Source organism: Flavobacterium sp., assembly GCF_031411595.1.
In the GTDB taxonomy this organism is placed as follows: domain Bacteria; phylum Bacteroidota; class Bacteroidia; order Flavobacteriales; family Flavobacteriaceae; genus Flavobacterium.
In genome coordinates this window covers 1-230,686 of the sequence record NZ_JANOBI010000035.1, presented here as the reverse complement: position 1 = coordinate 230,686, position 230,686 = coordinate 1, and the positions used below count along the sequence as shown (strand labels likewise).

Genomic DNA, 230,686 nt, shown 5'->3' with positions numbered 1-230,686 from the left:
CAACCATGAGAAGCTTGAAAAAGTCGCAATTGAAAATGAAATTCAAATTGATTGTGATTGGACAAAATCGACCAAGGATCAATATTTTTATCTGCTTAAAAAAATTAAAGAATTGTCGAAAAAACAAATCAGTTGCACGTTGCGATTGTATCCATATAAATACCCCAATATTATGGGCGTTCCACCAGTCGACAAAGCTACTTTGATGTGTTATAATTTGATCAAACCATTGACTAATAAGGACAAAAATTCGATTCTTGATTATGATGAATTGAAATCATATTTAGATCAAAAGCGAAGTTATCCGTTGCATTTGGATATCGCATTACCCGTTTTTTATTGGACACAATTGTATCATGACAATCAATTTGCCGGATTAATCGATTTGAGTAGCGCCGATGTTGCCAGTTTTACAAAGCCTATAAAACCGATGTGGTATGAAGTCACTAAAGATACTACATTCGGATATCGGGATTATTACAGAATCGGAGACCAGTTTAAGTGTGAGGAAGTTTCCACCGAAACGATCAACAAGGCGATTGCGCTCATCAAAAAGAATGTTGCTTTAGATAAAAACACGACCATCACATTATTTCACATCGATTATGGCACATTTAATCAATATAAAAATGAGGAAATATCTAATTTCTACGATTCTTTTACTAAGTAGTTTTAGTCAATCATCAGCATGTGGTTATCAGCCTTATGGTGAAGATATCCGATATTGTCTGTTTCGACCTGACTATTTTAGCTATGCAGATTATTATGCATTTTACTATAATGCCAATTTATGGGGATTTGATTATGATATGAAATCTCAAAACGAAGCGGTTTATTACGAAGCGAATATTCTCGATTGGTATCATTTTACGGGGAAACATGTGTCTATTGAATCGATTGTACAGTTCAATAATGAATTAAAAATTACTGATATCAATCCCGATAGTAAAAACGAATTTTTAAGCTATCTCTATCAAAACAAAAAGCTAGAGGTTATTCAATATCTAATTTTTGCCAAACGATGTGAAGTCATCAACACATTGACAGATTCAAATCCATGGGAACGCGAAGCTGTAAATCTTGACCTCAAAAACAAAGAAATTTTCACAGCACTTTTAAAAGCTTATGCATCAGAAAAGAATCAAAGTCTAAAAAGAAAGTATGCTTTCCAAGTGGTTCGTGCTGCCTTTTATTTGAATGATTCAAAAACAATCCAATCCATTTTTACCCAACAATTCCAAAACGGACCCAAAGACTATTTGTATTATTGGAGTTTGTATTTTGAATGCTTTTTCAAAAATGGCGCATCCAAAATGATTGATGTGGCGAATCTGATGGCGAATTGTCCAGAAAAAACGTATGCTTCCTACTATTATTTTCATGAAGGATTTAATCTTCCATTGGCTTTGACAGCAGCGAAAAGTAAAGAAGAAATTGCGAATGTTTATGCGTTTGCTTCTGTTCAAAAAGTCGGTAAAAACCTCGATTATCTTAAAGCCATTTATGCGAATGATCCCAATTCGAGAATATTGGATTTTTTGCTTTTGAGAGAAATCAATAAGATCGAAGATTGGGTTTACACGCCATATTACACGAATTATTTGCCTTCCGTTGAGCAACTCGGTTATTATTGGAATGATGATTTGCAATCTAAAATAAATACAATAACCTTGAGAGCACGTTCTGAAAAAGACCGGATTTACGCTCAAGAAGTTTTGACTTTTTTGAATTCAGTCGATTTTTCTAAAGTTAAAAATGTTGCTTTATGGAAAGCAGCGGAGATTCAGTTATTGTTTATTACCAAAAGTTATCCGGATTGTATGGCTAAAATCAATCAATTTGAAAAACAGTATCCAAACCAAAAAATTGCTATTGAAATTGAAAAAATAAAAGCCATTTGCATCACCGCGAATCAAGAATATGGAAAGGCGATCATCAAAGATGAAATCAAACCTATCATTTTAAAATACATCAAAGACAATCGGTTTCTATTCGCTTTGGGTAGAGAATTAGAGTTTAATGGGAATCTCACGGAAGGCGTAGCTTTGTTTTCATTGTTAGAAAACACGTATTCAGAAGGTTATGATGGAGACGATGTGGAATGGCGTGGCAACCGATTGAAAACTTCGGGCAATTTCGATTATTTCTATACTTATTTTGATTATTTAGATTTTGTATACAGTGCAGATGAATTGCAACGCATTGTTTCTAAATTAGATACCCATCTTGATTCTGATTTTAAAAAGATACTTTATAAGAAATTACTCGAAGATCAAGATTATCTCAAAGATTTGCTCGGAACAAAATACATTCGAGAAAACAGATTGACGGCTGCTTTGAAAACATTCCGGTCGCTAGGCGCTGCGTATTGGATGAACAATTATAATGCTTGGGAACGAGACCAATATAGCGAGTATTATGCTTTCGATCAAAACCCATTTTATACTTTAAAGCATACGGAAGAATTTATTGAGCATAAAGAAAAATTCATAGTCACTAAATTATCTGTTACCGAACATTTAGTGAAGTTTCTGAATCTCGCCAATGATCGCAAAACAAAAGACCGGGATTATTATTATTTTTTGGTGGCGAATTGTTACTTCAATATGTCTTATGAAGGGAACTCATGGATGATGCGGCGTTATAAAAGCAGCTCAGGTTATTATGAAGGTTACGAAAACGAATCCTACATCGATGAAAGGGAATATCGCATGAAATTGAAAGCGATGGAATACTATCAATTGGCTTCTGAAAACTCGAAAACGCAACAATTCGATGCGTTGTGTTTGCGAATGATTGATTTTGCGAAATCGAATTACCCGAATGATTTTGAGAAACTCAAAGCAGCCTATCCGGATTATTATGCCGACTTGTCAAACTGTTATAATTTAGAGGCTTATTTCAAAGCAAGACGATAGTTATTTGATTTTAATAAGCAAGCCACGAGCGGTGGTTTTCGAGATGTCGATGTTGCTTTTGATTGCAAATTTCATAGTATCTTTATTAAATTCACGGTTGTCGATTTCAATAGGGTTGTCGTCTTTACCATATCGAAGAAGCGCTCTGAACTTTTCGTATTTGATTTTTCCTTTATACATCACGGCATCAGGCATGATTTTTTTGAAAATACTGTCTTTCAATTCTATTTTGAACGTTTGTTGTTCATATTTCTTTTCGAATACGATTCGGTAATTGCCGTTTAGTTTAGGGTTTTCTTGTTGCATCGAATAAAAGAACGTCGATATTAAAATCAATAAAAATAGTTTCATCATGATGGATATTATGTTGTGTTAATTAAAGCCTAAGCGAAGTTAGTCAAAATAATATAGATGTTACTTCACAAAATAATCAATTCAAAAAGTTTATTGCCAATTTTTAAAACAACCAAAAATCAATCTTATTAAGATTTAATAAAAATAATTATATTTTTATTTGGATTGAATATAAATAATAAAGTACTTTCGCATCATAATTATTTACACGATGAAAATTACTTTTTACACACTACTATTTATACTGCTTACAGTTAGTTTACGAGCACAAACGGTTGATGATAGTTTACTTCAAAAGCTCAAATCTGAAATCAAGGAAGAACTTAGAAAAGAATTTCAAAATGAAGCAAAAATCGACTCGAAAAAAACGAATATTGATTTGGATAAATTTTCATTGCACGGATATGCTGCCATAAATTATTACAATTACGATTATGATACCGATCCGAATATTAAAAATAAAATTGACGCCGAGCGATTGAATATATATCCCGAATATCAATTCAAAGATTGGATTGCTTTTCGTTCTGAAATAGAATTCGAACATGGCGGAACCGGATCGAATGTGGGTTTCGATAATCAACAAGAATTTGGTGAGTTTGAACAAGAAATAGAAAAAGGTGGAAGCGTAAAACTCGAACAAATTTATGTCGATTTTGCAATCAAACCCTATTTCAATATCAAAGCTGGAAGGATAAAATTATTGTTCAATTTGGCGCAATCATTAGATGATCCGGATGAATATTTTACAACGCACCGTCAAGAAATGGAAAACGAACTAACACCTTTAGGTTGGTATGAAAACGGAATTTCGTTCTACGGAACTTTTGCCAAAAAATTCCATTATTATTTTACAATAGTCAATGGTTTAGATTCTTCTGGTTTCAATTCCCGTGGATGGATTCGCGATGGGCATCAAGAGCGTTTCGAAATGGTAACCGCCGAATCATTTGCTACGATGTTGCGACTCGATTATAAATTTGGTAAAAACAAACATACTTATGTTGGACTTTCAACTTATATAGGTGATTCGGCTGCCAATCGCCCGAAGGATGATATCAAAGAAACGGCTTATGTGACTATGATTGAAGGGCATTTTACTTACAACGAATTTCCACTGCGAATTTACGCCACCGGAATTTATGGCAACCTTGAAAATTCTAATATAGTATCAGTCAGAAACGCATCGCTATCGAATGAGTTGGGCGTTAAAAGAACACCGGTTGGTAAAAACGCAGTAGGTTTTTCTACAGAAATTGGTTACGACATTTTGCATCTTTTTAACCCTAAAATCAGAAACATGTTGTATCCGTTTATGCGATATGACTACTACGATTCTATGCATGATGTTGAAGGCAGTATTATCGACAATCCGAGATGGGAACGTAGCGTTATTACTGGTGGTTTCAATTGGTTTATTTCGCAAGAAGTCATCATAAAAGCCCAATATTCAAGCCGCAGATTGGGTTCTCAAAATTATGATTTATCAACATTAGAATATACAGGAAAAAAACAAATGGAAAATACATGGTCTATTGGAATAGGTTTCGAATTTTAAAATCAAATTAATATATTATGAAAAATAGCATTTTTACGATCTCGTTTTTATTTTTATCTGCTACCATTTTAGTCTCTTGTAGTAACAATTCATCAGAAGAAGCAGATCCAAACACAGCCTTATACACTCAGGTTTTAACCAATTCATCGGTTGATGTCATTACCGAAACATACAAGAATATGAATGATAATGCGGCTACCTTAGTAACTGCAGTAGCCAATTTGACAATTGGTGATGAAGCCGAATTGACAGCCGTAAAAAATGCATGGATGGCGACACGTGCACCATGGGAAAAATCAGAAGGCTTTTTATATGGCCCTGTAGATACTGAAGGCATTGATCCTGCAATCGATTCTTGGCCAGTGAATGTAAACGATATCAATAATATCTTAAATAGTGGTAGTGCTATTACCTCGAGTTTGTTAGAGAACAACAACGAAGCAAGAGGTTTTCATACAATCGAGTATTTTGTTTGGGGTTTAGATGGCAATAAAACTGCAGCTGAATTAACCGCAAGAGAAATTGAGTTCTTGACCGCAGCTACACAAAATCTAAAATCAAAAACACAACAGTTATACAACGGATGGGTTGCTTCTCAAGGTAATTTTGCTAATAATTTTATTACTGCAGGTCAATCGGGGAATTTATTTTATACTTCTCAAAAAACCGCTCTTTTAGAATTGGTTGATGGAATTATCACAATTTCCGATGAAGTAGCCAATGGTAAAATCGAAACACCACTCAATGGTAATGCTGGTTCAGCGATGCCGGAAGCCGAAGAGTCACGTTTTAGCAATAATTCTAAACTTGATTTTGCTAATAATATCAGAAGCATTCAAAATATTTATTTGGGAGATTATGATGGAGTCGACCATAAAGGTTTGACCGATGTTGTAGTTTTATCAAATCCAACTTTAGATGCCACAATCAAAGCCAAAATTGCTGAAGCCATTACGGCTATTGAAAACATTCCGGGTACATTCACAACGGCAATTTCCAATAACAGACCTGCGGTTCAAAACGCACAAGTAAAAGTAGGTGAGCTGCAGCTTCTATTGGATAGTAGTTTAAAACCTTTGATTTCGAATTTATAAAATTTCAATCCAATAGTAAGAGTTTTCAAGTAAAAACAATTATTTTAAAACTTACATTCGAAAAAATATTTTAACCTCGAATTAAGGGAGTCAATTCGTAATTAAAAATTAAAAAGATGAAACAGAAATTCACTTTTTATTTACACTTAAATAATGTCATGATATTCAAAAAAATTCCTTTTCTAATACTACTATCCGCAATAACATTTTCGTGCAGTAATAACGAAGAAGAAGAAGAATATATTGGTATTGATCTTTCTGAGCGATTGTATGCTGGTGGTGATACTACAATATTTGCCGAAAACAGTACTGCATACAGAAACCCGGCAGCCAATATCTTTGGATCAGATTTAGCCATACATCTCGAAGGTGATGCCCAATTCGAGCAGGCATTCGTTACGGCTCCGGCTCAAGTGAATAACGGTTTGGGAAGTATTTTCAACAATACTTCTTGTGTTTCTTGTCATCCAAAAGATGGTAGAGCAGCTTTTCCTACGAATTTTTTAAACCTAAGCGGTTTGCTTCTGCGCTCAAGCGTTTCAGGAACTGATGACCATGGTGGTCCAAATCCAGTTCCAGGTTTTGGGACTCAAATTCAAAATCAAGCAGTTTTTGGTACTCTGCCAGAAGCACGTTATCAAGTTACTTTTGAAACTAAAAACGAAATACTTGCCGACGGAACAACCGTGACACTGAGAAAACCAATCATTACTTTATTTGAAACTTATATGGCATTTCCCGCAGATGGAATGTTGTCGCCCAGAATAGCAACACCTGTTTTTGGGTTAGGATTATTGGAAGCCATTCCTGAAAATAATTTGTTGGCTTTGCAAGATATAAATGACAACAATAATGATCAGATTTCAGGAAAGGCAAATTATGTATGGGATCCGATAGCAAACCAATTGGCAATAGGTCGTTTTGGTTGGAAAGCCGGTGCGCCAAATGTTTTGGTTCAATGTGCCGGAGCTTATGTCGATGATATGGGTGTTACCAATTATGTTTTCCCAAACGAAACTGGGGCTAACCAATTTAATGGTCAAGATGGGTTGAATGATGATCCAGAAATTTCAAATGCTATTCTAGATCAAGTAGCGTTTTATTGCAGAACATTAGGTGTTCCTGCACCCAGAAATATTACCAATCAATCGGTTAAAAATGGTGCCAGAATATTCGAACAAATCGACTGTTCCAAATGCCATACACCAAAACAACAAACAGGATTTCACTCGATTACAGCACTTGCCAATCAAACCATTTTTCCATACACCGACTTGCTTTTACATGATATGGGAGAAGATTTAGCAGATAATAGACCCGATTTTCTAGCCACAGGAAACGAGTGGAAAACCCGTCCGCTGTGGGGCATTGGACTTACGCAAGTGATTAATGGACACACCAATTTCCTTCATGACGGTAGAGCCAGAAATATCACAGAAGCTATTTTGTGGCATGGTGGTGAAGCACTAAATGCTAAAAATAAATTCAAGCAACTTTCCGTAAAAGACAGAAACGACTTATTGACATTTATCAATTCATTATAATAATGAATCCATTAAAAGACCCACTTCACGGAATGTCACTGCAAAAAATCCTAGAGCAATTGGTTGCATTTTATGGTTTCGATACTTTGGGTGAACTCATTAAAATTAAATGCTTTACGGATAATCCAAGTGTGAAATCAAGTCTGACTTTTCTAAGAAAAACCAATTGGGCGCGTCAGAAAGTCGAGCAGTTGTATATTGAAACATTACCCAAGTTTCCTCAATAATTTACTTTTTGAAATTGCGCTTCAACAACGAATAGATAACCGTATCTATAAATTTCCCATCGAAGTATTCGTTTTCAAGAATATGCGCTTCTTTTACAAAGCCATTTTTTTGCAAAACCCTTTCTGAAGCAATGTTGTCAGGATCAATGATAGCTTCAACAGAATGCAGATTCATCACTTCAAAACCATAAATTAGTGCAGCATGAATGGCTTCTGTTACGATGCCTTTTCCGTGAAATTCAGGCGCCAACATATACCCAATTTCCGAACGATAATGTTCCGGTTGAATGCGATAATGGCCAATAATCCCAAGTAGTTTTGGATTTCCTTTGAGCGTAATCGCCCAATTGATGCCTTCGTTGCTTACAATTTTAGCATCAATCATAGCATAATGTTCGAGCGCTTGTTCGATATTGGTGACTAGCGGACGTGGAATAAATCGCATGTTTTCCGCATCGCCTCGAATTACTATAATTTGTTCAGCGTCATTTTTATCCAAACGGCGCAACAACAAACGCGGCGTTTCTATATCGGGAAAAGGATTGAAATTAATAGTAAGCATGGGTTAAAGTATTTCGATTTTAAATGTACAATTAAATTCTTTTTGCGCTTCAACGAATTGTATGGCTTCTTTTTCTTCAATATTTCCATTGCTGTTTAATGTATCTGAATAGCCCAGCCAAGGTTCAAGGCATATGAAAGGCGCATTCACTTTCGTCCAAATTCCAAAGTTTTTGAAATCTTTGAAATGAAAATCGAGTATTGGTTTGCCGTTTTCCAAAAGCGTGATTTTTTTTGATCGCAATGTTTTAAAAATCAAAGCATCTTTTTCAAACAAAGAATAGGCAAGTGGTACTTGTTTTTCATGCATAGGAATCGATGTTATTTTTTCTGAAAGTAAATCATTTTTAAGTGTATAGCTTTTTAATGCTTCATGAAATTCGAATTCCAAACTATAATCATCGAAGAATTCTGACAAAGCGAACGCCGGATGCGCTCCAATCGAAAAAGGCATCACATCATTTGTTTTATTCAAAATCTTATAAGAAACGACAAGTTCGTTTTCCTTTAGTGTATAATGAATTTGCAACTCAAAATCGAAAGGATAAACTTTCTTAGTAGCTGTTGCTGATTGCAATGAAAAAACAACACTCGAATCTGTGTTAGAAATCAACTCAAAATCGAAATCACGAGCAAAACCATGCCTTGGCAAAGTATAAGTTTGATTTTTATACTGGTATTGATTGTTTTTTAATGTGCCCACAATCGGAAACAAAACCGGCGAATGCTTACCCCAAAACTCAGGATTGCCTTCCCAAATATACTCGCGATGGGTAAGTATTTTTTTGAGAGAAACCAACTCAGCCCCTTTAGAATTGATGGTTGCAGTCAATTGATGATTCTTTATTGATATCTTCAAAACGTTAAATAAATTTGACTATTGATGTTAATTGTAAATATATTTTATTACTTTAACCGTCCCTAATCTATTAATAAATAAAAATTTAAACATTATGGCAACTACCTTTGAAACCATAGAGAAAGAAAATATTCATTCTCTAAAATTTCCAAACAACGAAGTTCTGGAAGACAAAGATGCTATTTTTCAAAGAAATAGCGACTTGAATCGCGCGCAATCTTTAGGCAATTTGGAGCATTCCAAAATTAAGATTTTTTTCGAAGACAACCAATCCAAAAAAATGGTCGAAACCACGGTTTGGGCTGTAACCGACAACCGAGTGGTGCTCAAGCAAGGCATTGGAATTCCTATTAATCGCATTTTTAAATCTATATAGTTTATTGCTAGATTCGGTAATTTGATTGTTGAATCATTTAGGAGCAGTTTCCCGCTGTTCACTAAATCTTTTGTGCCGAACGCCGGCACAAAAGGATGCCGTTGCCATCAGGGCTAGGGCACTCGATTTCAAATAACCAATTGCCAAATCCACAAGTCAACAAATTGCCTATCTTTGTTCGCCTAAAACTGCATACTTTGAGTCAAATTAACAAACTAAAAATCTTAAACGATCCGATTTACGGATTCATTACGATTCCAAATCCGTTACTCTACGATTTAATTCAACATCCTTATTTTCAACGTTTGCGTCGCATTTCACAAATGGGATTGTCGTATTTGGTTTATCCGGGTGCGCATCACACGCGGTTTCATCACGCTTTGGGTTGTATGCACATGATGCAAAAAGCCATTGAAGTGTTGAAATTTAAAGAAGTACAAATTTCAAAAGAAGAAGAAAATGCATTGCTCATTGCAATTCTGTTGCACGATATCGGTCACGGTCCGTTTTCTCATGCAATGGAACACAGTATTGTGGAAGATGTCAATCATGAAGCCATTTCGTTGTTGTTTATGAACCGATTGAATGTAGAATTTGAGGGACAATTGTCGTTGGCAATTCAAGTTTTTAAAGGCGAATACCATCGTAAATTCATGTTGCAATTGATTTCAAGTCAATTGGATATGGATCGTATGGATTACCTCAAACGCGATAGTTTTTATACTGGTGTTGCGGAAGGAAACATCAATTCTGACCGATTGATTCAAATGCTCAATGTTGTTGATGATGTTTTGGTCATGGAAGAAAAAGCGATTTACTCTATCGAGAAATTTTTGATGGCAAGACGCTTAATGTATTGGCAAGCCTATTTACACAAAACGAGTTTGGTAGCCGAACTGATTCTAACCAAAATACTCAAGCGTGCTAAAGAACTTACACTCAATGGAACGGAATTGCCATCCAGCAAAGCCTTGTTATTCTTCATGAAAAACAAAATTGAACTCGAAGATTTTACAGATTCGGTTTTAGATCAGTTCGCACAACTTGATGATTATGATATCGTCAGTGCTTTAAAATCATGGCAAACCGATGAAGATTTCATATTAAGTTCGTTGAGTAAAATGATTATCAACCGCGATTTATTAAAAATAAAACTCAGCAGCGAAAAATTCCCTAAAGAGATGATTCATGAGTTGACTCAAAAGTTTTCTTCCACGACAGGAATTTCAAATGAAGACGCAGAATACTTTATTTTTAAAGGGAAAATCAAAAACCAAGCGTACAGCAAAGACGCGGAACCCATTCATATTTTAAAGAAAGACAAAACGATTGAAGATGTAGTGGAAGCTTCCGATCAATTGAATTTGAAAGCTTTGTCGAAACCCGTTACGAAGTATTACATTTGTTATCCAAAACAACTGCTCGAAAATTAACCATTTAAAAGCTATTTTTTATATTTTTGTCGGCACTTAGATTAGTAAATGAAATTCACAGCAGAGCAAATAGCGAATATCTTAGAAGGCGAAGTCGTTGGGAATCCCAATGCTGAAGTTTGGGCGTTGTCGAAAATCGAAGAAGGTGACAATGGTTCGATTGCTTTTCTCTCCAATCCAAAATACGAATCTTATATTTATACGACCAAGGCGACCATTACGATTGTAAATCATTCGTTTACACCCGAATCGGAAATTAATACCACGCTTATCAAAGTCGAAGATGCCTACTTGTCATTTACAAAATTGTTGACATTTTACGATCAAGCGAAGAAAGACAGTAAAGTGGGTATTGAGCAACCTTCAATAGTTTCTGAAACAGTTCAGTACGGCGAGAATTTATATTTAGGAAGTTTCAGTTACATCGGTTCGAATGTAAAAATTGGCAACAATGTCAAGATATACCCGAATTGCTTTATTGGCGATAATGTCGTTCTTGGCAACAACGTAACGGTTTTTGCAGGCGCGAAGATTTATTCAGATTCGTTGATTGGTAATGATTGTGTTATTCATTCCGGTGTTGTCATTGGTGCTGATGGCTTTGGTTTTGCTCCGAATGCGGATGGAACTTACACTACAATTCCACAAATCGGAAATGTCATCATCGAAGATAATGTTGATATTGGAGCAGGAACAACGATTGATAGAGCAACGATGGGTTCAACAATCATCAGAAAAGGCGTGAAGCTCGACAATCAAATTCAAATCGCACATAATGTTGAAATTGGTGAACATACTGTAATCGCTGCCCAAACCGGCGTTGCAGGTTCCACCAAAATCGGAAAAAATTGCGTCATTGGCGGACAAGTGGGTTTCGCCGGTCATATTGTCATAGGAAATAACGTGCGCATTCAAGCACAATCAGGCGTTGGAAGAAATGTCAAGGATAATGAAGTATTGCAGGGAAGTCCGGCGTTTACATACACAGATTACAGTAAATCATACGTGCACTTTAGAAATCTGCCGAAGATTATCTTAGAAATAGAAGAATTAAAGAAAACAATCAATAAAAATAACTAAGTGATGGTGAAACAAAAAACCATAAAGAGTGAAATTTCTCTTATTGGAGTTGGATTGCATACAGGGAAAGAAGTCAAAATGACTTTCAAACCTGCTCCTGAAAATAACGGATATACATTTGTGCGTGTAGATTTAGAAGGTTCTCCAATGATTGAAGCCGACGCGAATTACGTAGTCAATACCCAAAGAGGAACCAATTTAGAAAAGTTGGGTGTTAAGATTCAAACTTCTGAACACGTTTTGGCAGCTTTTGTAGGTTGCGATGTAGACAATGTAATCATCGAACTCGACGCTTCCGAGCCGCCAATTATGGACGGTTCTTCGAAGTTTTTTGTCGAAGCCATTGAAAAAGCAGGCATCGTAGAGCAGGAGGCCAAACGTAATATATACGTTGTGAGGGAAAATATTTCGTTCACCGATGAAGCTACCGGAAGTGAAATCCTCGTAATGCCAAGCGATGAATATCAGGTAACGGCTATGGTTGATTTCGGTACTAAAGTCTTGGGGACACAAAATGCGACCTTGAAAAAGATGAGCGATTTCAAGAATGAAATTGCCGATGCACGTACCTTTAGTTTTCTGCATGAACTCGAAACTTTACTTGATGAAGGCTTAATCAAAGGTGGAGATTTAAACAATGCCATCGTTTATGTAGACAAAGACATTTCTGAAAAGACTATGAACAATCTCAAAGTCGCTTTCGGAAAAGAAAAGATTTCGGTAAAGCCAAACGGTATTTTAGACAACTTGACTTTGCACTATCCGAATGAAGCGGCGCGTCACAAATTACTTGATGTGATTGGTGACTTGGCTTTGATTGGTACCAGAATCCAAGGAAAAATCATCGCAAACAAACCGGGTCATTATGTGAATACACAATTCGCAAAGAAACTTTCGAAGATGATTAAAATCGAGCAAAGAAATTTTGTTCCTACTTATGATTTACATCAAGAGCCTTTGATGGATATTCATAAAATCATGTCGATGTTGCCACACAGACCACCATTTTTATTGGTTGATAAGATTTTCGAACTATCGGATTCGCATGTTGTCGGATTGAAAAATGTGACGATGAATGAACCTTTCTTCGTAGGTCATTTTCCCGATGCGCCAGTAATGCCGGGCGTTTTAATTGTAGAAGCGATGGCGCAAACCGGAGGAATTTTAGTGTTAAGCACTGTTCCTGATCCGGAAAACTATTTGACTTTCTTTATGAAAATCGACAACGTGAAGTTTAAACACAAAGTACTTCCCGGAGATACATTAATATTCAAATGCGATTTGATTAGTCCAATTCGAAGAGGTATTTGCCACATGCAAGCCAACGCTTATGCGAACGGTCGATTGGTGGCAGAAGCCGAATTGATGGCGCAAATTGCTAAAAAACAATAAAAAGATATACGATGAACCAACCTTTAGCCTATGTGCATCCAGGTGCAAAAATTGCCAAAAATGTAGTCATCGAACCATTCACAACCATACATAATAACGTCGTTATTGGAGATGGAACTTGGATCGGATCGAATGTGACCATCATGGAAGGCGCACGAATTGGAAAAAATTGTAATATTTTCCCTGGTGCTGTAATCTCAGCAATTCCTCAGGATTTGAAATTTGGTGGCGAAGATTCTTTAGCTATCATTGGTGATAACTGCACGATTCGTGAGTGTGTAACCATTAATCGAGGCACCATTGCTTCCGGACAAACGACATTGGGTAACAATTGTTTGATTATGGCAACGGCGCACATTGCACACGATTGTCATATTGGCGACAATGCGATTATCGTTAATGGTGTTGCGTTAGCAGGTCACGTTACTGTTGGTAATCATGCTATTATTGGTGGTTTGGCAGCGATTCATCAGTTTATTCATGTAGGTGATCATGCGATGGTTTCGGGTGGTTCTTTGGTTAGAAAAGATGTGCCGCCATATACGAAAGCAGCAAAAGAACCATTATCTTATGTTGGAATTAACTCGGTTGGACTCAGAAGACGTGGATTTTCAACAGAAAAAATCAGAGAAATTCAAGAGATCTACAGAATCTTATATCAAAAAAATTACAACACTTCGCAAGCGATGAGCATTATCGAAGGTGAAATGGAAGCCACTCCGGAACGCGATGAGATTTTAGATTTCATCAGAAATTCATCAAGAGGAATCATGAAAGGCTATTCCGGAAATTATTAAAACTGATTGATCTTCTTCGATTAAACGATTAAACAAATAAACGATTAAACACCATAAACAAATATACAATGGCATCTACTTCAGATATTAAAAACGGATTGTGCATCAAATACAACAATGACATTTATAAAATCATTGAATTTCTTCACGTGAAACCAGGGAAAGGACCGGCTTTCGTAAGAACCAAACTCAAAAGTTTAACCAACGGTAAAGTGTTAGACAATACTTTCTCAGCAGGTCATAAAATTGAAGAAGTGCGTGTTGAAAATCATAAATTTCAGTTTTTATATCCTGAAGGAAATTTGTTTCACTTTATGAATGTGGAGTCTTTCGAACAAATTTCATTAAACAAAGATATTTTAGATTCACCTGATTTATTAAAAGAAGGCGAAAACGTGATGGTCAGCATCAATACAGAAACCGATTTACCATTATCAGTGGATATGCCCGCATCTGTTGTTCTTGAAGTAACATACGCAGAACCAGGCGTGAAAGGAAACACGGCAACAAACGCCACAAAATCTGCGACTGTTGAAACCGGAGCTACAATCAACGTTCCTTTATTTATCAATGAAGGTGACAAAATCAAGATTGATACGACTTCAGGAAATTATATGGAACGCGTGAAGTAATAGTTTGCAGTGTTCAGTATAGAAGTGTTCAGACAAACTGACAACGCACAACCGACAACAAAATGAAATTCCCAAAACAACATACATTACAAGAAATTGCGAATTTGCTGCATTGCGAATTTGTCGGAGATATCAATTTCCCAATTTATGGTATGAATGAAATTCACGTAGTCGAACCGGGTGATATCGTTTTTGTCGACCATCCTAAATACTACGACAAAGCATTGCAATCTGCTGCGACGATTGTTTTGATTAATAAAAAAGTAGATTGCCCTGAAGGAAAAGCGCTTTTAATTTCAGAAGATCCGTTTAGAGATTTCAATACATTAACGAAACATTTCAAACCATTTCAGCATTCTAATTTGTCAATAGCTTCTTCAGCTAAGATTGGCGAAAACACTTTGATTCAGCCGAATACGTTCGTAGGAAACAATGTTATAATTGGGAAAAATTGTTTGATTCATTCCAATGTGGCGATTTATGACAATACGATTATTGGCGATAATGTGATTATTCATGCAGGAACTGTTATTGGTGGCGATGCCTTTTATTATAAAAAACGCCCAGAAGGTTTTGACCAATTGTTATCCGGTGGAAGAGTTGTCATTGAAGACAATGTTGGCATTGGTGCATTATGTACTATTGATAAAGGCGTAACCGGCGACACTACGATTGGTGAAGGAACCAAACTCGACAACCAAGTGCATGTGGGTCACGATACTGTTATTGGAAAAAAATGCCTAATCGCTTCACAAACCGGAATTGCAGGTTGTGTGATTATTGAAGATGAAGTAACCATGTGGGGCCAAGTCGGTACTACGAGTGGTATCACCATAGGAACCAAAGCTGTGATTATGGGACAAACCGGCGTAACCAAATCGGTCGAAGGTGGAAAATCCTATTTCGGAACACCAATAGAAGAATCGCGTGAAAAGCTTAAGCAATTGGCGAACGTAAAACGAATCCCGGAAATTTTAAATAAATTAAAATAAAATGTCTAAGAAATTAGTTCAAGATTTTTACAAATCCGATGCACTCATTAATAGCGAAATTATGGATGCTTATTTGCATCCCGATGTTGTTTTAGATTGGAATAGCAGCACAGGTTTGAAACAATTGAAACGTCAAGATTTATTGACGCTTGCGAAAGAATTAAGTAAAGCGTATGTGCGTTCGAAAGCCAAAATCAGTCATATTTTAAAAGACGGAAACTTGATTGTCGTTCGTTATTCTCATTATATCAAAACTATTGAAAATCCTCGAGAAGAAATGCTTTTAGCGCATTTTATGGTGATTTGGGAGCTTCAAGATGACAAACTCTATCGCGGATATCAGATTAGTCAGTTGCCGTAAATAATTTCAAAAAATAAATTTAAAAGTAGGATGTAATGCTTACTTTTGCGTAGCCAATTAAAAATTACAAAAAATAAATATTATGAGTGTTTTAGTCAATAAGGATTCTAAAATAATTGTTCAAGGTTTTACAGGTAGCGAGGGAACTTTTCACGCTTCACAAATGATTGAATACGGTACAAATGTAGTAGGAGGTGTTACGCCAGGAAAAGGAGGCACTACGCATTTAGACCGTCCTGTTTTCAATACGGTGCAAGATGCTGTTGAAAAAGCAGGGGCCGATACCACCATTATTTTCGTTCCACCAGCTTTTGCAGCAGATGCGATTATGGAAGCAGCTGATGCCGGAATCAAAGTAATCATTACGATTACTGAAGGAATTCCTGTAGCCGATATGATTAAAGCCAACGAATATATCAAAGAAAGAAACTGCACACTCATCGGACCAAACTGCCCGGGTGTTATTACGCCAGGTGAAGCTAAAGTGGGTATTATGCCAGGTTTCGTTTTCAAAAAAGGAAACGTTGGTATTGTTTCTAAATCAGGAACATTAACCTATGAAGCAGCAGACCAAGTAGTAAAACAAGGTATGGGAATTACAACCGCTATCGGAATTGGTGGCGACCCAATTATTGGAACTACAACCAAAGTTGCAGTTGAATTATTGATGAATGACCCCGAAACCAAATGCATCGTAATGATTGGTGAAATCGGTGGTCAACTAGAAGCAGATGCTGCCAAATGGATTAAAGCTGATGGAAACCGCAAACCGGTTATCGGATTTATCGCGGGTGAAACGGCTCCAAAAGGAAGAACGATGGGACATGCCGGAGCTATTGTTGGTGGATCGGACGATACGGCCGAAGCGAAGAAAAGAATCATGAAAGAATGTGGAATCCACGTTGTTGATTCGCCGGCTGAAATCGGAAAAAAAGTAAAAGAAGTAATGGGATAAAATTGCTCAAAAGCAACCTCTACAAAGCATATACAGGCTATTGGTTCTTCCGGTAGCCTGTTTTATTTTTGAAAAAAAAATGATTATAAAATTTGTGATACTTTTTTATGTAGATTTATCAACTAAACGCACATTATGAAAAACATATTCTTTTTACTTATCGGGCTGTTTTTGTTTTGCAGCAGCAACGCGCAGATTCTAAATATTCCCGATGCCCGGTTTAAATTGAATCTTATCAACGCATCCGCTTCGAATGCAATCGCTAAAAATGCCTTGGGCACCAACGTTGCAATTGATACCAACGCCGATGGTGAAGTGCAGGTCAGCGAAGCTTTAATTATCAATGAGTTGTCGATTACCTATGGGAATATCCTTAATCTTAATGGGATTGAAGGTTTTGCCAACCTTCATAAATTGTCATGTACTTCGTCAACGGTCACAACGATTAATGCATCGGGACTTGCCAATCTTGAAACATTGGGTTGTAGCAATACAGATCTTTCAACACTCAACGTTGCCGGATTGACACATCTGAAAACCCTCTCTTGCGCGAATAACAATCTTGTTTCTCTTGACTTGACCAATCTGACAAGTCTCGAGACGCTCTATTGTCCGCAGAATCAAATCACGAGTCTCGATTGCTCGGGTTTAAGCCTGGTCGACCATATTTATTGTTCTTCGAATCAATTGACTTCCCTAAATCTGACAGGATGTTCTCATCTGAGTTATCTTGATATGCAAACCAATGACATCAGTAATCTCGACGTGTCTGATTGCACGGCGCTATATCAGCTTACCTGCAACGACAATCAGATTGGTTCTTTAGATCTAAGCCAGAATCATTTACTCTGGATACTAACGGCATATAATAATATGCTGACCGATGTAAACCTTAGCGGATGTCATGAGGTATCGGACATCGAGGTTCAGAATAATTTATTGACAACTTTAGACGCTTCAGATTGTTATTCTTTAACTACTATAAATTTTAGCTCGAACCACTTACAAAGCCTCGGCATTAAGAACGGATCGTATGAATTTACGATCAATCCGGCTAACAATCCGAATTTAAATTATGTCTGCTGCGATGAAAATCAGGCCAATGGTGTAAAAAACGTAATGGATGTTTACGGTTATCCAAATTGTACGATTAATACCTACTGCACTTTTACGCCGGGAGGCGATTATTTTACGTTGCAGGGCAATGCACATTGGGATGCTGACAATAATGGCTGTAATGCGGAGGATATGGGTTATCCGAATTTAAAGCTTTCCATAACGAACGGCACTGTCAATCAGAATTTTATAGCCAACCAAACCGGCGCCTACGGAACAGCATTTGTCGCCGGATCCTATACCATTACGCCGGTATTGGAAAACCCATCTTATTTTAATATCACTCCGGCTTCGGTAAACATTGCTTTTCCGAACGTATCAAATCCTGCCATCCGCGACTTTTGCATTACCAGTATTGGCCTTCATTCCGATGTAAGGGTTACGCTTTTGCCATTGAATCCTTCCCGACCGGGTTTCGATGCAAATTATATGATTGTATATGAAAATATAGGAAATCAGGCACAATCGGGTACCGTGAGCCTTAATTATATAGACCTTATTATGGATCTGGTTGAATCGAATCCTGCAGTCGATAGCACGGCATTGAATACTTTATATTGGAATTTTTCTGATTTGCAGCCTTTTGAGAAAAGAATGATTTCAGTAAAACTCAATATTAATTCTCCCGTAGAAACACCACCTGTCATTGCCGGTGACTTTTTAGGTTATTTCGCTTATATCACCATCGATGGGTCTGACGAGCATTTAGCTAACAACAGATCAGAATTGAAGCAACTTGTTGTTAATTCAGTAGACCCGAATGACAAGACCTGTATTCAGGGAAATACAATCAGTCCAAGTGAGGTAGGCAAATATGTTGATTATATCATTCGATTTGAAAATAGCGGTACGGCTAACGCCGAGAATATTGTTGTGAAAGACATCATTGATGTTGCAAAATTTGATGTTTCGAGCCTGATATTAACCAATGCAAGTCACTCCTGTGTTGCTAATATTTCAGCAACCAATAAAGTCGAATTCATTTTTGAGAACATCAACCTGCCGTTTGACGATCAAAACAATGATGGTTATGTAGCTTTTAAAATCAAGACCAAGCCAACATTAGTAGTCGGAGATACCTTCACCAATAATGCCAGCATTTATTTTGATTATAACGCAGCCATTGTAACCAATAATGCAACCACCACGATTCAAGTTTTGGCTGCGCAAGATTTTGAGTTTACGGATTATTTTAAAATGTATCCAAATCCTGCATCCACAATTTTAAATATTGAATCAAAAAAAGAGATAAGGATTACTTCGATTGCTGTTTATAATATTCTGGGTCAGTTGCTAATTGCAGTGCCAAACGCTCAAGAGGTTTCTGCCATTGATGTTTCTAATCTAAAGACGGGGAATTATTTTATAAAAATAAACTCAGATAAAGGAACTACAAACACTAAATTTATCAAGAATTAAATTTCGGAAGCGAAGAATTATGAAGCATATGACATTCACGCAATAGATTATCTAGTGAAAATCAATAATGGTATAATTTACCCAATATTTTATAATATCGTTAATTATTAGGTTGTTTGTCTAATCAAGCAGCCTTTTTTTTTGTCCCTTAAATTATTTATGATACTTTTAAAATCTAAAATTTTTAGCATGAAAAAAAGTTATTTTTTAGTTATATGCCTTCTGAGTTTCATTAGCAATGCCCAAACAATCGATTTTCCGGATTATCATTTCAGTAATAAACTCCAAGAAAATGTTACTTTAGACCTTAATAACGACGGTCAAGTTCAAGTAAATGAAGCGCAATTGGCTACTTCGTTAGTACTAAATGATGCTGCCATTTATGACTTAACAGGTATTGAATACTTTACAAATTTAGAATCTTTGAATTGTTCAAATAACGTATTGACCAGTCTCAATTTATCAGCATTAATACATCTTCGCTATTTATCGTGTGATTTTAATCAGCTCACAACCTTAGATTTGAGTATGTTGCCTAATTTAGAAGTTGTAGCGACGCAATACAATCCGCTAACTTCATTGAATATTTCGGGTTTAAACTTAACGAAACTTTGGTGCTACAACACTAATTTAACACAAGTTGATGTTTCAGGCATGACCAATTTGACAGAATTGAAATGTTATGATATGCCACAAGTGATTTCCATTAATGCTAGTGGAGCAACTAATCTCAGTAATTTTTATATCAATATTGTACCCAATCTTAACAGCTTGAATTTATCCGGCACTTCCATTAGTGAATTGAATTTATTGGAATTCAATCAGGTCAATAATTTGCAAACATTAAACGTGTCTAATTGTACTTATTTAACTGTGTTAAGGGTCAATTCTACCGCATTGAACAACCTCAATATAGCAGGTTGTGCCGCTTTGTTTAATTTGTCTTTGGTCAATTGTCCGCTCACCACATTTTCTTTAGTAGATTTTAATGTACTGTATTATTTGACAATTAACAACACATTATTGACACATCTAGATTTGTCAAGATACAGCAATTTGCGTGAAGTAAATCTAGATCATAACGCGTTATCTTTTTTAGATTTTACAGGATGTACCGATTTGTTTGATTTAAGTTGTCAATTCAATCAACTTCCTACATTGAACGTTTCCACTTGTCCTGTTTTGTATGTACTCAATTGTTCTAATAATGTATTGACCAGTTTGTATATAAAAAACGGCTCTTTCGAAAATGGTTTGAATATCAGCAATAATCCCAATTTAAGTTTTATTTGTGTTGATGCCAATCAAATCGTGAGTGTTCAAAACAATGCTGGACCTAATGTTACCGTAGTTTCCGATTGTGTTTTTTCTCCAAGCACCATTTACAATACGATTGCCGGTAGTTTTACTTTCGATCAAAATCAGAATGGCTGCGATGCTAGTGATGGCTTATTTCACGATATGAAAGTGGTCATTAGTGACAACCAAAATCAAAATAGTTTCTACACGGATGCTTCCTCAAATTATTCATTTTACACAAATGCAGGCACTTTTACTGTGGTGCCACAACTTGAAAACCCGACTTTTTTTACAGTAACACCCGAAAGTGTGGATGTTCCTTTTTCGACACCTAGTGGAAGTGTTTCGAATCAAAACTTTTGCATCGCGCCCAATGGCGTGCATCCGGATTTAGAAATCTTGTTGTTGCCACTTTCAGTTCCAAGACCTGGTTATAATGTTTTGTATCGATTAACGTATAAAAATAAAGGAAACACCATTCAAAACGGGACTGTTGATTTTAGTTTTAACGATGCTATTGTCGATTTTGTATCGGCGACTCCAGAATTGCCTACACAAACCACAAATCATTACAATTGGTCTTTTAGCAATTTGCAACCTTTCGAGCAACGTGAAATTACAGTGATGATTAATTTGAATTCAGGTTCTGAAACTCCTTCAGTATTTTTTGGGGATTCGCTAACTTTTTCAGCCACTGTTGCGAGTTCGGCAACTGATGAAAGCCTGAATGACAATAATTTTATCCTGCATCAAATTGCGATGGCATCTTTTGATCCGAATGACAAAAGGTGTTTGGAAGGTGATATCATCGATGTGACTAAGGTTGGAGATTATGTGCATTATATGATTCGCTTTGAAAATACGGGGAATGCCAATGCCGATAATATTGTTGTAAGAGATGCTATCGATCTTTCTAAATTTGATCTTTCGACTTTAGTGCCTTTAACCGGAAGCCACGCTTTTGTAACTAAGATTTTGGATGGTAATAAAGTCGAATTTGTTTTCGAAAACATCAATTTGCCTTATGCATTTGGTTTGAATCAAGGATATGTTGTATTCAAAATCAAGACTAAATCGGATTTAGTGGTAGGCGATTCATTTACAAATACGGCGCGTATTTACTTTGATTATAATTTACCAATCATTACCAATACTGCAACAACGTCGATTCAAACTTTGGGTAATCAAGCTTTTGAATTTTCTAAGTATGTAAAATTGTACCCGAATCCGGCACATGATATTCTCAATTTGCAAACTAAGGATTGTACGATATCTTCTATAAATATTTATAATACTTTGGGGCAATTAATTTTGGTAATTCCAAACGCAGAGCAGGTTTCGGTCATCGATATTTCGAGTTTTAAAACCGGAAATTATTTTATCAAAATAAATTCGGATAAAGGAACAACAAACGCTAAATTTGCCAAGAATTAAAAATTTAAATCGATAGCAATATAAGCCCTGCGATTTCGTGGGGCTTTTTTTTAAATAACTTATTATGTACAAAGAATTAACAAAGTTTAAAACCAACAATCATTTCAACTTTACCGTTGATAATAGCCTCGAAGAAGTTTGCAACGCATCAGAAAATGGGAGCGGAGTATTCTTGGTTTACGCTGTTGATGGCGAAGAAAAAGAATTGATTATGGTTGGTTCTACGGGAACAGTTCAAAATGACGGCTCATTAAAAAGCAAGAATGGTGGACTTTACGACAAAATTGTTAACGGACATCAATTCGCCAAAACAGGCCGTAAGTATTCTTGGCCGGCACAAATGAAACTTGAAAAGATCGATCGTCTTGAAGTATATTGGTATGAAACTTTCAATGCTAAAAACAAATTCATTCCAACTTATGTTGAAGGTTTGATCTTGCAGAAATTTTTAGATGAAACCGGAAAGTTACCTAAATGGAATGTAGCGTTTTAATCTAACGCTGCTGCTATTTTTTGTTGCAATTGATTCAGCAATACTTGGTATTTACTGATTTCAATTAAATCTTCGTCGTCTTCGGAAAAGTCTAAAAGCTCATCGAGATATTCGCCGGCATCCAATAATTTATAATTGGCGTCGATGTATTGTTTGTTAGCCATCAAGTCGATGATTTCCTGAACATCATTTTTTAAAGAATCGAATTTTGGGTTATCCATTGTTGTTTGGATTTAGCTGCGCTCTATTCGGCTGCGCCTCGGGTTCGTTGTTGAATTTTTTTAGAATGGCTTTGAGTTTTTCTTTCCGAAGCATTTCCGCTTGTTTGACTTTATCTTGTGCTTTATGAAGCTTGTCGTTGTGCTTTTTGATGTTGCGTTCGTTGTTTCTTCCCATAGTCATGTGTGTTGCGTACGACTCCAAAAATAATCATAAAAAATTACCCAAGTCGTTTTTTGGTTCGGTATTTGGGATGCGCTCGACAAATCTTTAAATATTGTAATCATGAAAAAAATAATTTTACTTATAGCAATTGTTGGAACAACTATTTTCTGTAGTTGTGAAGGTCCGGAAGGTCCACAAGGTGCAACAGGGTATAGTGCAGAAAGTGCAGTACTTGAATATCCACATGTTAATTTAACGATTGATCAAAATGGTGACTATACTTTCTACCGAGAGATTAATACTGATCTTGAAGACAATGTTGTCATCTACAGATTATCAGGAACCATCAATTCACAAACGCCGATTTGGCAGCCTATTCCGAGAACAGTATATTTTGATAATGGAGATGAATTTGATTATGATTATGATTTTAGCCGACTAGATTTTACAATATATGCCGGAGGAAATTATGATATAGCAACTTCGCCGGAGCTGTTAAACAATCAAACTTTTAGGGTTGTAATTATACCTGGATATTTTGCTAATAAAAGCAGTAACATCAAAGAAATGGATTATGATACTTTAATTGCAAAGTACAATATCGATGATAGTAAAGTTAAAGTCATGAATTAATAAAAATCATAAAAAAAAGAAACCGTCTAACTCTAGGCGGTTTTTTTATGACTTATTGTCAACAGAATCTCTATTCAAAGAAACCAAAACACCAACCAAAAGTGCCAACGCAATAAAACCCAACGAAGCCCATTCCGGAATTTCGATATAATCATGCAATACCATTTTGAATCCAACGAAACTCAGTATAGCAATTAAGCTGTATTCTAAACAACTGAATTTCTCTAACATATTCGCCAAGAAAAAATACATCGAACGCAATCCTAAAATCGCAAAAATGTTCGAGCTAAACACCAAAAACGGATCGGAAGTAATCGCTAAAATGGCAGGAACGCTATCTACAGCAAACAATACATCCATAACTTCGATTATCACCAAAGCCACAAATAGAGGTGTGGCATAGGTTTTAGAATCTTTGTGAATAAAAAAATGAGCTTTTTCAGTATCGGTTGTTATGGGTACAATTTTGCCAAGGATTTTATAGACGAATGATTCTTTAGGTTCGAAGTCATCTTCTTCTTTAGTAAACAACATTTTTACTGCTGTGAAAATTAAAAACGCTCCAAACAAATACGTCGTCCAACTAAATTTATGAATCAGCATTACACCAAAGAAAATCATCAAACCTCGAAACACTATCGCGCCAATGATGCCCCAAAACAAAATGCGGTGCTGGTATTTCTGTCCGATTTTAAACGCACTGAAGATAATCGCAATCACAAAAATATTGTCGATACTCAACGACAACTCAATCAAATAACCTGTAATGTATTTGATCATGGCTGTGTGCGGCTTCAACCGGTCTGGGTTAGCAACATACCCGGATTGATACAACCAATATATGATACCTGAGAATACGAAAGACAACGCTACCCAAACAGCGGTCCATTTTCCGGCTTCTTTCGAACTGATGATGTGCGGCGTTTTATTGAAAATACCCAAATCTAAAGCGAGAAACACCAATATCATTAATAGAAATAAAGCCCAAACCATCGTTTTATATTTTTGTGTGTAGCTACAAATATAATTCTTAGTCCATCAACAACAAGAAACATTAACGAATATTGTTTTTGGTCTAAGATTTATTGCGTTTTATCTAATTTATTAATTTTACCCATAAAAAAATGGGGTATATTTATTTTTTGCATCATATTTTTATATATTTGCCTCAAAATAATAGGGTATAACTTTATAAATTAATTTTTTATGGCAACATTACGTTTTCAAGCTTTAAAAGAAGCATCCAACAGAAGTGCGGTTAAATTTGAAGAAACCGACAAAAAGTCCTTAATTTTTGGTTCTAATGTTTTTAATAATAAAGCGATGAAGCAGTATTTGACTTCAGATGCTTATAAAGGAGTTCAGGATGCAGTATTGCACGGAACTAAAATCGACAGAAAACTCGCGGATTATATTGCCATGGGCATGAAAGAATGGGCTTTGTCTAAAGGCGTAACACATTATACACATTGGTTCCAGCCTTTAACCGGTGCGACTGCTGAAAAACATGATGCCTTTTTCGAAACGTCTTATGACGGAAGCGATCCAGTAGAGAAATTTGGTGGTGGACAATTGGTACAACAAGAACCAGATGCATCAAGTTTCCCAAATGGTGGTATCAGAAACACTTTCGAAGCCAGAGGTTATACCGCTTGGGATCCGACTTCACCGGCATTTATCTTCGGAACTACTTTGTGCATTCCAACGGTTTTTATTTCCTACACAGGAGAAGCTTTAGATAATAAAATTCCATTGCTACGTGCTTTATCTGCTATGGACGAAGCGGCAACAGATGTATGTAAATATTTCGATAAAAACGTAAAGAAAGTTACCGCCACTTTAGGTTGGGAGCAAGAATATTTCTTGGTTGATAAATCATTGGCGAATTCTCGTCCGGATTTAATGATGACCGGAAGAACATTATTAGGCCACACTTCGGCGAAAGGGCAACAATTGGATGACCATTATTTTGGTTCCATTCCAACACGCGCACTTACTTATATGAGAGATTTAGAGCAAGAATGTATGTTGCTTGGTATTCCTGTAAAAACACGTCACAATGAAGTAGCACCAAACCAATTTGAATTAGCACCAATTTTCGAAGAAACGAATTTGGCCGTCGATCACAACTGCTTGCTCATGGATGTCATGCAAAAAGTAGCGGAACGTCATGACCTAAAAGTTTTATTTCACGAAAAACCTTTCAAAGGTGTCAACGGTTCTGGGAAACACAACAACTGGTCTTTAGCGACTGATACAGGTGTGAATTTGTTGAGCCCGAGTAAAACACCAATGAGCAATCTACAATTCTTAACGTTCTTCGTCAATACGATTAAAGCGGTGAATGATTATGAAGCGTTACTTAGAGGATCAATCGCAACGGCAAGTAATGACCACCGTTTGGGAGCTAACGAAGCGCCGCCGGCCATTATTTCTGTATTCATCGGTGAACAATTGACAAAAGTTTTGCTGGAATTAGAAGGTGTAACCACCGGAAAATTATCACCCGAAGAAAAAACCGATTTGAAGTTGAACGTCGTTGGTAAAATTCCGGATGTATTGTTAGACAACACCGATAGAAACAGAACCTCGCCATTTGCATTCACCGGAAATAAATTCGAATTTAGAGCCGTTGGTTCTTCAGCAAACTGTTCGAATGCTATGACCACTTTAAATACTATCGTTGCCAAACAATTGAAAGATTTCAAAGTCGCGGTTGATGCCTTAATCGATTCAAAAGGATTGAAAAAAGACGAAGCGATTTTCAACGTGTTGAGAGAATATATTAAAGTATCGAAAAATATCCTTTTTGAAGGTGACGGTTATAGCGACGCTTGGGAAAAAGAAGCAGCAAAACGAGGTTTGAGTAATTTCAAAACAACACCGCAAGCTTTAAAAGCCAGAGCATCAAAACAAGCGTTGGATTTGTTTTCTGAAATGGGCATTATGAACCACATTGAAGTAGAAGCACGTTACGAAATTGAACTCGAAGAATACACCAAGAAAATTCAAATCGAAGGCCGTGTGTTAGGTGACATCGCAAAAAATCACGTGATTCCAACTGCGATTCGTTACCAAAATACATTAATAGAAAACGTGCGTGGATTAAAAGAAATCTTCGGAAAAGACTTCGAGAAAATCGCCAAAGAGCAAATCGTATTGATTAAAGAAATTTCATCTCACATCGAAGGTATCAACACCAAAGTAGAAGAAATGACCGAAGCCAGAAGAAAAGCCAATGCGTTGACAGATGCTCACAAAATGGCGGATTCATACTGTGAAAAGGTAAAACCTTACTTTGAAATCATCCGTGATCACTGTGATAAATTAGAGTTATTGGTAGATGACGAAATATGGACATTGACCAAATACAGAGAATTGTTGTTTACAAAATAATCAATTCATTTAATAAAAAAACCTGCTTGACGAGAGCAGGTTTTTTGTTTTATGTCACATTTCAAACTAGTTGGTTACCGTGTAAGTTGCAGCACCATTAAAATTGATGAAAAGCTTATAATAATTTGGGCCCGAAGTAGGTGGCGATATCGAAGCACCATTAATTTCGAGGCTGTAATCGCCTAAATTGTCACCATATTCAATGGATCCAATTTGAAATCCAAAACTCATTCCTACATTCCATGTGGCGCTGAAATAATTTCCGGGAACATTATACGACATAGTGTTATTGTATAGTTGTACATTAATAGACGTAATCGTATAAATGCCAGAAACCGGATTAACCGTTATTTTATAAAACCCACTGCTATTGACATTAATCGCATTTCCATTACTGATTAATGTACCGTTTAAAGAATTTCCACCATAAATTACATTCGTATTTTGGGCTGCCAAAAATTTGATCTGCGTTCCGCCTGTAATGTATTTATAACCTGTAAAAACGGTTCCGTTATAATCGAATTGCAAACTTGTTGCCGCATCCCAACCATTGAAGCTTCCGTATAAAAACAACTGCGTTGGAGCAGTACTCGAACTGTTCGACGTAGGTAATGACAATTGTCCTGAATCATTCACGGTAACTTGATAAGGCGTTCCATTCGGAGAAACCAAAGTAATGCCTTCGCCCGGAGAAGTCACCAAACTGTCAGCTGCTAAAGCATAAGGCACGGATAATAATTGAGTGCTTCCAACCAAAACATAATTGGTTCCACCGGCAATATCCAATTCCACTTTTAGGAATTTGGTATTGATGTTCCAATTGATGGTTCCGAAGGTTCCTGTTGATGGCGTTCCTTGTCCAATGACCAAATTAAACAAACCTTGCGCATTGGTGGTTTTTGTTTGTGTTTCAGAATACAAAACCGTTCCTGAAGTCGAGTTGTCTAATACCGACAAACGAATGCCAACATTAGAACTTACCACTGGATTTCCCGAACCGTTTAAAGCAATCGCTTGATAAGAAATGCCTTGTGGCACTTGCGCAAAAATGAGGATTGGAATTAGTAAGGCGAGTATTGAAATGATTTTCTTCATAATATTACTTTTTAATAATTTGAATGGATTTGTTTTTCTTATTTTGAAATTGAATAATGTATTGACCGCTGGCTAACGCACTCAAATCAAGCGAATGATTGTCAACAATGGTTTTTTGAACTATAAGTTTTCCGGTCGCATCATAAATCGAAATGGTCTCTTTCGATAGATTTTCTGTAGTTTCAAAATAAAGCATCGCTTGCGTTGGATTCGGATAAACCCGGATGCTTTGGCTGACTTCAAATTGTGGCACTTCTAAAAGTTGGTGGTTAATTTGAGCTACAATTCCAATCAATCCCGATGAAGGTTGATTTGGATTTGTTGGATTCACTACAATTTCACCAACCGAAACACTAGAACTCGAAGTAATGATACTAGCCGAATTGACACTTTGCACTACCGATTGCGCTGAAGTTATCGCAGTAGAAAGTAGTAAGGCGTAAAATAAATGTTGTTTCATCAGTTTTAATTTTTTTCAAATATAAGAAACCAACCATTTACAACCGACAACCGACAACTTTTTTTCGTAACTTTCGTTATCCAAATAAACACCACATGAAATCTGTCTTTGTATTCTTTTTTTGTATTGCTGCTTACGCTTCAGTTGCTGCTCAGGAGCAATTTTCAGTTTATTTCGACAGCAACAAATTCGAGTTAACGTCTAAAGAAATTAAAAATTTAAGCCAATGGATGAATGCCAATGCTAACGTCAAAATCGTAGGCATACACGGATTTACTGATGAAGATGGAAGCAATGGTTTCAATGACACTTTGGCTAAAAACAGGATCAATTTTGTTTTTAATTTGATTAAAGACAAAATCAAAATTAGAGAAGATTTCAAAACTAGAAGCTTTGGTGAATTGCATAATTTATCTAAAGTCAAAGCTGAAAATCGTAAAGTGACTTTGTTTTATATCGAAGCCAAAGACATTCCAAGAGAAAATGAAATTCTCGGAATTAAAGAAGTCGCTCCAATAGAAGAACTCAAAGAAATCATCCATTACCCCGAAAAATTAGTATTCGAAAACCCTGATGGAACAAAATCAGAATATAAGTTAGACGTCGCATTCATGCAAAAAATTGGTGAAGCTGCTGTTGGCGAAAAACTTAAAATCGACAATCTGAATTTTAAAATCAATACCTTTATTGTGGTGCCAGAATCTAGAGGAAAGATGTATGAATTGCTGGTTGTGCTTCAAAAAAATCCAAAATTAAAGATTGAAATTCAAGGCCATTTGTGTTGTATGCCCAACGATCGTTTAGACTTGTCGACACAACGTGCCAAAGCCATCAATAATTTTTTGATAGCCAATGGAATTGATGAAAAACGATTGACTTATAAAGGTTTCGGAAGTACAATTCCAATTTATCCGATTCCTGAAAAAGATGAAATGCAACGTGCTGCGAATCGCCGTGTAGAGATTATGATTGTATCCAATTGACAGATTAAATCGATAGCAATGAAAAAAATTAGCTTTTTTATTTTGTTTCTTCTATTGCATCCACTCGGACTTTCTGCCCAAGAAAAAATGACAGTCTTTTTCGATTTCGACAAACATGACCTCAACGATAGTGCTACACAGCAATTGCAAACTTGGATCACCAACAATCCCAAAATTGAAGTGTCTAAAATTTATGGTTTCTGCGATTGGAAAGGCACGAACAATTACAACGATTCACTTTCATTGAAACGTGTGAAAACCGTTTTTAATTATTTAAAAGAAAAAAATATCAAAGTAAAAGACGGTTATGAAATTAAAGGATTTGGTGAAGATTTCGACCAATCAAAGGTGCAGTCGGAGAATCGTAAAGTTTTGATAGTGTATGAATTAAAAAAAGAAGAAGTAGTTAGAAAAGCCATTGTAAGTAACGACACGCTGTCGTTAGAAGAACAATTCAAACTAGCCAAAAGCGGTGATGTTATCCGATTGAAAAATATCTACTTTTATAATATGACGCCGCGAATTCTGCCAAAATCAAGACCAGTTTTAATCGAATTGTTATGCGCTTTGCAAGACAATCCAAAACTTAAAATCGAAATTCACGGACACATTTGTTGTCAAAAAGTATTCGACATTAATGAACTTTCTGTGATGCGAGCACGAGCTATCTACAACTATCTCGTAACCCAAAAAATCAATCGAAAACGACTTTCCTACAAAGGCTTTGGAACCAGCGATCCGATTTACCCCATTCCCGAAAAATCCGAGTTTGAGCAAAATGAAAACCGTCGCGTAGAAATACTAGTGCTAGAAAACTAATCTTAAAATCCAACAATCCAACAATCTAATAATCCAATAATCTAATTATCTTTGTCCAACAACAACACAACACAAAATGAGTTCAGATACTTCTAAACGCTATGCACAACGCGGCGTTTCTGCTTCAAAAGAAGACGTTCATCAAGCCATTAAAAACATCGACAAAGGATTATTCCCAAAAGCTTTCTGCAAAATTGTTCCCGATTATTTAACCAACGACGAAAATTATTGCCTCATTATGCATGCTGATGGTGCAGGAACAAAATCGTCGCTGGCTTATATGTATTGGAAAGAAACCGGCGATGTTTCGGTGTGGAAAGGCATCGCGCAAGACGCATTGATTATGAATATTGATGATCTTTTGTGCGTTGGAGCTACAGATAATATTTTACTTTCGTCAACCATTGGAAGAAACAAAAACCGCATTCCGGGTGAAGTGATTTCAGCGATTATTAATGGAACGGAAGAACTGATTCATGAACTCAAATCGCACGGTGTAACCATTCATTCTACGGGTGGCGAAACGGCTGATGTAGGTGATTTGGTGCGAACTATTATTGTAGATTCTACTGTAACGGCTCGTATGAAACGTGCTGATGTGATAGATAATGCTAATATTAAATCAGGTGATGTTATTGTCGGATTGGCTTCTTTCGGTCAGGCACATTATGAAAAATCGTATAATGGTGGCATGGGTAGCAACGGATTGACTTCAGCGCGTCATGATGTTTTTGCTCACAATCTTGCTCACAAATATCCAGAAAGCTTTGATGATTTGGTTCCGGATGATTTGGTGTATTCGGGCGAAATGCAATTGACGGATGCGGTTAACAATGCTCCAATAGATGCAGGTCAATTGGTGCTTTCTCCAACGCGAACTTATGCGCCCATCATCAAAAAAATTCTTGAAAAATATACACCAACAGATATTCATGGCATGGTGCATTGCAGTGGCGGTGCACAAACCAAGATTTTACATTTCATAGAAAACCTGCACATTATCAAAGACAATTTGTTTCCGGTTCCGCCATTATTTCAATTGATTCAAGAGCAATCCAAAACCGATTGGAAAGAAATGTACCAAGTATTCAATTGTGGACATCGCATGGAATTGTATGTTCCCGAAACCATCGCCAATGATATTATTGCCATTTCAAAATCGTTTGGTGTTGACGCTCAAATTGTGGGTGGGGTAGAAAAGAGTACTACTAAGAAACTCACGATAGTTAGTGAGTATGGTGCATTTCAATATTAATAAACAATCATTTGCATATAATCTTATTGCGTTAAATAACTCAAGAAATTTTTTCTTTGGGTTATTTTTTTTACTTTTAGCCTATTAATAACTCTAAAAAATTTTATAATGAAAAAAATTACTTTTAATGTACTTTTTGCCTTTGCAATGTTGCTGTCTGCAATAGGTGAGGCCCAATGTTTAAGCGCTACCGACGGATTGTATCCGGCAGCGACATACACCGCAACGACTTGCGATGGTATTACTGCAAATACGATAACTACAGCAGGTTATGCCGGTGAATATTCGAATGTGAATGTTGTTTCCGGTGAAACTTATGTTTTCGGAAGCTCTATCGCTACGGATTACATCACGGTTAGCTCTGATGACGGTGTTTCTGCTGCTACAAGCGGATTAACACCATTAACTTGGGTAGCTGATGTTACTGGAGTGGTTCGTTTCTACACGCATGCGGATGATCTTTGTGGAGAAAATCATACGTTTAGATTGAGAACAATTAAGTGTGGTATCGCTCCATGCACATTGCCAACGATTACTTTTGCAAAAGTTTCGAATTGTCCTGATGCTACTTTTAATGTTACGGCTGAAATCACTGATACAGGATCTGCTTCTGCTATTACGGTAACCGATGATCAAGGTGGTTCACCTCAATCTTCAGGTGTAGGATTACTTACATTTGGTCCATACAACAATGGTACATCTGTGATATTAACAGCTGTGAATGATGATTCTGCAGTTTGTACGATTAGCAGTCCAGCGCAAACGCAAGTTACTTGCCCGGCTTTGAATGATAATTTTGTTGATGCAATTGCGATTTCATGTGGTAATAATTACACAGGAAATACGGTTGGTGCTTCATTAGATGAAGACAATGCTCCTGATGGTTTTGGTGCTGATATGGATGCTCCAAATCTTTGGTACTCTTTTACAGGTTCTGGTTTTTCTGAAACAGTAACATTAAATTTATGTAACTCTTCTTATGACACTTCAGTTTTGATTTATACAGGATCTTCTGGAGCTTTAACTTTAGTAGCCGGAAATGATGATGACAATACTTGTGGTGTAGGATTAACTACACGTTCAAGATTGAATTTTGTATCTGATGGTACATCTACATACTATATTGCAATAGAAGGTTTTAATGTTGGCAGTACAGGTGCATTCACAATGGATGTAACTTGTGAAGGAGTTACTCCACCAGCATCAGCGAATCAAACTTGTGCTACTGCACTTGATGTACCGGTTGACAATAGTGATGTAACATCTGACAACTCTTATGGTGATGTTAGCCCTGAAGTGCCAACTTGTGACCTTTTCGGTTCTATTCAAGATGTTTGGTTTTCTTTTGTTGCACCGGCAGAAGGTACTGTTGATGTTACTGTTTCAAATGGAACAATGACTTCTTCTAATTTTAATGTACATTCAGGAGCTTGTGGTGCTTTAACGGCATATGCAGCAGCATGTAATTCAAATGTAACAACAAGTGCTACAGAATCATTAACAGGATTAACAGCAGGAGAAACTTATTTTGTACAAGTATGGAGTAATTTTGCTGAACAAGGAACATTCAGTTTAAGATTATCAAACCCTTCATTAGGTGTTGGTGGTTTCGATAAATCAAATTTTGAAACTTATCCTAATCCTGTGACTGATGTTTTAAATATTTCATATGATAAAAACATTACGAGTGTTGAAGTATTTAATTTAATAGGCCAAGAAGTTTTTTCAAAAACATCAACTTCTACTATTTCACAAGTTGATTTGTCAAACCTTGCTAAAGGTGCCTATATGGTGAAAATCACTTCTGAAAATTTGGTGAAAGCCATAAAGATTATCAAACAATAATTTTTTCAATTTGTTAAAAAGCCACCTGTCGGTGGCTTTTTTTATTATAACTACTTTTTTATGACTATTTTTGACTAAATTATTAACTAAAAAAAATTATAGAATGAAAAAAACTACATTAAACCTTTTATTGGGTATTTCTTTGTTGTTTTCTGCTACGAGTTTTGCTCAGGCAAATGACAATATTGCAAATGCCGAAGCTATAAGTTGTGGTAATGTTTATACAGGATCCACGGCGGCAGCAACTTTAGATCAGGCTGATCCGACTTTACATTTTGGAGTTGATTTAGATGCTCCTAATGTATGGTACACCTATACAGGATCTGGCTCTGAAGAATCGATCACTCTTGATTTATGTGGATCAGGTTATGACACATCAGTTTTAGTTTTAACGGGAGCTCCCGGAAGCTTAACAGCTTATGCAGGTAATGACGACGACAATACATGCTCGAGCAATACACTGAATTCAAGAATAACTTTTACCTCTGATGGTACAACTACTTATTACATCGCTGTTGAAGGATTTAATTCTGGAAGTACTGGTGCGTATACGATGAATGTTACCTGTACCAGTGTAACTCCTCCGGCGGTATACAATCAGACATGTTTGACTGCCTTAGCGGTAGATGTTGATGCTTCCATTATTACTTCAGATAACTCTTTCGGAGATATCAGTCCAACACAACCAACTTGTGATAATTTTGGTTCTATTCAGGATGTTTGGTTTTCATTCGTTGCTCCATCTCCAACAGTAGATGTGACAGTAACCAAAGGAACAATGCTTTCTGCTAATTTTGCGGTTTATTCGGGAACATGTGATGCTTTAGTAAGTTTGGGATGTAATTCTAACTTAACTGTTGCTTTAACACAATCATTTACTACATTGGTTTCTGGAGATACTTACTTCGTTCAAGTATGGAGTAATGGTGCAGAGCAAGGAGATTTTACATTGAGTTTATCAGACCCATCGATTTGTAAACCGACTGCAACTTATGAAACTGTTGCAAACTGCATCGACAATAATTTTACAATCAATGCTGATATTACGAGTTTCGCTTCTGCTTCTACGGTTACTGTTACAGACAACCAAGCGAGCTCAGGACAAACTATTGGTACGCCAGGAATTGTTACTTTCGGACCTTACGCTTTTGGTACATCAGTGGTGTTAACTATCACTAATGATCAAAGTCCTGGTTGTGCTTTGGTTAGTCCTAATCAAACATCAGTAGGTTGCCCGCCAGTAAACGATGAATGTACAAATGCCATTGCATTAACAGTAAATCCTGATAATGTTTGTACGGGTGTAACTCCCGGAACTATTACTGCAGCTACTGCTTCTTTAACGGATACTGCTTCTTGTGGTGGAACTGAAGATGATGATGTTTGGTTCTCTTTCGTAGCAACGAATACTGTTCATACGATTAGTTTAAATAATATCGTAGGATCTACAACTGATTTATTTCACTCATTATGGACAGGTGCTGATTGTTCTAGCTTGACATTAGTACCAAATACTTGTTCAGATCCAAATACTAGCACACCTTCAGGATTAGTAATCGGAGAAACGTATTATTTAAGAGTTTATTCTTGGACTCCTACAATTGGACAAACTGCAACTTTTGATGTATGTATTGGAACACCGCCACCACCTCCAGCAAATGATGAATGTGCTAATGCAATAGCGCTAAACTGTGGTGATGTATTAACCAATCAATCAACTGATAGTGCTACCGGAGGAACAGCTACTTCTTGTGTAGGGACCATTGGAAATGATATTTGGTATTCCTTTTTAGGAGACGGACAAGTAATAACGCTAACAGCAACAGCAACAGGAGTTGAATCTCCACAAGTTGAAGTTTATGCAAGTACAGATGGTACTTGTGCAGGTTTTGCACCAGGTACATGTATTGCAGCTGCCGGAACCGGTGAAACTGTTGTCTCAACTTCTTTTGTTTCAGTGAATGGTACAAGTTATTATATTCATATTGGAAGTTGGATTAACGGAGATCCTGCAACCATTTTCGATTTAGCGATTACCTGTGAAGCACCAGCAACACCACCAGCTAATGATGATTGTGATGGCGCTGAATCTTTGACTGTAAATCCAGATGCTAGTTGTACTATTGTTACTTCAGGAACAGTTGCAGGAGCTACTGCATCGGCAGTTGATGCTTCAATTTGCGGAGGTTCCCCAGATGATGATGTTTGGTATTCTTTTGTAGCTACTGGTACTATACAAGCGATTAGTTTAATCAATGTTGCAGGAGCAAATACAGATTTATTTCATTCGTTATGGACAGGAGATTGTGGTACTTTGACTTTAGTACCTGGATCTTGTTCTGATGCAAATGCTAGTTTACCAACAGGTTTAACTGAAGGACAAACCTATTATGTCAGAGTATACACAACAACAACAACTGCATTGCAAAACACCACATTTGATATTTGTGTAGGAACACCACCACCACCACCAGCGAATGATGATTGTACAGGTGCTATTGAAATCACAGCAGGGGGAGAATTTATAACTTCACCGGTTATAGGTTCTAATGTTAGCTCTACTTCAACAGTTGGATTACCTACTTTTAGTTGCCAAACCAACCGTTCTAATGATGTATGGTATAGCGTTGTTGTACCAGCTTCAGGTAGTTTAACAATTGAAACAAATTCAGCACCAGGAACGGTAATGACAGATTCAGTAATCAGTATTTATTCTGGTACTTGCGGTTCGTTAGTTGAGATTGGTTGTGACGATGATAGTAGTGATGAAGGTAATTTCTCAAAAGAAGTTTTAACAGGTTTAACGCCTGGTGATACTATTTATATTGGAGTATGGAAATACGGAACTTCTTTAGATGGTGATTTCCAATTGTCAGCTTATGATGCTTCTTTATTGAGCAACGATACTTTTGAAACATCAAGCTTTAAAGCGTATCCAAACCCTGTAAAAGACATGTTGAATTTGTCTTACAGCAAAAACATTTCTAATGTAGCTATCTATAATTTATTAGGTCAAGAAGTTAATGCAAAATCAACGAATGCCAATCTATCACAAATTGACATGTCGAATTTAGCAAACGGAACTTACTTAGTAAAAGTTACAGCAGACAATCAAATAAAAACTATCAAAGTTATCAAAGAGTAATCTTTTTTAATTTGATTTAAATTTTTAACCACCTTCGGGTGGTTTTTTTATTTATAGCGATTATTTTTTTATACATTTATGGCATTATTAACTCAACAACAATTATTTATATGAAAAAAATTACATTAAAACTTTTATTGGTTTTTGCATTGCTACTTTCTGCATTTGCCAATGCGCAATGTTTAGTAGCAGATAATGGACAGTGGCCGTCCAATACTGTATCTGCAAGCGCTTGTGATGGTATAACTGCCACGGTAGTGACAACGGTAGGATATGCGAGCGAATATTCGCTAGTGGATCTGGTTGCAGGAGAAACTTATACTTTTAGCAGCTCATTGTCGACAGATTTTATTACAATCAGCACCGATGATGGAGCAACCGCAGCAACTTTTGGAACAACTCCGGTTACATGGGTTTCTGATGTAACAGGTGTCGTACGTTTCTACACGCACCTTGACGATTTGTGTGGTGGGAATACAAATTTCAGAACCAGATCTTTCGTATGCGGAATTCCTCCTTGCGTACAACCAATCGTAGCCTTTTCAAAAAGTTTCGATTGTGGAAGTTCTTCTTTTGAAGTTACGGCTGATATTACTGATATAGGTTCTGCCAATACCATCACTGTAACAGATGATCAAGGAAGTTCTGCTCAAACTATTGGTGCTGCCAGTCCGGTAACTTTCGGACCATATCCATTCGGAACATTGGTGGTATTAACGGTCACAAATGATGATACTCCTATTTGTAACGTTGTGAGCGATACTCAAGTTATTTATGCATGTCCACCAGCAAATGATGAATGTGACGGAGCCATTGCTTTAAATGTTAATCCGGATGCAAGTTGTACAGATATTGTTTCTGCTTCAATAACAGCAGCAACAGCTTCTGCTGTAGACGCATTCGCTTGTGGAGGTACACCTGATGATGATGTTTGGTTTTCATTTGTTGCCACCGATACTATTCAAACTATCAGTTTAAATAATGTTGTAGGTTCGACTACTGATTTATTCCATTCATTGTGGACAGGAGATTGTGGTAGTTTGACTTTAGTGCCAAATTCTTGCTCAGATAATAATGCCAGTATCCCAACAGGTTTAACTGTAGGAGACACTTATTATTTAAGAGTTTATTCTTGGACAGATTTTGCTGATCAGAATGTTACTTTTGATGTATGTATTGGTACACCACCACCACCACCGGCGAACGATGAATGTGCGAATGCCATTGCTCTTAACTGTGGTGATGTGTTAACCAATCAATCGACTGAAAGCGCTACTGGAGGAACAGGCACGTCTTGTGTTGGAACTATTGGAAATGATATTTGGTATTCCTTTTTAGGAGATGGACAAGTAATCACATTAACAGCAACTGCAACAGGGGTCGAGTCTCCACAAGTTGAAGTTTATGCAAGTACAGATGGTACTTGTGCAGGTTTTGCACCAGGTACGTGTATTGCAGCTGCCGGAACAGGTGAAACTGTTGTCTCAGTTCCTTTTGTTTCTGTGGATGGAACAAGCTATTATATCCATATTGGAAGTTGGATTAACGGAGATCCAGCAACTATTTTCGATTTAGCGATTACCTGTGAAGCACCACCAGCAGCACCAGCTAATGATGATTGTGATGGAGCAGAATCTTTGACTGTAAATCCAGATGCTAGTTGTACTATTGTTACTTCAGGAACAGTTGCAGGAGCTACTGCATCGGCAGTTGATGCTTTAGCTTGCGGAGGTTCACCAGATGACGATGTTTGGTATTCTTTCGTAGCTACTGGTACTGTACAAGCGATTAGTTTAATCAATGTTGCAGGAGCAAATACAGATTTATTTCATTCGTTATGGACAGGAGATTGTGGTACTTTAACATTAGTACCTGGATCTTGTTCTGATGCAAATGCTAGTGTACCAACAGGTTTAACTGAAGGACAAACTTATTATATCAGAGTTTACACAACAACAACAACAGCATTGCAAAATACTACATTTGATATTTGTGTAGGAACACCACCACCACCACCAGCTAATGATGATTGTACAGGTGCTATTGAAATCACTGCCGGAGGAACATTTGATGCTTCGCCAGTTGTTGGTTCTAATGTTAGTTCAACTTCAACAGGAGGTTTAACTTTTGCATGTCAAACCAACCGATCAAATGATGTTTGGTATAGTGTAGTTGTACCATCTTCTGGTAATTTGACGGTTGAAACAGCGGCAGCTCCTGGAACTGTAATGACAGATTCAGTGATTAGTATTTTTACAGGGACTTGTGGTTCATTAGTTGAAGTTGGTTGTAATGATGATGATGGTACAGATAATTTCTCCAAAGCAGTTTTAACAGGTTTAACGCCTGGCGATACTTTATATATTGGAGTATGGAAATGGGGTGCATCTTTAGATGGTGATTTCCAATTGTCAGCTTATGATGCTTCTTTGAGTAACGATACTTTTGAAGCTTTAGGATTTAAATCTTATCCAAACCCAGTAAAAAATATATTGAATTTGTCTTACAGCAAAACCATTTCTAATGTAGCAATTTATAATTTACTTGGACAAGAAGTTATGGCTAAAGCAACCAATGCCAATCAATCTCAAATTGATATGTCGCATTTAGCTAGCGGAACTTACTTAGTAAAAGTTACCGCGGATAACCAAGTGAAAACGATTAAAGTTATCAAAGAATAATTTTTAAAATCAGTAATTGAAAAGCCACCTTCGGGTGGCTTTTTTTTATATGAAATCTTTTCGTGCCGAATTTTTTATTACTTTAGAAAAAAATTAAATAAAAACGATGCTATGAAAAAAATTACATTAGTCTTTTTCCTTTTTGTTTTAAACAGTTTTAGTAGTCATGCACAATCTGTAGCGGAATATATTTTTAGTCAATCCACAGAGGACTATACACCGGTTGTGGGAACAAACTCAGCAGCCGTTGGTGATGATGGCTCGCAAAACAGCATACCCATAGGTTTCGATTTTATTTATGGCGGTGTTACTTACACCACATTTAGTGTTAATACTAATGGTTTTATACGATTAGGAAATGCTATTGGTGGCCAATCATGGACGAATTTATTATCACTTACTGCCGTGCTAAGTCCATTAATTGCTCCTTTTTGGGATGATCACAATAGAAATGGAGGTTCAATTCAGTATGCCGTTTCAGGCACTGCACCAGACAGAGTTTTAGAAATAGGTTGGGATAATATCAATATAGGTGGAAATGGCGGACAAAGTACTACAGCATTCGGTTCTTTTAAAATGAGATTATTTGAAACAACAGGTCAAATTGAATTTGTTTATGGTCCGACAATGAATTCCGCTGGTGCATTTTCAGCATCCATTGGGTTGAATGATTTAAATGCATTTTTAAGCGTTTCACCCGATTCGGCAACAGCAACTTCTTCCATAGTCACTGCCAATAACAACATTGCTAGTACACAATTTTTATTAGGTCAAAAATTTACTTTTATGCCAGGTGAACACTGTAATGGTGCTCCAACTCCTGGCAATACCGTTTCAAATTTTACAAGTGTTTGTGCAAGCTATGCTTTCAATTTAAGTCTTGAAAATCAAACCACAGGATTTGGTGTTACCTATCAATGGCAAACTTCTTCGGATGGTGTTACTTTTAGTGACATTGTAGGTGCAACAAATTCCGTTTACATCACAACACAAACGGCAGCAACAACTTACCAATGCATTGTTACTTGCAGTGATGTAAGCGCGACAAGCAATCCTGTTGAGGTATTGATGAATGACACAAGCCAATGCTATTGCGCACCAACCTACACCAACGGAAAAACGGATGGCGATTTGATTTCGAATGTCACAATTAACGGAACCACTTTAGCCAATGATACGGGTAACGCACCCGTAAACCCTTATTTTACTTATTTTGTCGGACAACCTAATTATACTGCTTCACTTCAAATCGGTCAGACCTATGATATCAATGTAACAGTAGGTACTTTTGGACAACAAAATGTTGCTGTTTGGATTGATTTTAATGATGACGGTATTTTTAGTTTGAATGAAAATGTTGGTACTTCAAGTGAAATTGCTGCCAATGCAACCGGCACTTTTCCAATAGTGTTAGATTGCAATGCAACATCAGGACTGCACAGAATGAGAATTAGAGATGTGTGGAATACCGTTGCTATCGATCCATGTACAAATTATGGATACGGTGAAACCGAAGATTATAACATTACCATTGAAGATGGTTTTATATGTCAAGCACCACACAATTTAGATACCGGTAACATCACCGGAATCAACGCTGAATTAACTTGGACACCAGCTTGTACTCAAATCGGTTGGGATGTTCATCTGGCATTAGCAGGCGAGGGGCCACCGGTAGGAAATCCTTCCAATCCTAATAGCAATAATCCACTTTTGGTTACCAATTTGACTCCTTTAACCAACTATGAGTTTTATGTGAGATCAATTTGTTCGGAAACGGAGTCAAGTAGTTGGGCTGGACCATATACATTCACAACACTTCCACCAGCTATTGCCAATGATGAATGCGATAATGCGGTTGCTTTGATTCCGGGGATGACCTTCAGCGAACATGCTATTATTGCCAGTAATATTGGAGCTACTAAAACGATTGGGCCTCCAAATCCGACATGCGCATCACTTGGTTTTGGCGGTGATGTTTGGTTTAGTACAGTTGTTCCTGGTGATGGAAAAATAACCATTGAAGTTCAAGCCAATCCAGGTTCTCCTTTTGCTGATTCGGGTATGAATGCATTTATCGGTACATGTGATAATTTGACTGTTATTGGTTGTAGTGATGATGAAGGCGTTGGTGCTTTTTCAAGGTTAAATTTAACAGGGTTAACACCCGGAGAAACCATTTATGCAAGGGTATGGGAATACGGCAACAATGTGCATGGAGCGTTTCAAGTATCGGCATGGAGCCCAACATTAAGCAACAATAATTTTGACAAATCGAATTTTAAATATTATCCGAATCCGGTAAAGGATTACTTAAATCTTTCCTATTCTGAATTAATATCAAAAGTGATTATTTATAATATGTTAGGACAGGAAGTTTTAGTTCAAAGCCCAAATGTAATCAACGCCAAAATCGATGTAAACGCTTTACCTACGGGTTCTTATTTAGTGAAGGTTTATTCCAATAATTTGCAAAACACAATCAAAATCAACAAAGAGTAATTATTAATATCTTATCGAATTTTCAAAAGCCACCCTAACGGTGGTTTTTGTTTTTGATAAAGTTTATATTTGTTAAAATTATTGATATGTTTTTTTCCATTATCATTCCGGTATACAATCGCCCTGACGAAACAGATGAGTTATTGGATAGTCTGTCGAAATTAGATTTCAATCAAGACTTTGAAATCGTAATCGTTGAAGATGGTTCTACGATTAAATCTGATACGATAGTCGAAAAGTATGCAAAGAAATTAAACATTTCCTATTATTTTAAAGAGAACACAGGGCCGGGCGATTCCAGAAATTTTGGTATGCAAAAAGCCAAAGGCGATTATTTCATCCTTTTCGATTCCGATTGTATCATTCCGAAAAATTACTTAAGCGAAGTTATCAAAGCCTTTCAAGTCAACTATGTAGATTGCTTTGGCGGGCCGGATCAAGCTTTAGATTCGTTTTCGGATATTCAGAAAGCCATTAATTTTTCAATGACTTCATTCCTTACTACGGGTGGTATTCGCGGTGGATCTGAAAAATTAAATAAATTCCAACCCAGAAGTTTCAATATGGGGATTTCCAAAAAAGCTTTTGAAGCTTCAGGTGGATTCGCACATATTCACCCAGGTGAAGATCCAGATTTATCCATTCGTTTATGGAATTTAGGATTCGAAACCAAGTTGTTTCCCAAAGCGTATGTTTATCACAAACGAAGAATCGATTGGGATAAATTTTCATATCAAGTCAACAAATTTGGAAAAGCCAGACCGATACTCAACAGTTGGTATCCGGTACATAGTAAATTATCTTATTTTTTTCCTGCTTTTTTTATTATTGGATTCTATGCATCGATAGTTTTATTAGTATTGGCACAAGATTTTTTAATGAAATTGTATTGTCTCTATTTCTTTGTTTTATTGATAACGGCAACCATTCAAAATAAAAGTTTCAAGATAGGCTGGTTAGCCATCGTGGCCACTTGGAAGCAATTCAATGGTTACGGATTGGGTTTCATACAATCATTCATCAAAATCAACGTTTTAAAACAAAAACCGGAAGCAGCTTTTCCGGAATTATTTTTTAAAAAATGACAAAAATTATTGGATTAACCGGAGGCATCGGAAGTGGAAAAACCACAATAGCTCAGTACTTTAAATCATTGGATATTCCGGTTTACATTGCCGATGAAGAAGCCAAAAAACTGCTCGATAATCCCATTATTCAAGACAGAATCAAAGTAGTTTTTGGAGAAACCATTATTGAAAAAGATAAAGTATCAAGAGAAAAATTGGCATCGATTGTATTTCAAAATCCACAAAAATTAAGTGCATTGAATGCCATAATTCATCCAGCCGTAAAAGAGCATTTTCAAAATTGGTTAACTCAACATCAAAACAATCCTATCGTCATTAAAGAAGCTGCCATCCTTTTTGAAAGTGGAAGCTACCAAGATTGCGACAAAATCATCACCGTAGTTGCGCCATTAGAAACCAGAATTGAAAGGGTCATTGCAAGAGATAAAACTACCAAAGATGATGTTTTAAACAGAATCAAAAATCAATGGGCTGATGAAATGCGCATAGCCAAAAGCGACTTTATCATTGATAATAATGACCTTTCGAGCGCCAAGCTACAAGTGGATAAAATTCTAAAAAAACTGACAAATCCATAAAATTAACTTTAGATGTTAATCTTTGGTTAATATATTTATCGTTTAAATGTTAAAATGTTAATTTTGATGTGATGAATAAATTGTTTTTCCGATTGCTTGTATTGTTAATGAGTTTGTCCTTAATAGGCATCATTCTCGTTCAAGTCTACTGGTTCAACACTTCGTTTAAAAATAATGAAGAACAGTTTAGGTTTCACGTAAAGCAAGTCATTGGCAATGTTGCCGATAAATTGCAAAAGGAAGAAGCTTTTAGTTTTATAGATAAATACAAAAAACTAAAAGACAGTATTGGAAAAGAGCCACAGAAAAGTGATTTTCTTGAGTTTGGCTACTACCAAAGAGATTCCCGCACCAACGAAACCATTATCTATTCCAACAACATTATTTCTGAAGATTACAATATTTCATCTTCGTTCTTTGATAAGAAATCCGACAGTATAAAACTTAAAAACTTTTCATCCAAAAGAGTTACGGAAGTTTTCAATAACGGTAACGTAGATAGATCGGGCATGCAACAAAAAATTACGCCCGACGTAAAAATCAAGAAAGCAGGAAAATTAGCCATTCTCGACAATGCGCAATTCGAAATTTTCTTCAAAGACATCGCCGCTGCAAAACCATTGCAAGATCGTGTTTCTAAAGAAAGACTTTTCAAGTTGCTCAAAATAGAACTCGACGAATATGATGTCAAAACGCCTTTCGAATTTAGTATTTACAGCAATGGTTTAGCAACTAAAATTCAATCGGATAGCTTTAAGTATAATAAGGAAAATACGTATTCTATTCCTGTTTTTACTGATAATGATGGCAACGACAAATACCAATTGATGGTCAGTTTTCCGCACAAGCAAAAGTTCTTATTTTCTGAGCTCGTTGGAATTACTTTGTTGTCGATCATATTTACGCTAGTCATTGTCATTGCATACACAAGCGCTTTAAACCAATTGATTCGACAACGTCAAATTTCTGAAATCAAAACCGATTTCATCAACAATATGACACACGAATTCAAAACGCCAATCGCTACGATCAATTTGGCTTTAGATGCGATTAAGAACCCGAAAGTCATCGATGACAAAGAAAAAATACAACGCTATTTGCAAATGATTCGCGATGAAAACAAACGAATGCATGCGCAAGTAGAAAATGTACTCAGAATTTCCAAACTCGAAAAAAGAGAATTAGAAATTACTAAAGAATCATACAGCATTCACGAAATTATAGAAGAAGCTATTGAACATGTGAATCTGATTATCGAAGACCGACAAGGAACAATCGAAACGCATTTAAGCGCCAATAGAACTACAGTGTTGCTCAATGATGTGCATTTTACCAATGTTATCGTCAATGTACTCGACAACGCCATTAAGTACTCAACAGAACAGCCAAAAATCGACATTTATACTGAAAACGTTAAAGATTTCGTTATCATCAAAATAAAAGACCAAGGTGTCGGCATGAGCAAAGTCGCTCAAAAGAAAATTTTTGAAAAATTCTATCGCGAACATACCGGCGATTTGCACAACGTAAAAGGACATGGCTTAGGATTAGCCTACGTCAAAAGAATAGTAGAAGACCACAACGGTCAGATATTCGTAGAAAGTGAAAAAGGAAAAGGAAGCACATTTATAATTAAATTACCACTAATCAACTAAAAAAACCAATTGCTATGGAAACAGAAAACAAAAAAATTCTTCTAGTGGAAGACGACCAAAATTTTGGCGCGATACTAAAAGATTACCTAATGCTCAATGACTTCGAAGTCACACTAGCCAAAAACGGAATGGAAGGTTTCGAAAAATTCAAAAAAGACACTTACGATCTTTGCATCTTGGATGTCATGATGCCTTATAAAGACGGTTATACTTTAGCCAAAGAAATCCGCGAGAAAAACAAAGAAGTGCCGATTATTTTCTTAACGGCCAAGTCGATGAAAGAAGACGTGCTTAAAGGCTACAAAGTAGGAGCAGACGATTATCTCAACAAACCTTTCGACTCAGAAGTGTTGCTGATGAAAATCAAAGCGATTATCCAAAGAAAAGCCAACGATGTCAAAACCGATCACGTGAAATTCGAATTTCAAATCGGTGGTTTTCATCTAAACTCTAAACTACGCTTCTTAACATTCAAAAGCGAAGAACCTATCAAATTGTCACCGAAAGAAAACGAATTGCTCAAAATGCTCGCCGTATACGAAAACGATTTGATGCCAAGAGAATTAGCACTAACCAAAATCTGGAGAGACGACAATTACTTCACTTCAAGAAGTATGGATGTCTACATTGCCAAACTCAGAAAATACCTCAAACTCGATGATGACGTAGAAATACTCAACATCCACGGCGAAGGTTTCCGTTTGGTAGTCAAAAATAAAATCGCCAGTTAAATACAAAAGCTCTGAGAAATCAGGGCTTTTTTTATCACAATTTCATAGCGACTCTGCGTCTTTGCGAGAAAATAAATAAATCTCGCAAAGACGCAGAGCCGCAAAGATTTTGATGGTTTGATGATTAGAAGCTATTTCCGGCTATCATTCCAATCTCGTCATTGCGAACGAAGTGAAGCAATCTGTTTGTCGCATACGGCGCAACGCCAAGGATTTTCCCTTCTATCCGGGCTAGGGCTTTTTGGTTCTTAGTAACTTTTAAGTTTAATAGGAATCCAGATTGCTTCTTCAGAATCCGGGTCGTTATTCTTGTATTTTTCACCCAGAATTTCAAAATGCGGCCTTTCATCTAGCATGTATTCTGAATTTGGCAACCAGGTTTTAAAAATATAAATGAATATGCCAATATCAGTATTCAATCCTTTATAATCAAAAACGGCATACAACCCGCCAACCAAATCAAACGCTTCCATATCATTGGGAATGGTATCAAAATCAGTCACTTCAATCGCAGCCCATTTCTCAAATTGCTGATGCATATCTCCCAATCGCAGCGGTTCGTGATACACTTTCATAGAAACCAATTCCGATGTCAGATTGTTCGTGATTTCCTTGCGGTGCGGCATGAAGCTTTTCCATAAATCAAAAGTTTTGTTTTCGGCTAATGACATGATGATTCGTTTGCCAATAAGCTTTTTTGCAGCGAGTTGTTCAATTCTAGGTTTCATAAACTTACTGTTGTATTGTAAATTCCAAAGCAAAAACGGCTTTGTCGTCTTTGGTAATGCTAAACGCCATTTTGTTATCAGCTTGCGATTTGTGAATTTGAACTATATCTTTCAAAGACAACTCTTTTAAAAAATTCATATCCAAATCCTTAATCTGCGGTTTCATAATGATGGCTTCATCCACCAAATCCATGCACCATTCGAGATATTTCACATTGTTGACATGATTGACTATATCCAAATCCGATAATACTACTTGTCGTTCAAACACCATTTCTTGCGTTTCGTTAATGTCGATTTTAGAAAATGGAAGCAAAGTGGCTCGGTCATTTGGGTATTTCTCACAATGATCATGCGGCAAAGCCATAACTTCAGGACGCCGTGTTTTCGTATTAAAAACCGCCCAAAACGTTTCTGCACCAACACATTTTTCGCCATTCACAGCAACTTCCATAGCACGAACAGAGCGCGAATTCTCGAGCGTGTTAATCCAAGTTTTGATCGTGATGATGTCTTTCCATTTCGGGAGTTTGGTAATTTCAAGTCGCATTCTACTCAAAACCCAAGCTTGGTCGAATTGCTGCATATCTACAAAACTAAACCCGCCAGATTCCGAATGTGACGCAGCTGTTAGTTGCAACAAATTGCACAATTCTGTATAACGCAAATCACCATTAGGCGTGCATTGCATAAAATTGATTTCCCAATCTTGAGAATGTATTGATTTAAAATCGGGAGTTATTGGCATATTGATCTCTTTTTTGTTGCTATATATTGAATGATTTCGTTCGATGGCGTCAAATAATCAAACCATTGCGTGTTTTCTTTTCGCTTAAACCATGTCAATTGACGTTTGGCAAAGCGGCGCGTGTTTTTTTTGATTTCTTCAATCGCTTCTGGCAATGAAATTTTATTTTCAAAAAAATCAAACAGTTCTCGGTAGCCAACGGTTTGCAATGCATTTAGTTCTTTGTTTGGAAATAATGCTTTAGCTTCTTCAAGCAATCCGGATAGGATCATCAAATCAACACGTTGGTTGATACGATTATACAATACAAGTCTTTCAGCTTCTAAACCAATCACAATAGGCGTGAAGCTGCGCTGGTTTTGCTTTTGATTTAAAAACGAAGAATACGGTTTTCCGGTTCCCAAACAAACTTCTGCAAACCGCATCATTCGCTGTGGATTGAGTAGTGTTTGTGGATTTTCGGTTGTCAGTTTTTCGTAGTATACCGAATCGAGTTGTTGCAATTGTTGTTGCAGGTATTCGATTCCGTTTTGCTCGTATTGTTGGGAAACCTTTTCACGAATGGCTATTGGAATTTCAGGGAAATCATCAAAACCTTTTAAAACAGCATCAACATACAAACCCGAGCCGCCCACCAAAATGGCAAAATCATTTTTAGCAAATAACGCATCGAGTTTGGTAATTGCTTCTTTTTCGAAATCGCCAACGGTATAATTTTTAAATATCGATTGGTTGTGAATGAAATGGTGTGGTGCAGCAGCCAATTCTTCAGCAGTTGGAACAGCAGTGCCAATGGTCATTTCTTGATAAAATTGTCGACTGTCGCAAGAAACAATCTCACAACCAAAATGCTGCGCCAATTGAATGCTCAGTGCAGTTTTTCCGATAGCTGTTGGTCCGACTATAGTGATTAGGTATTTCATTTGTCTGTTGTAGGTTTAACCGCAAAGTTCGCAAAGTTTATCGCAAAGTCCGCTATGTTGTTTTGGAAACTAATGCCCTAGCCCTGATAGCAGTGATATCCTTTTTCTGCTTTCTTTAAGCAGGAAAAGATTTAGCGGATAGCAGGATAAAGCTCCTAAAAATACAACAACTTTAAACTTTTGCTTCTTCGAATTTGACTTTGAATAATCGTTCTCGTGTCGCGATTGTTCGGCATGTGAACCAAAATATTTCTTAAGATTTCGATGTTTCTAATTTGGTAATTCAAATCGTAAAACGCATAGCCTTTGTAAATGCCATTTTCAATCAAAACCGCTGAACGCTCGTTGATGTTGCGCCCGCGGTCAATCAGTACAATGGTTTTGTTATCGAACATATTTTTGTCGATGAATTCCTGAACGCGTTTGTTATATTCTTCGGGTGAAACTTTGCCGATGCAAGCACCGTCACATTCTTTAATCGTGTATTGAAAACAGTGCGTTTTTGTGTCGTAAATACCATTGAGTTTTTGACACAAATGATACGCCGCCGAAATTCTGAAAAGCGCGTTTTTACCTTCTTGGAAAGTTGTAAAAGAGGTGATTTCTTTTCTTCGACCGTCGGCTTTTTGTAGCTTTAGATTGATGTAGCCGTTGTCGTCTTTTTCATCATATAAAGCCCATTGAAAAATGCTTTTGCGTTGCGAACGATTGTAGATCGGTTGGTTGATTTTGATTTCTTGGCTTTCTTTTAATAAAGCTATGAGTTCACTTCCCGTTTCATCAAAAGTGACGGTGAACACTTCTAATTGTATTTTTTTACACTTGTTTGTTGTTCCTGTAAAATGTTGGTTTACACGCTTTTTGATATTCTTACTTTTACCAATATAGATGATTGATCCATCTTCGCGATGCATATAATAAACACCGGTTTTGGAAGGCAAACTATCGACAATATCGAGCAACTTTGGCGCAATGCCTTTGACAACTTCCGATTGAATCAAATCTTTGACAATGACTTTTTCGAGATCTTTATCGAGCAACATTTTAAACAGTTTTACCGTGGCCATCGCATCGCCGCTCGCTCGGTGTCGATCAGCCATTGGAATGCCTAAAGCGCGAACGAGTTTTCCTAAACTGTAGGATGTTTGTTCTGGAATCAAAACTTTCGCCAACTCGACGGTGCATAGCGTTTTGCATTCAAAATCGTAACCCAAACGTCTGAATTCAGTGCGAAGAATGCGGTAATCAAAAGAAGCATTATGGGCGACGATGATGCAGTCTTGCGTGATTTCGATGATGCGTTTGGCGACTTCAAAAAACTTCGGAGCTGAGCGCAGCATGGCATTGTTGATTCCGGTGAGTTTAACTACAAAAGGTTGAATGGGTATTTCAGGATTGACCAAACTGATGAATTGGTCTACCACTTCATGGCCGTCGAATCTATAAATAGCAATCTCTGTAATGCCTTCTTCATTAAATTGTCCACCGGTAGTTTCTATGTCGAGTATTGCGTACAAAATGAGTATTCAGTGTTCAGTAGGTTAGTGTTCAGTTATTGTTCGTGGTCGAATTATCTTCCGCCAAAGATACTACTTCCAATCCGAACCATGGTGCTACCGCAATCGATGGCTAGTTGATAATCGCCGGACATTCCGATTGAGAGTGTTGATGGTTGTAAGTTGTAAGTTGTAGGTTGCAGGTTATCGAAAATGGATTTTAAATGCTGGAATTCTTTTCGAATTTGAGTTTGGTTTTCTGTGAATGTTGCCATGCCCATCAATCCAATTACTTTGATATTCTTGAGGTTTTTGAAAGTTTCTGATTGTAGTAATTCAACAAGTTCCGTTTCATTCAACCCGAATTTGGTTTCTTCTTCAGCAATGTATATTTGGAGTAAACAGTCAATAATACGATTGTTTTTGAATGCTTGTTTGTTGATTTCTTCGAGCAATTTCAAACTATCTACGCCATGAATTAGCGAAACATACGATGCCATCAACTTCACTTTATTCGTCTGAACATGACCAATCATATGCCACGCGATATCTTTAGGCATTTGCTCCTGCTTTTCGGTCATTTCCTGAATTTTGTTCTCGCCGAAAATGCGTTGCCCAGCTTCATAAGCTTGCATCAAATCAGTCACAGGTTTGGTTTTAGAAACCGCTACCAAGGTCACGTTTGATGGCAAAGATTGTTTGATTTGTGTAAGATTATTTTGTATGGACATTCGTTTTTTCTTCTCAACTATAATTCATAAATCACCAAACCACTTCGAAATTTAGGTTCAATGTAAGTGCTTTTTGGAGGCATAATCAAATTATTATCGGCTAATGCTTTGATTTCATTGATATCAGATGGATACAATATAAAACCGACTTCAAATTCTTCATCGTCGATTTTTTGTTTTAAATCTTGAATGGATTGCTTTCCCGAAATATATTCAATGCGTTCGTCGTTGCGTAAATCTACGATGTTTAAAATCGGTAATAATACTTTATCATATAGAATTTGAGTATCCAAAGCATCCAACACGGTATTAAAATGGTTGTCTTTCAAAACCAAGCTGTAGAATTGATGATCCAGATACATTCCGAATTGATGCTTGTTAGGTTTGAAAGGTTGTTCATCATGATTTTTAATAATGAAATTTTCATCTAATTTTTTTATAAAATCGTTTTTCGACAAACCGTTTAAGTCTTTGATGAGTCGATTGAATTCATAGATTTTAATGTTGTTTTCAGAAATTAAATAACTCAACATATAATTTTTCGCCTTGTTATTTGGATCGTCATTTTCTTCTGCTAATAATTTTGCTGCTTCACAACGGTGGTGGCCATCAGCAATATAAAGATGATCGGTTTTTTTGAAAATGTTTTGCAACCAATTGATTTCTAAAACATCATCAATTTTCCATAAATAATGCGTTTCTTTTTTGGTGGTCGAAAACTCAAAATCGGCTAATTTCTGCGTGCAATTGAAAATCCAATTTTCGATGGTTTTATTATCGGGATATGACATCAGCACGGGTTCTGTATTGAACTCCGAGTATTTCATATACTCTTTCAACAATCGCACTCTAAAAGCTATAGTGTCTTCATGCTTTCTAATGATATCGTTGCGGTATTCATCAACCGAAGTACCCACAATAATTCCGGTGTATGATTCGGTTTTGGTAATGATTTTATGGATATAAATCGCAGGTTTGTTGTCTTTAACAAGAATGATTTCGTTTTTAAAGTCCTGATATTTTTGATGCACTTGCCGATACCTCTTTTCGTAAGCAATCGATTGCTGGTTGATGAAAGCCGGTTTTAAAACATGCAAAAACGATAGCGGATTGAAATCCAATTGCGCTGCTAATTCCGCATTCACATATTCATCATAAGAGCGACAAGTAACCAAACACACTTTATCACGTGTCGGACGAACCGCTTGAAAAGGAACTATTGTCGCCATTTTTTTTAATCAATAATTAATTTTTCAAAAACATTTTTGCCACTTTTTCCGCTTTTTTACTTTCGCTGTAATCGTAAAAACCTTCTCCAGATTTAACGCCTAATTTCCCTGCACGAACCATATTGACTAACAATGGGCAAGGAGCATATTTAGGATTTTTGAAACCGTCGTACATGACGTTTAGAATCGCTAGGCAAACATCTAAGCCAATGAAATCAGCCAGTTGCAATGGTCCCATAGGATGTGCCATACCCAATTTCATTACTGTATCAATTTCATAAACGCCGGCAACGCCATTGTATAAGGTTTCAATCGATTCGTTGATCATCGGCATCAAAATACGATTGGCTACGAAACCCGGATAATCGTTCACTTCAACCGGAACTTTTCCTAAAGCTACTGATAAATCCATGATGGTTTTGGTAACTTCATTCGAAGTGTTGTAACCTCGGATGATTTCAACCAATTTCATAATCGGCACCGGATTCATAAAATGCATGCCAATCACGCGTTCGGGATGCGTAACAACGGCTCCGATTTGTGTAATCGAAATCGAAGAAGTGTTGGTGGCAAGGATAGTATTGTGTGAACAAGCTTCGTTAAGTTGCTTGAAGATATTGAGTTTCAAATCGACGTTTTCTGTTGCAGCTTCTACTACCAAATCAACGCCAACAACGCCATCTTTAATATCAGTGTAAGTAATAATATTGCCGATGGTTTTGAGTTTGTCGGCTTCAGAAATGGTTCCTTTTGCTACCATTCTATCGAGATTTCCGGCGATGGTGGCCATGCCTTTGTCTAATGATTTTTCAGAAACATCGATGAGTTTTACGGTAAATCCACTTTGTGCAAAAGTGTGTGCAATTCCGTTGCCCATGGTTCCGGCTCCGATTACGGCTATGTTTTTCATATTTAAAATTTAGGTTTTAATTTTATTTTTTAAAGCAATCAATGATTTGATAAGCCACACGCAAAGCTTCCGTGCCTTGCTCTAAAGTTACAATTGGCGTTGTATTGTTGATGATTGCATCTGCAAAAGTTTCGAGTTCATCTAAAATCGCATTGTTCGGCGCTACTTCAGGATTGGCAAAGTAGATTTGCTTTTTCATGCCTTCTGCATTTTGAAGAATCATATCGAAATCGCCCGGTGTTTCTGGTGCGTCTTTCATTTTTACTACTTCACAAACTTTGTCAAGAAAATCCACTGAGATGTAAGCATCTTTTTGAAAAAAGCGTGATTTACGCATATTTTTGAGTGAAATTCTACTCGATGTTAAATTGGCGACGCAACCATTTTCAAACTCAATTCTCGCATTGGCAATATCCGGTGTATCGGAAATTACGGAAACACCGCTCGCATTGATTTTTTTCACTTTCGAATGAACGACGCTTAAAATCGCATCAATATCGTGAATCATCAAATCGAGAACTACAGGAACATCAGTGCCGCGCGGATTAAATTCCGCCAAGCGATGCGTTTCTATAAACATTGGATTGTCGATCATGTCTTTGGTAGCAATGAATGCAGGATTGAAACGTTCAACGTGTCCAACTTGCCCTTTGACATTGTATTCATTTGCCAATGCAATAATTTCTTCAGCTTCAGCAACGGTATTCGAAATGGGTTTTTCGATGAAAACATGCTTGCCAGATTTGATGGCTACTTTAGCACATTTGTAATGCGAAAGTGTTGGCGTTACGATATCGATAACATCAACCGCATGAATCAATGTAGCAATGGTATTGAATTGTTTGTATCCGAATTCCTCGGCTATCTTTTTTCCGTTTTCAAGATTTTCGTCGTAGAAGCCAACGAGTTCATATTTTTCGGATTGTTGTAGTAATTTCAAATGTATTTTTCCAAGATGACCAGCACCTAAAACACCGACTTTTAGCATAAAATGGATTTTGAACAAAAATAGGAATTAATTGATAATGGATAATTGATAATTGATAATTATTTAGTGTATTTAAAATTTAAAATGCAACATTCAAAATCATAATTACTTTCTTATTTTTACCGACTCGAGGCCATAAGGCCGAATTGAACGCAGTTAAATAAATGACCCCATATTTTGAAAGATACATCGAAACATCAAGGACTTCGAAATCAATTAGTAGCATTATTGAAAGAAAAAGGCATTACCGATAAACACGTTTTGGAAGCGATTAAAAAAATTCCAAGACATTTGTTTTTAAATTCAAGTTTTGAGGATTATGCTTATCAAGACAAAGCATTTCCAATAGGAGCAGGGCAAACCATTTCGCAACCATATACAGTAGCATTTCAGACACAATTGCTTGAAGTTAAAAAAGACCATAAAATACTTGAAATTGGAACGGGTTCAGGTTATCAAACTGCAGTTTTGTGTGTGATGGGCGCCAAAGTGTATAGTGTGGAAAGGCAAAATGAATTGTTTAAGCAAACTTCAACATTGCTCCCGAAATTAGGCATTCGACCAAAGCATTTATCGTTTGGTGATGGTTATAAAGGTTTACCCAATCATGCGCCTTTTGATAGTATCATCGTGACTGCCGGAGCTCCGATTATTCCAAAACCATTGATGGCACAGCTCAAAATAGGAGGCAGGTTGGTGATTCCATTAGGTGAAGAAAATCAGATTATGACCCTATTGATTCGCAAAAATGAAACGCAATTTGAAAAACACGAGTTGGGTGAATTCCGATTTGTACCTTTATTGGAAAACAAAAACTAAAATGAAATACAAATTACTTAGTGCACTATTGTTCCCTTTTGTCCTATTGGCTCAAGGCTATACAAGTTATTTTACCGGAAATTCGACCAATATTACGACCAATACAGAAAATGGTATTTGCCTTATGGGTGGTGCGACGGAACATGATAATGCGATGCGTTGGTTGTTGCAAAAAGCAAATGGCGGGGATATTGTAGTTTTAAGATGCACAGGCAGTAATGGGTATAACGATTATTTGTATACTGATTTGGGCATAGCGGTAAATTCCGTAGAAACTTTAGTAATCACTTCTGTTGCAGGCGCAACGAATCCTTATGTTTTGGATAAGGTGGCCAAGGCAGAAATGATTTGGTTTGCCGGTGGCGATCAGTATAACTATGTTTCTTATTTCAAGAATAATGCTTTAGAAGATTTAATCAACCAGCATGTGAATGTTAAACACGCACCAATTGGCGGAACGAGCGCAGGAATGGCGATTTTGTGTGGAAAATATTTTTCAGCACAAAACGGCTCAGTGACTTCAGCTGAAGCACTTTCAAATCCTTACAACCAATATGTGACTTTGGGAATTGATGATTTCCTGGATATTCCTTTTATGCAAAATGTAACTACAGATACGCATTTTGATAATCCGGATAGAAAAGGAAGATTGGTGACTTTTTTAGGAAAAATGGCTACAGATTATGGAATGCGTTCTTTCGGAATTGCTTCAAACGAATATGTAGCAGTTTGTATAGATAGCAATGGAAAAGCTGCCGTGTATGGTGATTATCCCAATTATCAAGAGTTTGCTTATTTCCTGCAATCGAATTGTCAAAATACATTCGCTCCTGAAGTATGCCAAACCAATTCACCTTTAACATGGAATAGAGGTGGAGAAGCCGTAAAAGTTTATAAAGTTCCCGGAACCATGAATGGCACCAATTATTTTCAATTATCGGATTGGCAAACCGGATTTGGTGGAACTTGGGAACATTGGACGGCAAATAATGGCGCTTTGAGTCAAACTTCAGGAACGCCATCAACCTGCACACTTGCCTTGGAAGATTTTTCTAAAGCAGCAGTTCAGGTTTATCCGGTGCCGTTTTCAGATCAAATTACAATTAGCGGATTTGAAAATGCAATGATTAAAGTGTATGACATCAATGCGAAACTCATCTATCAGAAGGTGAGTTCAAATGCAACTGTCATTGATACTCAAAATTACGATTCAGGTATTTACACTATTGTCATTGAGAAAAATCAAAAAGCAATGACAAGAAAAGTGATTAAAAATTAAAAAACAAAACCCACAATCAAGTGGGTTTTTTATTGACCAATGATTTCGAGATAACGCTCTAAACTTTCTTTCTCAATCTGAGCGATAAAGAGCAAAAAATCTTCTTTATTATTCGAAACCTGTGCTTTCTCGAGAGCTTGATAATAACGCATTCGGTTGTCATAATCGCCTTTGATGTTGGCAATAACATAACCGTTTTGCAATAAAATCAAATTCATAATCAAACGAGAAGTTCTCCCATTTCCATCTATGAATGGATGAATCGTAACCAATCGTTCGTGCATTTCTGCGGCCAAAACAATCGGATGCAATTTATTCTTATTCGATTCAAACCAAATAAAATACTCTTCCATTTCTTTGGCAACCAAATGTGGTTGTGGTGGCATATGGCTGCTGCCTTGAATCATCACTTGCACTTTTCGATAACGACCGGCATCTTCAGGCATAATTCCTCTAAGAATAAGATTGTGTATCGTCAGCAATTCCCGTTCGTTGAGTGAAAAATTACGTTCGATAAGTTGTTTGATATAACCAATGGCTTCTTGATGGTTGATGGCTTCTAGATGCTCGCGCATACTTTTCCCGGAAACCGTCAAGCCTTCATTGACCACCAAATCGGTTTCTCTTAAGGTTAAGGTATTGCCTTCGATACGATTGCTTTCAAAAGTGTACTCTAACTCTAAAGCCTGTGCAATTCTAAAACTATCCAATTGTCTTAAATTATCGAGTTTTTTCTTGATGACATCAATTTCGTCAAGCAACGATTTCAAATTTTTTGAAAGTGGTTGACGAGTGAAATTCGCGTGATACTTGATTTCTTCTTCCGCAAGTTGCATTGCTTTTAATGCGAATTCATCATCACCAATTTCGTATAAAATTTTTTCTTTAAGCCATGAAATGAGTAAAGTTTCATAATCGATACCTAAGATTTGAGCCAGTTTTGCTACTTGTTCTCGCGTTGGTTTTCTGGAGCCGTTTTCAAATTTACTGATTAAGGCTTGATCAATTTTCATGAGATGTGCCAACTCACGAGTCTTAAATCCTTTTTGTTCTCGGGCATTTTTTAATAAATTCTTCATCAAAAATTATTTTTGTCATGACAAATTTAGTCATATTTTATTGAAAAAAAACTTTCTTTCTAAAAGTTTTTCTTAATGCGATCTAAATCACGTTTGGTATCTTGCTCTTTCAAAGATTCGCGTTTGTCATAAGTTTTCTTTCCGCGGCATAAAGCGATGTCGAGTTTGGCCAATCCTTTTTCTGTGGTATGCAATTTTACAGGAATAATAGTTAATCCTTTAGCTTGCACATTTTTGAACAAACTTTTCAATTCCCGTTTATTCAATAGTAATTTACGCTCGCTTCTGGCTTTGTGGTTGAATTGATTTCCGAAAGCATATTCTTCAATATAGGCATTAATAACGAAAAGTTCCCCATTACTAAACTCACAAAATCCTTCCGTGATATTGGCTTTACCCAAACGGATTGATTTGATTTCGGTTCCTGTCAATACGATTCCGGCGGTGTAGGTTTCCAGAATTTCATAATCGAAACGCGCTCTTTTGTTGAGGATGTTAATTGTTTTTAGCATAGGAGCGCAAAGGTAATACAAAATGTGAATTTTAAAATAGTTTGGTCTTTCATTCTATGTTTACTTCTTTTATTAACATTTTGAAAATCAAAAATATTTATTACTATATTCGCTATACTAACTCTAATAATCAATCTATTATGATGAAAAAATTATTAAAATTCAGTATGCTTTTATTGTTTGTAGCGAGTTGTTCTAAAGACGATTCGGAGCCCAATACAATTACGATTGATCCTGCTCAAAAAGAACCATTAACAACCACGCAAGTCAATACCGAGATAGACAATGCGATTAATACCAAAGGAACTTTCAATTGGAAAGATGCTTCAAGTCATTTGGTTTGGAGCGCAACTGTTCACGGAAACAATATCGTTTCTATTGGTTTTGGTAATTCAAAAAATGATTTTGATCGATCTAAATCTAGTAACAGTACAGCCATTCAAAACCAGTTGCTTAAGATTATTCAACAGTATGAAGGTGTTTCTTTAGATAAAATCTTGATTTCTTCAGACCAATATTTGAATATCATCAACGTAATTATTAAAAAACAAGAAACGATTATCGCTTTAAGAAAGAGCCAATTTATTCGCTATATAGAACCCGCAGATTATAAATACGTTGCTATCAAAAATGGAATGATGCGTTCTACATCGAGCTCGGGTTCATCAGGTTGCGGTTACGAATCTGAAGTTTTAAGTGCTTCGAATTACACAACTATAACACCCAACGCCAAAGTACCATGGACATTCTACCAACACAATATTCCAAATGCATGGAATTTCAGTAGTGGTAGCGGTATTACCATCGGAATTGTAGATACCGGACTTTCTCCAAATCAAACGTTGTTGGGTTCGAGTTTTAATACAGGAAATTCTTCAGGAAGAACCGTACAAAAATTTGGAGTTTATGTTGATTCCATTTGGCCTTGGAGCACCACAACCGATGGTCCAAACGACCAATGCGGACACGGAACCAGTATGTGTTCTGTAGCTACAGCACCAAGAAATAATAACGGATTGCCGGTTGGTGTGGCTTACAACGCTAATTTAATAATCTATCGCGCCGCTGCTAATGTAGTTTTGGATGGATATCAAGAACAAGAAGGCGTTAAAAAAGCATTTACAGCTTTAGGAAATAATGCGAATGTGAAAATCATTTCAATGTCGATGGGCTATGTTTTCTCTGTCGGAAAAATTGAAGATGGCATCCGATATGCCTACAGCAAAGGAAAACTCATTTTTTGTGCAGGAGGAACGTCAACTAGTTTCACCACTTTTGTGGGTGTTATTTTCCCAGCTTGGATGCCTGAAGTTGTGGCGGTTACCGGAGTGAAAGAAGGAAATACTTATCAAAAATGCGACGTTTGTCACACCGGAAACAAAATTGATTTTACCATTGTGATGCAACGTGCGACTTCAGGAAACAGCGTTCCGGTAAATAGTTATTATGACACCCAAACGGACTATGTTGGTGGTTCATCAGTAGCCACTGCAACCACAGCCGGCATTGCCGCTTTGGTTTGGGCCAAAAATCCAAGTTGGACAAGAGATCAAGTATTGACAAAAATGCGCCAATCGTCCAATTTTTACCCAAATAAAGACCCTGAATTTGGTTATGGGAATATTAATGCTTTGTTAGCTGTGCAGTAAAAAATTAACCGCAAGGTGCGCAAAGGTTACGTAAAGCCCGCGAGGTTTTTGTCAACATTTCTTTAGCGAACCTAGCGTAAATCTTAGCGTTCTTTGCAGTAAAAAAATCTAAGCCACTATTACATTCGTTGGTAGTGGTTTTATTTTTTCCTCATCGAGAAACTTTCCGAACTAGCTTTCCCTTGTTGCATACCTGAAATCGTAGCGACCAAACTGTCTGCTGTGATTTGATTGTATATAATTTTTTGCGGGAAATCGTGCTTCGGATTTTCAAACACCAATTGCTTTGGCGTTTGTTTTGTCAATTGAAATGGAACCGGTTGGTTGTTGTTTTGGCCTTTCACTGTTGGAATGTAAAGTATTGTATTGGCTTTTTGAGTCAATTCGATACTTTCCGAATGTAAAGTGTCTTTTTCTTTAATGAAATAACTGCCGCCAACATACAAACTGTCATTGGTTTTTGACCAAGTTTCTATCATGTTGCCTTCATCTGACTTGTTTTCCCAAGTGCCGATCAGCCAATTCATGGATTCGAGTTTGTTTTCTTTTTGAGGTTTTTTACACGAAATCATTAATGTTGTAACGGTAAGAAATAGCATTATTTTTTTACTCATGCTTTTAAATTTTAATTGGTATTCGTGAATCTTCGATTTCATAAGAAAGATATTTTTCAATTTTTGATGATACAATATTAGGAAAAAAATGCCAATAGCCCGGATAGAAAAGGAAATCCTTTTGTGCCATTGTTTGGCGCAAAAGATTGCATTGTATAGCCGGATTAGCTCCTAAAAAAATCTCAAATCGAAATTCAAAAAACTACAATATTTTTGCTTAAATTTGCACACCAAAAAAAGGAAAATTAGACATGTTAGACAGACTGCAAATAGTAAAACAGCGCTTCGACGAGATCTCGGATTTGATTATTCAACCCGATGTGATTGCCGATCAAAAGCGTTATGTGCAACTCAATAAAGAATACAAAGACTTAAAAGCCTTAGCAGAAAAGCGCGATGAATACGTGAATTTAGCAGGCAATATCGAAGAAGCCAACGAAATCATTGCCGATGGCAGCGACGCAGAAATGGTAGAAATGGCTAAAATGCAACTCGAAGAAGCCAAACAACGTTTGCCCGAACTCGAAGAAGAAATCAAATTCATGTTGATTCCAAAAGATGCCGAAGATGCTAAAGACGTCATGGTCGAGATTCGTGCCGGAACCGGAGGCGATGAAGCCAGTATTTTCGCAGGTGATTTGTTTAGAATGTATACCAAATATTGCGAAGGTCGTGGCTGGAGAACTTCTGTGGTTGATATGAATGAAGGTACTTCCGGTGGTTTCAAAGAAGTTATTTTTGAAGTGACCGGCGAAGATGTTTACGGAACCTTAAAATTTGAAGCGGGCGTACATCGCGTACAACGTGTACCGCAAACCGAAACGCAAGGTCGAGTACACACTTCTGCTGCAACGGTTATGGTTTTACCCGAAGCTGAAGAATTCGACGTGCAAATTGATATGAATGACGTTCGTGTTGATTTTTTCTGTTCCTCAGGACCAGGCGGACAATCGGTAAATACTACAAAATCGGCTGTTCGTTTGACGCACATTCCAACTGGATTGGTAGCCCAATGTCAGGATCAGAAATCCCAGCATAAGAACAAAGACAAAGCCTTGACGGTTTTACGTTCGCGTTTATACGAACAGGAATTGGCGAAAAAGCAAGAAGAAGATGCTACGAAAAGAACGTCGCAGGTTAGTTCAGGCGACCGTTCAGCGAAAATTCGCACCTACAATTACGCGCAAGGTCGTGTCACTGATCACCGCGTAGGCTTGACGTTATACGATTTAGGAAACATCATGAATGGCGATATTCAAAAGATTGTAGATGAATTGCAATTGGTCAACAACATGGAAAAACTCAAAGAAGCCAGCGAGGTTTTTTAATAGAAAATGCCAATGCCATACGTTTTAAAGTGTGGCATTTTTTTTAGGAGCTAATCCCGCTATCCACTAAATCTTTTGTGTCACCCGAGCCTTGGCGAACTGACGAAGTAAACACCGCCACAAAAGGATACCGTTGCAATCGGGGTTAGGGCAATTGAATTCTAAACCACCTTTTTCCTAACTTTGCGCCTCAGCGTCTTGGCGAGCCAAAAACCTTTCCTTAACTTAGCCACTCAGCAACTCAAAATGACAACAACTGAACTCACCGAACAAATCCACTTCAAAAAATCCTTTCTCTGCATAGGTCTAGATGTCGATTTGACGAAAATTCCACAGCATTTACTACAACTCGAAGATCCGATTTTCGAATTCAACAAAGCCATAATCGATGCTACCCATGATTTAGCAGTAGCCTACAAACCCAACACGGCTTTCTACGAAGCCTACGGAATTAAAGGCTGGCAATCATTACAAAAAACCATTAATTATATCAACGAAAAGTATCCCGAAATTTTCACCATAGCCGATGCCAAACGCGGTGATATTGGAAACACTTCTTCGATGTACGCCAAAGCATTTCTCGAAGATTTAAACTTCGATTCGATAACCGTTGCGCCTTATATGGGCAAAGATTCCGTCGAACCTTTTCTCGCTTTCGAAAACAAACACACCATACTTTTGGCGTTAACATCCAACGAAGGTGCTTTCGATTTCCAGACTTTAAATGTTGATGGAAAAGAACTTTATAAGCAAGTTCTAGAAACTTCCAAAACCTGGAAAAACGCCCAAAATCTGATGTATGTTGTGGGTGCTACCAAAGCAGAATACTTCGCCGAAATCCGAAAAATTGTTCCCGATAATTTCTTGTTGGTTCCCGGAGTTGGAGCACAAGGCGGCAGTTTATCTGAAGTTTGCAAGTATGGAATAAATGCTGTTATTGGATTGTTAATCAATTCTTCACGTGCGATCATCTACGCATCGAATGGAGGTAATTTCGCGCCAAAGGCTAGGGAAGAAGCACTGAAAATTCAAAGCGAAATGCAGGAAATATTAAACAGAAAATAAATCTCGCAAAGACGCAAAGGCGCAAAGAAAACCTTGAGTAGAATTATAATTTAAACTTTGCGTCTCTGCGACTTTGCGAGCCATAAATCTTAGTGAACTTTGCGTAAACCTTAGCGCTCCTTGCGGTAAAAAAAATGAAAACACTCACAGACCAAATCGGAACCCAACACACCTTCGAATCTTCCCCAAAAAGAATCATTTCACTCGTGCCTTCACAAACCGAACTGCTTTTCGAATTGGGACTGGAAGCTTCCATCATTGGGATTACGAAATTCTGTGTGCACCCTTTTCATTTTAAATCCACCAAAAAAATAGTTGGTGGCACCAAGAGAATTCATTTTGAAAAAATCAAATTATTGCAACCCGACATCATCATTTGTAATAAAGAAGAAAATACCCTTGAAATTGTAGATGAACTAAAAAAAATATGCCCAGTTTGGGTAACAGATATTCGCACTATAGAAGACAATTTCCAAATGATTACGGACTTCGGGCAACTGTTTAATTGCCGCACAGAAGCCCAAAAGTGGAATGATAAACTCGCTTTTGCGCTGGAAGATTTCAAAGCATTCATCAAAGACAAACCGATTCAAAAAGTAGCTTATTATATTTGGAAAAACCCATATATGGTTGCGGGTTCTGATAATTACATCAATGAAATTTTAAAGTTGAATCATTTTCAAAACATCTACACAGACAAAGGCCGTTACCCCGAAGTTGACATCCGAAGAATGCGTCTCGAAGGCGATCCTGATTTAGTGCTTTTATCATCAGAGCCATTCCCGTTTCAAGACGAAGATGCCTTCGAAATAGGCCGCTATACACACCACGCCAAAACCATTTTCGTCGACGGAGAAATGTTCTCTTGGTACGGCAGTCGATTGCTTAAAGCATTTTCATACTTCAAACAACTACACCACAAACTCTAATGCGCTATTTTCTTTCTTCCTACATTTATAAAAAACAAAATTGATTCATTACACTTTATACCAAAACCAATCAAGCAGCCAATGGGTCACTTTTGTGCATGGTGCTGGTGGAAGTTCCTCGATTTGGTTCAAACAAATTCGCGACTTTCAAAAGCATTATAATGTGTTGTTATTAGATTTGCGCGGACATGGCAATTCAAAAGTTGATGTGAATGAATTTGTTCCAAAACACTACACTTTTCCATTCTTAGCCAACGATATTCTTGAAGTTTTAGATCATTTGAAAATCCAAAAATCACATTTCGTAGGCATATCTCTGGGCACCATTTTAATCCGTCAATTCGCTGAAACCAACCCACAACGCGTGCAAAGTATGATTCTAGGCGGTGCTATTTTGAAAATGAATTTCCGTTCCCAAATACTAATGAAACTTGGAAGTCTGTTTCAATATGTTTTGCCATATCTGTGGCTTTATACCTTTTTTGCCTTTGTGATTATGCCCAAAAACAACCACAAACAATCACGATTGCTGTTCATCAATGAAGCTAAGAAATTGTGCCAAAAAGAGTTTATGAAGTGGTATCAACTCACCACCGAAATCAACCCAATTCTAAAAAAGTTCCGACAAACTACGTTGAATATTCCGACACTTTACATCATGGGCAATGAGGATTATATGTTTTTGCCATCGATTCGAAAAGTTGTCAAAGCGCATCAATCTTCCAAACTATTGGTAGTAGCGCAATGCGGTCACGTAGTCAATGTAGAACAATCGTCCATTTTCAACCAAAACGCAATCACATTCCTTCAAACTATTGCATAAAAAAAAGCCACGTCGTAAAACGTGACTTTCCTATTAAACTAACTCTAAACCAAAATAATAAAAACCTTTTATTACATTACAAATGTCAGGTTATTAATGCAGCATCGTAGTTAAACCTATGTTATTAATTTGTTGAAGTTGTGTTAAGGTTTGAAAAAGTTGAATCGTGTAATCGTTTAACCGTGGATTTGTTCTTTCGATTCAACCCTATTTCTTATCCTGCATCGCAAAAACCTTTTTCAATAAATCTGAAGTTCTCGAATTCAAATTCGTTCTGATATCTTTTTCTTCGACCGAAATCATCTTAAAAACACCATCCATCGATTTGTTCGTCACATAATCTGTAATGTCAGGATTGACTTTAGAAACCATCGGAATCGTATTGTATTTCTTGATAATCGATGCCCAAATTTTATCCGCACCCACTTTTCCAATCGATTGCTGTACTACGGGACTAAACTTCGCATACAAAGCAGTCGAAGTTGAACCTTTCAAATAATCCGTCGCCGCTGTTTCTTTACCCAAAAGTATCGACTTCGCATCGGAAAACGACATGTCTTTAATCGCTGTTACAAAAATTGGAGTGGCTTCTTTCACTGCATCTTCGGCCGCACGATTCAACGATCTGATACCACTGTCCGCCAATTTACTCATACCCATTTTTCGCAAGGTCTTATCCACTTTTTGCAATTCTGCAGGCAACAAAATCTTCACCATGTCATTTCTATAAAAACCATCGGTCGCCGTAAGTTTCGTCACTTGTTTGGTGATGCCATTGTTCAACGCTTCCTTCAAACCGCCTGCAATATCAACAGTTCCGGCTGTATTCACCTTATTGAGTTGGTCTTTCACTTGATTCAAAATATCCTGCCAATCTTGCGCCATTCCAAAGAAAGGAATGAAAAGAAAAAGGAACACTATTTTTTTCATAATATTTTAAGTTTTTTACTAATTTGTTTCCTTGAGCGCAATCGGAGGGTGAGGAGCTGTTTCCCGCTATCATTCCAATCTTGTCATTGCGAACGGAGTGAAGCAATCTGTTTAATGCTTACGGCGCAATGTCAAGGATTTTCCCTTCTATCGGGGCTAGGGCAATTTGTTACTAACAACTATTTTTTCAAAGTCAAGCCCACAGGAACCATCAAAGCACCTCTTTCAAAATAATTCAAATGCAATCGAATAGGTGTTGCCTGACCTGACCAAGTAATTTCATAGACATCAATCAAACCGACACCAATTTCAATGTTTTTAGTAGGAAACGGACAACAAGTTTCTACTTTTTTATAAGTGATGGTTTCGCCTTTCGGCCCGGCCAAAGCATTCAAATACCGCTCTTGATTGCTATTTTCGTCTTTGGTATTTTTATAAAAAACATTAATAGGATAATCTTTGTCATAACCATACTTCGAATCTTTGCTGTATTCCGTAATCACAAAAACATTGTTAGAATTGAGTTTAGGAATCAGCGCATGATCATCCACATTTTTCAATGTCGATTTGGTGCTTACACACGAACACAACATCGAAAACAAAACGAATATTAAAAATTTACTTTTCATTAGTGTCTTTTGTTTTTACTACTAACGCAACCAAAGCCGCAGTTATTACACCCATCGATAAAGCACCAAAAATTCCTTGCAAAATATAGCTTTTCATACTGAAAAAAGTTTCAGCTTGTGCTTGGGTTTGAATCTTATGCGAAACGGCATATTCAGTAATCTTCGCAAAGAAATTGGGCGTAATATAAGTGAAGGTGATATACTGCACCATTGGACTCAAAACCGCAATCACAAAAGACAGCACCAATCCGCAAAGGAATCCTTGCTTCCAATCCATTTTGCCTTGGTAGTAATTTTTTTTCTTGTCGAGCAACGCCAACACATAAATCGTAATGGCAATAATCGCAAACAAATTGGTGTATATTGCTTGCTTGGCGATGTATTGGTCGTGCAGTCCAACACTTTTTTCTATAATCATCCAAACCAAAGTGAAGATGCTGAACTGAATGGCCCACCGGATTTCTATCGAAAACTTCTTCATAAAATTTTTGTCAATTTTGAATCAAAAATACTAGTTTATTTATATTTAAGCTTATAAATCAATTGAATTATTAAATTTGTAAAAAACAAAACCTATGGATTTTCTATTTCATACTTGGCATTGGGCGATTACCGGTTTTCTAATCGGAATCATCATGCTAACGCTCAACTATTTTGGAAAAGTTTTCGGTATGTCTTCAAACCTACGAAGCTTATGCACATTAGCCGGTGGTGGTAAGTTTGCTGAGTTTTTCCGCTTCGATGTGAAATCACAATATTGGAATTTGATGGTTATTTTAGGCGCGATGATAGGCGGTTTTGTAGCTGTGCATTTTATGAGCGACCCGTCGAATGTCGATATCAATCCGCAAACCATAGCGCAATTGCAAGCGATGCATATCGACGCACCCAACGGTAAATTATTGCCTGACGCTATGTTTTCAATGACTGCATTCGAATCGCCAAAAATGATTTTAATATTGCTCATCGGTGGTTTGTTGATTGGCTTCGGTTCACGCTATGCTGGCGGTTGCACATCAGGTCACGCAATTGCAGGAATGAGTAATTTACAACGCCAATCGCTCAAAGCAGTCATCGGATTTTTTGTTGGTGGACTCATCATGGCGCATTTTATTTTCCCTTTAATTTTTTAATGATGAAGACACTAAGATTTATTCTCGTAGGTTTTATATTTGGCATTGTACTCACAAAATCAGAAGCCGTTTCGTGGTATCGGATTTATGAAATGTTCCAATTTCAATCGTTTCATATGTATGGCATTATCATGGTCGCTATTGCCACCGGTGTGATTGGGTTGCAAATCATCAAAAGAAAGCAAATCAAAAATTCCGATGGTGAGGTCATTACAATTGCCGATAAAGAAAAAGGCTCGTTCCGCTATTGGATTGGCGGTTTGTTTTTCGGATTGGGTTGGGCGTTGGTAGGCGCTTGCCCTGGACCGATTTTTATACTTCTTGGTGCAGGATTTCTACCGGTAATTTTAATCTTGATTGGTGCTTTGTTGGGCACTTTTATTTATGGGTTGGTGAAGGATCATTTGCCGCATTAATATAGACACGCTTCGCTTTGGACACGCCCTATGGGCTTTAGACACGCTTCGCTTTGGATTTTATATAACTAATTCCCAAAGTTTACGGATTGCCTAGCCCCGATAGAAGGGAAAATCCTTGGCATTGGGAGATTGCCTCGCAAGCTCGCAATGACAAGATTGGAATGATAGCGGGACCCGAGCTCCTAAAGAGCGAACTGACGAAGTAATTAGCTTCTAAAAAACAACAACCTAAATAATTTCTGCACTCAAACCCGCTTCTAATAAACTAGTACATTGCGGTTTCAATTCATCAAACGAACCAGTTTTCACCGTGCATTTTCCTTTATAATGTACCAATATCGCACATTGTTCGGCTTGCTCTGAAGTATGTTTGCAAACCCGAATTAATGTATCGATGACGTGATCAAAAGTGTTCATATCATCGTTATACAAAACGATTTCATTATTGACACCGACGGCTTCTAAGACCGAGGTTTCCTGTTGTGTTTTTTCTATGGTGGCCATGTCCGAAATTTTGTAGTGCTAATTTACGTATTTCAATGAAACCCAATTGTTTCTTTGGAATTTTTTCACAAATGTCAATCCTTTTTCCGTGCATGATGCATCGATAAACGGAATGTCTTCTTCGTAAAACCCGCTGAGTAAAAGGATACCATTTGGCAGCAGGCAATTCACATAACTTTGCATATCAGTGAGCAGAATATTGCGGTTGATGTTGGCAATAATTAGGTTGTATTTCTGATCCGTCAACAAAGCCGCGTCGCCTTCGTAAACTGTGATGTGATGACAGTTATTGCGTTCTGCATTTTCGATGGAATTTAAATAACACCAATTGTCAATATCAATCGCATCGATAGGTTGTGCGCCTTTCATTTCCGCTAAAATCGCTAGAATTGCGGTACCACAACCCATATCTAAAGCTTTCATTGCGGTCACATCGGTTTCGAGCAAATGTTGAATCATCATGTGTGTGGTTTCGTGATGACCAGTTCCGAAGCTCATTTTAGGTTCGATGACAATGTCGAATTCGGCATTGGTTTTTGGATGAAATGGTGCACGAACATGACATTTTCCGTCTACATCGATAGGTTCGAAATTCTTTTCCCATTCTTCATTCCAATTGACTTGCTCGATTTCTTCAATCGTGTAGGAAATCGTAAATTGAGGAGAATTCAACAGAAATAAATCTTCTAAAATGGTTTCGTACCACAATTGTTTTTGAATGTAAGCCGTGACGCCAAATTCGCTTTCAACGAAACTTTCAAAAGGCAATTCACCCAATTCGGCAATCAGAATTTCTGAACCTAATTCTTTGGGCTCGATGGTGAAATGGTAACCTAAATAGACGTTTGACATGGTATTTATTTAAAAAAAACAGAGACTTGAATGTTGTCAAATCTCTATTAATAATAGTAATTTTTATGTTTTAGATAGCACTAACAATCGCAGCAAAATCTTCCGCTTTCAAAGCTGCTCCACCAATCAATCCGCCATCGACATCAGGTTTTGAAAAAATCTCTTTGGCATTATCGGGTTTTACGCTGCCACCATACAAGATTGAAACATCTTCCGCAATATCGCTTCCGTATGTTTTTAGAACAATTTCTCTGATAAATTCGTGCATTTCTTGTGCTTGTTCCGGGCTTGCCGTTTCCCCGGTTCCGATAGCCCATACGGGTTCGTAAGCGAGTACGATACTTTCCCAAGCGGCCTTGTCTAGATGAAATAAACCGTCGCGCAATTGGTTCTCAACGATATTAAAATGTTGGTTGCTTTGGCGGTCTTTGAGTTCTTCACCGAAGCAAAAAATCACGCGCATTTGATGTTGCAAGGCTTTATCGACTTTATCAGCAATAATCGCATCAGTTTCATGGAAAATCGCACGTCGCTCAGAATGCCCTAGTATCACAGTGTTTACACCAATACTTTTGAGCATATCAGCCGAAATTTCTCCAGTGAATGCGCCACTTTCGTCTTGATGCATGTTCTGCGCCGCCACGCCAATATTGGTAAATTCTAAATGATCTACGGCTGAAGCGAGGTTGATAAAAGTTGGGGCGACAATAATTTCAACCGATTTGTCAGTTGGCAATTTATCGATTAATGCGTTGAGTAAATCTTCGGTTTGCTCTGCATTTTTGTTCATTTTCCAGTTTCCGGCGACGATGTTTTGTCTCATTATTTTAGGGATTTTAAAGTCGATTTTATTTTATCAAAGTCTGTTTCTATGGCGCGATACACTACGATTTTTCCTTTTTTATCGACGATGATGTAACGTGGAATCCAATCGAGATTGATGGCAGTTCCAAAAACACCTTTCATACCGTCATTGGCCATATAATGATCGCCTTTGAGTTCGTGTCTCTCGATGCCGGCTTTCCATTTATCAGCGGTTTTATCCATAGAAATAAAAACATAATCGACGTTTGGATTATCAGTTTGTAGTGCTTTCATTTTTGGCATTGCTTTGACGCAATCGCCGCACCACGAAGCCCAACATTCGATTACTAGGATTTTTCCTTGGTGTTTTGAGAGCACTTCTTGAAAGGAAACCTGGGCATCATTTGCACTTAGCAACTTTTCATTTAAAGCTTCTTTTGAAAATCCGGGTTGTTTATTGGTAAACGAAAATGTTGCAATACAAGCAATGATAACAATTGCTGAAGTCAATATTTTTTTCATAAGTAAAGTTTTAATGGGCAAATTTAAGCATCACACGAAGAAACAATCATAAAATAATGTTATGATTTTTCAACTTCAATTTTTGATTGAAAATGAGGCAATTCAAAAGATAAATTATTCGTTAGTTTCTTTTGGATTTTTTTCGTTATCATAGAGATCATCAAGAAAGATGTGTTTTGTTCTTTTTCTTTTTTTAGGAAAATACTGTTTTTTTATAGTGTATAAAAGAATGAGTATAGAAACGGCAATAATAGTGCATCCTAAAACGATATTGAAGGTGGCTCCAATGGGTGGTTTTTCTAATGCTGCGACATAATTTAAAATATAATATCCTACCCAAAATGCCACTATAGAAAATAAAATAATTCTATTGTTTCTGCTTTTTCTTTCTCTTTTTGATCTTTCAACGCTTATTCTGCTTTGACTTCTTTTTTGTGTGGTACTATTTTCAGCCATCGTTGTGAGTAATTTATAAATTTAAAAGTGCGCTATCGTTATAATGAACTTTTTGCATGATCGTTCCTTTCTTTAAAATCACGATACTTGGATTGGCTCTTTCGATAGTTTTGAGTGTTGTTCCATCGCAAAAATAAAAATCAAAAGTATATCCGAAATCTTTTTTTGCTTTTGCAATTTCTGCCGCACCTGAAGCGGTCATCGCAATTACTTTATAGCCTTTGGCTTTGGCTTTCTGATGGATTCCTTCTAAAATTTCCATGCCTTTTTTATCGGATTTGGCTAAGTCATAAGCTACAAACATAAGTAATTTAGGCTCTTGAAGCAATTCGTCTTTATAATCTGAACCGTCTAATTCCATCGAAAAATCGTGGATTGGCGGTTTGTAACCCTCGGAAATGACGTGGTCGATTCGCTCAACGAATGTGGCACCTGCGGGTATATTCATCAAATCTTTTTCAGTGAAGTTTTTGTTGACGCCATTGACTTTGTATACAAAAACCATTTCCACCACAGACTTTGGTGCACCTTCCGGAACTTCCATTGCTTTTTGAATATTCGTTCCTACTTTATAGGCTCTGAAATCTTTCAAAGGCAAATGATACAAAACCCAATAACCCATAAAAGCACATAAAACAACCGTCAAACTTACCAACGCATTGCGGAAATTCGCATTGAAAAGCGGTTTTACTTTTTTGATATTCAAGAATAAAATCAAAATGAAAAATAGCAAAACAACATCCTTAGTAAACGATTGCCAAGGTGTGAGTTTTAAAGCATCACCGAAGCAACCACAATCGGTTACTTTATTGGAATAGGCGGAATAGAAAGTAAGGAATGTAAAAAACACAATCATCAACAGCAAACTCCAAATCGTAAATTTTGGTTTGAAACCGATGAGCAACATAAAACCCAAGACCGTTTCAAAAATGACAATAAATACCGCAATGGCTAGTGAGAATGGAATGAATATCGGTAAATTCAATACGGTTTCTCCGAAATATTCCGCGAGTTTATACGAAAATCCAACCGGATCGTTGAGTTTGATTAAACCCGAAATGATAAATAATAATCCAACAAAAATTCTTGAAAATTGAACCAATACGTTTTTCATAAGTTTGTATTTGCAGTCGTAAATATAACGTTATTTATAAAAATTAATCGGCATTTTTCATCAAAATCAAAGCGAAAACAGCGTAATTAATCATGTCTTGATAATTCGCATCGATCCCTTCTGATACAACGGTTTTGCCTTTATTATCTTCAATTTGTTTGACGCGCAGTAGTTTTTGTAAAATTAAATCGGTCAGCGAACTGATTCTCATCTCACGCCAAGCTTCACCATAATCGTGATTTTTAGCTTCCATTAAATCTTTGGTGATTTTAATTTTTGCATCGTATAAGGTTGTTGCTTTTTCGGTATTCAAATCGGGTTGATCCGCAACGCCCAATTCCAGTTGAATCAAAGCCATAATCGAATAATTGATGATGCCGATAAATTCTCCTTTTTCATCTTCGTCAATTTTGCGTACTTCATTTTCCTGCAAACTTCGAATACGCTGTGCTTTGATGAAAATTTGATCGGTTAAAGAAGGTAATCTCAAAATGCGCCAAGCGCTTCCGTAATCCTTCATTTTATTGATAAAAAGCGTCCGACAAATCGCAATGATAGTATCGTATTCTTGTGCCGTATTCTTCATTATTATTGCAGTATATTTGTATTCAATTTTTTTTACTTTGCACGATTCTGCCTCAAGGCTTCGCGTCAAAAATAGTTTTTTTTTTTGAATGTTTGTCCACTTTAAACGAATAACAATGACAATTAATTGCCTCGGTCAACTCATCGATTTAACCACGCCAAAGGTCATGGGTATTTTGAATGTAACGCCGAATTCTTTTTTCGATGGCGGTCAATATGTTACGGAAAAAGAGATTTTAAAACAAGTGGAAAAAATGCTTTCAGAAGGTGCAAATTTCATCGATTTGGGTGCCTATTCGAGCAAGCCCAATGCAACTTTAGTGACTCCAGAAGAAGAACTTGAAAGATTAATTCCTGTGGTGCAATCGATTTTAAAACACTTTCCTGAAACATTGCTTTCTATTGATACTTTTCGAAGTGAAGTCGCAAAAATTTCACTGGATCACGGAGCTGCTTTGATTAATGATATTTCCGCCGGAAATCTTGATGAAAAAATGATGCAAACCATCGCGCAGTATCAAGTTCCGTATGTGATGATGCACATGAAAGGCACGCCACAAACTATGACTTCCTTGGCGCAATACGACAATATCGTTAAAGAAATGTTGTTGTATTTTTCTGAAAAAGTAGCACTCGCTCGCAGTTTCGGAATCAATGATTTGATTGTGGATCCAGGTTTCGGTTTTGCCAAAACACTCGATCAAAATTATGAAGTATTGCAAAAATTAGAATTATTTCAAGCATTGGAATTGCCAATCTTGGTTGGTGTTTCGAGAAAATCGATGGTGTATAAAGTCTTAGATTCGAATGCAGATGGAGCTTTAAATGGCACGACAGTTTTGAATACTATAGCGCTATCAAAAGGAGCCAATATTCTAAGAGTTCACGATGTAAAAGAAGCGATTGAAAGTGTGAAGTTGTTTGAGAAAATTAGACTGTAAGACTATAAGATTTTAAGATTGTAAGACTGTAAGATTGTAAGAAAAAAAGATTCAATTAGAGTTGATATACTTTTCTAAAGCACGAATCTTAAAATCCTAAAATCTTACGTTCTTACAATCTAAAAATTATTGATGATGATACGGTTCATTTCTCAAAATCGTAAACCCGCGATAAAGTTGTTCTACAAAAAACAACCGCACCATTTGATGTGAAAAAGTCATTGATGAAAGCGAAATTTTGCCTTGTGCTTTGGCATACACTTCCGATGAAAAACCATACGGACCACCAATTGCGAATACTAAAGTTTTTATTCCTGAATTCATTTTCTTTTGCAATTCTGCAGCAAAATCAATACTTGAAAAGGTTTTTCCATTTTCATCCAATAAAATCAATTGATCGGTTGGTGTTATTTTGGCTAAAATCAATTCGCCTTCTTTTTCTTTTTGCTGTGTTTCAGAAAGATTTTTTACGTTTTTGATATCGGGAATGATTTCCAAATCGAATTTGATGTAGAACGACAATCGCTTTTGATATTCGTCAATCAAAAGTTGTAGGTTGTTGTGATCGGTTTTGCCGATGGCGATGAGTTTGATATTCATAAATTATTCGTCGTCGCTTTCTTTTCCAAAAATTTCTCGAACCAATAACGCGGATAGTGCTCCAACGGCAAAAATAGAAAGAAATTCAACGGTTCGAATATCTTCGGTTCCTTTCATACGACCATAATTTCCTAGCGAAAGTAGCAGCAAAACGGTCAGTAATATTTTTCTTTTTTTAGTGTTCATTGCAATTCAATTTAATCAAATGTAGTAAAGAATTTTATGAACCTATCTTAGATTTCTCTTAAATTGTTATTCATTGACATTTTGAGTACGCCAGTTTTCAAAAGTCATTTCGAATTTAATTTCGCCTTTTCCATGTGTTCCGATGGCTTTCCAACCCGCTATTCTATAGAAATTTTCCGCTCGTGATTTTGGCGCTGTTCCCAACCAAACAGTCGTTTTTGTCTGATCGAAATACCAATGGAGCATCCTATCGTGAAGTTGTCTTCCGATACCTTTTTTCTCATAATCGGGATCGATGAACAAAGCCCAAATGTTATTATCCTTTAAATCTACAATCGAAAAACCAACAATAGCCTTGTCGATTTCACAAACCCAACCTTTACCACGTTCTGTTATAAATTCGACACAATCTTCATTAGTAACCAAAGCCGGATTTGACAATGTGTTTTCTTTCACCGCAAGGCGAACCTTCATAATCTGCGGAATATCAGCAATGACAGCTTCTCTATAAATCATTTTTTTGCGTATTGATCCAAACTCAGTTGGGCTTGTTGTTGTATTTTATGTTGCATAAATGGCGTCCAGCCTAATACTAAACCTTTAAATCCGAAAGCTTGTTTCGACCATTTCCACAAATCGAAAGTATCGGTATGCTTGACAATCAAACCATCTTTAAATTCAAAAGTAGCGTGAATTTTATTAATAACATTGCGATTGGTTTTGCTGAATAGGTAAGTGGCTACCCATGTCGCTGAACCCGAATACGCATTACTTTTGATATCTGAGAGTTCAATTTTTAAATTCCCTTTGCTGCGTTCGATAAGCATTTTCCACATTGAAGTTACTTTTTCATAATGGAGTTTTCCAAAAACCGGATCTTCAAACAGCACTTCATTGTGATAACAACGCGACATAGTTTCCGCATCTTGATTGGCAAAAGCGGTGTAGAATTTTTCTATAAGTAGATTATTGTCATTCATCATTAATGGTATAATTCAGCAATAGCAGCATCGGTTTCATAACTTTTTTTAGAGTTATCATGCGCCGTTGCAAAATACGTTTTTTTATTGATGGCGGTGAAATAGCCGGTTTGACTAGAAAACTTGTTGTTTTTGCCTTTGATGGAATATCGAACAGATTGAATTTCAGTTTTTTTCAAACGATTCATTTCTGCAGCAGTTAAAGTATAATAGGAAATGATTTGATTGCCATTGGTTTCGCGAATGTTTTTATCGGTGCAAACAATTGTACTCGTGTCAATCAAATCAACATAAAGGGTTCCGGCAATGGCGAAAGATCTGTCGTTGGTTTCGACCACTATTTTGAATAAACCGCCTTTTTCCGTTTTGGCAATTTGCACTAGGGTAGTGCCTGAATAAGCGTAGTTTTCACAAATAAAATTCCAAGTAGGTGTTGCTGCATAGGACTTCGCATATACCGTCATGGTTTCTTGTCCACACAAAAGCGACGATATCAGACAGCAACAGAAAAGGATCGTTTTTTTAATCATGAATTCATTAGTGGTTTTATTCTTCTTTTAAATAATGTGCTTTCGCAATTTCTGTTTCAAATTTATAAAAAGAATATTTTTAGCCACGAATCCACCAATATTATAACTTAAATTTATAATTTGATGCGTGAAGCCTAATGGTCAATCGACCTATTTTCCTGTGGAGATAACTACAAAATAAGGAAATAAAGTTTATTTTTTAGCTTCAGATTTTGTTTTGGAATCAGGTTTTACTTTATTGTCGGGCTTCGCTTCAGCTTTCAAAAAATCATCTTTCCAATCTTTCGAATTTACGGCTGAAATTTGATTTTCTTCATTGACCGTAATTCGCAATTCTTTATTCGCGATTTTCTTTTCATACAAAGCTTTATAACGATAGACGATTGTTTTATTGGGTTTGTTTTGATAGGCTTCGACGAATTTTAAATCTCTAAAATCACCATATTTCAACTTGAACTTTAAACAGGTTTTCGTCAATCGCTCAATCGTCATATTTTTTCTGACTTCGGGTGTGGCTTCATTTTCTGTTAATGGTTTGAATTTCGAAGTATTGCAAGTCATCAAGATTTGTTTGCCCAAAGCAGTAGTTTTGTCTCGCTGTGCTTCATCGATTTTTGCATCAGCTATTCTTTCAATCTTAGCGGTTGATTCCGTTTTGGCAACAGCGTTCTTTTTAGATTTGCATCCGATTAAAAAACACAAAGTCAATAAAAGCAGTATATTTTTCATAGACTTCCATTTTAGGTTCAAACTATAAACGGTATTACGGCTTTTTTATTGGAATTTGTCGCAAAAAATAAACCCCAAACTTTCGAATGGGATTTAAAATATCGTTGACTTAATATAAAGTCGGATATTGCTTCGGGTTCATCTCACTCATCATCGCATAGACTTTTTCATAAATATCTTCCACAGATGGTTTTGAAAAATAATCGCCATCGGTTCCGTAAGCCGGACGATGCTCTTTAGACGTCAACGTTTGCGGTTTACTGTCTAAATAATCATACGCATTTTGCACTTCCAGAATATGTTGCATGATGAATGCAGAAGCGCCACCAGGCACGTCTTCATCAATCACTAAAAGTCGATTTGTTTTCGCAATGCTTTTGACAATATCATGATTGACATCAAAAGGCAACAACGATTGAATATCGATAATCTCACAATCGATGCCTTTTTCGAGCAATTCTTTAGCCGCTTGTTCTACCAAACGCAACGTTGATCCGTAGGAAACTAGCGTAATATCGGTTCCTTCTTTGATTGTTTCCACAACACCGATTGGCGTTTTGAATGCACCTAAATTGGTGGGCATTTTTTCTTTCAAACGATAACCGTTTAGGCATTCTATAATTAAAGCAGGTTCATCGGTTTCTAACAAAGCATTGTAAAAACCAGCAGCTTTGGTCATATTTCTAGGCACCAAAACATGAATACCGCGCAACGCATTCAGAATCATTCCCATCGGTGAACCCGAATGCCAAATACCTTCCAAACGATGTCCGCGTGTTCTGATAATCAATGGTGCTTTTTGATTTCCTAATGTTCGGTATTGTAAAGTTGCCAAATCGTCGCTCATGATTTGAATCGCGTACAGCAAATAATCTAAATATTGAATTTCAGCAATCGGGCGCAATCCGCGCAATGCCATTCCAATACCTTGACCTAAGATTGTGGCTTCACGTATTCCAACATCGGCAACGCGTAGTTCACCATATTTTTCCTGCATACCATCAAGTCCTTGGTTGACATCGCCGATATTTCCAGCATCTTCACCAAAAACCAAAACTTCGGGATATTTCGTAAAAATCGCATCGAAATTATCTCTCAAAATCATTCTGCCGTCGGCATCTTCAGCACTTTGGTCATAAGTTGGCAATACTTCTTTTACTGAAAAAACATTTTTATCTGAAGTTGAAAATAAGTGTGAACTGAATTTAGGTTGAATTTTATTTAAGTAATCCGCAATCCATTTCGATAATGTTGGTTTACTGTTTTCGTTCGAAATCATGCGCAACACTTTTCGCGCCGCTACCAATATATCTTTTCGATTGGGTTCTTTGATTTCTTTTAATTCGTCTGCATATTTCTGAATAAATACTTTGTTGTCGCTAGTGTTTGCAATCGATTCCAACAAATCGCAAGCTTCTTTTTGCTCACTTTTGATTGGATTTAAGTACGCATTCCAAGCCGTTTTTTTTCCTTCTAAAACTTCTTTCTTAGCATTGGCATCAATCGCATCAAGTTCTTCTTCTGTGGCGATATTGTAGGTTACCATCCAAGATTTCATTTGTTTGATGCAATCGAAATCGCTTTCCCATTCCAATCGATCGGCATCTTTATAACGTTCGTGTGAACCTGAAGTCGAATGGCCTTGCGGTTGCGTCAATTCGATAACGTGTATCAAAACGGGTACGTGTTCTTCACGCGCTATTTGTGAAGCTCTTTCAAAAGTGGCCACCAAATCAGCATAATCCCAACCTTTTACGCAAAGGATTTCATAACCGTTGTTGTCTTCATCGCGTTGAAAACCTTTTAAAATTTCAGAGATATTTTCTTTTGTAGTTTGGTGTTTCGCATGTACGGAAATTCCATATTCATCATCCCAAACACTAATAATCATAGGCACTTGCATGACACCGGCGGCATTGATCGTTTCGAAAAATAAACCCTCGGAAGTGCTCGCGTTACCAATCGTTCCCCAAGCTACTTCATTACCATTTACAGAGAAATTGGAAGTATCAATTCCGGCAACATTGCGGTATATTTTTGATGCTTGTGCCAATCCCAACAGTCGCGGCATTTGGCCTGCAGTTGGAGAAATATCAGCACTTGAATTTTTTTGTTGTGTTAGGTTTTTCCATGAACCATCTTCGTTAACGCTTTTGGTAGCGAAGTGTCCGCCCATTTGTCTTCCTGCCGACATCGGATCAAAATTGATATCCGTATGACCATACAAACCCGCAAAAAACTGCTCGATGTTGAGTTCACCAATCGCCATCATAAACGTCTGATCACGATAATAACCTGAACGGAAATCACCATTTCTAAACGCTTTTGCCATGGCCAATTGTGGTATTTCTTTCCCATCGCCGAAGATTCCGAATTTGGCTTTTCCGGTTAACACTTCTCGTCGGCCAAGAAGGCTGCATTCTCTACTGATGATGGCAATTTTATAATCGCTCAGCACTTCTTTTTTGAAGTCTTCAAAAGAGAGTACCGGACTGGTTTCAACTTGTGTCATAAAGTGATTTTGTTACTTTGGAAAACAAATTTAATTAAAAAAGTCTTTGTTTTGATGTTGCTTCAAAAAATATATGGTTTCGATATTGTCAAACTTAGAATAAAATCAGACGTTGATATTGACTATAATGCAATGAAAATTAAAATCGATTATGAAATCAGCACGAAATTAATTCTTAAAACCATTTTCTTGTAAACAAATTGACCAAAACTCTTGGGTCGAGTGTGAGTACAATTCTGATTTTTTCGCTGTATTGCGTTTGCGAAATTTCCCAGCCATTGTTGGAATAAACTGGAAAATAAAATTCAAAATAATCAGGAACTAAATTCAATCGAATACCGCTGTCATAAACCCATTTTTCTTTGATGGCGCTGTTTTTTACCAATCCCAAATCGCCGTAGACTTCAATCCAATTCCAAACATTGAAACTCATATTGGTTGTAACGAGCCATTTGTTGATGTAAGTCGGCATTACTTTCGATTTAAATCCACCTTCACCCAAAATAAATTGTTGACTGAAAACACCTGTTTTTTCTGACCTTCCGAGCAATTCTTGTTCGAATAAATAATCATTGATGTTGTACAATCCGAAATCAAAAGCATTCGAATTACTACTTTTGTTGTATAAAAACGCACCGGCATACAAACGGAAATTAATCTGACGATTGTTATTGAATAACCTTCGATACTGAATTTCACTCGACATTTTTCCAAACGTATTCGAAAGCTGCGTATCGGTCATAAAATTGAAATAATTCACCAATTCCTGCTTGCTGTTGATGTATTTAAAACCAAACACCGAATAGTTTTCGAGCTTGTTGTCAGTGATGTATTGGGTTTCTTGCTTTTGAACGACATTGTATTTAAAAACTAACGCTTGCCTATCATTTTTCCGAATGTCGTTGTCGCGTATATTCAAAGTAATGTTGGGATTGATTTTAAAATAGGAAGCATCGGGCGCATAATTAAAATAGGAACTGCTCAAACCATAGCGTATGTAGTACAAACGGCTATCGCGAATGTATTGGTTGAACGCCAACGACGAAAGACCGCGCAATGAACCCGTATTGGGCGAATAAACCGGATTCACATCATAATTGAATGGTTTTGCCAATAAAGTTTTATTGTGAAAACGGATTCCGGGTGCCAAGCCATCGTAGTAATTATACGTGATCGACGGCACGAACACAATCTGATTGGCATTCGGTTCTTCTAAATCTTTGAAAAAGGTAAACTTATAAGGTCGATTGTTGCCCAAAAAACGATGCAGTGATTTCCAATTATTTCTTCTGTTGAATTCAGGAACTTCGTTGTTGTAATTCAAAACTATCTTGTCAGCATCGTGTCTTTCGACAGTAAAAGTGCTGTCTTTTCTAACATTTTCAAACCATTTTTTGAATACGATTTGCTTGTCTTTGATGCCATAAACAGCAATCGGCACGGTGGTTCCCGTTTTGTTTTTAATGGTAAACGTAACGCTGTCTTTGGTTTTGGAAGCTTTCCCAAACGTATAGTCGATAATGTCGCGTGTATTGATAACGGACTTAAAAAACCAATCAATGTCTTTCGGCGTTTGCGCTTTGATTAGGTTTTCAAAGTCTTTCGAAGAGCGCAATTGGTTGGCATTGGAAGCATAAAAATATTGAATGGTTTTGGGAACAATTTGCTCATCCAAATAATGATCTAAATATTTAAAACTTAAGCCAGCTCTGTATTTAGAAGCGATTTTTTCATTAAATCGAATTAATGTTTCTTTCGAATTGTTCAAAGGTTGATCGAGATTTTTACGTGCCATAAGCAGGTAATAATAGCTGTATTGCTCGTTAAAATCTTGATTGATGATATTAAAACTTTTCAATATTTTAAGTTTCGACAAACCGCCCATCATTTTCATTTCCGGTCGGTATTCATCGATATAACGCATCATCATATACACTTGAATACCGTCGTAAACCCATTGGTCTTTTCTCGGATCTAAGTGCATCGCGTTCTTTAAATAATTATTCAAATACGTTTTCAAAAATTTGAGTTCATACACAAATTCATCCTGAAAAACATTAATAAAAGCTGGCAATTGATTGAGTCCATAATACGGATTTCGCTCATAATCTACTTCAGAAACCGTGATTTTTTCATAAGGATATTTTCCAATATCGTCACCAACATAGGTCACAATTCTATCGATCAATAATGCTTTTTGAATATCATTTAAGTTGTTGTCTTTTAAGTTTGTAACAACTTCTACCTGATCGTTTTTGTAACTGTAAAATCTCGATTTAGGTTCGATGTATAAACTAAAATCCGTGCGTTGTTTTCCTGCTAGAGTGAATGTAGTTTGTGCATCCGTTTTGACTTTACCAATCTCATTCAAATCGGAATTCAATTGATACTCATTCGGAACAGCTATCGCCAATTCATAATCGCAAAGGCCATTCGCTACATCATCCAAATCGGCATTGCTATACTTGACAAATTGATGGTTTTCATAGCGCGCCGGACTTAAAAACCATTGCTTTAAAACGAAACCTTTTTTGTCGTCATAACCATATCGGGTAAAGCGATTGCTTGGAATTTTAACGGAGTAGGTAAGGTGAAAAATTTTCTTTTCAAACGGCAGGATTTTTTCTTGCAATGGAATTTCAATCAAGTCGATTTGATTTTCCGGTCGATGCCATGTCAATACTGTGTTTTGCGCATCATTTATTGAAATGGAATTGGTATTGCCACGTTCTTTCTCTTGCGCAAAATGAAAACTACGCACAAATTCATCCGAAAATCGTTGCCCTAAAAGAGAATTTCTATCCGAATACGCATTGTTCCAATCGTTTAAAATTAAAGACCCAATCGTATCATTCGTTTGATTGAAATAGGTGAGTTCCTGAACTACTTGAAGTGTATTGGTTTTCACATCGAGCGTCACAGTCAACTTTGAGGTATGCTGCGCAAACTGCCGCCATGAAGTCAGCAACAGCAGCGAATACAATACAATTTTAAGGAATGATTTCAATTATTTTTGTTCAAATTGGTGATTTTCATAACGAAATCAAATGCAAAATAGTACTAAAAATTTGGACTCAAGTCGTATTTTTTATAGAATTTATCAAGCACATCCAAGACTTCATCTTCAGTATCTACGATTTTAAACAAGTCTAGGTCTTTTTCGCTAACTGTTTTTTCTCGTTCCACCAATACTGTCTTTACCCAATCAATCAAGCCTGACCAAAAAGCGGTACCGACTAAGATGATAGGAAACTTGGCAATTTTTTTAGTTTGAATTAACGTAATCGCTTCAAACATTTCGTCTAAAGTTCCGAAACCACCAGGCATTACTACAAAACCTTGAGAATATTTTACGAACATTACTTTACGTACAAAGAAATAATCGAAATTCAGATTCTTATCACGGTCGATATACGGATTGTAATGCTGCTCAAAAGGCAATTCGATATTCAAACCTACAGAAGTTCCGCCACCGAAATGCGCGCCTTTGTTGCTCGCTTCCATGATTCCTGGACCGCCACCAGTAATAACGCCATAACCGGCTTTACTGATTTTGAAAGCAATTTTTTCCGCCAACAAATAAAACGGATCTTCAGGTTTCGTGCGCGCTGAACCAAAAATCGATACACACGGACCAATACGTCCCATACTTTCGTAACCATTCACAAATTCCGCCATGATTTTAAAAATCGCCCAACTGTCATTGGTACGAATTTCATTCCATGTTTTTTGTTTTAGTTTGTCTTGAATGATTTTATCCTCATCATTGTCAAAATCTTCTAATCTCATATTTTTGTAATCTAAATTTATATTTTCAGGAGCTGTTTCCGGCTATCCACTAAATCTTTTGCGCCGAACACCGGCACAAAAGGATACCGTTCCTATCCGGGCTAGGGCTTCCGTTGTCAATCGAAAAGCGCGCGCTAAAGTAATTCTTTTTTCAAAAACTTTGTCATGCCACTTTTTTTATTTTTTAGCAAAGCGCAGAAAGCTGTCTTTTCAATTCAAAAAAAAAGCAAAAAACTAATTCAATGCTAAGATTGAATTAGTTTTTTGTGAATAGTTGTATTTTAGATAATGGCTACAGCTTACTAAATTTAGCAACTGCAACCTCCTGATTTGCCGAAATAACTTCAATAATATAAACGCCTCTTTTCAAATCAGTAACATTGATTTGGTTCGAAACATCCTGAAATCTTTTAATGACGCGACCTTGCAAATCATATACTGTAATTTTAGAAAAGCTCATATTTCCGGCACCTATAACCAGGTAATCGCTAACAGGATTCGGATATATTTTTATTTTACTATCGTTGAATGTAGTTACATTTAGAGGAGCAGGGCCCAATTTTATAACCCAAAAATCTAAGTTACCACCTAAAAAACCAGTAACCTGACCATTTTCTAAAGCACCACCGGTATTTCCGGCAACAATATAACCGCCATCAGCAGTTTGTTGAATATCGTGACTGTCCTGATAACCAGTGTTGCCAAGAGACGTCTGCCATTGTATATCACCGTTGGCATATAAATAGAGAATCCAGATATCATTGGTAAGTATACTTCCTGCATGGTTCAACGCAACATCACCATCAGATGAGTGCGTAAATCCACTGACTACATAACCGCCATTAAGGGTTTGTTTGATGCTAAAGGGGATCTCTTCATCAGTTCCACCGTATGCTTTTTGCCATATCATGGTTCCTGTGGCGTTTAATTTCACTATCCAATAATCACTTGAACCTTTAAATTCACTGACATCACCGTCATTTGATGTAGTTTTGCCGCACAGAATATAACCTCCGTCAACTGTTTGTTGAATACTCTTAGCTTCTTCCGCATTGCTGCCGCCGTAAGTTTTTTTCCATTCGATAGTTCCAGTAGCATTGATTTTGACCACCCAATAATCAGTGGTATTCGTTCCGTGATTACCGGTGACATCGCCATCATTTGAATTCGTATAGGCCGCAAAAATATATCCGCCATCAGTAGTTTTTTGGATGCTAGTTGCAATATCGAGTTTAGTTCCGCCATAACTTTTCTGCCAATCGATAACGCCAGATGCATTTAATTTTACAATCCAAGCATCAGTCGCTCCGTGATTGGATGTAACATTTCCATTAGAAGAAAAAATATCACAAGCTATAATAAATCCGCCGTCAGAAGTTTGCGTAACATCATTAGCATTATCTTGACTGGTGCCGCCCAATGTTTTTTGCCATTCTAAATCTCCGATAGCGCTTAATTTTAGAACCCACGCATCCGAATTACCATGATTACTGGTTATGTCGCCATTTGTAGAATATGTGTTCCCAGCAATAACATAACCGCCGTCACTAGTTTGCTTGATGGCATTGGCGGTTTCTGAACTTGAACCTCCATAAGTTTTTTTCCATTCTATAGTGCCCGCAGCATTCATTTTTACAAGCAGAATATCCTGATTTCCATGATTTCCAATGGCATCAATATCAGTCGATCGTGTGTAGCCCGTTGCAATATAGCCACCATCAGTAGTCTGTAGGATAGAGAAAATATTATCGGTATCTGTGCCGCCAAAGCATTTTTGCCATTCGATGACTTGAGGCTGTGCATAGAATAAATTTGGGAAAAGCACTAAGAATAATAAAGTAATTTTTTTCATAAGGTTTTGGTTTGATTAGTTTTTAAATATACATAAAATTATCAAAGCCAACAATTTATAATGAGAATGTATTATGAATCGAGTTTTTTTTAAACCAACTGTGTTTAATTTTTGATAGGCAACAGATAACACTGATGATGCGGATCTTTACGGATTTTTCTTTTGGAATCGGAATGCCCTAGCCCCGATAGTAGTGGGAAATCCTTTTGTGCCGGCGTTCGGCGCAAAAGATTGGAATGATAGCGGGATTAGCTCCTAAAAATCAACACAATAATAATTTTAAATCCGTGTTAATCCTTGCAATTCGTGTTTTATTTTTTAATCCAATTCCTTTTTCAAAAACGCAGCGGTATAACTTTTTTTATTTTTCACAATTTCCTCCGGAGTTCCTTGTGCGACAACCATTCCGCCACCTTTTCCGCCTTCGGGGCCAATGTCGATAATATAATCCGCAAGCTTAATGACGTCCATATTGTGCTCGATGATTAGAATCGTATTGCCTTTATCGACGAGCTTATTGATGACTTCCATCAAAACACGAATGTCTTCGAAATGCAAGCCGGTTGTTGGTTCATCAAGAATATAAAATGTATTACCCGTATCTTTTTTAGACAGTTCACCTGCCAATTTGATACGTTGCGCTTCACCGCCCGAAAGCGTCGTACTCTGCTGACCGAGCGTGATATAACCCAAACCAACATCCTGAATCGTCTTAATCTTGCGGTTGATTTTCGGAATGTTTTCAAAAAAAGGAACGGCTTCATCAACAGTCATGTTGAGCACATCCGAAATCGATTTGCCTTTATAACGAATCTCCAAAGTTTCTCGGTTGAAACGTTTGCCTTGACAGGTTTCGCATTCCACGTACACATCGGGAAGGAAATTCATTTCAATCGTTCTGACACCGGAACCTTCGCAAGTTTCACAGCGTCCGCCTTTGACGTTAAAACTAAAACGCCCAGCTTTATAACCGCGAATCATACTTTCGGAAGTCATTGTAAACAGTGTTCTGATTTCAGAAAACACATCGGTATAGGTTGCAGGATTCGAACGTGGTGTACGCCCAATCGGACTTTGGTCAATGTCAATTACTTTATCGATATGGTCTAAACCTTCTATCTTTTTGTACGGTTTTGGTTTCTTGACGCCGTTGAAATAATATTCATTCAAAATCGGATACAACGTTTCATTAATCAATGTCGATTTACCGCTGCCTGAAACACCTGTCACACAAATCATTTTTCCTAATGGCAATTCGATTGTAACATTTTTGAGGTTATTTCCAGTAGCTCCAGAAAGTTTTAAAAACTTGCCGTTGCCTTCACGGCGTTTTTTTGGAAGCTCAATTTTGCGCTCGCCATTCATATATTGCGCCGTAAGCGTGTGGTGTTTTAAAGTTTCTGCAGGCGTTCCGATGCTGATGATTTCACCGCCATATTTTCCGGCACGTGGACCAATGTCAATCACATAATCGGCGCGTTCTATCATGTCTTTGTCGTGTTCCACTACAATCACAGAATTGCCAATGTCGCGCAATTGTTCTAATGAACTGATGAGTTTGTCGTTGTCGCGTTGGTGCAAACCGATGCTGGGTTCGTCGAGAATGTATAATACGCCCACGAGTTGTGAGCCGATTTGTGTTGCGAGTCGAATGCGTTGTGCTTCGCCGCCCGAGAGCGATTTTGAACTCCGGTTAATCGACAAATAATCCAACCCAACATTGACTAAAAAGTGCAAACGATCTTTGATTTCTTTGATGACTTCGGTTGCGATTTGTTTTTGTTTTTCAGATAACGATTGGTCGAGCACATCAAACCAAAGCGTTAAATCGGAAATATCCATCGCTGATAAATCGTTGATGTTTTTCTCGTTGATGCGGAAATACATCGCCTCTTTTTTAAGGCGTGAACCTTCGCAAACCGGGCAAGTCACTTCATCCATGAATTCTTTTGCCCAACGTTTGATGCTGCTAGAACCGCTTTCGTCGTGTTGATTTTTGATGAAATGCGAAATGCCTTCAAACTCAATTTTATATTCTTTGGTAATACCTAAAGTTTTTGATGCTACTGCAAATTTTTCTTTGCCACCGTGTAGAATGATTTCCAACGCATCTTCAGGAATTTTTTCAATCGGATCGGTGATTTTGAAATCGAATTTTTCGCCGATGATTTCGAGTTGCTTGAAAATCCATGTGCTTTTGTATTCGCCTAAAGGTGCGAAACCACCATTTTTAATTGACAGTTTTGGATTTGGGATAATCTTTTTTAAGTTGATTTCGTTGATAGTTCCCAAACCATTGCAATGTTCACAAGCACCTTTCGGCGAATTGAACGAAAACAAATTCGGCTCAGGATTCTGATACGAAATTCCGGTAGTAGGACACATTAAATTGCGGCTAAAAAAACGGATTTCGTTGCTGTCTTGCTCTAAAATCATCAAGATGTTTTCACCGTGATACATGGCGGTTTGGATGCTTTCGGATAAACGTTTTTCATTTTCGGCAGTCGCTTCGACCAACATTCTGTCGATGACAATTTCGATGTCGTGGGTTTTGTATCGATCGAGTTTCATGCCCGGCGTAATGTCTTTGATTTCGCCATTGATGCGCACTTTGAGAAAACCTTGTTTGGCAATTTGTTGGAATAATTCGCCGTAATGCCCTTTACGCGCACGAATCACCGGAGCTAAAATATTGATGCGTTTTCCAATGAAATTTTCGGTAATCAACGCCTTGATTTGGTCGTCGGAATACGATACCATTTTTTCATTGGTGTTGTAACTGTATGCGTCAGCAGCACGCGCATAAAGCAACCGTAGGAAATCATATATTTCAGTAATCGTCCCAACGGTAGAACGTGGACTTTTACTAGTAGTTTTTTGTTCAATGGCAATCACTGGCGACAATCCATCGATTTTATCTACATCCGGGCGCTCCAATCCACCTAAGAATTGTCTTGCGTATGCGGAAAAAGTTTCTACATAGCGGCGTTGTCCTTCGGCGTAAATCGTATCGAAAGCCAATGACGATTTTCCTGAGCCTGAAAGTCCGGTAATGACTACGAGTTTTTCTCTCGGAATCGAGACGTCAATGTTTTTGAGATTGTGGACGCGTGCGCCTAAAACTTCAATGGTATTTTCGGTGTTTAGCATGATTTTTTGGCAAAGGGCAAAGTTAGCATTTTGATTGATTTTTTCAATCGATGGTTTGGGAAGTTTTTGTTAAATTGTAAGATGCGCGTCATGGGTTTGACGATTGCCTAGCCCGGATGGAAACGGTTATCCTTTTGTGGCGGTGTTCGCCGCAAAAGATAGTAGAGAACAGCCGGATTAAGCTCCTAAAAATCATTATTAATTACTCTATCGTCATCGCTCTGAGTTTTTCTCTATAGGCTTCAAGTGCGCTAGCTTTTGAAATGAATCCATAGTATTTGCCGTTTTTGAGCACAGGTAGGAAATTGACTTTCGTTTTTTCGAATTTTTCCATGACGATTTCCATATTATCGGTTGGGTAAACGATATCGATAGGCGGAATCATCACTTCTTCGACGGGTGTATATTTGACTTTGAAATCGCTAAAAATAATTTCGCGAATATCATTGAAATGCACGATGCCTAAAAGCCTTTTTTCGTTGTCGATCACGGCGAAAATCACTTGGTTGGAATGCGAAATCAAATCGACGAGTTTGACCAAACTTTGATCGAGTGTAATCGTAAGATAATCGGTTTGGATGATTTTTTCAGTTTCTAAAGTAGAAAGAATATTGGTGTCTTTGTTGTTCGTGAATGCATGGCCTTTTCGGGCTAGATTCTTAACATCGAGCGAATGTCTTTCGAATCGTTTTGAAATTGCGAAACTAATTGATGATACGATCATTAATGGAATCATTAAATCGTAGCCGCCGGTAATTTCAGCTATCAAAAATATCGCGGTTAATGGTGCGTGAAATAGGCCACTTAAGATTCCTGCCATGCCGACTAAAGTAAAATTACTGATGGGCAAATGCGTCAAACCAATCGTGTTTAGTGTTTTGGAAAAAAAGAAACCTGCATAGGAACCTAAGAATAAGGAAGGTGCGAAATTACCGCCGTTACCACCGCTTCCTAAAGTGATCCCAGTAGCGAAAACTTTGAGCATCATCGTCAATCCGATAAAAGCAATCAGTACCCAAGTATTGTTTCTGAAATCACTGAAAAGAGTGTTTTCTAATAATTGTCCGGGATCTTGTTCTGATAATACTCTAATGCTTTCATAACCTTCACCGAAAAGTGTAGGAAATACAAAAATGATTACCGCTAAAATGGATGCTCCGAATAGTGCTTTTTTGTATGGACCGAATCGCAGTCGTGTAAAAAAATGTTCGATGCGCTGAAAATTTCTCGAATAATAAACGGCAATAAAACCAGTGAATATACCGAGTAAAACGTAATAAGGAATGTTGTGGTAATTGAAAGATTGTTCTTCACTAAATGTTAATAATACGGTTTCGTCTAACGTAATCGCTGAAACCAAAGCACCTGTAGCGGCGGCAATCATAATCGGAGTGAATGCTGAAATACTCACATCGACGAGCAATACTTCAATAGCAAACAAAACACCAGCAATCGGAGCGTTGAAGGCTGCAGCAACGCCAGCGGCAACGCCACAACCGATTAATAATGTCCGATCTTTATAACTGAGTTTATAACGTTGGGCGTAATTCGAGCCAAAAGCAGCACCGGTAATCACGATGGGGCTTTCTAAACCAGCAGAACCACCAAGTCCGACCGTTAAGGAACTCGTTACGATTTGCGCATACATTTGTTTTCTGGGAATGATGCTCGCTTTTTTAGCGACAGCGTATAGGATTTGTGAAGTGCCTTTTTCGATGGAACCACCTAATAGTTTTTTGACAACAAAAACGGTCAGCAGAATACCGACAATCGGCAATACGCTATTGATGAAACTTAGTTTGAGGATGCCATTCACTGAAGTGGCAATAGAAAAAACCTTATGAGCAAACGATTTTAGAATGATAACTGCAAAAGCTGCTGAAATCCCAACCAAAACACTCGACAGGAAAATAAATTGCTTGTTGGTCAGTTTGGTTTGCGACCAAGCAATGATACTTTCAATTTTGAGAATGGCTTTTTTGAACATTGTTTATTGAGAAAGTGCTAATTTACTATATTTATTTTCGCTCGCAAAGCCGCAGAGGCGCAAAGTTTTCATATTTTTTTTGCCACAGATTAAATTGATTTCCACAGATTTCTCAACGATTAACTTGCAACATACAACTTACAACCAACTAAAACCCAACCGCTTTATCATCACCGCGATAATCGGCACCGCCTTCTAATTGGCCGTTGGGTAATTTTAAAATAGCATCGACCTTGCCAATGACTGGTAAAGTTTTGATATTGATATTGTAGTTTTTCTTTTTGAGGTTGTTGATAATAGTATCTGGGAAACTATTGGGTTCAAAGACAATTTCGTCGGGCAACCATTGGTGGTGAAACCTTGGTGCGTTGACGGCTTGTTGCATGTTCATTTTAAATTCATATACATTCAAAATCGTCTGCAGCACCGAAGTGATAATCGTAGAACCACCGGGTGAACCCAACAACATTAATAATTTTCCTTTTTGCTCTACAATCGTTGGTGTCATCGAGCTCAACATTCTTTTTTGCGGTGCAATGCTGTTGGCTTCTGCACCGACTAGCCCATACGAATTTGGACTTCCGGGTTTGGCACTGAAATCATCCATTTGGTTGTTGAAGAAGAAACCCAATTCATCTGAATACAATTTTGAACCGTAGGCGCCATTCAAAGTGGTGGTTGCTGACACTGCATTTCCGTCGGCATCAACAATAGAATAATGAGTCGTTTCGTTGCTTTCTGAAATGGTGATGTTGCCATGCGAAACTGCTGATGAAAGTGTGGCTTTATTCCAATCTAAATTTTTCATTCTTTGTTTGAGGTAGGTTTTGTTAACCAATTGATTTTTAGGAATTGAAACAAAATCAGGGTCGCCCAAAAAATAGTTCCTATCGGCATAAGCGCGACGTTCGGCTTCGGTGATTAATTGAATGTATTTTTCGCTGTTGTGTCCGTATTTTGTTAATGGATACGGCTGGATCATTTTCATGATTTGTTCCAATGTAATGCCGCCTGATGATGGTGGCGACATCGAAATGATTTTTAAATCTTTGTATTGAAAGGTAATTGGTTTGCGCCATTTGGCTTCATAAGCAGACAAATCTTCAAGCGAAATAATGCCGTTTTTTTTCTGAATGAAATCGACTATTTTGTTAGCGGTTTCGCCTTTATAAAATTCATCTTTACCATTTTTTAAAATGCGTTCAAGTGTATTGGCAAGCGCAGGGTATTTGATGGTATCGCCCATTTTAAAAGGCTGCGCATACAAAGTTTGACTGCCACTAACCGCAATAATCTCTTTTTGATTGTTTTGAATTTGCTTTGCTTGTTTGGCGGTCACAACGATTCCTTTTTTGGCTAAAGCAATTATAGGCTGCATGATTTCTTGCATCGACAGTTTGCCAAATTTATCATGAACAGCGAAGATTCCGGCAATTGTTCCAGGAACTCCAACGGCTAAAGCACCATTGACACTCAGATTTGGAATGACCTCATTGTTTTGATCGAGATACATATTCTTGCTCGCTTTGAGTGGTGCTTTTTCACGATAATCTAACGCGCCGGTTTCGCCATTGTTCAAGCGATACACCATAAATCCACCTCCAGCTATATTTCCGGCATACGGATAAGCGACAGCCAAAGCCAATTCGGTTGCGACCATAGCATCAAAGGCATTGCCGCCTTTTTTCATGATTTCAACGCCAATTTGTGAGGCTTCTTCACGAGCCGAAACGACCATTGCTTTCGAAGCAATTAACCCTTTCTGAGCTTGGAGAATAGGAGTAAAACCAATGAAGATTATAAGAATGAATATGAACTTCCATTTCATAATTCCGATAATTTTTGATTGACATGTGCTTTTAAATCGATGAAAAATGTTCTGAATTCGTTTTCGAAATCATCATAAAATGCTTTGAGTTCATCGACGGAATACTGCATTTTCGAAAGGTTATTCGTGCGCCGATCCATTTGATATAAAATCCGCGCAATACCTTCTTGATATTGATAATTCACAAGCCAATTGTGTTCCATCATATAAGGCATCAAGCTTTTGGTTTTATCAGTCAGATGTTCATAATTGTCTTGTAATGATTGGTAAAACCTGCCTACAAAATCTTCGAGTTTTTCATCGGAATAATCCGCCCAGTTTTTCGCCAAGAAATGATCATAAAAAACATCTACAATGACGCCTGCATAATGGTGATACTTTTCGTGAAGTCGATGGGTGCTTTGTCTGAAAACCGGATGTGCATCAGTGAACGTATCAATAGCGCGGTGCAGTATAATTCCTTTCTGGATTTCCGCAGGCAAATGTTCGTAATGTTTGCCACGAATGCCGTCTGCCATAAAATTGCCGATTTTGATTAAATCGTTGTCGTTGGAAAGGTAGATATGTGCAAGGAAATTCATTTTTCTTGAGGTACTAAGATTCTGAGTGGCTATGGCACTAAGGTTGTTTCCGTAAATATATAAAAAACTTAGCACCTTAGCACCTTAGTTTCTTAGCAACTTTTTTATCTTTGTCGCTCATAAATTAACTATCATAAATCGTATATAAAAATGACATTAATCAAATCAATCTCAGGAATTCGAGGAACCATAGGCGGAAAAGTAGGCGATAATCTAACTCCGGTGGATGCTGTTAAATTTGCTTCAGCTTATGGAACTTGGTTGAAAAGCTATTCTAAAAGCGATAAACTTACCGTTGTTATTGGTCGTGATGCGCGTATTTCTGGGCCAATGATTCACAATTTGGTAGTCAATACTTTAATTGGTTTGGGCATCGATGTGATCGATTTGGGTTTATCAACAACGCCAACCGTAGAAGTTGCTGTTCCGTTAGAAAAAGCACACGGTGGTATCATTCTTACCGCTTCGCACAATCCGAAACAATGGAATGCGTTGAAGTTATTGAATGAAAAAGGCGAATTTTTAAGCGGTGCTGAAGGAGCAAAAATCCTTGAAATCGCAGAAGCCGAAGCTTTCGATTTCTCAGAAGTAGATGATTTGGGAACGATTCAAATCAATGACGCTTACATGGATATTCATATTGATGAAGTATTGAATTTGCCTTTGGTCGATGCAGAAGCGGTGGCCAAAAGAAAATTCAAAGTCGTAGTGGATGGCGTAAATTCTTCAGGCGGTATTGTGATTCCAAATTTATTGGAGCAAATGGGCGTGGAGGTTGTCAAATTATACTGCGAACCAAACGGGCATTTCCCGCACAACCCAGAACCTTTAAAAGAACATTTAGGCGATATTTGTAAATTGGTTTTAGAAGAAAAAGCGGATTTTGGCATTGTAGTCGATCCCGATGTCGACCGTTTGGCATTCATTTCTAATGACGGCGAAATGTTCGGCGAAGAATATACTTTAGTGGCCGTTGCTGATTATGTGTTAAGTAAAACACCGGGCAACACCGTTTCGAATATGTCTTCATCGCGTGCGTTGCGTGATATTACCAATAAATACAACGGAAGCTATCAAGCGAGTGCAGTTGGTGAAGTGAATGTGGTTGAATTGATGAAAAAAACCAACGCCATTATCGGTGGTGAAGGCAACGGCGGCATCATATATCCTGAACTGCATTACGGTCGTGACAGCTTGGTAGGCGTGGCTTTGTTCTTAACGCATTTGGCCAATCTCGATGTGACTGTAGCTGAACTCAGAGCAAGCTATCCACAATATTACATGAGCAAAAATAAAATCGAATTGACGCCTCAAATTGATGTTGACGCGATTTTAGAAGCGATGACTGCCAAATACCAACACGAAGATATTTCCACAATTGACGGTGTTAAGATTGATTTCGCTACCGAATGGGTGCATTTAAGAAAATCGAATACCGAGCCAATTATCCGTATTTATACCGAAGCACCAACACAAGCGGAAGCCGATACTTTGGCGCTCAGAATTATTGATGAAATCAAAGCAGTAGCTGGAATTTAGTAGGATTGTAAGACTGTAAGATTTTAGGAATCTAAGATTAGGAGTTGATGAAAATCTGGTACCTAGCCCTGATGGAAGTGGTTATACTTTTGTGCTGTTGTTCAGCGCAAAAGATATGAACGCACAGCAGGTTCCCGGCTCCTAAAAAATCTTAAAATCTCACAGTCCTACAGTCTTAAAATCTAATTTTATAAATAATACCAGCCGTAAACGAACGCGTCAAACCATCTGGTCGAATCTCCCGAACTACAAATGGCGTGGCTAACGACAATTCAAAACTGTTGTTTTTATTCAAATGATAAGCACTGATTATGTTTCCGTTGATCGTTAATCCGTCAGAACCATCGATGTTTTCTCGTTTGCCAAAAATAGTTTCGTAGCTGTCTTCACCCAAATGGTATAAAAACAAAACATTGGGTTTAAACGTGAATTTGTTATTACCGGTTTTGTAGGTGTATGTTGCACGAAGCAAAGCATCAGGTTTGCGTTTGAATAAATTCGTCGACGGAAATTTGTCCGTTCCTGAATATTCTTTAAAATAAGAATTGGCGTTGATGTCGAAAACGGGTAATTGCAAACCTACATTGAAATCCCATTGTTTATAATTCAAATTTTCACCAACAATCAGATCGAAGGTACCTAAACTTGCCTGATAATCGAGTGGAAGCGAGTAACCATTGATTTTTAAATTCGAGCGTGTGAATGGAAATTTCGCTCCAAGCATTGTGCTCCATTTTGCAGTTTTCTTAGTTTTCCAATCGTAATTTCCTATCAAATACGCATCGCCAAATTGCCCGCGTTTTCCAAAATTACCGCTGGCTAGCGAATAAGTGACTTTTGCACTCAAAGCCAATTGAGAAGTCAATTTTCGTGTGTAAGTGGCATAAGGTGAAAGGTATTGTACATCGGCTTCACCAGCACCGAAAATACTTCCAAATTCTAAAGCATTTTTGACTTCTTTTTCAGTTTCATGAAAACTATTTCCGATAGAACAAATGCCGGCATCGCTGCAACCTTGTGCTTTGATTATGAAAGCATTCATTAAAATCAATATTGAGATGATTTTTTTCATAATTAATTGGCTGTTAATATTGCAATGGCATACAAATGATTGTATTGCTGGCAGTGAATTAAAACATGAGAATATGCGGCGACATTCACTTGTTGAGGAATATCATAAACCGTAGCGGAAGTCAAATTGCCCAAATTGACAAACTCACTTGGCGTTGAAGATTTTGACAAATAAACTTTCAAATCCGGTCCGCTAGATATATCGAAGTTCTCTAGTTTAACGCGATACTGCGTTCCTTCAAGATAAATTTTCGCTTGACCACTTACAGTGATTCCCGAAGTTCCTATAAAATCTCCGGAATATTTTAAAACAGAAGTCAATTCAATGGGTTTGTCGGTTTTGTCATGTGTGAGTTCACCTTCGACTTGACAAGCAGTGAAAGCAAACAGCGCTGTTGTGATTAAAACAATTTTTTTCATAGCTATTATTTTATTCAAATTTACTATGGTAATGATTTTGCTTTTGTCGGGTAGTTTACATTTGAAGGAAAGTTTTTTAATAATTGGACTGTAAGATTTTAGGACTCTAAGACTGCAAGACTGTAAGACTTTAAGATTTTAAGATTTTAGGATTATAAGACTATGAGTAAATCTTATAGTCCTATAATCCTAAAATCTTATAATCTCCCAAAAAAAATCAATCGTTTGCGTTCATTTTAAAATCTAAAAAAATGTATCTTTGACGGCAAATACAACACCCATGAATGTCAACGCAAAGGTCACTTTACCAACAGCATTAGAGCAGTATTTTCAGCAATTCCGAAACAATATCATCGGAATTGATCAGGAATTTATGTCACCTTTTGGAACTCAAAAAATCATCTATACGGATTGGACCGCCAGTGGTCGTTTGTATCGCCCGATTGAAGAAAAAATGATGAATGATTTTGGGTTGTTTGTAGCCAATACACACACCGAAACGACAGTAACTGGAACTGTAATGACATTGGCGTATCATCATGCAAGACACATCATAAAGCATCATGTCAATGCCAATGCCGATGATGTTTTGATTACTGATGGTACCGGAATGACCGGTGTTGTGAATAAATTTCAACGCATTTTAGGATTGAAAGTCCCAGAGAATTTAAAGCAACATACGAACGTTCCTCAAGAAGACAAACCGATTGTTTTCATCTCACATATGGAGCATCATTCGAATCAAACTTCTTGGCTTGAAACCATTGCTGATGTTGTTGTCATTCCCGCTTGTGAAAAAGGGTTGTTTTGTTTGGATCAATTTACTGCACAGGTTGAAAAGTATCAAGATCGATCTATAAAAATAGCTTCAATTACGTCTTGTTCGAATGTGACGGGAATTAAAACGCCTTATCATGAAGTGGCTAAAATCATGCACAGAAATAACGGTTTGTGCTTTGTAGATTTCGCTTGTTCTGGACCGTATGTGAAAATCGATATGCATCCTGAAGATGCTGAAAGTTATCTTGACGCTATCTTTTTTTCGCCACATAAATTCCTTGGTGGGCCTGGAACTACTGGTGTTTTGGTTTTTAATAAGAAACTTTACAGAAATATGGTTCCCGATAATCCGGGTGGCGGCACGGTTTCTTGGACGAATCCTTGGGGTGAACATAAATTTATCGACAATATAGAAGATCGAGAAGACGGCGGAACTCCAGGTTTTTTGCAAGCGATTAAAACGGCTTTGGCGATTCAGCTCAAAGAACAAATGGGTATTGAAAATATCCTCAAACGCGAACACGAATTGGTGGATTATATCTTTTCTGAATTGGGCAATATTCCGAATATTAAAATATTAGCAGGGCAACATCAAGATCGTTTGGGTGTGATTTCGTTTTATATTGATGATTTGCATTTCAATTTGGGTGTCAAAATACTTAATGATCGATTCGGAATTCAAACGCGCGGCGGCTGCAGTTGTGCGGGAACTTACGGTCATTATTTGCTCAATGTAGATCAAGAAAAATCGCATAATTTGGTGTGTCAGATTGATTCTGGAGATTTGATTCAAAAGCCGGGTTGGATTCGAATGTCGATTCATCCGACTACTACGAATGCTGAAATTCAGTTTGTTTGCGAAAGTATCAAAGCGTTGGCAGCGAATCATGAAAATTGGAGTAAAGACTATGCATACAACAAAAACTCTAATGAGTTTTTGCATCGAGATGCTCGACCGCATGAGAAGGAATTGGTGGAGAAGTGGTTTGGATATTAGTAAAAGGGTTTTGATTTATGAGTTATTTTAGAAAAACAACTATGTCAAAAATAAGTACATTCTTAATAATTATGATTTTGCTGAGTGCTTGTAGCGGCCAAAAAAGAACAAAAAAATGGGATAAGGAAAACGTAAAATTGGTCAATATATCCGATAGCTCCTATAGTAGCGCTGTACAATCAGCACAAGAGCATTTACCCGAGTTTATTACTTTGCTAAAAGAAAGAGAAACGAATAATTATAAGTTTAACATCAGTGCAGATTATACCGAAGAAGGGCACACGGAACAACTATGGTTTATGGTCGACTCTTTCGATAATAATATATTCTATGTAAAACTGAATAATGTTCCTTTGCATTTTAAAAACCTTAAACTTAATGACAAATTGGAAATTCATCAAGACTCAGTAAAAGATTGGTTGGTTTCTAAAAACCACAAAGTAATTGCTGGAAATTTTGCTAAAGTTGATTTAAATTAAGAACATCCCGTAACATATACATTACGATAAAGTACCACCAACAGCATCAACCAAAGTGGATTGGTGGCGAATGGAATTTTCATCCAGCCGTTATTTTCCAGTAGCATGTCGGTTAGTATTCACGTGGTGAAAACCGAGATGATTCCTGCTAGTATTGCGCCGATGCTTATGAGTGTGTTTTTCATAATAAATAATTGATTTTGTTGTTAAGCACTCGATTTGTATGCTGGACTTCAACTTAATCGATGTTGCGATAGGCATAGCAACGATATCCTTTTGTTCCGGCGTTTACTTCGTCAGTTCGCCAAGGCTCGGGTGGAGTAAAAGATTACTTCACTGTGTTAATATTTTCAGCGGAGTTCAGTGAATGCTTCGCATTTTAGTGAATAGCCCGGTCATTCGCCCCAATTTATAAAATTATTGCATTTTTAGTAAAAGATCGTCGAGTTTGTCGAATCTTTGTTCCCATAATTTTCTGAAATTTTCAATCCAATCGGCTACTTCTTTCATTTTTTGTGGATTGAAATGGTAATAAATTTCCCTGCCATTTTGCACTTGATCGACCAATTCACATTCGTTTAGTATTTTAATGTGTTTGGATACGGCTTGTCTGCTGGTGTGGAAATGTTCTGCTAACCCATTGGGAGTCATCGCTTGAACGGCTATTAATCCTAATATTGCCCTGCGCGTTGGATCGGCTATGGCTTGAAATACGTCTCTTCTCATGTTTTTATTTTATTTTGATAAAGTTGCCAATAGGTTTTCTAAACTGCCTAATGTTGCCGTAAATCCTTCTTTGAAGCCCATTTCAATCATCTTTTCCATACGTTCCAATGATTCGTTATAAATACTAATGCTCACTTTTGTTGTTCCGTTGTGTTCGCTGAAATTCAAGTCCCACTCAGAACCCGGCAGTTCGGGGTTTTCATCTGGGTCTGCAAAAGCATTAGTCATTTTGAAGTTGGTTTTTGGACTGATGGATGTGTACTTTTGAACGGACCAATGTTCTTGTCCTTCGGGACTTACCATAGCATAGAATCTTCTTCCGCCCACTTTAAAATCCATAATTTTTGTTCTGGATTCCCAAGGTTGAGGAGCCCACCATTGGTCGAGAATTTCTTGTTTGGTAAACGCATCCCATACTAGTGGAAGTTCAGCTGCAAATTCTCGGTTTATCTGAACTGTTTTTGTTGTTTTGTTGACGATAAAGTCAAATGGTAAATTGTTATTCATTATTTTAAGTTTTTAATTAGCAATCATTTGGTTGCAAATATATACGCAATCATTTAGTTGCGCAAATTTTTTTGAACATTTTTTTTTAAAAGAGCTATAAATAAGGGTTAGGGATAGAGAATGTTGTAGGTTGTAAGTAGTAGGTTATTGAGATGTAACATTCAACCTGCAACCTACAACTCTATATTTAGGAATTATCGGCGATGCTTCCAACGTTTGTGTGTCCATAAATAAAATTCAGGTGCTTCGTAGATTTGTTGTTCTACCAACCTTAAGAATTTATCGGTCACTTCATAGTTAGGAACGGATTTGATATCTTCGGAAAGTACTTCAAAAGTGGCTTCGTAAAAACCTCTTTTTACTTTTCTGGTTCTTAAGAAAATGACATTCATATCGTATTTCTTGGCTAGCATTTCTGCGCCGGTATGTACAGGAACTTCAATGCCCATAAAGCTTCCCCAATGATAAGTGGAAGATATTTTTGGAGATTGGTCGCTCGCAAAACCATAAATGCTCAATATTTTATTTCGATAATTATTGCTGATGACCGGAATGGTTTCTTTGGTAGTGATGAGATGCGCTTTGAAACGCGAGCGAATGTCTTTGACCAATTTATCGAAGTATTTGTTTCGAATGCGTTTGTATATTCCGACGCCTTTGTAATCGATATAATGATTCATAGAAACGGCCCATTCATAACTTGCATAATGCGCACACATTAGTGCGATACTTTTTTGCTTTGTTTCGAGTTCTTTATAAACTTCGAGATTGTTGAATTTGTATCGGCGTTCGATTTCTTTTCTTGAAATAGTCATAGTTTTCGCCATTTCTAGAAACAAATCAACCATGTGATGGAAGAATTTCTTTTCGATCACCAGTCGTTCTTTATCGGATAAATGCGGTAAGGCTATGGCTAAATTTTCACGAACGGTTTTTTTTCTATAGCCGATGATGTAATATATAAGTCCGTAAATACAATCAGATAAGAAATACAACAATCGAAAAGGCAACATCGAAATACTCCAAAGAATAGGATAAATAAGAATGTAAACTAAAAATTGCATGAAGTTGAAAATTTTGACAAAGATACATTTAAAACCACATTTAAAAAATCGAGTTTAACAAAAGCTATAGAAACTATTTCTATTTTTACCAAAAAAATCACACACTATGAATACGATGCTTATTCTCATTATCGCCATCAATTTAATCGTCAGTTTTAAAGGATTTGGTGATGAATATTTCTTCAGAAAGTATGAGTTTCATATTGGTAGTATTCGAGCCGGTGAGCACATTCGCATGATTACTTCTGCTTTTTTGCATGCAGATTTAGGGCATTTGTTTTTCAATATGTTTACCTTATACATGTTTGCACCTGTGGTTATTCAGTATTTTGATAATTTTTCTTTTTTGATTATTTACCTTGGAAGCTTAATTTTTGGAAGCTTACTTACCTTATTATTTCACAAAGATGATTACAGTTACCGCGCTATTGGTGCTTCAGGAGCCGTTACAGGTATTTTATATTCTGCAATTTTGCTGCAACCTGAAATGAGTTTGTATTTGTTTTTCATTCCAATTCCAATTCCGGCCTATCTTTTTGGAATTGGTTATTTGTTGTATTCGATTTACGGAATGAAAGCCAAAAACGACAACATCGGCCATACAGCGCATTTTGGTGGCGCTATTGGAGGTTATTTGATTACCATTTCCAAAGAGCCTCAAATGCTGACCGAGAATACTTTTATGGTGGTTTTATTAGCCATTCCAATTGTACTTCTTTTTATATTAGCCAAAGCTGGAAAGTTATAATGGCATATGTTTTGGTAACCCGAGTTTCGAAATTTTAAAAACCCTTTTTATGAAAAAATCAGCTTTAATTTTATTTGTATTATTTGCAACAATGGTTCAATCTCAGGAAATCAAACAGATTCCAACCATTAATGTTTCCGGTGAAGGAAAGATTAAAGTGACTCCCGATCAAGCGGCAATATCAATTTCAGTCGAAACTAAAGGCGCTAAAGCCATCGACGTAAAAAAAGAAAATGATACTAAAATCGATGCGGTTTTGAAATACATCAAAAAAATGGCAATTGCCAAAGAAGATTATCAAACCCAACGTGTTTCGTTGTATCCAAACTATGATTACGAGAAAAAGAAAACCAGTTATATTGCTACACAAACTGTAATTGTGTTGTTGAAAGACTTAAATAAATACGACGCTTTAATGGATGGTTTGGTTGATTTAGGCATCAACAGAATTGACAACGTTGAATTTAAATCTTCAAAAATTGATCAATTGCAATCCGATGCCAGAAAGCTGGCGATAAAAGATGCGAAAGCCAAAGCCGAAGATTTCGTTTCTGTATTAAATCAAAAAGTGGGAAAAGCATTGACGATTTCTGATAATTCACAAGTTAATTACCCGCCAAGACCGATGTATGAAATGAAAACCATGGCCATGGCAGATGGAGGCGGAGCGGCACCAAGAGAAACATTAGCCACTGGCGAAATTGAGTTGGTAGTGAATGTAAGCGTGAGTTTTGTTTTAGAATAAACTGTATAAAAAATATAAAAGAGCCTCGATTCGTCGGGGCTTTTTTATACATGATTATTTTTCGTGTTCGAAACTACCTATAAATCAGCTTGAAACTGCAATTCAACGTTTTTATGAGTTCGTTACAGAATAAACAAGGTAAGTCGATAAGTTGTCTTTAATATTGTACTCACAAATAAGGAAGATCCCAAGTCTACTCATTTTTTAATTCAAAATCGAATCTATGAAAGCTAAATTATTTTTTACTGCAATTTTGTTATGCTCTTTTTTTGAGAGCACTTTTTCTCAAGATTATCATCCTTTGCTTAACAATTCTACCTGGGTACTTAGAGATTATGTTTCTTGTTGTAGAATGCCGGAAACTAAAACAATTGAAGCTGGTGAGGATGTTGTGATTGGCGCTAACACTTACAAAAAATTTATTGACCCATTTTCTTATCCTAGCAATAGTGATTATATTGTTTACTTAAGAGAAGATGTTGATGAACGAAAAGTGTATAAATTAGTCAATGGTTCAGAAGTATTGTTATACGATTTCAATCTTTTTACGGGAGATACTTTTGGGATGTTTGATGTAACTTCTGATTATATCAATATTAATGGTGAAGACCACAAAAGAATTGTTTTGAGCCGTTATCAAGAAGAGCATCATATCAATTTAACACAAACATGGATTGAAGGTGTTGGAAGTAACGCACATCCGTTTAAGCCTGCATTCAATATGTATAATGGTTTATCAGGCAGTGGTGGTTATTCAGTACATCTAGTTTGTAGTTTTCAAGATGGGCAACACATCTATGGAAATCAAGATTGTGCTGAACTATTGTTGAATACTGATGACAATGTAATTTCTAACTCGGTAATTACTTTCTTTCCGAATCCTTTAGTAAATGAACTTACGATTAGTTCAGATACATTTCTTACGAATGCTGCTTTTAAATTGTATAATATGCAAGGTCAATTGGTGCGAGAAATCGACAATTTATCAGGCAATAAGATTTCTGTAAACAGAGAAAATTTAAGTAGTGGAATGTATTTCATTCAATTGTTCGAAAACAACAAATTGATAAAATCCGATAAAATGTTGGTGGAATAAATTCAATCGTAGAAAAATATACAATGGTTCTCCTAAGAATAAATTTAGTTATTAATTCCTAGAGAGAACCATTTTTTTTGCCCTTTCATTGTTGATGTAAGGGTATTTTTTCTTGTGTATTTCAATAAACTGACAAGGATAATCATCATCATAATCTGTAATGTATACGGTTGCTTTATTGTAAATTGAATAACCTCTATAACCATCCGGTATTTCTTCAGCGGTTATCCATTTACCGTTTTCTTTGTAATAATAAATGCTCTTTTGAGTGTCAAAATAGGCTTCAAGATTTGGAAAATAATAATACCGCAATTGACAATTCGTAACTGGATTGAATAGTGGTGTTGAATCGCTTTCGTTTCTTGCTTTTTGAGCCAATCCAGATTCCAAACAACACAACACTAAAACAATAATCGATAGTGCTTTTTTCATGATACTTGATTTTTAGGTGAAAAATCTAAATCTCTTTTTTTCAAGGTACCGTTCCTTCGCATGAGTTAATAACAAATTGATGATGTAAAAATAATTAAAATTTTACAATAAAATAGATAAAGTGTAAAAAAATATCGATTAAATACATATTTTTATATAAAAAGTAGTTTTAGTATTACAAAAAATAATACATTTTAATTACAATTAAATATAGGCAAAATTAATTTAGATCATTGAATAACTAAGTTTTTTATTACAATTTTATAATTGTATAAGATATTGGTAGACTTTATCGATCGGCAAACCCATCACATTCGGATAAGAGCCTTCAATTTTAGCAACACCAATATAGCCAATCCATTCCTGGATGCCATAGCTTCCGGCTTTGTCGTAGGGTTGGTATTGGTTTAAGTAATACTCAATTACAGCATCTGATAACGGATGCATCGTGACTTTGGTAACTTCTGAAATGACTTCTGTTTTGTGTTTCGTTTTAAAACAAACCGATGTAATCACCAAATGGGTTTTATTGGATAATGATTGTAACATCGCAAAAGCATCTTCATAATCTTTAGGTTTTCCTAAGGCTTTATTTTCATGCCAAACAATGGTATCGCTGGTAATCAAAATTTCATTGTCGGCTAATGTTCCTTCAAAAGCATCACTTTTAAGCACCGCTAAATAATCAGTTATGTCTTCTTGAGTAAGGTTTGGCGGATAAATTTCTTCAATTTCTTTCAAACGAATTTCAAAATCAATATCTAAATCTTTGAAGAATTGTTGACGTCGTGGCGAACCGGAAGCGAGTATCACTTTATAGTTTTTGAGTTTTTCTCTAAGCATGATTTTTTATATTGTAAGCAACAACAGCAATCGATATAATTCCAAACAACAACACGAATTTTAAAACACTACTCAAATGATGAAAGTCTTTTTGGCTCTTAGCCGACCAAGATTTAATCGTAAAATAGAGTAGTGGACCAACAACACACAATAAAGTGTATAGCATCGTTAAGTATAAATTGCTCGAAGCAAAATATTCATTAGTATAATACAACAAAACCAACAACGGAATAAAACTCAGCACAAACACCACACGCGAAGTTCTTTGAACGCCCAAAACAATCGGCAGCGTATTCATACCTTGATTATAATCGCCGTTGACATCTTCTAAATCCTTTACAATTTCCCTAATAAAATTAATCATGAATGCAAAAATGGCATAATCCAACAATATCGAAAAAAGCACTGCCATTTGCTTTTGATTGCCTTCATAAGTCGCAGGATACAAATCGTAAATCCCAATAATGACCACACTAAACGAAAGTAATAAAGCCACAATGACGTTGCCGATTAAAAGCGTTTGCTTCAAACTCGTTGCATACAAATACAACATTGCAGCAATGAGAATAAAAATGGTTGCAAATCCGGGTTTCTGAATCACATTCGATAAATAAAAACCAATGCCAACACCAGTGATATTCAAGGCTACATAAATATTATAAGCCGCAGCTTCTGAGATTTTATTACCTACAATCATACGATTGGGCTTGTTTTCAGAATCGGTATCTTGATCAAAAATATCATTAATCACATAACCGCCGGCAGCAATCAAAACGGTCGAGAGTACCAATAATAAGTATTGCCAATCGGCCAAAGACAAAGGAACATCTTGCCATTTGAGGAAAGCATATCTAAAAAGCAATTGCATAAACGCCAACATTAAAAGATTGTGGTAGCGAATGAGTTTAAAAAATGAAAGCATGAGTTTTATAATGAATATTTGTAAATTAGAATTTAATCGTGCTTGCCATCGTAGTACAAATGCCATTTCCCTTGCACTTTCATCACTTGTTCAATGACTTCACGCACAGCGCCACGACCACCATTTTTATGTGAAATGTATTTAGAAATCGCTTTAATTTCCGGACTTGCATCTTGCGGACAAGTAGGCAAACCCACCAATTGCATCACATGATAATCAGGAATATCATCGCCCATATATAAGACTTCTTCAGGTTTGATACTATACAATTCTATATATTCTTTGAAAGTTTCGACTTTGTTAGGCGACGCTAAATGAATGTCGGTCACACCCAAATTTCTCAAACGAATCCGCACGCCTTCATTGTTTCCACCCGAAATAATGCAAACGTTATAACCACTTTCCAAAGCGGCTTTGATCGCAAATCCATCACGGATATTCATAATGCGCAACATTTCACCGGTTGGCGTAACATGCACGGAACTGTCAGTCAACACGCCGTCTACATCTAAAATAAATGTTGTAATTTGATTAAGTATTTCTTTATAATTCTTATTCATGCTTTTGAATGGATTGGGTCAATAAAGTATAAATCGCTTTTTGATTCGCATCATTTAATATCGCTAAATGCGCTTCAATCGTTTGTTGGTCTTTTCTTTTTGCCGGACCGGTTTGCGCTTCCGCTGGCGAAAGTACCATTATTTTTGCAGTTGTTTCTTCAATCAATGGTTTTAAAATATCGAATGGCAATTGATGTTCGTTGCAAATATCAGCACCAATCTGATACAAATGATTCGTGAAATTATTGACGAACACTGCCGCAACATGCAATGCTTTTCGTTGTGCTGAATCGATTGCAAAAACATGATCTGAAATAGCGCTTGCCACTTGTTTGATGATCTCAAAATCTGAAGCATGCTCACTTTCCAAACCAATCGGAATGCGACTAAAATCAACTGGTTTGTTTTTGGTGAATGTTTGTAATGGATAAAAAACCGCTTTACGATGATGATCCGACAGCACATTCATAGCAATACTTCCCGATGTATGAGCCACTAATTTACTGAATGGAATTTGTTTGGAAACTTCCGCAATCGCATTGTCAGTAACTGCAATAATATACAAATCTGCTTCTTGCAATTGATGGTAATCGGAAATGATTTGACTTGAATCTAAAAGTTGTTTAAGATGCTCCGGATGTCTTGCCAGTACTTGAACCAATTCAACTGCATCGGTTTTCATAAAAGCTGAAACCAAGTGTTGCGCCACATTCCCGGAACCAATAATACTGACTCTAATCATGCGGCAAAATTATCGAAAAAAGTTTATTTTTCAGCAATTAAAATCAATTTGTAATCAGCCTTCATCAAATCTTAAATATCCCTTAAAACCTAATAAAATCGAATTTGATAATCAACATTTTTACCTACTTTTGCGTGACTTTTTAATATACTAATTCCAACCTAATGGAAAAAAAGATACTTTCCTTTTTATTTTCTACACGATTGATGGCTTTTCTGTTTCTGGCTTATGCAGTCGCGATGGCAACGGGAACATTCATCGAAAACGAATACAACACCGACACCGCGAGAATACTGATCTACAACACCAAATGGTTCGAAGCGATTCATTTGTTTTTTCTAATCAATTTTCTGGGAAATATCAAAAGATACCAACTGCATAAAAAAGAAAAATGGGCAACATTACTATTGCATTTGTCTTTCATTTTTATCATTATCGGCGCAGCAATTACGCGATACATCAGCTACGAAGGCATGATGCCAATTCGCGAAGGCGCTACAGAAAACAAAGTCTATTCTGATAAAACATTCCTAACGGTTTTCGTTGATGGCGAGCATAAAGGGGAAATGAAACGCAGGGTTTTCGAAAACCCATTATTGCTTTCACCGGTTACAAACAATGACTTTTCTATCGATAATGAATTCGCCGACATTCCTTTTGAGATTACTTATAAAAACTACTTGATGGGCGCAACCGAAGCCATTAAAGCCGATGCAAAAGGAAGTGTTTACATCAAAATGGTAGAATCAGGAGACGGCTCTCGACACGAACATTACCTCAAAGAAGGCCAAATCGAAAATATTCACAACACGCTTTTTAGCCTAAATAAATTCGTAAAAGGCGCTGTCAACATCAACACAACAGGAACCGAATACACGATTCAAACGCCATTCGACGGACAGTTTATGCGCATGGCTGACAAAATGCAAGGCAAGGTCATCAAAGATTCGACACAAGCTCTGATGCTACGTTCATTGTATAATGTTGGCGGCAGTCAATTTGTTTTTCCCGAAGCTGCGATGAAAGGTTTTAAAGTCTACAAATCGAACAATGATTTTAAAGCAAAAAAACACGATGACGCCTTAATTTTAATAGTGAAATCGCAGGGAAAAGAAAAGGAAATTACTTTGTTAGGTTCAAAAGGTAAAGCTGGCGAACCGCAAGTTTTCACTTTAGGAAAATTAGATTTTACAGTAAGTTTTGGCAGCAAAGTGTACGAATTGCCGTTTCAAATCAAACTCAACGATTTCATCGCGACCAAATATCCTGGAACGGAGAAAAGTTACGCCGCTTTTGAAAGTCAGGTCACAGTTATTGATAAAGCCAAAACCACCGACGCGCGCATTTTTATGAACCACATTTTAGATTTCGGCGGTTATCGTTTTTTCCAATCGTCTTTCGACCCTGATGAAAAAGGAACGGTGCTTTCGGTGAACCATGATTTCTGGGGAACATGCATTACGTATTGCGGTTACTTCATGCTGTTCTTCGCATTGATGGCGATTCTGTTTACGAAGCATTCGCGTTTCGCCGATATCAAGCGCAAACTAGAAGTCGTAAAATCTAAAAAAGCCAAACTGATTTCTATTTTGTTATTGTTTCTGAGTTGTAATGTATTTTCACAAAATCATATGAACAGCGCACCAACGATGCAGCAAATCGATTCGTTGCTCACGCGATATAAAGTCAATGAAGCGCACGCTGCAAAATTCGGAAGATTGGTCGTGCAGGATGAAGGCGGACGTATGAAACCCGTGAATACTTTTTCATCGGAATTGTTGCGCAAAGTCAGCAAAAGCGATACTTATAAAAACATGAATTCCGATCAGGTTTTTCTTTCGATGGTTCAATTTCCGAGAGTTTGGTTTGAAGTGCCGCTGATTTATATTAATAGCGGAAACGACAGCATCCGCAAAATCATCGGTCTTAAAGCAGATGAAAAATATGCGCCTTTCATCAAGTTCTTCGACGACAAGGGCAATTATAAACTCACGTCTTATCTCGATGAATCCTATAAAGCCGCCACGCCTAATAAATTTCAGACAGATTTCATTGAAACCGACAGAAAAGTCAATTTGCTCAATTCAGCTTTAAGCGGTGCGATTTTGAAAATTTTCCCGATTCCAAACGATGAAAACAACAAATGGATTTCTTACCTCGAACTCGATCACGCGAACATTCACGGCATCGATTCTACTTTCACCAAGAACATTCTTCCTTTATATATGAGTGCTCTCGACAGTGCGACGATCAGGAAAAATTACGTTAATGCGAATTTCTTTTTGCAAAGCATCGAAAATTACCAGAAGAAATTTGGGAAAGCCGTGCGTCCGAGCGAGCAAAAAATCGATTCTGAAATCACATACAACAAATACGATATTTTCAAGAAACTCTACTATTTGTATATGCTGACGGGCCTTCTGATGCTGCTCTTCACGATTGTCAACATCTTTTTTGAAAAGAAAGCGATCCGCATCATCATCAATGGTTTCCATATTTTGATTGGCGTTTTGTTTTTATTGCATACTGCCGGATTGATTGCACGTTGGTATATTTCCGGACATGCACCTTGGAGCGATGCTTATGAAAGTATGATTTATGTAGCTTGGGCCACGATGTTTTTTACATTGGCTTTCGATATCAAATCAAAATTGACGGTCGCTTCCGGAACTTTCGTGGCTTCGATGATCTTGATGATTGCGCATTGGAATTGGATGGATCCATCGATTGCAAACTTACAACCGGTTTTGAATTCGTATTGGCTCATGATTCACGTTGCCGTGATTGTCGCGAGTTACGGACCATTTACATTGGGAATGGTATTGGGTGTTGTGTCATTAATTTTGATGCTTTTCACCAACGAAAAGAACAAAGTCAAAATGGATTTGAACATCAAAGAAATCACCTACATCAACGAAATGGCTTTAACCATTGGTTTGGTAATGCTCACCATTGGAAATTTCCTCGGCGGGCAATGGGCCAATGAAAGTTGGGGAAGATATTGGGGTTGGGATCCGAAAGAAACTTGGGCTTTAATCAGCATCATGATTTATGCGTTTGTGATTCACGCGAGATTTGTACCAAGTCTTCGCGGCAAATGGGTTTTCAATCTGATGAGTGTCATTGCATTCTATTCGATTATGATGACGTATTTTGGAGTGAATTTCTACCTAACAGGAATGCATTCTTACGCGAGTGGAGACAAAGTGGTTACGCCAACTTTCGTATATTATTCAGTAGCTTGCGTAGCAGCTTTAGGCTTATTCTCGTATTTAAGTTATCGAAAGTATTGGAAGAAAAAATAGTATTATTTAAAACTTTGCGACTCTGCGTCTTTGCGAGAAATTAAATTTTATGGCTCGCAAAGACGCAAAGGCGCAAAGAAAATATATTCCACAAAAAAAGGTTCCACTGCAAATGGAACCTTTTTTTATTTTTAATGATTAATTGAACTACACTTTTCCTAAAGTATACAATTGCTCCATCGTTGGAGAAACACTTCCGCCTGCAGGTTCTAAAGTAATTCCGAAAGCTTCAGCGCCATTGGCTTTACTAACTGCAAATAATCTTTGACTGTCCTTTGAAAAATCATCCAACAAACCAATACTGGTTGGCGTTAACGGATTCAATTTTAAAGCCCAAACTTGATACACTTTTCCTTCCGGTGGTTCCGGTAAGCCAGCGGCATCAACATAAACGACTTGGGTTTCTTTGTTGTAATACACTTTGGCATAAGATGTTGGGGAAACCGCTTGTCCGCCCAAAGTCACCACGGTGTTTTTCACATCACGAACCACTGCTAAAGCATCTTGGGTTTGTTTGTATTTGATTTCCGAATTGACCAACGCTTCTTCCAATTTTACTTTTTCGCCTTCTACAGTTACGACTTGCATTTGCGTTTTATTGAGGTTCGTATACTCATAACCAATGCCTATCAATAAAACTGCGGCTGCAGCCCAACCCAAATAACGGAACCTGTTGTTCTGTGTTTCCATTGGGATGACTTTACTGTATTTCAAATCCAATTTGGCTTTGATTTTTTCAAAGTTTTCTACCGATAAAAACGGAGAAAAACTCGTAGAAATATTGACAATTGCTTTTTCAATCGCAATAATTTCGTTATCGATTTCCTTATGTTTTTTAGCTATTTTCGCTATTTCTTCGCTTTCGCTTTCGCTGAGCAAGCCGTAAACATAAAGCTCTAAATCACCTGATTCTATATAGTCGTTTGGGGTCATTATACTATTTTTAAAAAAGTTCTTAAATCATTAATACAATTTCTGTTTTGCGTTTTCACTGTTCCTAACGGAATCGCTAATTCTTCCGAAGCTTCTTGTTGTGTGTATCCTTTAAAAAACAATAAGTCAATTAATGCAATACATTTAGGTTTAAGCTTCTTTACAAATTCTTGAATTCCAATCGTGTCAATTTTTTGAGTCAGCCTGTTGCTGTCGTCGAGTAGATGTACGAAATTATCAGCCGAGAGGTTTTTCTGACTGTTGTTGTAACCTTTCGAACGAAGCTTATCAATCGCCGAATTGCGCGCTATATTGATAATCCAAGTATAAAATCTGCCTTTCGATTCAGAATAACTGTCGATGTTTTTCCAGATTTTGATAAAGACTTCTTGCAATACATCTTCGGCTTCTTCGCGGTCTTTAATCAAATTTGAAATCACGGCAAAAAGGCTCTTCGAATACATATCATACAACATGGTGTATCCTTTTTCTTCTTTGTTGTGCAACAAAATTAAAACTTCTTCTTGAGTCATAGTGTTTGTTTTAGAAACACAAATCTAAACAAAGTTTTGAATGCATCTATTACTGTTGTTAAAATTATGAAATGTTCAACAATAATGTTGCGATTCATAAAACCGAAACGGCATTGATAACGTATCTTAAAAAACAGCAAAGATGATATCAATCTAAAATCAATACCAAACCCGATTTGCACCAAAGTGAAGTAGCATGCTAAAACCTAAGATTGAATTATAAAAAGGATAACCGTTAAGATTGTGTTTTGTTTGTTTTATTGTGTTTGATGAAAGCTCGAGGATGCCTTATTCTTGGGCTTTCTGTTTTTGAAGGGTTGTGGGTTGTTTGTTAGGAGCTATTTCCCGCTATCATTCCAATCTTGTCATTGCGAGCTTGCGCGGCAATCTCCCAATGCCAAGGATTTTCCCTTCTATCGGGGCTAGGGCAATCTGGTACCAGGAATGCCGCGTGAGGGATTACTTCACTGGCTAATATTTTCATAGGTGTTCAGTGAATGCTCCGCATTTGAGCAACTGTCTGAGCTCTTTTTGTGACGGCGTTCGACGCAAAAAAGCGAGTGCGAAAGCCCGACCCTTGTGGTCACGCCCTAACCGACAACAGTTTAATATAACTTTATGAAAAGTACTTCGCAGTTGTGATGGTTTTTAATTAATTTTAGGAAAAAATTTACTCATGAAAACATTATTTTTAATGGCAATCAGTTCATTGTTATTTTTGAACTGCCAAGGTCAACCCAAAAAACAATCCAATTCAACTGCAAAAGCTATGGAAAAACAGAACATTTATCAGTTTAAAGTCGAAGATTTATCAGGCAAAACTTTCGATTTCAATACCTTGAAAGGGAAAAAAATACTCATTGTCAACACCGCATCCAAATGTGGATTGACACCGCAATACAAAGAACTCGAAGCATTATACAAAAAATACAAAGACCAGAATTTTGTGATTGTAGGCTTTCCTGCCAACAACTTCGGACAACAAGAACCCGGAACGAATGCTGAAATCAGCAGTTTTTGTGAATTGAATTATGGCGTGACATTTCCCATGATGAGCAAAATTTCCGTCAAAGGTGATGACATGCATCCGTTGTATCAATTCTTAACGCAAAAATCTAAAAACGGTTTGCAGGATTCTGAAGTAGAATGGAATTTTCAAAAATATTTAATCAACGAAAAAGGCGAGTTAGAGCAAGTGATCAAACCGCAAACATTGCCAAGCGATGCTTCGATTGCCAAATGGATTCAAAGTTAAAATGAAGAAAAACAAAAAGAAAATCCCACACATACTCAACACTTCCGCGACATTGTTGGGTTTGTGCTTTGTGGTTTTGACGTCGTTGAAAGTCAATAAATTCAGTGAAGGTTCGATTATCGATGAATTGACTTCATTTGCGATTATTATGTTTCTGACGAGTTGTGTGTTTTCTTATTTATCGATTCGGAGTATTAATCAATCGATTCAAAGGTTTGAGAAAGTCGCTGATATCGTTTTCCTTTTAGGGCTTTTCTTTCTTTTTGTGATTACGATGTTGGTTACGTTTAATTTTATTGAATAGCTTTAACCGCAAGGCTCGCAAAGTTTTCCGCTAAGTTCGCTATGGAATTTAGGATTGTAAAAACCTTTGCGCTCCTTGCGGTTAATTTTTCAAAATCAACTGCATGAACTGCAAATCAAGCCATTGGTCAAACTTAAAACCGACTTCTTTTAAAACCCCACTTTCTGTAAACCCAAATTTTTTATGAAACGCAATGCTGTCTAGATTCGCAGCATCAATACCGCCAACCATAACGTGATAACCTTCGGATTTCGCAAGTCTGATGAGTTCGGTAAGTAGTAAAGTGCCAATACCTTTTCCTATATATTCTTCGGCAACATATACAGAATGTTCGACCGTATATTGGTATCCAATTTTTTCTCTGAAAGTGCCGTAAGTGCCGAAACCAATGACTTTTTCATGATCAATAGCCACAATGATTGGGAAGTTTTTAGCTTGCTTGTCTTCAAACCATTTGATTTGTGTGGCTAAAGATTGTGCTTCATACAAATAATTTGAAGTTGTATGCAGAATAGCGTGATTGACAATGGCTAAGATTGTAGGAACATCTTCCAAAGTGGCTTTTCTTGTTATGGCACTCATCATTTGGAAGTTTGTTTCTGGCTCAACTCCACCAACAAATCGTCGGCATCTTTAGTCTTCCAACCCAAAGATTCATTCTTGGCTTTGGCTTTATTAGCCCATTCCAGTGCTTCTTTGTAGTCTTTGTTTTTTTGATATAATTTGGCCAATAAGATTTGTATATCGTAAGTATCACTGAGCGTTAATGCCTGTTGTGTCCATCGAATCGCGTATTTCAAACTGGCGGTATCGGCTATGTGTTTTAAATAATTGGACGCAATATCTTTAAGTGTTTTCGCATCTTTTAAAGCAAATTCGTCTGTTGATTTTTGTGTAATGGCTTTGTATTTTTTCCAATTCATTGTTTTCTCCGCAATGCGTATATCGAAATCAAACAACAGCGAATCATTTTTTCGGGTGTGAATGGTCTCAGCAATCATGCGTTTTTTGGTATAGTCAATCGTATCTCTGAATTCTACTGGTAGCGTTAATAATTCGGTGACGATATTTTCTATTTTGCGCTGCACACGTTTCGGTGATGCAACGGCTTCAAATGCTGCTTGATGTGTTAAAACATATTGAAATTCGCGCGATTGAATATCAGTAACGCCATTGGCAATAATTTTCCAATTCGTATTGCTGACCAATTGCGATTCACTTTGTGTAGCCAAATATTGTTGCGCAATCGGCGACAATAATGTTCGATCTCGCCCTTTGTTTAACGCTGACAGATAGGCCAAACATTTATCAGAATTGCTGACATCGGCTAAGAATTCTTGCTCTAAATACACCAATTGTTTTTCTTTAACCAAAGCATTTTTCGCTTCGCTGACAAAGGTATCGGATTTGAATTCTCCACTCGTATTATACAATTCTTTCCCATCTTCATTGAGAAAAAGAAAAGTCGGGTAAAACCGAATACCAAATTTCTTTTTGAAGAAGTCGCCTTCGCCTTTTTCGGCATCTTGCCAAGCCGGAATGAAATTTTTATTGATGAAATTCACCACCAAAGTATCGGTAAAAACTTCGCTTTTCATTTTATTGCAATGCGCGCACCAAGTCGCATACAACATATAAAATATAGGTTTGTGTTCTTTTTTAGAACGTTGCAACACCGATTGGTAGCCGCTTTCATCAAATTGAATTTTATTTTGAGCACTCAAATTTGCCACTAAAACCAATGCAAGAAGCGTAAATATAAACGATAACTTAATTTTCATTTGGTGCAAATTTCAAATAGAATAATGATTTAATGCTAACAAATATATTGGCTTTTTTTAGAATTTAGGTCTTAAAGAAGTGCTAAATTAATGACTATGTTGTAAATTTGCTTCTCACTTTATAAAGAATGCAGTATCCAAAAATACCTTTAGCGCAAAGTATTATCCAAATTTGTTTGGCTAAAGGTGTCACACAAATCGTAATTTCTCCGGGTTCTCGGAACGCACCACTAACTTTAGGTTTTGTAAGCAATCCCGAATTTACTTGTTATAGTATAGCTGACGAACGTTGTGCCGCATTTTTCGCAATGGGTATTGCGCAACAAATCAATAAGCCGGTGGCGGTTGTTTGCACATCGGGTTCTGCGATATTGAATTATTATCCAGCCTTTGCGGAAGCGTTCTATAGCCAGATTCCATTGATTGTGATTTCTGCGGATCGACCTTTTAATAAAATTGATATTGGCGACGGACAAACCATTCGTCAGATGAATGTACTTCAAAGTCATTCGTTATATAACGCCAATTTGACGGAAGGCGAAACCGACGAGAATGATTTTAAAATCAATGAAGCGATTACGACAGCGCATACACGAAAAGGCCCAACGCATATCAATGCGCCATTTGAAGAACCACTTTATCAGTTGATTCGAAAGCCCACCGTTGATCCGACAATTTCTGCTTTTGCAAAAGTTTATAAAAATATTTCGATAGAAGATATTATCGCTTGCACGAACATTTGGAATTCGGCCAAGAGAAAATTGATACTGATTGGTGTCAATGAACCCAATGAAATAGAACAAGAAACCATCGACATTTTAGCGAATGATCCGTCGGTTGTTGTGATGACAGAAGCTACATCGAACGTGCATCATGCTTCGTTTTTAAACCATATTGATACATTCATTACCCCTTTTAAAGAAAAAGAATTTCTGGCTTTTCAACCTGAAATTTTAATCACTTTTGGTGGCATGATTGTGTCGAAACGAATCAAAGCATTGTTGCGAACACACCGTCCCGAACACCATTGGCACATCGATCCGTTGCGTGCATACAATACTTTTGGTTCTTTAGCGCATCATTTTGAAGCCAACCCGAATGATTTTTTTCATCAAATTTTACCGTTCACCAAAACCGTAAAAAGTGATTATGCACAGACCATGCAGCGTATTAAAAATGCTCGTGAAGTGAAACATATGAAATATTTGGATAAAGTGGCCTTTTCTGATTTGAAAGTTTTTGAATTGGCGTTGGCCAGTTTACCCAAACAATCTGTTTTGCAATTGAGCAATAGTTCGGCGATTCGCTATGCATTGCTATTCGATATCGATCCGAGTATCTCAGTATTTTGCAATCGAGGCACAAGTGGCATCGATGGAAGTACATCAACTGCAATAGGTGCAGCGGTTGGAAATTCAAAGCAAACGACATTAATTACCGGTGATATTGGATTTTTATACGACAGCAACGCTTTGTGGAATCAATACATTCCAAAGAATTTTAAAATCATTTTGATTAATAATGGTGGCGGTGGTATTTTCAGAATTTTACCTGGACATCAGGAAACCAAAGTGTTCAATACTTTTTTTGAAACTTCACATTGTTTGACAGCGGAGCATTTGGCTAAAATGTATGGTTTTGAATATACGATAGCCAGCAATGTTGATAGTTTGAAAACCGGATTGACTGCCTTGTTTGCACAAAATGAAAAACCAGCGATTTTAGAAGTTTTCACACCAACACTAGAGAACGATAAAATTTTACTGCAATATTTTAAAGAATTGGTTTAGCGCGTGCTTTCCAATATTTTCTCCCATAACTGCAGAAAATTTCTTCACCCATTTTGATTTTTGAAGTGGCAATCAGACAAACGTTATTGCCTTCATCTAACGCTATTTTAGATTTGTTTTTAAAACTCGATTGCGCAAAACCATTCGCATCATTGGCATACTTAGCAAAACCATTCGTAGATTGACAGTCTAATATTTTCCCATTGATTAAATTCATGAAATAAGCATTTTCGCCTTTTTTTGCTTTGGAAGTTGCTGCCACATCGGTTAAAATTTCACCATTAAAAACAGCAATAATTTCATCTTTATAGATGTCAATCGCTGTGAAAAGCCCGTTTCCGGCGTTAGGAAGTTGCGAAACAGCGGTATACAAATAATCCGATTCGGGAGCATCTATTTGGTTGGAATCGGTTGACTTTTTTGAAGTGAGCATTTTTTTGATTTAACCTAAAAGCATTAAATAGAACTGCATTTGGTTTTCAAAAATAGAGTAAAAAATCTAAATAAAAATCTTCCTACCTTTGCGCTTCAAACTTTAGAGCCTTAAAACCTCAGAACTTCAGAACTTTCAACATGATTGCAATAGGAAAATACAACACGCTCACCATATTACGCGACACCAAAGTCGGTTTGTTTTTAGGAAATCCGACGGAAGATCCCGAAGGCATTCACGATATTTTATTACCCAATAAATATGTTCCGGAACGCTTTGAAATCGACGATGAACTCACAGTTTTTGTCTACTTAGACCACGAAGAACGCCCGGTTGCGACGACTTTAGAGCCTTATATTCTATTGAATGAATTCGCTTTATTGCGCGTGAATTATGTGAATCAAGTTGGTGCTTTTATGGATTGGGGCATGGAAAAAGACATTCTGGTTCCGTTCAAAGAGCAAGCGCGTCCGATGGAAAAAGGCAAACGCTATTTGGTGTTTTTATACATGGACGAAAAAACCAATCGATTGGTAGCTTCAAGCAAAACCAATCAGTTTTTGAATAATGACAATTTAACGGTCGAAAGAGGCGAGGAAGTCGATTTGATTGTTTCTCATATAACTGAGATAGGCATTAATGTGATTATTAATGAACAGCACAAAGGCTTGGTTTATAAAGATGAAGTGTATGATGATGCGATTCGAACCGGAGATCGCCTGCGAGGTTATATTAAAACGATTCGTCCTGATAACAAGATTGACGTTTCATTGCAGAAATTAGGCTATGAAAACATCGAACCCAATGCGCAGAAAATTCTTGATGAACTCAAAGCCAGCCGCGGTTTCCTTCGACTCAATGACAACAGCCATCCTGAAGATATCAAAACGGTATTGAAGATGAGCAAGAAAACCTTCAAAAAAGCGATTGGTTCTTTGTATAAAGATCAGTTGATTGCCATTAAAGAGGATGGAATTTATTTAATTACAGAATAGAACTTATTCTGCTTCGCTCCATACAATTCGCATCGAAATACTCGCTCGGGTCAGCCACTCAGAAACTCAAAAAAATGTCGCTACACACCTTCAAAAATTGGTCGGATGATTTGAAATTCCAAGACAAACAACCTGTGTTGTTTATTGGACATGGTTCACCGATGAATGCCATTGAAGACAATGCGTTTTCACAAACGTGGGCGACAATGGGTAGTGAAATACCGAAACCTATTGCTGTTATTGTGATTTCAGCCCATTGGCTTACCAACGGAACGCATATAACTGCGATGGAAAACCCTAAAACCATTCATGATTTTGGTGGTTTCCCTCAAGCTTTATTCGACGTTCAATATCCGGCGAAAGGCAATCCCAAATTGGCTAAAGCTACAGCTGATTTGATTACTTCCACGAATGTAATTCAAGATCATGATTGGGGTTTAGACCACGGCACTTGGTCGGTGGTGAAGCATATGTATCCGAACGCTGATATTCCGGTGTTGCAGCTCAGCATCGATTACAACAAACCTCCACAATACCATTTTGATTTAGCGAAACAATTGCAATCACTTAGAAACAAAGGAGTTTTGATTATTGGTAGTGGTAATATGGTGCACAATCTCAGAATGGTTGCTTGGGATAAATTACAAGAATCAGAATTTGGTTTCGATTGGGCGATTGAAATGAATCAAGTGTTTAAAGAAAAAATTGGCAACCGCGATGTTGCGTCTTTAGTTCATTATGAAAAACTAAATGCTGCTGCGAAATTAGCGATACCAACGCCCGATCATTATTATCCGTTGCTTTACACTTTGGCATTGCAAGATAATCAAGATGATATTGCCTTTTTCAATGATAAAGCGGTTGGAGGTTCCTTGACGATGACTTCAGTCAAATGGGGAAATTAGTTTGAAACTTCGATGTTCGGATTGATCTTCAACAATTCCGACAAGAAAACATCGCTTTTTGCAGGCGATACATAAACATCCTCAGCTTTGTTATACGTGATAATAAATCCTTTGGTATCTAGAGCTGGCTTCATCGTAACAGGTACATACAATCCTGAAAAATATTTAATCTTTTGAATTTTTTCAATATCGATTCTACCGCGAAATGGTCCGGAACGATACAATAGAAAATGTTGTTTGATGACATACCGAGTATCCAATAATGTCCAAACGACTAAAGCGATTACCAACGATAAAATTACGATGGGTAAAGTGGATAAATGTTCTTTTTCTAATCCGATGCCTAAAAGTGCAATCATACTGATGACAATAAACCAGAGTATGGCAACGGTGTAACTGTTTTTTGTAGAAAGAAATCGATTCATGGGGTTTGCTTTATTCATTCATAAATAATCCAATTTGGACTATTGATTTAATTTTCAATATTGAGGGGACAAATATAAAAAATCGTTTATTTTTACGCTAAATTAATACAAATACCAATATGATTGACTGGAAAACGGTAAAAGAATTTGAAGATATCACGTATAAAAAATATAATGGCGTGGCGAGAATCGCTTTCAACCGCCCAAATGTTCGCAATGCCTTTCGTCCGAAAACGACTTCTGAGCTGTATCAGGCGTTTTATGATGCTCAGGAAGATACTTCGATTGGTGTGGTTTTATTGTCGGCTGAAGGCCCATCAACCAAAGATGGCGTGTATTCATTTTGCAGCGGTGGCGATCAAAATGCGCGTGGACATCAAGGTTATGTAGGCGATGACGGCCAACATCGATTGAATATTTTAGAAGTGCAACGACTCATTCGCTTTATGCCGAAAGTAGTGATTGCAGTTGTTCCGGGTTGGGCTGTTGGAGGTGGTCATAGCTTGCACGTGGTTTGCGATTTAACATTAGCAAGTAAAGAACACGCGATTTTCAAACAAACCGATGCTGATGTAACGAGTTTCGACGGTGGTTACGGTTCTGCATATTTAGCTAAAATGGTAGGGCAGAAAAAAGCGCGTGAAATTTTCTTTTTAGGACGCAATTACTCGGCTCAAGATGCTTTTGATATGGGCATGGTCAATGCTGTAATTCCACACGACGAGCTTGAGGATACCGCTTATCAGTGGGCACAGGAAATTTTAGAGAAATCACCTACATCGATAAAAATGCTCAAATTTGCTATGAACTTAACCGATGATGGTATGGTCGGACAGCAAGTGTTTGCAGGAGAAGCCACACGTTTAGCATATATGACCGAAGAAGCGAAAGAAGGCAGAAATGCATTTCTTGAAAAACGAAAGCCTAATTTCGGAGATAATAAATGGTTGCCTTAAAAATTAAACACTAATTTCATTGCATGTCACGAATTAATTTGTGTAAATTGCTAAGCTCGGGCCACGAAGCTCGTGTTAGCCTTTTAAAGACATACAATTATCATGGAAAACTTTACCAACGAAACAATCGATACCACACAACTTCCAAAGTTTGAAGAAGTGCTGTATTCAAAATTGCATGCCTCTTATTGGAAAATCATTTTGATTCAAATCGCCATTGTGTTTGTGATTATTAGTGCCGGTTTTGTATTATTAATTAATAATGCTCAAGAAGAAATAGCGCCCTTTCAAATCAAGATTGGCTTGGGAATTTTATCCATTTTTATATTGATTGTATGGTTTTCAAGAATTGGATTTAACAAAAAAGGATTTGCGTTTCGCCAACATGATGTGCTTTTTCGCCATGGTGTTATTGCAACTAATACACTTGTAATTCCTTATAATAGAATACAACACGTTTCTTTACATGAAGGTATCATTTCCCGTTTTTATGATTTGGCGAAGATCGAAATTTTTACTGCAGGCGGAAATTCAAGTGATATTGAAATACCAGGAATAGAAAAAACACAAGCCGAAAATATCAAACAATTGTTGATGGGCAGAATTCAAAAAGAGTTGTAATGGGCATGTTTAAAGAACCACAAAAACAATCTTCTATCGGAATTCTAGTACTGTTTTTTGATACGCTACAGCATTATCTGCGCGCCTTATGGCCCATTTTGGTGGTGTGGATTTTTAAATTTAATGAAGTCAACAAAACCTATCTTCTCATAGGAATTTCAGTTGGTGTTCTGCTCATTGGATTAATTGCGTATTTGAAATATATCAATTTCACTTTTTATCTCGATTCAGAAAAAGAAGAATTCATCATCAACGAAGGCATTTGGAGCAAAACCAGAACAACGATTCAATTGCATAAAATTCAGCAAGTGAATATCACGCAATCGTTAATTCAACGCGCCATTGGTGTGTATGCGCTCGATGTTGATACTGCCGGAAGCAATGATAAAGAAGGGAAAATTAAAGCGATTTCTCACGAGTTGGCTTTAGAATTAAAATCGAAATTGCTCGATAATGAAAGGAGAATTAAAGTTGATGGCAATGAAGCTAACACGACAGAAACTTTCATTGAGGAAAACCATTCATTCATCAATATCAGCTTTTTAAGTTTGGTTAAAATGGGCATCACATCGAATTATGTTAGGAGTTTTTCACTTTTGTTACTGTTCTTATTTACTGTTTTAGATTATACCCAAAAAATCATGGGCGCCAATGTTTGGGAGGACAAAGACATTGAGAATTATGTGAATAGCAGACTGCTCATTCAAAGCTTATTTGTTGTGATTGTGTTTTTATTCATAGTCATCATTCTGATCAATTTAGCGCGCATCATCATCAAATATTTCGATTACAAAATCACGCGACAAAAAGGATCATTGTTGCTTTCGTTCGGATTGTTAAATACGAAAAGCACCATCATCAAACCTGAAAAAGTACAGATTACAGCGGTTTCTCAGAATTATTTTCAAAAGAAAATGAATATTCTGCATCTCAGAATCAAACAAGCATCGCATAACGAAAAAGAAGAACGCAACGCTGCTATTGAAATTCCGGGTTGCAATCAAATCGAAAAAGACGCTATATTGAAACTGCTTTTTCAAAAAATTCCACAAAAAGGCGTCATGCTTAAACCCAATTGGCGAAAGCTTGGTTTCTCCGTTTTTCTTACGATTGGCTTGCCATTGATTGGTTATTGTATTTTTAGAAATTATAACCCGACACTTGGAAAAGATTACGACTATAGTGTGTGGATTTATATTATTTTTGTAGGCGTGATTCAGTTCTTTAAATTCAAAAACAACAAGTTGTTTATTAACGATGATTTTATTATCATGCAAAGCGGTGCATGGGATATCAATAATGAAATTATTGAACCCAGTAAAATACAAGCCATCACAACCTCACAATTGTTTTGGCATAAAAGCATCAATATAGGATCGATTATATTGCACACCGCTGGAGGGAATATCGCTTTTCAATTGGGAAATTTCACCGCCATAAAACAATATGTCAATTTATGGCTGTACGAATTGGAACGATCGGACAGCAATTGGATGTGATCAATTAACCCTGAATAATTATTAATTAAAATGAAGCATTGGATACAAGCAGCACGATTAAGAACCTTACCATTATCAGTGTCTGGAATTATTTTAGGTAGTTTTTACGCCATGTCGCAATCGATGTTCAATTGGAAAATTGTCATTTTTGCACTGACCACCACTTTAGGTTTACAAATCCTTTCGAACTTTGCCAATGATTATGGTGATGGCATCAAAGGAACTGATAACGAAGATCGAGTAGGGCCAAAGCGCACTATTCAAAGTGGTGTGATTTCTCCGGAAGCTATGAAAAGAGCTATGGTAATCACTTCAGTATTGACTTTTATTTCCTCAGTTTTATTAATTTACAATTCCTTTAAAGAAAACAATCTAGGTTTTTCGTTGTTCTTTTTAGTACTTGGAATTCTGGCTATCGCCTCAGCCATTCGCTATACTGTCGGCAACACAGCTTATGGTTACAGAGGTTACGGCGATTTGTTTGTATTCATCTTTTTCGGAATGGTGAGCACGATGGGCATCTATTTTATGTTCGCCAAAACTTTAGAAAATGGTTATTTGCTTTTGTTGCCCGCAACAGCCATAGGATTCTTGAGTGTTGGTGTACTCAATCTCAACAATATGCGTGATGAAATCTCTGACAGGAAAGTGGGTAAGAACACCATCGTTGTCAAAATCGGTGGTGAAAAAGCCAAAATCTACCATTATTTTCTAATCATTTCAGCCATGGTTTTGGTATTGATTTTTGCGATACTCAACGATTTTCATTTTGACCAGTATCTGTTTCTTATCGCATACGTTCCATTGGTCAAACATTTAATCACCGTATATAAAAATAAAGACTCAAGAGCATTAGATCCTGAACTTAAAAAAGTGGCACTAAGTACTTTTCTATTGTCAATACTGCTTTCGCTGTGTCTGATTTATTTCTTGTCGGATATTATCGTCAACAATTCTTAAAAGCTATAAAAAATGAAAATCACTTATTACGGACATGCTGCACTGCAAATCGAAATTAGCGGTAAAACCATACTCGTCGATCCGTTTATTTCTGCAAACCCAAAAGCGGCGCATATTAACATCAATGAACTCAAATTCGACTATCTTTTCCTAACGCACGCGCACCAAGATCACACGTTGGATGTTGAACACGTGATGCAATTCAATCCCGAAGCGGTTATAGTTTCGAATGCTGAAATTGTGACTTACTACATGCTCAAAGGCTTCAAAGCACACATGATGAATCATGGTGGAAGCTGGAAATTCGATTTCGGTCTCGTGAAATATGTCAATGCCATTCATTCCAGTTCATTTGCTGATGGTACTTACGGCGGAAATCCCGGTGGTTTTGTCATTGAAGGAGAGCACAAAAACATCTACATAGCTGGCGATACGGCGCTAACGATGGATATGAAACTCATCCCAATGCGCACCAAACTCGACTTAGCCATTCTCCCAATCGGAAGCAATTTTACTATGGATGTTGACGATGCTATTATCGCTTCAGATTTCATAGATTGCGACAAGATTATGGGCTATCATTACGACACGTTCGGCTACATCGAAATCAACCACGAAGAGGCCATTCGCAAGTTTTTCAACAAAGGAAAGGACTTAATGCTACTCGATATCGGACAAAGCATAGAATTATAGTTCTTTGTTACGAAATGCCCTAGCCCCGATAGAAGGGAAAATCCTTTTTCGCCGGTTTTCGGCGGAAAAGATTGGAATGATAGCGGGAAATAGCTCCTAATTAATATAATAAATTTTGCGTCTCTGCGTCTTTGCGAGCAAAAAAAATTATGCAATACAAACTCAGCTTCTTATTATTACTAATCACAACTTTCTGCTTTGCCCAAACCGATGGCTACTGGGATAAAGAGCGCGCCACATCCAAACAAATCATCATCAGCGCACGAGAACGCATCATCATTCCTGTAGAAGAATTGCCCGAAGGCACCACAGAAATCGTATACAGAATCACGCTTCTTGACGAAAATCAAAAACTATCCAACAGCTTGGTTTCGATTCTAAAAGCCATTCCCGATCCAACCGGAATTAGTCAAGGTTCTGCTGGAGCAGTTTTTTTGCTATCCAAAATTGCAGGCGACGACAAATGCAAATATGCGATTTTCAACAACAAAGACTTAGCCCTCGATTACAAAAAAGAAGGCAACGTCGATAAAGCTTGTCTCTATCAAAACAATCCTATAAACAAAGACGCCAAAAGACTTTCAACCAAATCATCTACTTGTTTCAAATCCGGTATGATGTGGTTCGGTTTCGAAAGCAAAAACTGGATTATGAATCAGCGCATCATACTAGAAGTCGTGCCGTGGGTAGACACCAAACTCAGTCGTGGCTGGACCATAGAAAACAGAAAAAATGTTTTGAGCATTTGTAAATCGACGGATTTAGCAAAAAAATTACCCAATGCCGGAGCAGATGATTATTGTGTTTGTGTGCTCGATAAAATTCAAAACCAATACAAATTTCAAGAATATCAAAACTTATTGGCAGCCGAAAAAACAAAAGCATTTAAAGACGGCGGATTGACTTGTTATAACGAATCAGGAGCATCAACTACAATTTATGATAACAATCGTTTAGAAGCTTCTCAATTCACTTCACAAGGTAAGTACGGACAAGCCATTGTCAAACTGTTGCCTATCATCGAAGAAAAAAAAGCCAAAGTTTCAGATTACGATGCGCTTGGAATCAATTACATCTACACCAAACAATACGACAAAGCGCTCAAATATTTGAATATAGGCGAACAACTTGATCCGACGGAATTGTCGCTGCAATTGCATTTGGCGCACGCTAATTTGTTTAAAGGCAACTACAGTAAGGCAAAATCGATTTATAAAAAATACAAAAGCCAAAATATTTCTGATAGCATGGGTTGGAATGAGCAAGTTAAAGCTGATTTTATTTTGTTTGAGAAATTGGGTTTGCCAACGAACGATTTTGAACGCATTTTAAATATTCTACAATAGATGGTTGCTAAGTATCAAAAGTACATTCTAAACTTCAAACAACCCTCAGGAACGTCACGTGGCGTATTGACTCAAAAGGAAACCTGGTTTATCACGCTCGAAGAAAACGGTAAAAAAGGAATAGGCGAGTGCGGTATCTTGCGTGGGTTAAGCATTGATGATCGCGATGATTATGAAGAAAAACTGCAGTGGGTTTGTGAAAACATTCATTTAGGAAAAGAAAAGCTTTGGGAAAGTTTAATAGAATTCCCATCAATTCAATTCGGAATTGAAATGGCATTCGAATCTTTATCCGCAGAAAATCCCTTTGAATTGTTTCCGTCCGAGTTTACAAAAGGACAAAAAAGTATTCCAATAAACGGCTTGGTTTGGATGGGCGACGAAGCCTTTATGAAACAGCAAATTGAACAGAAATTAGCGGCTGGTTTTCATTGTATCAAACTCAAAATTGGCGCGATAGATTTCGACAAAGAACTGGCATTATTGCGCTTCATTCGACAAAATTATAGCCCGGAACAAATCGAGATTCGCGTCGATGCAAACGGTGCTTTTGTTTCAGAAGATGCTTTACTTAAATTAAATCAACTGTCTGGTTTTAAAATTCATAGCATAGAACAACCTATAGCAAAAAATCAGCATGACATCATGTCAGAACTGTGTAAAATCACTCCGATTCCAATTGCTTTGGATGAAGAACTGATTGGTGTGTTTTCATTCGAAGAAAAGAAAGCTTTACTCCAAAAAATCAAACCGCAATACATCATTTTAAAACCTAATTTTATTGGCGGATTTCGCGGTACACAAGAATGGATTTCATTAGCAAAAAAACACCAAATCGGCTGGTGGATTACTTCGGCTTTAGAAAGCAACATCGGACTCAATGCCATCGCACAATGGACCTATTTGCAAAACAATCCGATGCCGCAAGGATTAGGAACCGGCGCTTTGTATACTAACAATTTCGATAGTCCGTTAACCGTTTCTAATGGAGAATTATGGTATACCGGAAATGTTTGGGATTTCTATTTGTAAAGGCACTTGAAACATCAAATTTTTAAATCCACAAAATAAATCCTATTTTAGCCAAACAATAGTACCAGTATGATTTCGGAAACGCAATTTCAAAACGAATTAAAGATCATTATCGAAAACGGTATCCGAGAAGATATTGGTTCGGGAGATTACAGTTCATTAGCTTGTATTCCTGCATCGACTATTGGAAAAGCGAAATTATTGGTTAAAGATCAAGGTATTATTGCCGGTGTTGAATTGGCCAAAATGATTTTCCACTATGTTGATTCGAATTTAGTTATTGAAACTTTTATTCAAGACGGAACGCCAGTAAAATTCGGAGATATTGTATTTCACGTTTCAGGAAGCTCACAATCCATTTTGAAAGCGGAACGACTCGTATTGAATTCGATGCAAAGAATGTCCGCGATTGCTACCAAAACCAATAGTTACGTTAAACTACTTGAAGGCACCAAAACCAAAGTACTCGACACCCGAAAAACAACTCCAGGTTTTCGAGCTGCGGAAAAATGGGCCGTCAAAATTGGTGGCGGTGAAAATCATCGTTTTGCATTGTATGATATGATTATGCTCAAAGACAATCACAACGATTTCGCTGGCGGCATCACAAAAGCTATATCCAAAACCAAAGCGTATCTTGCAGAAAACAACCTCGATTTAAAAATCATTGTGGAAGCCAGAAACTTAGACGAAATCAAAGAAATTCTACTAAGCGATGGCGTTTACAGAATTCTAATAGACAATTTTAATTACGATGATACGCGAGAAGCCGTTAAATTAATTGGTGACCAATGCCTCACAGAATCCTCAGGAAACATCAACGAGAAAACCATCCGACATTACGCTGACTGTGGTGTAGATTATATATCATCAGGCGCACTGACGCATTCCGTTTATAACATGGATTTAAGTTTAAAAGCATTTAGTAATGAGTAAAGAAATAGAAGCCAGCATTGCAAAAATCCCGGTGCTACGCAACTTGGTCAGAGCTTTGAAAAAAGTGAAATTACCTTGGTTGCAAGGAATGTCACTGTATGATTTACTTTTAATATATGGTATTGCCATAACAGAAGGCGCTTTATCTTACAGAGCTGGTGCCATTGCGTTCAGCTTTTTCATGGCGTTGTTTCCGTTCGCGCTGTTCATATTAAACCTAATTCCATACATTCCCATCGAAGGTTTTCAGAATGATTTTCTCCAATTCGTATCCGAAGGAGTGCCGCCAAAAACTTACGAAGCGATTGCCGCAATCATCAACGATATCTTGCATAATAGTCATTCCGGACTACTTTCTTCGGGATTTCTTTTGTCGATATTTTTAATGGCGAATGGCTTGAATGCAATCATGGGTGGCTTCGAAACTTCGCATCACGTCATCATCAAAAGAGGTTTTTTTAGACAGTATTTTATTGCGGTTGGAATTTCATTAATACTTTCAATGTTACTTCTGGTAACCGTAGCTGCAATTGTTGTTTTTGAGGTGTTTATACAAAAAACAATCATTCAAGATGTGCTCAGCGATAGCATTCCATTAATCAGAATGGGGCGATATGCTTTTGTAATTCTAATGATTTTACTGACGACTTCAATATTGTTCAAATTCGGAATCAAACATGACAAGAATCGGAAATTCATTTCCATCGGCTCAGTATTCACAACCATACTAATCATCATTTCATCGTACGGCTTTGGAATTTGGGTCGTGAAATTTTCAAAATACAATCAATTATACGGCTCGATCGGAACATTGCTAATCATGATGTTCTACATTTGGATCAACTGCATGATTTTGCTTTTAGGATTCGAACTCGATGCCGCTATCAATAAATTAAGACAACAAAAACAAGTGGAACAATAATTTTAAGAATGGTTTTTAGGAGCTGTTTCCTGCTGTCCACTAAATCTTTTGCGCCGAACGCCGGCACAAAAGGATACCGTTCCCATCAGGGCTAGAACACCGGATTTATGAAGAAAATATTTTTTTACATTTTAATATTCGCAACCTCTCAAGTGCTACATGCACAAAGTCCATCTATTCTAGGAAAATGGAAAACCATCGACGATGAAACCGGAAAACCGCTTTCTATTATAGAAATTTTTGAGAAACACAATAAAATATACGGAAGAGTAATTGAGATATACAATCCAAAAAACAAACCGACCAAATGCATCAAATGCGATGGAGAAGATAAGAACAAACCTATTGTCGGACTTATCGTCATCAAAGGATTAACCAAAGAAGGCAACGAATACACCAACGGAAAAATCCTGGATCCGAAACACGGCAAATTATACAAATGCTCCATATCTTTCGAAACCAAAGACAAACTAAAAGTCAGAGGCTATTTCGGAATCGAACTCATCGGGCGAACACAATATTGGGATCGCGTCAAAGGGTAAACAAACCATTAATTTCATCAGCATGTCTTTTTTTGCAGAAGTAATTTTACCGCTTTCGCTGGCTAAAACCTTTACGTACAGTATTTCAGAAGCTGAATTTCATTTTCTGAAAAAAGGCATGCGTGTGACTGTGCCATTTGGGAAAAGTAAAATATACACGGCGCTTGTGGTCGATTTACACCAAAACGAACCCCAATTATACCACGCCAAAGAAATCCACCAAATCCTTGACGAAACGCCAATTGTAAACGAAATTCAAATACAACATTGGCAATGGATTGCTTCGTATTATATGTGCGCCATTGGTGATGTTTATCGTGGTGCCATGCCGAGTGCTTTATTGCTCGAAAGCGAAACTGTCATTGCTAAAAAAGCGGAAGTTTATCTCGAACAACACGAACTTTCCGATGATGAATATTTGGTTTACCAAGCGTTGCAACATCAGTCGTCACTTAAGGTTCATGATATCATATCGATTTTAAATAAGAAAAATGTTTTTTCGATTCTTCAAAAATTGATTGATAAAAATATTTTGGTATTGCAGGAAGAAATTACAGAAATCTACAAACCAAAATTAGTGCGTTACATCAGATTGCATACTGAATTTACTTCAGATGAATCATTGAATCAATTGCTCAATAGCTTGAAAGGCGCAAAACAAACTGAAATTCTGTTGCAGTATTTTCAATTGCAAGCCACAGAAAAGAAGCCGATTTCCGTAAAACAATTGACGAATGCAGCAAATTCATCATCAACTGTTGTCAAAGCCTTAATCGATAAAAATATTTTTGAAGAATATTATCTTCAGGAAGATCGTGTCAATTTTGAAGGTAAGCTTAGAGAAGATGCTTTGCAGTTGAGTGAAGTGCAACAACGCACTTTCGATCAAATTAAGAAACAATTTCTTACGAAAGATGTTTGTCTATTGCATGGCGTGACTTCGAGTGGTAAGACAGAAATTTACATTCAACTTATTGAAGAATATTTAAAGCAGGAAAAGCAAATCTTATACTTATTGCCGGAAATTGCATTAACTACGCAACTTGTAGAAAGGCTGCGAAGTTATTTCGGCAATAAAGTAGCGGTTTATCACTCAAAATACAGCAATAACGAAAGGGTGGAAGTATGGCGGCAAGTGCAGGAAGTTTCTGAGAAAGCGCAAATTGTTATTGGCGCGCGTTCTGCTTTGTTTTTACCATTTTCAGATTTAGGTTTTATCATTGTCGATGAAGAACATGAACAAACGTTCAAGCAGCAAGACCCATCGCCACGTTATCATGCACGAGATGCTGCGATTGTTTTAGCAAGCATGCATGAGTCGAAAGTATTGTTGGGTTCTGCAACACCAAGTATCGAAACCTATTTTAATGCACAAAGCAATAAATTCGGTTTGGTTGAAATTACGGAGCGTTATGGGAAAGTACAATTGCCGGAAATCGCCTTGGTTGATTTGAAAGATAAGTACTTCCGAAAACAAATGACAGGTCATTTCAGCGATACCTTGATGGAAGAAATCGCTTTGGCTTTATCGTTAAATGAACAAATAATTCTGTTCCAAAATCGTCGTGGCTATTCTCCGGTTGTGGAATGTATGAAATGTGGGCATGTTCCGCAATGTCCGCAATGTGATGTAAGTTTAACTTATCATAAACAGAAAAACCAATTGCGATGTCATTATTGCGGTTATTCTATGGCGAACCCTACGCATTGTCATAGTTGTTCAAGTCCACATCTAACAACAAAAGGTTTTGGCACGGAGCAAATTCAACAAGAATTAATTACTCTTTTTCCAAATGCCAAAATCGGCAGAATGGATCAAGACACAACGCGTGGAAAATTTGGTTTTGAAAGGGTTATTGATAGTTTTAAAAACCGAGAAGTTGATATTTTAGTAGGAACACAAATGCTTGCCAAAGGTTTGGATTTTGATAATGTGAGTTTGGTTGGTATTATGAATGCAGATAATATGCTGTATCATCCTGATTTCCGTGCTTTCGAGCGAAGTTTTCAAATGATGACGCAAGTTGCGGGTCGTTCCGGCCGTTCAGAAAAAAGAGGTAAGGTTATTATTCAGACGTATAATCCGAATCATAATACGATTCAGCAGGTTACGCATAATGATTATTCTGGAATGTATGCTGAGCAGTTATATGAAAGAAAGATCTATCAATATCCACCATATTTCAGATTAATAAAACTCACATTGAAGCATCGTGATTTTGAAAAACTCAAAGAAGGATCGACGTGGTTGTATCAAGTTATGCAGCAAAATTTAAAAATCCCTGTGCTTGGCCCTGAAGAACCACCAATTGGAAGAATTAGGAATGAGTACATCAGAACCATTCTAGTGAAAATTCCACAAAATCAACCGTTACAAAGCACAAAAAAAACTATCCAGAAAATACTGGATAGTTTTGATGCAGTTTCACAATTCAGAGCAATCAAAATTGCTGTGAATGTTGATTTTTATTAAGCAATTGCTAAAGCGCGAACAAGATCTTCTTTCTTGTTTCGACTTAAAGGTATTTTTGTAATCCCAATTTCGGCAAATTTACTGTTAAATCGTTCTACTTTATCAATGTTAATAATGTAAGACTTGTGTACTCGGATGAATTTGTCTTTCGATAAATCTTTCTCAAAAGACTTCATCGTAGAAAGTACTAAGTTGCTATCTTCTTCAGTAACTACTTTTACGTAATCACCAAAAGCTTCAATCCATTTGATTTTTGAAGTGAACACTTTTAATTTTTTAAGATTACTCTTAATAAAAATATGTTCTCCGTCTTCTTCTTGATTTTCTTTTTTAAGTAAATGAAAATCCATGGCACGTTTTACAGAAGCGTTGAAACGATCAAGGGCAATCGGTTTTTGTAGGTAATCCGTTGCATCATAATCGAACGCTTTCATAGCGTACTCAGCCTTAGACGTGATAAAGATGATTTGTGGTTTCGTCTTTAATCCGTCTAGAAAATCAAAACCGCTGATGACTGGCATTTCAATATCTAGAAATATCAAGTCCACGGTATGTACCGACATGCAATTTTTTGCTTCGATTGCATTTGAAAAATCACCAATTAAATGTAAATTTGGGTGATTATTTACTAACTTTGCGATGATCATCCTTTGGATTGACGAGTCATCTACAACAACACAATTTAGTTTCATAATTTTTATTTATTATAGATTTGGAATGACGAAAGTAAAATCTTTTTTCCAATCAACCTAGCCTTTATCGGTTTTTTTTGCGTTTTAACGATAAAAAATGTGTTTTTCTTGTTTATTTAAAAAAAATGATTACTTTTGCAAAAATTAACAAATTTTAAAATAATTAATTATGAATCATTATGAAACTGTTTTCATTTTAAATCCCGTTTTATCTGACGTTCAGGTAAAGGAAACAGTGAGCAAATTCGAAGAATTTCTTACGTCCAGAGGAGCAGAAATGATATCAAAAGAGGATTGGGGTCTGAAAAAGATGGCTTACGAAATCCAAAATAAGAAAAGTGGGTTCTACCATTTATTCGAATTCAAAGTAGCAGGTGAAGTGCTTATCGCATTTGAAACTGAATTTAGACGTGACGAAAGAGTAATGCGTTTCTTGACTGTAAGTCTTGACAAACACGCCATCTCTTGGGCAGAAAGAAGAAGAACTAAATTAAAAGCAGCGAAAGCGAACTAATCATGGCAAATCTACAACAATCCGCTTCAGGAAAGAAAGATGGAGATATCAGATATCTTACACCTTTAAATATTGAAACCAACAAAACCAAAAAGTATTGTCGTTTCAAAAAATCTGGAATCAAATATATTGATTATAAAGATGCAGACTTCTTATTGAAATTCGTAAACGAACAAGGTAAAATCTTACCACGTCGTCTTACAGGAACTTCATTAAAGTACCAAAGAAAAGTGTCAGTAGCTGTAAAAAGAGCAAGACACTTAGCGTTAATGCCATATGTGGCTGATTTACTAAAATAATAAGAAGCGAAAATGGAAATTATATTAAAAAAAGACGTACAGAATGTAGGCTTTAAAGACGATATCGTATCTGTGAAAGCAGGTTACGGTCGTAACTTCCTAATTCCACAAGGACACGCGCATTTAGCGACACCTTCTGCTAAAAAAGTTTTAGCTGAGAATTTGAAACAAAAAGCACACAAAGAAGCTAAAGTTGTAAACGATGCAAAAGCATTGGCTGAAACTTTAAAAGCTATCGAAATAAAAATCTCTGCGAAAGCAGGTGGTGAAAAATTATTTGGATCAATCACGAATATCGACATTGCTGAAGCTTTAGAAAAAGCAGGTCAGACTATCGATAGAAAATTCATCACAAGCGGAATCGTAAAACGTACAGGTAAATATACCGCTAACGTTCGTTTGCACCGCGATGTAATCGTTGAATTGCCATACGAAATCGTTGCTGAAAAAGCATAATTCGTAATTATAATAATTAGAATCCCGATGAAAGTCGGGATTTTTTTTTGAAGCTATTTCCCGCTATCCACTCCCAATCTTTTGCGCCGAACGCCGGCACAAAAGGATTTCCGTTGCTATCGGGGCTAGGGCAATCTACTCAAAACAAAAACTCAGTATCTCAGGTACTCAGCAACTCAGAAACTCCAGAAATGAAATACACCAGACTCACCAAAGAACAATTAGAAGAACTCCACCCCGAATTCATCAACTTCCTCGCAACCCAATCTATTGATAAAGCAGAATGGGATAAACTTAAAACCGAAAAGCCAGAAGTGGCCGAACAGGAACTCGATGTTTTTTCCGACCTGATTTGGGAAGGTGTACTTTCACGTGCTATCTATTTAGAACATTTCTCTAAAAACCATATTTTTCTATTTCATTGTTTCGAAAAGCATATTGAATCTATCATTCTAAAATCACTTGTCGCTGAAACCGATTTTCTAACTAAAGAAGGATTGCAATGGCTCAGTGATAATATGTTTACCGAAACCATCGAAATGAAAGTCGGTAAAAAAGAATATACAGAAGAACGCAATACTTCCATTTTTCAATTAATCCAACAAGGTGCTTTTTTAAGCGACGGACAATTATACCAACAAATCAATTCCATTATTCAATCGTAATTTTTTAGGAAGTTCTTTTATAAATTAGTTATTTTAGTACACGATTTCAAATACTAAAGCTGCTAATTTTTTATGGATATTATTCAAACCATCCTAAACCTTCGAGAGGAACTCAATTTGCACAACCACAATTACTATGTGCTTGATGCGCCAACAATTTCAGATTTTGAATTCGACCAAAAACTCAAACAACTTCAAGAATTAGAAAATCAAAATCCACAATACTTTGATGAGAATTCCCCAACACAGCGAGTGGGAGGCACCATCACGAAGAACTTTCAAACCGTCGCGCATGACTATCGAATGTATTCACTCGATAATTCGTATTCAAAAGAAGACTTAATCGATTGGGAAAACCGCATTCAGAAAGTATTAGGAAGTGTAGCTTTAGAATATACTTGTGAATTGAAATATGACGGTGCATCCATAAGCATTACTTACGAAAACGGTAAACTAAAACGCGCTGTAACTCGTGGTGATGGTTTTCAAGGCGATGATGTAACAAACAACATCAAAACCATCAAATCCATTCCATTGCAATTAAAAGGAAACAATTTTCCTCAGAAATTCGACATCCGTGGCGAAATCATTTTACCATTGTCCGGTTTTGAAAAAATGAATCAAGAGTTAATCGAAATAAGTGAAGCTCCATATTCAAACCCAAGGAACACCGCTTCCGGAAGTTTAAAACTACAAGACAGCACCGAAGTAGCGAAACGCCCACTAGATTGTTTGTTGTACTTTTTAATTGGAAATAACCTGCCATTTAATTCTCAATACGAAGGTTTACAAACCGCAAGAATCTGGGGATTTAAAGCGCCAACCGAGGCCAAACTCGCCAAAAATCTCAACGAAGTTTTCGAATTCATAGATTTTTGGGATACACACCGACACCATTTGCCTTATGAAACGGATGGTGTAGTCGTAAAAGTCAATCGCTTTCAATACCAAGACGAATTAGGCTACACCGCCAAATCGCCACGTTGGGCTATCGCCTACAAATTCAAATCAGAACAAGTTTCCACAAAACTCAATTCGATTTCCTACCAAGTCGGAAGAACCGGAGCCATCACACCAGTAGCCAATTTAGAACCGGTACAACTCGCCGGAACTATTGTAAAACGAGCATCATTGCACAATGCCGATCAAATCGAGAAACTGGATATTCGTGTTGGTGATGTCGTTTTTGTAGAAAAAGGCGGCGAGATCATTCCAAAAATCATAGCAGTCGATTTAAGCCAACGACCTCAAAATACCGCACCCACAATTTACATCACCCAATGCCCGGAATGCCAAACCGAATTGATTCGATCGGATGGAGAAGCCAACCATTACTGCCCAAATTTCTATGGTTGCCCGCCGCAAATCATCGGTCGCATCCAACATTACATTTCAAGAAAAGCAATGGATATTGAAGGGCTTGGCGGAGAAACTGTCGCGTTGCTTTTCAACAATGGGCTCGTTCACAACTATGCCGATTTATATGAATTGACCGTCGAACAAGTATTACCGCTCGAAAGAATGGCGCAGAAATCGGCAGAAAATCTCGTGAACGGCATCGAAAATTCCAAAAAAATTCCTTTTGAAAACGTATTGTATGCACTAGGAATTCGATACGTAGGCGAAACGGTCGCGAAGAAGCTAGCGAAACATTACAAAAGCATCGATGCGCTGCAACAAGCCAGTTTAATGGATTTAATTTTAGTGGATGAAATTGGAGACAGGATTGCCAACTCTGTCATTGAGTTTTTTGAAAATAAAGAAAACCAACGCATTATCAACCGATTGAAAGCTTACGGAATTCAGTTTGAAATCATCGAAAAAATCAACCCCAATGCCACACAAAAATTAGCCGGTAAAACTTTTGTAGTTTCAGGTGTGTTTACCATTTATTCACGCGACGGACTCAAAGAAGCCATCGAAGACAACGGCGGAAAAGTCGGCAGTTCCATTTCTGCTAAAACCGATTACGTGATTGCCGGCGAGAATATGGGCCCGGCGAAATTAGAAAAAGCCAATCAGTTGAAAGTTCCCATTATTACTGAAAACGACTTCATAAATTTATTAAATGAAAACTAAACAAATTGCACTGTGGTTGTATATTTTTTGCAGTATATTGGCTGTCATCGCTACGATTATCGATAATGACCTAATGATTCTATTGGTCAAACCGGCAGTAATTCCAGCGATCTTATATTATTATCTCGCGAGTAAAACCTCCAAAGTCAATTGGTTATTCATTGTCGTTTTGATACTCAATTTTATCGGCGATACCATCGTATTGCTTGAAATAAAAGACGAGACACTAATTCTGATGGTTCCGTATTTTATTTCGTATTTGCTGTTGCTTCGTTTTGCCATTCAGGATTTACGTACAATGAAATTTTATAAGTCAGGAATTCTAATCGCATCAATCATTTTCTGTTTTCTAATGTATGTGCTTCACGAACTTATTCAAATGTTTATCGACACCAATCCGGAACTGGTTATTCCGGTAATTGTATACGGAATCGTGCTTGGCGTATTTGGTTGCATTGCCATGTATTGCTATTACGCGAAGATTGCAGCTTATACTTTTTATTTGTTGATGTTTGTGATAACGAGCATCGTTTCAGATGTTTTTTATATGCTGTTCCATTTTCTTTTTCAGATTCCATTTCTGAATTATATTGAATTCGCTACACAATTGGTATCGTATTATTTTGTAGTCAAATACTTTGTTTCAAGGAAAAATTATTTGCATTAAACCAGTATTTTTACGTTTATTCAAAAAATAGAGTAAATTTAGCCGTAATTAATTGTTGCTTTTCAAATTAAAATATGAAAAATAAGTACTTGAGTTTTAAATCCGATAAATTATTAAAACCATTTATTGCTTTTTATTTTTTTGTAGGTTTTGTTGAAATCATCGCCGAACTTTTTAATGACCACTTCTTTATCTCCATATCAAAACCGCTCTTAATGCCCATGTTGATAGCCATTTATTGGATTTCATCAAAAAACAGAAACAAATTTTTTATACTTGCATTGCTCGCAGTTTGGTTTGCTAATTTATTTTTTATTTCGAGTTCAATGATTTGTTTTACAATCGGAACGCTATTTTTCTTGGTTTATCGCTTGTTGGTTATTTATTTGGTATTGAAAACAGTAAAATTCCCGGGGTCCATTCCAATGATAATAGGTGCTTTGCCCTTTCTATTCGTCTATTTATTTGTAGCCAATCTTTCTTATCATGATGCAGAATACCGCTTTTACCTGTTCATTATTCAAGGATTGGTTATGATTTTATTCGGAAGTTTATGCTTGGGAAGTTATATCGTGAAATCGAATACATCAAATACTTATTTGCTTATAAGCACGATGTTTTTTACAATAATTCAATTCGTTTTAGTCATCAAAATGTTCTATTTGAATTATAATATCTTTCGACCTCTAGCCATGTTGTTCTTCATATTCGGGCAATATTTATTATACCTTTTTATCATTATTGAAGAAAAGAAAAAGAAGCGTTATCAAATTATCAATAAAATTAATTAGGCCGTTTAATTTAATTTTAATCCCATGATATTTGAAACCAAAACCACTGCAAAAAACAAGGTGTTATATTCTATAAACGTCGCGTATTTCGCATTGGCATTTATTCAAATTGTTGCTGAACTTTTAGATTATAACAATACAGCACTTTCAATCAGAATTATTTTACCTTTATTATTATTGGCACTCTATCATATCAATTCGATAATAAAGAATATTTTGTTTTATATCGTTATGGGTTTACTACTCATCAGTAATATATTGTTTTTTTATATTAATATGAAGCTGTTTTTCTACGGAATAATAGCTTTTATTCTGCTTCGAATCATTACCTTAGTGATTGTTTTTAAATTGACAGAAGATAAAAATTACCTTCATATTGTAGTGGCATCATTTCCTTTTTTAGTCATTTTTTTCTATTTGATTTCTGCCACCAACGAAATTTCGGAGTATGAGTTTAACCTACTAATCCTTCAAAGTGTTTTAATTTCTTTATTGGGCGGTATTTCAATAGTAAATTATTTCAAGAATGACAACAGACAAAATTCATGGCTATTAATAAGCACTTTGCTTTTTGTCGGATTGCGGTTCATAGTTTTTATCGAACGTTATTTCAGCTCAAACCTGACACTGGCTATCTACAGACCAATAGAAATTATATTGAGTGTTTTTGCTTTTTATACTTTTTATAAATACGTAATCGCCGCCGAATCTAAAGAGAATAAAAATTTTATAACCAATAGCGATGAATCGTGATTTTAAAATAAATGGTTTAACAATTTTATACTTTGCAATAGCTTTCATTCTATTGATGGCAGAATATTGGAAATCAACATCTCTATTGTCAGTTTTCAAACCACTCCTGATTCCGAGCTTGATGATGTTGTATTTAGTGACTTCAAAAAACAAATGCTATTGGTATGTTGCAGCACTGTTTTTTGCCTTTTGCTCGAATGTGTTTTTATTGTTTATTGATAACCCTAAATTATTGTTTTATGGCATCATGGCTTTTCTGTTTTATAGAATCGCATCCATCATTACAATCGTTAAAAAAGGAGATGAAATTGTATTGCTTCCGCTGGTTCTAGCCACGGTTCCGTTTTTATTTATCTTCTCGTATTTGATTTATGTGATGGTCAATCCAAGCAACCCGAATTTTTACCCAACAATAATCAACGATATCATCATCTCGATCTTCAGCGGATTGGGATTGTCGAATTATGTGATGAATGACAACAAACAAAATTCATGGCTCATCATCAGCACATTACTATTCACTTTCTTAGTGATTTTGTTTATGGTAGAAAATTTTTATATTCCAAATGAAGTGTTCAAACCCTTGTCAGCTGTAGTATTTTCACTGGCGCATTATGCTTTTTATTTGTTTGTAATCGAATCCGAAAATCATACAACAATCGATTTGCCCTGAGCTATTTTAGCCTGATCCGAATCCAAGTAAAAATCAACCCGACCCAAATTCACACCATAACAGCCCACCTGATTCACCAATACATCTTTGCCTTCAGCATTTTTCAAAACCGTTGGTTTGTCTAAGAAAGTATGCGTATGACCGCCAATAATCAAATCGATGTCTTTCGTGAGCGCGGCCAATTTCACATCCGAAATCTTATCCTTATCCGCTTCACTTTTATATTGATAACCTATGTGCGACAAACAAATCACCAAGTCGCATTGTTCTTCTTGCTTTAAAATTCGCGCCATATCTTGCGAAACAGCCACCGGATCGTTATATACCGTTTCTTTATAGTTCTTCTTATCCACCAAACCTTCAAGGCCAACACCCAAACCAAAAACGCCAACCTTAATGCCGTTCTTATTGAAGATTTTATAGGGTTTAATCAATCCATTCAACACCGTATTTTTAAAATCATAATTCGCCGAAACAAAATCAAACTGGGCATGTGGCAATTGCGCGTAAAACCCGTCAATGCTATTGTCAAAATCATGATTCCCCATCGTCGCCAAATCATAACGCATCATACTCATGAGCTTAAATTCGAGTTCACCACCATAATAATTAAAGTACGGTGTACCCTGAAAAATATCACCAGCATCCAGCAACAAAACATTCGGATTCTCAGCGCGAATAGTTTCAATCAAAGCGGCTCGTCGCGCCACACCACCCATATTCGGGTTTTTTGGATGCGTCGGCGGAAACGGATCAATATAACTGTGCACATCGTTCGTGTGCAAAACCGTCAAATGCTTTGTAGTATTGTTTTTAAAACTACTCAACGACAAGCCTAAACTCATTAGGGCTGTAGTAGCTGCCGTTTTTTCTATAAATTCTCTTCTTTTCATTTTTTTTGAGTTTCTGAGGTTCTGACCCGAGCGAGTATTACGATGCGAATTGTATGGAGCGTAGTGGAATAAGTTTTTTTTAGGAGCTGTTTCCTGCTATCATTCCAATCTTGTCATTGCGAGCTTGCGCGGCAATCTCCCAATGCCAAGGATTTTCCCTTCTATCAGGGCTAGGGCATTTCGTTATTTTTCAACTGTAATCCTTGTGTCAGTAGTCATCGGAATCGTGTCCACATCTTTAAAATAATCAATCAAAATATTACGCAGCTTATAATCCAAATCATACTTCTGAACGCCTTTTTTAAAGAAATTCATATTGTCACCGCCATTCGCCAAATAATCATTGGTTCCTACATAATAAATATTGGCCCGAAGAAATGGTTTCCCTTGAATCATAATGTCTTTCGCCACATTATTCTTATCAATCGTGAAAGTCATTCCAGATAATGGATGTGGTTTTTTTTCAGTGATAATATATTGCAGCATTTCTTCAATTTGTTCGCCTTTCAATCCAATAACCACCAAACTGTTTTCAAAAGGCATGATTTCAAAAGCGGTTCTCGCTGTCACATTGCCTTGCGGAATAATCGACCTAACGCCACCGGCATTGAGTAAAACGATGTCTATTGATTTCTTTTCACGTGCCATAAAAACCGGATTACCTTTGAGCATCACTGCATCAGAAAACATGTTACCCATAGGTGTTTGCCATTCGCCATTTTTGTCTAAAGTTTGTGGCGCAACAGCCAAAATTGTACTCAAATCCTGATCGATATGCTCGCGATAAGGTTTTATAAATTCTTCAATAGCAGCGACTTCTTTATTCTTATCGGTAATACCGATTTCTTTGCCTTCAATTTTGGTCACATACAATTTTTGCTGGCGACAAGAAACACTCAAAAGAAATGTTAAGAATAAAACAAAATACGACAATACAACGTTATAGTTTTTTAGTTTTACCATCCGAAATGAAACTTATTTAATTAAATTTGTAATCCAAGTAAAAGTAGTATGTTTTTAAATTATTTAAAGAATTTTTTTACTCAAAAAATAGTTAAGAAAAATCTATCTAATGTAAAACACACGCCTACACAAGCAACCATTCAAACGATTGGCATTGTTTTCGACGAAAGTTACTTCTACGAAAGAGCCGCATTGGTTCAGGAATTAATTCAAAAAGGAATTCAGGAAAATAATATTAAAGTGTTGGTTTTTAAAGACACAATCAAGAAAAACGAACAATTTGATTATCCTGTTTTTAGCCACAAAGATTTGAGTTGGACTGCCACTTTCGACAAATCGGAAGTCAAAGATTTTACCGCTCAAAAATTCGATTTGCTGATTAATTATTACGATACTGAAAAGTCGGCTTTGTTGCAGGTGTCCAATCAATCGAAAGCCAGTTTTAAAGTGGGTTTTGCTTCGATTGATAAAAAATTGAACCACTTTATGATTAATACCAATGCTGAAAACTATAAAGTGTTTATCGAGGAGCTCTTTAAATATCTAAAAATATTAAACAAAATATAATATGCAATCACTTGTTGGAACTGGAGTTGCCTTAGTCACACCTTTCAAAAAAGATCTATCTGTTGATGTTGATGCACTCAAAAAAATCGTCAACTTTCAAATCGACAATCAAATAGAATATCTAGTCGTTTTAGGCACCACTGCCGAAAATGTTACGTTATCTGATGCCGAAAAAAACTTGGTCATTCAAACCGTAATCGAAGCCAATAATAAAAGATTGCCACTTGTTTTAGGCGTTGGTGGAAGCAATACCACAAAAGTAATTGAAGAATTAAAAACTAGAGATTTATCAGGTTTCGATGCGGTGCTTTCGGTTTCTCCATATTACAACAAACCAACGCAAGAAGGCATTTACCAACATTTTAAAGCGATTGCTACAGCTTCACCGTTGCCAATCATTTTGTATAATGTTCCCGCACGAACTGGAAGTAATATGTTGCCTGAAACCGTAATTCGATTGGCGAATGATTTTAAAAACATTGTGGCGATTAAAGAAGCAGCGGGCGATATCGTTCAAGCAATGCAACTCATTCAAAACAAACCCAAAAATTTCTTAGTAATTTCAGGCGATGACATGCTTGCATTACCCATCGTTTTAGCCGGTGGAAGTGGTGTCATCTCAGTAATCGGCGAAGGCATTCCAAAATTATTCTCCGAAATGATTCGCTTAGGTTTACAACGAAAAGTGGATGAAGCGTATCAATTGCATTACAAAGTTGCAGATCTAATCGATTTGATTTTCGAACAAGGCAATCCAGCCGGCATCAAAGAAATTTTCAAATGTTTAGGATTGTCAGAAAACACAGTGCGATTACCACTTGTAAATACCGATGCGGTTTTGGCTTCAAAAATTGAAAAATTCTTTAAAAACCTTTAGCATTTATCTCAATAATAGCGCACATTTTATTAATAAAAAAAATATTTTGTAGTGTCTAATTAATAACTAAATTTGCAGTTCATTTTAAAAACAAGAATAGGGCTGTAAATCAACAAGACCAATCAAAAAATAATGAATAAATTTTTATACTTTTTACTTGTTTCAATCTTATTTTGTTCTTGTAGCTCCTATCAAAAAGCCTTAAAATCAGATGATGTAGCGGTGAAATATGCAGAAGCTGAAAAAAAATACGACGCCAAAAAATACAACAAAGCCATTCGTCTTTTCGAACAAATGGCTCCAGCTTTTAGAGGCAAACCTCAATCGGAAAAGATGTTTTATATGTATGCGCAGTCGTATTATAAAACCGAACAATATTATTTAGCAGGTTATCAGTTTGAAAGTTTTGTTTCAAGCTATCCAAAAAGTGAAAAAGTAGAAGAAGCAGGGTATTTAGAAGGAAAATCATATTCGATGTTGTCACCTTCGTATAGTTTGGATCAAGTTGATACGGTTAAAGCCATCGATAAATTACAAACCTTTATTGATACTTATCCGAATTCAACGTATTTGCCCGAAGCCAATGCAGCATTAAAAAAATTAACCGATAAGTTAGAAAAGAAGTATTTCGAAATCGCCAAACAATACAATACGATTTCAGATCACAAAGCGGCATTAGTAGCTTTAGACAATTTCATCAGTGATTATCCTGGAACGCCATTCAAAGAATCGGCTTTATTTTACAGATTCGATTCGGCTTACAAATTAGCCATCAACAGTATTCCATCCAAAATGGAAGATCGTTTGAAAAATGCTAAAGTGGCTTACAACAATTTAATAAAATTCAAAGAGAATACAACATACAAAGAAAAAGCTGACGACATGTTGGCCAGAATTGAAAAAGATTTAAAACAATTTTCTAAATAAATAAGTCATGGATTTAAAAAAGACGAATGCTCCGGTAAACACAATCACTTACAACAAAAGTGTTATTGAAGAACCAACCGGTAATGTGTATGAGGCAATCACCATAATGGCAAAAAGAGCAAACCAAATCAACTCTGAAATCAAAAAAGAATTGACTGAAAAACTAGAAGAGTTTGCTACTTACAATGATAGTTTGGAAGAAGTTTTTGAAAACAAAGAACAAATTGAAGTTTCTAAATTCTACGAAAAATTACCAAAACCACACGCGTTAGCTGTTCAAGAATGGTTGGATGGAAAAATCTACCACAGAGCAGATAGCACCACTAAATAATTTAGGAATGTCAGTTTTAAGTGGTAAAAAAATAGTACTGGGTATTTCTGGTGGAATTGCCGCTTACAAAACTGCTCATTTGGTGAGACTTTTTATTAAAGCCGGCGCTCAGATTCAAGTAATCATGACGCCGGCTTCTAAAGATTTTATAACACCACTTACTTTATCAACGCTGTCCAAAAATCCGGTGCATTCGAGTTTCTTTAATGAAGACGATGACAACGCCCAATGGAACAACCATGTTGAATTAGGACTTTGGGCCGATCTAATGCTCATCGCTCCGGCCACAGCCAACACTCTTTCTAAAATGGCAATTGGCAATTGTGATAATTTACTCATCGCTACTTATTTGTCAGCAAAATGCCCGGTATATTTTGCTCCGGCTATGGATTTGGATATGTATAAACATCCTTCAACCATAGCAAGTTTTCATGCCTTACATCAATTCGGAAACACAATGATTCCTGCTGAAAACGGCGAACTCGCTAGTGGTTTATCCGGCGAAGGCAGAATGGCGGAACCCGAAAATATCATCGCTTTTCTCGAAGCAGATTTAGAAAGCAAATTGCCATTGAAAGGAAAAAAAATCCTAATTACTGCAGGTCCGACATACGAAGCTATCGATCCTGTGCGTTTTATAGGAAATCATTCTTCGGGTAAAATGGGTTTTGATATTGCTGAATGTGCCGCCAATCATGGAGCCGAAGTGCTTTTGATTTCCGGACCAAGTCATTTGAATGTCAAGAATTCTAATATCAATTTGATTCGTGTAGTAAGCGCACAAGACATGTACGAAGTTTGTCATCAATATTTCAATACGATGGATGTCGCGATTTGTGCAGCAGCGGTAGCCGATTATCGACCGATGCAGGTGGCTGATCAGAAAATCAAAAAGACAGAAGATTATTTCAGTATTGAACTCGAAAAAACAAAAGATATATTGGCTTCGTTAGGTCAGATTAAAAAAGACCAGTTTTTAATCGGGTTTGCATTAGAAACTCAAAATGAAATTGAAAATGCAAAGCTGAAAATTCAGAAAAAAAACTTAGATTTGATTGTTTTAAATTCATTGCAAGACGAAGGTGCCGGTTTTGGTAAATCAACGAATAAAGTTACTTTTATTGATAGCAACTTTAGTATTGAAACTATGGAATTGAAATCGAAAGAAACCGTCGCACAAGACATCATTAACAAAATAATTCAACAGTATCATGCATAAATTAATCTTCATCATAGTTGTACTTTTCTTTGGAATTGCTCAGGCACAAGAGTTAAACTGTACTGTAAAAGTCAATGCTGATAAAGTAGGAGGAACCAATACGCAAGTATTCAAAACATTGGAAAGATCTTTAACTGATTTTGTCAATAAGACTACTTGGACGACTCAAAAAATAAAACCTACTGAACGCATCAATTGTTCAATGTTTATAACAATTAATGAATTTGCAGGCAATCAATTCAAAGCGTCGATTCAAGTAGGATCGTCAAGACCGGTTTTCAATTCCACTTATTCTTCGCCAGTATTCAATTACAACGACAAAGATTTTAATTTTGAGTATAATGAATTTCAAAATTTAAGCTTTAATCCTGCTTCATTCGATTCAAATTTGGTTTCTGTAATTGCTTATTACAGTTTGATTATCATAGGTTTAGATGCTGATACTTTTGCGCAAGATGGAGGAACACCATATTACGAAGTAGTACAAGAAATTGTAAACGTAGCACAATCTAGTGGCTATGCAGGTTGGGGGCAAGGCGACAGCAATCAAAATCGTTATTTCTTAGTCAATAATTTGACATCCAATACCTATGTTCAATTTCGAGATGCGCTCTATCAATATCATTTTGATGGTTTAGATTTGATGCACAAAGATTTAAAAACGGCCAAAGAAAAAATTATCGGTGCCATTACACAATTGTCATATATGGAATTGAGTAAACCGAATTCCTTTCTAACCCGCGTGTTTTTCGATGCCAAAGTCGATGAAATTGTTTCGATATTTACAGGCGGACCAGCTGTTGATAATGCCACTTTACTTGATAAATTATTCAGCATTTCTCCAATGAATTCAAGTAAATGGACAGAAATAAAGTTATAGTTTCGCTATACATTTAATTGCATTCCTTTCATGATACAATCGCTTTCCATCAATAATTTTGCTTTGATTGAAAAAATGACTATCGATTTTTCGAATGGTTTTTCAATCATCACGGGCGAAACAGGTGCAGGAAAGTCGATACTTTTAGGTGCATTGGGTTTGGTTTTGGGGAAAAGAGCCGATCTGACTTCATTAAAAAATAAAGAAGAAAAATGCGTCATTGAAGCGTATTTCAACATTTCAAATTACAACCTAAAACCCTTTTTTGAAGCCAATGATTTAGATTATGATGCGGTTACGATTCTGCGCCGGGAAATTTTACCTTCCGGGAAATCACGTGCTTTTATCAACGATACGCCTGTAAATCTTCAGGAACTACAAGACTTAAGCGAATTCTTGATTGATGTGCATTCGCAACACCAAACCCAAGAATTATCCGAAAACCAATACCAGTTTGAGATTATTGATGCGGTGGCTTCGAATGTTGATTTGGTTGCACCTTATCAAGTCATTTTAAAACAGTACAAAAAGGATACTTCAACACTTAACGCTTTGAAAACAGCATTGCAAAATGCACTCAAAGAGCAAGATTACAATACTTTTTTATTAAGTGAATTGCAATCCGTTTCATTGCAAAATCTAGATCAAGCGACATTAGAATCAGAATTCGAGCAACTTAATAATGTTGAATTCATTAAAGAAAATGTTAGCAAAGCATTGAAGATTGCCAATGAAGAACAGTATGGAGTCATTCATTTGCTCAATGAAATCAAGAATAATTTGCAAAAAGTAGTTGGTTTTTCTACGGATTATAACACGATTTTCGAACGCATCAATAGTGTTGCCATTGAATTCGATGACGCCATTGATGAACTTAACAAAATGTCGGATCATTTAATTCATGATCCCGAAAAGTTAGAAATTGTTCAACAAAAATTGCAATTGATTTACGCACTTCAGAAGAAGCACCAAGTCGCTTCTATTACTGAATTGCTTGCTATTCAAACGAATTTAGAGCAACAAGTAGATGCGCTTTCAACCATTGAAAATGATATTAAAGCATTAGAAACCTCATTGCAAAATTCAGAAAAAGAATTGGATGATTTAGCCCAAAAAATCCACAAAAACCGAATCGACGCAATCCCAATTCTAACGAATAAATGGATTGAAATATTAGCACAATTGGGCATGCCGAATGTGCGATTTAAAATTGAAATTACAGAAGTCAATCATTATTTATCTAACGGAAAATCAGAATTGCAGTTTCTGTTTGCGGCCAATTTAGGTTCCGATTTTGGATTGCTCAAAAAAGTAGCTTCTGGTGGTGAATTGTCGAGAATTATGCTCGCAACTAAAGCCATTTTGGCCAATTATTCCAATTTACCTACAATCATTTTTGATGAAATCGACACAGGAGTTTCAGGTGAAATCGCTAATAAAATGGGCGAAATCATGAAAACTATGAGTCACAATATGCAAGTATTTGCGATTACACATTTACCCCAAATTGCAGCGAAAGGCGATACGCATTTTAAAGTATACAAATCGGTTGGAGCTGTGGATACAATCACAGAATTGAAGCAATTAACTTCAGAAGAAAGAATTGTCGAAATCGCTCAAATGCTATCAGGAACGGAAGTTTCAGAATCGGCTTTAAATCACGCCAAAGCATTGTTGAACTAATTTTTTTGCGCTATATTTGTGTCACTTTTTACAGAATTTTAAACGCTTTTTATCAATAGAAAACACCCATTAATATGATTATAGAACCAAGAATGCGAGGCTTTATTTGTTTGACATCACACCCAAAAGGATGCGAGCAAAATGTAAAAAACCAGATTGAATATGTCAAATCAAAAGGAACCATCGAAGGCGCAAAACGCGTTTTAGTTATTGGGGCTTCTACCGGATTTGGATTGGCTTCTCGCATCACCAGTGCTTTTGGTTCTAACGCTGCAACGATTGGTGTCTTCTTTGAAAAACCTGCTGCTGAAGGAAAAACGGCTTCACCGGGTTGGTATAATTCCGCTGCTTTTGAACAAGAAGCTCACAAAGCCGGATTGTATGCTAAGAGTATTAATGGTGACGCATTTTCAGATGAAATCAAACAACAAACCATCGATTTAATCAAAGCTGATTTAGGTCAAATCGATTTGATTATTTATAGTTTAGCTTCGCCGGTGCGCATGCATCCTAAAACCGGAGTTTTGCATCGTTCGGTGTTGAAACCCATTGGAAGTACATTCACCAACAAAACAGTCGATTTTCACACAGGCAATGTCAGCCAAGTTTCTATCGAACCAGCCAACCAAGAAGATATTGATAACACGGTTGTCGTGATGGGCGGCGAAGATTGGTCGATGTGGATTGAAGACATGAAAGCTGCTGGTGTGTTAGCGACTGGTGCAACTACAATTGCGTATTCTTATATTGGACCAGCTGTGACTGAAGCAGTTTACAGGAAAGGAACTATTGGAAGAGCCAAAGATGATTTGGAAGCTACGGCTTTTACCATTACCGATAGTTTGGCTTCGATAGGAGGAAAGGCTTATGTTTCGGTGAATAAAGCTTTGGTAACGCAAGCCAGCTCAGCGATTCCGGTGATTCCATTATACATTTCTTTATTGTATAAAATCATGAAAGCGGAAGGCATTCACGAAGGTTGCATCGAACAAATTCAAAGATTATTCAGTCAAAGATTGTATGCCGGTACTACTGTACCAACCGATGACAAAGGCAGAATCAGAATTGATGATTGGGAAATGCGCGAGGATGTTCAGGAACAAGTAGCCAAATTGTGGTTGGAAGCAACTACAGAATCATTACCTGCCATTGGAGATTTAGCGGGTTATAAGCAAGATTTCTTAAACTTGTTTGGTTTTGGTTTTGAAGGTGTTGATTACGACGCTGATGCTAATGAAATGGTTGGTGTTTCGAGTATCAAGTAATTTAGCGTTCAATCAGACCATTGTAACTGTCGTATCTACTTATTAATTTTCCGGTGAATACATCAATTTCAACAATTTCCATTTCGGTAATTTTTTGATTATTGGTATGGTTGGTTTTGTTGGCTACCGTGTAAACGTATTTTTCATTTTTCTTAATGTATTCGAGTTTTGGCTCGGTAACCTCATAAACTTTTTGAGTAAAAACTTTGATGGCCATGGCTTTAGCGTCGTTTTTAGAAATGAAATTAATGGGGCTGTCGTGTATTAAAAAATCAGGAACAGAATTGAGATTAGGTTCTTCAATCAATTGAAGATTGCCATCTAGTTTTACCCATATTCCGGATTTCATACCTTCAATTTTGGTGTAATTGAAATGATACAAAATCCAAATTTCAACAATGTTTTTGGTAATCTTTTTTTTGGTTAAAAATTGATCGATTGCTATTTTGTTTTTTGAAATTAGGTATTTATAGTGCGTTCCTGTATCGGATATTTCAAAATATTCTTTCAAATGTTCACCAACTCTGGAAACTAAAATACTATCGGAAACATGAATTATTTGAGCCGTATTGATATTAGTAGCCAATACAGAAGTACAAAAACCAAAACAAAAAAGAAGGTAAAGATATCGCATACTTTTTTCTGTTTTTATAAACAACAAAAATCTCATTTATAAATAGTTACGCAAATTTTTAACATTTGAACTCACAAACCTAAAATATTCGTTGAAATTCAAATAAATCAATATTATCTGCATGAAAAGCACTGTTTAAGACCAATTTTAAAAGGAAAATGAAACTTTCAATGGATTGAAATTGTAAAAACTTTGCGACCTTTGCGCAAACTCCGCGACCTTTGCGGTTAAATAAAATCCAATGCAAATCAAACCCAAATTCGGCGTCGACCAATTGCTTTTCGGAATGAAACAAACCGATGTAAAAAGCATTTATGGCAATCCAAACAAGCAATTTAAAGACGAAGATCAGAATGTCATTTATGTCTATAACCAACAAAAAATGCGATTGACATTTTATGAAGATGAAGATTTTCGTTTAGGTTATATTATAGCTTCAGATCCTGAGCTAACCTTATTCAATAATACAATATTGGGTAGAAAAGCAACCGAAGTTCAAAAAGAGTTAGAGCAACACAGTTTTAAAACTTGGGAAAAAGAAGATTTTGATTTGGCTGAAAACCATTTCAATGAAGATCATTGGCTCATTCTACAAAGCGAATATGACCAAATTGTAAAAGTAGAAATTGGCGCGATTATCAAAAATCAAGATGAATTTGATTGGAAGTTTGGCGCGAAATAAAACAAGAATTCCACTAATTTACACGAATTAATCAGTGCAAATTAGTGGAATTTATGTTATAAAATATTATTGTTTTGAAGTTGCAGCTGGTGCTACTGGAGCATTTGGTAATGTCTCAAACAATTCCACTTCAAAAATAATATTGGCATTGGGTGGAATTACATTACCTGCACCACGTTCGCCATATCCTAAAGCTGAAGGAATAAAAATCACCGCTTTATCGCCGAAAGACAAATTACTAATTCCTTCCAAAAATCCAGGAATCAAACCGTCTTTTTTACCCGCTTGAAAAGGAAAAGGAGCGTACCCGTTTTGTGAAGCACGGTTTTGATCGAATTTTCCATAAGCTTTGTTGACGTCTTCGTAACTGCTGTCGAATAACGAACCGTCTTCTAAATAACCTGCATAGTGAATATAAATATTCGTACCATCAACCGGTTTTTTTCCTGTGCCTTGTTTGATGATTTTATACTCTAAACCTGTAGGTGATTTGGTTGCAGTAGCTCTAACACCAGCTAAATATTTTACTTTTTCTGCCATTACCGGTGCGTATTGTGCATTATATGCTTTTTTAGCTTCAGCAGCAGCGGCAGCTTGTTTTGCATTTTCTTCCGCTTTTACAGCCGCTTGTTTTTTATCGTCTTCCGCTTTGTTACCATAGTAGTCAGAGAACACTTTTACAGCATTGAATACTTTGGCTTGTGCACCTTTACGAACGATCGTTACTTTATTCATTAGGTCATCTTGAGCAATGGCATTTACTACATCTTGACCGGAAACTACATATCCAAAAATGGTATGTTTTCCATTAAGCCAAGGTGTGTCTTTGTGTGTGATGAAAAACTGACTGCTATTGGTTGCCGGTCCTGAATTGGCCATAGCCAAAATACCAGCTTTATCGAATACGAATTCTGGAACGATTTCGTCTTTGAAACTATAACCACAACCACCGGAACCATTTCCTGCAGGATCGCCACCTTGAATCATGAAATCTTTAATCACACGGTGAAATTTCAACCCATCATAATAGGGCTTTCCTTTAAGTTTTGCATCCGTTATAAAAGGATTATTTCCTTCTGCCAAAGAAACAAAATTAGCAACAGTGATAGGTGTTTTTTGGTATTCTAAACGAATGACAATTTTACCTTTGGCGGTTTCAAATTCAGCATAAATACCTTCTGCATTGTTTGATGGTGCAGCTTTTTTTACGGTTGCAGTAGCTACTGGTTTTTTGGTTACTACTGCTTTTTTTGTTTTTTGTGAATACACATTCATCATTCCTAAAAACAATAAAACGATAACTTTAATTTTCATTTTTCTTAGATTAATATTGTCCTTACTTATTTCGCAATTGCAGGGATTTTCAGGTTATTCCCTTATTTAATTGATAATTTTTATGGCACAGACTCCAGGAGCTCTATTTCGAAAACTATATTGGCATTGGGTGGAATAACGCCACCAGCACCTTGTGCGCCATAAGCAAGTGGTGAAGGTATGAATAAAACCGCTTTATCTCCAAAGGATAATTTTTCTAACCCTTCGATAAAACCGGGAATCATGCCGTCTTTTTTTCCTGCTTCAAAAGGAATTGGAGTATATTGTCTGGCGTCGCATCTACGTTGATCGAATTTACCAAATGTTTTGGCAACCGATTCAACACTGCTGTCAAACAAAGTTCCGTTTTCTAAAAACCCTGAATAATTGATATAAATATTACTGCCCAATGTTGGTTTTTTACCTTTTCCTTTACTAATGATTTTATACATTAATCCGGAATTTGTTTTGATTGCCGTTTTTTTGAGGCCTTCTAAATAAGCTACTTTTTGTTCTTTAACAGCTTTGTATTTCGCGTCATAAATCTTTTTATTTTCAGCATCAATCAAAGCTTGCTTCTTTTGAACTTCAGCTTCATGCGAAAAGAAACTCGAGAACACTTTTACCGCGTCAAATTTTTTAGCAGCGGTTCCATTGCGAATAATGGTCATTTTTACAATCTCATCATTTTGTTCGATTTTATTCACGATATCCATTCCGTTATCAATGACGTGCCCAAAAATGGTATGTTTCCCATCGAGCCATGGCGTGGCTACATGCGTGATGAAAAACTGACTGCTATTGGTTCCAGGTCCTGAATTCGCCATAGCCAATACACCACCTTTATCAAAATGCATATCGGTAATTTCATCTCTAAAAAGATAACCGGCATCGCCCGAACCATCACACATCGGATCGCCACCTTGTATCATAAAATTAGGGATCACTCGGTGAAATTTCAATCCGTCATAATAAGGTTTTCCTTTATATTCATTGCTTACAAAACTATTCTTACCTTCAGCCAAAGTCACAAAATTAGCAACTGTAATGGGTGCTTTTTCAAAATCAAGTTGCACTGTAATATTTCCTTTGTTGCTTTCGATTTCTGCGTAAAGTCCGTCAGGAAGATTGCTATGTTTGTCTTTGCAAGAAGTGAAAACGGCAACAGCCACTAAAAGAATTAAAAAAGATTGTCTCATTATTTGGATTAAAAATTATTCGGTTTGTATTTTATTTTCAGGATTAAAATCGACCAAAGTTACGGTGCAAATCAAAGGTTGGTTATGCCCAATTCGTCTGTCATCGCCATGATATCCGTAGGCCATATGCGAAGGAAACAGGAAAGTAACCGTTTCGTTTTTATGCATCAATTTGATTCCGTGACGCAAGCCCATCATGATTTTTTGTTCTTTATCAACATGGTAAACTTGTGGACGCAATTCTAATTCGGAGTAAATAACATTGCCATCCAAATCTTTGACTTCATAATTAAAATTCGCCACATCGCCTTTTTTTGGACGCAAAGTATCTAACGTATTTTTCTTGTCGTAACGATACCAATAGCCTTTTTGAGAAGTAAGGTATTTTACGTTTGGATCACTTTTAATAATAGAATCAATTTTGGCTTCTTCACCCGAAATCAATTTTTTATTACGCTCGGCAGATTCTTTCAAAAAGGTTCCTGATGAATGTGAAATAGGTTGTCGCGCTTGTTGTTGTGAACAGCTAAGCAGTACAATTCCCATAACGAGCATGACAATAAATAAACTATACTTGCTCATGACTATATTTTTATTTGGGTTATTATTTGTTTGAATTTGGCAACCGTGGCTTCCAAAGATAGTGTCGATTTTCCTCCGGCAGCATTGATGTGTCCACCGCCACTGAAATGTTCGCGTGCCAATTGATTCACATCAAAATCACCTTGAGAACGAAATGATATTTTGATGATATTTTCATCTCGATGTTCAATAAAAATCGCCGCAAAATCAATTCCTTTAATACTCAACCCATAATTAACAATGCCTTCCGTATCGCCTTTGACGTAGTGAAATTCATCCAATTCTTTTTGAGATAGCGAGATGAAAGCGGTTTTATATTCCGGATAAACTACCATATTCTGTAAAGCTCTTCCGAGCAATTGCAAACTGTGATAAGAATTATTATCGAATAGCAATGCCGGAATTTCAGAATTATTCACACCCAAATCAATCAAATCCGCTACAATACGATGGGTTGCGCCGGTAGTTTTTGGAAAACGAAATGAACCTGAATCAGTTAATATTCCAGTATAAATGCAAGTAGCAATGGTTTTATCAATGAAGTCTTTTTTATCTAAAAACGAAATGAAGTTGTAAATCATTTCACATGTCGAACCAAACTGCGTATCGGAATAAGTATACAAAGCGTAATGGTCAGGGCTTTGATGGTGATCAATCATGATGAATGGTGCTGTCAGTTGACTCAACACTTTCTCCATTTCGCCAGTGCGGTGCAAGGCATTAAAATCTAAAGTAAAAATCACTTCAGATTCTTGTAATATTTTGGTGGTATTGACGCGATCATTTTCATAAATCAAAACGTGTTCGCTTCCGGGCATCCAAGCTAAAAAATCAGGAAATTCGTTTGGAGCAATTACAATAGGTTGGTGGTTGCATTTTAAAAGAAAATGATACAAAGCCAAGGTCGAACCCATGGCGTCACCATCGGGACTTCTGTGCGGAATGATCGCAATTTTCTTTGGAGTAGAAAGCAACGCAACTATAGCCTCTATATCTTCTTTTTTCATAGGGTGCGAAGTTACATTATTTTCGCAAAACAGAAACATTTTAACAAGTTGTTATCACTAAAAATCAAACATTAATTAAAGAAATTTGCACTAATTAATTCATGCCAATTGGTGCAATTGCTTCGCCTGTCCGCTATGCTCGGGTCGTGTTTCATATAATTTACGTTTTATTTTACAAGCCATAAACCCAACCAAACCGCAGCCAATCCTACAATAACACTAGCAGCAATATAAAGAAATGCCAAACCTGAATGTTGGCTTTGCAATAAAGCAATATTCTCATATCCGAAAGTTGAAAAAGTCGTATAGCCTCCACAAAAACCAGTAACAAACAACCATTTCATAGAAGAATTAGTCAATTGATTTTTTTCGAGCAAACCCATGATAATTCCAATCAATAAGCATCCGAGTATATTGACTATTAAGGTAGCTAAAGGAAAAACAGCATTATAATATTTCTCAATAACCACCGAAGTAAGATAGCGAAGCATGCTGCCGATACCGCCACCAAGCGCAATCAATAAAAGTGTTCTAAGCATAGGTTTTTGTTTTTCATCGGATTACCAATAGAATTTCATTTCAAAAATAGATTTTTTAATTTCTATTTTCAAGTCTAAAATTTTAAAAGTATTTTTGTCCATGCAACACAACGTACTTATTTTAGATTTCGGATCGCAATACACACAACTTATTGCCCGACGGGTTCGCGAACTCAACATATTTTGCGAAATTTTCCCTTACAATCATTTTCCAACTGACTTATCGAGCTACAAAGCAGTCATCCTTTCCGGAAGTCCATTTTCGGTTCGTGCTGATGACGCGCCTCATCCCGATTTATCACAAATTCGAGGCAAGTTGCCTTTATTGGCGGTTTGTTATGGAGCACAGTATCTCGCTCATTTCAGTGGAGGCGAAGTAGCACCATCGAATACACGTGAATATGGAAGAGCGAATTTGTCTTTCATTAAAGATGGCGAATCCTTTTTTGAAGGTGTTGATGCCCATTCTCAAGTATGGATGTCACATAGTGATACCATCAAAACATTACCTAAAAACGGCGTCAAATTAGCGAGCACTAATGATGTAGAAAACGCTGCGTATAAAATTGAAGGCGAGACTACTTACGCGATTCAATTCCATCCAGAAGTCTACCATTCGACCGACGGAAAAAAGATGCTTGAAAACTTCTTGGTCAACATTGCTCATGTACCACAAAACTTTACACCCAATGCTTTTGTTGAAGAAATGGTGGGTGAACTCAAAGAAAAATTGCAAAATGACAAAGTCGTTCTTGGACTTTCCGGTGGTGTAGATTCGACAGTTGCTGCGGTTTTATTGCATCAAGCGATTGGTAAAAATCTGTATTGTATTTTTGTCAATAACGGATTGTTGCGCAAGAATGAATTTGAAAGTGTGCTCGATCAATACAAACACATGGGATTGAACGTGAAAGGCGTTGACGCTTCGGATCGGTTTCTAAGTGAACTAGCAGGCGTCAGCGATCCCGAAACCAAACGCAAAATTATTGGACGCGTTTTTATTGAAGTTTTTGATGATGAATCACACCAAATTGAAGATGTAAAATGGTTGGCACAAGGCACAATTTATCCTGATGTTATCGAATCGGTTTCGGTGAAAGGGCCATCGGCAACCATTAAATCGCATCACAATGTAGGTGGATTGCCAGATTATATGAAACTCAATATCGTCGAACCATTGCGCATGCTTTTTAAAGATGAAGTGCGTAGAGTTGGGGCAACATTAGGCATTGATGCAGCGTTATTGGGAAGACATCCGTTTCCAGGGCCTGGATTATCAATAAGAATTTTAGGTGATATAACTTTAGAAAAAGTTCGTATATTGCAAGAGGTTGACGCCATATTTATTGAAGGATTAAAATCTTTTGGTTTGTATGACAAAGTTTGGCAAGCCGGTGCTATTTTACTGCCGGTGCATAGTGTAGGAGTCATGGGCGATGAGCGTACTTACGAGAAAGTTGTAGCACTCAGAGCCGTTGAATCGACCGATGGAATGACTGCAGACTGGGTTCATTTGCCGTATGATTTTTTGATGAAAACATCGAATGAAATCATCAATAAAGTGAAAGGCGTAAACCGTGTAGTGTATGATATTAGCTCCAAACCACCTGCTACGATTGAATGGGAATAAATTAATTCAACGTTTATGAAAAAAATTTTATTCGCTTTTTTTGCAATTTGCATTTTAAGCAGCAGTTTTGGTCAAAACAGAAAAAAAGATCAAGAAGTTGATATTATTGATCATGAAGTGCAATTAGGAGAATCGATTCGTTTGATATCTAAAAAGTATTTAGTTGATCCTGCTGAAATATACAAACTCAACAAATTCGCTGTTGAAGGTATTAGTCAGGGGATGGTTTTAAAAATTCCGGTTCCCAGAAAAGAAGGTGCTGCAGCAAAAGTGTTAGTAGCTAGTTCAGGAACTAAAGAAACAAGCGCTAATGAAAGCAGTGAAGTAGTTCAAAATGAAACTGTAGTTGATGACAAAGCAACAAAAAATGGTCCTGAAAAATCAGAAATTGTTAATGCCAACCCAACGCCAAATAACGACATCAAAAAAATCGTCATTACAGAAAGAAAAACGGAAGTCAATCATAAAGTAACTGCTAAAGAAACGTTGTATAGTTTGGCCAGAGATTTCAATGTTTCTGTGGATGACATCAAAGCCAACAATGCTGAAACGCTAAAAAACGGATTGAAGATTGGACAAATTATTAAAATCCCAACAGAAAAAAGTATTGACATCAAACAATCTACATCGGTTACTGAAGAAACCGTTAAAACGGAAAAGCAAAAACCGGCGGTAACTCAAACTAAAGCTGCGGAAACTGTTGCCGGAAATGCCATTAAACATAAAGTAGAACCCAAAGAAACCTTATACAGTTTGTCGAAAAAGTACAATGTTTCTGTGGATGACATCAAACTTCAAAATGAAGATATATTAAAAAATGGTTTGCAAATCGGACAGATTTTAACCATTAAAACCAACAATTAATGCGCTTGCAAAACCCAAATGTTAATCAAACTAAAAGTACTACAATGAATCGATTTTTATATGCTCTACTGGCAATCATCATGATTTCTAGCGCCACGTTTGCCCAAGATAAGAATTTCGCAAAACACACCGTTGCTAAAGGAGAAACGATTACGCAAATTGCTACAAAATACAATGTTACGCCTTATGATATCTATAAATTAAATCCGGATTCCCAAAACGGAATTAAAGAAAGCGACATTCTTCTAATACCAACATCAGTAATAAAAACGGCAAGTGCTTCAAAGCCTAAATCGGCGGACAACAGAACGCATGTAGCCAAACCCAAAGAAACTTTATACAGCATTGCAAGAGATTATAATGTTAGTATTCAGGATTTGAAAAGCCTAAATGCTGAAGCTTTCGCCAGCGGTTTGAAAATAGGACAAACCATAAAAATACCTAATATTAGTGGAGATGCGCCGACTACAACAAAAGAAAACCCAAAAGAAACTGTTGTAGAGAAACCTACTTCGCCAGTGGTATCGCAATCCAATAAAGAAAATAATGTTTTTCATATTGTTGAACCTAAAGAAACAAAATTCGGAATCGCCAAAAAATATGGCATGACCGTTCAACAATTGGAAGAGAAAAACCCACAAATTGTTTCCAATTTACCAGTAGGATACAAACTTATTATTAACGGTGTGGCATCAAAGCCTGAACCTACGAAACCGGTGGAAAAACCTATTACTGAAAAACCTATCGCAGAAAAACCAAAACCGGTAACCACCGAAATAGTTGGTGATGAAATTGTAACGACAGAAACCATACATACATTAACCAAAAATGGCTATGCTAATTATGAAGTAAAGCAAGGCGAAACGATGTATAGTTTGGGTCAATATTTTAATATCAGTCCAGAGGAATTAATCAAACTCAATCCGACATTAAGCGATGGTGTAAAAACCGGAATGATTTTGAAAGTACCAGGAAAAGGAACTATCAAAACTGATGTTGGCGGAACACCTAAATATGCAGATTCGAGTAAGCCTATCGTGAAAAATGCAATTAAAAAGCAATTGGTTTTATTGCTTCCGTTTAATGCCGCCAAAATCCAAAGCGATACTTTAAAGACCATGGAAGTTCGTTTGAAAAAAGATGCGTTCCTCAACATGACACTCGATTTCTATTCAGGCGCATTAATGGCTATCGATTCAGCGAAAACACTCGGATTGAATGTTGATGTGAGGATTTTCGACTCCGAAGAAAGCAAAATGAGTTCTAATATCGAGAATGTCATTAAGAAGAATAATGTTGAAACTGCCGATGCGGTTATTGGTCCATTCTACCAGCAATATGTTGAAAAAGCTGCCGAACTTTTAAATGAAAAAAACGTCCCTGTGATTTCGCCTTTATCAAAAGAAATTGGAAAATCGTTTCCTAATTTATTTCAATCGATGCCTCCGAGTGATTTTGGTAAAACGGCTATGTTCAATTTTATGATGTCGAAAAAAGGGAATATTATTGTTGTAAGCGATCCTAAAAAAGTCTACAACAAGGATTTTATTACGAAAAATTACCCTTCAGCAAAATTCGTTACATTATTAGATAATGGCGCTTTGGATGTAGATAATTTAAAATCACAATTTATAAAAGATGCCATCAATTATGTCGTTTTAGATTCGGAAAGAACCGGTTTGATATTGGGCACAACGAATATTTTGTTGAATGAAATGTCGAATTTTCAAATTCAATTGGTGATTATTGAACCGAACGATACGCTAGATTTCGAGGAAATTTCAATGAAAAGATTGACCATCCTAAAAATGCTTTACCCATCATTAACCCGTGAAAATAATACTGTTGCAGCTACGGATTTTGAAAAGAACTATAAAGAAATCAACAAAGTGTTTCCAAGTCAATTTGCCATTCGAGGTTTCGATGTGACGTTTGATACTTTGCTGCGTATCACTCAAGAAAAATCCTTTATGGCTTCCGCTGCGGAATTAAAATCCGAACAAATCGAAAGCAAGTTTGAATACACCAAAAAAGGTGCTGATGGTTACGTCAACAAAGGCATTTACATCATGGAATACCAAGATGATTTATCCGTAAAACAAGTAAATTAATGACTTCAAAAATAACCTACTTAGGCGACTTAAGAACTTCTTCAGTTCATTTGCAATCCGGCACAGAGATTCTTTCGGATGCGCCAACAGACAATCACGGACGCGGTGAAGCTTTCTCGCCAACAGATTTAGTAGCGAATGCTTTAGGAAGTTGTATGATTTCGATTATGGCAATTAAGTCGAAAGATTTGAATGTAGATTTAATCGGCTCAACCATCGAAATCACTAAAATCATGCAACCCGAGCCACGTAAAATAGCTAAGATTATTGTTGTTTTAAATATGCCAATCGATGTGGATGAAAAAGCAAAAACCATTCTGGAACGCGTCGCGATGAATTGTCCGGTATTATTGAGTTTGAATTCCGATATCGAAAAAGACGTGACTTTTCACTGGAAATAATTTATAGAAAATACAGAATGAGCCAAGAGTGAAGACTAGTTTTTACTTCTTGGCTCTTTTTCTTTTCACTCCACAACATGAACCAAGATCAAAAAAAACTCATCCAACTCGCGCATACCAAAATGCCTTTCGGGAAATATAAAGATTGGCACTTGATTGATATTCCTGAGTATTATATCGTTTGGTATAAAAATAATGGGTTTCCAAAAGGGCTATTAGGCGAGCAATTGCAATTGGTTTATGAACTCAAACTAAACGGATTGGAGGAATTGATTCGCAATATTAAGAAGCAATATCCGAAGAAAGATTATTAGATTATTGGATTTTTAGATTGTTAGATTTTAACCTGGGTTTTTTTCTAATAATCCAACAATCTAATCGTCTAATTATCCATTTTAAATTCTTATTTTTGCCTCGTTTTTTTAAACAACTACAACAACACAACAACAACCAAAACACAATGAATCAAACGAAATATATTTTTGTTACCGGCGGCGTGACTTCTTCTCTTGGAAAGGGAATTATTGCGGCATCTTTAGCAAAATTATTGCAGGCAAGAGGCTATCGAACAACCATTCAAAAATTTGATCCTTACATCAATGTTGACCCGGGAACTTTAAATCCTTACGAACATGGCGAATGTTATGTCACAGATGATGGTGCTGAAACCGATTTAGATTTAGGACACTACGAACGTTTTTTGAATGTTCCAACTTCACAAGCCAATAATGTAACAACCGGTAGAGTCTATCTTTCCGTAATTGAAAAAGAACGTCGCGGTGAATTCTTAGGAAAAACCGTTCAAGTCGTTCCGCACATTACCAACGAAATAAAAGAACGCATGCAATTGCTCGGAAATTCAGGCGATTTCGATATTGTCATTACTGAAATCGGTGGAACTGTCGGTGATATTGAGTCGTTGCCATACATAGAATCCGTGCGTCAATTGGTGTGGGAATTGGGTGAAAGTAATGGCATTGTAATTCATCTTACCTTGGTTCCGTATTTGGCAGCTGCTGGTGAACTCAAAACAAAACCAACACAGCATTCCGTAAAAACTTTAATGGAAAGCGGAATCAAAGCCGATATTCTTGTATGCAGAACCGAGCATGAAATTTCGGATGAATTGCGTCAGAAATTGGCGTTGTTTTGCAATGTAAAAAGAGAAGCCGTAATCCAATCGATCGATGCTTCGACGATTTATGAAGTGCCCAACTTGATGCTCGAAGAAGGCTTGGATGTCGTGGCATTGAAGAAATTAAATTTACCTAAAAAAGCATCGCCGGATTTAAAAAACTGGAATGTCTTTTTACATCGATTGAAAAATCCAAAACATACGGTGAATATTGGTTTGATTGGAAAATATGTTGAATTGCAAGATTCTTATAAATCAATTTTAGAAGCGTTCATTCACGCAGGTGCAGCCAACGAAACTAAAGTGAATGTTGTTTCGGTACATTCCGAATATATCGACGCCGATAATATTGCTGATAAAATGCACGACCTTGATGGTATTCTCGTGGCACCAGGTTTTGGCGAACGCGGTATCGAAGGAAAAATTGAAGCGGTGCGTTATGCGCGTGAAAATAATTTACCGTTTTTCGGAATTTGTCTAGGGATGCAAATGGCAGTGATTGAATATTCCAGAAATGTTCTCGGACATAAAGACGCGAATTCAACCGAAATGAACCAAGGCACCTCGCACGCCGTAATCGATTTGATGGAAGAACAGAAAAACATCACTGACAAAGGCGGAACAATGCGTTTGGGTGCATGGAAATGTGATATAAAACCGAATACTTTGGCAGCTTCTATTTATGGAAAAACATCCATTTTAGAACGTCACCGCCATCGTTACGAATACAACAGCGATTACGCAGCAGCATTGGAAAAAGCAGGATTGATTTCGTCAGGAATCAATCCGGAAACGAACTTGGTGGAGATTGTTGAAATCGCCAGCCATCCGTTTTTCATTGGCGTGCAGTACCATCCCGAATACAAAAGTACAGTAGCTAATCCGCATCCGTTATTTGTAAGTTTTGTGGGTGCGACCGTCAAAGCAAAGAAGAAATAATTAATACAGTTTTATAAATACAATAATGGAAGAAAAAAAATTAGATCGCAATTCAATCATAGGTTTTGTATTGATTTTTGGTATTTTGATATGGATTATGTATCAAAATCAACCGACTGAAAAGCAAATTGCTGCCGACAAAGCCAAAAAAGAATTGGTTCAAAAACAAGCAGAAGCTCAGAAAGTAAAAGCAGCTGCAGTTACTGTTGTTAAAGATTCAACCGCAAATGATTCGACGCAATTGTCAGCTTTGAAAGCAACACTTGGAAACTTCGCGTATTCTGCAACACTTCCTTCAGCGAAAGAAAATTTCACCACGATTGAAAATGATTTGATTAAAATTACCATCGCCAACAAAGGTGGTTTTATTACCGAAGCCACATTAAAAAATCAAGAACGTTTCAAAAAAGGTTCAGGACAATTGGTGTCTTTGATTAAGGATAAGAATTCGGATTTAAACATTACGTTGCTCACACAAGACAACCGTTCACTATCGACTAAAGATTTGTTTTTCGAACCCACTTTAACCAAAGTAGGCGAGAACCAAGTACTGACATTGCACTTGAATGCGAGCGCTAACGAGTTTTTAGAATACAAATACGTTTTGAAGCCGAACAATTATATGCTCGATTTCGACATTCGTTCGCAAGGTTTGAGCAAAGTTTTGAATACGTCAAAGCCATTGGATTTAGAATGGAATTTGAAAGCGTATCGCAACGAGAAAAGCATTTCGTATGAAAACCGTTATGCCGACATCCGTTACGAATATGAAGGCGACAAAGACAGTTATACCGGTCAAGGAAAAGATAAAGAGGAAACACCTGAAAAGGTTTCTTTTATCGCATTCAAGCAGCATTTTTTCACTTCGATATTGTTGACTAAAACGCCTTTTGAAAAATCAAAATTGTATTCTGATAATTTGGTTGTCAATGACCAAGTGGATACACTTTATACCAAACAATTCAAAGCCAATGTGCCTTTAGCGTTTAATAATGGTGAATTGGATTATAAAATGAATTGGTATTTTGGCCCAACCGATTACAAAACATTGAAAGCTTACGACAGAAATTTAGATAAAATTATTCCATTAGGTTGGGGCATTTTTGGGTGGATTAACAAGTTTATTTTTATTCCATTATTCGGATTTTTGAGTTCTTATATTGCTTACGGTATTGCGATTATCATCTTCACGATTTTGATTAAAATTGCAATGTCGCCAATCACATACAAGTCATTTTTGTCGCAAGCGAAGATGAAAGTGTTGCGTCCGGAGATTACGGAGTTGGGAGATAAATTCAAAAAAGACCCGATGAAAAAACAACAGGAAACGATGAAGTTATACAACAAAGCCGGCGTCAATCCGATGGCAGGTTGTATTCCGGCATTGATTCAGATTCCATTTATGTATGCGTCGTTTCAGTTTTTCCCTTCAGCATTTGAACTAAGACAAAAAAGCTTTTTATGGGCCGATGACTTGTCTTCATTTGACCAAGTGGCAAAATTACCTTTCCACATTCCATTGTATGGTGATCACATCAGTTTGTTTCCAATTTTGGCAGCCATTGCGATTTTCTTTTATATGAAAATGACTTCTGGCGACCAACAAATGGCGGCTCCACAACAAGAAGGCATGCCCGATATGAGCAAGATTATGAAAATTATGATTTATGTATCGCCGATTATGATGTTGATTTTCTTCAATAGTTATGGTGCGGGATTGAGTTTGTATAACTTTATTTCGAATTTGATTACGATTGGGATTATGTTTGTTATCAAAAACTATATTGTAGATCCCGAAAAAATTCATGCTCAGATTCAAGAGAACAAACTCAAAGAGCCGAAAAAACAAGGGAAGTTCCAACAGAAATTGCAAGCGATGATGCAGGAAGCAGAAGCTCAAAAAGCACAGCAGAAGAAAAAATAGATTTTATATAATCAAAAAAGCCCGATCAAATGATTGGGCTTTTTATTGCAACACGATTACCACTAATCACAGTTCAAACGGTTGCTATTTATTGATAATCACTTTAAAGGTTTTCACTAGATTGTTGTCGTTGATTCGAATAAAATAAACGCCATTGGAAACGGCATCCGTTTTAAAAACCAAGGTATTATTTTCAGCTAAAGCAATTTCAGATTGAATTACTTTTCCAACCATATCAATAAGGTCGATTTTTAGGTTGCCTTTATTTTGATTGATTTGAATCTTTATAAAATCGCTCGCCGGATTAGGAAATATTTGAATTTGATTATCAGTATAATCGTTTGTTGCTAAAGTTAAATTGCATGAACTAGAAACCACATTCGAATTTTCTATTGTATTTCCAGTAGTTAAAATATGTCCAGAGAAACCACTATAATTACTAGGATAAAAACTACAGCGAAACACCATATTTTGAGTTGGAGTGCTTCCTTGATTGGCAATACTGGTTCCGACAGGATTGATGTATTTCCAAAGCGTAGTACCGGCATTATTGACTTCAGTAAAAATACCGCTAGGGCCATTACAAATTAAAACATTACCATTAGAAAGTTGCTGTGCGCCGGATATGTTCATCGCAAACAAATTATTGGGATTTCCGGAATTGTATATCCACGAAGGTGAAGTCGGCAAATAGGGCAGTGTTGCAGTATAGTTATAACCGTCAACAGGCGGATTAATGATTTCAACTGTTGAATAATTTCCACCGGTTCTGGCCAATCCGTTATTAAATACCATCAATTGATTTTCGAAAGGCAATCCGTTTTCTATCCAATGGATATTATGCTGCCCGAAGAATTTTTTATCCGCAGCAGTACCGTTATTATAGGCTTGTGGATTTCCCCAACGGTATAAAAAGTCACCGCCTTTTCCTGAATTTCCGCCACTATGACTGGCAGCTTGGGCAGTTGATGTACTGTGATCGATGATCCAAATTTCACTTAAGTTATGAGAACTAACTACAATTTGATCTAAAGTTGGATTATAATCGATGGCATTCATATGAATCCAATCAGAAACCGTTGCACTAGCGCCATAATTGACATTCAACAATTGTGGATTGGAAGCTATGGTGCTATAATTGGGTTTTGAAGCATCAAAATCTTGTACTAAGTGATCCCACAAATGCCATTCCCAAACTACATTTCCGCCTGTAGCACCAATGGGTTGTATTTCGAGAATTTGCTCACTCCACAGTACAGCAGGAACTAAGGTGGAATTTCTGCCAAACGCAAAGGCTTCAGTATTGGTTTTCTTTTCCCAAGCAATTACTAAAACATTACCATTTGGAAGCATTTTGGCATCGTGATGTTGACATTTTGTTGCATCAGAAATTGTATAACTCCAAATAACGTTTCCGTTCCAATCTATTTTTTCGATAATACCGCCTTTGCCGCCGGCATTGAATGTAGTATTTGCTGTTAGACCGGTGTGCAAAAGCGTTCCGTCTTCCAATAAATAAACGGATTGTCCGGGTTTGTAGGCGCTATTCCATGTTTTTACTTGCCTTCCACAGCGATCAATTAAATATGTTGTATTGGCATTATTAGGTGCAAATAAAACATAACCATCATCTAAAGTTCCGGCATTATGTTGTGTTAAACCTACTGTTTGTGCATTCGAATTCAATAAGGAAGTAAGGAATAAAGCAAAAAAGTATATTTTTTTCATATCAAAAGTTTTCAATTGGATTAAAAAAATAAAAAAAGGTTTACTTCATTTTTGAAATAAACCTTTTATAAATTTTATGAAGCCATTATTTATTAATAATCACTTTGAATGATTTGCTGCTAGGCCCATCGGATACTTTGACAAAATAAACACCATTGTATACCGTATCTGTTTCTAGAATGGATAAGGTACTGCCTTGCAAAATTTTACTCGTTTTTACAACTTTACCCAATTCATCAATCAATTGTACATTCAAATCTTTTTCAACCATTGGAGTTTGAATCGCAATAAAATCACTGGCAGGATTCGGATAAATAGTCACTTTCGATTTATTGAAGTCGAATGTTTCATTGGCTAGAACATAAGTTGTTGCTCCCGCTGGTACGGTAGTTACAGTTGTTGTCGTTACATTTCCATAAAAAGTTGGACCCACTACATAGGGATAAGTCGATTTATGATTTTCATCTACTGTAGCGAAGTAGCAATAAATTCCCAAGGGATATTCAGGTGTAATACAAAAGCGACCATTATGCGCATCTAAATATGTTGGATCGGATGGATGCGCCACATATTCATAATCTTCTCTGAAATAACCATTAAAAAAAGTTTGAGTTCCTACCACTTGATTCACAGCAGGTCCATTGGTTCTGGTCGTTTGCACTTTTAATTGATAGCTTGATTTCATTCTGCTGATGCCACCAGTTCCATCGGTATTGTTAAAGGCATAAGCTCCGTAGATTGGGAAGCCATCATAAGCAAAACCCAATAAGGGAGCATGCTCAGAAGCATTAATTACATACAAACCATCTGATGGATACAAATCACAAACATTAGAAGATACCACCAAATCTAAATTGAAAGCACTTGGGTTTTGATGGTGGTGGTAATTTCCCATGGCTGGATGTGCTTTTGCACAATCAAATCCGGCACGCTCTGCAGGTATTGCATCTCTGTTCCATGCTTGCGTTGCCATAGGTCCGCCTGGGCAAGCTGAATTTCCTGGACCACCACAAAGCGCACTAGTAGTATTGTTCCATGCAACGCCATCTCTATAATCAAACAGCGCGACACCATTTATAAAAACACCGATATTACCACCTGTAGTTGCTGTAGCAGTACCAGTATTTTGCGTTGGCGTTAATGGAAATCTGAAAATTTTATTTTGTGCTGTAGCAAAAGAAGGATTACCATCTTGGAACGGGCCTGTGATATAAGCTGGAATTCCCGTAGCAGCAACATATGCATAGGTTGCATTATATTGAACCGTTTGCACATTGGCCTGAACAGCATCAACAATTGGAGTTGAATTTCCTGCCACATAATGTCTTCCTGTTATTCCGGTTGTGTTTTGCAACCAAGAAAGAATTGCAGGATTGGTTTGTGCATTCGAAAAAATGCCAATGCCTGTAAAAGTTAAGGTTAGAATTAGTTTTTTACTCATGCTTTTTAGTTTTAAATTTTGGAATTGCTTCGCCAGTTCGCTAGCACTCGGGTCGTGAATCTTCGATTTCATAATTAGTTTTTTACAATTTTTAATGAAGTGTTTTTATTGACTATTACCATGTATAGACCTTTCGAATAATCAGTCATATCAATAGCAATTTGATTTTGGTTTTGATAATCATGCGTATACAGCAATTGCCCTTGAAGGTTGAAAATCTCAACAGTATCTATTGGAAATTTGTTTTGAAGGTTTAAATTTTCATTAGTTGGATTAGGGAACACGGTTAAGTTTTGTTTAAACTCGACAGAAGAAACCGATAAACTTTCATTATTCGTATTAAAAGTAGGCGATTGAATTACAAAATTCCCTGTACCATTCGGCACTCTGGCATAACCGAAATTAGCAGTCTGTGCACCAAAATCAACAGTTTCTATAATCGTACCGTTGGCATAGGCCAGCAGTACACTTTCGCCACCGGAAGACAATTTGAAATTGGCGTGAAGTCCAATTTGAGCTCCATCTTCATCAGCCCAAACCGTCAAATAACCATGAGGTTCAATTGTTATTCCTGTTGGAAATTGCCATTTGATTAGGTTGGCAGCCGTATCGGTCATAAATAAATTATCGAGACTCAAAGTCGTATCGGTGTTATTATACAATTCAACCCAATCTTCATATTCACCATCTTGATCCATAACCGTTGCGGTGTTTTGCGCCATGATTTCATTGACCACTAAATCACCCGGATTGATTGTTGGGTAAGTCGCATACAAACTATAGAATTCATGTTCGGCTCTTTCCGGAGAAAACATGCCCACATTGTTATTTTCAGCATAAATATAATATTGCATGAATGCGTTGCTCATATTCATACTGGCTCCATAGACATTATCACCGGAAGCACCATCGCCATGCAAACCGTCATCATACATGAGCACTTTGGTAAAAGGAAGTTCTTTGTCGGAACGATATCCCAAGTAAACGCCATTAGTGTTGGTATTGATTACGTTGGCCGTGATAAACACATCGCTATTGATCAATGGAACTGCAACAGTTGGCGCGATAGCTGAAATTGTAGGGCGCGTATTGGTGAAATCGGTCAATGCGGATAAGTAAGTGTATCGCCCATTCATTAAATTGGTGATTCCGGGTGCAGGATTCATTCCACCGGTCATATCTGTTGTTAAATTGCTTTGGTATTGCGCGTAGGTAAATGCCTTATTTGGATCGGCTTGCACAGCTGCATTGATTACGTTTTGATACGATTGCGCAGTAGTTAAATAGCTATTGTTGGAGAAATTTTCTTCGAGAATCGTTCTGAAGTGCGCCAAATACATTCTTTTGTATTTAGGAACCGCCAGCAGTTTTTGAACCAATGGCCAAGCAGCATCACCTGAATGTAATAGATGGGTCATTTGTTTTTTAGCGGTGGTATTGGCTAATGAAACTGTACCCGTTTGTGTAAATACTCCAAAAGACATATTCAAATCCCAAACGATTGCATTAAAGCGGCCATTATCATCTTTATACAAATAATAATTTTGTTTGAAGGTGCCGATATAACTGTCTATATTGACCAATACGTTATCAAAGGCCAACATCCATATAGCGCGGTCTACATCTAGAACCGATTCGATGTTGGTGATGTCATTAGACAAAGTGTTGGTTAATGAAACTAAATCTTCCCAACCTGCATCAGAATTCATTTCATACGCAGTTTGATAACTCGTAATGTTGGTTCCTAAATACGCTAAATTTGGATAAGAAGAACTTCCCGGGCCGGCACCACCAATAGGATTGCATTTGAAAAGTGCATTGTTATTAGAATAAAAATGATTGTCTACAAATTTTTTAGAAATCGACTCAGAGCTTACATACAAACCTATCAAAGTGCCGTTCACATACACATTCGCATAATTACACAAAGGCGCATCCATGTATTGTCTCAAAATGGAGTACGAAAGAGGCTCTCTTAAAAACGACGGATCAAAATAAACATTACTTAATTTGATGTCGGTATAACCCTGATAATCCTGATTTTGATATGTGTCTAACTCAATGTGGAATGGATTTTTTACACGCGTAGCATTATAAGTGCTATTGCCTTTATACTTAACGCCAACATTATTGAAAACGGTTCCATTAATCGTCACCGATTGTGCCGGAATATAATCTTCTGTCGAGCCGGCTTGCGCATCTAAAAGCGCATCCCAATTGCTTTCGGCAAAAACAATTCTTATGTCTTGAATCGTATTGATGTCGTAGAAAGATTGCGAAAAAACATTAAAACTACTCGTAATAAATAATAGAAACAGAAAGCTTTTTTTCATAAAAATGGATTTTGGTCAAGTTAGTATTTTGTTATAGACGACATTTTATTTTGATTCATGCGCATGCCAAAAAATTATTTAGGAAATGAAAATCTCGGATCAAATAAAAATTCCGTATCCGTCAATGTTTTTAAAAATGCTACCAAATCAACTCGGTCATTATCGGTTAATCGCATCGGTTCTGCCAATTCTTTTGGAATGCCTTTGCTTTTTTGAATCGAATTATAATGTTTGATGACTTCTGTCAACGTTTTGAATCTGCCGTCGTGCATGTATGGAAATGTAAATTGAATGTTGCGCAATGTTGGCACTTTAAATCGCATATAATCTTCTTCCTTATTGGTGATTTTCATTCTGCCAATATCATTCAAAGTCACATCGATGGATAATCCATTATTTTCAAACTTATCGCTCGCAAACAATGGCTCGGTGTGACACGAGGCACAATTTATTTTAAATAAATCGTAGCCTTTTTGTTCATTTTCTGAAAATGAAACTTCATGTCGCATCACTTTATCGTATTTCGAATTCGATGATTTAAGCATCAACATGAATTGCGATAAAGCTTTCAAGGTCAATTGCCCAGTGACTTTTGAAGTTCCGAATGCAGCTTCAAATAGGTGTTGGTACTGTTCACTTTTTTGAAGTTTAGAAACAACATGTTCTAAAGTTTCATCCATTTCAACTGGACTTGTGATTGGATTCAGTGGTTGTACATCGAGATGGTTCGCGCCGCCATCCCAAAGAAAATCTTTCGACCACGCAAGATTGATTAATGCCATCGAATTTCTCGTGCCAATTTTTCCTTCAATGCCGTGACTTAAATCATGATCAACATGAGTAAAACCAGTCGATTGCAAATGACAACTCGCACATGAAATCGTACTATCGCGCGACATTATCGGATCATAAAACAAATGCCTTCCCAATTGAAATCCTTCTTCAGTGATTGGGTTTTTAGAGAAATCATAATGTGGTTTTGGCCAATTTTTCGGCACTTCAAAATAGATTGGTGTGGTTTTTTGAATCGCAAATGCCGCGCAAATAAAAAGCACAACGATTAAAACAAAACTATTTTGATATTGGGTTTTCATTCGGTTTCAAACATTTTAACACCACAATCCGCAAGTTGCATCGCCCGTTTACCGGGAATCATAATGCTGTTGGTTTGTGAAAGTGAAACTTCTGAAAAGAACAATGCTACATTTACGGCAACATCAATTGTAGCATTGTTTTTCGGTTGATTTAAAGTAAACGTTCGCAACGCATTATTGGGTTTTAAATAACCGCCAATATGAAACTGAAACTGATTTTTTCGGGTTTTGCAACTCGAACTTTTGCCTTCCATTTTCATGTTGATGTAACCGCTTTGCCACGCCCAATACATGCCTTTCGCCGGATCTAAGTCGCCCGCTAATGCGCCTGAAACATTGGCTAAACTATCAACACCAATGGCAAAGGTAATTTGTTTGATTTCTTTTTTGGTGTATAAACCAATCGGGACTTTTTGAGAATTCGGTAATTCTAAATCAACAAGATGGCTTTCGTTGGTTTTTAAAATGGAGTTGTCAGCATAAAGAATCTGTATGTCCGACACATAAAACCGAAACGTATCAATCTGTAAAGTATCTTTTTGTTTGGAAATGTATTGTTGATTGGCAACAATCGAAGCATCATCGAATTTGAAATGAAACTGCAACCGCAAAGAATCCTTTTCCTGCGCTACAATCCACTGAGAAAAAAGAAAACAAAATAATACAATTGATTTCATTTTAATCATGCTTAGGACGTCGTGGTTTAGAGAACAATGTGGTTAATTCTGTTGTCAAATCGTAATAATATTCCATCTGTTCCGGCTTGCAGATTTTTTTGATATCCTCAAAATGTTTGAAATGTGTTTGCTCAATCTGTTTTTGATAACCTACAATTACATTGATTAAACTGTCTTCAGCTTTGGCGTCGACGTTGGTTTTTAGCAGTTGTAAGTACAAACGATTTTTAGTTTCGAGAATTTGATTGTCGAGTTGGTCAATCGTTCCTCTGTGCCAATGGATTAGTTTTTCATATTCCGCTTGTTGCTGTTGGTCTAAATGCAGTTTTTCAACAATAAGTTTTTTTGGACCTTCACCACGATGACGAGGTCCGTGACGCATTGGGCCGTTTAAGATCAGAAATCCGAGCGTTCCTGTATTGAGTATCAAAAGGACAATTACGGCGATTGTTAAAAGTTTTGTCTTGTTCATCTTAATAAAGTTGATTCGATTTTGAAAGATAACTAGCCATCACTTCGGTAGCTGTTTTTTCCTTTTTAGGTTTTGAGAATACGAGTGTAATATTGAGTGAAACCAATAGCAGTAAAGTGGCCGCTGCCATCCAAACCCATCGCATAGGAATATTGTCTGTTTGAATTTTAGCCTGAATCCTAGCAAAAAGCTTCGCATCAGGAATTGCTGGCGTCATGCCATTCGTGCTTTCCAATACTTCGTTGATCCAGTGTTCTTGTTCCATAATCGTATAGACGAGTTTAATTATTTTTTCTTGCGGTATTCTTCAAACTTTGTGGCTAATTTTTCTTTCAATGTGGTTTTGGCTCTGAAAATCAGCGACTCGACAGACGAAATGCTGAGTTGCATAATCACGGAAATTTCAGGATTTGACAAGCCGTCGATTTTAGAAAGTATGAAAGCCGTTTTTTGGTTTTCAGACAATTCGTTGATCACCGCGTAGAGTTGTGCAGCTTTCTCTTTGTTTTCGAGTAGAATTCCGGGATGTTCAAAGTTAGAACTGTTGAGATATTCGGTTTCGTTTTGGCTTTTGTTTCCAAAAATGAAAAACCGTTTCTTACTGTTTTTGTGTTTGATAAAATCGAGGCATTTGTTCATAGTAATGCGATATAGCCAGGTTTTGACGGTAGATTTTTCTTCGAATCTTTCCAACGAAGCGTGTACTTGTATGAAAACGTCTTGTGTGATTTCTTCGGCATCTTCGATGTTTTGAACGTAATTCAATGCGACGTTATAGACCAATATATGGTATTGATTGTAAACGTTTTGAAATGAATTACTCTGTTGCATCATGGTTGCAAAGTAACATTTTTTTGAAATGTATAGCCACGAATGCACGAATTAAAATTAAATGATTATCAGGAAGTTTATGCCTAATAAAATTTATCATGAATTGCTTTAGTATTTCAAAAGTATTGAAGCTTTTGGTTTTGCGCCTTTGCATCTTTGCGAGCGAATTTTATCCCTCGCAAAGACGCAAAGTCGCAAAGTTTATTATATTATAAAGTTTCCAATAATCATTTAAACTTATAAATTCAATTTTTAAAAATTCGTGAATTGCTTCGCCAGTTCGCATGCTCGAGTCGTGGTATAAAATTATTTAATTTGGAATCAGAATTTTTTTTCAAACCACAAATAGTAGTATATTTGACGCACGTAAAATAGCCCTGATAGCAGTGGAAATCCTTTTGTTCTGGGTTTCAGAACAAAAGATTGGGAACGTATAGCAGGATTAGCTTCTAATAAAAAATCAAAGAATATTAAGATATGAAATTACTCGAAGGAAAAGTAGCCATCATCACCGGCGCAAGTCGTGGCATTGGAAAAGGAATTGCAGAAGTTTTCGCTCAACATGGCGCCAACGTTGCGTTTACTTATAGTTCATCTGTAGAATCAGCACAAGCTTTGGAAAACGAATTGAACGTATTGGGCATCAAAGCCAAAGGGTATCAATCGAATGCCGCCGATTTTAACGAAGCACAAACCTTTGTGGATGCGGTTTTGGCCGAATTTGGAACCATCGATATTTTGATTAATAACGCCGGAATTACGAAAGACAATTTGCTCATGCGTATGTCGGAAGAGGATTTTGATAAGGTGATTGATGTGAATTTGAAATCAGTATTCAACATGACCAAAGCGGTGCAGAAAACCATGTTGAAAAACCGCGCTGGTTCGATTATCAATATGAGTTCAGTCGTTGGTGTGAAAGGAAACGCCGGTCAAACGAACTATGCAGCATCGAAAGCCGGAGTGATTGGATTTACGAAATCGGTGGCTTTGGAATTGGGTTCGAGAAACATTCGTTGCAACGCGATTGCACCCGGATTCATCGAAACTGAAATGACTGCCAAACTCAATGAAGATGTGGTGCAAGGTTGGCGTGACGGAATTCCATTGAAACGTGGCGGAACGACTGAAGATGTTGCGAATGCGTGTTTGTTTTTCGCATCGGATATGAGCGGTTATGTAACTGGGCAAGTGATGAATGTTTGTGGCGGAATGTTGACTTAGAAGTTGTATGTTATAGGTTGTAAGTTGTAGGTTCTGAATTGTGTAATTTTGAACATTTTTTACTGATTACAATAATGCACATAGAAATAACTTATTAACCTAAAATTGACTTACAACAAACAACCTACAACAAATCCTAAATGACCACAACCACAATATTACTAATACTACTATCGCTAATAATAGCGGTTGGTTTGTCATTTTACCAATATTTTTATAAAGTCAAAGTTCATACGCGGGTGTATTGGGTTTTGGCTTTTTTGCGTTTTGTATCCGTATTTGGTGTTTTATTGTTGTTAATTAATCCGATACTTTCGAGCAAAACATTTGAAGTCATTAAGACGCCGTTGCCTATTGTGGTTGACAATTCAAGTTCGATTGTTGATTTGAAAGTCGATGCCGCTACTAAAGAATTACAACAGAAATTAATGTCGAATTCCGATTTAAAAGCGAAGTTTGATGTGGAATCGTATCGTTTTGACAGTGAATTTCAATCTTCAGAAACCTTTGATTTTAAAGGCAAGCAAACCAACATTGAAGAAGTTGCTAAGAACCTTAAAAGCATTTATAAGAATACTGTTTTTCCGACGGTTCTGATTACTGATGGAAACCAAACTACCGGCAATGATTACGTGTATAGCTTTGATGCGACTAATAAAGTTTATCCTTTGGTTGTGGGCGATACGACAACATTTCTGGATATTAAAGTGAGTCAGCTCAATGTGAATAAGTATGCTTTTCACAAGAATAAATTTCCAGTAGAAGTGTTTTTGAATTATTCGGGAACGAAAAGTCTCAATGCGAATTTTAAGATTACACAAGGCAATTCGACTTTAGCGACACAAACGATTGCTTTTTCGCCTTCCAAGAAATCAGCCGTTGTGAATGTTTTACTTCCTGCGAATCAAGTGGGATTGCAGATTTTTAAGGCTTCTATTACTTCGAATGAAGCTGAGAAAAACACCTACAACAATACCAAAAATTTCGCGGTTGAAGTGATTGATCAAAAAACCAATGTTGCCATTATTACGGAAATCGACCATCCCGATGTTGGCGCATTGAAACGCGCGATTGAAAGTAATGCCCAAAGAAAAGTAACAATTCTTAAACCTAACGAAATCAAATCGTTGAATGATTATAATGTTTTGATTTTGTATCAACCTTCGAGCAATTTCAAATCGGTTTTTGAAAACAACCAGCAAGTTGGTATTAATACTTTTATCATTACGGGAATCAGTACTGATTTTGCTTTATTGAACCAACAACAAAACAATCTGATTTTTAAAATGAGCGGCCAACGCGAGGATTATTCGGCGCAATATGAATCGAAATTTAATTTGTTTGCTTTGGATGATATTGGATTTGAGCAATTTCCGCCATTACTAAATGCATTTGGAACGATTACGACCAATAGTAACGTTTCTGTGTTGCTTTCTTCGAAAATTCGGAATATAGAAACCAATGCGCCATTGTTGGCATTCGCTGAAAACCAAGGGAAACGTTCTGCCTTTTTGCTCGGTGAAAACCTTTGGAAATGGCGTATGCAAAGCCACATCGACACCAAGTCGTATGAGAAATTCGATGTGTTTGTGGATAAAATTATTCAATATTTAGCTTCGAATAATTCTAGAAAATCGTTGGTGGTAAACCACGAAAGCTTTTACAATTCGGGTGATGCGATTGAAATTACAGCGCAATTTTTCAATAAAAACTATGAACTCGATGACAAGGCGCGTTTGACGATTTCAGTAACGAATAAAAATACTCGAAAAGTAAAGCAATACGATTTACTTAAGAGCAACAATTCTTATAAAGTCAATCTTGATGGACTTTCAGCCGGGCAATATACTTTTGCTGTCAAAGAATTGAATACGAATACAACTTATAACGGCTATTTCGAAATTCTTGATTTCGATATTGAAAAGCAATTTGTGAATCCGGATTTGAATAAACTCAAACAATTAGCAACGCAAACGCAAGCACAAGTTTATATGCCGAATCAAGTTGATGCTTTGATCAAAAATTTGCTCGACAACACTGCATACAAAGCGATTGAAAAAGCCATTGTCAAAAAAACACCTTTGATAGATTGGGTTTGGTTGCTGATTCTCGTAGCGATTGCTTTAGCTTCGGAATGGTTTTTACGCAAGTATAACGGATTGCTATAGTTCTTACTTTTCAATGCTGTAAATTACACCTTCATGGCCATCGAAATCAAAAACTCCTGAATACGTCAATCCAATTTTTTCTAGCACTTTAATTGAAGCTTTATTTTCGGTTCTGGATCGACCAACAATTTTGGGCATTTTATATTGATTAAACCCTAAATCAATACATGCTGCAGCAGATTCTGTTGCGTAGCCTTTGTTCCAATATTTTTTGAAGAATCTAAATCCAATATCAAACGCATCCAATTCTGGCGTATATTTTAATCCACACCAGCCTAAAAAAGCTTCACTTTCTTTTTCAATGACAGCCCAACGTCCGAAGCCATATTGTGTGTAATGGTCATAATTTTCTAAAAAAATCTTCGCACTTTCAACATTTTCAAAAGCTTCATCGCCGGTGAATTGTATTACTTCGGGATCCAGATTCAAGGCATGGATATTTTCGGCATCATCAACAGTCATTGGTCTTAAATAAAGTCTATTGGTTTCGAGGATTTTCATAGTGTCGGATTATTAATTAAGCGCTTTTCTTTGCGATTAAAACAGTATGAGTTTCTTCGATAGTATCATTTTTCGAATACTTAACATGAATCAAATTATTAATTGTAAATCCTTGTTTTTCAAGCGTATTGATTGTATTTTCTAAATCATGAAAGTAGAAATAAGTTCGATCGCCACTGCTGCCTTTTTGATACCCCGAATCAGAGTAATCGCCAGCAACAAAACTGATGTAGATGATTCCGTCATTCATGAGCAATTGATGACAATCTACAATCAATTTTGAAACGTCGGATTCGGATAAATATGGAATACAAAAACCGCACATGATGGCGTTGAATTGCTTTTGTATAGTATTGATTTCTCTAACATCCATGACTGTAAAATGGGCATAGGGAATATTTTGCTGCGCCAGTTGAATCATGTTGGGAGCGACATCAATAGCATCAATAATAAAATCAGGCTTTTTATTCAATAGGTATTTTGTGATATTGCCCGGCCCGCAACCCAATTCTAACACTGATGGGTTTTTGAAATCAATCGCATTGCAGAATAAATCATAGCTTTCATTATACAAATCCAAATCCATGAATTTGTCTTGGTATAGTTGCGCGACTTTATTCCATGTTTCAAAGGTTTCTTTGTAGCGATCCATTTTATTTACTTTGCTTTATACAAAAACGAAGTTAGGGAAAAATAAAATTTATAAAGTCGAAAACCCGAATGTTATTTAATGATTAAGTGCTATTTTTGAGTAATAATTTTAATTTTCATTTGATATGAAAAGAATGATTTCAATGGCATTGTTTTGTAGCGTTTTAAATTGCACGGCACAACAATGGCAAAAAGATTTAGACTTAGGATTGAAAGAAGCAGCACAACAAAATAAAAAAGTGCTTTTATTCTTTTCCGTACCCGAACATTGCGACACTTGTGTGAAGCTCGAACAAAAGATATTCAAATCGCCTGAATTTCTGGCTTTTGCGAGTGACAATTATGTTTTGGTAAAAATCGATTTCTCCTACGAACAAGAAGGGTTGAGCAAAGATCAATTGGAAAAAAACCTACTCATTGTTGAGAAATATAACAAAGATGGCTTTTTTCCTCATGTTGTTGTGCTCAATAAAGAAGCAAAAATCGCTGGAAAAACCGGAGTTTATAACAATGAAACACCACAAGAATACATGTCATTATTGAAAAAGAATACCAAATCTTAATATGAGAATTAGGCTTATTATTGTATTCATAGGTTTTATAACGCATTGGTCAGTTTCGGCGCAAAGGAAAATAGAACCTACGGATTCGTTTAAAATTCAAGGAAAAATAAAATCAGAAAAGGTTTTTACGTTAACGCAACTCGACAGTTTTCCGAAGCAAGTTTTAAAAGATCAGATGATCTACAACCACAAAGGTGAAATAAAAGATACTGTAAAGAACAGCAAAGGCATTTTATTAAAAACAGTATTGGCGAAGATTGAATTCAGCTATGAAAAGCCCAAAGAATTGAATGAATTCTACTTTGTTTTTATTGCTTCCGACGGTTATAAAGTAGTTTTTTCTTGGAATGAAATTTACAATACAGCCATTGGCGATAATCTGTTTATCATCACAGAACACGAAGGCAAAAAGCTCAAAGATATGGAACAACGGATTGTATTGAGTTCGACTGCTGATTTGAAAAATGGCCGACGCTATGTAAAAGCACTTGAAAGAATTGAAGTCAAACGAATCGAGTAGGGTTACCAAAGCTAATGCTGTTATACTATAACTGAACTTTTAATTTTATAAATATAAACATCATGAACGACGCACATTGGCATTTGGTAGTAAATCATTTTCCCATTATTGGGACGATTTTTGGTTTGGGGATTTTAATCGCAGGATTGGTTTTAAAAAACAAAATCACGATCAACATCGCTTATATTATTTTTATAGTAGCGGCTTTGTTTGCTTTCGCTTCAATGTCAACCGGAGAAGGCGCTGAAGAAATGGTGGAAGATCTACCCAATATTGGCAAACAAATCATTCACAATCATGAAGAAATGGCTGAAAAGTTAGCCCTTATCCTATATGCTCTAGGCGCAATTTCAATTGTTGGATTGGTGCTTAACATCAAAAATCATAGCAAAGCAAACCTGATTACCTATTTGGCTTTGGTTGTTGGCATTGCAGCAACATATCTAGGTAAAGAAGCCGGAACTACTGGTGGTGAAGTAAGACATACCGAAATTAGAGCCAACGCAACTAATGTTATTGGCAATGAGGCGAATGAAAAAACTGAGGACGAAGATTAACGTGACTTTCGAATTCAATTTATAGAAAAGGATATTTTAAGTATCCTTTTTTTATGGAATATGGTCTCATAGATTTCATTCAATCTTGATTGTGTAAAAGTTTCTACTACAATAATCAAAAGCGAATTTATTTCTGATACTTTTTCTTCTTCAAAATATCCGATGCCGTTTGATAATAAGCCACCGTTTCCTTAACCAAATCTTCGCGAACTTTCGGCATTGGATTTTCATCAAAATGCAATTGAAAATTACGATCTAATTTTTGATTAGGAACCGCTTTCAATGCGTATTGCTTGACCATTTGTTTTGGAGATAAAATCGTCAAAACGCTGTCTTTAATCAATCCTAAGTTTTGATAAGTCGCTACGAAAGCTCTCGGTTTGTAGGTGGTTTGCAATACATCTTGACCATAAAATTTACTCTGATAGTTGAAATGCAACAACCCAAATAATGTTGGCATAATATCAATCTGAGACATCAAGTTCGAGTACTGTTGCGGCTGCATGTTTGGACTGAAAATCATCGCCGGAATGCGATATTTATCAAGTGGTAACTCTGTTTTTCCAGCACTTGAAGCGCAATGATCGGCCAGAATTACAAAAACAGTATTGTGATACCACGATTGTTTTTGCGCCATCATAAAGAATTGTTTTAAAGCAAAATCTGTATATTTTACACCGCCTTCTCTAGACTTGGCATTACCTGGAATGTCGATACGATTGTCCGGATACGTAAACGGGCGATGGTTGCTGACGGTCATCCAATGATTGAAAAAAGGGCGGCCTGTTTTTGATTCGGCATTCATGACTTGTATGGCTTTTTTAGCCATGTCTTCATCGCAAACTCCCCAAACATTGGAAAACGTTATTTCATTTGGCTGAAACGATTTTTTGTCGATAATATCATAACCGTTTCCGCCAAAAAAGTCTTGCATATTATCAAAATACGCATCGCCACCATATAGAAATTTGACTTGATATCCTTTTTCTTTAAACAGGTTTCCGGTAGTAAACTTACTTTTGTTGTCTTTTCTTTTAATAACACTTTCACCAGCGGTTGGTGGCAAACACAAAGTAACCGCTTCTAACCCTCGAACGGTTCTGTTGCCTACAGCATAAAGATTGGTAAACATCAAACTCTTGGTAGCTAAACTGTCTAAGAATGGTGTTAGGTTATTTTCATTGCCATAATGTTTCATAAAATCGGCACTGTAACTTTCTATGGTAATCAGCACTACATTTTTACGGGTTTCTGTTGAATCGCTTTTAATTTCTTTTGCCAACGAATTTTGTTGTTGCAAAAGGCTGTAAGCTTCTTTTTCAGGTAGTGTTTTATAGAACTTAAAATAGTCTAATTCGTTATTGGTAAAGGCAGTGTAGAACTTATAAATGCCGTTGGCTTGCAGTTCGTTAGCGAATATGTTCTGGCTGTTTTCTTTGTTGGATAAAAAAGGAATGGCAACAAAAGAAACTGCAACTAACACAAAATAGAGTAATGATAATTTTACTTTTTCAACTGCTGAAGGAATGTTTTCAATATAGTTTTTAGACCTTTTGACAATGAAATAGGTAATCAATCCTGTCACTATAAATAATACAATGAAGATAGGAACGACCGGATACGATTCCATAATGTTGCCAATAACTTCGGTCGTGTAAATCAAATAATCAACCGCGATGAAGTTGTAGCGTACGCCGAATTCATTCCAAAAAAAGTATTCACTAATCGCATTTTGAATGATTAGCAAAACGTAGATGAAAACTACAATAGTAAACAACCAACGACGGATTGCGATTCTATATTGAGGCAAAAAAAGCAACAACCCGAACAATACCGTTTTTAAAGCTATAAAATAGGTTGCGATTTCAGGTAAAGAACCACCATACTCATTTAGTATTGTATTGCCAAAAGCAACATAACCCAATAAGGCAACCAACAATCCAAATAGGAGATAACCGTAGGGTTTATGGTATTTATCATTAGAAATAAAAATCAAATACAACCAAAAAAAGGCAATGGCTACGGTAAAAACAAAAAGATCTGAAAGGAATCCGAGTGTAAAAATTTTTACAGTATCAATCAGTGAAAACGACGATTGCGTAATAGGATGGAAGCACAGCACGATTCGCAAAAGAAACGAAACCAATACATAAAAAACGGTAAGCGATACTAGTGGGTTACTTTTTTGGGGCAGTAGCATTTCAATAAATTTTCCATAAATGTAGTGGAGTTAAAGTTATTGTATTCTTAATATTGCCTTAATTTTACTTGAATTAAATAGCTTAAAAATAAATTGATATTGATTTACAACCTTTAATAAATATATTTGTTTGTGATTTTTTTGCAGACATAAAACCAATAACCAACAAAACATCAATGAAAATTCTTATTGTAGAAGACGAAGTAGGAATCGCTAATTTTCTAAAACAAGGCCTAGAAGAAGATGGTTACGATGTTATTGTAGCCGGTGATGGAAAAAAAGGGTATGAGTTTTCACAAAGTCAAAAAGTCGATTTAATCTTATTGGATTGGATTTTACCAAAAATGACCGGCATCGAAGTATGTAAGGAAATTAGAAAAACCGATACCAAAACACCCATTATTTTCCTAACAGCAAAAGATACCGTTCAAGAAACAATTGAAGGCTTGAAAGCCGGCGCGAATGATTATATCAAAAAACCGTTTTCTTTTGAAGAATTGTTGGTTCGCATCAAAATTCATTTCAGAGCTGATCAAGAAATTGATGAATTGACTTTGGGTGCCATTACGGTGGTTCAATCGAAATATCAAATTTTATTAAACCACAAAGAAGTTGTTTTTACACAACGTGAATTTGAATTGTTGGTCTATCTCATCAAAAATAAAGACAAGGTGTGCACGAGAAATCAAATCATTGAAGAAGTGTGGAATATTCATTATGAATACGATACAGGCGTTATAGATGTTTTTATCAATTCCATCCGAAAAAAACTAGGCATCAACAAAGAAGAATTGATCAAAACCATTCGTGGCGTGGGCTATATTGCAAGTGATAACGTGTAGATTATGTTTAAATTTTCTTTCAAAAACAGACTAGCTTTTAATTTTCTAATCAGCACTGCATTGATTGTAGCGTTGCTTTTTGTTGCGATTTACAATACCGTGAAGTATAGTGTTTACAATGACATCAATCATGAACTTGAGAAGGAAGTGGGATTGCATTTTTCTGAAATGAATTTCGGAAACAGTATCTATAGATGGATTGACATACGAGAATGGGAAGAAAAAGAACACAACGAAATTACGATAGATCCCGTTTTTGTTCAGATTTATGATCCTAATGGTGTGGCTGTCGAAAAATCGCCGAATCTTAAAAATGACAATTTAAAACTCAACAAATCCATCAAAGAAAAATACTTTTTTGATACAGAACTCAACAAACAATTCATCCGGCAAGTGCAAGTTCCGATATATAAAAATGGTAAAATCATGGGATTTCTATTGATTGCCAAATCGCTTGAAGAAGAGAATACAGTCATGAAAAACCTCAATACCATATTACTCTTGTCTTATGTCATTGTATTGTTTTCATTCTTTTTTATCACTCGATTCATTGCAGGAAAAAGCATCAAACCGATTACTCAAATTACCGATACCGCGAGTATTATTTCAACAGAAAATTTGAAATCGAGAATTGCGTTACCACATTATAAAGATGAATTGTTTGTACTTTCTAAAACCATCAACGATTTACTAGATCGCATTGAAAATGCCGTTGAACGCGAAAAGCAATTCACTTCCGATGCTTCCCACGAATTGCGAACGCCTTTGGCTATTTTGAAAGGAACACTGGAAGTATTGGTTAGAAAACCCAGAAACCAAACCGAGTATGAGGAAAAAATCAACTACTGCATAAAGGAAGTAGATCGCTTAAATCATTTGGTGGATGAATTGCTGTTGTTGGCCCGATTTGAAAATCAGAAGCTCAATACCAAAAACGAATCGGTTTATTTGAATGCTTTGATTTTAGATATTGTAACGCGCTATTCCCAAAATATCAAGGAAAAACAATTGACAGTAAAGTATGATTTTGAAAAGGATTATTACATCAATTCCGATGAATATTTAGTTGGTATTATCATCAGTAATTTATTATCGAATGCGATTAAATACACCAAATCAAAAGGCGAAATTCAACTGGCATTTTCAGAGAACAACCAATATCTGATTGGCACAATTTCCGATACAGGAATCGGTATTCCCAAAGCTGATTTCGATAAAATTCTAAATCCTTTTTACCGATCGAAATTCCTCGAACATCCGGAAGTTAAAGGCGTTGGTTTAGGATTGTCGATTGTAAACCGTTTGTGTACGTTATTGAAAATCGAGTTTTCTATAAAAAGTAAAGTGCACGTTGGAACTACAGTAATGTTTAAGTTTCCAAAAAATTCGTAGTCAATCGCATTTATCAAAAATAACCACCAATTTACTTCAATTTTTGAGTCATCGCTAATAAAAACCTTCGATTTATTTTAATCTCAAAATTCTCTGTTATTATCCCCATAGTTTCTTTTATTTCAACAATCAAAAAACTATATTTACTTTTTAAATAAAGCTATTATCGTTTTCTGTTTGCTATGATTACCAATAAAAATAAAGTTGCCCCGAATATAGATACCGAACTGCAAGAGCCTCAACTCAATATTCTGCTGACTACCGATGAAGATGATACACGACCGGTTTATATCTCCGGAAATTTCAACAATTGGCACACGCAAGATTTAGCCTTCGAAATGGAAAAAATCGGCAATGGTTTGTATCATTATAAATTCGCGAGTGATTTTGTGTATCCCGATGAACTCTTATACAAATTCACCAAAGGCGATTGGAGCGAAGTCGAAATTGACAAGTATGGCAACCGAACCGAAAACCGTTCGTGCAAAGAGCACGCAGGCGTTCGCAAAGAACATGTTGATAAATGGAGAAAGAATTGGCTGCCGTTCAAACCCAATTTTTTGCCTAAAGTGCATTTGATTTCTGAAGAATTTGAAATCCCACAACTCAACAAAACCAGAAGGGTTTGGGCTTTATTACCGCATGATTATGATGATTCTAATGAAACATATCCTGTGTTGTATTTGCAAGATGCCCAGAATTTATTCAATGAAAAAGCCAAATACGGCAATTGGGAAATCGATAAGAAACTAGCAGTAATGTCCGAATATAAAATCGGGAAAATTATCATCATTGCGATTGAACATGCCGAACAAGATCGCATCAAAGAATACAATGTTGGGAAAACTTTGCTGGGCGTTGGACAAGGAAAAAAGTACATTCGTTTTATCACTGATACGTTGAAACCGTTTGTAGATAAAACTTTTAGAACCAAAACCGAGCGCGAGCATACCGGAATTGGAGGCAGTTCGATGGGCGGATTGGTCAGTGTTTTTTCAGGTTTGATGTATCCTGAAGTGTATGGAAAACTGATGATTTTCTCACCATCATTATGGGTGGTTCCAAAAATGGATTTTACCAGTATTGATTTTTCAGAACCCAGTGATACCAAAATATATCTGTATGCCGGCGGTGATGAGAGCGCTACGATGATTGATCATGTTAAAAAGTTCAAAAAACGCATGATCGAAAATGAATTTGTATCGAGCAAAATGAAAATCAAGCTCAGCATCAATATGCTAGGAAAACACAACGAAACCTATTGGAGCGATGAATTTCCGAAAGCCATCGAATGGTTATTTTTTAATACAAAAGACAATTAAATGAAAACAAAAAATATAGAAAACCTAGAAGGCTTCACAGGCGTTATTCTGATTCCGGTTTTCGAAACCAATGCAAAAAATTTAGTGCCGATTGAGTTTCACGGCGTATCAGTTTCGTCAAAAATATTCTACGGAAAAAAAGATACCTATTATGTTGCTGAAAAATATGACTGCGTTCACATTTTTATAGGACTAGGAAAAACGATCGATTACAAGTCATTGAAGACTATTGCAAGAAGAATTGCCTCTAAAGAAAAAAACATTTTTGCTAAAGATGTCGTTTTAATGATACCCGAAGTGTTCACACTACAACAAGTCGAAGCTACGATTTCAGGATTAATGTTGGGCACCTATCAACTTGGGCATTTCAAGAAAAAAGACCTACATCCTTTTGCCGAAAAAGATTTTGAATTGGCTTTGCTTTCGAAAACCGATTATGCTGAAGCAGCACTTCGAGCTATAAAAATCGCCAAAACACAAATCGAAATTTTGTCTTTGGTCGATTTGCCACCGAATTTGGTAACGCCAACTTATTTATCGAATTGGGCACAGGAAAGCGGTAATGTTTATGGATTTACAACAACCATTTTAGATGGTGCAGCTTCCAAAATTGAAGGCCTAGATGCTTTTTTAGCCGTTGGAAAAGGCAGCGATAAAGAGCCACAATTCATCATTATGGATTATATGCCAGTGACCGATATTCCAAAAATCAAACACATTGGTTTGGTGGGTAAAGGCATTACTTTCGATACCGGTGGACTCAACATCAAAACTGCCGGAATGTTACACATGAAATGCGATATGGCTGGTGGTGCAGCAGTTTTAGGAGCCATGCAATTGATTGCCGATTTAAAATTGCCCGTAAGAGTAACCGCGATTGTACCATGTTGTGAGAATTCCGTTGACAGTACTTCATTCATGCCGAGCGATGTCATCAAAAGTTATCATGGAGCCACGATTGAAATCATCGATACCGATGCTGAAGGCCGATTGATTCTAGCCGATGGTTTATCGTATTTAATTAAAAATTACAAACCCGAAATCATTGTCGATATTGCTACATTAACAGGAAGCAGCGTTGGAACTTTTGGTTATGAATGTGCCGCGTTGTTTACCAACAACCAAACAATAGCTCAAAAATTACAACATTCGGGTGATGAAATAGGGGAAAGGTTGTGGCCATTACCATTGTGGGATGCCTATAAATCTGACATTGAAAGTGATATTGCCGATGTCAAAAACTACAGCGGAAAACCCGTTGCCGGTGCCATATCGGCCGCTAAATTTTTAGAGTATTTCACAGAAGAACACAGCGCTTGGGCGCATTTGGATATTGCCGGTGTAGCCTTTGGTGATGATGAATTTGCGAAAAGCAAACACGCTACATCTTATGGAGTACATTTATTAATGCATTTTATTGAAAACATTTAAGCTATGAGTAAATCACCTAAAACAATCGTTTGTATTTCCAATTATTTTAAAGGAGCTGATTTTTTAATCAATTTAAAAAAACTTGGAAATAAAGTCTATTTGGTTACATCAGAAAAATTGCGTGACAAAGCTTGGCCTGTCGAATTTATCGATGATATTTTCTTTATGGAAGGTCAAGATGTCGATTGGAATTTAGAACATCTTTTACTCGGTGTGAGCAATTTCATGAAAAACAACACCATTGATGCCATCGTTGCCTTAGATGATTTCGATGTAGAAAAAGCCACTTACTTACGCGAAAACCTCCGCATTGACGGCATGGGACAAAGCACCGGACGTTATTTTCGAGATAAATTAGCGATGCGCATGCGGGCTAAAAGTTGTGGCATATCGAATCCGAATTTCTGTTCGCTTTTCAACGATCATGACATCAATACTTTTGCCGATACGATTCCGGCACCGTGGGTTTTGAAACCGCGTTCAGAAGCTTCAGCGTCAGGCATTATCAAAGTGTATGATAAAGAAAGTTTGTGGATTCACATCAACGAAATGGGCAACAACCGTTTTAAATATTTGGTGGAACAATTTCGACCTGGTTCTGTATATCATTGCGATAGTTTGATTGTAGACGGTAAAGTTTTATTCAGCATCACCTCGCGATATTTGGCAACACCGATGGAAATTTCTCAAGGTGGTGGCATTTTCAGAAGTGCGAATATTCCATACAATTCAGAAGACGATAAAGCGATTAAGAAAGTCAATGAGCAAGTCATCAAAGGTTTTGGACTCAAGCATGGCGCAGCGCATACCGAATTTATCAAATGTGATGACAACGGAAAAATCTATTTTCTAGAAACTTCCTCGAGAGTTGGTGGTGCACATTTGGCTGAAATGGTAGCATTCGCTTCCGATATCAATCTGTGGACGGAATGGGCAGCGATTGAAAACGCTTTGGTGAAAGGCATTGAATACAAATTACCGAAAGTCAAAAAAGGATATGCCGGTATTGTACTCACTTTATCGAAATACCAACATCCGGATTTGTCTTCGTTTGCAGATGATGAAGTTTGTTTCCGCGTGCCATTAGAATATCACGCGGGATTGATTGTGAAATCAGACAAACACGAACGTGTTTTAGAATTGCTAGATGTTTACGCCGATCGCTTGGTGAAAGATTATGCAACTGTAGTGGCTCAGAAGGAAGTGAAGCATTTGCATTAGTTTTTAACCGCAAAGTTCGCGAAGTTTATCGCAAAGAGCGCGAAGTAATTTGTAATTTTTTTGATAGGTTTCATTTTAAACGAGATGCCCTAGCCCTGATAGCAGCGGTATCCTTTTTCTGGCTTTTTTAGACAGGAAAAGATTTAGCGGATAGCAGGAAATAGCTTCTAAAAATCTTAATATAAAATTTTATTTTTTGCGTCCTTTGCGTATACCTTAGCGCACCTTGCGGTAAAACCTACCTTTCAAACAACCCCAAAGTGCCACCAACCCAATCCTTATCTTTATTGAATTTCACGCCAATCATTTCTCCACGACTCAAACGCACCAAATTACACAACATCGTAGGGTTCTTATCTTCTTTTTTCCAAACACAAAGTACACGCACTTCGGCTTTTACTTTTCCGTCAGGTGATTGCACAATCGGAATATAGTTGACTTTCTTTTGAAGTATGTACAATTCTTTTTCCGTTACTGCTTCAATATCTTCTTTCGTGACGTGGAAAATTACGCCACTTCCCGAGAATGAAAACAATGGTTTCAAAACGTAATTTTCTAAATCGGTTGGAATTTCTTTTAAGTCGCTTAGTAAAGTCGTTTCGATGAAATATTTTCCTTTCAAAAATGGCAGTATAAATTTGCTGATTCTGAAAAACCAATTCGGATGCCCGGCCCATTCTACATCGAGATCATCGGAAAAACTGAAGTTTAAATTTAAATCGGTGCGCAATTCCAATTCATCAAAAATCACACGGTTGTAGATGCGTTTGACTTGAATCAATTGGCCTTGATCATTTTTATAATACAGTTTTTTATCTTGTTTAATCAATTCCGTCACACAAACAATTGGAATTCCAATATCACGATGACAATAATAGAAATCGATTTTGGTGTTTTGTTTTTCAGGTTCGATTTCGAGCAGAATCACATTCTCTTTTGGCAGATGATTGCACATTGCTTCTTCGATAATCTTGAAATAATCTTCGGAGCTGATGTCATTGATGAACGGCGTTAATTCTTCAAGAAACGGAAAATATTTTTTAAATTTATCATACAAAACGTACTGATAATTGAACAGCGAAGGAAAGCCTTGCACTTCAATCAGTTTTGGAATCACTTGTCCGTCTTCTTCACAAATCCCAAAATCGATGGCTAGGAAAGTGGTGTGTTCATCTTCGTTAGGCACTTTGGTGTTAAGCTCTAACGACTTTTCGGTAAGTTGTTTGAAGTTGTCTTGTTGGATGAGTCGAATAACATCTTGGCAACCTTCGATCAATTGTGCTTTGAGTTCATTTGAAATAAAAAACGGCGTTTCGGCCATTCTGAAAGTGGGCATATAATTGAAATCTGCAGCAATATCATTTTGAAATTCCTTGTATTTTTCTATAGAAAATTGGTCATTGAAAAGTTGTCTGTATTTGGTTACCATAGCATTGACATTACAATAAAGTGAAGCATTCGATTACTTAATCGATGCATGAAAATTTAAAACTGGAAAATGAAATTAATTCGAAAGTATCTTTTTCGTTTTCATCAAATCATTGATTGCGAGTCGAAGGAAATTTGGAATCAGCGTTTCATTGGTTTTGTAGATTTTATCTTCATCCAATAAATCTTCAAGCATGTTTCTGAATTTCGTTCTGCCTTTCATGTTGATGATTTTCTCACGCGTTTCGGCTTTTCTCAGATTAGCAACAAAACTGATGGGATCAGCTTCAGGATGAAATTGTGTTCCCACAAAATACTTTGTAAATCGAACGGCCATAATGGCTCTTTCGAATTGCACGTGATCACGGATTTTCTCTAACGAAATGATTTTAGCGCCTTTGTCAGCAAAGACATTCAAGTGCGGTTGAACGACTTGATAATCGCGAGAATCTACTGCATAAAACGGATCAGCTAAACCTTCAAACAAAGGATCATTGTTGCCTTCCTTGGTTTTATGAACGGTCATCACACCGAAAGAAGTGTCGTTTCGCTTGGTAATTTCTGCTAAACCGAAATGTTTGCAAGCCATTTGAAAAGAATGACAAATAAACAAGACGTGTTTTTTGACTTCATTCTCGTTATTCCAAAGCACCAAATCATCAATAAAAGCGTAGTAGTTTTTGTCCCAAATGCCATCTCCTTCAAGCGGATTTCCTGGACCACCAGTCGAAATGTAGATATCGTAATCCTTAATTTTAGGCAATTCGGATTTACGACGGACATCAAATATTTTGAAACTTACTATCTGATTAAACCGATTGACGATATCGATAATACAGCGCATGCCTTGATTAGGCTCACCGTTATACATATCTAAAATGGCTATTCTTATGGTATGTTCGTTCATAATCTTAGGTTTAGGATCAGAATTGGTGTTACAAATATATAATTATTATGTTACAAACCCTTGGTAAATTCCGATGTTATAAAATCAACCACTTTCGTTAAATCGTTCGTTTCGTTGAAAACAGCGAGTTGTTTGTCAGCACCTGTACCGTTTTTCATGATTTGATGCACCAAGTCAATTTGCTCACGGCTGCCCAATTCGTCAACGACATCGTCAATAAATTCAAGCAATTCACAAATTAGCGCTTTGGTTTCGACTTCTTTCTGCAATCCAAAATCAATCATGTGATTGTCGATTCCGTAACGCGCGGCTCTGAATTTATTTTCTTTAATCAATGCCAAACGATAAACATTATAACTCATATTGTTTAGGTTGAGTCGATACAGCTTGGCCACAATCGCTTGAATAATCGCCACAATACACATCGTTTCATCTACAGTCAAACTCATATCGCAAATGCGAAATTCAATTGTATCATAAAACGGATGCAAACGCAAATCCCACCAAATTTTCTTCGGATTGTCGATGCAATTCGTTTTGACCAAAGTCTCAAGATAATTGTCATAAGAAGCTACTGAATCAAAATATTCGGGCAAACCCGTTCTTGGAAACTTATCAAACACCTTAGTTCTAAACGATTTGTAACCCGTTTGTCTGCCTTCCCAAAAAGGAGAATTCGTCGATAACGCAAAAATATGGGGTAAGAAATAACACGCTTGATTCATCAACTGCAAACCGATTTCGCGATTTTCAATTCCAACATGACAATGCATTCCAAAAATCAAATTCGAACGCGCTGCATCTTGCAATTCATTCACAATGTTGTGATACCTTGGATCATCAGTAATCGGCTGGTCTTGCCAACGCGAAAACGGATGGGTTCCGGCACCACCAACGACCAAATCTTGTTTGGCAGCTAGTTCTACAATTTTGCTGCGCAGGAATTTAATTTCATCGGAAGCTTCTTTTACATTCTTGCAAATGTTTGTGCCGACTTCCACTACAGATTGGTGCATTTCTGCTTTGACTTGCTCGTTCAAAATCACTTTGGCACCATCGACAATCTTCGACAAATGCGAGCGCAAATCACGTGTATTCGGATCTATAATTTGATATTCTTCTTCAACGCCAAGCGTAAAAACGGGTAATTTTTTCATCACAATATTTTTTAGAAGCTAATCCGGCTATCATTCCAATCTTGTCATTGCGAGCTTGCGCGGCAATCTCCCAATGCCAAGGATTTTCCCTTCTATCCGGGCTAGGGCAATTCGGTTCCAATCACATTCTTTATTTTGTTGCGGCGGCGTCTTTGATAAACGTTCCCCAAGTCAAATTCATTTGTCCAGGTTTTTGTTTTTTAGCGGCAGCGATGGCCATTTTAGCGGCAGCTTCCACAACCCATTCGAAATTATCCGCACCTACGGAAGTAAACTCAGCATCGGGCGCAGGGTTTCCAAAATCGATTGCGTAGGGAATGCCGTCACGTACTGCAAATTCAACCGTATTAAAATCATATCCCAAACCTTTACACAAACGCAAAGTATAATCTTTCACCGTGGCCAATAACTTTTTATCAACGGGCGGCCCGTCAATCACATAACGCAAATGGTGTGGGTTTCTCGGTTCGTATTGCATGATGTGCACGTCTTTTCCACCCAAACAATACACGCGAAAATATTCTGTGAATACGATTTCTTCTTGAAGCAACATGACCAATTGTCCTGTTTCCTGATGTTTCTGCCAGAATTCTTCCTTGTTTTCAAGTCGATACACATTTTTCCAACCACCGCCAGCATACGGTTTCATATAAGCCGGAAAGCCGATGTATTCGAAAATACCATCCCAATCCATTGGAAATTTCAAATTGCGAAATGATTTTGAAGTGGTATCGGTTGGATGTTCCGCAGAAGGCAGAATCACTGTGTTCGGAAGCGGCACGCCTAAAGTATCCGCCAAACAATTGTTGAAGAATTTATCATCAGCGCTCCACCAAAATGGGTTGTTGATGACATTGGTTCCGGTTAACGCAGCATTCTTGAGATAAGCGCGATAGAACGGAACATCTTGTGAAATTCTGTCGATGATGACGGCATATTCGCCGCCTTTGTTTTGAACGACCTTATCTATAGAAACGGCTTCAGCAATAATTCCCTTTTCATTTTTAGCGTTGACTCTTTCGATAAAAGCATACGGGAAAGTGTCTTCCATTCCGAATAATATTCCAATTTTTTTACTCATGACTATATTGTTTTTTGGTTTTCGTGAATCTTCGATTTCATTTTACTTGTCTTTAATATTTTAGAAAAATTTGATTCTTGATAGATAATGCGGAAACATCTGTCGCCAAATCGGCCAATCGTGTTGCTGATCTTGTCGGATATCAAGCCAATGTGGGATTTCTCTTTGTGACAGCACGCGGCTCAATTTGAGATTCGAATCCAAGCAAATATCCCAATTGGAAGTACCGAGAATGATATCCATATTCCATAATTCATGGTCATTTAAACCATGTAAATAATCTTCGGGGCTGTTATAAAAAACATTGTCGTCATGATAGCCATCCATAAAACTCTTGATGTCGAAAGCACCGCTCATCGAAAACATATGACTTACATAACCCGGATGGCGAAACGCAAAATTCGCGGCATGATAACCTCCGAAACTGCAACCGGCAACGGCTACCTTTCCGGAATACGTATTGTTTTTGACGCGCTCTACGATTTCATGACAAATCATTTTATCGTACCAAACGTGGTTTTGAATGCGGTGAAAAGGGTGGATGTTTTTATTGTAGAAACTGTCTTTGTCTACACTTCCCGGGCAAAAAATCTGAATCAAACCTTGGTCGATATACCATTGCGCAGCGCCTATTAAACCTTGGTCTTTATTTTCGTGATAACTGCCCATCGATGTTGGAAAAAGAATCACGGGATAACCGGAATGACCAAAGACGAGCATTTCAATTTCTCTGTTGAGATTGGACGAGTACCATTTGAAGTATTCTTCTTTCATAGTATGGCATTTACTGTATTTTGATTCAGCAATAAAGCTAAAACAATGTTCTTAATTTATAAAAACAAGTATAATAAAAAAAATCAATAAATACGCGGTTTGACGACATTTTCTTAAACAATTACGAGAATACTTATTATAGTCCTATTAAATTAAGAAAACATTAAAAAATAGTTTAAATACTAAATCAGTTTTAGGCAAACCTTAAAATGCAAACGAAATTATTGCGATTAAAATTACCAGAACCGTTTTGATGGTAAGGAATGAAGCGGTTAAACTGTATCAATTACTTCAAAAAGCAACACCTGACTTTTCAAACGCTCGATAAGCATATTCATCATGCGTTTATTTAGCGATGAAGAATTTTGGATGTAAGTGGCGTATTCATCAATTGTAAACAATCCGATGACGATGCCTTTGAGTGCATTTCTAAACTTGATATCTTTCTGAATGGTGTTTTCTATAAACTGCAATTTCTTTTCTACAGCATATAAATAGAACTCATTTTTGTGTTTGCTAATATGATTCTTGAATACCTCTACAAACAAATCATTTTGCAGTTTGAGAATAGGGCGTAGGGTTTGATTTTGGAACTTTTCATCTGAGGAAGATGATGGATTGACCAATCCGATTGTTTCTCCTCTTAAACCGATAATGAATGCATCTCGAGTTTCCATTTTTATTTTAAAGTTAAAAAAAAACCTCTGTACGAATACAGAGGTTTTTATAACTTATCAAGAACTAATTGTTAATTAGTCTTTCACTTTAAATGTTACTCTTCTTACGAGTCTTCTGGCATCGGCAGAATCTACCGCTACAGAAGCATCTTCACCTTGGCTAAGAATATTCAAACGAGAAGCGTTGATTCCTGCTTTGATTAACGTATTCTTAACTGTATTCGCTCTGTCATTAGATAGCTTATCATTGAAAGCCGTTTTACCAATTTCATCAGCATGTCCGATGATGTCTATCGAAGCATTTGGGTTGTTTCTTAAGTAAGTCAACATAAAGTCGATGCCTTCTGTAGAAACATTTGTTGGTTTGACTTTACCAGAATCGAAATAAGTAGTTACATAACCTTCATTAATCAATCGTTTGATCATGTCAGCATTGGCAGTTTCAAGCGTTTCTTTGATGTTCGATTTGTCAACATAAGTGTTGGCCATATATTTCTCTAGCTCATCAGGAATTCCGTTTTTGTTGATATCAACCATTCTTCCTTTGGTATCAACAGCAACACCGGCAATAGAATTGTTTTCAACATCTAAATAATCCGGCACACCGTCTTTATCGGTATCGTTCAACATGCTTTCAAGTTCACCGATTCTTTTGTCAAGCTCTTCAATTTCTTTAAGCTTGCCTTCATCAATGATAGCCCAATCTCCGTGGATATTATCGTTACCAAATGAGTAGGTTAACCCAACAGTAGCCATAATCATCTGACCGGCTAAGTTATTGGCTTTGTCTGAAACGCGACCATCCCATGTAAAGTGCTGTCTGAAATTAGAAAGTGTACTGAAATCACCGATGATAGAAAATTTCTTAGAAACTCTAACTTCAGGAGAAATACCAAACATCACTCCCATATTTAATTCCGATTTATTATAGAAATATCCAGGGACGTTTTCGTCTGGTTTGTATTTAGGTGTAGCTCTTGCCGCTTGTAGACCGGCGTGAATTAATATACTTAATCTTCCTAATTCTTGCTGAATATTGAATAAACGCGAAGCATTGACAACACCTTGCAAACCAAATCGGTATTGTTGCATTTTAAAATCTTTACTGTCTGTATTTTTATTATTGCTAAACAAATCAGAACTTAAATCTGCTTTCAAACCAAATTTTGCACTAAACATATAACGCACACCGAGGCTGAAAGTATTGAATTTAACAGAACCGAATAGTTTGTCAGGGTTACTCGAATAATATCCTACAGTAAATGGTTTTGTACCTTTACTTTGTCCAGCTGATAACTCAATTGTCCATTTGTTGTAATCTTTTCTTTCACCGGTATCTTTTGCATCTTTGATATCTTCCGTTTGAGCATATCCAAAGTTAACCGTCAATAAAGCAAGGGATAACAGTAGTAAACAGTGTTTCATAGTTTTAGAATTATTAACGTCAATTAGTCTGTTTTAACATTTTAACATACAATTTGCAAATATACTAGTTTACTTTTAAAATTCAATCTTTTAAATAATAAATGCTATTTTTACTTCAATCGAGAATAGATCTAAACCTAAACATTTGAAAAGATGCGAGTTTCGACTGCTTTTGTTACTGTTGACAGTATCATTTTTAAAGTCGTGAATAACATCAATAAATGGCTCTCGATCCTTTGTAAATAATTAATTTAGCGCTAACAAAAATCTAACACTATGCGATTTCATACCAGAAAGTGGGTTAAACCAGAAGACTTAAATCCAAATGGGACTTTATTCGGCGGTAAATTATTAGCTTGGATTGATGAAGAATTGGCTTTATATTCCATCATTCAACTTGAAAATACGAGAATTGTCACCAAACATATGTCGGAAATCAATTTTAGGAGTTCTGCAAAACAAGGCGATATTGTAGAAATAGGCATTGATGTCGTGAAATTCGGCAACTCTTCATTGACTTTAAAATGTGAAGCCCGTAATATCATGACACGCGAAACGATTATTACTATCGATACGATTACGATGGTGAGTTTAGGTATTGATGGCAAACCACAGGCTCATGGAAAAACGCAGATAGAATTCATCAACGATCGATTTAAATCATAAATTATCTACGATTTCTTTGCCTGTAGATAATTCGAAAATCTCCAAATCAAAATACCCGATTGAAGCGATGATATGATCGAAAATATCAGCCATGATGTATTCGTAATTTTCAAATTTTTTATCCTTTGTAAACGTATAAATTTCTAAAGGTATGCCTTGAGCGGTTGGCTGTAACTGCCTGCAAAGCAATATCATATCTTTATTTAAACTAGGGTAGTTTTCAAGATAACTGGTGATGTATTTCCGGTACAATCCGAAGTTGGTTAGATTTCTCCCATTGATTGGTAATGCTTTGTCGATTTGGTTTGAAGCATTGTATTTGTCAATTTCAGTTTGTCGAATATCGATGTAGTTGCTGATGAGTTGAATTTGCTTCATCTTTTGCAATTCTTCTTCTTTCAAAAAACGAATACTTTTGGCTCTAATCAACAAATGTCTTTTAATTCTTCGTCCATCAGAATTAAGCATGCCACGCCAGTTTCGAAAAGAATCCGAAATCAAACTGTAGGTTGGAATGGTTGTAGTCGTATTGTCGAAATTCCGCACTTTCACCGTAGCCAAATTGATTTCAATCACATCACCATCGGCGCCGAATTTATCAAACGTAATCCAATCTCCGATGCGCACCATGTCATTCAATGAAACCTGCACGCTGGCCACAAAACCCAACAAAGTATCGCGAAAAATCAAAAGAATAATCGCAGAAACAGCTCCAAGAGTGGCAAACATGGTGTTGGCTTTGACTTCAAACAATTCAGAAATAATCACCGTAACACCAATCATCCAAAGGATTAGCATAATAACTTGAATATAACTGTCGATGGGTTTGTCGCTGTATTCGGGTTTTAATTTTAAATAATCTCGCAACGCATTAAAAATAGTACGGACAATCCATAAAATTAAAAGAATGATATACACACCTACCAATTTTCCGAACATCGTTTCCCAATACACAAAATCATTGAGAATGACTGGCACCGATTTGTAGATGAATAACAACGGAATCAAATGCGATATATACTTCGCTGTTTTATTCGATATCAGCAAATCATCAAATCTCGTTTTGGTTTTTTTGGCTGCAATCGCCATTAAAGTGACTAAGAAAAATCTGAAAATGATATAGATAATATACGTCAACAAACTCAGCATGGCAATATTCAGTACCAAACTAAAATAAGACGCAATCGTATCGCCGAAGCCTATTTTTCGAAGCAACGGATAACACCAATCGAATATCAATTCTAGAGCTTTATGCATGTCGCAAATATTTCTTTTCAACATAGAAAGTGCCAAACGGAATAATCGAAGCTACACAAATAATTGCAAACTTTTTGATTTCCCATTTTTCTTCAACTTTACTCATAATAGCTAAAGCGATATACGCAATAAACAACAATCCATGCGCCATTCCAACGATTCGTACATAGATTGGAAGGTCAAAAATATACTTCATTGGCATCGCAAAAAATAACAATAGGAGTAGAGAAATACCTTCAAGCAGCGCTATGGTTTTGAATAGTTTCATAATGAGAATTGCATTTTAAAATTGTTTTTAATTTAAGTCACGCAAAATTAGCGAATCGAATTGATTATTATTCAAAAACTAAATTACTTTTGTTGTAATGAGCAAACGAGAATTAAAGAAATACTTGACGCAACTTCCAAAAGAAGCATTGGAAGCACAAATTGTGGCTTTATACGACAAGTTTATTCCTGTAAAAACGTATTTCGATTTTGTCTTTAATCCCAAAGAAGATCTGTTGATCAATGATGCTAAAGTCAAGATTTCACTGGAATATTTCCCGATAAAACGCAAACGACCTAAATTGCGGCGCTCGGTTGCTCAAAAATTCATCAAACATTTTATCAGTTTGGGTGTTGATGATTTTCTGATTGCCGATGTGATGTTATATGCTATCGAAATCGCGCAGACCTATTCGTCAAAAAGAACTATTAATACAGAATTGTTTTTTAAAAGTATGTTCAATTCGTTCGAACAGGCGATTCGTTTTATGATTGAAAAGGGAATTCTTAGTGAATTTCAAAGTCGAGTAGAAGCCATCAAAGAAGAAACGATTCGGCAAGATTGGTTGAATCAATATGAATTCATCGCTACTACAGAACGCTTCGAATATTAAATTTTCGATTTAAAAAAATTAAAATAGCCGGATAACTCTTTTTTAGATGTACTTTTGCAAAATTCTATAAATGCAATATGCCTCACAAAGAATTTGATACCGAAATCGAAGAGAAAAAAGAGCTTTACAGCTATCAGAAAGGCGACATCGACGCTATATTTGATCGCTTAGACAACGCACCTCATAATCATCATTTATTGTATCAATTACCTACTGGCGGCGGAAAAACAGTGATTTTTTCTGAAATTGTTCGTCGGTATTTATCGAAGCATGACAAAAAAGTATTGGTGTTAACGCACCGCATCGAGCTTTGTAAGCAAACTTCAAAAATGCTCAAAGGTTTCGAGGTTAAGAATAAAATTATCAACAGTAAAGTCAAAGAATTACCTGATCAGAATGATTTTTCATGCTTTGTTGCGATGGTTGAAACATTGAAAAACCGTATCAACGATAAGAAATTACACCTTGATAATATTGGTTTGGTGATTATTGATGAAGCGCATTATAATTCGTTTCGGAAATTATTGAGTTCCTTTAAAAATGCCTTTATACTTGGTGTTACTGCAACACCTTTGAGTTCGAATATCAAGTTGCCGATGAATGAAAATTACGATGAGTTGATTGTTGGCGATACCATATCTTCACTCATTGAACAAGGATTTTTAGCAAAAGCGATTACGTATAGTTATGATGTTGGATTGACTTCTTTGAAAGTCGGAATCAATGGCGATTATACTGTGAAATCTTCGGATGATTTGTATTCACAATTGGCGATGCAAGAGAAGTTGATTCATGCATACACAGAAAAATCGCTAGGGAAGAAGACATTGATTTTCAATAATGGAATTAATACTTCTTTATATGTATATGAAACTTTCAAAGAAGCCGGTATTCCGATTCGGCATTTAGACAATACAAGTAATCCTGAAGATCGTAGAGAAATATTAGCTTGGTTTAAGAAAACACCCGACGCAGTTTTGACTTCAGTTGGCATTCTTACTACAGGATTTGATGAGCCAACTGTGGAAAGCATCATCCTCAATCGGGCTACAAAATCATTGACTTTGTATTTTCAAATGATTGGTCGTGGTTCGAGAAAGCTGCATCATAAAGATACTTTTACGGTGATTGATTTAGGGAATAATGCCGCGAGATTTGGCTTGTGGAGCGAACCTGTAGACTGGCAACATATCTTTAAATCGCCAGAATATTACTTAGAAAACCTGCGCGATGATGCGGAAATCGAATTGCATTTCAAATACCAAATGCCACCCGAATTGCGCGCTAAATTCAGTAAAACAGACATCGTAACTTTCGATGTTGATGAAGAGCACAAATTGGCTATTGCTCAAAACTTGCGTTCTAAAATTGTCATTGAAAAATCGTTAGAACAGCATGCCAATATGTGTGTAGATAATTCAGAAGATTTATACGAAGCCAAACTGCTGGCTAAAGAATTGTATGAAGATATCGAATCTAGAATGAAGCGCTATGCAAATTGTTTGAGCCATTGCAGTAAAAACTACAGAGAATGGCTGATTGAAGATTATAAATTGAAATTAAATTTGCTAATCGGGAAGAAAATCAGAGAAAAGTTATTTTAGACATCTCTAAATAAATTTTCAACTCGATGAAATACATCATTTTACCGATGTACTTTACCTCTTTTTTTTAACATTATTTTTCGCCTACCATTTATCGACTAAAAAGTTGCACTTTATCGACTTTATGAGTGTTTACAACAGATTTCAAGGCATTTTTTTTTTTATTAAACAAAGAGAAAATATCTTTGCCAACGAACATATCCCTAATCTGTTTAATAGCCCCAAGCTAAAACCTCAGAAAATTATGAAAAACAAATACGATGTAATGCTTATTTTGGAAGGTACTTATCCATTCAATGGTGGTGGCGTATCAACATGGGCACACATGCTTTGCAATAAGGTAAAGAATGTGGATTACACGTTATATTCTATTAATGCTGATTTTGAGGAAAAATCAAAATACCAGTTGAGCGACAACGTTAAAAACGTAATTCAAGTTCCTTTATGGTCACCTTTAGAGCCAAGAGAATTATTGAGTTATGGTAAAAAATATTATAAAACAGTCAACAGAAAAGAACAGGAAGACGAATCGGTTATTGCTGAAGAATTCATTCCGATTTTCGAAAGATTGTTGAACAACATTTATGATTCTAGTATTGATATTGAAGAAATTGACGATACTATTTTCGATATGTGGCAGTTTTTTCAAAATCACGACTACAAGAAAACCATGAAAAGTCAAGTGGTGTGGAAATGTTTCTGTGAAACAGTTTCTGCTGTCATTGAAAAAGATGGGCATTACGGTGCAACCTTGTATGATTTTACAGTAGGTATGCGTTGGATTTATCGCTTTTTAATTCCGATTTCCATCGATGTTCCTAAGGTTGATGTTTCGCATCTTACGCTTTCAGGTTTCCCAGTGATTCCTGCATTGGTTTTAAAATACAAATACGGAACGCCAATTATTGCTACAGAGCATGGTGTTTTTATCAGAGAAAGATTGATTGCGATTAACTCATCGGAATATTCATTTTTCTTGAAAAACCTTTTGATTAAATTCTCAGAATGTATTACTAAATTGGTTTACTATAAATCAGATTTGATTTTATCGGTAAATAAATTTAACATGTCTTGGGAAAAGAAATATGGCGCACATCCGAATAAAATTGATGTAATCTACAACGGTATCGATTCAGATTTATTTATCCCGGCTCCAAAACCAGCACATTTAGAAAATGTACCAACAGTTGTTGCTGCGGCTAGAATCTTCGAATTGAAAGATGTTATTACGATGATTAAATCATGTGAAGTAGCCAAAAGAAGCATTCCAAATGTTCGTTATTTAGTGTATGGCGACAATAAAGCCGTACCTTCATACACCAAAGAATGTATGGATTTGATTAAAGAATTGAAATTAGAAAACAATTTCTTCTTAGCAGGTTATCATGACAAACCACATCAGTTATTTTGCGAAGGTGATATTTCGATATTGACTTCTATTTCTGAAGGTTTCCCATATACAGTATTAGAATCAATGAGTTGCGGTGTTCCTGTTGTTGCTACAGATGTTGGTGGTGTAACCGAAGCTTTAGACAGTTCTTGTGGCTTTATTTGTAAACCAAAAGATTTTGAATCCTTAGGAAAAAGTGTTGTAACCCTACTGCAAGACGATGCCTTAAGAGCCAAAATGGGTGCCAATGCCAGAAAGAAAGTCATCGACAATTTTACGATTGATAAATTTATCAAGGAATATGAAATGGCCTATGAGTTTATCATGAATAAAAAAGCGCAAGATCCAATATACTTAAATTCGCACATGCAGCAAGAAGCTATGGAAGCATCTTAAATGTTTTATACTTAACCAAAAATAGACCCCCAATCTACAATGGAAAATCATTTTACAAATATTAAGTCTTTAATCGAAAAAACTAAAGACAAAATTGGTAAGCCAGTCAGCAGCGAAGTTGTTGAAGCTACTATCGAATCATTAGGCATCCGTGAAAAAGATACCCGAGATGATTTCGGTTTCAATTCCATAAAAGATTTAGCAGAGTTGGTTTTCTACGAATTGACTACCGACAAATATTATATTGGTGCCAAAAACGAAAAGGAAATTGAGGTTGAAAAATCGCAAACTAAGGTGATTCAACTCAAAGATTACTTTAGAGTGAAAACGCAAATTTTCATTCAGTATTACTCATTAGGTATTTTCCATCTACTTCCCGTATTAATTCAAATCGCCGCAATTATTGTGTTTGGATATTCATTATGGACCTTCGTTGGGTTTAATGAAATTCAATCTACAGCAGTCGTGTTGGGCGTTGTAATTGGGCTCGTTTCTACGGGCGGCTTCGTGCAAGTTATCGGTAAGCAAGCCTCTTTTTATTGGAATTACGAAGATTATATGATGACCAATAAAACCATCAATTACTTACATAAAATTGGAATGTTATCCATCTTCTTTGTGTTGACAGCGATTTTTTTAGTCAATTTTTTCTTTCATATTTATCCTTATGAAATTTTATTTGTAGTGTTCGCTTACGCATTTCTTGTTGGAATGCTTTTATTGATGCTGGCGCCATTGCACACCATCAAACAACGTTGGGTCATTACCTTTTCGATATTTACAGGAACCGCTGTCGCTATCTTTTTCAAAGAAACTACACCATTACTAATCTTCGTAACACACTGGATCGGAATCGCAGTATCGATTATAATCGCCAAAGTATTTTTGATGGTTTATTTCTCTCGATTAACCAAAAACAAAAAATCGATCAGCGGCAACAAAATTAAAGTCCCAGTTTTACTCTATCACAACTACCAATATTTCTTCTACGGAATATTTATTTACGTTTTTATCTTCATCGACAGAATCTTAGCATGGTCATCAGGAATCGACAAAAATCTGCCTTTTTTAGTTTATTTTGAAAAAAATTATGAATTGGGGATGGATTTAGCTATTTTAGTTTTTTTATTGCTCGCTGGAGTCCTAGAATATAGTATAGCATCATTCACAAGATTTATTGATATTGGACAAAAAATTACAGATCATAAAACGCCCGAAGTATTTAACAATCAACTCCGTAAGATGTATTGGCAACAAGTTTCATTACTTTTTGTTACCAGTGCATTAGCCTTTGTATTTATATATTATATCATCAATGCATCGTGGGGATTTGAAGGTCAGTTTAATGAAACATTAGTTCAATTGAGTATTAAAGTTTGTGTAATAGGCGGAATTGGTTATGTTTTATTAGCATGGGGAATGCTAAACTCATTGTATTTATTTACACTGGGACAAGCAAAAAAACCATTGAAAGCCATTATTTATGCTTGCTTGCTGAATATATTTTTAGGTTTTATTTTAAGTAGATTTTTTGCTTACGAATACAGCGTAGTGGGAATGCTTTTCGGAGCAGCTCTTTTTGTAGCGCTGACTTTGAAAGCCAACATCAACTATTTTAAAAACCTAGATTACTACTATTATGCAGCGTATTAAAATACTGTTTATAATCCTCCCACTCATTTTAATTTTTAATTCTTTTCAAGGCGATATGAAAAAAAGTACCGTGTTATTTTGCTATGGAAAATTGAAACCGGCACAAATAAAAGGTTATCAGTATGTCATCCTAGAATCGAAGCATTACACAGTAAGTAATATTAAATTATTAAAATCGCAGAACGAGAAGGTATTTGCCTATATTAGTCTGGGCGAAATCAATGAAAATTCCATTCATTATAAAGATTTTAAAAAGCATACTTTGGGTAAAAATAAAATATGGAATAGCCATTATTTGGATTTAAAATCAAAGAAAACCAACGAGTTAGTCATGGAAATGGTTGATGAAATTTTTGCTCAAGGATATGACGGTTTGTTTTTAGACAACATCGATAATTTTACGATTTACGGCCCGCAAAAAGAACAAAAAGATAAGGTGGTTGATCTCATCAAAATGATTAAAGAAAAATATCCTAAAAAGATGTTCATGCAAAATGCAGGTTTAGAATTAGCCGAAGAAACAAGTCGATACGTTGATATCATTGCCATCGAATCTATTGCAACGGCTTATGATTTTAAAGATAAAAAATACAATTTAAGAGAAAAAAGCGACTACGAAGCGTATATGAATCGCATCAATACAATTAGTAATACTTATTCCATTCCGTTTATTCTTGTCGAATATGCCGATTCTAAAGCATTGGTCAATCAAATAGAAAAAAGAATGGAAAGTTCTAAGTTCGACTATTTTATTGGGAATATCAATTTGCAAACGATACCGCAATTTAATTAGAAAGCTATGATGTTTTTAACAAGTTCAATATTATTAGGTTTTATAAGGCTCTGCGTTATATTACTGTTTTTATTCTACTTGAATAGAAAATTCATCAACGTATCCAATCACGTTAATTTCCTCGACTTTATTGTCACAAATTGGTTCCGATATGCCGGTGTTTTGGTGGTGGTTATTTTTGTATTGGTCGAATCAAGTGCTTACAATTTATTCAATTGCTTTTTTGTTTTTACGATACTCATTGGTATTGATGTCATTGGTCTCGATAATCTTAAACGCCCTAAACACTATTTCAGAACACACATCAGAGCCGGTTTATTGACGTTTTTAAGGAACATTGAAAACCAAAAATCGTTCTGGTTCTGGTTTTCATTAGATCGAAATAAAAAAGAAAACAATAACAACACTTTCCTATTAATTCTTACGATACTTATCGGTGGTATTACTTTTTTGAGTCGTTATTATTTCATTATTTACGACAATTATTCTTTATCAGATGCCTGGATTTACGACTTGAATAAAGTAATTCAATTCGATAATCAGTATTGGTTTACATTCGAATTGGCCACCGATGCCGAATTGGCCATCGTCAATTTCTACGGAAAAATAACCGATGTTAGTCCGGAAATTGCCTTACAAGTAATTGCCATTCTCGAATCAACATTATTGGCTATTATTATTTTTTGGGTGATTAATAAATTAACGCCATCCAAATTTATTGCGCCAACCATTGCAGCACTTTTTTTTAGTTTGGTATATGTTCTAACACCATTGAATGTGTATTTCTTACTCAAAGGAAACCCAACTTTTCTGTGCTTGACATTCGCCTTGCCAGCTTTTGCTTTTTACATCAAACCTACTTTATTGAAGATTAATAAAACCAGCTATTTCCTTAGCTTTTTATTCATTTTCATAACCATTGGGTTAACCGATTTGTTTACACTTTGTGTATTAATTCCACCTTTCCTAATCATCGGATTGTTATTCACAAAGATGAAATTCAAAAAACACAACTTCTTTTCAATTTTGGCCTATTTGGTTGCTTTGGGGATTTTGTATGCGATTTACAGTTACGCCTGTTATTATCAAAGAGCTGATTTACTCGAATACATGCAGAATAATTTACTGTCGGTTAGTTCTTATACTTATGTGCCGCAATTGGTATTGCCGTACAGTGAAATCATTCGTTATGCACAAATTTCAACAGGTATTGGTTTTATTTTAGTGATGCTATTGGTCATTTTCAAGAAAGAAAATTGGCGCGCTACCATCATATTTTTCGCATATTTCAACTTCCTGATTCTTTTGACTTTTGTTAAGAATGAATGGTTGGATATTGACATGCTCAACAATTCGATATCCGTTTTTCTTCCCATTATTATTGGATTAAACGCCGCAATCATCATTCGAATTTTGAATTTTGGTTTGGGTAGATTTAAACGATTTAGCCCTGTTACGGTTGGTGCTTTATTTGTTGCCATGATTTACGCTTCGTTTTATTACCAACAGAAAAACATCAATGCATTGACCGTTTCCGATCAAACGCCAAAGCAAATTTTAAATGCTTACGACAAAATTTCGCAAACCTTTTTCGAACATTCGTATTGTGTCGTCAATGACCCGGCAACGCAAGTGATTAGTAACAATTCGCATTTCTTTATGAATTATGATTTCTTTTTAAATGAGTATCCACGAATTGATTCTATCAATACCAAACATCTAAAAGAACCCAATTTCTTGGTTAAAAACCCGCAGTATTCTATTTCCAAAAGTGTTTTAGTTTTTGTATTAAATGACAATACTGAAGAAGAAAACAATATTTTTGCACAAAATAAACAATACCAAGAAAAATTAGTAAAGAACATTAAATTATTAAGAGATAGAGGCAGACAAGTCAATCTGTTCTACAATACTAAGATTCTAAAAGTATACGAAATAGTAAACAAACCAAGGGAAAGTAAGATTTCTGATTTAATATTTTAATATGAAATTGAGACCAACATCCAAATATTTATACTACGGATTGGCATTAGTCTTTTCATTCGTGATATGCAGTTGCGAAGGATTAGACGATTGGTCTGATTTGAAAAGTGTTGATTTATTCAATACTAAAAAGAATGAATCAAAGCAAGGTGCTTTCAAAAGATACGATGCGCCCATCATGAGTTCATTGCCTTTGATTGAATCGATTTATGATCCCAATTCAAAATTCAGCAAACAATACAATGCCGACATAAGAAAGGTGTGCGATTATACCAAATTGCCATTCCATTCAATGACAGTTACCAATTGGAATAGTACGCTTAAAATTAGCCCTTCGGTAAGAGTTATTGTAGTTTACGATACCAAAAAACTAAACGACGCTTCAGTTGAAGTATTGATAAATTTTGTTTCCACGGGAGGAACGTTGTTTATACCTTTTGCGAATGAAGACAAGAGAATGGCGTTTTTACTCGGTTTCAAACCGGAAGCGGAATACGCAACCGATACTGGAGCAAAAGGATGGTATTTTAATACCCCGATATTGCCGGGCTTGAAAGGAAAATCTTTTGAAACGAACTATTTATTATATGGTTTTGCTGGTCAAAATTTCTCATCTAAAGTTAAAATTCTTGCGACCGCTTCGAACAAACCCAATTACCCAACCATCATTGAAAACCCTATTGGAAAAGGAAAAGTAATTCTATACAATACGTCGGGAGATTTCACGAAACAGGATCGCGGGTTTTTATTTGCCGGAGTTTTAAAAGGTTTGGAGGGAATTCCGTATCCGGTTGCCAATACTGCAACGATATTTCTTGATGATTTTCCAGCGCCGCAATATGATATTATCGCCGAACCTGTCAAAACAGAATTGAATATGACTACTTCTGATTTTGTTCAGAAAGTTTGGTGGCCCGATATGAAAGACTTGGCAAAAGAATTTAAAATTCCATACGCCGCCATGTTGACTTTCGATTATAGAAATAAAATTGTGCCTCCATTTACACTAGACCAATGGAATTCTAAAAAAATTAAATTCAAGGATAAAGTAGAATCATTACCGGATTGGCTCGTTAATGATGTAAAAAAGAACGGCCACGAATTGGCTTTTCACGGTTACAACCACGTTTCGTTGCTTAAAAATTTATGGAAAAACCCTAAGTTTATCGAAACATCGATGAACACAATTAAAAAGAAATGGGAAATCAGCAACTATGGAAGCTTGCCGGTAACTTATGTTCCGCCATCGAATGATATAGATCGAATGGGAATTAAGGAATTGAAAGCCGCGATGCCATCTATAAAATATATTTGTAGTTTGTATATCGGCCAGCTTGAAGATGGCGGTGACCGGGAATTTGATTATGATCCGTTTGAGAAAAATTTCTTCGACTATCCAAGAATTTCAAGTGGATTTTATATTGAAGATGACGAAAAGTATACGATTCAATCGATGTATTTATACACCGGAATATGGACACATTTCGTGCATCCCGATGATGTCTTTCAAATTCCTTCTACGGCTGGTAAAACTGCAGCCGGATATAGTTTGAGAAATCAGTATAGTTTAGGTTGGAAGAAATCGAAGAATTCTGATAAGGCTTTCTTTCCTGAATTCAAGAATTTTGTCAGACAGTTTACGACTACTTATCCGCAAATGCGTTTTGTGAATGGAGGCAAAGGAGGCAATATAGTGATGAATTGGCGTGCTTCGCGATACAGTCATACACCTCAAAATAATGGGTTGTATACTGTAAGCGAAATCAATCCAACCGATGACAGCAAGAAATATTGGTTTATGTATGGAAGTCCCGTCAATGCTGACAGAATTGAAAATCAATTGAAGAGTCAAATGGTGTTGTTTTCTAAAACGCCTTTTGTTGATGGCTATCTTTATTCGGTGTATTCCACCAAACCGAAATTAACGGTAGTCGATTTGAATTATAAAACACCAAAAGAAAAAGCGCAACTGCTTGCGATTAATAATCTAGTGAAAGCTGATTTTGCTAAATTCAATTTGGATGTCAAAAATTTCATCAAAGGTGGCGTTTGGACAGAAGACTATGACAAAAAGCTCAAAACGCAAATGGAAGCTTTAAAAAACAAACTTCTATCGACTCCGGAAATAGATCCGAAAGCATGGGCTGAGTATATTGAATACATGGATTCTCAAAACAAAAACGCCGAAGTTTGGAAAATGTATGAAGATCATGTGAAAAAGTATGGTTCTAAAAACAACATCATGTATTCGAAAGAACTAGACCGATTGATTGGTTATATGGATGATGTTGAAAAAGAAAAATGGATGAGCGAACAAATCCGTGTTTCACCCAATGACAAAGAATTGCTGACGAGTTACTATCAAACTTTTGATTCAGAAGAATATAAAGACAAAATTAAAAACGTCTTAAAAGCATTGAATCAAGTTGACCCTTCGGCACAGAATTATAAAAACTACATCAAGCATTTGATTCAATACTATCCTGAAGAAGCTATAGTAGAATTGAAAGATAAAAAGCCAACACAGGATTTTGCCGATATTGCAACATCGATAGTTTGGTTGTTTGCCGATAATAGCGATTATAAAAAAGCGATTGAATGGTCGGATTTTAGTACTGAAATCGACTTTGTTACGAAAATGAACTGGTATATAGAATCAGGTCAATCCAAAGAGCTAGAGCCGGTGTATTTGAAATATATCGCTGAACATCCTGAAGACGAAATTGCGACGGTACTTATGAGTAATGTGTATCACGAACAAGGGCGGTTTAAAGATTCGTGGGTATTGGCCAATTCGTTGAGCAATATATACGAGAAAGAAGAATTGAGAAAAATCTTAAACCGCGATGTTGTTTATGAAGACATCGATTTGCAACAAGATTTGATTGCTAACCATGTGGCATTGTTTTATCCTGATGTTTTAAAGAAATTAACCAAAGATATCCGTTTGGCAGTTGGTGATTTTATTGATTTTAAAACATACTTGGAAACCAATCAAAAGAATCCGGCTTTTCAAAGAAATCAAATATCTTATAATTTGTATGACAAAAAAGGTTATCTACATTCGATCGGTGGCAATTATTCAAAATATTACGACATTGACTTAACCGAGAAAGCTTATAAGGACAACATCGATAATTATGTCATGGGATTGGAGTATAAAATTACGACTCCATTAAAAGAAAACAAGCCACAATATTGGAGTAGGGCTAGAATAGAAATAGACAATGTTGCCAATCCATACTATCAATTTGGTGTTGGATTAAGCAGGTCTAAAGATAAAAATTTCAGATCGGCAGCATTCAATATGTTTCCGGTAGAAACTGCTCCTGGTTTAAATCAAGGTATTTATAGATTGCAAACCAATCTTTATCAAGACCAACGTTTCGGTAAGTATATTAATACCAGTATTTCAATAGAAGGAAGTTATTATACCGAAGGATTTCTTTCAAGAGATACGATAGGGCCGGATATTAATCCAAATCGAATTGCTTTAGCTAGAAAAGTATATACGGAATTGGCTAATGGTACGATTCAAGTTGATGATATCGATGATTCCTATGAAGCAGCATTAACGCTAAGATTAATGTTGGATAAAGGAGACATTAAGAAGTCTAAATTCATTCCTTTTATTGAATCTCAAATTTCCCAAGGCTCAAAAGAGTTGTCTATTGGTTATCCATATTGGATGATTCGTCATCGTTTATACGGTGGCGGTGGATTGGGATGGGAGTTTACTACGCCAAGTTTTACTAGTAGAGTAGAAGCGGGTGCTTTCCTTGATGATTTCAGTGGTCATTTCGAACGAGTCAATGCAGAGCTTTCGTATCAATTGTTTGATTTTACTGCTTTGACTTTAAATTTAGAAGTGTTTGAGCAATCTAAATTTTACTCCAATTCCATTCAGTTTGGAATAAAGCATAATTTTAAAAAGAAGTATAAAAAGAAAAAATAAAATATAGTTATATAAAAAAAGGGATATTGAAAATTCAATATCCCTTTTTTTATTAAGTCATTTTAAAATTAATGCTTAATGATTATTTTACGAGTATCTTTAATAGCACCTTTAGTAAAATCAACAAAATAAAGACCATCACTTAAGGTATTGGTATTTAAAGAAATTTTGTTAATGTCTTTTGAAACACTAGGAACTTTAATCATTTGTCCGATTGAATTATAAAGCGTGAATTGATAATCTTGAATGTTATCCAACTCAATGTTCAATTCATTGTTGGCAGGTACAGGATAAATCGTCATGTTTAGTTTAGTATTGTCAACAGTAGCCAAAGCTGGAGTTGTCACATTTAAAGTGTGATTCAAACTATTGTAACCTGTAATACTTTCCCAAACGCTTTCATTCGCAAAACGAATAGCATAATCTGGTCTGTTGGCTAATGATGGTGAAGCATCGGGTAATTGCAAATACATTTTATAATTCCCAGTTGTCAAATTTGCAGGCAATGTAAGGTTCTCGGTAATTGTGATTTCATTTGGGCCAAGCCATGTTCTTGGGTCGGTATTCATCAAAATTGGATACACTTGATTGGTTGACAAATTTTTCAAAACGATATAGGCATGTCTTTCATTAAAAGGAGCTGCAAATCCTTGGTTTACAATTTTGATGGTTACCGGTAAAGTTGCTCCTAATGCAACAGAAGTAGGCAAAGCTGCTGTTTTTAATTCAAAGCGATATCCTAATTTTTTCTGAATATCTACAAAACAATTTTGAGTTTGAAAACCATCGATTACGTCTGGATAATAATCTAAATTTAAATACGACCAGTGAAATTTATTCATTTCAAATAATGCCGTTGTACAATCTGTTCTTGGTGAATTTATATCACAAGTTTCTCCGCCCATAGGCAAAAATTTAGTTTCTTGCGCCAAGTAAGGATACTCAGTAGTTACATTGTCATAAGTACCGTTATCATCAGTAGTTGCTAGAAAGCAATCATTATGATGTCCGATTCTGGCCAAATTGGTTTGTGTGAATGCTTGAGAATTTGCCAATGCCGTTGGAGAATACAAATCTTGTTTGAAAGTAGGTTTTCTTACTTGAACCATTCTGTTTAAAGGTAAAGCACCTAAAAAAGCATTTACGACATCTCTTCGGTTGCTGAGATTGATATCGGTTAAATTGGTTTGATTATAACCCCATCCTCCAAACTCTGCTTGATCGGTATAAAACCATTCGCCCCAAGTTCCGATAAAACCGGCTTGAGCCACAGCAATAACATCAGCATTAAGAATTAATATTGGCTTTAATTGAAGAATATGACTCAATATTATAGCTTTTGAAGCATCTTTTGGAGAATCACCAGTGTCATTAGAATAAGTAAAACGAATCACACATTTTATTCCTGCATTTCTAATTTTGTCGAAATCACTTTGCATACTAGCCAAAAAAGCACTTGAAATTGGAGTATTTTTAAAATTATCCAATTTAAAGTTTCTATATATTAAAGTGATGTTGTTGTTTAAACGGTAATTGGTAAGCTCGGTTTGGTTTAAAGTAGAGCCGGTAGAAGTATGCTTATAAAATCCGCGTTCCGGATTTGAGATAACAGCACTCGAAGCAGTATAAGTGATGTTTGCGGTTTGGGCACTTGCAAATACATAAAGAAGTAATCCCAAAAGTGTAATGTATTTCCTCATAGTTTGTAGGTTAAGATTTCTTTTTAATTATTTTTGAGTTTTAAAATGTTATTGTTGGGCTAAACACGAACGAGACAAATTTATATAGATTAACTACACAAAACACCGTTGAAAATGTTAAATTATGTAATTTAATCGACGAACGGCACGGTTTAAATAAATTTGTAAGAAAATTTATTATAAAAATGAGTTTTTTGTACGATTAAGCGCATTTTTTTTAAAATAAACTTTTTAACAATCTGCATTTTAACTGTTTATAACTTTTGCTTTTAAGGAAATCTTAAGTTTTATAGGCTAACAAATGGCTATTTTTAATTTCTATTTGTATACTTTATTAGTAAATCATTATTTAAGACAATTCATGAAATCAAATTATATTTTTTGAATTATAATTTATATTATGTAAAATAAGGTTTTTAAGCTCATGATGATTCATGCGCTCTATAATAATTAATTCAACTATTTAAAAAGATACACTTTTTTACTATAAATGTACCTATCGACAACAATACGTTTCTTATTTTTGCAACACTAATTTATCAATAAGTTTTAAACTTCAATATATATGAATGTTATTGCAGAACGAATTGCAGATTTTCTAAAAGAATTCCCACCGTTTAACAATCTGTCATTAGATGAATTGAAAATTGTGGCGGCTAGCATTCGTGTAATCAATTTAGAAAAGCATAAAATTCTTTTTCAAATCAATGATGTGCTCCATGACAGTTTTTATATGGTAGCGTCCGGTGTAATCAATTTATCTGTGATTTCAGATGCTGAAGAAACGCTGCTTAATAAATGTATCGAAGGTGATGTTTTTGGTTTGCGCCCGTTTTTTGCCAAAAACAATTATATGATGACGGCAAAAGCTCGAGAAGAATGTGTCATTTACGCCATTCCAATCGCTACTTTTCGACCATTTGTAGCACAGAATTCTGAAGTTTTAAACTTTTTACTAGAGAGTTTCGCCTACAATTCAAATAATCCAAGTGACCAAAATAAAGGAAAATTGCTTTCTGACAATGTAGTTTTCACCGGGCAACAATCTGAAATACAATACTTTCAATCTTTATCTTACAACAAAACACCGCTAAAAATAGAAGCCTCAAGTTTGGTTAAAGACGTTGCTCAAATGATGACTGACAACCTTACAACTAGCGCAATCATTACTGAAAACAACTTCCCGATTGGTATAGTAACCGACACCGATATGCGTTCTAAAATTGCGACTGGTCGTTTCCAACTTTCTGCTACAATTGATAAGATTATGGCGTCACCAGTTATTACAGTTCCTGAAAATGTATCGCTTGCGGAAGCACAACTTTTAATGCTTAAAGGCAATGTAAGCCACTTATGTGTTACTCAAGATGGTTCCGAAAAATCTATTATTAAAGGTGTAATTGCCGAACATGATTTAATCGTTGCCCAAGCCAGCAATCCAGGTATCTTAATCAAAGAAATCAAACGTTCGCAAGATGCTAAGGATTTAAAGAAAGTAAGAACCAAGTTGGCCGATATGATTCAATCTTCTATCGCTAAAAATATTCCTTTAACACATATTAATAATATCGCCGGTGAAATCAATTTAGCCATCATCAAACGCTGCGTCGAATTATCAATACTCGAGTTGGGTTCACCTCCTGCCCGTTTTGCGTGGCTGTCAATTGGTAGTCAAGGAAGAAAAGAGCAATTGCTGTTAACCGATCAAGACAATATATTAGTATTCGAAGATGTAGCTCCGGAAAAATACAGAGAGGTTAAAGATTATTTTCTGAAATTAGCCAAAAAAGCGATTAACAATTTAGAAAAAGTCGGCTATCAGCCCTGTCCAAACGGGCATATTGCGAGTAATATGCTTTGGTGTAAATCGCTTACCGATTGGACAAAACAATATGAAAATTGGATGAATACACCAGGCGAAGTCAGCAACGAAATCAGCAGCATTTTCTTCGATTATGAAATTGCTTTTGGTGAAACTAAAATCGAAGAAGCCATCACAAACGTCATCTTTAAAAACATCAAAAAGAACAATTTATTTTTCGATTATTTAGGTAATGATGCGTTGAGAAAACCACCGCCATTGAGTTTCTTCAAAAAATTCAATCTCGAAGAAGATGACGCCAACAAAGATAAATTCGATATTAAAACACGGGCGTTAATGCCTTTAATTGATGGTGCAAGATTGTTTACTATGAGCAACAATATCAAAGGAATCAATAATACTTATTTGCGTTTTAAGCAACTCGCCATGGTTGACCCTAAACATTCTGAAGTCTTTTTGAATTGTGCTGATGCGTTTCTTACGTTAAGTAAATTCAGAACTTTAGAAGGTCTTAAAAACGATAGTTCCGGACAATACATCAACATTGAAGAATTGTCTAAAGCAGACAAAGAAATTTTGAAAAATGCCTTGAATCCGCTCAAAGAACTCGAAGAACTCATCAAAGATACTTTTCAACTGACTCAATTTTCTTAAATTATGTTCGATTGGATTAAAAATATTAACAAAGAATACCCCGAATTTTGGAAAAACTACATTTCAAAATTCGAAAAAAAAACGTCACGATTTGTCGTAATTAGTACTGAAACTACGGGTTTGAATCCATCAAAAGATGTGATTCTTTCAATTGGCGCAGTTGCAGTAGAAAATAACAGCATCGTAGTGCAGGATTATTTCGAAGTGGTTTTATTGCAATACAAATACCTTCACGATAACGGATTGTCAAATGAATTTATCATCGAAAGCAACCTCCCAAAACTTGGAGAACCTGAAGCAATACAGGCTTTTATTGAATATATTGACAATGCCATTTTAGTTGGACATCGCGTTCATTTTGATGTAGAAATGATCAATGAAATCTTGTATAAAATGGGCTGTAGTCGATTGAAAAACGAAGCTTTAGATATCGAAATCATGTATCGAAAACTCAACGATATTACCGACAAACAATTCTCTATTGACGATTTGTGTAAAATATTTAAAGTCACTAAAAGTGATCGATATGCTTCGTCTGAAGATGCTTACACCATTGCGTTATTATTTTTGAAATTAAAGTCGAGATTGAACATTACAATCTAACGTAATTTTTCTTTCATATAGCCCGTGATGGCTTATTGATATTGGATTGTTGTTCAAAATATGATAAGGAATTCCATTCCAATCTTTTGCAATATTATCTGAATTTACAACTTCAATTTTGTCGAAATCTTCACAATGAATTACCGCCGTTGTGTAGATATAATCTGAAGTAATTAATGTTTTAGTAAAGTATACATTACCTTTAATAATTACCTTTCCAAGCCATTCGCCATCAATAAATGCCAAATCAAAACACTCCAATTGCTTAGGAATAAAAGCCCGGATTTTAGTTTGACGGTTGTATATTTTATAAGCGGCTTCTTTCCTACTCCATAAATTCCAAAACATCAACTCCGCGTTTGCTGCATTTAAAATCGATTCTTGCTCCAAAGACGTAAAAAGCTTTTCCAAAACACCTTCACGTTTCCAATTGCTTTCCTTTCTTGCCAATGCTAAATCGATGATATCATTGCCTATCATTACTGTGCTAATTTACTTTTGATGATGGTTAATGTTGCATCGATAGTTAACATTTTTTCCATAGATTCGTTATCAATATCAATTTTGAATGCTTCTTCGACATCCAAAACAATATCAACAAGATTTGCGGAATTGATTTTCAAATCACTAATAAAATCGGTGCTTTCCGTCAGATTTTCCATAGCATTTTGATCATTCACATAAGGCTTTATAATGTGTTTGAGCCGATCAATAATTTCTATATTTTCCATAATTTATTACGTATACTTTTTAAAAATAATACAACCATTAACGTCTCCAAAACCAAAACTTGCTTTGGCTATGATTTGCAGTTCTTTTGAAATCATTTGCTGCGGGATTTTATTAACGTCAATTATCGCTGCAATTTCTGGGTGAATGTCTTCACAATTGATACTCGGAAAGATAAATCCATGATGCAATTGTAAAACAGAAGCCACACTTTCAATGCTTCCAGCAGCAGACAAACAATGTCCAACCATCGATTTCAAAGAATTGATATAAGGAAAATCCTCGCCTTTTCTATTCAAAGCCTTAGTCCAATTGGAGATTTCCAAACCGTCTTTTGATGTAGCAGTCAAATGACCGTTAACAGCATCAATTTCATAAGCCGAAATTCCGGCATTAATCAACGAATCCTCAATGCATTTCTGTACAGCAATAGAATTGGGTGCCGTCATGGTCCCCTCGCCTCTTTGCCCACCTGAGTTGCAATTGCCACCTAAAACTTCCGCATATATTGTTGCGCCTCGAGCCAAAGCTGTTTCTAAATCTTCCAGTAACAATGCTCCTGCCCCACTTCCCGGTACAAATCCTGAAGCACTGGCGCTCATGGGTCTTGATCCTTTCTCGGGTTGATTGTTGTGTTTGTATGTACACACTTTCATCGCATCAAATCCGCCCCAAATATAAGGCCCTGAATCGCTTGTACTTCCCGACAATATGCGCTTGGCTTGACCAGAGACAATACGGTCGTATGCCATTAAGATACTTTCGGCTCCTGTTGTGCAAGCCGATGAGTTGGTTGTCACCTGATTTCCCAATCCGAGTTTTCCGCCCAAATAAGCACTCACACCACTATTCATGGTTTGTGCTACAGCGGTACTGCCTAATTTTCTAGTTTGAAAATCATCAATCTTATAAATGCTCTCGCGGAATTTCTCTATACCTGAAGTTCCGGTTCCGAAAATAGTTCCGGAATCCCAATCGGGTTCGTCATTATTTTCGATTGATAATCCTGCGTCTTTCCATGCTTCCATTCCAGCCATGACGCCATATAATATACCGGTTGAGTTGAAGTTTCGCAATTCTAATGCGGTGAAATATTCTGCTTTCATTATTTCAGAAACCTGAGGTGTGCCCGAAATCTGACATGAAAACTGCAACCGTTCTAATTCAGCATCGTATCGGATTCCTGAAATTCCGTTTTGAATGGCTTTTAAAAATGCAGGAACGCCTACTCCATTCGGAGCAACAACGCCTAATCCTGTAATGACCACTCTTTTTTTCATGTTATTGATTCAGAATCATTCCGGCTATTGTGCCATTACAAACTACTTCATTGTGCTCATTTTTCATCGTAACTCTACATTTCAGTTTACCAAATCTAAAAAATATTTTCTCTGAAATTACCGTTACTTTTTCATTCGGGTAAACGGGTTTTAAAAATTCTATTTCTGTTGATGTTAAGCTAATTAAGGTATTTAAAGTCAATTCATCATTCATTAAATAAATCCCCAAACAAACCAAACCAATCTGCGCCATTACTTCTGTCAATATCACTCCCGGAGTTATCGGGTTATCTTTGAAATGGCCTTTATAAAAATCTAAATTCTCATCAAAAGTATAACAACCTTCAGCGCCATTTTCGTCCATATGAATGAGTTCATCCACAAACAAAAACGGTTTGGTATAGGGCAATTTCGATATGATATCTTCGTTGTTCATTTTTAAAACTCTAATAAAATTCGCTGCGCCGAAAAACCCGGGCCAAAACTCAACATCAATCCTTTTTCTCCTTGCGGTGGTTGGTTTTCCATAATGCTTTCCAGAACATACAAAACCGTGGCACTCGACATATTGCCATACAATCGCAACACTTCTTTAGTGGCATCAATATTTTTGCCCAATCCCGAAAAAAGCGCTTCTACTGTTTGTATGATTTTTTTGCCACCGGGATGAAAAATCAAATGGTCGATGGTTTCAATATTCAAATTGTTTTTGGCTAAAAATGGATGTACAATATCTGGGAAATGTGAAGCAATTGTATCAGGAACATCAATATCGAGTATCATTTGAAGCCCGGAATTGGTGAGTTTGAAGCCCATCATATGCTCATTGTCATAGAAATGATACATGGCGTCATCGATGATTTTTGGGCCATAAGCTCCATCGACTGACGATAGTAAAGCACAAGCCGCTCCATCTCCGAAAATGGCCGCACTTACAATATTGGCCATAGAGAAATCTTCCAATTGAAAAGTAGCCGTTGGCGATTCAACCGCAATAACAGCGGCGCGCTTTCCAGGATTGGCTTTGAGGAAATTCCTCGCATAAATAATCCCTGAAATCCCAGCAGCACAACCCATTTCAGTTACAGGAAGTCGAACGATGTCTTGTCTTAATTTCAATTTATTAATCAGATAAGCATCCAACGATGGAATCATAATGCCGGTGCAACTTACCGTAATAATATAATCTAAATCTTCGGGTTTCCATTGGGCTTTATCAAGAGCTTTTTGGAGCACTTTTTCACCCAAATCGATCATTTCACGCATATAAATATCATTCTTATCTTCGAATGAAGTGACTGTAAAAACTTCAATCGGATCCATGATAGAATATCGCATATCAACAGCGGCACCTTCAAAAATCTTTTTCACTTTTCGAATAAAACGATCGTCTTGACCAACAAGCCATTGGTCTAATAATGGGATAATCTCAGCGGTTTGTCTCGAATATTTTGGCAATTGCTTGGCAACTGTGGTAATTTTTACGGTCATAATTTATAAATAATCCATTGGTAACGAAACGCCCATTTCCAGGCGATGGTATAGCTGGTGAGCTTTAATTTCTTAGAAAAAGCGGTAAGTTCATTTTTTTTAAAACCTCGTAAAATTGAAGTCAACCCGTCTTCTTTAGACATTGGATTGAGCTGAAACAAAAAGCAAATCAATTGAAACAACCGATACGCTATTGTATTGCGATGCAAATCATTGACAACGATTCCAATCCTGACATTATTATTCAAAGTCTGCATGATTTTTAAAATCTGCTCGTCTTTGAAATGATGCAATGTTAATGTGCACAACACAATGTCTATTGCGTAATCTTCATAGTCAAATTCAAAAATATCTTCTGAAAGATACTCGATATTAGTATAATCATTCGAAGATTCTTTTGCATAATTCACAGTAAATGGATTGGCATCAATACCGATTAATTTGAATTCCCTTTGATTTGCTAATCCATACTCAGCAAGGCTTCTGAGCATATCACCATTGCCACAACCCAAGTCGATGATACAAATCGGAGTTGTTTTGGGTATATTTTGGATCAATTTTTCGACACCTTTCAAAGTGAGTTTATTGCCGCCTAGCCATTGGTTGATTTTCGCAATTTTATCTAAAGCATCCAATAAAAGATTGCCTTCTAAAGAAAAATCGTCCATGATTTCTGGCGCATTCGTTCTGTGCTTGGTGCTTATCATTTTGTTATTGCTATGTTTTTTCCGTGTGTTCTTTTGATGATTTCAGAAAATAACGTTGGGAATTTTATAAAGATACGGATTAACCATTCAGACAGATTTTGGTTTTGCAAAATGGTACCCAACAATCTACCGGTTTGCAGTCGATTTTTAAAATTTGCATTCCAAGTTTGGGTGTACTTTTTTTCTAGTTCCTTTCTAGATTTAATGCTATTTTTTGAAAAATCATCAATCAATTCAGCAGCGATTTTGGCACTTCGAATCGCCATCGCCATACCATTTCCGCATAACGGATGAATCAATCCGGCACTGTCGCCAATCATTAAAACATGATGATCAACCGGTTCTTTTTGATCGAAACAGATTTGACTGATGGTTAATGGTTTTTCAAAAATGGGAGTGAAACTTTCAAAAATAGATTTTAATAATGGGTTTTGGTAGATTACTTTTTCCTGATATTCTTCAATGTTTTTGTATTGCTTGAATGTTTCGTAATCAGCGAGATAACAAATATTAACGATATCATTCTCTACTTTAGAAACGCCGCAGTAACCACCTTTGAAATTGTGCAATCCAACCAGATTATTAGGGAAATCACCTTTGTAATGGCCTTTAATTGCAAGCCAAGGTGATTTTTTTTGAATAAAACTGCGCTGCAATTTTTGATCGATATTCGAACGCTTTCCAAAAGCGCCTATGACAATGTCAGCGTTTAAAATTTGATTATTTGATAAATGAATCGTAAAGGCATCATAAGCAAAATGAATATCGACTGCTGTTTCGGGAATAACTTTGCATTGTTGCGCTATAGCTTTTTGATACAAATGAAAATCCAATGCATAGCGACTTACGCCAAAGCCACCAAGTGGTAATTTTGTTTGAATGGTTTTACCTTTTGTCGTAGAAAAAATAACGGAATCAATCTTGGTTGGGTTTAAAATATTGGGATTGATGTCGAGCCAATCGAGATAGGGCAATACTTCATTCGAGATATATTCACCACAAACTTTATGTTTAGGGAAATTATTTTTTTCAATGATGGTGATGGAATGACCCAATTTCGACAAATGAATAGCAGCAGTTAAACCAGCCAAGCCGGCACCAACAATCACTATTTTTGAATTTGATTCCATAGACTAGTAAATCTATACAATTTACTTTCAGCTGAAGCGTAATCAAGCGTTAAAAATTTGCAAAATTCACAGATTAATTTGCATAAAAAAACCGCTTCTAATGAAACGGTTTTTAGAATTTATAATTTCCCTTCTTTTATTTCTTCTACAATTTCAGGGTTTAGCAGCGTTGAAATATCCCCAAAATTAGAGAAATCACCCTCAGCGATTTTTCTTAAAATACGCCGCATGATTTTTCCCGAACGCGTTTTAGGCAAACCCGAAACAAACTGAATTTTATCGAGTTTGGCAATAGGGCCGATTTGGTCTGAAATCAATTGGTTGATTTCTACGGATAGGTTGTTTCTGTCGCGACTTTCACCGCTTTCTTTCAATATGATGTAACCGTAAAGTGCATTTCCTTTGATGTCATGTGGGAAACCAACAATAGCACTTTCTGCCACTGCAGGATGTTCGTTGATGGCATCTTCTATGGGTGCAGTTCCTAAATTATGACCGGAAACAATCACAACATCATCTACTCTACCGGTAATTCTGTAATAACCAACTTCATCACGCAATGCGCCATCACCAGTAAAATATTTCCCCGGATAGGTTGAAAAATAAGTGTCTTTATACCGTTGGTGATCGCCCCAAATAGTTCTTGCAATGGCTGGCCATGGGAATTTGATACACAAACTTCCTGTTACTTGATTGCCTTCAATTTCGTTGCGTTTTTCATCCATTAAAACCGGTTGAATTCCTGGTAATGGCAATGATGCATACGTTGGTTTTGTCGGTGTGACAAATGCGATTGGTGAAATCAAAATACCTCCGGTTTCGGTTTGCCACCAAGTGTCTACCAGTGGACAGCGCTTCCCTCCTACGTGGTCGTTATACCAATGCCAAGCTTCCTCATTGATGGGTTCGCCAACAGAACCGATGACTTTTAAAGAACTCAAAGGGAAACGTTGCACATAATCAAGACTTTCCTTGGCTAAAGAGCGAATCGCAGTTGGTGCAGTGTAAAATTGAGTGATTTTGTGTTTTTCGATGACTTCCCAAAATCTGCTAAAATCAGGATATGAAGGAACGCCCTCAAAAATTACAGTGGTGGCACCATTTAAAAGTGGTCCGTAAAGTATATAAGAATGCCCAGTTATCCAACCGATATCAGCGGTGCACCAAAAAATATCGTTTTCTTCGTAGTTGAATACGTTTTTGAAAGTATAAGCAGTATACACCATATAACCGGCGGTGGTATGTACCATTCCTTTTGGTTTTCCTGTTGAACCAGAAGTGTATAAAATAAACAACGGATCTTCAGCATCCATAATTTCTGCAACATTGTTATCTGAAGCCTCTTCTAAAAGTGGTTGCAACCAAAGGTCACGCCCGGTTTTCATGTTGATGGTTGTGTTGGTTCGCTTGACAACTAAAACAGTTTCAACGCTGGGACATTTTTCTAAAGCTTCATCAACGATTCCTTTTAAATCGATGGATTTGTTGCCACGATAACCACCATCAGAAGTAATCACCATTTTACATTCGCTGTCATTAATTCTCGAGGCCACCGCAGAAGCTGAAAATCCTGCAAATACAACAGAATGAATTGCTCCGATTCTCGCACAAGCTAAAACTGAAACTGCCAATTCAGGAATCATCGGTAGATAAATGCAAACCCGATCTCCTTTTTTGATGCCTTGCTCTCTTAGAACATTGGCCAATTTTGAAACGCGTTGGTGCAAATCATTATAGGTAATATGTTGTGCTTCTTCTTTGGGATCGTTGGGTTCGAAGATAATGGCGGTTTTATTTCCGCGACGTGCCAGATGCCTGTCGATACAGTTTTTGACAATATTGACTTTCGCTTCGGTAAACCATTTGATTTCCGCTTCGGCCATATTGAATTCCATGACTTTGTCCCATTGCTGGTACCAAGTGAAGTTTTCTTCTGCAATTTTTCCCCAAAATTTTCTTGGTTCGCGAATTGATTTGTTATAATGTTTGAAATATTGCTCCAGGTTCTGGATTTTGTAGTAACTCATTGTGTTGTTGTTAATCGAAATTTATATTTTTTTTGTATCGTACTCTCCTTTCAGCGCATAATATCCAAAGATACTCAAACCGAATACAATTAATGGCGTCAATACAAATAGAATAATAATTCCAAAGACCAAATCTTCTTGTTTTCCTGAATTGAACTTCGGCAATCCAAACACAAACACGCAAAAGTATGCTGCTGCCAAAGCTAAAAACAACCAGATAATTCCTAAGATTCTTTTGATGCTATTCATATTATTTTATTTAAAAAGGTTAACAAGGATTTACACTAATTATTTTTTGAAATTATAATTCGTGCTCATTCGTGAAATTTGTGTTCAATTAATCATTAACTGTTTCATTCTTCGATTTCAAATAAATCATCCCAATCACAAAACAAACCGATGCAATGGCAATCGGATACCACAATCCTTCGAGATAATATTCAGGATTGCCATTTTCTTTAGCATTGGTTACAAAATACGTTGAAATCGCCGGAAGCAATCCACCGAAAATACCATTACCCACGTGATACGGCAATGACATTGAAGTGTAGCGGATTTTTGTTGGAAACATTTCTACTAAAAAAGCCGCTATTGGACCATAAACCATAGTCACAAAAATGACTTGTATAAAAACTAAGAAAATCAACATCCATCGATCGTGCGATACGATATGAATCGTAGTTTTGGTTTCAGGTTTAGCACTTTCATCAGTTAAATTTGTAGTCACCACAACATCCGATTGTGTTCCATCTGTATAATTATAATGCGTTTTTAAAATCGATTGGTGTTTTTCGGTATTAGTGTCTTTGCTTTCAGTTGAATTTACAAGCGTTTTGTGATTTACATCGACTGTAGTAAACATCGTTTTATAAATCGGGCGATACAACAAAATAGCCAATAATAATCCGGTCATCATAATACTTTTTCTACCTATTTTATCACTGAGCCAGCCAAAGAAAACGAAAAAAGGCGTTCCGAAAAGCAGTGCAATTCCAAGTAACGTATCTACCTGAGAACTGTCAATGTTCATTACGGTTTTCATGAAATTCATCGCGTAAAATTGTCCTGTATACCAAACAACACCTTGCCCCATGGTCGCTCCAAACAATGCGAGCAATACAAATTTCAAATTGTAAGTATTCCCAAAACTTTCCTTTAATGGATTTTTACTGGTTTTCCCTTCAGCTTTAGCTTTCGAGAATTCGGGTGATTCATCCATTTTTTTTCGAATCAAATAAGAAACGAAAACCATCACAATGGATACCCAAAATGGCACACGCCAACCCCATTCATCAAAGGCTTGCTCGGATAAAATGTTTTTAGTAGCAAGAATTACCATCAAAGAAACAAACAAACCAACTGTTGCAGTAGTTTGAATCCACGATGTCCAATATCCACGTTGGTTTTTTGGTGAATGTTCCGCAACATAAGTAGCTGCGCCTCCATATTCACCACCTAAAGCCAATCCTTGTAATAGTCTTAATATCAATACTAATAACGGAGCCATATAACCTATCGTTTCAAAACTAGGCACGCAGCCAATTAGGAAAGTGGCACCGCCCATTAATAACAATGTGGCCATGAAAGTATATTTCCTTCCAATCAAATCGCCCAACCTTCCGAAGAAAAGTGCTCCAAACGGACGCACTACGAATCCAGCGGCGAAAGTGGCCAAGGTTGAAAGGAATGCTGCGGTCGGATTTCCTGAAGGAAAAAACTTGGTAGCAATAACCACCGCCAAACTACCAAAAATATAGAAGTCATACCATTCGATTAGCGTACCCATGGATGAGGCCGAAATGACTTTCCATATGCCTTTTGTTGCTGTTTTACTCATGCCGATTTAAAATTTGATAATCAAATATAGAAATACTTCCAAACAAAAGAAGTCATTATCGATATTTTGCCAAATTAATAGATGAAAGCTTTAAAAAGTCCGATATTGTGAATATTCGTTTTATTTTTTTCGCTTAATTTGTATAAACAATACATACATGCAACTCGATCCTCAGGAAATGGACCAAAAATCCATATATAAATTACTTACAGGCACTATTATTCCACGTCCAATCGGTTGGATTTCATCGATTGGTGAAGACGGAATTTATAATTTGGCGCCTTTTTCTTATTTTAATGCCGTTGGCGATGACCCGCCACATGTAATGTTTTCTGCTTCTAGAAGCAATAATAATATCAAAGACACGCTCAACAATGTACTCAAGACCAAACAATTTGTAGTCAATATGGTTACCGAAAATTTGGTCGATCAAATGAACGATACTGCACATCCGATTCCCGCGCATGAAAGCGAATTCGATTTTGCAAAACTAACCCCAATCCCATCTTTAAAAGTAAAACCTCCACGAGTGCAAGGCAGTCCGGTCGCTATGGAATGTGAACTGGTACATCATTATACATTAGAAAACCACAAAAATGGTGGCTCCACCATTATCATTGGAAGAGTAGTGATGTTTCATATTGATGATGCCATTTTGCTCGATGACACAAAAATTAATTTAGCTGTTTATAAACCTGTGTCTCGATTGGCAGGTTCGAACTATGCTAAACTAGGAGAAATTTTTTCTATTAAAAGATAAACAATGAAAGTAACAGTAATTGGTGGCGGACCTGGTGGATTGTATTTCTCCATTTTATTAAAGAAAGCAATACCAGATTGCCAAATCGATCTTTACGAACGCAACAAAGCGGATGACAGTTTTGGTTTTGGCGTCGTTTTTTCTGATGAAACATTGAGTGAGTTTTTATCTCGTGATCCGAAATCTTACGATTTAATCCGAACAAAATTCGCCTATTGGGATGATTTGGATATCGCCCGAGATGGTGAAATCGTCCGCATTTCCGGCAATGGATTTTGTGGTTGTTCGAGAAAAACACTATTGCAATTGTTGCAACAACGTTGTAAGGAAGAAGGTGTCAATCTTCATTTCGAACACAATGTTGAAGACTTGTCTCAATTTAAAGATTCGACCTATATCGTAGCTTGTGATGGAATTAACAGTCCAATTCGCGAGAAATTCTCCAAGCAATTCGGAACGAATGTTACGCTCAAAAAGAACAAATTCGTTTGGCTAGGATCTACAAAACCGTTAGATGCTTTTACGTATTTTTTCAAAACGACCATTCACGGAACATTCACAGCGCATACCTATCAATATGAAAAAGGCATGAGTACCTGGATTTTCGAATGTACTGAAAACACATATAACAACGCCGATTTTGAAACCACCGATGAAAAAGACACAATTAAAAAACTGACTGAAATTTTTGCCGAAGAGCTCGATGGTCATGGATTAATTTCAAACAAATCACATTGGCGACAATTTCCACACGTCACCAATGAAAAATGGAACTATAAAAACATAGTATTACTCGGCGATGCCAAAGCGACTGCCCACTACTCTATCGGTTCCGGAACCAAATTGGCGATGGAATGTGCGATTGCGTTAGCCGATTCGATCATCGAGCATAAAACCAATACCACCAAAGCGTTTGAAAAATACAATCAGTTGCGCCGCAATCGTGTAGAAATGATTCAACATGCCGCAAATGTTTCTTTGGATTGGTTTGAAAATATCGAACGCCACATGCAACACGATTTTATGCAATTTGCATTTGGTGTGATGACGCGTTCTAAAAAAGTGACTTATGAAAATCTAGCATTGCGAGATGAAACGTTTACAGAGAAAGTATTGACCGAATTCAATTGCAATATTGGCAATTTCAAAGTCAAAACGCCCGCCGCTTTTACAGAGTTTTCACTTCGAGAAATGCAATTAAAAAATCGAATAGTAATGTCGCCAATGGGGCAATATGCCGCTGAAAACGGATTGGTTTCGAATTGGCATTTGGTGCATTATGGTGCCCGTGCTACTGGCGGAGTCGGATTGATATTAACAGAAATGACTGCCGTTTCAAAAACAGGTCGAATCACTTTAGGTTGTGCCGGAATTTGGTCTGAAGAACAAATGCTTAAGTGGAAGAAAGTCGTGAATTACGTCCACAAATACAGTAAAACAAAAATCGGAATTCAACTCGGACATTCAGGCAGAAAAGGCTCTGTGAATGTGCCTTCTGTGGGTAATAATATTCCATTAACTAAAAACGGTTGGGATTTGATTTCTGCATCACCGATTCCATTCACAGCAGCTATAGCAACACCAAAAGAAATGACCGTTTCTGATATGGACAATATTATTTCAGAATTTGTAAACGCCACCATTTTCGCAGAAGAAGCCGGATTTGATATGATAGAATTGCAAGCGCATCACGGATTTTTATTGGCCTCTTTTCTGTCTCCATTAACCAACATTAGAAAAGATGCATTTGGCGGACCAATCCAAAACAGAATCAAATTCCCGCTGCAAGTATTCCAAGCCATGCGTGAAGTTTTTCCTCAGAACAAACCCATGTCTGTTCGGGTTTCCGCTTCCGATTGGGCAGAAAACGGTATTTCAGAACAAGATGTTTTGTTCATTTGTGAAGCTTTCAAAAACGCGGGCGCTGATATCATCAATGTTTCTACAGGCAATACCGTCGAAAACCAGCAACCTCAAATCGGCAGAATGTGGCAAACACCTTTTTCTGATTTAATCCGAAATACGATTCATACACCAACAATAACAACAGGTTATATTCAAGACATTGATCAAATCAATACCATATTATTGAATGGCAGAGCCGACTTAGTAGCTTTAGGCAGACCATTATTGCTCGATCCGAATTTTGTCCGTCATGCACAAGCACACGAGCAATACAAACCATCGGATATTCCGAATCAATATAAAGCTGGCGTTTCGCATTTGTATCCATTCCATCAATCGGAAAGAAAAAATATGGAAGCCATGAAAAAAGAACTCAAACCTGAAAGTCATAAACCATAAATGAAAACTTCAATTTTTATATTGTTTATGATATCAATATCAGTCCAAGCACAAACCGAAGAAATCATCAATAGCGGCAATTCTAAATTGCATTATCGAATTTTTGGTAAAGGAAAACCGATGCTGATTATCAATGGTGGCCCGGGAATGAACAGCGACGGATTCACCAATATCGCCCAAACATTAACCCAATACGATTATCAAACCATCACCTACGACCAACGAGGAACCGGAAAATCTACGGTAACGTCTTTAAATTCAAAAACCATTACGATGGATTTGATGGTCGAAGACATGGAAAACCTCAGACAATATCTCAACATAGAAAAATGGACCCTCTTCGGACATTCATTCGGTGGTATTATGGCTGCTTATTATGCGTCTAAACATCCCGAGCGTATTGACAAATTGATTCTTTCAAGTTCCGGTGGCATCAATATGGAGTTTACTTCCTATGTCGCAAAAAGACAGCAAGCCAATCTTACCCAAATGCAAAGAGATAGTTTGGCTTATTTTCAAAAGAAACAAGACCAAGGCGATACTTCACTTGAAACCAGAAAAGGGCGTACAAAATATTTAGCGTTTGCTTATGTTTTTGACAAATCGAAAGCACCAATTATAGCCGAAAGATTGCAGCAATTTAATGGTGAGATTAATAATTTGGTGATTCAAGACCTATTCAAAATTAACTACGATTGTTCCCGAAAATTCTTAAATTTTGACAGGCCGGTTCTTGTATTACAAGGCAAGAATGACATTATTACGGTAGATACTGCTCAAAAAACCGCCAAAGCTTTTCCCAATTCAAAACTCGTGTTGATGGACCATTGTGCGCATTACGGCTGGCTCGATGTTCCGGAAGTTTATTTTGCTAACATTCAAAGTTTTTTAAATAGTTAAATCATGAAGCATTACGAAGACAATTTCGCCCATGATCATTTGCCAGCTTTGGAATTACAACCTGATTATATTTATAATTTACCGCAATTTCAACAACCAGAAATGTTGAATTGTGTAGAACGTTTGCTTGATTATCATATTCAATCAGGTCATGGAAACGCGATTTGTCTGCGCACTTTTGAAACCATTTGGACCTACCAGCAATTATTCGAAAAAGCCAATCAAATCGCTCATGTTTTAATAGATGATTTAGGATTAAAATCCGGCAATCGCGTACTGATTCGTTCGGCCAACAATCCGATGATGGTCGCTTGCTGGTATGCTGTTCTAAAAGCCGGAGGCATTGTCGTGGCTACGATGCCGTTATTGCGAGCAAAGGAATTGACAACTTTTATTGATTGTGCCGAAATATCCCACGCGCTTTGTGATATGGATTTAGACGAAGAAATGAAATTGGTAAAATCACCATTTCTAAAAAGCACGAGCTATTTCGACGGTTCACAAACAAAACCTTCTGAATTGGAAATTTTAATGCTAAACAAACCTAAGTCGTTTAACAATTTTCATTCAAAATCCGATAGCGTTGCTTTGATTGGTTTTACTTCAGGAACTACTGGTTTGCCCAAGATGACTTCGCATTATCACAAGGATATTCTCAATATTTGTGAAGCATTTCCAAACTATTCGTTGCAACCAACTGCCGATGATATTTTTATTGGAAGTCCACCATTGGGTTTTACATTTGGCTTGGGTGGCTTGGTTTTATTTCCGATGTATTTCGGAGCATCAACATTTCTAATAGAAAAACCATCACCGGATTTGTTGCTTGAAGTCATTCAAAACCATCATATCACCATTTGTTTTACAGCTCCAACTGCTTGGAGAATCATTACGACTAAAGTCAATGAATATGATATTTCTAGTCTAAGAAAATGCGTGTCTGCCGGAGAAACTTTACCCTTGAAAGTTTGGCAAGATTGGTATGACACTACAGGTTTGAAAATCATCGATGGCATTGGTGCAACAGAAATGCTGCATATTTTCATTTCATCGAACGAAACCAATATGAAACCTGGCGCCACAGGCGTTGCCATTACAGGTTACGAAGCCAAAATTGTTGATCTTGAAGGCAAAGAATTACCCAGAAATGAAGCAGGTCGGTTAGTAGTCAGAGGCATTACAGGTTGCAAATATTTAAATCGAATTGAAAAGCAGAAAGAATATGTCGAAAACGGCTGGAACATCACCGGCGATATCTTCCGTCAAGACGAAGAAGGCTATTTCTGGTTTGTAGCGCGAGGCGATGATATGATTATTTCTTCAGGATATAATATTGCGGCTATTGAAGTCGAAAGTGTGCTTTTAACACATGACGAAATCTTAGAATGTGCTGTTGTAGGATTGCCCCACGAAGAGCGCGGCATGGTGGTTTGCGCCCACATTGTTCTCAAAGAAAAAAGTAAAGCATCGAATGATTTAGAGAAATCTATACAGCTGTGGTTTAAAGAAGTAGCTGCACCATATAAATATCCAAGAACCATTTATTTTGTAGACGAATTGCCTAAAACTGAAACCGGAAAAATCCAAAGATTCAAATTAAAATAATAAAATAGCCAAAGATTAAAAAGATTGCATAATCTGTGGATAAAGTTAAATAAACATGAGAAAAGCATTTTTAATATTTGCACTTACTTCACTGGCAATAATCGGCATACTATCTTATGTTAATTGGAAATTTTCATTTCTCTTATTGATATTTATTCCATTAATTCTAATGGGATTATACGATATGTATCAATCGAAACATACCATTCGCAAAAACTTCCCATTGTTAGGAAGACTGCGCTATCTTCTAGAATCTCTTGGTCCCGAAATGCGCCAGTATTTTATCGAAACCGATCTAGAAGGCAAACCGTTCAATCGACTACAACGCAATTTGGTATACGAACGTAGCAAAAAAGCCGTCGATTCACAACCTTTCGGTACACAATTGAATGTCTACGATGAAGGTTACGAATGGATCAACCACAGCATTCGTGCGATTCCTTTTAATCAAGTTAATGAAAATCCACGTGTAAGAATTGGTTCATCTCAATGCGAAAAACCGTATGAGGCAAGCTTGTTTAATATCAGTGCCATGAGCTACGGTTCATTAAGCAAAAATGCAATTTTAGCATTGAATGCTGGAGCCAAGCAAGGTGGCTTTTATCACAATACCGGCGAAGGTGGTTTGTCTCAATATCATTTAACAGGCGGCGATGTCGTTTGGAATATCGGCACAGGTTACTTCAGTTGTAGAACTGATGACGGAAAATTTTCCTATGAAGCATACGTCAAACGAGCCACACTCGACAATGTCAAAATGATTGAAATCAAATTCTCTCAAGGCGCGAAACCCGGTCACGGCGGCATCCTTCCCAAAGAAAAAGTAACCGACGAAATCGCTGCAATACGTTTGGTTTCTAAAGGACACGACATCGTTTCACCACCAAGTCATTCGGCTTTTACCACGCCATTAGAATTAATGGATTTTGTAAAACTATTGCGAAAAGGTTCCGAAGGAAAACCCATTGGGATGAAAATCTGCATCGGCAATAAATCCGAATTTCTATCCATTTGCAAAGCGATGGTCGAAACGAAAACCTACCTCGATTTTATCACGGTTGATGGCGGAGAAGGCGGAACCGGTGCAGCACCACAAGAATATTCCGATCACGTAGGCATGCCTTTGCGCGACGCGTTGGCTTTTGTGTACGATGCTTTAAACGGCTTCGATCTAAAAGACCAAATCAAAATCATCTGCAGTGGCAAAGTCATTACGGGTTTTGACATTATCAGAAACCTATCGCTTGGTGCCGATTTATGCAATTCCGCCCGAGGCATGATGTTCGCACTCGGTTGCATTCAAGCGTTAGAATGTCACGCAAATACTTGCCCAACTGGCGTTGCCACACAAGATCCTGCATTAATGAAAGGTTTGGTTCCAGAAGAAAAAAGCATTCGTGTAGCACGCTATCAAAAAGAAACGGTTAAAAGTGCGATGGACTTAATGGCATCAGCCGGAATCAACCACCCCGATGATGTAGACAGAACCGCTGTGAGCACACGAGTCGACAGAACCAAAGTGCAGACGTTTTATGAAATATATCCCGAATTAGATAAAGGATGTTTGTTGTATGAAAGTACCGTTCCAAAGGAATTTTTGTACTTTTGGAAAAAGGCCTCCATAGAAAAATTTTAAGCCGAAATCGCCATGAAAAAATTACTGTTCATTCTGATTACAATCAATTGTTTTGCACAAGCACCGGCTGTCGAATGGCTAAAAACCTACGGCGGTAGTGAAGGCGATACTTCCTATTCGATCATCCAGACCAATGACGGTGGCTATATCAGCTGCGGCTATACCACTTCCTGCGATGGAGACATTGTAGGAAACCATAGCTGCGGTGAAGGCAACGCCGATTTGCTAGTATTTAAGATTGATGTGACGGGAAGCGTCCAGTGGACAAAAAGTATAGGTGGCACGGGAACCGATTTCGCCCGTTCTATTGTGCAGTTGAACGATGGGAATTATGTCATTGGTGGCACGGCATCATCAAACGATGGTGACATTACGAATAACGATGGGCATGGTGATTTCCTTGCGGTGAAAATTGACCAGACCGGAAATATTCTATGGCAGAAAACCTACGGGGGCAGCGGTGTTGAGGAGGCCGCCCATCTCGAAAAGACAACAGATAACGGCTTCATCATGTGCGGCTTAACTACATCAAGTAACAATGGTGACGTTTCAGGTGCTCATGGCGATTACGATTTCTGGGTCGCAAAAATAGATAACCAAGGTACGCTGCAATGGCAAAAAGCGTTGGGCGGAAGCAATGGCGACCAGGCCAAATGCGTGATACAGGATACGGACGGAGGCTATATTGTTGCCGGTTATACGACTTCTTCAGATGGCGACGTTACCTCGATGCAGGGTTGCTATGACGCTTGGATTGTAAAACTCACACCCACTGGACAAATTCAATGGCAGAAATCATTAGGCGATAACGGCTGCGAAATGATCCGGTCAATCCGCAAAACGCCCGACAACGGGTTTATCGCTTTTGGTCATAAAGGCTACAAAGCTTGGGTAGTGAAATTGACTGCCGATGCGAATATCGAATGGCAAAAAACCTATGGAGGCACGCAATTGCAAAATGCCGAAAGTATCAGCCTCACGCCAGACGGAGGTTATATCTTCTGCGGCAATACATTTTCCAGTAATGGTGATTTGTTGAACATACCCGGAAACGGCAAAGCCTGGATCGTAAAACTGGATGCCGCGGGAATAATCCAATGGCAAAAGAAAATCGGAGGCAGCGATGATGATTATTTCAACAGTATCATGCCTACTGCAGACGGTGGATATATTGTATCAGGCGAAGCCTTTTCGTCCGACGGCGATATTACGGCGAGTCACGGCTACATCGATTTTTTAATGGTGAAGCTGGCTCCTGATCCATTGTCGAATGCCACTTTCCAATATGAAAACCTGGTTGTTTTCCTCAACCCGACCACCAACTTACTCGATGTTAAAACGCCTAATAATGACATTATAGATCAGGTTCTTATCACAGATTTATCTGGAAAAACAATCATCAGGCAAACGCAGAACACTAATCTGATCAATACACAAAACCTTGCCTCTGGAATCTATTTCCTTCAAGCCACATCAAACCATAAAACTTATCAAACCAAATTCATCAAGCAATAATGAATCAACCCTTTATTAAAACCGAAAAAATCCGTTTCAAACACGTCGATTATGCTGGCATTGTTTTTTATCCTAGATTTCTCGAAATGCTTAATGATTTGGTAGAAGATTGGTTTGAAGAAGCACTCGACAGACCGTTTCACGAAATGCACGAAACCAACGGAATCCCAACGGTTGACCTCAAAGTGCAATTCAAAAACGCAGCACGATTGGGACAAGTATTGCAAAAGAAGTTATGGGTTAAAAACCTAGGTTTCGCTTCTGTTTTATGTGGCTTCGAGTTCATAGATGAAACAGGAAAAACTACTTTATCGGGTGAAGTCACATTAGTAAACGTAGCTTTCAACAAAGACCGAAATGACATTAAAGCCGAACCTTTTACTGAAGCAATGAAAGTGAAAATTATGAATTTTCAATTATGAAAATATATGCATTCCTTATAGTCATACTTTCTCTTGTAAGTTGTAGTGAAACTAATAATAAATACATTGAAGTTATAAAACAAAACAATGTTTTTTTACAAGATGAAATTGCTATTTATAATGCTCGATTTTATATGAAAAGTCAAGAACAACCGAGTTTATATGATTCAATAACTTTTAAAAAAATTAGTAATTTACTTCAAGATACTGGTTCATTAAAAAATTATTCAGATTATAAAGTCATTCAATCAAAAATGAAAAAAATCGTAATTGAGGAAAAATTAAATATGAAATTTG

General features: G+C 36.7%; 216 protein-coding genes (1 of these 216 cut by a window edge). 117 read left to right on the top strand and 99 right to left on the bottom strand.

Features of this window, described 5'->3' with window-relative positions; genetic code table 11:
* Together RMO03_RS08800 and RMO03_RS08795 are read left to right on the top strand one after the other, a co-directional pair.
* A protein-coding gene (locus tag RMO03_RS08800; protein ID WP_309641728.1) for a hypothetical protein crosses the window boundary here: on the top strand, nt 1–670 show its 3' portion. 371 nt of this gene lie to the left of the window's left edge; 670 of the gene's 1,041 nt are visible here — the last part of the coding sequence; the start codon falls outside the window, past its left edge; its stop codon occupies nt 668–670.
* Nucleotides 630–2,918 carry a hypothetical protein gene (locus RMO03_RS08795; protein WP_309641727.1) on the top strand — a complete coding sequence of 763 codons (2,289 nt, stop codon included), beginning with the start codon at nt 630–632 and terminating at the stop codon, nt 2,916–2,918. Before RMO03_RS08800 ends, RMO03_RS08795 begins: the two co-directional genes overlap by 41 nt.
* Here the strand turns inward: RMO03_RS08795 and RMO03_RS08790 are convergent, their stop codons facing one another.
* A complete protein-coding gene (locus RMO03_RS08790; protein ID WP_309641726.1) occupies nt 2,919–3,272 on the bottom strand; it encodes a hypothetical protein in 354 nt (117 codons plus the stop codon). It abuts the gene before it with no gap.
* Between the two features lie 211 nt (nt 3,273–3,483).
* Between RMO03_RS08790 and RMO03_RS08785 the strand changes: the two genes are divergently transcribed.
* The 4 genes from RMO03_RS08785 to RMO03_RS08770 all read left to right on the top strand — a co-directional run bounded on the left by RMO03_RS08785 (nt 3,484) and on the right by RMO03_RS08770 (nt 7,695).
* A complete protein-coding gene (locus RMO03_RS08785; RefSeq protein ID WP_309641725.1) occupies nt 3,484–4,830 on the top strand; it encodes an autotransporter outer membrane beta-barrel domain-containing protein in 1,347 nt (448 codons plus the stop codon).
* A gap of 17 nt (nt 4,831–4,847) precedes the next feature.
* Nucleotides 4,848–5,924, top strand: coding sequence for an imelysin family protein (locus tag RMO03_RS08780; protein ID WP_309641724.1), 1,077 nt, complete (start codon nt 4,848–4,850; stop codon nt 5,922–5,924).
* 116 nt (nt 5,925–6,040) lie between these two features.
* Nucleotides 6,041–7,468 (top strand): di-heme oxidoredictase family protein, encoded by a 1,428-nt coding sequence (locus RMO03_RS08775; protein WP_309641723.1) that lies wholly within the window; start codon nt 6,041–6,043, stop codon nt 7,466–7,468.
* Nucleotides 7,469–7,470: 2 nt separating this feature from the next.
* Nucleotides 7,471–7,695, top strand: coding sequence for a VF530 family protein (locus tag RMO03_RS08770; protein WP_309641722.1), 225 nt, complete (start codon nt 7,471–7,473; stop codon nt 7,693–7,695).
* Nucleotide 7,696: 1 nt separating this feature from the next.
* On the opposite strand, the gene RMO03_RS08765 is transcribed toward RMO03_RS08770, so the two are convergent.
* Together RMO03_RS08765 and RMO03_RS08760 are read right to left on the bottom strand one after the other, a co-directional pair.
* A complete protein-coding gene (locus RMO03_RS08765) occupies nt 7,697–8,257 on the bottom strand; it encodes a GNAT family protein (protein ID WP_309641721.1) in 561 nt (186 codons plus the stop codon).
* A gap of 3 nt (nt 8,258–8,260) precedes the next feature.
* On the bottom strand, nt 8,261–9,115 hold the full coding sequence (locus RMO03_RS08760) for an aldose 1-epimerase family protein (RefSeq protein WP_309641720.1): 855 nt from the start codon (nt 9,113–9,115) through the stop codon (nt 8,261–8,263).
* Between the two features lie 94 nt (nt 9,116–9,209).
* Here RMO03_RS08760 and RMO03_RS08755 point away from each other — a divergent pair, with 94 nt between their 5' ends.
* The 12 genes from RMO03_RS08755 to RMO03_RS08700 all read left to right on the top strand — a co-directional run bounded on the left by RMO03_RS08755 (nt 9,210) and on the right by RMO03_RS08700 (nt 22,894).
* Nucleotides 9,210–9,491, top strand: a complete 282-nt coding sequence (locus RMO03_RS08755; RefSeq protein ID WP_309641719.1) for a hypothetical protein — start codon at nt 9,210–9,212, stop codon at nt 9,489–9,491.
* A 197-nt stretch (nt 9,492–9,688) separates the two neighbouring features.
* Entirely contained in the window at nt 9,689–10,924 is a 1,236-nt protein-coding gene (locus tag RMO03_RS08750; protein WP_309641718.1) for an HD domain-containing protein, read from the top strand.
* Nucleotides 10,925–10,972: 48 nt separating this feature from the next.
* Nucleotides 10,973–12,004 carry a UDP-3-O-(3-hydroxymyristoyl)glucosamine N-acyltransferase gene (gene lpxD / locus RMO03_RS08745; RefSeq protein WP_309641717.1) on the top strand — a complete coding sequence of 344 codons (1,032 nt, stop codon included), beginning with the start codon at nt 10,973–10,975 and terminating at the stop codon, nt 12,002–12,004.
* 3 nt (nt 12,005–12,007) lie between these two features.
* Nucleotides 12,008–13,396: a bifunctional UDP-3-O-[3-hydroxymyristoyl] N-acetylglucosamine deacetylase/3-hydroxyacyl-ACP dehydratase gene (locus RMO03_RS08740; protein WP_309641716.1), complete on the top strand. Its 1,389-nt coding sequence runs from the start codon at nt 12,008–12,010 to the stop codon at nt 13,394–13,396.
* Nucleotides 13,397–13,407: 11 nt separating this feature from the next.
* Complete coding sequence (gene lpxA / locus RMO03_RS08735; RefSeq protein WP_309641715.1) at nt 13,408–14,193, top strand: acyl-ACP--UDP-N-acetylglucosamine O-acyltransferase; 786 nt, start codon at nt 13,408–13,410, stop codon at nt 14,191–14,193.
* 68 nt (nt 14,194–14,261) lie between these two features.
* Nucleotides 14,262–14,825: an elongation factor P gene (gene efp, locus RMO03_RS08730; protein ID WP_309641714.1), complete on the top strand. Its 564-nt coding sequence runs from the start codon at nt 14,262–14,264 to the stop codon at nt 14,823–14,825.
* 62 nt (nt 14,826–14,887) lie between these two features.
* Nucleotides 14,888–15,817, top strand: a complete 930-nt coding sequence (locus RMO03_RS08725; protein WP_309641713.1) for a UDP-3-O-(3-hydroxymyristoyl)glucosamine N-acyltransferase — start codon at nt 14,888–14,890, stop codon at nt 15,815–15,817.
* A 1-nt stretch (nt 15,818) separates the two neighbouring features.
* The gene (locus RMO03_RS08720) at nt 15,819–16,178 is read left to right on the top strand and encodes a nuclear transport factor 2 family protein (protein ID WP_309641712.1); all 360 of its coding nucleotides are present in this window, start codon (nt 15,819–15,821) and stop codon (nt 16,176–16,178) included.
* Between the two features lie 82 nt (nt 16,179–16,260).
* A complete protein-coding gene (gene sucD, locus RMO03_RS08715; RefSeq protein WP_309641711.1) occupies nt 16,261–17,133 on the top strand; it encodes a succinate--CoA ligase subunit alpha in 873 nt (290 codons plus the stop codon).
* Nucleotides 17,134–17,268: 135 nt separating this feature from the next.
* Nucleotides 17,269–19,668: a T9SS type A sorting domain-containing protein gene (locus tag RMO03_RS08710; RefSeq protein ID WP_309641710.1), complete on the top strand. Its 2,400-nt coding sequence runs from the start codon at nt 17,269–17,271 to the stop codon at nt 19,666–19,668.
* Between the two features lie 189 nt (nt 19,669–19,857).
* Nucleotides 19,858–22,401 carry a T9SS type A sorting domain-containing protein gene (locus tag RMO03_RS08705; protein ID WP_309641709.1) on the top strand — a complete coding sequence of 848 codons (2,544 nt, stop codon included), beginning with the start codon at nt 19,858–19,860 and terminating at the stop codon, nt 22,399–22,401.
* 64 nt (nt 22,402–22,465) lie between these two features.
* The gene (locus RMO03_RS08700; protein WP_309641708.1) at nt 22,466–22,894 is read left to right on the top strand and encodes a hypothetical protein; all 429 of its coding nucleotides are present in this window, start codon (nt 22,466–22,468) and stop codon (nt 22,892–22,894) included.
* On the opposite strand, the gene RMO03_RS08695 is transcribed toward RMO03_RS08700, so the two are convergent.
* Nucleotides 22,891–23,115 carry a hypothetical protein gene (locus RMO03_RS08695; RefSeq protein ID WP_309641707.1) on the bottom strand — a complete coding sequence of 75 codons (225 nt, stop codon included), beginning with the start codon at nt 23,113–23,115 and terminating at the stop codon, nt 22,891–22,893. The genes RMO03_RS08700 and RMO03_RS08695 overlap by 4 nt on opposite strands.
* Nucleotides 23,108–23,290 carry a hypothetical protein gene (locus RMO03_RS08690; protein WP_309641706.1) on the bottom strand — a complete coding sequence of 61 codons (183 nt, stop codon included), beginning with the start codon at nt 23,288–23,290 and terminating at the stop codon, nt 23,108–23,110. Before RMO03_RS08690 ends, RMO03_RS08695 begins: the two co-directional genes overlap by 8 nt.
* Nucleotides 23,291–23,398: 108 nt before the next feature.
* Here RMO03_RS08690 and RMO03_RS08685 point away from each other — a divergent pair, with 108 nt between their 5' ends.
* On the top strand, nt 23,399–23,911 hold the full coding sequence (locus tag RMO03_RS08685; RefSeq protein WP_309641705.1) for a hypothetical protein: 513 nt from the start codon (nt 23,399–23,401) through the stop codon (nt 23,909–23,911).
* A 45-nt stretch (nt 23,912–23,956) separates the two neighbouring features.
* Here the strand turns inward: RMO03_RS08685 and RMO03_RS08680 are convergent, their stop codons facing one another.
* Complete coding sequence (locus RMO03_RS08680; RefSeq protein ID WP_309641704.1) at nt 23,957–24,904, bottom strand: TerC family protein; 948 nt, start codon at nt 24,902–24,904, stop codon at nt 23,957–23,959.
* A gap of 213 nt (nt 24,905–25,117) precedes the next feature.
* On the opposite strand from RMO03_RS08680, the gene RMO03_RS08675 reads away from it, so the two are divergent.
* Complete coding sequence (locus RMO03_RS08675; RefSeq protein ID WP_309641703.1) at nt 25,118–27,307, top strand: glutamine synthetase III; 2,190 nt, start codon at nt 25,118–25,120, stop codon at nt 27,305–27,307.
* 66 nt (nt 27,308–27,373) lie between these two features.
* Here the strand turns inward: RMO03_RS08675 and RMO03_RS08670 are convergent, their stop codons facing one another.
* Together RMO03_RS08670 and RMO03_RS08665 are read right to left on the bottom strand one after the other, a co-directional pair.
* Nucleotides 27,374–28,402, bottom strand: coding sequence for a hypothetical protein (locus RMO03_RS08670; RefSeq protein ID WP_309641702.1), 1,029 nt, complete (start codon nt 28,400–28,402; stop codon nt 27,374–27,376).
* A gap of 4 nt (nt 28,403–28,406) precedes the next feature.
* Nucleotides 28,407–28,862, bottom strand: a complete 456-nt coding sequence (locus RMO03_RS08665) for a T9SS type A sorting domain-containing protein (protein ID WP_309641701.1) — start codon at nt 28,860–28,862, stop codon at nt 28,407–28,409.
* Nucleotides 28,863–28,957: 95 nt separating this feature from the next.
* Here RMO03_RS08665 and RMO03_RS08660 point away from each other — a divergent pair, with 95 nt between their 5' ends.
* From RMO03_RS08660 to RMO03_RS08610, 11 genes are all read left to right on the top strand, one after another.
* Nucleotides 28,958–29,845: an OmpA family protein gene (locus tag RMO03_RS08660; protein WP_309641700.1), complete on the top strand. Its 888-nt coding sequence runs from the start codon at nt 28,958–28,960 to the stop codon at nt 29,843–29,845.
* Nucleotides 29,846–29,863: 18 nt separating this feature from the next.
* Nucleotides 29,864–30,664, top strand: a complete 801-nt coding sequence (locus RMO03_RS08655) for an OmpA family protein (RefSeq protein WP_309641699.1) — start codon at nt 29,864–29,866, stop codon at nt 30,662–30,664.
* A gap of 76 nt (nt 30,665–30,740) precedes the next feature.
* The gene (locus RMO03_RS08650) at nt 30,741–31,919 is read left to right on the top strand and encodes an AIR synthase related protein (protein ID WP_309641698.1); all 1,179 of its coding nucleotides are present in this window, start codon (nt 30,741–30,743) and stop codon (nt 31,917–31,919) included.
* A 108-nt stretch (nt 31,920–32,027) separates the two neighbouring features.
* Nucleotides 32,028–33,764: a T9SS type A sorting domain-containing protein gene (locus tag RMO03_RS08645; protein WP_309641697.1), complete on the top strand. Its 1,737-nt coding sequence runs from the start codon at nt 32,028–32,030 to the stop codon at nt 33,762–33,764.
* A gap of 103 nt (nt 33,765–33,867) precedes the next feature.
* Nucleotides 33,868–36,909 (top strand): T9SS type A sorting domain-containing protein, encoded by a 3,042-nt coding sequence (locus RMO03_RS08640; RefSeq protein ID WP_309641696.1) that lies wholly within the window; start codon nt 33,868–33,870, stop codon nt 36,907–36,909.
* 110 nt (nt 36,910–37,019) lie between these two features.
* Complete coding sequence (locus RMO03_RS08635; RefSeq protein WP_309641695.1) at nt 37,020–39,590, top strand: T9SS type A sorting domain-containing protein; 2,571 nt, start codon at nt 37,020–37,022, stop codon at nt 39,588–39,590.
* Between the two features lie 111 nt (nt 39,591–39,701).
* The gene (locus RMO03_RS08630) at nt 39,702–42,092 is read left to right on the top strand and encodes a GEVED domain-containing protein (RefSeq protein WP_309641694.1); all 2,391 of its coding nucleotides are present in this window, start codon (nt 39,702–39,704) and stop codon (nt 42,090–42,092) included.
* An 86-nt stretch (nt 42,093–42,178) separates the two neighbouring features.
* A complete protein-coding gene (locus RMO03_RS08625; RefSeq protein WP_309641693.1) occupies nt 42,179–43,177 on the top strand; it encodes a glycosyltransferase in 999 nt (332 codons plus the stop codon).
* Entirely contained in the window at nt 43,174–43,758 is a 585-nt protein-coding gene (gene coaE / locus RMO03_RS08620; protein ID WP_309641692.1) for a dephospho-CoA kinase, read from the top strand. The genes RMO03_RS08625 and coaE overlap by 4 nt, the downstream gene beginning before the upstream one ends.
* A gap of 71 nt (nt 43,759–43,829) precedes the next feature.
* Complete coding sequence (locus RMO03_RS08615) at nt 43,830–45,413, top strand: HAMP domain-containing sensor histidine kinase (RefSeq protein WP_309641691.1); 1,584 nt, start codon at nt 43,830–43,832, stop codon at nt 45,411–45,413.
* Between the two features lie 14 nt (nt 45,414–45,427).
* Nucleotides 45,428–46,144, top strand: coding sequence for a response regulator transcription factor (locus RMO03_RS08610; RefSeq protein ID WP_309641690.1), 717 nt, complete (start codon nt 45,428–45,430; stop codon nt 46,142–46,144).
* 248 nt (nt 46,145–46,392) lie between these two features.
* On the opposite strand, the gene RMO03_RS08605 is transcribed toward RMO03_RS08610, so the two are convergent.
* The 8 genes from RMO03_RS08605 to RMO03_RS08570 all read right to left on the bottom strand — a co-directional run bounded on the left by RMO03_RS08605 (nt 46,393) and on the right by RMO03_RS08570 (nt 53,897).
* Nucleotides 46,393–46,872 carry a GyrI-like domain-containing protein gene (locus RMO03_RS08605; protein ID WP_309641689.1) on the bottom strand — a complete coding sequence of 160 codons (480 nt, stop codon included), beginning with the start codon at nt 46,870–46,872 and terminating at the stop codon, nt 46,393–46,395.
* Between the two features lie 4 nt (nt 46,873–46,876).
* Nucleotides 46,877–47,620 carry an acyl-ACP thioesterase domain-containing protein gene (locus RMO03_RS08600; RefSeq protein ID WP_309641688.1) on the bottom strand — a complete coding sequence of 248 codons (744 nt, stop codon included), beginning with the start codon at nt 47,618–47,620 and terminating at the stop codon, nt 46,877–46,879.
* Nucleotides 47,611–48,543: a tRNA (adenosine(37)-N6)-dimethylallyltransferase MiaA gene (gene miaA / locus RMO03_RS08595; protein WP_309641687.1), complete on the bottom strand. Its 933-nt coding sequence runs from the start codon at nt 48,541–48,543 to the stop codon at nt 47,611–47,613. Before miaA ends, RMO03_RS08600 begins: the two co-directional genes overlap by 10 nt.
* A gap of 155 nt (nt 48,544–48,698) precedes the next feature.
* Nucleotides 48,699–50,060, bottom strand: coding sequence for an exonuclease domain-containing protein (locus RMO03_RS08590; RefSeq protein ID WP_309641686.1), 1,362 nt, complete (start codon nt 50,058–50,060; stop codon nt 48,699–48,701).
* Between the two features lie 53 nt (nt 50,061–50,113).
* Nucleotides 50,114–50,770: a YggS family pyridoxal phosphate-dependent enzyme gene (locus RMO03_RS08585; protein WP_309641685.1), complete on the bottom strand. Its 657-nt coding sequence runs from the start codon at nt 50,768–50,770 to the stop codon at nt 50,114–50,116.
* A gap of 17 nt (nt 50,771–50,787) precedes the next feature.
* Nucleotides 50,788–51,999 (bottom strand): DUF1015 domain-containing protein, encoded by a 1,212-nt coding sequence (locus RMO03_RS08580; RefSeq protein WP_309641684.1) that lies wholly within the window; start codon nt 51,997–51,999, stop codon nt 50,788–50,790.
* A gap of 16 nt (nt 52,000–52,015) precedes the next feature.
* Nucleotides 52,016–52,909: a 3-hydroxybutyryl-CoA dehydrogenase gene (locus tag RMO03_RS08575; RefSeq protein WP_309641683.1), complete on the bottom strand. Its 894-nt coding sequence runs from the start codon at nt 52,907–52,909 to the stop codon at nt 52,016–52,018.
* A gap of 22 nt (nt 52,910–52,931) precedes the next feature.
* Nucleotides 52,932–53,897: a Gfo/Idh/MocA family oxidoreductase gene (locus RMO03_RS08570; protein WP_309641682.1), complete on the bottom strand. Its 966-nt coding sequence runs from the start codon at nt 53,895–53,897 to the stop codon at nt 52,932–52,934.
* Between the two features lie 177 nt (nt 53,898–54,074).
* On the opposite strand from RMO03_RS08570, the gene RMO03_RS08565 reads away from it, so the two are divergent.
* Together RMO03_RS08565 and RMO03_RS08560 are read left to right on the top strand one after the other, a co-directional pair.
* Nucleotides 54,075–54,716, top strand: coding sequence for a protein-L-isoaspartate(D-aspartate) O-methyltransferase (locus tag RMO03_RS08565; RefSeq protein WP_309641681.1), 642 nt, complete (start codon nt 54,075–54,077; stop codon nt 54,714–54,716).
* A gap of 1 nt (nt 54,717) precedes the next feature.
* Complete coding sequence (locus tag RMO03_RS08560; RefSeq protein ID WP_309641680.1) at nt 54,718–55,995, top strand: T9SS type A sorting domain-containing protein; 1,278 nt, start codon at nt 54,718–54,720, stop codon at nt 55,993–55,995.
* A 29-nt stretch (nt 55,996–56,024) separates the two neighbouring features.
* On the opposite strand, the gene RMO03_RS08555 is transcribed toward RMO03_RS08560, so the two are convergent.
* Together RMO03_RS08555 and smpB are read right to left on the bottom strand one after the other, a co-directional pair.
* Nucleotides 56,025–57,074, bottom strand: a complete 1,050-nt coding sequence (locus RMO03_RS08555) for a Fic family protein (protein ID WP_309641679.1) — start codon at nt 57,072–57,074, stop codon at nt 56,025–56,027.
* A 59-nt stretch (nt 57,075–57,133) separates the two neighbouring features.
* Entirely contained in the window at nt 57,134–57,586 is a 453-nt protein-coding gene (gene smpB / locus RMO03_RS08550) for an SsrA-binding protein SmpB (RefSeq protein ID WP_309641678.1), read from the bottom strand.
* A gap of 140 nt (nt 57,587–57,726) precedes the next feature.
* On the opposite strand from smpB, the gene RMO03_RS08545 reads away from it, so the two are divergent.
* Nucleotides 57,727–59,235: a S8/S53 family peptidase gene (locus RMO03_RS08545; RefSeq protein ID WP_309641677.1), complete on the top strand. Its 1,509-nt coding sequence runs from the start codon at nt 57,727–57,729 to the stop codon at nt 59,233–59,235.
* 140 nt (nt 59,236–59,375) lie between these two features.
* Here RMO03_RS08545 and RMO03_RS08540 read toward each other — a convergent pair whose 3' ends face one another.
* Entirely contained in the window at nt 59,376–59,849 is a 474-nt protein-coding gene (locus RMO03_RS08540) for a DUF6265 family protein (RefSeq protein WP_309641676.1), read from the bottom strand.
* 251 nt (nt 59,850–60,100) lie between these two features.
* Between RMO03_RS08540 and prfA the strand changes: the two genes are divergently transcribed.
* From prfA to RMO03_RS08520, 4 genes are all read left to right on the top strand, one after another.
* Complete coding sequence (gene prfA, locus RMO03_RS08535; protein ID WP_309641675.1) at nt 60,101–61,177, top strand: peptide chain release factor 1; 1,077 nt, start codon at nt 60,101–60,103, stop codon at nt 61,175–61,177.
* A gap of 246 nt (nt 61,178–61,423) precedes the next feature.
* Nucleotides 61,424–62,242 carry an orotidine-5'-phosphate decarboxylase gene (pyrF, locus tag RMO03_RS08530; protein WP_309641674.1) on the top strand — a complete coding sequence of 273 codons (819 nt, stop codon included), beginning with the start codon at nt 61,424–61,426 and terminating at the stop codon, nt 62,240–62,242.
* A 134-nt stretch (nt 62,243–62,376) separates the two neighbouring features.
* Nucleotides 62,377–63,171: a helical backbone metal receptor gene (locus tag RMO03_RS08525; RefSeq protein WP_309641673.1), complete on the top strand. Its 795-nt coding sequence runs from the start codon at nt 62,377–62,379 to the stop codon at nt 63,169–63,171.
* A 40-nt stretch (nt 63,172–63,211) separates the two neighbouring features.
* Complete coding sequence (locus RMO03_RS08520; protein ID WP_309641672.1) at nt 63,212–63,994, top strand: alpha/beta hydrolase; 783 nt, start codon at nt 63,212–63,214, stop codon at nt 63,992–63,994.
* A 207-nt stretch (nt 63,995–64,201) separates the two neighbouring features.
* On the opposite strand, the gene RMO03_RS08515 is transcribed toward RMO03_RS08520, so the two are convergent.
* The 3 genes from RMO03_RS08515 to RMO03_RS08505 form a co-directional block, all read right to left on the bottom strand.
* On the bottom strand, nt 64,202–64,924 hold the full coding sequence (locus RMO03_RS08515; protein ID WP_309641671.1) for a DUF4197 domain-containing protein: 723 nt from the start codon (nt 64,922–64,924) through the stop codon (nt 64,202–64,204).
* 179 nt (nt 64,925–65,103) lie between these two features.
* The gene (locus tag RMO03_RS08510) at nt 65,104–65,553 is read right to left on the bottom strand and encodes a 2-dehydro-3-deoxyphosphooctonate aldolase (protein ID WP_309641670.1); all 450 of its coding nucleotides are present in this window, start codon (nt 65,551–65,553) and stop codon (nt 65,104–65,106) included.
* A complete protein-coding gene (locus tag RMO03_RS08505; RefSeq protein WP_309641669.1) occupies nt 65,543–66,034 on the bottom strand; it encodes a DUF4199 domain-containing protein in 492 nt (163 codons plus the stop codon). Before RMO03_RS08505 ends, RMO03_RS08510 begins: the two co-directional genes overlap by 11 nt.
* A 94-nt stretch (nt 66,035–66,128) precedes the next feature.
* Here RMO03_RS08505 and RMO03_RS08500 point away from each other — a divergent pair, with 94 nt between their 5' ends.
* Nucleotides 66,129–66,686: a YeeE/YedE thiosulfate transporter family protein gene (locus RMO03_RS08500; protein WP_309641668.1), complete on the top strand. Its 558-nt coding sequence runs from the start codon at nt 66,129–66,131 to the stop codon at nt 66,684–66,686.
* Nucleotides 66,687–66,688: 2 nt separating this feature from the next.
* Nucleotides 66,689–67,102, top strand: a complete 414-nt coding sequence (locus tag RMO03_RS08495) for a DUF6691 family protein (protein ID WP_309641667.1) — start codon at nt 66,689–66,691, stop codon at nt 67,100–67,102.
* Between the two features lie 231 nt (nt 67,103–67,333).
* On the opposite strand, the gene RMO03_RS08490 is transcribed toward RMO03_RS08495, so the two are convergent.
* The 7 genes from RMO03_RS08490 to RMO03_RS08460 form a co-directional block, all read right to left on the bottom strand.
* Nucleotides 67,334–67,609 (bottom strand): ATP-dependent Clp protease adaptor ClpS, encoded by a 276-nt coding sequence (locus RMO03_RS08490; RefSeq protein ID WP_309641666.1) that lies wholly within the window; start codon nt 67,607–67,609, stop codon nt 67,334–67,336.
* A gap of 18 nt (nt 67,610–67,627) precedes the next feature.
* Complete coding sequence (prmA, locus tag RMO03_RS08485; RefSeq protein ID WP_309641665.1) at nt 67,628–68,461, bottom strand: 50S ribosomal protein L11 methyltransferase; 834 nt, start codon at nt 68,459–68,461, stop codon at nt 67,628–67,630.
* A 70-nt stretch (nt 68,462–68,531) separates the two neighbouring features.
* Nucleotides 68,532–69,284, bottom strand: a complete 753-nt coding sequence (tpiA, locus tag RMO03_RS08480; protein WP_309641664.1) for a triose-phosphate isomerase — start codon at nt 69,282–69,284, stop codon at nt 68,532–68,534.
* Entirely contained in the window at nt 69,284–69,787 is a 504-nt protein-coding gene (locus tag RMO03_RS08475; RefSeq protein ID WP_309641663.1) for a TlpA disulfide reductase family protein, read from the bottom strand. Before RMO03_RS08475 ends, tpiA begins: the two co-directional genes overlap by 1 nt.
* Before the next feature lie 114 nt (nt 69,788–69,901).
* Nucleotides 69,902–70,243: a hypothetical protein gene (locus RMO03_RS08470; RefSeq protein WP_309641662.1), complete on the bottom strand. Its 342-nt coding sequence runs from the start codon at nt 70,241–70,243 to the stop codon at nt 69,902–69,904.
* Between the two features lie 13 nt (nt 70,244–70,256).
* Entirely contained in the window at nt 70,257–71,357 is a 1,101-nt protein-coding gene (locus RMO03_RS08465; protein WP_309641661.1) for a BT_3928 family protein, read from the bottom strand.
* Between the two features lie 43 nt (nt 71,358–71,400).
* Nucleotides 71,401–71,943 carry a DUF1599 domain-containing protein gene (locus RMO03_RS08460; protein WP_309641660.1) on the bottom strand — a complete coding sequence of 181 codons (543 nt, stop codon included), beginning with the start codon at nt 71,941–71,943 and terminating at the stop codon, nt 71,401–71,403.
* A 115-nt stretch (nt 71,944–72,058) separates the two neighbouring features.
* On the opposite strand from RMO03_RS08460, the gene folP reads away from it, so the two are divergent.
* Nucleotides 72,059–72,883, top strand: coding sequence for a dihydropteroate synthase (gene folP, locus RMO03_RS08455; protein WP_309641659.1), 825 nt, complete (start codon nt 72,059–72,061; stop codon nt 72,881–72,883).
* 126 nt (nt 72,884–73,009) lie between these two features.
* Here the strand turns inward: folP and rlmH are convergent, their stop codons facing one another.
* From rlmH to RMO03_RS08385, 14 genes are all read right to left on the bottom strand, one after another.
* A complete protein-coding gene (gene rlmH / locus RMO03_RS08450; protein ID WP_309641658.1) occupies nt 73,010–73,483 on the bottom strand; it encodes a 23S rRNA (pseudouridine(1915)-N(3))-methyltransferase RlmH in 474 nt (157 codons plus the stop codon).
* A gap of 3 nt (nt 73,484–73,486) precedes the next feature.
* On the bottom strand, nt 73,487–73,669 hold the full coding sequence (locus RMO03_RS08445) for a hypothetical protein (protein ID WP_309641657.1): 183 nt from the start codon (nt 73,667–73,669) through the stop codon (nt 73,487–73,489).
* A 66-nt stretch (nt 73,670–73,735) separates the two neighbouring features.
* Complete coding sequence (locus RMO03_RS08440) at nt 73,736–74,185, bottom strand: GNAT family N-acetyltransferase (protein WP_309641656.1); 450 nt, start codon at nt 74,183–74,185, stop codon at nt 73,736–73,738.
* A complete protein-coding gene (locus tag RMO03_RS08435) occupies nt 74,182–74,652 on the bottom strand; it encodes a nuclear transport factor 2 family protein (protein ID WP_309641655.1) in 471 nt (156 codons plus the stop codon). The genes RMO03_RS08440 and RMO03_RS08435 overlap by 4 nt, the downstream gene beginning before the upstream one ends.
* Nucleotides 74,652–75,179 (bottom strand): hypothetical protein, encoded by a 528-nt coding sequence (locus RMO03_RS08430; protein ID WP_309641654.1) that lies wholly within the window; start codon nt 75,177–75,179, stop codon nt 74,652–74,654. The genes RMO03_RS08435 and RMO03_RS08430 overlap by 1 nt, the downstream gene beginning before the upstream one ends.
* 192 nt (nt 75,180–75,371) lie before the next feature.
* Nucleotides 75,372–75,908, bottom strand: a complete 537-nt coding sequence (locus tag RMO03_RS08425) for a hypothetical protein (protein ID WP_309641653.1) — start codon at nt 75,906–75,908, stop codon at nt 75,372–75,374.
* A gap of 109 nt (nt 75,909–76,017) precedes the next feature.
* Nucleotides 76,018–78,420: a thiamine pyrophosphate-dependent enzyme gene (locus RMO03_RS08420; RefSeq protein WP_309641652.1), complete on the bottom strand. Its 2,403-nt coding sequence runs from the start codon at nt 78,418–78,420 to the stop codon at nt 76,018–76,020.
* A gap of 175 nt (nt 78,421–78,595) precedes the next feature.
* Nucleotides 78,596–81,427, bottom strand: a complete 2,832-nt coding sequence (locus tag RMO03_RS08415) for an aminopeptidase (RefSeq protein ID WP_309641651.1) — start codon at nt 81,425–81,427, stop codon at nt 78,596–78,598.
* A gap of 53 nt (nt 81,428–81,480) precedes the next feature.
* On the bottom strand, nt 81,481–82,209 hold the full coding sequence (locus tag RMO03_RS08410; protein WP_309641650.1) for a TIGR00730 family Rossman fold protein: 729 nt from the start codon (nt 82,207–82,209) through the stop codon (nt 81,481–81,483).
* 292 nt (nt 82,210–82,501) lie between these two features.
* Entirely contained in the window at nt 82,502–84,061 is a 1,560-nt protein-coding gene (locus RMO03_RS08405; RefSeq protein WP_309641649.1) for a T9SS type A sorting domain-containing protein, read from the bottom strand.
* Nucleotides 84,062–84,379: 318 nt separating this feature from the next.
* Nucleotides 84,380–87,211, bottom strand: a complete 2,832-nt coding sequence (uvrA, locus tag RMO03_RS08400; RefSeq protein WP_309641648.1) for an excinuclease ABC subunit UvrA — start codon at nt 87,209–87,211, stop codon at nt 84,380–84,382.
* Nucleotides 87,212–87,413: 202 nt separating this feature from the next.
* Nucleotides 87,414–89,198, bottom strand: coding sequence for a chloride channel protein (locus RMO03_RS08395; RefSeq protein ID WP_309641647.1), 1,785 nt, complete (start codon nt 89,196–89,198; stop codon nt 87,414–87,416).
* Between the two features lie 148 nt (nt 89,199–89,346).
* Complete coding sequence (gene ggt / locus RMO03_RS08390) at nt 89,347–91,026, bottom strand: gamma-glutamyltransferase (protein WP_309641646.1); 1,680 nt, start codon at nt 91,024–91,026, stop codon at nt 89,347–89,349.
* The gene (locus RMO03_RS08385) at nt 91,023–91,607 is read right to left on the bottom strand and encodes an acyl carrier protein phosphodiesterase (protein WP_309641645.1); all 585 of its coding nucleotides are present in this window, start codon (nt 91,605–91,607) and stop codon (nt 91,023–91,025) included. The genes ggt and RMO03_RS08385 overlap by 4 nt, the downstream gene beginning before the upstream one ends.
* A gap of 150 nt (nt 91,608–91,757) precedes the next feature.
* Here RMO03_RS08385 and glmM point away from each other — a divergent pair, with 150 nt between their 5' ends.
* Nucleotides 91,758–93,146 (top strand): phosphoglucosamine mutase, encoded by a 1,389-nt coding sequence (gene glmM / locus RMO03_RS08380; RefSeq protein WP_309641644.1) that lies wholly within the window; start codon nt 91,758–91,760, stop codon nt 93,144–93,146.
* A 175-nt stretch (nt 93,147–93,321) separates the two neighbouring features.
* On the opposite strand, the gene RMO03_RS08375 is transcribed toward glmM, so the two are convergent.
* Both RMO03_RS08375 and RMO03_RS08370 read right to left on the bottom strand, forming a co-directional pair.
* Entirely contained in the window at nt 93,322–94,218 is an 897-nt protein-coding gene (locus tag RMO03_RS08375; RefSeq protein WP_309641643.1) for a hypothetical protein, read from the bottom strand.
* A 2-nt stretch (nt 94,219–94,220) separates the two neighbouring features.
* Entirely contained in the window at nt 94,221–94,637 is a 417-nt protein-coding gene (locus RMO03_RS08370) for a DM13 domain-containing protein (RefSeq protein WP_309641642.1), read from the bottom strand.
* A gap of 280 nt (nt 94,638–94,917) precedes the next feature.
* On the opposite strand from RMO03_RS08370, the gene RMO03_RS08365 reads away from it, so the two are divergent.
* Both RMO03_RS08365 and RMO03_RS08360 read left to right on the top strand, forming a co-directional pair.
* Nucleotides 94,918–96,414 (top strand): aminotransferase class V-fold PLP-dependent enzyme, encoded by a 1,497-nt coding sequence (locus tag RMO03_RS08365; protein WP_309641641.1) that lies wholly within the window; start codon nt 94,918–94,920, stop codon nt 96,412–96,414.
* Between the two features lie 41 nt (nt 96,415–96,455).
* Complete coding sequence (locus tag RMO03_RS08360) at nt 96,456–96,893, top strand: DUF2314 domain-containing protein (protein WP_309641640.1); 438 nt, start codon at nt 96,456–96,458, stop codon at nt 96,891–96,893.
* Between the two features lie 417 nt (nt 96,894–97,310).
* Here the strand turns inward: RMO03_RS08360 and RMO03_RS08355 are convergent, their stop codons facing one another.
* From RMO03_RS08355 to RMO03_RS08345, 3 genes are all read right to left on the bottom strand, one after another.
* Nucleotides 97,311–97,619 carry a metalloregulator ArsR/SmtB family transcription factor gene (locus RMO03_RS08355; protein ID WP_309641639.1) on the bottom strand — a complete coding sequence of 103 codons (309 nt, stop codon included), beginning with the start codon at nt 97,617–97,619 and terminating at the stop codon, nt 97,311–97,313.
* Between the two features lie 9 nt (nt 97,620–97,628).
* Nucleotides 97,629–98,126 (bottom strand): SRPBCC domain-containing protein, encoded by a 498-nt coding sequence (locus RMO03_RS08350; protein WP_309641638.1) that lies wholly within the window; start codon nt 98,124–98,126, stop codon nt 97,629–97,631.
* Nucleotides 98,127–98,320: 194 nt separating this feature from the next.
* The gene (locus RMO03_RS08345; protein ID WP_309641637.1) at nt 98,321–99,190 is read right to left on the bottom strand and encodes a lysophospholipid acyltransferase family protein; all 870 of its coding nucleotides are present in this window, start codon (nt 99,188–99,190) and stop codon (nt 98,321–98,323) included.
* A 106-nt stretch (nt 99,191–99,296) separates the two neighbouring features.
* Between RMO03_RS08345 and RMO03_RS08340 the strand changes: the two genes are divergently transcribed.
* From RMO03_RS08340 to RMO03_RS08330, 3 genes are all read left to right on the top strand, one after another.
* On the top strand, nt 99,297–99,938 hold the full coding sequence (locus RMO03_RS08340; RefSeq protein WP_309641636.1) for a rhomboid family intramembrane serine protease: 642 nt from the start codon (nt 99,297–99,299) through the stop codon (nt 99,936–99,938).
* A gap of 49 nt (nt 99,939–99,987) precedes the next feature.
* Nucleotides 99,988–100,683: an SIMPL domain-containing protein gene (locus tag RMO03_RS08335; RefSeq protein ID WP_309641635.1), complete on the top strand. Its 696-nt coding sequence runs from the start codon at nt 99,988–99,990 to the stop codon at nt 100,681–100,683.
* A 223-nt stretch (nt 100,684–100,906) separates the two neighbouring features.
* Nucleotides 100,907–101,779: a T9SS type A sorting domain-containing protein gene (locus tag RMO03_RS08330; RefSeq protein ID WP_309641634.1), complete on the top strand. Its 873-nt coding sequence runs from the start codon at nt 100,907–100,909 to the stop codon at nt 101,777–101,779.
* A 51-nt stretch (nt 101,780–101,830) separates the two neighbouring features.
* Here the strand turns inward: RMO03_RS08330 and RMO03_RS08325 are convergent, their stop codons facing one another.
* From RMO03_RS08325 to RMO03_RS08305, 5 genes are all read right to left on the bottom strand, one after another.
* On the bottom strand, nt 101,831–102,211 hold the full coding sequence (locus tag RMO03_RS08325) for a hypothetical protein (protein WP_309641633.1): 381 nt from the start codon (nt 102,209–102,211) through the stop codon (nt 101,831–101,833).
* A gap of 261 nt (nt 102,212–102,472) precedes the next feature.
* Nucleotides 102,473–103,054, bottom strand: coding sequence for a Maf-like protein (locus RMO03_RS08320; protein WP_309641632.1), 582 nt, complete (start codon nt 103,052–103,054; stop codon nt 102,473–102,475).
* Complete coding sequence (locus tag RMO03_RS08315; RefSeq protein WP_309641631.1) at nt 103,047–103,976, bottom strand: geranylgeranylglycerol-phosphate geranylgeranyltransferase; 930 nt, start codon at nt 103,974–103,976, stop codon at nt 103,047–103,049. Before RMO03_RS08315 ends, RMO03_RS08320 begins: the two co-directional genes overlap by 8 nt.
* 32 nt (nt 103,977–104,008) lie before the next feature.
* Nucleotides 104,009–104,536 (bottom strand): HAD-IIIA family hydrolase, encoded by a 528-nt coding sequence (locus RMO03_RS08310; RefSeq protein ID WP_309641630.1) that lies wholly within the window; start codon nt 104,534–104,536, stop codon nt 104,009–104,011.
* Nucleotides 104,529–105,278 carry a DUF2520 domain-containing protein gene (locus RMO03_RS08305; protein ID WP_309641629.1) on the bottom strand — a complete coding sequence of 250 codons (750 nt, stop codon included), beginning with the start codon at nt 105,276–105,278 and terminating at the stop codon, nt 104,529–104,531. Before RMO03_RS08305 ends, RMO03_RS08310 begins: the two co-directional genes overlap by 8 nt.
* 164 nt (nt 105,279–105,442) lie before the next feature.
* Here RMO03_RS08305 and ccsA point away from each other — a divergent pair, with 164 nt between their 5' ends.
* Nucleotides 105,443–108,583, top strand: a complete 3,141-nt coding sequence (gene ccsA / locus RMO03_RS08300; RefSeq protein ID WP_309641628.1) for a cytochrome c biogenesis protein CcsA — start codon at nt 105,443–105,445, stop codon at nt 108,581–108,583.
* A 147-nt stretch (nt 108,584–108,730) separates the two neighbouring features.
* Here ccsA and RMO03_RS08295 read toward each other — a convergent pair whose 3' ends face one another.
* Both RMO03_RS08295 and RMO03_RS08290 read right to left on the bottom strand, forming a co-directional pair.
* Nucleotides 108,731–109,516: an anti-sigma factor gene (locus RMO03_RS08295; RefSeq protein ID WP_309641627.1), complete on the bottom strand. Its 786-nt coding sequence runs from the start codon at nt 109,514–109,516 to the stop codon at nt 108,731–108,733.
* The gene (locus RMO03_RS08290) at nt 109,516–110,049 is read right to left on the bottom strand and encodes a sigma-70 family RNA polymerase sigma factor (RefSeq protein WP_309641626.1); all 534 of its coding nucleotides are present in this window, start codon (nt 110,047–110,049) and stop codon (nt 109,516–109,518) included. Before RMO03_RS08290 ends, RMO03_RS08295 begins: the two co-directional genes overlap by 1 nt.
* Before the next feature lie 676 nt (nt 110,050–110,725).
* Between RMO03_RS08290 and RMO03_RS08285 the strand changes: the two genes are divergently transcribed.
* Together RMO03_RS08285 and RMO03_RS08280 are read left to right on the top strand one after the other, a co-directional pair.
* Nucleotides 110,726–111,304: a glutathione peroxidase gene (locus tag RMO03_RS08285; protein ID WP_309641625.1), complete on the top strand. Its 579-nt coding sequence runs from the start codon at nt 110,726–110,728 to the stop codon at nt 111,302–111,304.
* A gap of 1 nt (nt 111,305) precedes the next feature.
* Nucleotides 111,306–111,608: a hypothetical protein gene (locus RMO03_RS08280; protein WP_309641624.1), complete on the top strand. Its 303-nt coding sequence runs from the start codon at nt 111,306–111,308 to the stop codon at nt 111,606–111,608.
* Between the two features lie 81 nt (nt 111,609–111,689).
* Here RMO03_RS08280 and RMO03_RS08275 read toward each other — a convergent pair whose 3' ends face one another.
* Both RMO03_RS08275 and RMO03_RS08270 read right to left on the bottom strand, forming a co-directional pair.
* Nucleotides 111,690–112,190: an N-acetyltransferase family protein gene (locus tag RMO03_RS08275; RefSeq protein WP_309641743.1), complete on the bottom strand. Its 501-nt coding sequence runs from the start codon at nt 112,188–112,190 to the stop codon at nt 111,690–111,692.
* Nucleotides 112,190–113,389 carry a thioredoxin fold domain-containing protein gene (locus RMO03_RS08270; protein WP_309641623.1) on the bottom strand — a complete coding sequence of 400 codons (1,200 nt, stop codon included), beginning with the start codon at nt 113,387–113,389 and terminating at the stop codon, nt 112,190–112,192. The genes RMO03_RS08275 and RMO03_RS08270 overlap by 1 nt, the downstream gene beginning before the upstream one ends.
* A gap of 128 nt (nt 113,390–113,517) precedes the next feature.
* Here RMO03_RS08270 and menD point away from each other — a divergent pair, with 128 nt between their 5' ends.
* On the top strand, nt 113,518–115,179 hold the full coding sequence (menD, locus tag RMO03_RS08265; protein ID WP_309641622.1) for a 2-succinyl-5-enolpyruvyl-6-hydroxy-3-cyclohexene-1-carboxylic-acid synthase: 1,662 nt from the start codon (nt 113,518–113,520) through the stop codon (nt 115,177–115,179).
* Here the strand turns inward: menD and RMO03_RS08260 are convergent.
* Nucleotides 115,163–115,612 (bottom strand): SET domain-containing protein, encoded by a 450-nt coding sequence (locus tag RMO03_RS08260; protein ID WP_309641621.1) that lies wholly within the window; start codon nt 115,610–115,612, stop codon nt 115,163–115,165. The two genes, menD and RMO03_RS08260, sit on opposite strands and share 17 nt — an antisense overlap.
* 140 nt (nt 115,613–115,752) lie before the next feature.
* On the opposite strand from RMO03_RS08260, the gene RMO03_RS08255 reads away from it, so the two are divergent.
* A complete protein-coding gene (locus tag RMO03_RS08255; RefSeq protein ID WP_309641620.1) occupies nt 115,753–116,607 on the top strand; it encodes a S1-like domain-containing RNA-binding protein in 855 nt (284 codons plus the stop codon).
* Between the two features lie 74 nt (nt 116,608–116,681).
* A complete protein-coding gene (gene ygiD, locus RMO03_RS08250; protein ID WP_309641619.1) occupies nt 116,682–117,512 on the top strand; it encodes a 4,5-DOPA dioxygenase extradiol in 831 nt (276 codons plus the stop codon).
* Here ygiD and RMO03_RS08245 read toward each other — a convergent pair.
* Nucleotides 117,509–117,955 (bottom strand): PH domain-containing protein, encoded by a 447-nt coding sequence (locus RMO03_RS08245; protein ID WP_309641618.1) that lies wholly within the window; start codon nt 117,953–117,955, stop codon nt 117,509–117,511. The two genes, ygiD and RMO03_RS08245, sit on opposite strands and share 4 nt — an antisense overlap.
* A gap of 101 nt (nt 117,956–118,056) precedes the next feature.
* On the opposite strand from RMO03_RS08245, the gene RMO03_RS08240 reads away from it, so the two are divergent.
* The 11 genes from RMO03_RS08240 (at nt 118,057) to priA (ending at nt 129,917) form a co-directional block, all read left to right on the top strand.
* Nucleotides 118,057–118,893 (top strand): 1,4-dihydroxy-2-naphthoyl-CoA synthase, encoded by an 837-nt coding sequence (locus RMO03_RS08240; protein WP_409024914.1) that lies wholly within the window; start codon nt 118,057–118,059, stop codon nt 118,891–118,893.
* Between the two features lie 102 nt (nt 118,894–118,995).
* The gene (locus tag RMO03_RS08235; RefSeq protein WP_309641617.1) at nt 118,996–119,514 is read left to right on the top strand and encodes a PH domain-containing protein; all 519 of its coding nucleotides are present in this window, start codon (nt 118,996–118,998) and stop codon (nt 119,512–119,514) included.
* Nucleotides 119,515–119,519: 5 nt separating this feature from the next.
* Nucleotides 119,520–121,013: a PH domain-containing protein gene (locus tag RMO03_RS08230; RefSeq protein ID WP_309641616.1), complete on the top strand. Its 1,494-nt coding sequence runs from the start codon at nt 119,520–119,522 to the stop codon at nt 121,011–121,013.
* Between the two features lie 30 nt (nt 121,014–121,043).
* On the top strand, nt 121,044–121,973 hold the full coding sequence (gene menA, locus RMO03_RS08225) for a 1,4-dihydroxy-2-naphthoate octaprenyltransferase (RefSeq protein ID WP_309641615.1): 930 nt from the start codon (nt 121,044–121,046) through the stop codon (nt 121,971–121,973).
* A gap of 12 nt (nt 121,974–121,985) precedes the next feature.
* Nucleotides 121,986–122,666: a metal-dependent hydrolase gene (locus tag RMO03_RS08220; protein ID WP_309641614.1), complete on the top strand. Its 681-nt coding sequence runs from the start codon at nt 121,986–121,988 to the stop codon at nt 122,664–122,666.
* A 149-nt stretch (nt 122,667–122,815) separates the two neighbouring features.
* Nucleotides 122,816–124,012 carry a hypothetical protein gene (locus RMO03_RS08215; RefSeq protein ID WP_309641613.1) on the top strand — a complete coding sequence of 399 codons (1,197 nt, stop codon included), beginning with the start codon at nt 122,816–122,818 and terminating at the stop codon, nt 124,010–124,012.
* Nucleotides 124,013–125,044 carry an o-succinylbenzoate synthase gene (locus tag RMO03_RS08210; protein ID WP_309641612.1) on the top strand — a complete coding sequence of 344 codons (1,032 nt, stop codon included), beginning with the start codon at nt 124,013–124,015 and terminating at the stop codon, nt 125,042–125,044.
* 69 nt (nt 125,045–125,113) lie between these two features.
* The gene (gene nadC / locus RMO03_RS08205) at nt 125,114–125,980 is read left to right on the top strand and encodes a carboxylating nicotinate-nucleotide diphosphorylase (RefSeq protein ID WP_309641611.1); all 867 of its coding nucleotides are present in this window, start codon (nt 125,114–125,116) and stop codon (nt 125,978–125,980) included.
* The gene (locus RMO03_RS08200; protein ID WP_309641610.1) at nt 125,973–126,902 is read left to right on the top strand and encodes a YihY/virulence factor BrkB family protein; all 930 of its coding nucleotides are present in this window, start codon (nt 125,973–125,975) and stop codon (nt 126,900–126,902) included. Before nadC ends, RMO03_RS08200 begins: the two co-directional genes overlap by 8 nt.
* A gap of 107 nt (nt 126,903–127,009) precedes the next feature.
* Entirely contained in the window at nt 127,010–127,444 is a 435-nt protein-coding gene (locus tag RMO03_RS08195; RefSeq protein WP_309641609.1) for a DUF2147 domain-containing protein, read from the top strand.
* Nucleotides 127,445–127,466: 22 nt separating this feature from the next.
* A complete protein-coding gene (gene priA, locus RMO03_RS08190; RefSeq protein WP_309641608.1) occupies nt 127,467–129,917 on the top strand; it encodes a primosomal protein N' in 2,451 nt (816 codons plus the stop codon).
* On the opposite strand, the gene RMO03_RS08185 is transcribed toward priA, so the two are convergent.
* Nucleotides 129,914–130,609 (bottom strand): LytTR family DNA-binding domain-containing protein, encoded by a 696-nt coding sequence (locus tag RMO03_RS08185; RefSeq protein WP_166337326.1) that lies wholly within the window; start codon nt 130,607–130,609, stop codon nt 129,914–129,916. The two genes, priA and RMO03_RS08185, sit on opposite strands and share 4 nt — an antisense overlap.
* A 169-nt stretch (nt 130,610–130,778) precedes the next feature.
* Here RMO03_RS08185 and rpsF point away from each other — a divergent pair, with 169 nt between their 5' ends.
* The 9 genes from rpsF (at nt 130,779) to RMO03_RS08140 (ending at nt 137,506) form a co-directional block, all read left to right on the top strand.
* Nucleotides 130,779–131,123, top strand: coding sequence for a 30S ribosomal protein S6 (gene rpsF, locus RMO03_RS08180; RefSeq protein WP_298223445.1), 345 nt, complete (start codon nt 130,779–130,781; stop codon nt 131,121–131,123).
* Nucleotides 131,124–131,125: 2 nt separating this feature from the next.
* Nucleotides 131,126–131,422: a 30S ribosomal protein S18 gene (gene rpsR, locus RMO03_RS08175; protein ID WP_136152299.1), complete on the top strand. Its 297-nt coding sequence runs from the start codon at nt 131,126–131,128 to the stop codon at nt 131,420–131,422.
* Nucleotides 131,423–131,434: 12 nt separating this feature from the next.
* Nucleotides 131,435–131,878 carry a 50S ribosomal protein L9 gene (gene rplI / locus RMO03_RS08170; protein ID WP_309641607.1) on the top strand — a complete coding sequence of 148 codons (444 nt, stop codon included), beginning with the start codon at nt 131,435–131,437 and terminating at the stop codon, nt 131,876–131,878.
* A gap of 191 nt (nt 131,879–132,069) precedes the next feature.
* A complete protein-coding gene (locus RMO03_RS08165; RefSeq protein WP_309641606.1) occupies nt 132,070–132,543 on the top strand; it encodes a DUF6495 family protein in 474 nt (157 codons plus the stop codon).
* Nucleotides 132,544–132,615: 72 nt separating this feature from the next.
* A complete protein-coding gene (ligA, locus tag RMO03_RS08160) occupies nt 132,616–134,622 on the top strand; it encodes an NAD-dependent DNA ligase LigA (RefSeq protein WP_309641605.1) in 2,007 nt (668 codons plus the stop codon).
* Nucleotides 134,612–135,289 (top strand): lysoplasmalogenase family protein, encoded by a 678-nt coding sequence (locus RMO03_RS08155; RefSeq protein WP_309641604.1) that lies wholly within the window; start codon nt 134,612–134,614, stop codon nt 135,287–135,289. Before ligA ends, RMO03_RS08155 begins: the two co-directional genes overlap by 11 nt.
* A gap of 74 nt (nt 135,290–135,363) precedes the next feature.
* Complete coding sequence (locus RMO03_RS08150; protein WP_309641603.1) at nt 135,364–136,080, top strand: lysoplasmalogenase family protein; 717 nt, start codon at nt 135,364–135,366, stop codon at nt 136,078–136,080.
* A 24-nt stretch (nt 136,081–136,104) separates the two neighbouring features.
* The gene (locus tag RMO03_RS08145; protein WP_309641602.1) at nt 136,105–136,833 is read left to right on the top strand and encodes a hypothetical protein; all 729 of its coding nucleotides are present in this window, start codon (nt 136,105–136,107) and stop codon (nt 136,831–136,833) included.
* Nucleotides 136,823–137,506 (top strand): lysoplasmalogenase family protein, encoded by a 684-nt coding sequence (locus tag RMO03_RS08140; RefSeq protein ID WP_309641601.1) that lies wholly within the window; start codon nt 136,823–136,825, stop codon nt 137,504–137,506. The genes RMO03_RS08145 and RMO03_RS08140 overlap by 11 nt, the downstream gene beginning before the upstream one ends.
* Here RMO03_RS08140 and RMO03_RS08135 read toward each other — a convergent pair.
* A complete protein-coding gene (locus RMO03_RS08135; RefSeq protein WP_309641600.1) occupies nt 137,482–138,399 on the bottom strand; it encodes a metallophosphatase in 918 nt (305 codons plus the stop codon). The genes RMO03_RS08140 and RMO03_RS08135 overlap by 25 nt on opposite strands.
* Nucleotides 138,400–138,582: 183 nt before the next feature.
* Nucleotides 138,583–139,362 carry a 5'-nucleotidase gene (locus RMO03_RS08130; protein WP_309641599.1) on the bottom strand — a complete coding sequence of 260 codons (780 nt, stop codon included), beginning with the start codon at nt 139,360–139,362 and terminating at the stop codon, nt 138,583–138,585.
* Between the two features lie 48 nt (nt 139,363–139,410).
* On the opposite strand from RMO03_RS08130, the gene RMO03_RS08125 reads away from it, so the two are divergent.
* The 8 genes from RMO03_RS08125 (at nt 139,411) to fabV (ending at nt 147,111) form a co-directional block, all read left to right on the top strand.
* Nucleotides 139,411–139,929: a DUF6913 domain-containing protein gene (locus tag RMO03_RS08125; protein ID WP_309641598.1), complete on the top strand. Its 519-nt coding sequence runs from the start codon at nt 139,411–139,413 to the stop codon at nt 139,927–139,929.
* Between the two features lies 1 nt (nt 139,930).
* A complete protein-coding gene (gene dapA, locus RMO03_RS08120; protein ID WP_309641597.1) occupies nt 139,931–140,806 on the top strand; it encodes a 4-hydroxy-tetrahydrodipicolinate synthase in 876 nt (291 codons plus the stop codon).
* 132 nt (nt 140,807–140,938) lie between these two features.
* Nucleotides 140,939–141,733, top strand: a complete 795-nt coding sequence (locus tag RMO03_RS08115; protein WP_309641596.1) for an outer membrane protein assembly factor BamD — start codon at nt 140,939–140,941, stop codon at nt 141,731–141,733.
* Nucleotides 141,734–141,740: 7 nt separating this feature from the next.
* A complete protein-coding gene (locus RMO03_RS08110; RefSeq protein ID WP_309641595.1) occupies nt 141,741–142,064 on the top strand; it encodes a DNA-directed RNA polymerase subunit omega in 324 nt (107 codons plus the stop codon).
* 7 nt (nt 142,065–142,071) lie between these two features.
* Nucleotides 142,072–143,283 (top strand): bifunctional phosphopantothenoylcysteine decarboxylase/phosphopantothenate--cysteine ligase CoaBC, encoded by a 1,212-nt coding sequence (gene coaBC / locus RMO03_RS08105; RefSeq protein ID WP_309641741.1) that lies wholly within the window; start codon nt 142,072–142,074, stop codon nt 143,281–143,283.
* Entirely contained in the window at nt 143,276–144,163 is an 888-nt protein-coding gene (locus tag RMO03_RS08100) for a DUF4835 family protein (RefSeq protein WP_309641594.1), read from the top strand. Before coaBC ends, RMO03_RS08100 begins: the two co-directional genes overlap by 8 nt.
* Before the next feature lie 30 nt (nt 144,164–144,193).
* Nucleotides 144,194–145,846 (top strand): DNA repair protein RecN, encoded by a 1,653-nt coding sequence (gene recN, locus RMO03_RS08095; protein ID WP_309641593.1) that lies wholly within the window; start codon nt 144,194–144,196, stop codon nt 145,844–145,846.
* Between the two features lie 74 nt (nt 145,847–145,920).
* The gene (gene fabV, locus RMO03_RS08090; RefSeq protein WP_309641592.1) at nt 145,921–147,111 is read left to right on the top strand and encodes an enoyl-ACP reductase FabV; all 1,191 of its coding nucleotides are present in this window, start codon (nt 145,921–145,923) and stop codon (nt 147,109–147,111) included.
* Nucleotide 147,112: 1 nt separating this feature from the next.
* On the opposite strand, the gene RMO03_RS08085 is transcribed toward fabV, so the two are convergent.
* Entirely contained in the window at nt 147,113–147,745 is a 633-nt protein-coding gene (locus RMO03_RS08085; protein WP_309641591.1) for a PepSY domain-containing protein, read from the bottom strand.
* Between the two features lie 241 nt (nt 147,746–147,986).
* On the opposite strand from RMO03_RS08085, the gene RMO03_RS08080 reads away from it, so the two are divergent.
* A complete protein-coding gene (locus tag RMO03_RS08080; protein WP_309641590.1) occupies nt 147,987–148,427 on the top strand; it encodes a hypothetical protein in 441 nt (146 codons plus the stop codon).
* Nucleotides 148,428–148,493: 66 nt separating this feature from the next.
* Here RMO03_RS08080 and RMO03_RS08075 read toward each other — a convergent pair whose 3' ends face one another.
* The 5 genes from RMO03_RS08075 to crcB form a co-directional block, all read right to left on the bottom strand.
* Nucleotides 148,494–149,741 (bottom strand): peptidylprolyl isomerase, encoded by a 1,248-nt coding sequence (locus tag RMO03_RS08075; protein WP_309641589.1) that lies wholly within the window; start codon nt 149,739–149,741, stop codon nt 148,494–148,496.
* An 80-nt stretch (nt 149,742–149,821) separates the two neighbouring features.
* The gene (locus tag RMO03_RS08070; RefSeq protein WP_309641588.1) at nt 149,822–150,940 is read right to left on the bottom strand and encodes a peptidylprolyl isomerase; all 1,119 of its coding nucleotides are present in this window, start codon (nt 150,938–150,940) and stop codon (nt 149,822–149,824) included.
* A 15-nt stretch (nt 150,941–150,955) separates the two neighbouring features.
* Nucleotides 150,956–151,522, bottom strand: coding sequence for a gliding motility-associated peptidyl-prolyl isomerase GldI (gene gldI, locus RMO03_RS08065; protein ID WP_309641587.1), 567 nt, complete (start codon nt 151,520–151,522; stop codon nt 150,956–150,958).
* A 2-nt stretch (nt 151,523–151,524) separates the two neighbouring features.
* A complete protein-coding gene (locus tag RMO03_RS08060; protein WP_309641586.1) occupies nt 151,525–152,529 on the bottom strand; it encodes a bifunctional oligoribonuclease/PAP phosphatase NrnA in 1,005 nt (334 codons plus the stop codon).
* Between the two features lie 167 nt (nt 152,530–152,696).
* Nucleotides 152,697–153,068: a fluoride efflux transporter CrcB gene (gene crcB, locus RMO03_RS08055; protein ID WP_309641585.1), complete on the bottom strand. Its 372-nt coding sequence runs from the start codon at nt 153,066–153,068 to the stop codon at nt 152,697–152,699.
* Between the two features lie 100 nt (nt 153,069–153,168).
* Here crcB and guaA point away from each other — a divergent pair, with 100 nt between their 5' ends.
* The 7 genes from guaA to yidC all read left to right on the top strand — a co-directional run bounded on the left by guaA (nt 153,169) and on the right by yidC (nt 162,072).
* A complete protein-coding gene (gene guaA, locus RMO03_RS08050; protein WP_309641584.1) occupies nt 153,169–154,698 on the top strand; it encodes a glutamine-hydrolyzing GMP synthase in 1,530 nt (509 codons plus the stop codon).
* 15 nt (nt 154,699–154,713) lie between these two features.
* On the top strand, nt 154,714–155,562 hold the full coding sequence (locus RMO03_RS08045; protein WP_309641583.1) for a LysM peptidoglycan-binding domain-containing protein: 849 nt from the start codon (nt 154,714–154,716) through the stop codon (nt 155,560–155,562).
* Between the two features lie 44 nt (nt 155,563–155,606).
* The gene (locus RMO03_RS08040; protein WP_309641582.1) at nt 155,607–157,673 is read left to right on the top strand and encodes a LysM peptidoglycan-binding domain-containing protein; all 2,067 of its coding nucleotides are present in this window, start codon (nt 155,607–155,609) and stop codon (nt 157,671–157,673) included.
* Nucleotides 157,673–158,074: an OsmC family protein gene (locus RMO03_RS08035; RefSeq protein ID WP_309641581.1), complete on the top strand. Its 402-nt coding sequence runs from the start codon at nt 157,673–157,675 to the stop codon at nt 158,072–158,074. The genes RMO03_RS08040 and RMO03_RS08035 overlap by 1 nt, the downstream gene beginning before the upstream one ends.
* Before the next feature lie 77 nt (nt 158,075–158,151).
* Nucleotides 158,152–158,388 (top strand): DUF3820 family protein, encoded by a 237-nt coding sequence (locus tag RMO03_RS08030; RefSeq protein WP_309641580.1) that lies wholly within the window; start codon nt 158,152–158,154, stop codon nt 158,386–158,388.
* 146 nt (nt 158,389–158,534) lie between these two features.
* A complete protein-coding gene (locus RMO03_RS08025; protein WP_309641579.1) occupies nt 158,535–160,148 on the top strand; it encodes a CTP synthase in 1,614 nt (537 codons plus the stop codon).
* 25 nt (nt 160,149–160,173) lie between these two features.
* Nucleotides 160,174–162,072, top strand: a complete 1,899-nt coding sequence (gene yidC, locus RMO03_RS08020) for a membrane protein insertase YidC (RefSeq protein WP_309641578.1) — start codon at nt 160,174–160,176, stop codon at nt 162,070–162,072.
* A gap of 84 nt (nt 162,073–162,156) precedes the next feature.
* Here the strand turns inward: yidC and RMO03_RS08015 are convergent, their stop codons facing one another.
* The 8 genes from RMO03_RS08015 to RMO03_RS07980 form a co-directional block, all read right to left on the bottom strand.
* Nucleotides 162,157–163,800: an aryl-sulfate sulfotransferase gene (locus RMO03_RS08015; RefSeq protein WP_309641577.1), complete on the bottom strand. Its 1,644-nt coding sequence runs from the start codon at nt 163,798–163,800 to the stop codon at nt 162,157–162,159.
* A gap of 85 nt (nt 163,801–163,885) precedes the next feature.
* The gene (locus tag RMO03_RS08010) at nt 163,886–165,313 is read right to left on the bottom strand and encodes a YHYH protein (RefSeq protein WP_309641576.1); all 1,428 of its coding nucleotides are present in this window, start codon (nt 165,311–165,313) and stop codon (nt 163,886–163,888) included.
* Between the two features lie 2 nt (nt 165,314–165,315).
* The gene (locus tag RMO03_RS08005; RefSeq protein WP_309641575.1) at nt 165,316–167,574 is read right to left on the bottom strand and encodes a CotH kinase family protein; all 2,259 of its coding nucleotides are present in this window, start codon (nt 167,572–167,574) and stop codon (nt 165,316–165,318) included.
* Between the two features lie 74 nt (nt 167,575–167,648).
* Entirely contained in the window at nt 167,649–168,668 is a 1,020-nt protein-coding gene (locus RMO03_RS08000; protein WP_309641574.1) for a cytochrome c peroxidase, read from the bottom strand.
* Nucleotides 168,665–169,345, bottom strand: a complete 681-nt coding sequence (locus RMO03_RS07995) for an MbnP family protein (RefSeq protein WP_309641573.1) — start codon at nt 169,343–169,345, stop codon at nt 168,665–168,667. The genes RMO03_RS08000 and RMO03_RS07995 overlap by 4 nt, the downstream gene beginning before the upstream one ends.
* A 1-nt stretch (nt 169,346) precedes the next feature.
* Nucleotides 169,347–169,817, bottom strand: coding sequence for a periplasmic heavy metal sensor (locus tag RMO03_RS07990; protein WP_309641572.1), 471 nt, complete (start codon nt 169,815–169,817; stop codon nt 169,347–169,349).
* A 1-nt stretch (nt 169,818) separates the two neighbouring features.
* Nucleotides 169,819–170,082, bottom strand: coding sequence for a hypothetical protein (locus RMO03_RS07985; RefSeq protein ID WP_309641571.1), 264 nt, complete (start codon nt 170,080–170,082; stop codon nt 169,819–169,821).
* Nucleotides 170,083–170,102: 20 nt separating this feature from the next.
* Entirely contained in the window at nt 170,103–170,651 is a 549-nt protein-coding gene (locus RMO03_RS07980) for an RNA polymerase sigma factor (RefSeq protein ID WP_309641570.1), read from the bottom strand.
* A 474-nt stretch (nt 170,652–171,125) separates the two neighbouring features.
* Here RMO03_RS07980 and fabG point away from each other — a divergent pair, with 474 nt between their 5' ends.
* Both fabG and RMO03_RS07970 read left to right on the top strand, forming a co-directional pair.
* On the top strand, nt 171,126–171,872 hold the full coding sequence (gene fabG, locus RMO03_RS07975) for a 3-oxoacyl-[acyl-carrier-protein] reductase (RefSeq protein WP_309641569.1): 747 nt from the start codon (nt 171,126–171,128) through the stop codon (nt 171,870–171,872).
* A 140-nt stretch (nt 171,873–172,012) separates the two neighbouring features.
* Nucleotides 172,013–174,040, top strand: a complete 2,028-nt coding sequence (locus RMO03_RS07970) for a hypothetical protein (RefSeq protein WP_309641568.1) — start codon at nt 172,013–172,015, stop codon at nt 174,038–174,040.
* A 3-nt stretch (nt 174,041–174,043) separates the two neighbouring features.
* On the opposite strand, the gene RMO03_RS07965 is transcribed toward RMO03_RS07970, so the two are convergent.
* The gene (locus RMO03_RS07965) at nt 174,044–174,541 is read right to left on the bottom strand and encodes a GNAT family N-acetyltransferase (protein ID WP_309641567.1); all 498 of its coding nucleotides are present in this window, start codon (nt 174,539–174,541) and stop codon (nt 174,044–174,046) included.
* Between the two features lie 16 nt (nt 174,542–174,557).
* Nucleotides 174,558–175,193, bottom strand: coding sequence for a class I SAM-dependent methyltransferase (locus RMO03_RS07960; RefSeq protein ID WP_309641566.1), 636 nt, complete (start codon nt 175,191–175,193; stop codon nt 174,558–174,560).
* 124 nt (nt 175,194–175,317) lie between these two features.
* Here RMO03_RS07960 and RMO03_RS07955 point away from each other — a divergent pair, with 124 nt between their 5' ends.
* The 3 genes from RMO03_RS07955 (at nt 175,318) to RMO03_RS07945 (ending at nt 176,832) form a co-directional block, all read left to right on the top strand.
* Nucleotides 175,318–175,755, top strand: a complete 438-nt coding sequence (locus tag RMO03_RS07955) for a thioredoxin family protein (protein ID WP_309641565.1) — start codon at nt 175,318–175,320, stop codon at nt 175,753–175,755.
* A 1-nt stretch (nt 175,756) separates the two neighbouring features.
* The gene (locus tag RMO03_RS07950; RefSeq protein ID WP_309641564.1) at nt 175,757–176,275 is read left to right on the top strand and encodes a molybdopterin-binding protein; all 519 of its coding nucleotides are present in this window, start codon (nt 175,757–175,759) and stop codon (nt 176,273–176,275) included.
* Nucleotides 176,276–176,337: 62 nt separating this feature from the next.
* A complete protein-coding gene (locus RMO03_RS07945) occupies nt 176,338–176,832 on the top strand; it encodes a hypothetical protein (protein WP_309641563.1) in 495 nt (164 codons plus the stop codon).
* 127 nt (nt 176,833–176,959) lie between these two features.
* On the opposite strand, the gene RMO03_RS07940 is transcribed toward RMO03_RS07945, so the two are convergent.
* The gene (locus RMO03_RS07940) at nt 176,960–179,032 is read right to left on the bottom strand and encodes a sulfatase-like hydrolase/transferase (RefSeq protein ID WP_309641562.1); all 2,073 of its coding nucleotides are present in this window, start codon (nt 179,030–179,032) and stop codon (nt 176,960–176,962) included.
* 176 nt (nt 179,033–179,208) lie between these two features.
* Between RMO03_RS07940 and RMO03_RS07935 the strand changes: the two genes are divergently transcribed.
* The 5 genes from RMO03_RS07935 (at nt 179,209) to RMO03_RS07915 (ending at nt 185,240) form a co-directional block, all read left to right on the top strand.
* Nucleotides 179,209–179,874, top strand: a complete 666-nt coding sequence (locus tag RMO03_RS07935) for a response regulator transcription factor (protein ID WP_309641561.1) — start codon at nt 179,209–179,211, stop codon at nt 179,872–179,874.
* A 3-nt stretch (nt 179,875–179,877) separates the two neighbouring features.
* Nucleotides 179,878–181,266, top strand: a complete 1,389-nt coding sequence (locus RMO03_RS07930) for a HAMP domain-containing sensor histidine kinase (protein ID WP_309641560.1) — start codon at nt 179,878–179,880, stop codon at nt 181,264–181,266.
* A gap of 182 nt (nt 181,267–181,448) precedes the next feature.
* Complete coding sequence (locus tag RMO03_RS07925; RefSeq protein WP_309641559.1) at nt 181,449–182,588, top strand: alpha/beta hydrolase-fold protein; 1,140 nt, start codon at nt 181,449–181,451, stop codon at nt 182,586–182,588.
* On the top strand, nt 182,589–184,019 hold the full coding sequence (locus tag RMO03_RS07920; protein ID WP_309641558.1) for a leucyl aminopeptidase family protein: 1,431 nt from the start codon (nt 182,589–182,591) through the stop codon (nt 184,017–184,019). It abuts the gene before it with no gap.
* Between the two features lie 3 nt (nt 184,020–184,022).
* A complete protein-coding gene (locus RMO03_RS07915; protein ID WP_309641557.1) occupies nt 184,023–185,240 on the top strand; it encodes an ATP-grasp domain-containing protein in 1,218 nt (405 codons plus the stop codon).
* Nucleotides 185,241–185,478: 238 nt separating this feature from the next.
* On the opposite strand, the gene RMO03_RS07910 is transcribed toward RMO03_RS07915, so the two are convergent.
* From RMO03_RS07910 to RMO03_RS07880, 7 genes are all read right to left on the bottom strand, one after another.
* Complete coding sequence (locus RMO03_RS07910; protein ID WP_309641556.1) at nt 185,479–186,669, bottom strand: hypothetical protein; 1,191 nt, start codon at nt 186,667–186,669, stop codon at nt 185,479–185,481.
* Between the two features lie 75 nt (nt 186,670–186,744).
* Nucleotides 186,745–187,575 carry a glutamine amidotransferase-related protein gene (locus tag RMO03_RS07905; protein WP_309641555.1) on the bottom strand — a complete coding sequence of 277 codons (831 nt, stop codon included), beginning with the start codon at nt 187,573–187,575 and terminating at the stop codon, nt 186,745–186,747.
* A gap of 50 nt (nt 187,576–187,625) precedes the next feature.
* On the bottom strand, nt 187,626–188,732 hold the full coding sequence (locus RMO03_RS07900) for a carboxylate-amine ligase (RefSeq protein WP_309641554.1): 1,107 nt from the start codon (nt 188,730–188,732) through the stop codon (nt 187,626–187,628).
* A 130-nt stretch (nt 188,733–188,862) separates the two neighbouring features.
* Nucleotides 188,863–189,813, bottom strand: a complete 951-nt coding sequence (locus RMO03_RS07895) for a hypothetical protein (protein ID WP_309641553.1) — start codon at nt 189,811–189,813, stop codon at nt 188,863–188,865.
* A 60-nt stretch (nt 189,814–189,873) separates the two neighbouring features.
* Nucleotides 189,874–190,587 (bottom strand): alpha/beta hydrolase-fold protein, encoded by a 714-nt coding sequence (locus RMO03_RS07890; RefSeq protein ID WP_309641552.1) that lies wholly within the window; start codon nt 190,585–190,587, stop codon nt 189,874–189,876.
* A gap of 272 nt (nt 190,588–190,859) precedes the next feature.
* Nucleotides 190,860–191,264: a glyoxalase gene (locus tag RMO03_RS07885; protein WP_309641551.1), complete on the bottom strand. Its 405-nt coding sequence runs from the start codon at nt 191,262–191,264 to the stop codon at nt 190,860–190,862.
* 75 nt (nt 191,265–191,339) lie between these two features.
* The gene (locus RMO03_RS07880; RefSeq protein WP_309641550.1) at nt 191,340–192,689 is read right to left on the bottom strand and encodes an OmpA family protein; all 1,350 of its coding nucleotides are present in this window, start codon (nt 192,687–192,689) and stop codon (nt 191,340–191,342) included.
* A 276-nt stretch (nt 192,690–192,965) separates the two neighbouring features.
* Here RMO03_RS07880 and RMO03_RS07875 point away from each other — a divergent pair, with 276 nt between their 5' ends.
* Complete coding sequence (locus RMO03_RS07875; protein WP_309641549.1) at nt 192,966–193,355, top strand: hotdog domain-containing protein; 390 nt, start codon at nt 192,966–192,968, stop codon at nt 193,353–193,355.
* Here RMO03_RS07875 and RMO03_RS07870 read toward each other — a convergent pair.
* A complete protein-coding gene (locus RMO03_RS07870; RefSeq protein ID WP_309641548.1) occupies nt 193,350–194,612 on the bottom strand; it encodes a mechanosensitive ion channel family protein in 1,263 nt (420 codons plus the stop codon). The genes RMO03_RS07875 and RMO03_RS07870 overlap by 6 nt on opposite strands.
* Nucleotides 194,605–194,883 (bottom strand): DUF3817 domain-containing protein, encoded by a 279-nt coding sequence (locus RMO03_RS07865; RefSeq protein ID WP_309641740.1) that lies wholly within the window; start codon nt 194,881–194,883, stop codon nt 194,605–194,607. Before RMO03_RS07865 ends, RMO03_RS07870 begins: the two co-directional genes overlap by 8 nt.
* A 94-nt stretch (nt 194,884–194,977) precedes the next feature.
* On the opposite strand from RMO03_RS07865, the gene RMO03_RS07860 reads away from it, so the two are divergent.
* The 7 genes from RMO03_RS07860 (at nt 194,978) to RMO03_RS07830 (ending at nt 207,267) form a co-directional block, all read left to right on the top strand.
* Nucleotides 194,978–195,493, top strand: a complete 516-nt coding sequence (locus tag RMO03_RS07860) for a DUF6155 family protein (protein ID WP_309641547.1) — start codon at nt 194,978–194,980, stop codon at nt 195,491–195,493.
* A gap of 77 nt (nt 195,494–195,570) precedes the next feature.
* Nucleotides 195,571–197,097: a DEAD/DEAH box helicase family protein gene (locus RMO03_RS07855; RefSeq protein ID WP_309641546.1), complete on the top strand. Its 1,527-nt coding sequence runs from the start codon at nt 195,571–195,573 to the stop codon at nt 197,095–197,097.
* Between the two features lie 244 nt (nt 197,098–197,341).
* Nucleotides 197,342–198,883 (top strand): GT4 family glycosyltransferase PelF, encoded by a 1,542-nt coding sequence (pelF, locus tag RMO03_RS07850; protein WP_309641545.1) that lies wholly within the window; start codon nt 197,342–197,344, stop codon nt 198,881–198,883.
* Nucleotides 198,884–198,922: 39 nt separating this feature from the next.
* Nucleotides 198,923–200,536: a hypothetical protein gene (locus RMO03_RS07845; RefSeq protein WP_309641544.1), complete on the top strand. Its 1,614-nt coding sequence runs from the start codon at nt 198,923–198,925 to the stop codon at nt 200,534–200,536.
* A 55-nt stretch (nt 200,537–200,591) separates the two neighbouring features.
* The gene (locus tag RMO03_RS07840) at nt 200,592–201,329 is read left to right on the top strand and encodes an endo alpha-1,4 polygalactosaminidase (protein ID WP_309641543.1); all 738 of its coding nucleotides are present in this window, start codon (nt 200,592–200,594) and stop codon (nt 201,327–201,329) included.
* A gap of 78 nt (nt 201,330–201,407) precedes the next feature.
* On the top strand, nt 201,408–203,312 hold the full coding sequence (locus RMO03_RS07835; protein WP_309641542.1) for a hypothetical protein: 1,905 nt from the start codon (nt 201,408–201,410) through the stop codon (nt 203,310–203,312).
* Nucleotide 203,313: 1 nt separating this feature from the next.
* Nucleotides 203,314–207,267, top strand: a complete 3,954-nt coding sequence (locus tag RMO03_RS07830; protein ID WP_309641541.1) for a DUF2194 domain-containing protein — start codon at nt 203,314–203,316, stop codon at nt 207,265–207,267.
* 68 nt (nt 207,268–207,335) lie between these two features.
* Here the strand turns inward: RMO03_RS07830 and RMO03_RS07825 are convergent, their stop codons facing one another.
* On the bottom strand, nt 207,336–208,967 hold the full coding sequence (locus RMO03_RS07825; protein ID WP_309641540.1) for a DUF4832 domain-containing protein: 1,632 nt from the start codon (nt 208,965–208,967) through the stop codon (nt 207,336–207,338).
* Nucleotides 208,968–209,532: 565 nt separating this feature from the next.
* Between RMO03_RS07825 and RMO03_RS07820 the strand changes: the two genes are divergently transcribed.
* Both RMO03_RS07820 and RMO03_RS07815 read left to right on the top strand, forming a co-directional pair.
* On the top strand, nt 209,533–211,443 hold the full coding sequence (locus RMO03_RS07820; RefSeq protein WP_309641539.1) for a DUF294 nucleotidyltransferase-like domain-containing protein: 1,911 nt from the start codon (nt 209,533–209,535) through the stop codon (nt 211,441–211,443).
* A 3-nt stretch (nt 211,444–211,446) separates the two neighbouring features.
* Complete coding sequence (locus RMO03_RS07815; protein ID WP_309641538.1) at nt 211,447–212,046, top strand: 3'-5' exonuclease; 600 nt, start codon at nt 211,447–211,449, stop codon at nt 212,044–212,046.
* Here RMO03_RS07815 and RMO03_RS07810 read toward each other — a convergent pair.
* From RMO03_RS07810 to RMO03_RS07765, 10 genes are all read right to left on the bottom strand, one after another.
* Entirely contained in the window at nt 212,017–212,526 is a 510-nt protein-coding gene (locus tag RMO03_RS07810; protein WP_309641537.1) for a 4'-phosphopantetheinyl transferase superfamily protein, read from the bottom strand. The two genes, RMO03_RS07815 and RMO03_RS07810, sit on opposite strands and share 30 nt — an antisense overlap.
* Nucleotides 212,526–212,777 (bottom strand): phosphopantetheine-binding protein, encoded by a 252-nt coding sequence (locus RMO03_RS07805; RefSeq protein ID WP_309641536.1) that lies wholly within the window; start codon nt 212,775–212,777, stop codon nt 212,526–212,528. Before RMO03_RS07805 ends, RMO03_RS07810 begins: the two co-directional genes overlap by 1 nt.
* Nucleotides 212,778–212,783: 6 nt before the next feature.
* Nucleotides 212,784–214,055 (bottom strand): beta-ketoacyl-[acyl-carrier-protein] synthase family protein, encoded by a 1,272-nt coding sequence (locus RMO03_RS07800; RefSeq protein ID WP_309641535.1) that lies wholly within the window; start codon nt 214,053–214,055, stop codon nt 212,784–212,786.
* A 1-nt stretch (nt 214,056) separates the two neighbouring features.
* Nucleotides 214,057–214,491, bottom strand: coding sequence for a 3-hydroxyacyl-ACP dehydratase FabZ family protein (locus RMO03_RS07795; RefSeq protein WP_309641534.1), 435 nt, complete (start codon nt 214,489–214,491; stop codon nt 214,057–214,059).
* Nucleotides 214,492–214,493: 2 nt separating this feature from the next.
* A complete protein-coding gene (locus RMO03_RS07790) occupies nt 214,494–215,546 on the bottom strand; it encodes a type III polyketide synthase (RefSeq protein WP_309641533.1) in 1,053 nt (350 codons plus the stop codon).
* Nucleotides 215,543–216,253 (bottom strand): methyltransferase domain-containing protein, encoded by a 711-nt coding sequence (locus RMO03_RS07785; protein ID WP_309641532.1) that lies wholly within the window; start codon nt 216,251–216,253, stop codon nt 215,543–215,545. Before RMO03_RS07785 ends, RMO03_RS07790 begins: the two co-directional genes overlap by 4 nt.
* The gene (locus RMO03_RS07780; protein WP_309641531.1) at nt 216,250–217,383 is read right to left on the bottom strand and encodes an NAD(P)/FAD-dependent oxidoreductase; all 1,134 of its coding nucleotides are present in this window, start codon (nt 217,381–217,383) and stop codon (nt 216,250–216,252) included. Before RMO03_RS07780 ends, RMO03_RS07785 begins: the two co-directional genes overlap by 4 nt.
* Nucleotides 217,384–217,502: 119 nt before the next feature.
* Complete coding sequence (gene acs / locus RMO03_RS07775) at nt 217,503–219,410, bottom strand: acetate--CoA ligase (RefSeq protein ID WP_309641530.1); 1,908 nt, start codon at nt 219,408–219,410, stop codon at nt 217,503–217,505.
* 21 nt (nt 219,411–219,431) lie between these two features.
* Nucleotides 219,432–219,659, bottom strand: coding sequence for a DUF6814 family protein (locus RMO03_RS07770; RefSeq protein ID WP_309641529.1), 228 nt, complete (start codon nt 219,657–219,659; stop codon nt 219,432–219,434).
* Nucleotides 219,660–219,747: 88 nt separating this feature from the next.
* On the bottom strand, nt 219,748–221,247 hold the full coding sequence (locus RMO03_RS07765) for an MFS transporter (RefSeq protein WP_309641528.1): 1,500 nt from the start codon (nt 221,245–221,247) through the stop codon (nt 219,748–219,750).
* A 157-nt stretch (nt 221,248–221,404) separates the two neighbouring features.
* On the opposite strand from RMO03_RS07765, the gene RMO03_RS07760 reads away from it, so the two are divergent.
* The 8 genes from RMO03_RS07760 to RMO03_RS07725 all read left to right on the top strand — a co-directional run.
* Nucleotides 221,405–222,007 (top strand): flavin reductase family protein, encoded by a 603-nt coding sequence (locus RMO03_RS07760; protein WP_309641527.1) that lies wholly within the window; start codon nt 221,405–221,407, stop codon nt 222,005–222,007.
* Nucleotides 222,008–222,010: 3 nt separating this feature from the next.
* The gene (locus RMO03_RS07755; RefSeq protein ID WP_309641526.1) at nt 222,011–224,311 is read left to right on the top strand and encodes an FAD-dependent monooxygenase; all 2,301 of its coding nucleotides are present in this window, start codon (nt 222,011–222,013) and stop codon (nt 224,309–224,311) included.
* Between the two features lie 27 nt (nt 224,312–224,338).
* Nucleotides 224,339–225,211 (top strand): alpha/beta hydrolase, encoded by an 873-nt coding sequence (locus tag RMO03_RS07750; protein WP_309641525.1) that lies wholly within the window; start codon nt 224,339–224,341, stop codon nt 225,209–225,211.
* Nucleotides 225,212–225,214: 3 nt separating this feature from the next.
* On the top strand, nt 225,215–226,816 hold the full coding sequence (locus RMO03_RS07745) for an AMP-binding protein (protein WP_309641524.1): 1,602 nt from the start codon (nt 225,215–225,217) through the stop codon (nt 226,814–226,816).
* A gap of 55 nt (nt 226,817–226,871) precedes the next feature.
* A complete protein-coding gene (locus RMO03_RS07740; RefSeq protein ID WP_309641523.1) occupies nt 226,872–228,452 on the top strand; it encodes an FMN-binding glutamate synthase family protein in 1,581 nt (526 codons plus the stop codon).
* Between the two features lie 12 nt (nt 228,453–228,464).
* The gene (locus RMO03_RS07735; RefSeq protein ID WP_309641522.1) at nt 228,465–229,967 is read left to right on the top strand and encodes a T9SS type A sorting domain-containing protein; all 1,503 of its coding nucleotides are present in this window, start codon (nt 228,465–228,467) and stop codon (nt 229,965–229,967) included.
* On the top strand, nt 229,967–230,389 hold the full coding sequence (locus RMO03_RS07730) for a thioesterase family protein (protein WP_309641521.1): 423 nt from the start codon (nt 229,967–229,969) through the stop codon (nt 230,387–230,389). Before RMO03_RS07735 ends, RMO03_RS07730 begins: the two co-directional genes overlap by 1 nt.
* Nucleotides 230,386–230,686 (top strand): hypothetical protein (locus RMO03_RS07725; protein WP_309641520.1); only part of this gene is annotated, 301 nt, incomplete at its 3' end. The genes RMO03_RS07730 and RMO03_RS07725, both read left to right, overlap by 4 nt.

Excerpts from the sequence above, each read along its gene's own strand:
- RMO03_RS08670 (WP_309641702.1), bottom strand. The coding sequence starts at position 28,402 with ATGAAGAAAATCATTTCAATACTCGCCTTACTAATTCCAATCCTCATT.
- RMO03_RS08330 (WP_309641634.1), top strand. The coding sequence starts at position 100,907 with ATGAAAGCTAAATTATTTTTTACTGCAATTTTGTTATGCTCTTTTTTT.
- RMO03_RS08780 (WP_309641724.1), top strand. The coding sequence starts at position 4,848 with ATGAAAAATAGCATTTTTACGATCTCGTTTTTATTTTTATCTGCTACC.
- RMO03_RS07920 (WP_309641558.1), top strand. The coding sequence starts at position 182,589 with ATGAAAACAAAAAATATAGAAAACCTAGAAGGCTTCACAGGCGTTATT.
- RMO03_RS07820 (WP_309641539.1), top strand. The coding sequence starts at position 209,533 with ATGAATGTTATTGCAGAACGAATTGCAGATTTTCTAAAAGAATTCCCA.
- RMO03_RS08290 (WP_309641626.1), bottom strand. The coding sequence starts at position 110,049 with ATGACTCAAGAAGAAGTTTTAATTTTGTTGCACAACAAAGAAGAAAAA.
- RMO03_RS07855 (WP_309641546.1), top strand. The coding sequence starts at position 195,571 with ATGCCTCACAAAGAATTTGATACCGAAATCGAAGAGAAAAAAGAGCTT.
- RMO03_RS08270 (WP_309641623.1), bottom strand. The coding sequence starts at position 113,389 with ATGAAAATTAAGTTATCGTTTATATTTACGCTTCTTGCATTGGTTTTA.
- tpiA (WP_309641664.1), bottom strand. The coding sequence starts at position 69,284 with ATGAGACAAAACATCGTCGCCGGAAACTGGAAAATGAACAAAAATGCA.
- RMO03_RS08645 (WP_309641697.1), top strand. The coding sequence starts at position 32,028 with ATGAAAAAAATTACTTTTAATGTACTTTTTGCCTTTGCAATGTTGCTG.
- RMO03_RS08580 (WP_309641684.1), bottom strand. The coding sequence starts at position 51,999 with ATGGCGACAATAGTTCCTTTTCAAGCGGTTCGTCCGACACGTGATAAA.
- RMO03_RS07960 (WP_309641566.1), bottom strand. The coding sequence starts at position 175,193 with ATGGATCGCTACAAAGAAACCTTTGAAACATGGAATAAAGTCGCGCAA.
- RMO03_RS08060 (WP_309641586.1), bottom strand. The coding sequence starts at position 152,529 with ATGAAAAAAGAAGATATAGAGGCTATAGTTGCGTTGCTTTCTACTCCA.
- RMO03_RS07955 (WP_309641565.1), top strand. The coding sequence starts at position 175,318 with ATGAAAAGAATGATTTCAATGGCATTGTTTTGTAGCGTTTTAAATTGC.
- RMO03_RS08770 (WP_309641722.1), top strand. The coding sequence starts at position 7,471 with ATGAATCCATTAAAAGACCCACTTCACGGAATGTCACTGCAAAAAATC.
- RMO03_RS07990 (WP_309641572.1), bottom strand. The coding sequence starts at position 169,817 with ATGAACAAGACAAAACTTTTAACAATCGCCGTAATTGTCCTTTTGATA.
- RMO03_RS07760 (WP_309641527.1), top strand. The coding sequence starts at position 221,405 with ATGCAACTCGATCCTCAGGAAATGGACCAAAAATCCATATATAAATTA.
- RMO03_RS08680 (WP_309641704.1), bottom strand. The coding sequence starts at position 24,904 with ATGGTTTGGGCTTTATTTCTATTAATGATATTGGTGTTTCTCGCTTTA.
- RMO03_RS07880 (WP_309641550.1), bottom strand. The coding sequence starts at position 192,689 with ATGAAACACTGTTTACTACTGTTATCCCTTGCTTTATTGACGGTTAAC.
- RMO03_RS07830 (WP_309641541.1), top strand. The coding sequence starts at position 203,314 with ATGAAATTGAGACCAACATCCAAATATTTATACTACGGATTGGCATTA.
- RMO03_RS08045 (WP_309641583.1), top strand. The coding sequence starts at position 154,714 with ATGAAAAAAATTTTATTCGCTTTTTTTGCAATTTGCATTTTAAGCAGC.
- RMO03_RS08385 (WP_309641645.1), bottom strand. The coding sequence starts at position 91,607 with ATGAATTTCCTTGCACATATCTACCTTTCCAACGACAACGATTTAATC.
- RMO03_RS08505 (WP_309641669.1), bottom strand. The coding sequence starts at position 66,034 with ATGAAGAAGTTTTCGATAGAAATCCGGTGGGCCATTCAGTTCAGCATC.
- RMO03_RS07740 (WP_309641523.1), top strand. The coding sequence starts at position 226,872 with ATGAGAAAAGCATTTTTAATATTTGCACTTACTTCACTGGCAATAATC.
- RMO03_RS07925 (WP_309641559.1), top strand. The coding sequence starts at position 181,449 with ATGATTACCAATAAAAATAAAGTTGCCCCGAATATAGATACCGAACTG.
- RMO03_RS08465 (WP_309641661.1), bottom strand. The coding sequence starts at position 71,357 with ATGAAAAACGTATTGGTTCAATTTTCAAGAATTTTTGTTGGATTATTA.
- RMO03_RS08435 (WP_309641655.1), bottom strand. The coding sequence starts at position 74,652 with ATGATGAATGACAATAATCTACTTATAGAAAAATTCTACACCGCTTTT.
- RMO03_RS08655 (WP_309641699.1), top strand. The coding sequence starts at position 29,864 with ATGAAAAAAATTAGCTTTTTTATTTTGTTTCTTCTATTGCATCCACTC.
- RMO03_RS08320 (WP_309641632.1), bottom strand. The coding sequence starts at position 103,054 with ATGCTTAGAGAAAAACTCAAAAACTATAAAGTGATACTCGCTTCCGGT.
- RMO03_RS07755 (WP_309641526.1), top strand. The coding sequence starts at position 222,011 with ATGAAAGTAACAGTAATTGGTGGCGGACCTGGTGGATTGTATTTCTCC.
- RMO03_RS07795 (WP_309641534.1), bottom strand. The coding sequence starts at position 214,491 with ATGAACAACGAAGATATCATATCGAAATTGCCCTATACCAAACCGTTT.
- RMO03_RS08220 (WP_309641614.1), top strand. The coding sequence starts at position 121,986 with ATGAAAATCACTTATTACGGACATGCTGCACTGCAAATCGAAATTAGC.
- RMO03_RS08110 (WP_309641595.1), top strand. The coding sequence starts at position 141,741 with ATGGATTTAAAAAAGACGAATGCTCCGGTAAACACAATCACTTACAAC.
- RMO03_RS08775 (WP_309641723.1), top strand. The coding sequence starts at position 6,041 with ATGAAACAGAAATTCACTTTTTATTTACACTTAAATAATGTCATGATA.
- RMO03_RS08700 (WP_309641708.1), top strand. The coding sequence starts at position 22,466 with ATGTACAAAGAATTAACAAAGTTTAAAACCAACAATCATTTCAACTTT.
- RMO03_RS08000 (WP_309641574.1), bottom strand. The coding sequence starts at position 168,668 with ATGAAAACCCAATATCAAAATAGTTTTGTTTTAATCGTTGTGCTTTTT.
- RMO03_RS08085 (WP_309641591.1), bottom strand. The coding sequence starts at position 147,745 with ATGCGATATCTTTACCTTCTTTTTTGTTTTGGTTTTTGTACTTCTGTA.
- RMO03_RS08510 (WP_309641670.1), bottom strand. The coding sequence starts at position 65,553 with ATGAAAAGTAAATTTTTAATATTCGTTTTGTTTTCGATGTTGTGTTCG.
- RMO03_RS08660 (WP_309641700.1), top strand. The coding sequence starts at position 28,958 with ATGAAATCTGTCTTTGTATTCTTTTTTTGTATTGCTGCTTACGCTTCA.
- RMO03_RS08755 (WP_309641719.1), top strand. The coding sequence starts at position 9,210 with ATGGCAACTACCTTTGAAACCATAGAGAAAGAAAATATTCATTCTCTA.
- RMO03_RS08325 (WP_309641633.1), bottom strand. The coding sequence starts at position 102,211 with ATGAAAAAAGCACTATCGATTATTGTTTTAGTGTTGTGTTGTTTGGAA.
- ccsA (WP_309641628.1), top strand. The coding sequence starts at position 105,443 with ATGGAAAAAAAGATACTTTCCTTTTTATTTTCTACACGATTGATGGCT.
- RMO03_RS08370 (WP_309641642.1), bottom strand. The coding sequence starts at position 94,637 with ATGAAAAAAATTGTTTTAATCACAACAGCGCTGTTTGCTTTCACTGCT.
- nadC (WP_309641611.1), top strand. The coding sequence starts at position 125,114 with ATGATTTCGGAAACGCAATTTCAAAACGAATTAAAGATCATTATCGAA.
- RMO03_RS07765 (WP_309641528.1), bottom strand. The coding sequence starts at position 221,247 with ATGAGTAAAACAGCAACAAAAGGCATATGGAAAGTCATTTCGGCCTCA.
- RMO03_RS08410 (WP_309641650.1), bottom strand. The coding sequence starts at position 82,209 with ATGAGATTAGAAGATTTTGACAATGATGAGGATAAAATCATTCAAGAC.
- RMO03_RS07735 (WP_309641522.1), top strand. The coding sequence starts at position 228,465 with ATGAAAAAATTACTGTTCATTCTGATTACAATCAATTGTTTTGCACAA.
- prmA (WP_309641665.1), bottom strand. The coding sequence starts at position 68,461 with ATGTCAAACGTCTATTTAGGTTACCATTTCACCATCGAGCCCAAAGAA.
- RMO03_RS08540 (WP_309641676.1), bottom strand. The coding sequence starts at position 59,849 with ATGAGTAAAAAAATAATGCTATTTCTTACCGTTACAACATTAATGATT.
- RMO03_RS08125 (WP_309641598.1), top strand. The coding sequence starts at position 139,411 with ATGTTTTTAAATTATTTAAAGAATTTTTTTACTCAAAAAATAGTTAAG.
- ligA (WP_309641605.1), top strand. The coding sequence starts at position 132,616 with ATGGATATTATTCAAACCATCCTAAACCTTCGAGAGGAACTCAATTTG.
- RMO03_RS07730 (WP_309641521.1), top strand. The coding sequence starts at position 229,967 with ATGAATCAACCCTTTATTAAAACCGAAAAAATCCGTTTCAAACACGTC.
- RMO03_RS08555 (WP_309641679.1), bottom strand. The coding sequence starts at position 57,074 with ATGAAGAATTTATTAAAAAATGCCCGAGAACAAAAAGGATTTAAGACT.
- RMO03_RS07805 (WP_309641536.1), bottom strand. The coding sequence starts at position 212,777 with ATGGAAAATATAGAAATTATTGATCGGCTCAAACACATTATAAAGCCT.
- RMO03_RS08405 (WP_309641649.1), bottom strand. The coding sequence starts at position 84,061 with ATGAAAAAAATTACTTTATTATTCTTAGTGCTTTTCCCAAATTTATTC.
- RMO03_RS07970 (WP_309641568.1), top strand. The coding sequence starts at position 172,013 with ATGACCACAACCACAATATTACTAATACTACTATCGCTAATAATAGCG.
- RMO03_RS08585 (WP_309641685.1), bottom strand. The coding sequence starts at position 50,770 with ATGTCCATACAAAATAATCTTACACAAATCAAACAATCTTTGCCATCA.
- RMO03_RS08695 (WP_309641707.1), bottom strand. The coding sequence starts at position 23,115 with ATGGATAACCCAAAATTCGATTCTTTAAAAAATGATGTTCAGGAAATC.
- RMO03_RS08650 (WP_309641698.1), top strand. The coding sequence starts at position 30,741 with ATGAGTTCAGATACTTCTAAACGCTATGCACAACGCGGCGTTTCTGCT.
- ggt (WP_309641646.1), bottom strand. The coding sequence starts at position 91,026 with ATGAAATGGAAGTTCATATTCATTCTTATAATCTTCATTGGTTTTACT.
- RMO03_RS07780 (WP_309641531.1), bottom strand. The coding sequence starts at position 217,383 with ATGGAATCAAATTCAAAAATAGTGATTGTTGGTGCCGGCTTGGCTGGT.
- RMO03_RS08340 (WP_309641636.1), top strand. The coding sequence starts at position 99,297 with ATGAATACGATGCTTATTCTCATTATCGCCATCAATTTAATCGTCAGT.
- RMO03_RS08440 (WP_309641656.1), bottom strand. The coding sequence starts at position 74,185 with ATGATTTATAGAGAAGCTGTCATTGCTGATATTCCGCAGATTATGAAG.
- RMO03_RS07940 (WP_309641562.1), bottom strand. The coding sequence starts at position 179,032 with ATGCTACTGCCCCAAAAAAGTAACCCACTAGTATCGCTTACCGTTTTT.
- lpxD (WP_309641717.1), top strand. The coding sequence starts at position 10,973 with ATGAAATTCACAGCAGAGCAAATAGCGAATATCTTAGAAGGCGAAGTC.
- RMO03_RS07895 (WP_309641553.1), bottom strand. The coding sequence starts at position 189,813 with ATGAGTAAAAAAATTGGAATATTATTCGGAATGGAAGACACTTTCCCG.
- RMO03_RS07885 (WP_309641551.1), bottom strand. The coding sequence starts at position 191,264 with ATGGAAACTCGAGATGCATTCATTATCGGTTTAAGAGGAGAAACAATC.
- RMO03_RS08615 (WP_309641691.1), top strand. The coding sequence starts at position 43,830 with ATGAATAAATTGTTTTTCCGATTGCTTGTATTGTTAATGAGTTTGTCC.
- RMO03_RS08675 (WP_309641703.1), top strand. The coding sequence starts at position 25,118 with ATGGCAACATTACGTTTTCAAGCTTTAAAAGAAGCATCCAACAGAAGT.
- RMO03_RS08790 (WP_309641726.1), bottom strand. The coding sequence starts at position 3,272 with ATGATGAAACTATTTTTATTGATTTTAATATCGACGTTCTTTTATTCG.
- RMO03_RS07890 (WP_309641552.1), bottom strand. The coding sequence starts at position 190,587 with ATGAAAGAAGAATACTTCAAATGGTACTCGTCCAATCTCAACAGAGAA.
- RMO03_RS07815 (WP_309641538.1), top strand. The coding sequence starts at position 211,447 with ATGTTCGATTGGATTAAAAATATTAACAAAGAATACCCCGAATTTTGG.
- rlmH (WP_309641658.1), bottom strand. The coding sequence starts at position 73,483 with ATGAATATCAAACTCATCGCCATCGGCAAAACCGATCACAACAACCTA.
- RMO03_RS08605 (WP_309641689.1), bottom strand. The coding sequence starts at position 46,872 with ATGAAACCTAGAATTGAACAACTCGCTGCAAAAAAGCTTATTGGCAAA.
- RMO03_RS08005 (WP_309641575.1), bottom strand. The coding sequence starts at position 167,574 with ATGAAAAAAAGCTTTCTGTTTCTATTATTTATTACGAGTAGTTTTAAT.
- RMO03_RS07935 (WP_309641561.1), top strand. The coding sequence starts at position 179,209 with ATGAAAATTCTTATTGTAGAAGACGAAGTAGGAATCGCTAATTTTCTA.
- RMO03_RS08470 (WP_309641662.1), bottom strand. The coding sequence starts at position 70,243 with ATGGCTGAAAATAGTACCACACAAAAAAGAAGTCAAAGCAGAATAAGC.
- RMO03_RS08490 (WP_309641666.1), bottom strand. The coding sequence starts at position 67,609 with ATGGCCACCATAGAAAAAACACAACAGGAAACCTCGGTCTTAGAAGCC.
- RMO03_RS07875 (WP_309641549.1), top strand. The coding sequence starts at position 192,966 with ATGCGATTTCATACCAGAAAGTGGGTTAAACCAGAAGACTTAAATCCA.
- RMO03_RS08795 (WP_309641727.1), top strand. The coding sequence starts at position 630 with ATGAGGAAATATCTAATTTCTACGATTCTTTTACTAAGTAGTTTTAGT.
- RMO03_RS08155 (WP_309641604.1), top strand. The coding sequence starts at position 134,612 with ATGAAAACTAAACAAATTGCACTGTGGTTGTATATTTTTTGCAGTATA.
- RMO03_RS08295 (WP_309641627.1), bottom strand. The coding sequence starts at position 109,516 with ATGACCCCAAACGACTATATAGAATCAGGTGATTTAGAGCTTTATGTT.
- RMO03_RS08355 (WP_309641639.1), bottom strand. The coding sequence starts at position 97,619 with ATGAGAAGAGACGTATTTCAAGCCATAGCCGATCCAACGCGCAGGGCA.
- RMO03_RS08195 (WP_309641609.1), top strand. The coding sequence starts at position 127,010 with ATGAAGAAAATATTTTTTTACATTTTAATATTCGCAACCTCTCAAGTG.
- RMO03_RS08690 (WP_309641706.1), bottom strand. The coding sequence starts at position 23,290 with ATGGGAAGAAACAACGAACGCAACATCAAAAAGCACAACGACAAGCTT.
- RMO03_RS07905 (WP_309641555.1), bottom strand. The coding sequence starts at position 187,575 with ATGAACGAACATACCATAAGAATAGCCATTTTAGATATGTATAACGGT.
- RMO03_RS08075 (WP_309641589.1), bottom strand. The coding sequence starts at position 149,741 with ATGAAAATTAAAGTTATCGTTTTATTGTTTTTAGGAATGATGAATGTG.
- RMO03_RS07900 (WP_309641554.1), bottom strand. The coding sequence starts at position 188,732 with ATGAAAAAATTACCCGTTTTTACGCTTGGCGTTGAAGAAGAATATCAA.
- RMO03_RS08235 (WP_309641617.1), top strand. The coding sequence starts at position 118,996 with ATGGAAAACTTTACCAACGAAACAATCGATACCACACAACTTCCAAAG.
- RMO03_RS08335 (WP_309641635.1), top strand. The coding sequence starts at position 99,988 with ATGAAAAAATCAGCTTTAATTTTATTTGTATTATTTGCAACAATGGTT.
- RMO03_RS07800 (WP_309641535.1), bottom strand. The coding sequence starts at position 214,055 with ATGAAAAAAAGAGTGGTCATTACAGGATTAGGCGTTGTTGCTCCGAAT.
- RMO03_RS08215 (WP_309641613.1), top strand. The coding sequence starts at position 122,816 with ATGCAATACAAACTCAGCTTCTTATTATTACTAATCACAACTTTCTGC.
- RMO03_RS07985 (WP_309641571.1), bottom strand. The coding sequence starts at position 170,082 with ATGGAACAAGAACACTGGATCAACGAAGTATTGGAAAGCACGAATGGC.
- RMO03_RS08445 (WP_309641657.1), bottom strand. The coding sequence starts at position 73,669 with ATGAACACTAAAAAAAGAAAAATATTACTGACCGTTTTGCTGCTACTT.
- RMO03_RS08070 (WP_309641588.1), bottom strand. The coding sequence starts at position 150,940 with ATGAGACAATCTTTTTTAATTCTTTTAGTGGCTGTTGCCGTTTTCACT.
- RMO03_RS08725 (WP_309641713.1), top strand. The coding sequence starts at position 14,888 with ATGAAATTCCCAAAACAACATACATTACAAGAAATTGCGAATTTGCTG.
- rplI (WP_309641607.1), top strand. The coding sequence starts at position 131,435 with ATGGAAATTATATTAAAAAAAGACGTACAGAATGTAGGCTTTAAAGAC.
- RMO03_RS08740 (WP_309641716.1), top strand. The coding sequence starts at position 12,008 with ATGGTGAAACAAAAAACCATAAAGAGTGAAATTTCTCTTATTGGAGTT.
- recN (WP_309641593.1), top strand. The coding sequence starts at position 144,194 with ATGATACAATCGCTTTCCATCAATAATTTTGCTTTGATTGAAAAAATG.
- RMO03_RS08425 (WP_309641653.1), bottom strand. The coding sequence starts at position 75,908 with ATGAAAAATATACTGCTTTTATTGACTTTGTGTTTTTTAATCGGATGC.
- RMO03_RS08210 (WP_309641612.1), top strand. The coding sequence starts at position 124,013 with ATGGTTGCTAAGTATCAAAAGTACATTCTAAACTTCAAACAACCCTCA.
- pyrF (WP_309641674.1), top strand. The coding sequence starts at position 61,424 with ATGACAACAACTGAACTCACCGAACAAATCCACTTCAAAAAATCCTTT.
- RMO03_RS07770 (WP_309641529.1), bottom strand. The coding sequence starts at position 219,659 with ATGAATAGCATCAAAAGAATCTTAGGAATTATCTGGTTGTTTTTAGCT.
- RMO03_RS08430 (WP_309641654.1), bottom strand. The coding sequence starts at position 75,179 with ATGATTAAAAAAACGATCCTTTTCTGTTGCTGTCTGATATCGTCGCTT.
- priA (WP_309641608.1), top strand. The coding sequence starts at position 127,467 with ATGTCTTTTTTTGCAGAAGTAATTTTACCGCTTTCGCTGGCTAAAACC.
- RMO03_RS08610 (WP_309641690.1), top strand. The coding sequence starts at position 45,428 with ATGGAAACAGAAAACAAAAAAATTCTTCTAGTGGAAGACGACCAAAAT.
- RMO03_RS08145 (WP_309641602.1), top strand. The coding sequence starts at position 136,105 with ATGATATTTGAAACCAAAACCACTGCAAAAAACAAGGTGTTATATTCT.
- RMO03_RS08010 (WP_309641576.1), bottom strand. The coding sequence starts at position 165,313 with ATGAAATCGAAGATTCACGACCCGAGTGCTAGCGAACTGGCGAAGCAA.
- RMO03_RS08375 (WP_309641643.1), bottom strand. The coding sequence starts at position 94,218 with ATGAAAAAAATCATCTCAATATTGATTTTAATGAATGCTTTCATAATC.
- RMO03_RS08245 (WP_309641618.1), bottom strand. The coding sequence starts at position 117,955 with ATGAATAAAGCAAACCCCATGAATCGATTTCTTTCTACAAAAAACAGT.
- RMO03_RS08200 (WP_309641610.1), top strand. The coding sequence starts at position 125,973 with ATGAGTAAAGAAATAGAAGCCAGCATTGCAAAAATCCCGGTGCTACGC.
- smpB (WP_309641678.1), bottom strand. The coding sequence starts at position 57,586 with ATGCTAAAAACAATTAACATCCTCAACAAAAGAGCGCGTTTCGATTAT.
- RMO03_RS07915 (WP_309641557.1), top strand. The coding sequence starts at position 184,023 with ATGAGTAAATCACCTAAAACAATCGTTTGTATTTCCAATTATTTTAAA.
- gldI (WP_309641587.1), bottom strand. The coding sequence starts at position 151,522 with ATGAGCAAGTATAGTTTATTTATTGTCATGCTCGTTATGGGAATTGTA.
- RMO03_RS08165 (WP_309641606.1), top strand. The coding sequence starts at position 132,070 with ATGAAATACACCAGACTCACCAAAGAACAATTAGAAGAACTCCACCCC.
- RMO03_RS08230 (WP_309641616.1), top strand. The coding sequence starts at position 119,520 with ATGTTTAAAGAACCACAAAAACAATCTTCTATCGGAATTCTAGTACTG.
- RMO03_RS08280 (WP_309641624.1), top strand. The coding sequence starts at position 111,306 with ATGAAGAAAAACAAAAAGAAAATCCCACACATACTCAACACTTCCGCG.
- fabG (WP_309641569.1), top strand. The coding sequence starts at position 171,126 with ATGAAATTACTCGAAGGAAAAGTAGCCATCATCACCGGCGCAAGTCGT.
- RMO03_RS08665 (WP_309641701.1), bottom strand. The coding sequence starts at position 28,862 with ATGAAACAACATTTATTTTACGCCTTACTACTTTCTACTGCGATAACT.
- efp (WP_309641714.1), top strand. The coding sequence starts at position 14,262 with ATGGCATCTACTTCAGATATTAAAAACGGATTGTGCATCAAATACAAC.
- RMO03_RS07810 (WP_309641537.1), bottom strand. The coding sequence starts at position 212,526 with ATGATAGGCAATGATATCATCGATTTAGCATTGGCAAGAAAGGAAAGC.
- guaA (WP_309641584.1), top strand. The coding sequence starts at position 153,169 with ATGCAACACAACGTACTTATTTTAGATTTCGGATCGCAATACACACAA.
- RMO03_RS08635 (WP_309641695.1), top strand. The coding sequence starts at position 37,020 with ATGAAAAAAATTACATTAAAACTTTTATTGGTTTTTGCATTGCTACTT.
- RMO03_RS08640 (WP_309641696.1), top strand. The coding sequence starts at position 33,868 with ATGAAAAAAACTACATTAAACCTTTTATTGGGTATTTCTTTGTTGTTT.
- RMO03_RS08625 (WP_309641693.1), top strand. The coding sequence starts at position 42,179 with ATGTTTTTTTCCATTATCATTCCGGTATACAATCGCCCTGACGAAACA.
- rpsR (WP_136152299.1), top strand. The coding sequence starts at position 131,126 with ATGGCAAATCTACAACAATCCGCTTCAGGAAAGAAAGATGGAGATATC.
- fabV (WP_309641592.1), top strand. The coding sequence starts at position 145,921 with ATGATTATAGAACCAAGAATGCGAGGCTTTATTTGTTTGACATCACAC.
- RMO03_RS08545 (WP_309641677.1), top strand. The coding sequence starts at position 57,727 with ATGATGAAAAAATTATTAAAATTCAGTATGCTTTTATTGTTTGTAGCG.
- RMO03_RS07870 (WP_309641548.1), bottom strand. The coding sequence starts at position 194,612 with ATGCATAAAGCTCTAGAATTGATATTCGATTGGTGTTATCCGTTGCTT.
- RMO03_RS08630 (WP_309641694.1), top strand. The coding sequence starts at position 39,702 with ATGAAAAAAATTACATTAGTCTTTTTCCTTTTTGTTTTAAACAGTTTT.
- menD (WP_309641622.1), top strand. The coding sequence starts at position 113,518 with ATGCAGTATCCAAAAATACCTTTAGCGCAAAGTATTATCCAAATTTGT.
- RMO03_RS08260 (WP_309641621.1), bottom strand. The coding sequence starts at position 115,612 with ATGCTCACTTCAAAAAAGTCAACCGATTCCAACCAAATAGATGCTCCC.
- RMO03_RS08285 (WP_309641625.1), top strand. The coding sequence starts at position 110,726 with ATGAAAACATTATTTTTAATGGCAATCAGTTCATTGTTATTTTTGAAC.
- RMO03_RS07965 (WP_309641567.1), bottom strand. The coding sequence starts at position 174,541 with ATGAAAATCCTCGAAACCAATAGACTTTATTTAAGACCAATGACTGTT.
- RMO03_RS07840 (WP_309641543.1), top strand. The coding sequence starts at position 200,592 with ATGAAAAAAAGTACCGTGTTATTTTGCTATGGAAAATTGAAACCGGCA.
- RMO03_RS08080 (WP_309641590.1), top strand. The coding sequence starts at position 147,987 with ATGCAAATCAAACCCAAATTCGGCGTCGACCAATTGCTTTTCGGAATG.
- dapA (WP_309641597.1), top strand. The coding sequence starts at position 139,931 with ATGCAATCACTTGTTGGAACTGGAGTTGCCTTAGTCACACCTTTCAAA.
- pelF (WP_309641545.1), top strand. The coding sequence starts at position 197,342 with ATGAAAAACAAATACGATGTAATGCTTATTTTGGAAGGTACTTATCCA.
- lpxA (WP_309641715.1), top strand. The coding sequence starts at position 13,408 with ATGAACCAACCTTTAGCCTATGTGCATCCAGGTGCAAAAATTGCCAAA.
- RMO03_RS07785 (WP_309641532.1), bottom strand. The coding sequence starts at position 216,253 with ATGATAAGCACCAAGCACAGAACGAATGCGCCAGAAATCATGGACGAT.
- RMO03_RS08130 (WP_309641599.1), bottom strand. The coding sequence starts at position 139,362 with ATGGTAAAACTAAAAAACTATAACGTTGTATTGTCGTATTTTGTTTTA.
- RMO03_RS08765 (WP_309641721.1), bottom strand. The coding sequence starts at position 8,257 with ATGCTTACTATTAATTTCAATCCTTTTCCCGATATAGAAACGCCGCGT.
- RMO03_RS08475 (WP_309641663.1), bottom strand. The coding sequence starts at position 69,787 with ATGAAAAAAATATTGACTTCAGCAATTGTTATCATTGCTTGTATTGCA.
- RMO03_RS07825 (WP_309641540.1), bottom strand. The coding sequence starts at position 208,967 with ATGAGGAAATACATTACACTTTTGGGATTACTTCTTTATGTATTTGCA.
- RMO03_RS08115 (WP_309641596.1), top strand. The coding sequence starts at position 140,939 with ATGAATAAATTTTTATACTTTTTACTTGTTTCAATCTTATTTTGTTCT.
- coaE (WP_309641692.1), top strand. The coding sequence starts at position 43,174 with ATGACAAAAATTATTGGATTAACCGGAGGCATCGGAAGTGGAAAAACC.
- RMO03_RS08570 (WP_309641682.1), bottom strand. The coding sequence starts at position 53,897 with ATGCTAAAAGTCGGTGTTTTAGGTGCTGGTCATCTTGGAAAAATACAT.
- RMO03_RS08525 (WP_309641673.1), top strand. The coding sequence starts at position 62,377 with ATGAAAACACTCACAGACCAAATCGGAACCCAACACACCTTCGAATCT.
- RMO03_RS08100 (WP_309641594.1), top strand. The coding sequence starts at position 143,276 with ATGCATAAATTAATCTTCATCATAGTTGTACTTTTCTTTGGAATTGCT.
- RMO03_RS08600 (WP_309641688.1), bottom strand. The coding sequence starts at position 47,620 with ATGCCAATAACTCCCGATTTTAAATCAATACATTCTCAAGATTGGGAA.
- RMO03_RS08365 (WP_309641641.1), top strand. The coding sequence starts at position 94,918 with ATGAATGTCAACGCAAAGGTCACTTTACCAACAGCATTAGAGCAGTAT.
- RMO03_RS08150 (WP_309641603.1), top strand. The coding sequence starts at position 135,364 with ATGAAAAATAAGTACTTGAGTTTTAAATCCGATAAATTATTAAAACCA.
- acs (WP_309641530.1), bottom strand. The coding sequence starts at position 219,410 with ATGAGTTACTACAAAATCCAGAACCTGGAGCAATATTTCAAACATTAT.
- RMO03_RS07790 (WP_309641533.1), bottom strand. The coding sequence starts at position 215,546 with ATGACCGTAAAAATTACCACAGTTGCCAAGCAATTGCCAAAATATTCG.
- RMO03_RS08785 (WP_309641725.1), top strand. The coding sequence starts at position 3,484 with ATGAAAATTACTTTTTACACACTACTATTTATACTGCTTACAGTTAGT.
- sucD (WP_309641711.1), top strand. The coding sequence starts at position 16,261 with ATGAGTGTTTTAGTCAATAAGGATTCTAAAATAATTGTTCAAGGTTTT.
- folP (WP_309641659.1), top strand. The coding sequence starts at position 72,059 with ATGACAATTAATTGCCTCGGTCAACTCATCGATTTAACCACGCCAAAG.
- RMO03_RS07980 (WP_309641570.1), bottom strand. The coding sequence starts at position 170,651 with ATGATGCAACAGAGTAATTCATTTCAAAACGTTTACAATCAATACCAT.
- RMO03_RS07860 (WP_309641547.1), top strand. The coding sequence starts at position 194,978 with ATGAGCAAACGAGAATTAAAGAAATACTTGACGCAACTTCCAAAAGAA.
- RMO03_RS08705 (WP_309641709.1), top strand. The coding sequence starts at position 19,858 with ATGAAAAAAAGTTATTTTTTAGTTATATGCCTTCTGAGTTTCATTAGC.
- RMO03_RS08720 (WP_309641712.1), top strand. The coding sequence starts at position 15,819 with ATGTCTAAGAAATTAGTTCAAGATTTTTACAAATCCGATGCACTCATT.
- RMO03_RS08710 (WP_309641710.1), top strand. The coding sequence starts at position 17,269 with ATGAAAAACATATTCTTTTTACTTATCGGGCTGTTTTTGTTTTGCAGC.
- RMO03_RS08025 (WP_309641579.1), top strand. The coding sequence starts at position 158,535 with ATGAATCAAACGAAATATATTTTTGTTACCGGCGGCGTGACTTCTTCT.
- RMO03_RS07930 (WP_309641560.1), top strand. The coding sequence starts at position 179,878 with ATGTTTAAATTTTCTTTCAAAAACAGACTAGCTTTTAATTTTCTAATC.
- RMO03_RS08310 (WP_309641630.1), bottom strand. The coding sequence starts at position 104,536 with ATGAATAAGAATTATAAAGAAATACTTAATCAAATTACAACATTTATT.
- RMO03_RS08140 (WP_309641601.1), top strand. The coding sequence starts at position 136,823 with ATGAATCGTGATTTTAAAATAAATGGTTTAACAATTTTATACTTTGCA.
- RMO03_RS08515 (WP_309641671.1), bottom strand. The coding sequence starts at position 64,924 with ATGAAAAAAATAGTGTTCCTTTTTCTTTTCATTCCTTTCTTTGGAATG.
- ygiD (WP_309641619.1), top strand. The coding sequence starts at position 116,682 with ATGTCGCTACACACCTTCAAAAATTGGTCGGATGATTTGAAATTCCAA.
- RMO03_RS07950 (WP_309641564.1), top strand. The coding sequence starts at position 175,757 with ATGAGAATTAGGCTTATTATTGTATTCATAGGTTTTATAACGCATTGG.
- RMO03_RS08360 (WP_309641640.1), top strand. The coding sequence starts at position 96,456 with ATGTCAAAAATAAGTACATTCTTAATAATTATGATTTTGCTGAGTGCT.
- RMO03_RS08420 (WP_309641652.1), bottom strand. The coding sequence starts at position 78,420 with ATGACACAAGTTGAAACCAGTCCGGTACTCTCTTTTGAAGACTTCAAA.
- RMO03_RS07845 (WP_309641544.1), top strand. The coding sequence starts at position 198,923 with ATGGAAAATCATTTTACAAATATTAAGTCTTTAATCGAAAAAACTAAA.
- RMO03_RS08560 (WP_309641680.1), top strand. The coding sequence starts at position 54,718 with ATGAAATACAAATTACTTAGTGCACTATTGTTCCCTTTTGTCCTATTG.
- miaA (WP_309641687.1), bottom strand. The coding sequence starts at position 48,543 with ATGAAATACCTAATCACTATAGTCGGACCAACAGCTATCGGAAAAACT.
- uvrA (WP_309641648.1), bottom strand. The coding sequence starts at position 87,211 with ATGCTAAACACCGAAAATACCATTGAAGTTTTAGGCGCACGCGTCCAC.
- RMO03_RS07945 (WP_309641563.1), top strand. The coding sequence starts at position 176,338 with ATGAACGACGCACATTGGCATTTGGTAGTAAATCATTTTCCCATTATT.
- RMO03_RS08685 (WP_309641705.1), top strand. The coding sequence starts at position 23,399 with ATGAAAAAAATAATTTTACTTATAGCAATTGTTGGAACAACTATTTTC.
- RMO03_RS08345 (WP_309641637.1), bottom strand. The coding sequence starts at position 99,190 with ATGCAATTTTTAGTTTACATTCTTATTTATCCTATTCTTTGGAGTATT.
- RMO03_RS08135 (WP_309641600.1), bottom strand. The coding sequence starts at position 138,399 with ATGAAAAGAAGAGAATTTATAGAAAAAACGGCAGCTACTACAGCCCTA.
- RMO03_RS07745 (WP_309641524.1), top strand. The coding sequence starts at position 225,215 with ATGAAGCATTACGAAGACAATTTCGCCCATGATCATTTGCCAGCTTTG.
- RMO03_RS08040 (WP_309641582.1), top strand. The coding sequence starts at position 155,607 with ATGAATCGATTTTTATATGCTCTACTGGCAATCATCATGATTTCTAGC.
- prfA (WP_309641675.1), top strand. The coding sequence starts at position 60,101 with ATGTTAGACAGACTGCAAATAGTAAAACAGCGCTTCGACGAGATCTCG.
- RMO03_RS08255 (WP_309641620.1), top strand. The coding sequence starts at position 115,753 with ATGATTGCAATAGGAAAATACAACACGCTCACCATATTACGCGACACC.
- RMO03_RS08035 (WP_309641581.1), top strand. The coding sequence starts at position 157,673 with ATGACTTCAAAAATAACCTACTTAGGCGACTTAAGAACTTCTTCAGTT.
- RMO03_RS08315 (WP_309641631.1), bottom strand. The coding sequence starts at position 103,976 with ATGCTTTCATTTTTTAAACTCATTCGCTACCACAATCTTTTAATGTTG.
- RMO03_RS07995 (WP_309641573.1), bottom strand. The coding sequence starts at position 169,345 with ATGAAATCAATTGTATTATTTTGTTTTCTTTTTTCTCAGTGGATTGTA.
- RMO03_RS08575 (WP_309641683.1), bottom strand. The coding sequence starts at position 52,909 with ATGAAAAACATAGCCGTAATCGGAGCCGGAACCATGGGCAACGGAATT.
- menA (WP_309641615.1), top strand. The coding sequence starts at position 121,044 with ATGAAGCATTGGATACAAGCAGCACGATTAAGAACCTTACCATTATCA.
- RMO03_RS08305 (WP_309641629.1), bottom strand. The coding sequence starts at position 105,278 with ATGATTAGAGTCAGTATTATTGGTTCCGGGAATGTGGCGCAACACTTG.
- RMO03_RS08030 (WP_309641580.1), top strand. The coding sequence starts at position 158,152 with ATGAACCAAGATCAAAAAAAACTCATCCAACTCGCGCATACCAAAATG.
- yidC (WP_309641578.1), top strand. The coding sequence starts at position 160,174 with ATGGAAGAAAAAAAATTAGATCGCAATTCAATCATAGGTTTTGTATTG.
- coaBC (WP_309641741.1), top strand. The coding sequence starts at position 142,072 with ATGTCAGTTTTAAGTGGTAAAAAAATAGTACTGGGTATTTCTGGTGGA.
- RMO03_RS07750 (WP_309641525.1), top strand. The coding sequence starts at position 224,339 with ATGATATCAATATCAGTCCAAGCACAAACCGAAGAAATCATCAATAGC.
- RMO03_RS08350 (WP_309641638.1), bottom strand. The coding sequence starts at position 98,126 with ATGAATAACAATTTACCATTTGACTTTATCGTCAACAAAACAACAAAA.
- RMO03_RS08275 (WP_309641743.1), bottom strand. The coding sequence starts at position 112,190 with ATGAGTGCCATAACAAGAAAAGCCACTTTGGAAGATGTTCCTACAATC.
- rpsF (WP_298223445.1), top strand. The coding sequence starts at position 130,779 with ATGAATCATTATGAAACTGTTTTCATTTTAAATCCCGTTTTATCTGAC.
- RMO03_RS08240 (WP_409024914.1), top strand. The coding sequence starts at position 118,057 with ATGATTGACTGGAAAACGGTAAAAGAATTTGAAGATATCACGTATAAA.
- RMO03_RS08185 (WP_166337326.1), bottom strand. The coding sequence starts at position 130,609 with ATGAAACTAAATTGTGTTGTTGTAGATGACTCGTCAATCCAAAGGATG.
- RMO03_RS07910 (WP_309641556.1), bottom strand. The coding sequence starts at position 186,669 with ATGGTAACCAAATACAGACAACTTTTCAATGACCAATTTTCTATAGAA.
- RMO03_RS08460 (WP_309641660.1), bottom strand. The coding sequence starts at position 71,943 with ATGAAGAATACGGCACAAGAATACGATACTATCATTGCGATTTGTCGG.
- glmM (WP_309641644.1), top strand. The coding sequence starts at position 91,758 with ATGACATTAATCAAATCAATCTCAGGAATTCGAGGAACCATAGGCGGA.
- crcB (WP_309641585.1), bottom strand. The coding sequence starts at position 153,068 with ATGCTTAGAACACTTTTATTGATTGCGCTTGGTGGCGGTATCGGCAGC.
- RMO03_RS08395 (WP_309641647.1), bottom strand. The coding sequence starts at position 89,198 with ATGTTCAAAAAAGCCATTCTCAAAATTGAAAGTATCATTGCTTGGTCG.
- RMO03_RS08500 (WP_309641668.1), top strand. The coding sequence starts at position 66,129 with ATGGATTTTCTATTTCATACTTGGCATTGGGCGATTACCGGTTTTCTA.
- RMO03_RS08015 (WP_309641577.1), bottom strand. The coding sequence starts at position 163,800 with ATGAAAAAAATATACTTTTTTGCTTTATTCCTTACTTCCTTATTGAAT.
- RMO03_RS08495 (WP_309641667.1), top strand. The coding sequence starts at position 66,689 with ATGAAGACACTAAGATTTATTCTCGTAGGTTTTATATTTGGCATTGTA.